Below are 230,686 nucleotides of genomic sequence, written 5' to 3'. Positions count from 1 at the left end.
GGGAACAACATGGGAGCTAAAGACTTTACGGGATTATATAAAATGGAATCTTGAGTATGTTCCTCGTCAACAAATGTAATGGTGCTATTCATCTTATCGAAAATAATGAGTAAGATGCTTAATATTAAACCTATTTTAAGCATACCAAAAATACCTCCAAGCAACTTATTCAAAAACCCTAGAGCAGCAAAATCGGCTAATTTGGTAAGTGCTTTACCGGCTAAGGCAATTACCAATACTATAATAATAAATGTGATAGCAAAAGCTGTTATGTTTATGGTTTTCTCACTCCAATCCACATGCTCAATTAACAAATCCGCAACATAGTAGCTAAAATGTATTGCGCCATAAATTCCAGCAATAAGCGCAACTAACGATGCTACTTCAACAAAAAAACCTTTGAAAAAGCCTCGAATTAGTCCGAAACCCAATAATGCAAGTAGTACAATGTCTATTATAGCCATAACTCAAAACATTTTAAGCAAATATAAAGTATTGCTATCTATCTACTTTGTAACTTTGCTTTTTTAAAATTATTATGTCCAGAGACGAAGAATTAAAACAAAGATGGGAATTGGTAGTTAGCAAGTTATCCAAACAATTTGCTGATGGTGACATACTGGATTTAGATGCTATAATTTATTTAATAGGTGTTCAGGAACTAGGGCAACTTAATAGAAAATTTAAAAAAGACCACAAGCTTGATCTCATGCACATTGCCATTTGTAGGTTGCTAGAGCCTTATGGCTATTATGAATTTGATTATTATGATGATGATAAATGGCCACATTACAAAGTAAAAGAACAACTGCCAAACCTAAAAGCCGGTGAACAAAGTGTGCTTATGAAAGAAGCCATAGTAAACTATTTTCTTGAAGCCGAGTTTATCGAATAAAGATTTATTAAATTTGCACGCATTTTAGAGATATCATGATAGATAAATTAAAAGAATTAATTGCTGAAGCCGAAGCGTTTAGCACACAATCTAAAGAAGAGGTTGAGGCTTTTCGTATTAAGTATTTAGGAAAAAAAGGATTGCTTAATGATTATTTTAAGGAATTCAAAAATGTGGCTAACGATCAAAAAAAGGAATTTGGTCAGGTAATTAATACCTTAAAGAAAACAGCTGAAGATAAGGTAAAAGCCTTAAAAGAAGAGTTAGAGAATAAAGAAGAGGTAAAAGGTGTTTATGGTGACTTGTCACGTCCTGGTGAGCCAATTGAGATTGGTGCCAGACACCCCATATCCATTGTTAAAAACCAAATTATTGATATCTTCTCGCGTATTGGATTTAATGTAAGTGAAGGCCCAGAAATCGAGGATGACTGGCACAACTTTACAGCGTTAAATTTGCCTGAATACCATCCAGCACGAGATATGCAGGATACGTTTTTCATTCAAACCAATCCAGATATTTTACTGCGTACCCATACCAGCTCGGTTCAAGTGCGTTATATGGAAAACAATAAACCACCTATTCGTACCATTTCGCCTGGTCGTGTTTATAGAAATGAAGCTATTTCAGCACGTTCGCATTGTTTTTTCCATCAAGTAGAAGGCTTGTATATAGATAAGGACGTGAGTTTTGCCGATTTAAAGCAAACACTACAATATTTCACTACTGAAATGTTTGGGAAGAGTAAAATTAGACTACGTCCATCGTATTTCCCATTTACAGAACCAAGTGCTGAAGTAGATGTATATTGGGGATTGGAAACCGAAACGGACTATCGCATTACAAAAGGTACAGGATGGCTTGAAATTATGGGCTGTGGTATGGTTGACCCAAATGTTTTGGAAAACTGCGGTATTGATTCCAAAACCTATTCTGGTTTTGCTTTTGGTATGGGTATTGACCGTATAGCCATGCTCTTACATCAAATAGGCGATATTCGTTTGTTAAGCGAGAATGATGTGCGCTTTTTAGAGCAATTTAAGTCGGCACTGTAAACCGCATGAAAAAAGACATCCAAATTCCAAAAGTTACTGATGTTTATGTAGCTGTCGTTAATGAGTTTAACAAGGAGCACCAAACCCACGATTGGAATGCCTATATCATCAACAACAAGGATGTGGATTTAGAGATGGTTTTAATTGTTACCAAAGGGTACAACGAAACCAAAATCACACCTACTATGCGTCATAGCATAAAAATGCTGCCAGCACGCAGTTATGCTAAAATTGAATACTTGCAAGAAGCGGTTTTAAAACTAAACAACGAGTTTAAAGTCACTTTTTTTGAAGGCAATACGATGTATGACAAGACCTACCTATTTAGAAAGAACACCATTAACAAAAATGCCCTGCAAAACTTACCTTTAATGCAAGAAAAAGGGGTGTTGGTGAAGTAACTACTGATATTTTAAACTAAAAATTAAAGGCAACTTGATTTATGAAACAAATTGCCTTTAGTAAATCCAATAGAGTTTTAGAAAATTATTCCACTGGTTTTAATGGTGAGTGATGTTCATGAACCATTTTCCACCCATCCTTGGTTTTAACAAATAATAAGGTAATTTGATCATTTACAATCACTAAATCTTCACCAAATTTTAAATGAAAATCTGAATGAAAAGTTAGGTTTGCCACATCGCCATAAACAGCTATTTTCAAATCTTTAGCATCAAATTTTACAACTTCAGTGACAGAGCCAAACACACTTCTTTCATGAGCTTCGTTTGCAGCATCTCCATTACGAGGTTCTCCATTTTTAAATTCAGTGAACTTGGGACCATAAGCATGAAATGAAATGAGTTTGTCTAAATCTTTATCTTTTATGCTCTGTGCAATGGCACCAAAAGTTTCCATGACTTCTTGTTTAGCTTCCGGAAATTCGTCATTTATTAAGTCTACTTGTGCATGGCAGTTAGCAATAAATAATCCTAATGTTATAAATAGCGTGAATGTTAAATTTGCTTTCATAGTATACTGTTTTGATTAAATTAGTTTAGTAAAATTCATTAAAATCAAATACAAAAGGCTTTCAGAAAAGCCCAAAAAACATTCTAAAACGTCCAAATAACAAGATTATACATTTGGAACAGTGTGAGTCATCCGGAATTGGTAAGGAGGAATATTGTATTGTTTTTTAAAAGACTGAATATAATGTGATGAATTTACAAAACCACATTCATAACATATTTGATTAATATTTAAATCGCTTTCTACAAGAAGATGTTTGGAATATTCTAGACGCTTTATTTTAATCCATTTTGAAGGCGTTGTATTAAACTTGTTTTTAAAATCCCTTTTAAATGCTGAAAGACTTCTTCCGCATAATTTAGCAAATTCTTCGACCTTTAGGTTATACAAGAAATTTTTTGACATAATTTCTTCAATGTCAATTTTTGTTCCATAGGTTTTTGAATTAGAGTTTTGAAACTCTTGTTGGTCTGGACGAATACCTGTTATAAACTCTTCTATTTCAGCTAAAATTGGATAAGTATTTCCAGTCCAGAACAAGTGGTCTTGACCTTCAATTTCTACTAATTTTGAATTTTCTATACGATCCGCTATGTATCTTCCTTCTTCAACTCGGATTTCGATATCCCCTTTTCTGAATAATAAAAGTGTTGGGACTTTTATTGAGCTCAATTCATCTGTTACATCAATAAGTGTACATTGTTTATGTAAAATCAAAGCTGCTTTTGGACTTCCTCCTGAACGTAAATAGCTAGCAAGCCAATCCATAAATTTAGTATCATGAGCAAGAGAAGGTACAAGTGTTCGAAGTTCATCTAGATTACCATGAGCCCAATTTTCTTCGATTAATTTATTAGAAATTTCACGCTCTGCATCGGTTGGTGCCCAAGGATAGTCTTCTGAATATCTTCTTTTAGCAAAAATTCCAAATCCAATTACTCCCAAAGTCTTTTCTGGGTAGTATAATGAGAATAATAAACTAACTGAACCACCTTCAGAATGACTGAATAGAAATGCTTTTTCAGAATTTGTTGCCTCCATAACCGCATTTATATCATCCATCCGTTCTTCCATGGTGGAATATTCGTCTGTACGATCTGATAGTCCTGTACCTCTTTTATCAAACAATATTAGTCTTGAAAACAAGGTGAGTCGGGTTAAAAACCCAGCAAGTCTTGGTTCAGACCACATCATGTCAATATTTGAAACCCAACCTGGAATATATATAATATCAACAGGACCATTTCCAACTACTTGATAAGCTATATTAAACTCACCACTTTTTGTATAATTAGTTTTGGGTTTCATAAAATATCATACCTGTTCAAAAATCATTTGAACATAAGTAGGAAGATTAGACAAGATTCATAAGCAACTAGGAATAATTACTTAAATCAGTATAAAACGAAGTTCTGCAATTTTTTTGGGAATGTCAAATTAAGTATTTCAACTTTAAAAGAAATTAAAAATGCGATTTAAGTATTATAGGTTTTGGACACTCTCCAGTGAATACTATTCTCTTTTTTATTTTGTAATAAGATTTAAGTTTTTCAGAGCTATGTCTTTCATTTTGTGCATTTAAAAATATAAACTCAATAAATATTCCATAAGGCAAATTTTTATTGAGGTTCCATTCCTCATATGCCGTAGGATGTTGTAATATTGGAAGATGGGAGTTTGTTGAATTGTCAATGATATAGTAATTGGTCCCAATACCTTTACGAATCTTCTTTTTTAGTTTTTTATTGTATTCGAGTTTATATAAAGCATGTTCTTCACCATTAATTAGTGTGTCTTTTAAAACATGAAAATCATAATTTTTTGTTTGATACTTATAGGGGTTTTTAGAAAACTGTACATTTTCACAAGCAATACCAATAAATTCGGCTTTATAAAAATCTGATTTTAAAAGTTTAACTTTTGCATAAGCTTCATCATGGTGCTTAAATGTCAATTCAAATTGAGAGCTATCAACTCCTCTCATTATTCCTAAATAGCTATTATCTTTTGAATTGGTTAAGTAATATTTAAATTCTGTAACATTTTGTTTGTGAAATGTTACTTCATAAAGAAGTATATGGTCAAAACTATATTCGCGTTTTTGAGAATAGGTAAATAGACTTATAAGGACAAAAAGGGTTGAAAAATATTTCATAAAGGTCAATATTAATCCAACTTCTCCGTTAACTTTTTAAACACCTTTTTGGCATCTTTTCCGTCGTAAAGAATATCATAAACCGCATTAATAATAGGCAATCGGGTTTTCTTTTTGTTCTTTTCGTTCAGTAAATGGGCGCTTTTGGTAGCGTAATAGCCTTCGGCAACCATGTTCATTTCCATCATGGCACTTTTTACTGTGTAACCCTTGCCTATCATGTTTCCAAACATACGGTTTCTGGAAAAAACCGAGTAACCCGTAACCAATAAGTCACCTAAATAAGCCGAGTTGTTGATGTTACGTTTCATTTTGTGCATTTTCTTAATAAAACGCTTCATTTCGCGTATGGCATTACTCATCAATACACTCTGAAAATTATCGCCATATCCCAAACCATGGGCAATACCAGCGGCGATAGCATAAATATTTTTAAGCATGACGGCATATTCGGTGCCAATAATATCGTCGCTTATTTTGGTCTTTATATAGTCACTAGATAGATTTTTGGCAATGGCTTTGGCCTTGTTGGCATCTGCACAGGAAATGGTTAAATAGGATAAGCGCTCCAAAGCCACCTCTTCAGCATGACAAGGGCCAGCAATAACAGCAATGTTTTCAAAAGGAATGTTATAAATATCATGAAAGTGCTCACCAACCAATAAACCCGATTCTGGAATAATACCTTTTACGGCCGAAACGATTATTTTATCAGTAATATCAACCGTGAGTTTTTCCAATTCACTATGCATAAAAGCCGATGGAATAACAAATATCAACACATCGGCATAAGTAGCCATCTCATTAATGTCATTGCTCAACTTAAGCTGATCGACCTTAAACTCAACCGAACTTAAATAGCTAGGGTTATGGTACTCTTTTAAAATGTGTTCTTTAGCATAAACACTGCGCATGTACCAACCAACTTCCTCTAAATTTTCCGATAACATCTTTACAATAGCTGTTGCCCAGCTTCCTGCTCCAAATACCGCGTACTTTAAAGGTTTGTCCATAAACTCTTAATTATTTTACAAATCAAAAGTACATAAAAAATGCCGCTTTAAAAACATCTGATTTAGAGAAGCTTTTGGTTTTTGGCACATGTTTTGAAATGTGTTAAGTAATAACTTTAAAAACGAGAGCCCTATGAAGACTTTAAAATTACTTTTGACTTTTGCGGTTTCAGCAACACTGTTTACATCGTGTTATACAGAAGAAATAATTGTTGACACGTACAATCCGCAACCAACACCTTCTATTTCGTTAAATCAGTTATTGAGTTCTTATGAGCTATGGTATGTTGATATTAATGAAACCATAGGTTATGGCGAAACACCTTTTCTGCAAATTGCTTTTACCGTTTCGTTTAGAAACGGTACACTTTGGGCAAATAATAACCTAGTGGGTATTGGTAGCCAAGGCAATGGTTATGGAATACCTGTTGGAGATTACGATGCCTATAATATGATTTTGGATGTTTATCATGACATTGATGGCTATCAAACATTTGATGTTTACCAAATAAACAATAATACCATTGAGTTGTATAACCCAAATAACGACACATCCTATTTCTTGAATGGATATCAACGGTCTAATTTTGATTATGATTTTGTGTTTTACGATAACATACATTACTTCCTTCAAGAATATCAAGCTTGGGAGAAAACCTATACGAGTCCTACAGGAACCGTTAATGATTTTGATTATGAAAACTATTTGCAGTTTTTAGCAGGTGGTAATGATTCAGAATTTAGAAGTTCGCAGGATGTAAATATTGGCAACCCAAATAACATTTATTGGGATTATACTGGAGTATATGGTGTTGGCAATATACCTGGAAATATGTATCTAAAAAGGTTGACCCTTAACTACGATTATTTTGGAAATGAACTATTTGAGATAAGCGTACTTAACGATGGCTTGATTGAATTGTACCATCCAGCATCACAAACTATATATGAGTTTAGAGGTAGAGGTTATATTCAGTTTATGAGAAATTCTGAAGGTAAGCAAACTAAAGAATTGAAAAAAAGAAAGTTTAAAGCTGAACGCAAGGATAATCCTAGAGACAGTAAACGTGTTTGATTTTCAAAATAAAATGTGAACTTTTAGAAAGTATTGTGTCAAAACTGATATAAGGTTGAATTAAGAAAAAGTTATTGTTAGGTTAAGAATTTTTAGTTGGTAGAAATTGTCTGTGAAATTTAGTAACAGGCAGTTTCTTTTTTATTAACTTTAATAAGAATTAAAATTTACATTTATTAATTATAAACAGAAGACGAATTATGGGATTATTTTCATTCATTAAAGATGCCGGAGCCAAAATTTTTGGAATAGGAAAAACATCGGCAGAAGAAGCTGCAGAGGCAGCGGCAGATGCTGCAGCAGCAAAACTACGCAGAGAAGAAGCTGCGGCTAATCGATTGGAGGAAACCGTTAGCGACTTACAGCTGCAAGTGGAAGATTTAAATATTAAAATTGATGATGATACAGCCACAATATGCGGTATGGCTTATGATCAAGCTACACGAGAGAAAGTGGTTTTAGTTGTTGGAAATTCAAATGGTATAGCAACTGTTGATGACCAAATGACGGTAGAACACACAGAACCTGAAGCACAATTTCATACCGTAGTTAGTGGAGACACACTTGGTAAAATTGCTAAAAACTATTATGGAAATGCCATGAAATATCCGGTAATTTTTGAAGCCAACAAACCGATGCTTAAAGATCCAGATTTAATTTATCCTGGTCAAGTATTACGTATTCCTGCTTTGGACTAAAACTCAAAAATATATTTTATTAAGCCAACTTTTTAAGTTGGCTTTTTTTGTTGTAAATATTGCCGTTATAACGGCAGAGATTATCTAAAAACAACTACATGGTTAATGTAAAAAATTGTAAATCAACAATGTGTGAAATTTCATCCTTAAAAAATGTGTTTCATCTATTTTTTATTTTTTAATCGAAAAAAGTAATGGAAACATCGAAAATTTATGGTGTGAGCATTTATTGCCTCTAATTTGGTTCTCATAACCCAAATAACTATTATCATGAAAAAACTTAATTTGCTATTAACAGCATTGGTTGTAATTGTATTATTTAATTGTAATACAGAGGAAATTTCAAATGAAAATTTAGAGTTGAATTCAGACCCAAATTTTAGAGTTCAAGAATTTGACAAACAGTTTTTTAGAGAAGATTCTGAAGAGTCTTGCATCTATTTAAATCTTTTAGCTGGCCAGCACCACGAAGCAGGTCAACTTACTGTTGATGTAGTTGAGGAAGATATTGTTATTACATATGCCACTTTTGAAGGTTGGAGTATCAACGCAACTCATATGAGTATTGGTAACTGTAACGAACAAGCTATTCCAACTACAGGTTCTGGAAACCCAAAAATAGGACAATTTGAACATGGCACCACACACAATGAGGGTGTAAACGAAGTGGTTTACCACGTGAACAGACAAGCATTAAACGACTTGTACTGTTTTGCCGCGCATGCTGTTGTAACTGGTCCGAACGGTGAAGAGACTGCTTGGGCAGAAGGTATTGATTTTGCAGGAAATAGCTGGGCAATGTATGTTGAAGCTACACAATCTGAATGTTACTTTATGTTAGAAAAATAATTAACACATATAAAAAAAGCCAACTTTCAAAAGTTGGCTTTTTTTATCTTCCTTAATAAAACTATAGGTTGTTTATTTATAAAAATTCATCTCATCAACATATTCCCAAACATGTTCAGGAAGCATAGGCCTAATATTTTGACCTGCTTTTATTGACTTTCTAATAAACGTAGATGATAGTTGTATAATTGGTGCGTCTATATGGTTTATTCTTTTATGATTGTCAAACTGTGTTTCAATAGCGCCTTCAGAAATACGAGGATAAACATATATATCATGATTATCTAAAATAACCTGATAGTTCTTCCATTTGTGAAAGCCTTTTAAGTTGTCTTCGCCCATGATAAGAGAAAATATTTTGTCAGGATATTTTTCTTGTAAATAAGCCAATGTATTTATGGTATAATTTGGTTGAGGTAAATTGAATTCAATATCACTTGGGTATAAGTTATTGTAATCTTTTGTAGCGCGATAAACCATTTCCAAACGTTGGTAATTATCCAGCATAGACTGCTTTTTTTTAAACGGGCTTTGTGGTGTAACCACTAACCATATTTGGTCCAAATCACTGTTTTCAGCTAGATGATTGGCAATAATTAAATGACCAACATGAATAGGATTAAACGTTCCGAAATATAAACCAACCTTCATGGTATTCTAACTATTTATAAATTCTGATACAACAGATTCAGCTTCTTTAAGTGCTTTTTCTAAATTGTCGTTTTCAATTATAACATCAAACAAAGGGGCAGTTGCCAATTCGGCAGAGGCTTTGGCTATGCGCATGTTAATTTTGTCGGCGCTTTCGGTTTTTCGCTTTTTAAGTCTTATTTTTAATTCATCTATACTTGGAGGCTTAACAAATACTGCAAGGGTTTCGTCAGGAAATTTTCGTTTTATGCGTAAGCCGCCTGAAACATCAATATCAAAAATTACATGTTTACCAAGTGCCCATATACGTTCGACTTCGGTTTTTAAAGTACCGTAAAAATTATCGCGATATACTTCTTCCCATTCTAAAAACTCATCGTTTTTAATTTTGGTTTTAAATTCTTTGGCAGATAAAAAGTAATAATCTTTAGAATGAATTTCTTCGCCGCGTTTTTCACGGGATGTAGCAGAAATTGAAAACTCCAAATTCAACTCTTTTATACCTAATAAATGTCTTACTATGGTTGTTTTACCCGAACCCGAAGGTGCTGAGAATACAATTAATTTTCCTTTATTCATACTATAAAACATTCAATAATTGTTCCTTAATTTTCTCGAGTTCATCTTTCATTTGAACAACTAATTTTTGCATAGGCGCATAATTGCTTTTTGAGCCAATGGTGTTTATTTCGCGCCCAATTTCTTGACTAATAAACCCTAGTTTTTTGCCGTTAGAATCTGCAGAATCAAGGGATTTTATAAAGTATTCCAGATGATTTTTTAAACGCACTTTTTCTTCGGTAATATCAAATTTTTCTATATAAAAAACCAATTCTTGTTCAAAGCGGTTTTCGTCTACCTTTTCTTTAAGCTCTTCCACACCTTTACGTAAGCGCTCGCGCACACCTTCAATACGTTCAGGATCCATAGCTATGACTTGCTCTAATAATTTATCAATGTTTTGAATACGATTTCTAAAATCAGTTTCTAAAACCTTTCCTTCATCCAACCTATACGTGTCAATACGTTTAAGAGCAGCATTAATTTCATCTAAAATAGCTTGCCATTCATTTTCATCAATATCTTCTCGGGCTGTACTTAAAGCGTCTGGAAAGCGAACAGCCATTTTAAGCAACTCGGTCTCATCGCCATCTACAACGTCTTTAAGTTGCTTTATGTATTGTCTTACGGCAGGTTTGTTGAGTTCAGATGTGGTTTCTTCACCAGTCATTTCAACATAAATGGAAAAATCTATTTTGCCACGCTCTAACTGCTTACCAATTAATTTGCGGAGGCTTAATTCTTTTTCGCGATAAATTGAAGGCATTCTAGCATTCAAATCCAGGTTTTTGCTGTTTAGCGACTTAATTTCGATAGTAATTTTTTTGGTAGGCAACTGCAAAACAGATTTACCATATCCTGTCATTGAATGTATCATAAGTATATTTAAAGTGATACAAAGGTAACTAAAACTGAAGGTTTTGAAAATAGAATTATGATTAATGCGTTCAGCCTTAAAATTGTATTTTTGAAGTATAAAAAAGGTAAGATGTTTACAAAACGATTTGAAATACGATGGAATGATTTAGATGCTAATATGCATTTAGCTAATTCATCTTATGTGAATTTTATGAGTCATACCCGAATGGCTTTTTTTGAAGAATACGGATTTTCACTTCATGAAATTGCAAAACACGATTTGGCACCCATAGTTTTTTATGAGCATATCTATTATTTTAAAGAAGCCCACATTGGCGATCTAATAACTGTTGGATTAGAGGTTACAGGTTTAAGTGAAGATGGTATGTTTTTTAGTTTTGATCATAATTTTTATGATGGGAAAGGCAAAAACATTGCGCATTGTGAGATGCTTGGCGCTTGGATGAGTTTTAAAACTAGAAAGCTAACCCATTTGAATGATGAATTGATGGCTTGTGCCAATCAGTTTCCAAAATCAAAAGATTTTAAAACGTTAACAAAAGCCGATACACGTAAATATCAAAAACACCCAGTAGATTTAAGCCTTTAATCTAGGTTTTTTGGTTACCAAATACACACCTGTAAATATTAAAGCTGCCGCTATTAATTTTATTGAGTTTAGGGTATCACTGCCCATAATTATAGCAAATATGCCTGCAATTACGGGTTGAATATATAAAAATGTACTAACGGTTGAAGCCTTTAAATGTCTTAAAGCTAAAGGGTTTAGCAAGTATGTGGCAAAGGTTGCTCCTAGTATTACGAATACAACCGAAAACACAATATAAGGGGGAAAGGACGTCCAAACAACATTAGATAACTCATCAAATCCAAACGGAATTACCATAATCAACCCAAATAAAAACAGCCAACGTATAAAAGTGAATGGATGATATTTATCAGTTAGTTTCTTTATCAAAATAAGGTATAAACTAAATGAGACCGCATTAATAAAAACAAGTGTGTTGCCCAGTAAGATGTTATCACCAATTTGTGCAGATCTTCCGTAAATACTCAATATAATTGCACCAGAAAAACCTAGAAGAATTCCCAGGAATTTGAGATGGGTAATGCGTTCTTTTAAAAAAATAGCAGATAGCACCAATACAACAATGGGAACCACTGTCATGATAACCGAAGCATGAATAGATGTGGTAAATTCCAATCCTTTAAAGAAGGTTAGCATGTTTAACGCAATACCAAAAATTGAAGCAACGAAGAATTTAATATAGTCCTTGCGTTCTATTTTTTCAATGGGAGTGAACAGGCTTAATAGCCAAAAAAGGCATGCCGCACCAATGATACGAAGTAAAATAAAGCCATAAGGTTTAATATAACCGGCATCAATAACATCGTTTGCAAAAGTAAACGATAGACCATAAATTACTTGGACCATAAACGCTGCAACAAGTGCAAAAATTCGATTGTTATTCACTAATTGTTGCTTTAGCCAAGGCTATTGTTTTTTTAGAATTTCCAATAAAAATGTGTTTGTCGAAAATTATTACTGGGCGTTTTAAAAAGGTGTAATGGTCTAAAATATAATTTTTGTAGTCTGCTTCTGTAAGATTGGCATTTTTTAAGTCCATTTCTTTATAAAGTTTGGCGCGTTTGCTAAACAATGATTCGTAACTTCCAGATAGCTTATGCATTTCTTCAAGTTGTTTAACAGTTATCGCCTCATTTTTTATGTCCTGTAAAACAAAATCAGAATTAAGTTGCAATTCGTTTAAAATATGCAGACACGTATTGCAGGTTTTGAGATAATATACTTTTTTCATATGCTGAAATTAAGTTGCAAAGTAAATTCATTTTAATATAAATTAGTAATTTTAAACAAAATAAAACCTATGGATTGGGCATTTGATATTACCTTAAAAAATCGAAATATTTTAGAATCTATTTTAGATAATCATTCTTTAAATCAATTAAATAAAGTTCCAAAGGGTTTTGGCAATAATATCATTTGGAATATTGCCCATGTTATTGCCACACAACAGATTTTAATTTATAGGTTGTCTGGATTGCCTTGCAACGTTTCGGAAGAGTTTATTGAGCGTTTTAAAAAAGGTACAAAACCTGAAGGAGATTTATCACAGGTTGAAGTTGATGAAATTAAAAGCTTATTATTTATACCGATTGAGAAAACAAAAACGGATTATAATAATAATATTTTTAAAGATTTTGAAGCGTATACAGTAAGCACGAAAAGCACCTTAACTTGTGTTGAAGAAGCTATAGACTTTAATAATTTTCATGAAGGCATTCATTTAGGGAGTATTTTAGCCCTTCGAAAATTGGTTTAAATATTACATGTAATTTAGAAGCATACTTACTTCGTCAAAAGGTATGTGTATTTCGGTTAACCCAGTTGAATAGGGTGCAATTTCATAAGCATTGTAAAGTAAAAAAACACCGTCATCATCAAAACCAATATTTGCTGGCATAGAGAATTTTTCGGGTTCAAAATATTGGTCTTCGTTACCTGCAATTTCTTTGTTAAAATAGCTGTTAGCAATTTTTTTAAAAGCAGAAAAGTCTGAAAATAGATTTTCATTATTAATTAAATCACCAGTCTCCACATCAAAATTTAAGAAGCTAATATTCAGAATACCATGGGCTCCTCCTGTATTCTGGTAAGCTGTAAGAGCAATTGAAATAATAACTTCAGAATGATACATAACCTCACCATCAATTTGTGCATCCCATTCTATTGCGCTTTCGGGGAATTCTGTTTTAAAATTTTCATATTCGTTGTTAAAAGCATCAATAGCGTTTTCAACGCTGGATTTAGGGGTGTTATCTAAATCTCCAACTTTTAGATATTCAATAACAGCAGATTCAATAGTTGTGTTAATATTTTGGGCTACAGTTTGAACACCTGTAGCTTTAGGTATGTTTATTTCTACAATCTTGTTTTCAGGAGTTGTAATGTTTATTTCAGAGAATTCAACTTTTGTGTCGTCTATGCATGAAATAAAATTTACAGCAATAAAAGCAAGTAGGATTATATATTTAAAACGCATTATTAATTTCAATTTTGGTGAATTAAAGATAATTATTGCATTTGAATAGACCGAATTAAAATCTAACTTTGTGAAAATAAATAATACCTATGAAATTTAACACAAAAACAATACACGGTGGGCAAGAACATGATAAAGCTTATGGAGCAGTTATGCCACCTATTTATCAAACTTCAACCTACGCACAAAGTACACCTGGAGGCCACAAAGGTTTTGAATATTCAAGAACTCACAACCCAACTCGACAGGCTTTGGAAAAAGCGTTAGCAAGTATTGAAAATGGTAATTTTGGTTTGGCTTTTGGTTCTGGTTTAGCAGCCATAGATGCTGTAATAAAACTATTAGAACCTGGCGATGAGGTTGTTTCAACAAATGATTTGTATGGAGGTTCATACAGATTGTTTACGTCTATTTTTAAGAAATTTGGGATAAAGTTTCATTTTATTGGTATGGAGAATGCCGATAATATAGAATCCTACATTAACAACAATACTAAATTGATTTGGGTTGAAACACCAACAAACCCAATGATGAATATTATTGATATAAAAGCATGTTCTAAAATTGCCAAAAAGCACAATCTACTGTTGGCAGTTGATAATACATTTGCTACACCTTATTTACAGCAACCTTTAGATTTAGGAGCCGATATCGTAATGCATTCAGCCACTAAATATTTAGGAGGGCATAGCGATGTGGTTATGGGAGCTTTAGTTGTTAAAGACCAAGAACTTGCAGATAAATTATATTTTATTCAAAATGCTAGTGGAGCAGTTTGCGGTCCTCAAGACAGTTTTTTGGTTTTAAGAGGTATTAAAACCTTGCATATAAGAATGCAACGTCATTGTGAAAACGGTAAAGCTATTGCAGAATATTTAGCTAATCACCCTAAAGTTGAAAATGTATATTGGCCAGGCTTTGAGAATCATCCCAACCACCACATAGCAAAAGAGCAGATGAATGATTTTGGGGGCATGATATCCTTTACAACGAAAGGGAACAATTATAAAGAAGCCATTAAAATAGTCGAAAATTTAAAGATTTTTACTTTGGCTGAATCTTTAGGAGGTGTAGAATCTCTTGCAGGACACCCAGCTAGTATGACACATGCCAGTATTCCAAAAGAAGAACGTGAAAAAACTGGTGTTGTAGATTCGCTTATACGATTAAGTGTTGGTATTGAGGATATTGACGATTTGATTAATGATTTAAAACAAGCAATAAAATAATTTTCTCATTAGACTAATTAACAAATAAAAAAAAGCCCAAGAAATAATCCTTGAGCTTTTTATATGTTGATAGTTTTTTAATCTAAATAATAAATATAACCAAAGTTTAGCCAAACCAACCAATCGTTAACTTTGTCAGAAGGTAATTGATGGCTTAACCCATCAATCCAATTACTAAAGTAATATTGCCAACGCAAATCAAGCATTAAATCTGATAAAGGTGCTATTTTGTAACGAAAACCAATACTGGCAACAGTAGACCACGTACTACCTGATTCAGGGTTAATGGAGCCAGGTTCCCAATACGAGTAGAAATTATTGGCATCTAATATGTTTTGGCTACCATAAGTTGTATATGCCTTTGGATTGAAAGACGTATAATGTACACCCAAGCTAATAAAAGGTGCTAAACGATAACTAAAGGCTTGAAACGCACGAATACTTTTAGGAAAATATTCAATTTGCATACCTATATCGAAGTTATTGGCTTCACCACTATGAGCTCTTAACTTATCGGCATTTGGACTTGTTTTATCAGGTGCAACCCATTCCCCGTAATGGTTTAGTTTTGTAGTATTATATGAAATTTCACTTCGTAATTTAAAATGATCGTTAAAATACGTGTCTGTGGAATAACAATTACAATCTGCTCGATAAGCAAAGTTGATATAATGCACTATACCAATACCGATACCGGTATTACCAAAATTGGTGCCTTCATGTCCTCTTTGACCAAAATCTGATCTAAATTGAACGGGACCAACAATAGCTCCAATTTCATGAGAAAATCCAAGCTGTGAAAATCCTGATTGCATTCCGACAATCAAGATTAGTACTAGGGTTAATTGTTTCAATTTGAACATAATATGATTTTCACGATTTAGAGCAAACTGTTAACAAATATATAAAATCACCATTACCTACCAAATTAATTAGATAAAACAACATATTAGTAAATCATTAAATTAATAAATTGCAAAGCCTTAAAAGTATTTTTAATTTCCTATTACGAATTATAAAAAAAACAGTATTCTTTTTTAAAGATAACGTATATTTGTGCCCATAAATTTTAATATTATTGATTTCTTAAACAAATAAAGAAATGAAACAAAAAATTGACGCATTTTTAGATAGTGTTAAACAAAAGAACGGTCACGAATCTGAATTCATGCAGGCTGTTCATGAAGTAGCCGAAACAGTCATTCCTTTCATTGAGGAGAATCCAAAATATCAAGGAAAAATGTTGTTAGAGCGTATGGTTGAGCCAGAACGTACTATAATATTTAGAGTGCCTTGGATTGATGATAATGGTAATACCCAAGTAAACAGAGGTTATAGAGTAGAGTTTAACTCTGCAATTGGGCCATATAAAGGCGGTTTACGTTTTCATCCATCAGTAAATTTAAGTATTCTTAAGTTTTTAGGATTTGAGCAGGTTTTCAAGAATTCACTAACTACCCTTCCAATGGGTGGCGGAAAAGGAGGTAGTGACTTTGATCCTAAAGGGAAAAGTGATAATGAGGTTATGCGTTTTTGCCAATCGTTTATGTCAGAATTATTCAGACATATTGGTGCAAATACAGATGTGCCAGCAGGTGATATAGGTGTTGGAGCAAGAGAAATAGGATACATGTTTGGGCAGTATAAAAGACTACGTAATGAGTTTACAGGTGTTTTAACCGGTAAAGGCATGTCGTATGGAGGATCGTTAATTCGCCCTGAAGCTACAGGATACGGCTGTGTGTATTTTGCTAAAAATATGTTGGCTACAAAAGGTGATTCATTTGAAGGCAAAACAGTAGTTGTTTCAGGTTCAGGAAATGTTGCTCAATACGCTTGTGAAAAAGCGACTGAATTAGGAGGGAAAGTTGTAACTATGTCTGATTCTTCTGGATATATTCATGACCCAGAAGGAATAGACGCTGATAAATTAGCATTTATCATGGAACTTAAAAATGTTAAAAGAGGAAGAATTAATGAATATGCAGAAAAGTATTCTTCTGCTACATTTTATGCTAATGAAAGACCGTGGAGTGTAAATTGTGATATTGCATTGCCATGTGCTACTCAAAACGAGCTAAATGAAGAGGAAGCTAAAGCGTTAATTTCAAATCAGGTTATTGCAGTTGCAGAAGGGGCAAATATGCCAACTACACCAGAAGCAATTGAAGCGTTCCAAAAAGCTAAAGTTTTATTTTCACCAGGAAAAGCATCTAATGCTGGTGGTGTAGCTACTTCAGGTTTAGAAATGAGTCAAAATTCTCTACGATTGAATTGGACACGTGAAGAAGTAGATGCTAAATTGAACCAGATAATGAATGATATTCATGAGTCTTGTGTTACCTATGGGAAACAATCAGATGGTTACATAGATTACGTAAAAGGCGCAAATGTTGCTGGATTTGTTAAAGTTGCAGACGCTATGATGGCACAAGGCGTGGTGTAAATTCAGCCTATATAATTAAAAAAGCTTTCTAATTTTAGGAAGCTTTTTTTGTTTAAATCATATTAAATCTATTCTAAACTCGTTACTATTAATATATTTGACTGATTAAAAATCCACTATGATTAAGAGAATCTGCGTTTCACTAATTTTATTATTGCCAAGTCTGGGGTTTTCCCAAGATTTTTCAAATTTTTGGGAAGGTCATTTTTCGTATTTAAATATCAAAGATGTTTCTCAAGGCAATGGTAAGCTGTATGCTGCTGCAGAGAATGCTGTATTTATTTATGATCCGGTTACATTAGAAATGGAAACCCTTTCTACTATTAATGGGCTTTCTGGAGAAGCAATTTCCCAAATATATTACAGTGAGTTTTATGAAACACTTGTAATCGGTTATGAAAACGGATTAATGGAGCTGGTTTTTGACAATGATGATGACGTTTTAACTGTAATTGACATTGTTGAAAAACCAACAATTCCTCCAACAAAAAAACGAATAAATCATTTTAATGAATATAATGGTTACATATATATATCTACAGATTATGGGATTTCTGTTTACGATTTAGCGCGTTTAGAATTTGGAGACACGTACTTTATAGGAAATGGTGGGGCTCAAATTTCCATTACCCAAACGACCATATTTAATGAGTTTATATATGCTTCATGCTTTGATTCGGGCGGAGTGAGAGTTGCAGAAGTAGATAGCCCCAATCTTGTAGACTTTCAAGAATGGCAAAATATTACTAATAGTAGAAATTATTTGGCAATTGAGACTGTTGGAGAAAATTTATATTTAGCTAGAGGTAATAGAAGATTTTTTCAGGTTATAAACAATAACTTAAACGAGTTGATTAGGTATGATACTCCTCCAAGGGATCTTCGTGGAGTTGAAGATTATATGATTGTAACTTTGGACGATAGAGTTTTTATATATGATTCAGAATTTAATTTAATTAATGAAATAGTTTCAAATTCAGATTTAAATACCTTTTTTCAAAATGCTACCATTATTGATGATTTTCTATATATTGGTACAAGCACAAGGGGAATTTTGAGCATTCCATTTCAAAATTCTACCGAATTCACAGAAATTCACCCTACAGGGCCATTATTAAATGATTCCTTTTCAATAAAAGCGCAACAGAATAATTTGTGGCTCACATATGGAGATTATTCATTAACATTTAGTCCTTCACCGTCAAGAGAAAGAGGTGTTAGCCATTTAGATAGTAATGATGAATGGAACAATGTACCTTTTGACAGTGTGTTAGGCGCTAGAAATTTAAATAAAATAGCAATAAATCCTTTTAATCCGAATCAAGTGTTTATAAGTTCATTTAATGATGGTTTATTGGAAATTAATAACGACTCGCCTACTGTTCTATATAATGAAGATAATAGCGGATTAGAATCTTTGGTAATACCTTCAAATCCCACTTTTAAAAGTATAAGGCAATGTGCTTCCAATTTTGATAGAAATGGTGTCTTATGGACTATGACAGGGCGTGTTGACCGGCCTTTAAAATCTTATGATCCCTCAACAGGGCAATGGCAGGGTTATGATTTTACAGACTTAATTCAAGATGGATTATCTGGTGAATGGGGTTATGACGAAATAGTAATTGACAATAATGGTACAAAGTGGATAGGAGGTTATAACTATGGCTTGATTGGATTTAATGAAACCATCGGTGGAACACAATTAAAAAGTATTAATAGTGAAGAGGATAATATGCCATCTAGTTTTGTAACCGCACTTGCTTTGGATAGAAGGAATCAAATCTGGTTGGGAACACCAAATGGGCTTCGGGTTCTATATAATACATCTAATTTTTTTAATGATGATGTAAATGTTGAATCCATTATAATTTTGGAAGAAGGCGTGCCTAAAGAATTACTTTTTCAGCAATTTGTTTCAGATATAGAAGTCGATGGTTCTAACAATAAGTGGGTAGCAACTATTGGTTCGGGCATTTTTTATTTTTCATCAGATGGTCAGGAAACAATTTATCACTTCACTAAAGACAATTCCCCGTTGCCCTCAAATAACATTGTAGATGTTTCTATTGATGATGCTTCGGGCGAAGTTTATATCGCGACAGACAAAGGATTGGTTTCTTACCAAGCAGGAGGGTCAGAACCTCAAGATAATTTTGAAAATACATTTATCTACCCAAACCCAGTTAGGCCTAATTTCAATATAATTGAAGAAAAAGTAAAGATTAACGGTCTTTCAGATAATGTTAATGTTAAGATTTTAGATATTGAAGGTAATTTGGTAGCTGAAGCAACATCAAACACAAACTTAAGATATAGAGGATATAACCTTGAAATAGATGGCGGTACAGCCTTTTGGAATGGGAAAAACCTATATAATAATGTGGTAAGCTCAGGAGTATATTTAGTTATGCTGTATGATTTGGATACATTTGAAACTAAAGTCTTAAAAGTAATGGTCGTTAGGTAATGCGAACCTCAAATAAAGCTATAGTTCTTTCTAAGATTAAATATCGTGACAACGATTTAATTGTAAAATGTTATACAGAACAACGAGGTGTAGTTAGCTATTTAATTAAAAACGCTTTTAAGAAAAAAAACACAATAGCTTATTTTCAGTTACTATCACAGCTACTTATAGAAGAAAATTACAGAAACAACCAAAACCTTCATTATATTTCAGAAGTTAAGCTTAATAACTCCTACAGTACGCTACATTCAAATGTTCTTAAGAGTTCGGTAGTTATGTTCCTAGCAGAAGTACTCTCAATAATACTTAAAGAAGAAGAACAAAATCAAGACTTATATGATTTTTTAGAAAATGCATTGTTGTGGCTGGACAATGACAACCAATTTGCCAATTTTCATATTATATTCCTCCTCAAGCTAACAAAGCATCTGGGGTTTTACCCAGAAGAGCCAGTAAGTAACGGTCTTACTTTTAATTTGGAAACAGGACAGTTTGAAAAAAATATAAGTAAATACTCGTTATCAGTTAAAAATAATGATATTTTAAGAAGCCTATTAGGCATGAAATTTGATGCTTTAAATACATTAAAATTAAATGCTAGCCAAAGACAATCTTTTTTAACTGCCCTTTTGTTGTATTTTGAATTACATTTAGGGAACTTTAAGAAGCCGAAGTCTTTATTAGTGTTAAACCAAGTTTTTAATTAACCAACCATAGACCTATTTGTTTTCATTCATGAAACTAAAGATACTCTTGTGTTTGTTTTTATTGAGCATATTCTATATGCAAGCACAGCAAATTACAGTAATTGAAAAAGATTCTGAAATCCCGTTAGCTGGTGTAATTATATCATCGAAAAATAAATCTGTTATAACGAATCTAGATGGACAAGCGATTCTAGATAATTTTACCGAAAATGCACTATTATTATTCGAAAGGGAAGGACATAAACCTATTGAATTAACTAAAGAAGAAATTACAGCAGCTAATAATTTAGTTTACTTAAACGCTAGAGTAGATTTGGATGAGGTGGTTATATCTGCATCTAAATTCGAGCAAAGTAAACGAGATGTACCTCAAAAAATTATTAGTCTAACTTCAAAGGAAATTACATTTTTTAATCCCCAAACTAGTGCCGATTTATTAGAAAATACAGGAAATGTTTATATTCAAAAAAGCCAATTAGGTGGTGGAAGCCCTATGATTAGGGGGTTTTCTACCAACCGTTTATTGATTACAGTTGATGGTGTTAGGATGAACAATGCCATTTTTAGAAGTGGCAATCTGCAAAATATTATTTCAATAGATCCGTTAAGTATTCAAAATACCGAAATTACTTTAGGTGCGGGTTCAGTTGTTTATGGAAGCGATGCCATTGGTGGTGTCATGAGTTTTTATACAAAAAAGCCACAGTTATCCTATAAAGACGACTTATATTTTAAAGCCAATGCATTTGCTCGATATGCTTCGGCAAATAATGAAAAAACAGGGCATCTTGATGTAAATTTTGGTCTTAAAAAATGGGCCTTTCTAACCAGTATAAGTTTTAGTGATTTTGATGATTTAAGAATGGGCTCACATGGTCCAGATGATTATTTACGGCCTGAATACGTTCAGACAGTTAACGGTGTAGATGAAATTATCCCTAACAGCAACCCGGAATCGCAAGTCCCAACAGGATTTAACCAATTAAATGTCATGCAAAAAGCACGTTATGAGCATCATGATAATTTGCATTTTGATTTAGGAGTTTACTATAGCACAACATCAGATTATTCTAGATACGACAGACTTATAAGGTACAGAGACGAAAACCTTCGTTCAGCTGAATGGTATTATGGCCCTCAACAATGGTTTATGGCTAATTTTCAATTAACAAAATTAAGTAGCAGCTCTAATTTATATGATAAAATTCAAACGACTATAGCTTATCAAAACTTTAAGGAAAGTCGTCATGATAGAAACTTCCAATCTGAAATTAAAAATAATAGAGAAGAATCTATAGATGCCTTTTCAGCAAATTTCGATTTTGAAAAACGTTTAAGTTCAAAAACCGAGTTGTTTTACGGTTTTGAATATATTTATAACCTCGTACATTCTAAAGGAGAAGAAGAAAATGTTAATAATGGCAACATAATGCCTTCTGTATCTCGTTATCCTGATAATTCAAATTGGCAATCTGTAGCTGCTTACACCAGTTTAAAATATAAACCGAAATCGAATTTTATTATTCAAACAGGATTACGTTATAACCAAGTATTTTCTAAAGCAGATTTTACTGAAAATAACACCTATTTGAATCTGCCTTTCAATGAATCTAAAATTAATTCTGGAGCCTTGACTGGGACTGCAGGTGTAAGCTGGAATCCAAATGAAATGTTACAATGGAAGTTTAATCTTTCAACGGCATTTAGAGCACCAAATATTGATGACGTGGGAAAGGTATTTGATTCCGAACCGGGTTCTGTTGTAGTACCTAACGATCACTTAAAACCTGAATATGCTTATGGAGGTGAACTGGGATTATTATTGAATTTTGACAACGTTGTATTATTGGATTTAGCAACATATTATACTTATCTAGATAATGCTTTAGTTAGACAAGATTACACATTAAATGGAGAGTCAGAAATAATATATGACGGCGAATTAAGTACAGTTCAAGCTATTCAAAATGCTTCAGAAGCTCATATTTATGGTTTTGAATTGGGCTTGAAAATAAACTTTTCTGATGCCTTTAAGTTAACATCCCAATATAATGTAGTAGGTGGTACAGAAGATGATCATGGTGTTGATGTTCCTGTTAGGCATGTGACGCCTAATTTCGGTAATACCCATTTAATATGGAGCAAGAATAGATTGAAGGTAGATTTATTTGCGAATTATAACGGCGAGTTATCATACAATCAATTGGCACCTTCAGAACAAGTAAAAGATTATATTTATGCCAAAGATTCTAATGGTAATCCGTATGCACCTTCTTGGTATACTTTAAATTTAAGAGCACAATATAACTTTAATAAAGGCTTATTGGTTTCTGGAGGGTTAGAAAATATAACCGATCAGCGTTACAAAACTTACTCTTCCGGAATTGCATCTCCAGGAAGGAATCTCGTTATTTCATTAACATATACCTTGTAAACTATTTTTTAATAGCTTTTTTAACTATAACCTGATTGTTAGAAAGCGTTACTCTTGCCATATAAGCAGAACTACTTAAGTTTGATAGTGAATAGATTTCTGAACGATTAGAGCCATTAAAGCGATAAATAATTCTTCCTAATAAATCAAAAATTTCAACTGTTTTAATTGTCAGATTTTGAGAGTCTAATAGAAATTTAACTTGATCACTATCCAACTCAATAATCTGTAATTGATTACTGTTGGCAATAACTTCGTCTACAGATAGTGCATCTGTTCTAAACACAATTTCAAAGCGTTCATTAAATTCACCCATTTCAGAAGAAAACGTATAATGTCTATTAGAAAGATTGTGATATACGTTTAGCAACTTATCTTTTAAGTAAACTATATTGTCCTCAAAAAACAAACCTTCGGTTTCAACAGAAATAGAATATAATGTTGCTTCAGGTATAGCCGTATAAAACCCTAGCGGAATAACTTCATCTAAATCTAAACTATGAGGAGTTTTACCTTGAATAGCCAATTTTTTATCAGAATTATCAGCATTGGTGTAAATCATAGCATTAACATCTGTTGAAAGATTTTTTGGAGCATCATAGTACATGCCGTCTAGTTCATTTGAAGCACCAAGTACATAGCCTACCAAAATTTGATTGCGAACACCATTATCGCTCCACATATTTACCCATAACCTATTAGCAGTATCAGAATGGCCCGTTCTAAAAAATTGGTCATTGTTACCATTAGTTCGCATACTATTGGTAAATGATACGGTTCCAGATTTAATATCTCCATTTACTGTATCCCAAGCTCCGGTATTAGAATAAGAAATAAAGAATCCCTGACCAGAAGGAATAAATCTGTTAGGTCGATCATTGATGTCAATATCACCATCATTATCATTATCTCCTCCAGCGGTTTGACCGGTTGCATTAATAATAGCATAATCGCTTTGAGCAAAATTTAAGTTTTCATTACCATTGGCTGTACCAGAAGGTGCTGTACTTTGTGACCAAAGGAAAATAGCACCATCAGTTGTGCCAGAGCCCGTAGGGAATTCTTCTACATCTTGAGCGATAACCGAATTAACAAGAAGAAATTCATTAGCATCTATAGCTGAAGGATAAGGGTTTCCTATAAAATTCCAGTTATTGTCAGCTGATACAGAATCATTTCTATAAATGGTAACGTCAATATCACCTGTGTTAAAAGCGCCTTCAAAAACATATTCGTATTGTCCGCCAACTATTGTAAATCCAATTGGGTCGTGCATAGCAGCATAACCTTTACCAGGCATCATGGTTTCGGTACCAGGTGTAAATACCCAATCATCACCATTATCATCTATATCATCTTGTCCTGGATTGGTAGCATTATTGTTGTTGGTTTCCATAGTAGCATCCAAATAATTTTCACCCAAATATTTGTAGCGTCTGGTTGGATGCCCTTCAGAAAGCCCTGTTCCAATGGTTTCACCTAAAACTGGTGAGCTCCAATAGGTGTATTCGTAATAATTATTTAATGGTGCAGTTCTTTTGTTAACTTTTGAAGCGCCATTGGTATTTAAGGTAAACGTACCAGCTGCTGTACCATCACCACGTTGTACAAAACTTCCTTTATCTTCAATTATAATACCATCATTACCACTGCCATCTCCTGATACTTCAACGTTATTGATAACTTCAACAAAATAGCCTTGAGCAACCGTCAATAAATTTCCAGATTCCACAAACAGCTGACAAGCAGTAAAGCTTCCGTTTGAAGCATTAGTTGTGTAGTCACCAGCAATAGTTGCTATGGTATTGGCATCTGGTTCATTATTACTCCATGTTGTACCGTTCCATATAGTGCTTTTAACTGACAATTTTACAGCATTACTAGCTTGATAACAAGTGTCAGAATCTTCCCGAATTTGACAATAGTATTGATAACCATCTAGTGTTAGTGTATTATTAATACTTAATGTTGCGGTGTTAAAACCACTGTAAGGAGCAGCATTAATTTCAATCCATCCAGTATCTCCAGGAGCTGAATAATACCATTGGTAGGCTAGTTCTTGAGTGTCACCAGCTTCATCAAAACCTTCTTCTCCTTCAACCGATAAAGTGGCTGATAGATCACATTCAGAAATAGGAGGCATTGGCTGTAAGGTCACATTTGGTGGAACTCCCACAGAAAAGTCATAATTTCCTATATCCATGTAATCAACAGGAGAAAACGCTTCCCAATCACTAGCGTTCCATGTGGTACTTGGAGCAACTATTCCAGTATTTTTTCTTCTGTAAGTATAATTTTTTGAAGCTATTGTAAACGTATTTCCAGATGTGTCTCCCCAAAGATCTACCCAAGTTGAAGTATTTGTATTGTAAAGTCTAATATGGTCATCTTCATTTATTCCACTAGCGTTGTCTGTTAAGTCAGCAACCACAGATGCATATTGAGTAGTGGCATCTGTACTACCAAAGGCAAGAACAAAAACATTATTGTTGGTTAAACTTCCTGTTAAAGGAATAGTATTGGTTGCAGTAGTTGCGCCATTATTGTGAATTCTGATTTCATAATCTGTTAAATCTACTGTTGCTCCTGTGCCATTAAAAATTTCTACATATGAATGAGAGCCAGAGTTATGATCAGTAACCTCGCTAATAAACAAATCTGAAGGTATATTTCCAGTACTCCCTTCGCAATCTGCAATAAGTTGGTCAATAATTGTAAACACGTCAGAACTTAAACATCCTAAATCGTCATTTATAATTAAACTTCCAGTAGATGCACCTGCAGGAATAGTAACTTCTATCTCATTTGAAGCAATGACATTTACTGTTGCAGTAATACCATTTACTGTTGCACTTGTAGAACCACCAAAATTGGAAACTGTTGAAGTAACATTTACAATGGTTCCTACAGGTCCATTGTTTGGCAGGAATGTTAAGGTTCCCGCTGCACAATCGCCATTACCCTGAACATTTATAACGTAAGGATTTTCATCAGAGTCATTATTTACTATTGATATGGTACTATTCCTTGTTCCAATTCCAGTAGGAGAAAAAGTGATTTCAAATGCTACAAATTCATTAGGTAGCAAGGTAATTGGAGCAGGATTAACATTTATTGGAAATTCAGCAGCATTTGATGATGTCAAACTACTAATGGTAAGATTTGCAGTTCCTTCATTTCTAATGTAATACGTTTTAGGTGCTGTTGAGTTCCCAATTACTGTAGCTGCAAATAACGTGTTATTTCCTCCATTAGGAGCATTGCCACTTGTAATTGAGGCAAAAGTATTACGTTCAACATCTATTTCAGGAGTAGGAGTAAATCCTTCACCAGTTAAGTTAACAGTACAACTACCTTCGTCAATATCGTTATTGGTAATAGTTAACACCCCTGTTCGTGTTCCATTTGTAGACGGTGTAAACCTAACGGTTACCGTTTGCGAATTACCACTAGTAACGGTAAAAGGAGCAGCTGGAGATACAATAGTATAATCGCCTGTAATGCTTAATGAAGTAATATTTAAATCGGCACTTCCAACATTGTCTATATCAAAAGTTAAGTCGGTATTAGAGGCTACAGCTTGTGTTCCAAAATCTATGGTATATCCACAATTTTGATTGGTTGCTGTATTGTCGACAAGTTGTAGTTCTGGGGTTGGACCTTGACAATCATTTGTGTGGCTCCCTAAATCTGAAACAGTATCTTGAGCATAAACATCCCATTCAGAACTGCTGTAAGTTATATTAGGAATTTGAACGGTAGACTTTCTTCTTAATGTGGTATTGGCTGCAAAAGTTGCGCTACTCCCAATGGTTCCAATAACATCAATATTTGTACCTCCATTAGTTTGTAGTGCTACAACATCATTTCCGTTGAAGGCTGTTACGGAATTATTTACAGCATCGGGTGAGGAGTATATTACTGCTGCAGAATTTGCAATCACATATGTTCCAAAGCTTGGTAATGTGCCATTTAGATTGAATGATCCCGAAACGGTTGTGCTACCGTTACTGTAAATAGCTAATCTGTAATTATTAAGGCTTATTGTGCTAACCGTTGGATTATAAATCTCTATATATTTATTATTGCTGCTTCCTTCAACATATTCCGAAATAAATAGTTCTGTACAATTACTTCCGCCAGCAGCTGTCACCTCGCCGTTTAAAGCTATAGTTTGCGCTGTAGCTCCAGTACTGGTTGCAGTTATGTTTCCTGAATACGTGTTAACAGCCAGTCCACTTACTAGCCTTGTGTAAATAGTTGCGTTGTTTACAGTGCCACCACTTTGGATTAAAGTTACGCTATTGCCAAAACCACTACCCGAAGTTGTGGAAATTTCAAAATTTGTTGGTGCCGTAAGTGTAATATTGTTTGTTAGATTGCTGCCTTCAACGGTAAAAGTTTGTTCGGCTGATGGGCCAAGGGTTTCAACATAATCTAAACCTGATATGGTAGTTGGTGTGACTGTGATGGTTGGAGTTGGAGTTGCAGCAACACCCCAAATTTCGATATTATCAACTGCAATGTCTTCATCTCCAGAATTAAAATTAAATGTAAGAGTAATATCTAATAGATTACCTGTATTAGATATACTTTTAGTAAATTGAGAAAAAGAATCAGTAATTGCAGTACTTTCTCCAGTTCCGTTAAAGTCTGCATCAATTCTTGGTTCAGAATTTGTTCCTCCTGCGGCTTCAACCCAAATTAAATTTTCATATGTAGCTGCATTTGCATCTATTTCAGAAGATAAATGAAAATAATCGGCATCGTCCCAATCTTGGTTAGATCCGTCATCATCTTCAGCAAGATGTATCCTAACTTCTAAAGATGAATATCCAGCAATATTAATATTTGAAAAATATATACTTTGTCTTGAGCTTGAGGTAACACCATCAATGTCTTGTGCGGCAAAATAATAACTACCCTGTATGTTAGTAAAAGAAGCATTAATATTTGTTCCGTCTGTCCTTGTAAAATAATCCGTAGACCCACTAGTAACTTCAGGAACACTCGTTGTATAACCTCCAGGGGATTCGAACGTCAGCTCAGCAATTTTTGTCTGTCCAAACCCAAACATTATTGCGCAAAAAAATGCGATAGATACGAGGGCGTATTTCTTTAACATAGAATATTAATTTTTTTGATCTAAAAAATAAAGCCTACAAATATACACGAAATTAGATATAATGCCATGACTTTCAGTTTCTTAATTATTAACAAATTGTTACTATTTTTACAGTATGATTCAACACAAAACATACACGCTAGATGAGGCCAAACGAGCCCTTGAGAATTATTGTGCCTATCAAGAACGTTGCCATCAAGATGTGTGTAAAAAACTACGGAGTATGAATATGATTTCTGATGCTATAGACTTGGTAGTTGTACATTTAATAGATAACGACTTTTTAAATGAAACCCGTTTTGCCAGATCTTATACTAGAGGTAAGTTTAGAGTAAAAAAATGGGGTCGTAAGCGTATTGAATTGGAACTAAAAAAACGAGATATTAGTGTCTACAATATCAAGGAAGCTTTTAAAGAGATTTCAGATACGGACTATTTGCAAACCTTTCACGAATTAGCGGAAAAAAAGTGGCAGAATATAAACGAATCTAACTTATATAAGAAAAAAAAGAAGTTGGCTGATTATTTGTTGTATCGTGGTTGGGAAAGTCATTTGGTATATGACAAAATACGCGATTTAGGTGCATAAAAAAGCCTTTCTAATCAAGAAAGGCCTTGTGTTTATTAATAGTTATTTGTTAAAGATTAAAAACGGCACCTACATTTACAGAAAATTGATTGTACAATTTCTCTGCAGGCTCTAAATTACTACTATACTTGGCAATAGGGAATTGCGCCTCCGAATATATACCAAATCCAGAAGAAAAGAAGTAACGTGCACCAACATGACCACCAAAATTCTTTAAACTTATATTCAAACCTGGGTATAAATCAAAATTGTCGTTAATATTTAAAACATTTCCAATGTTGGCATTAAATCGCGCTTTTAAATCAAAGCGATCTAGAAAATCTGCTTTTTCAACAACTTCCTGGCCGTTAACATTAATACCGTCTTTTATATCACCTGAAACACCGAGGGCATAACTTGAGGATACACCTATTGAAATGTTTTCTCCCAAGCCGTAATCATAACTTACATTCAAACCTGTTGCATGACTTTGAAAATTAGCGCCTAGTTGAAATTTTTGGTCACCTTTTCCAGAAAAGGCTTGAGCGTTTGCAAATGATATGTACAATAATGCTATAATTAGCAATAAATTTTTCATAATAAAGTTTTTAGTTTGCGGCTGCAAATATATTATAAGTTTTTAATATGGGCTTGGGTACGTAATATAGCTTGATTGTTTTTCCAATCTATCCATTTTTGACCATTCAGGCGCCTCATTAAATTATCAAAATTTCTCATAATGAACACATTGTAAATAGCTTTACCCAAATTCTTTGGATGTCGTGCTATGGCTCTTAAACTCATAGAAAACCCAGGGGTTTCATACTTCATGTAATGCCAATAGCCTTCTGGCATATAAAGCATTTCGCCATGTGTTAAAGTGGTTTTGTAGCCAACAACATTTTTTAAAGCTGGCCACTTTTCAAAATCTGGATTTGAAAAATCTATGTCCTCTCTTGTTATTAAAGAATGAGGTATTTTATAGAGATAATCGTTTTGTTTTTGGTCGAATAAAATAATCTCCTTTTCACCTTGAAAATGAAAATGGAAAATATTGGCCAAATCAATATCATAATGCATAAACGTATGCGAATCCGTACCACCAAAGAACAACATGGGTAACTTTTTCATAAGCTTTAAGCCAATATCTGGAAAAGAAAAGTCGTTTTGAAGTTCAGGAACTTCTTTTAAAATATTCCAAAGAAAAATGCGATACTTTGTTGGTTCAGATTGTAGTAAATCGATGTACTCGCTCATTTTCATTGTGGCATGAGCTTCATTAAATCCATCTTTATAATCTACAGGTCTATCATCATAAAGCGGAACAATTTTATCTCCTGCAATGCGTTTAATATAATCTAAATTCCACTTGGTATATGCTGGCCAGTCTTCAATAAATTGTTCAACAACCACAGGCTTTTGTGGTCTGAAAAAGTTTTTTATAAAATCCTCTTTAGTAATACTTTTTAAACGAGGAATATCCTTGAGGTTTAATGACAAAGTTAAAACGATTTAAACGCTAAATTTACGAAAAATGAAAGGATAAAAGGCTTAAATTATTTTGCGATTTTTGCCTTTTGTTTAGCCTCTTCGTTTCTTTCAATTTTATGATCAGGTCTTGACCATTTTGGTTTTTCTCCCAATGAATGGTATTGAGAATCTTCAGCCTCTACCGTTTGCGGTTGCATTTTCTTTATAAATGGTTTTTGCGGATTTAACCCCAATAATTTGAACATTTCCATATCCTCATTAACATCAGGATTTGGAGTAGTCAGTAATTTATCGCCTGCAAAAATTGAATTTGCTCCTGCAAAGAAACACATGGCTTGACCTTCACGACTCATTTGTGTTCTACCAGCGCTTAAACGGACTTGGGTTTCAGGCATTACAATTCGTGTTGTAGCAACCATACGAACCATATCCCAAATAGAAACAGGCTCTTGGTCTTCTAATGGTGTGCCTTCAACAGCAACTAAAGCATTAATAGGAACTGATTCGGGTTGTGGGTTTAATGTTGCCAGTGCTACAAGCATACCAGCGCGATCTTCAGTTTGTTCTCCCATGCCAATTATTCCACCAGAGCAAACAGTTACATTGGTTTTTCTAACGTTATCTATGGTTTCCAATCGGTCTTCAAAACCACGGGTAGAAATAACTTCTTTGTAATATTCTTCAGAAGAATCTAAATTATGATTATAAGCATACAATCCGGCTTCTGCTAAACGTTGAGCTTGGTTTTCCGTAAGCATACCAAGTGTACAACACACTTCCATGTCAAGTTTGTTAATGGTACGAACCATTTCTAAAACATCATCAAACTCTTGGCCATCTTTAACATTACGCCAAGCAGCACCCATACAAACACGAGAACTTCCAGACGCTTTAGCACGAAGCGCTTGTGCTTTTACCTGTTGTACAGACATTAAATCATTACCCTCAATATCGGTATGGTAACGAGCAGCTTGTGGGCAATAACCACAATCTTCAGGACATCCTCCTGTTTTTATAGATAATAATGTAGAAACCTGTACGGTGTTTGGGTCGTGGTATTTTCTATGGACTGTTGCTGCTGCATATAACAGCTCCATAAAAGGTTTATTATATATGTCTAAAATTTCTTCTTTTGTCCAATTGTGTCTTGTATCACTCATAGTCCTGATTAAAGTTGTAAAAGTAGAAAATTCCGCAGCTACTGCGGAATTTTCATCGTATTATTTATCCTCATTATCCTGAGAATTATCAACATCTTTTTTAGGTGGTAATTCTTTGGATTCATCAGTGTTTGTTTCTGAATCCTCTACTTTTTTAGAATTTTTTTCATCTTTTACCTCAACCTCTTTACCACTTAAATATTCTGGCAACTGCATTCCGGCCATATTGAACATATCTTGTAGCGGAGGTACGGATTTATACATACCAGATAAGAAATTAGCCGTAGACGACTTACCATCTTTATTGCCGCCATTTTCCCAAACGGTAACTTTATCTATTTTGATATTTTTAATAGCTTCAGCCTGTGTTTTTACTAATTCTGGCAACTTATCTGCTATTAAAAGCAATACGGCATCTTTTGAGTCATTACCAGCAGCTTTAACAATTTGATCTAAACCGGCCGCTTGTTTGGTTAACACCTCGTATAGACCTTCAGCTTCAGCTTGAGCTTTTAATAATATAGCGTCGGCTTCACCTTTAGCTATTCTTCTAATGTTTTCAGCTTCAGCTTCAGCATCTATTTCAACTTTTTGTTTGTCAATTTCAGCTGGTACAATAATATCAGCTAACTGTGAAGAGCGCTCACGTTCAGCTCTTGCTATTTCGGCTTGTTTTTCAGCAGCATAGGCCTCTTCTAAAGCTTTAGCAGCTTGAACTTTTTCAGCCGCAATAGCACGTTTTTCAGCTTCAGCTTCTCGCTCTCTACGTTGAGCATCAGATTCAGCAATAGAAATTTTAGCAATGTTTTCTCCATCAATAGCTCTTGCATTGGCTTCAGAAGTTTTAATGCGTTCTTCTTTTAAAGCCTCGGCTTCACCAATCTTTGCTTGAGCAATGGCGCTAGCAGTTTGAATACGTTCAGTTTGACTTGCGTTAGCCTCACCAATTTTAGCTTGCGCATTAGCTGCTGCTACTTGGGTTCTTTCCGTTTGCATAGCATTGGCTTCACCAATTTTAGCTTTGGCATTTAATTCAGCTACTTGAGTTCTTTCATCTTGTACAGCATTAGCCTCACCAATAGAACCATCTCTATTTTTTTCTGCAACCGATTTACGTGCAGCATTTATAGCATGTGCAGCGGCTTCCTTACCTAAAGCTTCAATATATCCAGATTCATCAACTATATCGGTAATGTTTACGTTGATTAATTTTAAACCAACTTTTTTAAGTTCTGACTCGACACTTTGCGAGATATTGGTTAAAAATTTATCTCTATCTGAATTAATTTCTTCAATATCCATTGAGGCTACAACCAAACGTAGCTGTCCGAAAATAATTTCTTTTGCCAGTTCCTGGACATCACTCATAGAAAGTCCAAGTAAACGTTCAGCAGCATTTTGCATGACACCAGGTTCTGTAGAAACACCAATAGTAAAACGCGAAGGAACATTAACACGAATGTTTTGTTTACTTAAGGCATTTATAAGATTAACCTCTATAGAAATAGGTGTTAAATCCAAAAATTCATAATCCTGAATAACTGGAAAAATAAAGGCGGCACCACCATGAATACATTTGGCCGACTGACCACCACCAACTTTACCGTAAACCACTAAAATACGGTCTGAAGGACAACGTTTATAGCGTTTAATTAATACAATAAGGAAGATGAATATAAACAGCACGCCAAAAATGAGTGCCATAGGCAAGCCTAAATCAAAAGCTTGTTGGGTAATTAGTAACATAAGTATTATTTATTTAATGGTTCTACAATTAATATTCCGTTATCGGTAACATCTTTTACTTTAATAACGGTTCCTGATTTCAACTCTAATTCAGCATCAGTTAAAGCTTCAAGTTCACGCAATGCACCTTGAATTCGCACATGGGCTTTACCCATTTTACTTCGTTTGGCTCCAATGGTTAAATACACTTCGCCAACAGCATCTTTAGCATTTTTAAAGTCTAATGTGCCACTGTCATTTAGTTTTCGCATATAGAAAAACATGGCAGCCATAATAGTCATCATAATTAATCCGCATATAACAGAAATAATTATTGTAATAGGTTTAGATAAGCCAGCATCTATACATGCAATACCACTCCATCCAAAAATGGTAAAAAACCCAACGAGATTTTTAAACGTGATAAATTGAAAACCAATTCCAGTATCAGCATCAATTTCGGCATCAACATCGCCAATATCATCAACATCACCACCAACAAAGGTTAGTACTAATGTGATAACAAAAATTAATGAGCCTACTAGGGCAATACTCCAATATATTTTTGGAAAGAATTCTAAATTTGAAAACCATTCTAGCATTGTTTTGAAGTTTTAAAAGTTCATGAAATATATGACCTTTATAATTGTCATACAATATTTATTTTGAAAGTAAAATGCTTACCGCATTTCCTCCAAACCCAACAGCATTAACTAGTATTTTACTTATGTTTTTTGGTGTGGTACTTTCAATAAAAGGAACAGAAATGAATTGTTGTTTGTTTAACATGTGAATTGCCATTTCTATATTTAACATACCTGAAGCGCCTAGTGTATGTCCTACCTTCCATTTATTAGTAGTCAATGCAGGAATTTTGTTACAAAATATTTTTTTTATGGCATTTATTTCGGCTAGATCGCCTTTTAGGGTTCCTGGCGTATGTGTGATAACAATATCAACTTCGTTTGGATTAACACCTCCTAAAGCCATTTTCATGGAACGCTGAAAGCATATGGCATCGGTTGATAGCGAAGCGTTGTGTTCCAATACTTCAGTTGCATAGCCAATACCTATTATTTGAGCTAAGGAGTGTTTTGGGTTGCCAGATTCTAAACATGCCATAGAGGCGCCTTCACCAAGAATCATGGCGTTACTTTTTTTGTTTGAATCTAATGCACGACATGGAAAGCCTGTGTTTTTTTTGGCGTAAATTTTAAGCGCTTGCATCTGCGCAATGGTAAATGGTGTTATTGGCGCTTCGCTACCACCTACTAAAAATTTGTTGCACATACCCGAATTTATCCATGCAATACCATTAAGCATGGCATGCAACGCTGTAGAGCAGGTAATTGAATGACTGATCTCTGGGCCTTGTGTTTGTAAATCATGGGCTACCCAAGACGAAATATTTCCCAACGTAGTTGTTGGCGAGCTCAAGGGTTTTGTTTTTTCTTTTTTAAGAAATTCCTTGAAGTACGACTCGAATAAATGAGTTGCCCCTCTGGATGAACCAATATTAATCCCGAAATTATCTGAAGCTTTCCAGTGAGCTTGTTCAATAGCTTTTCGAGAACAATAAATGGCGAAAAGAACACTGTCATCTAATGATTTATATTTGCTGTCATCTAATCGTAGCTTTTTAATTTCTTCTTGAGATTCTTGTGATAAACGTGCTACTAAACTCCCGTTTTGTTCAGAAAAACAATGTTGGTTATTTTGATAGGAATGCCAACTTTCCTCTAGAGTTTTGCCTAGCGGAGAGATAGATTGAAGAGCAACAATGGAAATTGGTTTTTGCAATAAAAAAACTTTTGACAAAAGTAAGTTTTATTGAAATGTAACAAAAGCTAATTTCTAAATACTTATATTTAGTAAAGCTTAATATTATGGAAACAGTACAACAAAAAAGTTGGTTCGCAAGAAATTGGCCTTGGGTTATTCCTGTAGGCGGTTGTTTGACCGTTATATTACTTTTTGTATTTGGTGTAGGTGCAGCTGTTTTTGGTGTTAGTAAAGCTTTAAAGAATAGTACACCTTATGCTCATGCTATTGAATTGGCGAATGATCATCCCGATGTTATTGCTGCTTTAGGCCATGATATTGAACCAGATGGTATGTTTAAAGGCAATATATCCTTAAAAAATGGAGAAGGTCATGCCGATTTAAAAATACCTGTTGAAGGGGAGAAAGGAAAAGCAACCATTGTTGTTAAAGGAGATAAGTATGATGGTGATTGGAGTTATGAAGAACTTTACGTTATTATAAAAGACACACAAGAAGAAATTAATCTACTTGATAAATCGTTAGAGGGCATCTAGCGCTTCTTGAATGACCCTATAAACTTTTTCTAGTTCAGTTTTTGAAATTACATAAGGCACTTGAATATAAATGGTGTTGCCTAGCGGTCTTAAAAACACACCACGTTCCATAAAAAACTTTAGCAGCTTATCGCGCAAACCACCATAGCGTTCCATTTTTGTATCAAGATCAAGAGCAAAAACAACACCTAGTTGCCGTGTTGACTTTACTTTTGGATGCGCTTTTATAGTTTTATTAAATTCTTGATGTGCTTTTATGATTCGTTTTATATTATTTTGAATGGTTTCCGATTGCAGTAATTCTATTCCTGCAATAGCGGCTGCACAGGCAATTGGATTTCCAGAATAGGTATGGCAGTGAAAAAAGCCTTTAGCCATGTCATTACTTAAAAAGGCATCGTAAATGTTTTGCGTACAAGATGTTATTGCCATAGGAATTAAGCCAGCTGTTAGAGCCTTGCTAAAACACATAATGTCTGGTTTTGTTTCTATATAATCTGAAGCAAAATATTTTCCTGTTTTACCAAAACCAGTCATAACCTCGTCCGCAATGGTCAGGATATTTGTTTGCTTACAAAACCTTAAAATATCATTTAAGCCATCAGCATCATGGATGGTCATACCTGCTGCACCTTGAAGCAAGGGTTCATATATAAATCCAGCGACTTGATGGTTAGAAGTTATTTCTCGTAACTGGTTTAAAATGTCCTCATGGTTTTTGCCATTTGGCGTCTGGATGCGTTTAACGTCAATTAGGAAATCTTCAAAAGGACCATTGTAAACCGATAAGCCAGACACACTCATGGCACCAAACGTATCACCATGAAAGCCATTTTCAAAAGCGACAAATGTTGAACGTTTTTCGCCCTTATTAAAGTAGTACTGTAAAGCCATTTTTATCCCAGCTTCAACTGCAGTAGAACCATTATCATTAAAGAAAATTTTATTCTGGCCTTCGGGAAGTACTTTAATAAGCTCTTCAGAAAGTTTAACAGCTGGTTCATGCGTGAAATCACTAAACATGATTTGGTCTAGCTGTTGCATTTGCTGATATGTTTTTTCTATGATATAATCGTTGCAATGTCCATACATGCAAGTGTACCACGAAGAAATAGCATCAATGTATTCATTGCCATCTTCGTCCGTCAGTATACAGCCTTTAGCTTTTATGATTGCAATACTTTCGGGTTGCAATTGATGCTGCTTTAAAGGATGCCAAAGATGTTTTTTGTCACGTTTGCTTAAACTCATAGTTTTTTTAAAGCCGATTTAAAGCGATTAGCATATTCCTTAATCACATTTTTATCAAAATAGGGTTCCTCATCTATTCTTCCAATAACAGGAACTTTTGCTATTTTTGAAATAATATCTTCAGTCGTAGGGTGCTCGTTTCCACTGTAAATTAATGATACATCTAATCCTTTTTCTTTTAATAGGTTCACCGTTAGCAACGTGTGATTGATACTTCCTAAATAGTGTCTGGAAACCACAATTATCTTATAATCTGGTTGTATTAAATCGAAAATGGTTTGTTCATTATTAAAAGGAACCAATAAACCTCCAGCACCTTCAATAACCAAGTTGTTTTTGATTTTAGGTTCTTTGATATCCGTTATATTAATTTGTAAACCATCAATTTCTGCTGCAGCATGCGGGCTCATTGGCGTGTTTAAAGCAAAGCTATTAGCGTGGAATTTTGATTTAGAATTGGAAACCAATCGGCTTACTTTTTTTGTATCGCAATTATCTAAATCGCCAGCTTGAATGGGTTTCCAGTAATCGGCTTCCAAGGCTTCAGTTATAATCGCAGAGGCAATGGTTTTACCTACATCGGTTGATATACCAGTAATAAATATTTTCTTCATTTTGTAGGAAACTCGTTATTACAATTTTCACATTTATAATTATGTCGCGTATGAAACGGAAGGGTGCCAAATAAAAACCCAAACAAAAATGCAAAGAAGGCTTTAGCATCTTTAATAGTTGAAAATAGTTCTACCTTATCACTTTTACATTTAGGGCAAGTAATAGGGTTGCCTTCATCATCCAATGAATATTGATGAATAGAGTTTAAAATATGCTTTGCTTGCAGTACATCTTGTGTTAAAACCTTCAGCTTAACACCTCCAATAGCATTACTCACCAACGGATCAGTATCAATGGTTAGATGGTCTTGTAAAAACACTTCAATTCCTTCAGCCTCAAGGCGTCCTTTTACAATTTGCGCTTCAGAAGAATATTGAAATCTAGCTATAGTTTTAAACATATCGCTCATACATGTGCAAAAGTAGCGAACAACTGTAAGACTTCCGAAATTTCTTGTTTAGAATTATAACTATGTATGCAGAATCTCAAGCGCTCTTGACCTTTAGGTACGGTAGGAGATAAAATAGGCTTCACGCTAAAACCATTTTCCTGTATTTGCTGGGCTATTTGTTTTACGTTTTCGTTTCCTGAAATTATTGCACAATGAATAGCTGAATCACTACCAATGAAATATGATTTTAAATTATGATTGTCAGTTTCTGTTTTAAAGTGATTGATGTTTTCCTGTAATGATTGAATCACGTTGGTTTTTATTAATTCTAAATATGCCGAATTTATGGTTGCCAATGTATGCGGAGGCAATGCTGTTGTATAAATAAGACTACGTGAAAAATTCACCAAATAAGATTTTAATTGGCTGCTTCCTAAAATAGCTGCACCATGAGTACCTAAAGCTTTCCCGAAAGTGACGATTCTGGCAAAAATTTGACGCTCAAGTTCAAGGTCTTGAACGAGACCTTTACCATATTTACCAAATACACCTACAGCGTGAGCTTCATCTATAATTAAATGGGCATGATAATTGGTGCATAATTGAGCTAAAGTTTCCAAGTCTGGCGAGTCACCATCCATAGAAAATACCGATTCTGTAACAACATAAATGGTTATGTTGGCATCTAAAATAGCTTCAGAATGCCGTTTTAATAAGCTGTCTAAATCGCTTAAATCGTTATGAGCAAATTTATAGGCATTGGCATGACTCATGCTTATTCCATCTCGAATGGAAGCATGAACATATTCATCGTACAAAATAATATCGTGTCGTTGCGGTACACAAGAAAAGAATCCTATATTGGCATCGTAGCCTGAATTGAACACAAGCGCAGCATCAGCTTTATGAAATTCGCACAAAACAGTTTCAACAAGTTGATACAATCCGTGATTACCAGACAGCAATCTAGAACCTGTTGCGCCATTTTGTTTGATATTATGACCTACCAAATACTCATGGGTCTGATTAAAAATAGTATCTGATTTTGAAAACCCCAAATAATCGTTGGATGAAAAATCCACTAACTTATTTTGAATACCAAGCTGTCGTAAAGCGTTTTCTGTTTCTCGCTTTTGAAGTTTTTCGGCAAGTTTTTTTGGGAAGATTTTCATTTATTGAATGAGAAATTTGTTTTAAACAAATATAAATAATCACATACTATTTAAAACCGTTTTGTTTTATCTTTATACAGATGTATGCTTTAGTAGATTGTAATAATTTTTATACCTCTTGTGAACGAGTTTTTAATCCCAGTTTACAAGGGAAGCCAGTTGCTATTTTAAGCAATAATGACGGTTGCGTTATCTCTATGAGCGACGAAGCTAAAGCTATTGAATTGCCATTTGGCGCACCAATTTTTAAATGGGAAGGTTTTTGCAAAGCAAATAGTATTCAAGTGCTGTCTTCAAATTATCCACTATATGGGGACATGAGCTCTCGTGTTATGGGTATATTGCAACAATTCACTCCAGATGTTGAAGTGTATAGCATAGATGAGGCGTTTTTACAGTTTAAAGGTTTCGATAATTGTAATTTTAAGGACTATGGAATTCAAATGCGAAGACGTATTTTAAAGTGGACAGGTATTCCCACTTGTGTTGGTATTGCACCTACAAAAGCATTGAGTAAAGTGGCCAATAAGATTGCTAGAAAATTTCCTAACGAAACCAAAGGCGTATATGTTATTGATTCTGAGGAAAGCAGAATAAAAGCTTTAAAATGGATCAAAATAGAAAATATCTGGGGTATTGGTTATAGTTTAGCTAAGCGACTAAAGACTAAAGGTTGTAAAACAGCCTATGATTTTACACAACTTCCAGATGATTGGGTTCGTAAAACATTCTCTATTACCGAATGGAAATTGAAAAAGGATTTAGAGGGAAATTCAAAAATACTTTTGGATGAACCAAAAAATAAGCGAGCCATTGCAACAACCAGAAGCTTTGATTACACTTATGATGATATTAATTATATAAAAGAACGGGTTTCAACCTTTGCAACCAGTTGTGCCGAAAAGTTACGCAAACAAAAATCCTATTGCCACATGATTATTGTTACCTTGAGTAGCGATAGACATAAAAAAGATTTACAACAACATCGAGCTAGTAAACATATAAGTTTACCTTACCCAACCGATTCATCCTTAACAATAAGTAGTGGAGCCGTAAAAGCGGTTGAGGCTATTTTTAAAGAGGGCATCAAGTACAAACGAGCAGGTGTTATTGTTGCAGGAATTGTACCCAGAGATAACTATCAATTAGATATGTATGAAAGTGAAAACCCAAAGCATAAACCATTAATGTTGGCAATAGACCGCATAAACAAGAAATATCATGCTGACAAAATAAAGTTGGGCAATCAAGATTTAGAACGCACGTGGAAAATGCGTCAAGAGCGACTTTCTCCAAGATACACAACCAATATTAACGATATTATAAAAGTAAAATGCTAACAAAAGAACCCCAAAAACTGACCTTCTTCGTTCCAGAATTTTTAGAAAATTCTGGAGCACTTTTTGTTGATTCAGGAATTTCTGCTGGATTTCCATCACCAGCAGAAGATTTTAAAGAAGAACGCTTGTCTTTGGATGACATGCTAGTTAAAAATAAACTCTCAACTTTCTACGCAAGAGTCTCAGGGCAAAGTATGATAGACGCAGGGTTGGATGATAATGATTTATTGGTTATTGATAGAAGTTTAGAACCTGAACACAACAAAATAGCTGTTTGTTTTCTTGATGGTGAGTTTACCGTAAAACGCTTGCGTGTAGAAAAAGACGGTGTCTGGTTGCAACCAGAAAATGCTAATTACAAACCCATAAAAATTACTGAAGACAATGAATTTGTTATTTGGGGTATTGTTACCAATGTGATAAAAAAGGTGTAGCAAAGAGTAACTAAAAAATACTATCTTACAGTCAAAATTAACTAACTCATAGCATGACTGAACAACAAAACTACAAACAAGCACTGTACACTTTGGTTACAGTGTTTTTCTTTTGGGGATTTATAGCCGCATCCAACGGTGTTTTTATTCCGTTTTGTAAAACCTATTTTGAGATTGATCAATTTCAATCGCAACTGGTAGACTTTGCCTTTTATGGAGCTTATTACTTTGGAGCACTTTTTCTATTTGTAATTTCAAATACCAAAGGAAAAGATATAATGAATAGTTGGGGCTATAAAAACGGCATTATTTATGGCTTGTTGTTAAGTGCTTTGGGAGCTGTAGTTATGTTTCCAGCCATAGAGGGAGCGGAACCAGGTGATTCCAATATTTTTTATTACGTGCTTGGTGCTCTATTTATTGTTGGTTTAGGGTTTTCATTACAACAAACAGCTGCCAATCCGTTTGCCATTGCGCTTGGCGATTCAGAGAAAGGCGCACACCGATTGAATTTAGCAGGCGGTGTTAATTCTTTCGGTACAACTATTGGCCCAATAGTAATTGCATTAATATTGTTTGGTTCTACCCCGAAGTCTGGAGCGGAGTTAAAAGAAATGATAGCCAATCAAACTATAACCTTGTCAACAGTTCAATATTTATATTTGGCAGTAGGTGGTTTGTTTTTAGCAGCGGCAGCCTTGTTTTATTTTTCAAAAAAGTTACCACAGGCAAAAGCCAATCCAGAAATTATTAAGGCACCAAAGGCTGTTGGCTCTTTGAGCATTATGACAATACTTCTAGCTATTTGTTTTTATTTGATTTTTGATCAATACAAGGGAACACCAGACAATGATTTTATCTTGAAATTGTCTATTGTTGGATTAGTTGTGGTTGTAGGCGTATTATTTATATCCAATATGTTGGCCAAAAAGAACCAAGAGGGTTGGGGAGCTATGCGCTATCCACAATTGGTTTTAGGGATGTTAGCTATTTTTACTTATGTGGGGGTTGAGGTAACTATTCAGAGTAATTTAGGAGAATTATTAAAATATGTAACCGAAACCATTAATGGTATTGAATACAACGCTTTAGGAATGCCTGCTATGAGCGACTCGCAAATTGCTCCTTTGATTTCATTGTATTGGGGAGGGCTCATGATAGGTCGTTGGGCAGGAGCTATTGCTGTTTTTAATCCAGCGGATAAGTGGAAAACATGGTTATATATTATTGTGCCATATATTGCTTTTGGCGTAGTACTATTTGTAAATTTTATATCTGGATTTGATGTAAGTAGTTTGTTTTTGTTTGCCATTTGTATTGCCATTCAAATTGGCGGTTTCTTTTTAGGAAAGGAAAAACCTGCCTTAACATTAAAAATATTTGGACTGTTGGGTATGATAGCTGTTTTAATTGGATTATTTACAACAGGCAAGTTGGCTTTATTTGCTTTTTTAAGTGGTGGACTATTTTGCTCTATTATGTGGCCATGTATATTTGCTTTAAGTATTCAAGGTTTAGGAAAATACACGTCTCAAGGTTCATCTTTTTTAATTATGATGATTTTGGGTGGTGCTATTATCCCACCAATACAAGGAAAGTTAGCTGATATAATAGGTATTCACCCATCATATTGGATTGCAGCAGTATGTTTCTTATACTTGGTGTTCTTCGCGCAACGTGTACAGGGGATTTTAAAAAGTCAAACATTATAGAATAGCCTCCAAGTATCAAACTTAAAGGCTTTTTTCTAAAATAAAATCTTTCTGTAAATTATTTTATCATTACTCAAGGTGATTTTTAACAGTAATATTGTATTGGATTTATTAATCGAATCTATTCTAAATGATTGATTGTTTATGTTATGAACATCGATTATTTTTTTTCCTAAAACATCATAAACCAATACATCTTTTATGTTTTCTTTTTGAGAGTTTATTAATATATTATCTTTCCCGGTTATGGTAATACCATTAGAGATAATTTCAAAATCATCGTTGGAAAGAGTAGCATCATTGAACCTTAAAACAAAACGATTATTAAATTCACCTGCTTCAGAATAGAAAATATATGGTGTTTCAGAAATATTGTTAACTGTATTTAGGGACAGATCCTGCACAAAGACGTTTTGATTTGTGAATAGGCCTTCAACAGCATGAATAGAAATATAATAATGACCATTAGCAGGTATGTTAACGCCAAGAGGAATGACATCATCAACAGAGAATGGTAATTCAAAAGCTTGAATAGCCATTTTATCGGTTTCAATAAAGGAGTATATTTTTTGTGAGCCAATATCTACTCGAGTAACAGCATCATAAAGCCTATCTTTAAAATCAGTAGCTTCATTAAGATAACCTAAGAGTGTTCGCTCTGAAATTCCGTCTTCATTAGATAAGCTTAACCATAACCTGTCCAATTCTTCTGTTTGCGGTAATCTGTAAAACTGATCGTTAGCATAAGATATATCACGAAGGGAGTTATTAAATGTAAGATTATCAGTTAATGCAGAGCCATCATTCATAAGTACCATAAACCCTTGCCCTCCAGCTATAAAACCATTAAACCCATTAGGCCCACTAACAGTTCCGGTACCGTTATGTACAATGTAATCTGATGGAGAATAACTTGTAACAAAATCGCCATAAAATGAATCGGGATTAGCAGAGCTTGGAAGTGTTCCATGAGTCCATATTCTAACAGCACCTTCAATTACTGAACTATTTAAATTTAGAAAATCTAAAGCACTGATGGCCGATGGGTAGGGATTTCCGACTAAATTCCAATTGTCATCAAACCTGGTTATAATAGCAGAGTTTGTGCCTGAATAATCAATACCAGTATAGCTTCCACGTGAAACAGGGACTGTTATAACACCGTTATTTGGTTTTCCATTTTGGAATTGGGCGGTAAAGTTTTGAGGAGTATTGGTATAATTACTTGGGCCTCTTACAATGTAACCTTTGCCTTGAATCATAGGTTCAGTAGGTGTATTAATCCAATTACCTTGACCACCATTAGAATTAAGAACTGTAGGATCCCATTTGTAAAGTAAATCGGTAGGTGTATTTGGAGATATATTTGCTACGTCAAATCCCTCTAAAGGCGAAGACCAATATACATAATCTAGTTGCCTGATTGATGTTGTTCGTTTATAGGTTATTGTACCAGTATTTACTGCATTATCATCTATTTGAATTAATGAACCATTATTTTCAATTGTCAGCGTTCCATTGTTGGTCAATCCATTATCTATTGAAACATAATCGGAATCATCTATTATTAATTCTCTCCCAGAATTTATAAGCAAACTACAACATTCAAAACTACCGTTGATACTTGTGCTGTAATTTCCAGCTATGGTAACACTTTTACTTAATGTAGGGCTACCGTTACTCCATACACTTCCATTCCATGTAGTTGTAGAACATCCTAAAGCAGTAAATTTAATATCATCAATAGCAATATCAGATTCAAAACCGTTACCAGTAACACCTCTAATTCTTAATTTAATTGTTTTCCCAACATAAGTAGACAAGTCTGCGGTTAAATCATTCCATGAATTTCCCACATTCCCAGAAATGGGCGAAACAATATCTTCTTGCCATGAACCACTATCAAAAATATCAATATGTAAACTTCCCATATTGCTTCCATACATGTGGTAGCCTACCGTAAAATTATAAGATTGGTCAATAATTATACAATCACTTTCTAATATAGCTGTATAGTTGCTACACCCACCAGATGCTTCTAAATATGCATAGTTGCCAGCGCTTGTTCCAGGATTATAATCTATTGCTGGGCCAGTGTTTGATGAAGGTGTTCCGCCTTCATCAATTCTCCAGTCAATGTCATCATCAGTTCCGTTAGTTAAATTTGTCCATAAGCCAGTAAGGCCACAAAGCGTGGAACCACAATTATTTGTTGTGGCACATAGTGATTCACTTTCAAAATCTTCGTCAAAACTAGAAGCTAAAGTACCGTTAGAAATATTAATATAAGCGGTTTTAGTTTCCGTATCCGAACCATAAGCATTGGTAGCTGTCAACTCAATAGTATAGCTGCCTGCATTATTGAAGGTTACTTCAGGGTTTTGTGATGTTGACGAAGTACTGTTTATATATGAAAATGTTGTGGGAGTTATTGTCCAAGACCAAGATGTTGGACTATAATCTGAATTATCGGTAAAAATAAAATCGTTTCCAATGCAACCTTCCGTTGAACTCGTTTCAAAACAAGCAATAGGGGCAATATTTCCAGGATCTTTCAAGTCACTTATCCATAAACCTTGACCATAGGTTGCAGCATATATTTTTCCCTTACAGTCTGTTCCATAATGAATTTCTAATTCGGTGATTTCCAAGTTAGCTAATCCAGCAGAATAAGAAATCCAATCAGACAGGTTGTTGTCTTTGTAATAGACACCTATGTCCATTCCAATATACATAGCATCAACAGGGCTTGTTTGGTCGATAACAATTGTATTTAATGAAATATTTGGTAAACTTCCAGAAATATCTGTCCAATTATTTCCACTATCATTAGATTCATAGATATTGTTGTTTAATGCTATAAACAAATGAGTTGGATCGCTTGGATCAATTTCAATATCTAAAGGTTCGTTTGATACGGGTAAATTTGCAGTTAAATTTGTCCAAGTTGGTGAGCCGCTTGTGGCATTATTAGAGCGACGAAAACTATTGTCATAACGGGAAACGTAAACGATATCACTATTGGAAGGAGCAATAGCTATGTCTCGTATATTGCTTGTGCCACCAAAATTTGAAATTTGAGTCCAAGTTGTACCAGTCCTTACAGCATCATTTCGCCAAATATTATCAAAACCAGCAAACATTCTATTGGCATTGTTAGGATCTAACTTATAAGGAGTAACCCAACCGCCAGTCTCGCCAATAGTGCCAGAAATACTTCCAAATGTAGAACCGCCATTTGTTGAGCGCCTTATATCGCCATAATACAGTGCACCATACATATAATTATCATCGGTAGGGTCAATAATACATTCCATGCCATCACCGCCAATTTCTGTTGTAAAGGTTGTCCCATTACCTATTGCTGTTCCATTATCTTGATATCCATTTATAACTAATTCTTCCGACATTTGTGAAACACCAATTTTATAGATTTGTGCAATGGCCAGACCACTACTAATATCATTCCAATTTGTTCCGCCATCGTTAGTATAATATACTCCTCCATCATTACCATTGTACAATACATTTGTATGAGGTGAAAATTCTAAGGCATGTTGGTCTGCATGGACGCCATCAATACCTCCAGTTGATCCAACCCAATATGAAATACAACTCATTGTTGAACCACCATCTGTCGACTTCCACAAATTCACTCCACCTGTATATATAGTATTAGCATCAGTAGGATCAGCAGCGATAACTAAATCATACCAAGCTTGGCTACCCGTGTCTAATCCGTTAGTATTCCAACCTAGTATATTTGGTGAAGTTGATCTTGTTGAAAACGAAGTTCCACTATTGGTTGAACGGTAAATACCTACAAGGCCACTGCCATTACCTGCTAACAAATAAACCCAATCTGGCTGATTGGCTGAAACAGCTATGGCTATTCGTTGTACTGAACTAGGAACACCATTGGTGATTTGTGTCCAAGTAGCTCCGCCGTCGGTTGATTTGTGGAATAAAGTCCCTGAAGCATAAACAATACTTGAATTACCTGGGTGAAAAGCTATATCTTTTGCGTTTTGCCCAATGGAAGTAGAACTCCAACTAGAGCCGCCATTAGTAGTTCGATAGATTCGATTTCCAGATGTTGAAGCAATCATGATATTTGAATCTGATGGATCCATAATTATTTCATAAACTGTACGATTGCCCATGCCAGAATTATGAGAAGACCAAGTGCTACCACCATCTACACTGCGCCAAACACCATATCCTGGTGCATCTCCTCCATCTCTGTCACCAGTACCTATGTAAATGATATCTGGATTTGTTGGATGAATAATAATACTCGATATACCTAATCGTGTCAAGCCGTCTAGATGGTCTGTCCATGTAGTGCCATTATCAGTTGTTTTCCAAAATCCACCTGAAGGTGCACCAACAAAAATTGTATTGGAATCAGTAGGGTGAAATGCAATACAATTTATTCTTCCATTACCGTTTAACTGACCAGTACCATTGTTGGGGAGATTTACAGGGCCAACAATTTCCCAATTCCCAGAACCAGTTGCGTATCTTTGAGTTGTATTTTGACTATTTCTATATTGATTTATTTCTTCTAAAAGATATCCTTCTTGTGGGAAATTTCCGTTTTCATCTACACGACTCTCCCAATAGTATTCCCACCTTTTAAATTGTTTTATGCCTTTGCCTTTTGGAAGCTCTTTAGGGTTAGTAACGTGCCTTTTATAATACAGTTCGAAGTCGGCTTTTATATCATAAAAATTGGCACTTCTATCAAATATCATCTGTTGCCATTTATCTTGCGAATAAGATAATGAAGAGGATAAAAAGAGAATAAAAAGTAGTACTTTTTTCATTGAAATCAAGATTTGGGATTTGATTACATGGTAAATATAAGTAAAAAAAATAAGCCTCTCATTTTGAGAGGCTTATAATTATTTTGTTTATAGTATTTAAACTCAAATACTTAATCAGCTAAAATAATAGCCTTGTTATCTTTCATTTCTAAAGTACCAGACTTTATTTTGAAAGTTAAAACCTTATTATCCATCATATGAGGCTCCATTTCTGGATGAAGTTCATCATAGTCTAAATGGGTTTGTGTATGTACCCTTATTTTTACTGTTCCTTCATTTAATAAAGATACAATAGGAGCATGATCTTTCAACATTTCAAATTCACCATTAACTCCAGGCACAATAATGGCATCTACTTGAGAACTAAATATTGTCGCTTCTGGTGATACAATTTCTAAGTACATAGTTTTTTTAATTAATAATTAATAACTGTCAATTATTAATTGATTACGCTTCAGCTAACATTTTCTCTCCAGCTTCAATAGCTTCTTCAATAGTACCCTTAAGGTTAAACGCTGCTTCTGGTAAGTGATCTAATTCACCATCCATAATCATGTTAAATCCTTTGATAGTTTCTTTAATATCAACTAATACCCCAGGAATACCTGTAAATTGTTCAGCAACATGGAAAGGTTGCGATAGGAAACGTTGTACACGTCTTGCTCTACCTACCGCCAATTTATCTTCTTCAGATAATTCCTCCATACCAAGAATAGCAATAATATCTTGTAACTCTTTATAGCGTTGTAATAGCTCTTTTACACGTTGTGCACAATCGTAGTGCTCATTTCCTAAAATATCAGCAGTTAAGATTCTTGACGTAGAATCTAATGGGTCTACCGCAGGGTAAATACCAAGTTCAGCAATTTTACGAGATAATACCGTTGTTGCATCTAAATGGGCAAACGTTGTTGCAGGAGCAGGATCTGTTAAATCATCCGCTGGTACGTAAACTGCTTGTACAGATGTAATAGAACCTCTTTTAGTTGATGTAATACGCTCTTGCATAGCACCCATTTCTGTTGCTAATGTTGGTTGGTAACCTACCGCTGATGGCATACGACCTAATAATGCAGATACCTCTGAACCGGCTTGGGTAAAACGGAAAATGTTATCTACAAAGAAAAGAACATCTTTTCCTTGACCATCTCCAGCACCATCACGGAAATATTCAGCAATTGTTAAACCAGATAATGCTACACGAGCACGTGCTCCAGGAGGCTCATTCATTTGTCCGAACACGAAAGTTGCTTTCGATTCTTTCATTTTAGATTTATCAACTTTAGATAAGTCCCATCCACCTTCTTCCATAGAATGCATGAAATCATCACCATAACGAATAATTCCAGATTCTAACATCTCTCTTAATAGGTCATTTCCTTCACGGGTTCTTTCACCTACACCAGCAAATACTGATAAACCACCATGGCCTTTTGCAATATTGTTAATTAACTCCTGAATCAATACAGTTTTACCTACACCAGCACCACCAAATAATCCAATTTTACCACCCTTTGCATATGGCTCAATCAAATCGATTACTTTAATACCTGTAAACAAAACTTCTGTAGAAGTAGATAAGTCTTCAAATTTTGGTGCCTCTCGGTGAATTGGCAATCCAGAATCACCAGCTTTAGGTAAATCACCAATACCATCAATGGCATCTCCAATTACGTTAAATAAACGTCCGTAAACATCTTCTCCAATTGGCATTTGAATAGGTGCGCCAGTAGCAACAACTTCTGTTCCTCTACTTAAACCATCTGAAGAGTCCATAGCAATAGTACGTACCGTATCTTCACCAATGTGAGATTGTACTTCAAGTACTAAAATAGAACCATCAGGTCTTTTAATTTCTAATGAATCGTAAATTTTTGGAAGTTCAGCATCTGTACCGAATTCTACGTCGATTACTGGACCTACTATTTGTGCAACTTTACCTGTAACTTTTGACATTACTTATCTGTTTTTATTTTGCTAAATTTTTAATCCGAAAAAACACCTCGTTTTTCGCGCTGCAAAGATATTATTTTAATTTAAAAACCACATGAATTTTTTAGGCTTTTTTAGACATAAAAAAATGCCCTCTAAAAGAAGGCATTTTAATTTTATTTTTTAGTGTAATTTATTGAAGCGTAGGCGAGTAATTTGTTGGGTATTCGCCAACATCAACTAAATTACCAGATGCTTCAAAGTTTGAACCATAAGTAGCATCAATGGCTTTCATAAATTCGTTGGCAGCAACAGCGTAACCTCTTGATGTTAAGTGCACACCGTCCAAAGAAAACATCCCTCCGGTAACAAGGTCAGAGGTTAAAATAAAGCTTCCAGAAGCAATACCCGTACTGTTTAATTCGGACAATAAAGCATTAGCATCAACAAAAGCTAAACCAGCTTGGTTTACAGCGGCTTGTATTGTTGCGTTAAAACTATCTACAGCAGCTCTAATTTCATCTTGCTCACTTGGTAACAACACCCATTTATCTGCTAAAGGAACAGCTACACCATTTACAGTTAAAGGATTTCCAGGAACTGCTTCTGTACCAATGAAAGAACTTGCAGGAAGAACAAATAAATCATCAGCTGTAGCTTGTCTATAATTAGGTAAACCTAATCCGCTTAAATCAGTTAAGGTTTCATCTTCAATAACTACAGCATTGGTCGGAGATTCTTCAAACATTATAGTTCTTGCTTCCGCTTCTTCGGCAGAAATTAATCCGTTAGCTAAAGCTAACTGTAAGCCACCATTATAAGGAGCATAAGCTTGATTAACAAGTCCTGCTGTTGCAGCGTCTAATGGAATAACATCATGTGTTACAGTTGTAAAATGAGCAATATCAGTAACATAAGGTATGTTGGCAACAACACCTTTTGCTCCTTGAGATGTTAAAGTTGAAATTAAAGTAGAAATCGCAAAATCAAAAGTTGGTTGATCAGTAATAGGGCTCGTTCCATCTCCACCCGTTGTAGCATAACCCAAAACATCGTTGTTACCTATCCATAAAGAGAAGAATGTGGGTGCTTGAGCCATTGATAGTTCTAAAACACTAGCATCAGGAGTTGAACCTGTCATTCTTACAAAATATGGGTTGGCATTAGGCAAATTCATTATGTTACCGTAGCCAGGCGCTAATAAATGAAAACTTCTTGCACCAGGAACCCCCATGTTATTGAATGGTCCAGTTGGATTGTTTAAAGCAATATCAGTACTAACAGTTATGGGGCCTATTACAGATTCTAAAGGAACAGGTGCACCTCCAGTAGTTACTAGTCTTGGACTGGCAATTCTATTGCCCGCTAAAGCTAGTCCACCAAAATTATCATTCATTAAAGGTTGCGTAAAAGAGCCTCCTCCTGTCATTGCAAATTTGTCTGCTAAAATATTTGGAAAAGAATTTTCTTGAGTCGCTATAAATAAAGCTCCATCTGAAAACCCAGAAGTTAATGAATTACCTAAAGAAACATAGGTTGAAAAATCGGCCTCTCCTGAAGTTAATGGAGGTAATGGAGCTGAACCATTTGATGAATCATCATCATTACTACAAGCTGTAGTAAGTCCTAGAGCTATTAGTAATAGCCATAAATATTTTGTATTCATAATTATCTTTTTCATGTTCTTATAAATTGTTTATTACAATAGATGCATAATACATAGATCCAATAAATCCTGTACCAATTGCAGTGAAATAATCATCACCCAATAAGTTTGTTCCACCTACCTTAATTACTGATTTTAATTTTGGAATAGTATAGCTTAATTGGGCATCAAATGTATTGTATGAAGGAACTTGACCATCTCCAAATGTAGCTTGCCAGAAATATGTATCACTCCATCTCCATGCTGTATTGAAACCAAAGTTTTTAAATACGTTAGTATTACCAAAAGACACTTTTACTTTGTGTTCAGGAGTGTTGAAGCTAGTTCTAAAATCTGGATCAGATGCTTGATCAAAATCTTGTTTAGCAAAAGTATAATTAGCACCTAAATCAAAATCACCTAACACTTTAGTTGTAAGCCCAATAGATCCACCATAAGAATTTACATTAGCATCTGAATTGGTATAGGTTTGATATTCTTGAGTATCATCAAAATTAATGGCGTTTACAGATAAAGAGTTATCCCCAACTTGTCCATATAATGGAGCAATAACACTTTCATTAGAGATAAAATTCTTATAAGAGTTATAATAAACACTAGCGTCAACAATTAAGCGATTTAATTTCCCACGGTAACCAACTTCAAACGAAGTAACCTGTTCTGGTTTAACCAATTCAGAATTACCAATTTGTAATAAACTAGCATCTCTCGATCCCGGCGTATTACCACTAGCTAAATAGGCTTCTACAGATGCATTTGAATATGAATTAGTATATGCGCTTCCAGCAGACTGACTAATAGTATTAGGTTGAGAAGGGTTGTTTACACTGTACGATCTAACATATCGGTCTAAATTGTCTTCAGCAGAACCAATTAACACATAAGGACCGGCATCTAAACCAATAAATAAATCCTGTGTTGTTGGGTTTCTAAACCCAGTTTGAAAGGATCCACGAATATTATGATTGTCATTAACCGTAAAACCAGCTGCAATCCTAGGAGATACAAAACCATCAAACAATTCTGATTTATCATAACGAACAGATCCAGTTAGTTTTAAATCCAAACTTTCAGATAATTCAAAGTCCTTTTGAATTTGGGTATATACACCGTATTCGGAATAATTGATAGCTCCATCAGTGTCAGTATAAATCGTTCCTGATGAGTTTAAGCTATATCGTCTGTATGAACCACCAACTTGAATTTCAGCAAAATCAGTTAAATGACTAAAGTTGTAGTTAGCATCAGCATGGTAATATTTTGACGCATCTTGAAATTTAGATCCTGTAGCTAATTCCGGGTCATTTATACTACGATTGAAAGCTCTTTGAAATTCAGGAGTTCCAGGTAGATACCTTCCAGATTCAGCTGCTGCTCTTGCAGCTGCATGAGCCTGATCTTCAGTGGCACCACCTAAAGTCGCTGCGGCAAAAGTTTGGATATAGTCACCAAACCAATCTTCATCACTTTTCCAAGCTCGGTTAATTTGAATACCAGTAACTGTCATGTCGTAAGAGTCTCCAGCTTTATCAGCTACAACATATCCTCTTACAAAGAAGTTGTTATTCCTTACTTCAATTTTATGCTGCTGTTGTGTAAACCCATTAATATAATAGCGGTTAGAACCTTGATAAATTGTAGATCCCGTTCCAATCTTTCCAACATAAGCTATTTCCAAATCATCAGCCCAAGGTCTAAAATATAACCCCCAATCAGCTTTAACACTTTCTGCGTTATAGTCGGTTAAGTCACTTTCACTATATCCCGTTCTACTTACTGTCACATCGGGAATAATTCCTAAACCACCTGAAGCAGCTCTAATATTAGTTGCAACTTCATCACCATAAATATTATAGCCATCATAACCTAAACTAGCTCGAGTAGCTCCTGTTCCTGGTTTTCCATCAATATTATTAGCAACCCAATCGGTACCACTTAACCAACCAAAATTTACTTTTGCCGCAAAATGATCGGTGAATTTATGTGCCAATCTAATACCAACATCGGTATAGCTATTATCTCCACCCGCATCTTGCGATGTTATTCCTTGTTTAATATAACCGCTAATTCCTTCAAAATCAAATGGATTTTTACTCCTCATAAATAAAATACCATTAAAGGCATTTGCACCATACAAAGCAGATGCAGCACCTGGAAGGAGTTCGACACTTTGTACATCGGTTTCAACCATTCCAACCAAATTTCCAATAGGGAAGTTTAAAGCAGGAGTTGAATTATCCATACCATCAACCAACTGCATGAAACGGTTATTTGAAAATGTAGCAAAACCTCTTGTGTTTATAGATTTAAATGTTAAACTATTTGTGTTTATATCTACACCTTTTAAATTTTCTAATCCACCATAGAAATCGGCCGAAGCGGTATTCTTTATTTCTTTAAGTCCAAAACGTTCTACGGTTACCGGAGATTCAAAGATACGCTCTGGTGTTCTGGATGCTGAAATAACGACTTCATCCAAAGATGTACCTTCTTTAAGTACAATACGAATCTCTTGATTATTAGAAGTTACTTCAACAGTTCCAGATTCAAAGCCAATATTACTAGCTTGAACTGAAAAAGGAGGGTCTTGATTTACAGTGAGGGAAAAGCCACCATCAAAATCAGTAATTGTTCCGGTAGCTGTACCAACTACTATTACATTAGCACCTGGAACGGGCTGTTCATTGTCATCCACAACTGTTCCTGAAATTGTTGTTTGAGCAAAAGTAATGGCGCCACAAAACAACAATAAAATTGAAAGAATTGATCTCATGTTTAAGATTTAGTTAATTATTACTTGAGCAATATAAATAATTCTTCCAAAACAGAATAAATTATTTATAAAAATTATGCATGCATAATATTAATTGTCTAAAAAATATAACGAAAAATGGTTATTTGATAAAATTATTAGACTGTAAAACATCTTTTATTAATCATACAAATCTTTATTTTTATTTTAGATTTGTTAAATAAGGAGATTCAAATTAATTTAAACTCGCATGAAAACAATAAGAAAAATAGCATTGTTTATAATAGCTTTATTCTTTCTCATGATCTGGAGTGGTGTAATAAGAAATGTAACATTGGGAGGAACGAGTATGGGACCATTAACTACTCCAATAAGATCGTTTTCTGAAGGCATTTCTAATATGAAAAGAACCTATGAGTATATAGTTAATGCTCCAGATTATTATATAAAAACCAAAGATGAGGATCGTGAAGGCATAAACAATTTGGGTTATAATTTATATGGTTTGTATTCTTTTAGAAATGGAAACGAATATAAAATCCAGTTAAAGAACTTTAAAGATAATACAATAAAGTATGAATGGATAATTCCCGAAGACAGATTATCTAGCAGATATAGTGTTGATGAAAACGACAGATTATATCCTGCGATGCTTATGCACAATAAAGATATAATTGTTTCCTGTAACGAAAGACCCGGGCTTTTTCGGGTTGATGCTTCATCTAAAGAAAAATGGTTTAATAGTGATTTTATTTATCATCATGCCATGAATACCGACTCGCTAGGTAATATTTGGATACCAGGAGTTGATCATGATAATGGTAAAATAGTACCCAAAAAAGTGTCTTTAGATGGAATAATAACGGACTATAGAGATGATGTTATTGTTAAAATTGATGCAGTAACCGGTAAAACACTCTACCATAAATCACTGACCGAAATTTTTAGCGAAAACAATTTAGAATATCTAATCAATAAAAGCCCCTATACTAATGATCCTTTCCATTTAAACGATATACAACCTGCATTATTTTCATCTTTATATTTTGAAGAAGGTGATTTGTTTTTGAGCTTTAGAAGCCCTTCATTAATAATTCAATATCGACCAGGAGAAAACAAAGTAATTAAAGTTTTTGAAGGCCCTTTCTTATTTCAGCATGATGTCGACATAATAGCGTCTAATGCGATAGCAATTTTAAATAATAATACCATAGCAACTCAAATAATACAAAAGGAAATAGAATTTAAACCTACAAATCAAACGGTTGACCGAAAAATAAACCATTCAAATGTACTTATTTATAACTTTGAAGAAGATACCTATACGCCGCTTTTTGAAGAACCGTTTAAAGAGCATGGTATTTTTACGGATGCCGAAGGTCTATACCGTATATTGCCTAATGGCGATTTGTTTTTTGAAGAGCAAGGATCTGGGATTCTTTGGGTTTTGAATGAAAAAGGTGTGGTTTTAAAAACAACCCTAGAAAGTAATATTGAAGGGTATCATTATTTACCTAATTGGACAACAACTTATTTAGATAATGAGTTGGAAGCCTTAAATTATAAGTTATGACATTATACATTGGCCCTGGAATTGGTATTGGTACTTTACTAATTATTTTATTTATCGCCCTACTGGTTATTTTCGCCTTTGGTGTGGTTTTATGGATTCCTATTAAACGCTTTTTTCGTAAACTATTCAAAAAACAGTAATGGTTTATTATTTATTAATAGGTCTTTCGGGATTTATATTTATTGGCCTGTTAATCTATTTTCGCAAACATTTTTTTGCAGCATTAGAGGCAACATTAAGCCTGTCTAATGCGGTTTTGTCTAAAGAAGACGAACTTGTTAAGCAAAAAAACCTTATTGAAGCATTAAAGAATATGTTATTGGCTTTGGGTAAAAACATTGGCCTTTTGGCTATTATAGTTTTTATAACATGCTTACCAGTTTATATTTACTTGCGCTTTCAAAATATAGAATTTCAAAGTTCAGATACCTCATCTACTTGGTTTTTTGTAAGCATGTCTGTAGGGAGCATTATACCATTTTTAATTAAGAGAAAAACACCTTCTGAAGATTATTCTGAAGCTTCAATTTTATTCCACAAACTTATTTTGAATAATTACAATATTGGGAGGTTGTTGTTTTCATTTGACAGTAAGTTTAAAAAAGAAAAGATTTCAGAAGATAAAGAGATTTTTTTAATTGTTTCTGGCCTTGCTAGGGCAGGAACCACTAGCCTAACCGATCAATTATTTAAAGCTGGTAATTTTAGCTCTTTAGATTATTCCAATATGCCTTTATTGTTAGCCCCTAATCTTTGGAAAAGAATGTATAATCCAAAAAAAGCAAAATTGAAAGAGAGAAAACATGGGGATAAAATGCTGTTTGGTTTAAATACAATTGAAGCGCTTGAAGAATATTTTTTTAAGGTGTTTTTAAATGATTCTTTTATTTCCAAAAACTACTTAAATAAACACGAGATTACCGAAGAAGTTTATGATAATTATATGAAATATCAAGCTTTGGTAAGGCAAAACAATACATCTACTTATTTGTCAAAAAACAACAATATTATTTTAAGATATGAATCGTTACGTAAATTTAATAAATCGTTCAAAGTAGTTTTCCTGTTTAGAAAACCAGAAGTACATGCATATTCTTTGTTAAATCAGCATAAACGGTTTTCTGAATTTCAAACAGATGATGAATTTATGCAAACCTATTTAGATTGGTTAGGCCATCATGAATTCGGAAAAAATCAAAAAGTGTTTAAATTTACTGATAAGGATTTAGAATTCCCTTACGAGAAGTCTACACTTAACTATTGGTTAGCGATTTGGCTAAATTATTATAATTATTTATTGGAAATTGAAGATGAAAACTATTTGCTAATTGAATATTCAGATTACTTAAATAAACCTCAAAAGGTAATGGAATACATTGAAAGCGAAATGAGCATGTCTTTCGATTATTCTCATCTCATTCCTTTTTCAAACAATAGAGATATTGATACTTCGGCATGTGACAAACAATTATTGGAAGCCGTCAATACTGTTTACGACAAACTTAAAGGCAAAAAAGTGTGTTTTAAATAGCAGCAAACCTATTCTACAGTTACCGATTTGGCTAAATTTCGAGGTTGGTCAACATTTTTACCTAACATAACTGCTATATGATATGATAATAACTGTAGCGGTATAGTTGTTAATAGCGGTGAAAGCGGTTCTAAAGTTTCAGGTACTTCAATAACATGATCAGCCAATTCTTTAACATGGGTGTCACCTTCAGTAACTATTCCAATAATTTTTCCTTTTCTGGATTTAATCTCTTGAATATTACTCACTACTTTCTCATAATGCCCTTTTTTGGTTGCAATTACAATTACAGGCATTTGTTCGTCTATAAGAGCAATAGGGCCATGTTTCATTTCAGCAGCAGGGTAACCTTCGGCGTGTATGTATGATATTTCCTTAAGTTTTAAGGCACCTTCTAACGCAACGGGGAAATTATAACCTCTACCTAAATATAAGCAATTTCGGGCTTCTTTATAAGTGTCAGCAACGGCTTTTATGTGCATGTCCGAAGTTAATGCTTTAGCTACTTTTTCTGGAATAAGTTCAAGTTCTTGTAAATGATAGCGATAATCAGAATTTGAAATAGCGCCTTTAGCTTTAGCGAGTTTCAGGGCAATTAATGAGAGCACAGTTATTTGTGTTGTAAATGCTTTTGTAGAGGCAACGCCAATTTCTGGGCCAGCATGGGTGTATGCACCAGCATTGGTTTCTCTAGCAATAGAAGATCCTACCACATTACATACTCCAAACACAAAAGCACCATTGGCTTTAGCAAGCTTAATAGCAGCAAGAGTATCAGCAGTTTCTCCAGATTGAGAAATGGCTATAACCACATCCTTATTTGTAATAACTGGATTACGGTATCTAAATTCTGATGCATACTCAACTTCAACAGGAATTCTTGCTAAATCTTCAAATATATATTCAGCAACTAATCCTGCATGCCAAGATGTGCCACAGGCAACAATTACGATACGATTGGCGTTAAGGAACTTTTCTATATTATCATCAACACCAGACATTTTTATGATGCCTTTTTTTACTAACAATCGTCCTCTGTATGTATCTTTAATCGCATTAGGTTGCTCGTAAATTTCTTTAAGCATAAAATGGTCGTAGCCGCCTTTTTCTATCTGCTCAAGATTCATTTGTAATTCCTGTACGTAGGGGTCTACCAAAGAATCATCTTTTATTTTTCTAATTTTTATATCCTTGCCTGAACGAATAATTGCCATCTCCTCGTCTTCAAGGTACACGGCATTTTTTGTATATTCTATAAAAGGAGATGCGTCACTGGCTATAAAAAATTCATTTTCACCAATACCAACAGCCAAAGGACTACCAAGACGAGCTATAACAATTTCGCCTGGTTTTGTTTTGTCAAAAACAGCAATGGAATAAGCGCCTACAACTTGATTTAAGGCAATTTGCACTGCTTTGCCAAGTTTAACATCTTCCTTGATTTTTACATCTTCAATTAAGTTAATTAAAACTTCAGTATCTGTATCAGACTTAAATGTGTAACCTCTTGAAATTAACTCTTTACGTAAAGAATCATAATTTTCAATGATACCATTGTGAATTATTACCAAATTTCCAGAATTGGAATAATGAGGATGAGCATTTAAATCATTGGGAACACCATGTGTAGCCCAACGCGTATGGCCGATGCCTAAATTAGCATGTGTAGTTATTTCATCTGCAACGCGGTGTTCTAAATCGGCTACTTTACCTTTAGTTTTAGATACTTTTAAGTCGGTACCATCAAAAAGGGCAATACCTGCACTATCGTATCCACGATATTCTAAACGTTTAAGTCCTTCAATAATAATAGGATAAGCTTCTCTATGACCAATATAGCCTACAATACCACACATATAGTTTTATTTATCTGGTTCTGTATAATATAATTCGAATTTTACTTTTTTGTTATCCGGAACATTAGAATTAGAGCCATAAAGCACGGTTCCTCTTGGAGACATCACTGAACCAGAGTGTGTGTCAGTATCATCATATTCAAGTGCTGTTGCTTGCTGAATCTCATTAACATTTGTAGAAACATAAACGCCAAGTTTTACATTTGTTGAGTCCCGTAACAAGATGTTGTTTAAATGTTCCGTTAGGCGAAATTTATACTTGACACCTTCGTCATTACTGTCTCGCTCTAATATTTTTGAATAAAAAGATTTAGACAACGAAGGGTTTGCATTGTTTGTAGTTCCATCGAAAAAATAATCTACAATAGGCACATTATTTTCTAAATCTATTAACATAACTCTATTGGGCTCTTCGCCATTTACCTGATTTTGATCGACGTAAAGCGTAAGATTGGCCTCGTTTATAAGCCAAGAGTCCTTTTTGCTCTTAAAGTATTCCAATGCAGGAACACCTGTTCCTGTTTCCGGATCTTCAAATGTACCATTAAATAGGTCTATGACTGCCATAGAGCCTTCGCCTCCTTTAAGGTATAAGGATTGATCGCCGTCAATAGGATCTGCATTGGCATCTGCATCAGCAATAACGGTATTTGTAGGGTCGTTTTCAAGAATATTTAAACGGTTGCCAGTAAAGTTCATTCTTATAAAACTATCATCCTTAATTTCTAGAGGATCACCATTTTCATCTATAGTAGTTTCAATTACCCAACTATAATATACAATGACATTGCCTTGAGAAAAATTCATCATCATCATATGGCCATTACCAGTCATAGCTTCTTCAATTTTAAAGTAAAGTCCTCTAAAATAATCTTTAAAGTTGTTTTGATTGCTTATTTCGGGTTGAGAGCCAGCATTTGGAGTGTTAAAAAAGAATAAGTTATCCCAAAACTCATTGCCATTGTTTAAATGCACTCTTAAACTAGGAGCTATTGTTTCTTCATCATTTATTACAATTTGTTGATCATTGGGTAAAAACTCATCATTCTCATATAATAGTTCGCCAATAAAATTGTCAAAATTGATTGTTTGATTTGAGTTAGAGTAATACTTCTGTGCTTCAGATAAATTACTATCTGGGTCAAAATCGCGTAAAAAATAATTGTTTTGATAAATGGTAAGACTCACAGGTTCGTCACCAAACAAGGAATCTAATTCGTATAAAGGGGTGCCTTCAGCATCTGCACCAATGTTTTTGGCGTAGTAAGGAATTGTTAAAATTACCGAGTCTACAGCTATATCTTCAGGAAAATTAAAGCCAAATGAAGTTGGTACAATTTGAGTTACCACACTTCCTGTTGTTTGTCCATAAATAGGGTCATTGTATATGCCCATTAAATTAGATGACAGGTTATTTGTTTGAACTGGGCCTAATTTCCTATTAAATGAAACAACGGGAAATTTAATGGAATCAGTATTAAAATTCGTGATTCCTTCAATATCTGTCTCTACAGTTGCGTAATCATCATCACAGGCAAAAAACATAATAAGTAATATACCTGATATATATTTTAAAGGGCTTAAAAATCTTTTCATAGTTGTTTTTTCAAGAAATAGGCTTATCCTAAAACTTCATTATTGTAAAACTCGGTATAAGCTTCACTAAACTCATCTTTTGATTTGTATTCTAAAATTGGTTTTTGAGAATCTTTTAAATGCGTTGTTAACTCTTCAGGAATTTCCTCAGAACCAATAATTAACGCATCAGAATGGTCAATGGCAACTTTCATTAAGTTGTTGTAGGTAGGCTTTTCTAAAGACTTAATGGCTTCACTATCTATGTTGTCAAATTTTATTTTGTCTTGCATGTCCTTATTTAACGCACCTTCAAAACTTTGATTGTATATAGATGTAACAATTTTACTTTCGTTAAATAATGGCTCATCTTTATAGAACTGTTTTAAATACAACGGTAATAAAGAGGCTAACCAACCATGAACATGAATTATGTCTGGAGACCAGTTTAATTTTTTAACAGTTTCAATAACACCTTTGGCAAAGAAAATGGCACGCTCGTCATTGTCTGGGAATAAATTTCCATCTTCGTCTGTTAAAGTGGCTTTTCTCTTGAAATACTCGTCGTTATCAATAAAATATACCTGAATACGCTCTTTCGGAATTGAAGCAACTTTAATTATCAATGGCATATCTAGGTCGTTTATCACCAAATTAATACCAGATAGTCTAATTACTTCATGTAGCTGGTGTCTTCTCTCATTTATATTGCCGTATCTTGGCATAAAAATTCGAATTTGACCGCCTAGTTGATTTACCATTCTAGGTGCTTCAAATGACATCGATGAGATTTCGGTTTCAGGTAAATAAGGCACTACTTCAGATGATACATACAATATCCTCTTATCTTTCATATATTTTATTGTTTTGAAGATTCAAAATAAAAAACACGCAAAAGTACAAAAATTTATGCAAATTGCCTTTAAAATATTAAGTTTGCACGCGTTAATTTTTTATTAAAGGTGAAGGTTTTTACAGAAAAAGCTAAAATTAAAAATGAAATTTCTTTTCTAAAGAAAAAGAAACAATCTCTTGGTTTTGTTCCTACAATGGGAGCACTGCATGATGGTCATTTAAGTTTGGTGGAAGAAGCGTTAAAAAACAACAATCAGGTTGTGGTAAGCATTTTTGTCAATCCTACACAGTTTAATAACGCATCAGATCTAGAAAACTATCCCAGAACTTTAGAGCGTGACATTAAACTCCTTGAAACCGTTTCAAACGAAATTATGGTATATGCGCCCGCAGTTGAGGATATTTACGAAGGTCAAACCAAGTCTGAAAGGTTTTCTTTTGATGGATTGGAGTTTGAAATGGAAGGGAAGTTCAGGGAAGGACATTTTGACGGTGTTGGTACTATTGTAAAACGATTATTTGAAATTATAGAGCCTGACAACGCATATTTTGGTGAAAAGGATTTTCAACAGTTAGCTATAATTAAAAAGCTTGTAGAAAAGCACAGTATACCGGTAAATGTGCATGGTTGCAAAATACATAGAGAACCTGATGGGTTAGCTATGAGTTCTAGAAACGAACGTCTTAAACCTGAATATAAAAAAGAAGCACCTTTTATCTACAGAATTTTAAATTCTGCCAAAAAAAAGTTTGGCACAAAAAGTGCTAAAGAAGTTACGGAATGGGTTGAAAAACAGTTTGCTAACAATGCATTATTGCAATTAGAGTATTTTATTATTGCGGACACCTCAACCTTAAAACCAGTAATAAGAAAATCTCATAAAAAACAATACAGAGCCTTTATAGCTGTATATGCAGATGATATTAGACTAATAGATAATATCGCATTAAATTAATTATCTTTGCCGCATGCAAATTCAAGTAGTAAAATCTAAAATTCACAGAGTAAAATGTACAGGTGCAGACCTGAACTATATAGGAAGTATAACCATAGATGAAGATCTTATGGATGCAGCCAACATTATACAAGGTGAAAAAGTGCAAATCGTTAACAATAATAATGGTGCGCGATTAGAAACTTATGCCATCCCTGGACCTAGAGATAGTGGCGAAATCACGTTGAATGGAGCCGCTGCTAGATTAGTGTCTCCTGGCGATGTTTTAATTTTAATTACCTATGCCTTTATGGATATTGAAGAGGCTAAAAAGTTTAAACCATCATTGGTGTTTCCAGACGAAGCCACTAATAAGCTTATTTAAAAGTTGAATTCATACGTGAAAAAAATATTAAAAATAGGGCTCCCAATATTGTTGGGAGTTTTTTTAGTATGGTATTCACTATCTAAAGTGTCGTTTTCAGAGTTATTGGTTTACTTTAAGAAAGCCGATTATTTTTGGATTGTTCTCGGTATGATTTTTGGCTTTTTAAGTCACTTATCCAGAGCTTACAGGTGGCGTTTTCAGCTCGAACCTATGGGTTATAACATAAAATTACCAAATAGTATTATGGCCGTGTTTTCGGCTTATTTAATAAACTATACCATTCCTCGAGCTGGCGAAGTTGCAAGAGCATCTATTATTACAACATATGAAGACGTGCCTTTTGAAAAAGGATTTGGAACCATAGTTGCCGAACGTGTTGCCGATTTAGTTGTGGTTATGGGTATTGTTGTTTTTACCTTATTTCTTCAGTTTGATTTTATAATGGCGTTTTTAACCGAATCATTTAATCCTAAAAGTTTAATTATTGGTGTTCTTGGATTATTAGTTTTTGGTATTTTGTTTATTGTTTACATAAAAAAAAGCCAATCAGCTTTTGCGATAAAAATAAAAACATTTGTATCTGGCTTGGTTGAAGGTATTTTGTCTATTTTTAAAATGAAGAAAAAATGGGCTTTTATTTTTCACACCCTCTTCATTTGGTTTATGTATGTTATGATGTTTTACGTTACATCATTCGCCCTTGAAGAATTACACGGCATTCCATTTGGTGCTGTACTAATAGGTTTTATTTCGGCTAGTTTTAGTATAGCCGCTACAAATGGTGGAATTGGTTCTTATCCAGTTGCCGTTTATGCTGCGTTTTCAATTTTTGCAATTCCTGAAGAACCTAGTATTGCTTTTGGATGGATAGTTTGGACTTCTCAAACTATTGTACTTGTTGGATTAGGCGGATTATCTTTATTGCTATTGCCAGTCTATAATAGAAACAAGGCCTTAAAAGCAGAATAAAAACAATTTCAATACGGTAAATTTCTTTTATACTTATGGCTTAATTTCATAACTTGCCATGAATATTTAACCGTTTTAAAATGAAACAACTAATCTGTCTTTTTGCACTAATAGCATGCATGCAAAGCGCCATTGCCCAAGTGATTTACGAACCGTTTGAATCAGCAAAATTAGGAGAAACACGTGAAGTTAAAATTCAACTCCCTAGGGGTTATGATTCTAATGAAGATAAAGCTTATCCCATTATTTTAGTTTTAGATGGCGACTATTTGTTTGAAGCCGTTGCAGGAAATGTAGATTATTACTCGTATTGGGAAGATATGCCAGAGTCTATTGTTGTTGGGATTAATCAGGTTGATAGTCGTAGTTCAGATATCATCTATTCCGAACAAAATTCATTACCCATTGAAAGCGGTGCAGCATTTTTCGAATTTATAGGTATGGAACTCCTTCCATATCTAGATAGCACTTATAGAACGGTAGAATTTCGAGTAATAGTTGGTCATGGTGAAACGGCTAATTTTATAAATTATTTTTTACTTAAGCCGCAGCCTTTATTTCAAGCTTATGTTACAATAAGTCCAGATTTAGCACCAGACATGACAAATTACTTGTCCGAAAAGCTCTCAAAATCCGAAGGCAAACTATTTTATTACATGGCCACTTCTGATAATGATATCAAGCACATAAAATCAGGAGTAACAGAACTGAATAATGCTATAAGTACTTTGGAAAATAAAAATTTGCTGTATAGTTTTGATAATTTTGAGAAGTCTACTCACTATGAGCTTCCAGCACATGCTATTCCAAACGCTTTAGAGGATATATTCTTGGTTTTTAAACCCATAAGCAAGACAGAGTATAAAGAAACCATTTTAAAACTTGAAGGTTCTCCAGTTGAGTATTTAACTGAAAAGTATCAAACTATTGAAGATTTATTTGGAATACAAAAGCAAATTCTCATCAACGACTTTAATGCTATTGAAGCTGCCATTGATAAAACCGAAAAGTTTGAGTATTTAGAGGATTTAGGAAAAATAGCTAGAAAAGAATACCCAGAGACACTTTTGGGTAATTATTACCTAGCTCGTTTTTACGAAGAAACAGGCGAACCTAAGAAAGCAATGAAAACGTATCAATCTGCTTTTGTTCTTGATGAGATAGCAGGTATTACAAAAGATGAAATGCTACGTAGGGCAGATGCAATAAAAGCTGATTTCGGATATTAATGGCTAAAGTAAAAACAACTTTTTATTGCCAGAATTGTGGTACGCAATATGCTAAATGGCAAGGGCAATGTAATGCTTGTAAAGAGTGGAATACCATTGCCGAAGAAGTTATTCAAAAGCCCGAAAAAAGTGATTGGAAATCTTCAAATTCCACTAAAATTAAGCGAGCTTCAAAACCATTATTGATTAATGAAATTGATGTGTCGCAAGATGCTAGAATGCTTACAAGTGATGGCGAGTTTAACCGAGTTTTGGGTGGAGGAATTGTTCCAGGCTCCTTAACATTATTGGGAGGTGAGCCAGGTATTGGTAAAAGCACCTTACTATTGCAAATTGCATTAAAACTACCTTATAAAACGCTATATGTTTCTGGAGAGGAAAGCCAGAAACAAATAAAAATGCGGGCTCAACGCATTAATCCCAACAGCAATAATTGCTACATTTTAACTGAAACCAAAACTCAAAATATCTTTAAACAAATTGAGGATTTGGAGCCAGATATTGTAGTGATTGATTCTATTCAAACACTACATAGTGATTATATAGAATCCTCTTCGGGAAGTATATCGCAAATAAAGGAATGCACTACGGAGTTTATCAAATTTGCTAAAGAAACCGCAACACCAGTTTTGTTAATTGGTCATATTACTAAAGATGGCAATATTGCGGGACCAAAAATTTTAGAGCATATGGTCGATACGGTTTTACAATTTGAAGGTGACCGCAATCATGTGTTTAGAATTTTGCGAGCCAACAAAAATCGTTTTGGTTCTACTAACGAATTGGGTATTTATGAAATGCAAGGTTCTGGTTTACGTGAAGTCTCAAACCCGAGTGAGATTTTAATTTCAAAAAAGGATGAAGAACTTTCAGGTAATGCCATAGCTGCTACATTAGAAGGTATGCGACCATTAATGATTGAAGTGCAGGCTTTGGTAAGTACAGCCGTTTATGGTACGCCTCAACGTTCTGCAACCGGTTTTAATGCCAAACGTTTGAATATGTTACTGGCAGTATTGGAAAAGCGAGCAGGATTCCGACTTGGCGCCAAAGATGTCTTTCTAAATATAACTGGAGGCATCACGGTTGATGACCCAGCAATAGATTTAGCAGTGGTAGCTGCAATTTTATCTTCTAATGAAGATGAAGCTTTACAACGTGATTTTTGTTTTGCTGCCGAGGTTGGTTTGTCAGGAGAAATTCGTCCAGTACAGCGTGTGGGACAGCGTATTCTGGAAGCTGAAAAATTAGGATTTTCTACCATTTTTGTTTCCAAATACAACAAAATAGCTTTAAAAAATACAGTTATTAAAATCCAAATGATTTCAAAGATTGAAGATTTAGTAAGTTTTATTGTTTAAAAACCTCTAAACCAAGGTCTGTTTTGTCAAAATTCATTAATTTCGCAGGTCGAAAAGAATGAATGTACTCATGAGCACTAAATTTCCTGAATATAAAGGACTTAACTTACCAAAAGTAGCTGAAGAAATTCAAAACTATTGGGAAGAACATAACATATTTGAAAAAAGCGTTACTACACGAGAAGGTCACAAACCGTATGTGTTTTTTGAAGGGCCACCTTCTGCAAATGGATTGCCTGGTGTGCACCACGTATTAGCACGTGCTATCAAAGATATTTTTCCCCGTTACAAAACCATGAAAGGTTTCCAAGTAAAGCGTAAAGCTGGTTGGGATACCCACGGATTACCTATTGAATTAGGTGTGGAAAAAGAATTGGGAATTACAAAAGAAGATATTGGTAAAACCATTTCGGTTGAAGATTACAACGCTGCCTGCCGTAAAGCAGTTATGCGTTACACTGATGTTTGGAATGACCTGACTCAAAAAATGGGTTACTGGGTTGATATGGACGATCCATACATTACCTACGAACCTAAATACATGGAATCGGTTTGGTGGTTACTAAAACAGATATATAACAAAAGTTTGTTGTATAAAGGTTATACCATTCAACCATACTCTCCAAAAGCTGGTACAGGATTAAGTTCGCATGAGTTGAACCAACCAGGAACCTATCAAGATGTAACAGATACAACGGTTGTTGCGCAGTTTAAAGCTAATGAAGCATCGCTTCCTGACTTTTTACAAAACGAAGGAACCATTCATTTCTTGGCTTGGACTACCACGCCTTGGACGCTTCCAAGCAACACAGCTTTAACTGTTGGTCCAAAAATAGAATACGTTTTAGTTGAAACTTATAATCAATACACGTTTGAACCTATGAATGTGATATTGGCTAAAAAATTAGTGAATTATCAATTTTCAGGAAAATATAACCGTGTTGAGGAAAAATCAGAATTACTAGATTATAAATCAGGAGACAAAAAAATCCCTTACTATGTTATTAAGGAATTTAAAGGAGCTGATTTAGTTGGGATAACTTATGAGCAGTTATTGCCTTATGCCTTGCCAAATGACAATCCAGAGAACGCCTTCAGAGTTATTGCTGGAGATTTCGTAACGACAGAAGACGGAACTGGAATTGTACATACTGCGCCAACCTTTGGAGCCGATGATGCTTTGGTTGCTAAACAAGCAACACCTGAAGTACCACCAATGTTGGTAAAAGATGAGAATGGAAACTTGGTGCCACTTGTAGATTTACAAGGTAAATTCCGTCCAGAAATGGGTGAATTTGCTGGGAAATATGTGAAAAATGAATATTACAATGATGGCGAAGCTCCTGAAAGATCAGTTGATGTAGAGTTAGCTATTAAATTAAAAACCGAAAATAAAGCCTTTAAGGTTGAAAAATACAAACACAGCTATCCTAACTGTTGGCGAACGGATAAACCAATTCTTTACTATCCGTTAGATTCTTGGTTTATAAAAGTGACTGATGTTAAAGACAGAATGTTTGAATTGAATGAAACCATTAATTGGAAACCAAAAGCAACTGGAACGGGTCGTTTTGGGAATTGGCTTGCTAATGCCAACGATTGGAACTTATCGCGTTCGCGTTATTGGGGAATTCCTCTGCCTATATGGAGAACCGAAGATGGGAAAGAAGAAATCTGTATCGGTTCAGTTAAGGAACTAAAAGCTGAAATGGCAAAAGCTATTGAGGCTGGCGTAATGAAAGCTGATATTTTTGCTGATTTTGAAGTAGGAAACAATTCCGAAGAAAACTATGCAAAGTTAGATTTACATAAAAACATTGTTGATGAAATTGTGCTCGTATCGCCATCTGGACAACCAATGACGCGTGAAGCAGACTTAATTGATGTTTGGTTCGATTCTGGTTCTATGCCTTATGCACAATGGCATTATCCGTTTGAAAACAAAGAAAAAATTGACCAGAACGAATCATTTCCTGCCGATTTCATAGCTGAAGGTGTTGACCAAACACGTGGTTGGTTTTATACGCTACATGCTATTGGAACCATGGTTTTTGATTCGGTAGCCTATAAAAATGTGGTGTCTAACGGATTGGTATTAGACAAAAACGGACAAAAAATGTCTAAACGTTTAGGGAATGCTACAGATCCTTTTGAAACCTTATCAACTTATGGTGCAGATGCCACACGTTGGTACATGATTTCAAACGCAAACCCTTGGGACAACCTAAAATTTGATGTAGATGGTATTGAGGAAGTAAAACGTAAATTCTTCGGAACACTTTACAATACTTACTCATTCTTCAGTTTATATACCAATTTAGATAAATTCAATTATAGCGAAGCAGATATTCCGTTAGAAGAACGTCCAGAGTTAGACCGTTGGATTTTATCTGAACTACATACGCTTATTAAAAAGGTAGATGAATTCTATGCAGAATACGAACCTACTAAAGCAGCAAGAGCTATATCAGACTTTACACAAGAATATTTAAGTAACTGGTATGTGCGTTTAAGTAGAAGACGTTTTTGGAAAGGCGATTACCAAACCGATAAAATTTCAGCTTATCAAACGCTTTATACATGTATGGTAACGCTTGCAAAATTAGGTGCGCCAATTGCACCATTTTACATGGATAAACTTTACCAAGACTTAACACAAGTAACACAAAAAGAAAATGTTGAGAGTGTACATTTGGCAGAGTTTCCGAAATACGATGAAAGTTTTGTAGATAAAAGCTTAGAGCGTAAAATGGAAAATGCACAAACAATATCATCGTTAGTATTGTCGTTAAGAGCTAAAGAGAAGATAAAAGTACGTCAGCCACTGCAAAAAATAATGATTCCGGTTGATAGCAAACAACAAAAGGAAGAAATTTTAGCAGTAGCTAATTTGATAAAGCATGAGGTAAATGTTAAAGAAATTGAGTTGTTAGAAGATGCGTCTGATATTTTGGTGAAGCAGATTAAACCAAACTTTAAGGTTTTAGGCCCTCGTTTTGGTAAGGATATGAAGGTTATAGCCAGTACTATTATGCAATTTACGGCCGATGATATTAAAAAAATCGAGCAAAATGGAGAAATAGCGGTTGAAATTAACGGAAAAAGTCTTACTTTAGGACTCGAAGATGTAGAAATTACTTCTCAAGATATTGAAGGCTGGTTAGTGGCCAATGAAGGCAATTTAACAGTAGCTTTAGATGTTACAATTTCTGATGATTTACGAAAAGAAGGAATTGCTCGTGAGCTCGTAAATCGTATTCAAAACTTACGTAAAGATTCAGGATTTGAAGTCACAGATAGAATTGATGTGATACTTCAAAAAGATGAAAAAATAGTTGAAGCAATTGAAACGAACATGGCCTATATAAAGGCAGAAACATTAACAAAAGAATTAGAAATAAAAGATCAAATAAATAATGGTATAGAAATTGTTTTCGATGATGTAAATACCAGATTATTTATTCAAAAACATTAAGATTATGGGTGTAGATACAAACGTAAGATATTCAGATAAGGATTTAGCTGAATTCAAAAAACTTATTCAGGAGAAGATAGATAAGGCACAACACGATTTAGAGCTTATTAAAAGTGCTTATATGAATGACCATAACAATGGTACAGATGATACCTCTCCTACATTTAAAGCTTTTGAAGAGGGAAGTGAAACCATGAGTAAGGAAGCCAATTCGCAATTGGCAATTAGACAAGAAAAATTTATTCGCGATTTAAAAAACGCTCTTATTCGTATTGAAAATAAGACCTATGGTATTTGCCGTGTTACTAAAAAGCTAATAAGTAAAGAACGTTTAAAGTTAGTGCCTCATGCCACGTTGAGTATCGAAGCAAAAAACATGCAATAAACATTCTGCTACTATAAATCTAAACGCTTCGATATAAATTGGAGCGTTTTTTGTTTTTATGAGAACAGTTATTCTTTTCCTTTTTTTATCAGGTCATCTATTTGCCCAAAAAATAATCCAAGAACAAATAGATGCCTCACAAATAACTGCGGTTTCTATTTCTGGAGACGGGATGTTTAAGATAGATATATCAACCCAAAAAACCAATGTTGCGGACATAACTTTAAATATTGAAGGTGAGAATTTTGAACAAGTTATTCTTCAAGCTTATAGGAAACACGACACACTGTTTTTGGGAAGTGCATACCAACCTTTATTTACACTTCCAGATGATAAGTTAAGCGCCCATAAAAAAATATCAATAGAACTAACTGTGGTAATTCCAGAACATTTGGCGGTTGATACATCGAGTGATATAGCTTCTGTTTTTGTAAATGGAATATACGAAAACTTAATAGCCCAATTACTAAATGGGCATTTTAATGCAACGGCTTTTTCAGGCAACTTATTGGTTAATACGTTGCACGGAAATATAGATGTAAATACTAATGCCGCTGAATTAAACTTAAAATCAAAAAACGGTAGTATTAAACAGCAGACCATTAATAATGGAATAAATAAAATAACGCTGCATACTGTTAATGGAAATATAAGCGTAACAAAAACCCAATAATATTCCTATTTTAGCGCGAAACAAAATCAACATGTCCCTAAGAAAATCCGTTTTATGTATTGTTATCGTTTTACTTATTGACCAAATAAGTAAAATATATATTAAAACCCATTTTGTTTTAGGAGAAGATGTTGAAGTATTTTCTTGGTTTAAACTCTATTTTGTGGAAAACGATGGCATGGCTTGGGGAACAAAAATCAGTGATTTTGTTTCTTTTATAAGCGATCGTACCGCAAAGATATGTTTAACGGTTTTTAGAATTGTAGCTATTTGTGGTATAGGGTATTGGCTTTATGATGCCACAAAAAAACAAAGTTCAAGAGTATTGATTTGGGCTATAGCATTAATATTTGCTGGTGCATTGGGAAATATAATTGACTCGGTATTTTATGGTGTGCTATTTAATGACAGTCATGGGCAAGTTGCTTCTTTTTTATCTCCAGATGGTGGTTACGATACCTTACTACATGGTAAAGTTGTAGATATGTTATATTTTCCACTATGGAAGGGCTATTTACCCGAATGGTTACCATTTTATGGTGGCAAATATTTTACCTTTTTCGAACCAGTTTTTAATATAGCCGATGTAGCTATAAGCACCGGATTTGGCCTTTTAATAGTGTTTAATAAAAGGGCATTTAAAGGGAATCAAAATTCGTAGATCTTTTTGGGTGTTACACAATAATCCAAAGGAATATCGGTATCAATAATGCCTTCTATAGTTTCTTCTGGTTCAAAAAATGACAACCCTATTTTAATGATTTCAGGTTTACACTGACTTAAAAACACATCGTAAAACCCTTTGCCGTAACCTACGCGATTTCCTCTCTTATCGTAAGCCAAAAGCGGTATAAAAGCGATATCAATTTTATTGTGTGCTATCTCTATTCCGTCAACCGGTTCTGGAACGTTAAAATTACTTTTCTTAATAACAGTCGAATCGGTCAATAAATAGTTGATCATAGATAAAGATTTCAATACCGTTTTAGAAACCACAATGTGTTTGTCTTTTCCAGATAAAATATTCAATATAAAATCGGTATTAACTTCTTTAAATTCTGGTATCGTTAAAAAAGTATGGTAGTACGATACATTCCAAATAGGTAATTTTAAAAGGTTATTGGCAATTTCCAGACTTAAATCGTCAACAGTGTTAATGGTTAGTTCAGAGCGTAATACTTTGTATTTTTTTCGTAGTTTGGTTTTGGTCATTTTAACGCAGCAGTTATGTGAAATAGAGCATCACCTTGATAGACAATAGGCGATTCGTTTACATTAATAACATATCCTGAATGAGCGGCTTTCACAAAATGATTAAACTTGCCGTAGGGGTCAGTTATGTTTCCAATAATATCATCTTTTTCGACTTGAGAGTTGATAGCTACAGAAGCCTTAAACATACCAGAATAATTTGCGCGTTGCCATTTACTTTGGGTAATAAACACACAATCTTTTTTAGGCGCTGAAACCTTAAATTTTGAATTTAGCATACCAAAATGATGTAGAATGCGCTTGGCACCATTAACACCTGTATTGGTGACAGTAGAATCTATATGGTATGATTTTCCGCCTTCAAAAAGTAGCATGGGGACTCCTAATTTATAACAGGTATTTCTAAATGATTTTTTAAGGTTTTTAGAATACAAAACAAAAGGGGCTCCAAAAGTTTTTGCCCAAGCATCTAATTTGGGGTTGTTTTTAGCAATCCTAATTTGTGGAGCATTAAAACGCCCAGAACCGCCTGTGTGAAAGTCTATTGCAAAATCAACTTGAGTAACTACTTCATTTACCAGCTTATAGGCAACGCGGCTTGCTAATGAACCTCTTTTAATTCCAGGGAAAACACGGTTTAAATCGCGCCCATCAGGGAATTCACGTTTCATATTAATAAACCCAAATATATTAATAACAGGAATGCATATAATGGTACCACATTTGGGTTTGTTAATGCCCTTGGCAATTATTTGTCTCACGATTTCAACACCATTGACTTCATCACCATGAATGCCAGCAGTAAATAAAATTGTTGGGCCAGGCTTTTTTGAACGCTCAACAATAATAGGGACATCAATAGTAGATGTAGTATGTAATTTCGCTACATCAAAATTCAGTTCGTAGCTTTTGCCAGGCAAAATACGTGTTCCTAAAATAGTGATGAGTTTTGCTGGCATGGCGTTACCTGTTTCGTTCGATAAAAGTAATAATAGCTCTCGCTATATTTTTATGAGTTGCACCTTCTATACCCTCTAATCCAGGAGTAGAATTAACCTCTAACAATAAAGGACCTCTAGCAGATTGCAGCATATCAACCCCACAAACAGGAAGTTTTAAGGCACGTGAAGCATTCATGGCCAAGCGCAGTTCATCTTCATTTAATTTAATAATGTCAGCCTTTCCACCTCTATGTAGGTTAGATCGAAACTCACCTTCTTTACCTTGCCGTTTCATAGCGCCAACTACTTGTCCATCTACAATTAAAGCACGAATATCTGCACCTTTAGCCTCTTTAATAAATTCTTGTACAATTACTCTTGCCTCTAAACCATTAAAAGCTTCCAATACCGATTCGGCAGCATTTTTGGTTTCGGCCAAAACAACACCTAAACCTTGCGTGCCTTCAAGCAGTTTAATAATTACGGGTACACCACCAACATGCTCAATGACTTCTTCAACATCACGCGAATAATTAGTGAATACTGTTTTGGGCATTCCAATTCCAGCTTTACTTAAGCGTTGTAAACTACGGAGTTTGTCACGTGAGCGTTGAATAGCATCAGATGTACAAATAGTAAAGACATTCATCATCTCAAACTGTCTAACCACGGCACAACCATAAAAGGTTACTGAAGCTCCAATTCTTGGAATAATGGCATCAACATAATCCAAATAACGGTCTTTATAATAAATAGTCGGTTTCTCCTTTTCTATGATAATATCACATTTTAAAGGATCAATCACTTCCATTTTATGATTGCGTTTTTCACCTTCTTCAACTAAACGCTGTGTAGAGTACAAATTAGGATTTCTGGAAAGAATAACAATATTCATGATTGCTTTTTGTTAAATGAAATATTTTGTTCGTCTACATCAACCAGAAATTTTTTGTTCAAAAACTGTCTGCCAATAAGAACAGGAAACTTCATGTCATCCCGAGTGCTTAAAGTTAAGTTAATCTTATATGTTTTCCCAAAGAATATCACTTCAGATTTAATTTTAAATCTGTTTTCTTTATAACCATTACTGCTTTTTACATCAGTTCTTGAATATTGCTTGAACACAACCTCCTTACCACTAAAGTTTGGGTGTCCTTTGCTATAAAATGTACATTTGAGCCCATTCTCTTCTTCAAGAATTTGCGAACAGTGAATGGCCGATGTATAGGCGCCAGTATCTATTTTGGCATCAATGTTATATAAATCCAATTTTGGAAAGTCAACTTTATCAACTCGTCCAATAATTTGTTTAGTCATTAAAATTTTTTTAAAAAAGTGGCGCAAGGTAGTAAATAGAAAGTTCTAAAAATATACTTTTATTATAAATCTTTACGGTTAATTAATCTGCTAGAAATTAGAAATAATTACCTTTGAGGGAATGCCTAAAACCAATCTGGACATACAATTAAAAACGCTGCCAAATGAGCCTGGTGTTTATCAGTATTTCGATAAGGAAGGCAATATTCTTTACGTTGGCAAAGCCAAGAATTTAAAAAAGCGAGTTAGCTCTTATTTCACTAAACAACACGATAGTGGTAAAACACGCGTTTTAGTAAAAAAGATTGCCGATATTAAACATATTGTGGTCAATACCGAAACAGATGCGCTTTTACTTGAAAACAATTTGATAAAAAAGCATCGGCCACGTTATAATGTGCTGCTTAAAGACGATAAATCCTATCCTTGGATTTGTATAAAAAACGAGCGTTTCCCACGTGTGTTTTCCACACGACGTGTAATTAAAGATGGGTCTGAATATTTTGGCCCATACACGAGTATGAAAACGGTTTCAACGTTACTGGAATTGATAAGAGGCTTATTTTTATTGAGAACCTGTAATTACGATCTGTCGCAAGAAAAAATTCACGCCGGAAAATATAAAGTTTGTTTGGAGTACCATTTAGGAAATTGCAAAGGCCCTTGTGAAGGTCTAGAAACTGAAGCGGAATATCACAGTAATATTGAATCGATTAGAGAGATTTTAAAAGGAAATCTTAAAACATCGCTTAATCAGTTTAAAGTACAAATGAAAGCTTATGCGGAAGACATGCATTTTGAAGACGCACAAAAAATTAAGGAAAAGATTGATGTTCTGGAGAACTACCAAGCAAAATCAACCATTGTAAATCCAAAGATTAGTAACGTTGATGTGTTTTCAATTGTGACAGATGAAAGTTATGGATACATCAATTTTTTACAACTGTCTTATGGTTCTATAATTCGGTCTCACACATTGGAAATCAAAAAGAAACTTGATGAAACCGACAAGGAACTTTTGGAGTTGGCTATTACTGAAATAAGACAGCGTTTTCATTCCAATTCCAAAGAAATTTATGTGCCTTTTAAGGTAGATTTGGGTGAAGATGTAAAAGTAACGGTTCCGAAACTGGGCGATAAAAAACGGATTTTAGAACTATCGGTCCGCAATGCTAAATATTACAGATTAGAACAATTAAAACAGGTTAAAATTGTAGACCCTGACCGTCATACCAATAGAATTATGGCGCAAATGAAGGCTGATTTACGTCTGTCTGAAGAACCACGACATATTGAGTGTTTTGATAATTCCAATATACAAGGAACAAATCCAGTTGCCGCTTGTGTGGTGTTTAAAAATGGTAAGCCATCAAAAAAAGATTACAGACATTTTAATATTAAAACGGTAGAAGGTCCAGACGATTTTGCTTCTATGGAAGAAGTGGTCTATAGACGTTATAAAAGACTGTTGGATGAAAACCAGCCGATGCCACAACTTATTATTATTGATGGAGGAAAGGGACAATTATCCTCGGCTTTAAAAAGTCTTGATGCACTTGATTTAAGAGGTGAAATTGCGATTATCGGAATTGCGAAGCGTTTAGAAGAATTATTTTATCCAGACGACCCAATTCCATTATATTTAGATAAAAAAAGTGAAACGTTAAAAATTATTCAGCAATTACGAAATGAAGCACACCGATTTGGTATTGAGCATCATAGAAATAAACGAAGTAAAAGTGCATTAAATACCGAGTTGGAAACCATTCCAGGAATAGGCGAAAAAACCGTGGTTGAATTATTAAAACAATTTAAATCGGTTAAGCGTATTTCTCAAGCAGATTTAAAAGATTTAGAGGCCGTTGTAGGACTGTCAAGAGCTCAAAAAATACATGCATATTACAATAATAAATGAAGCAACTCTTTTTAGGCATATTATTTATTTTTTCATGCTTTGGTTTTTCTCAAGAAGACTTAAAAGGTGATCCTAAAGTTGGATTGGTTTTAAGTGGAGGTGGCGCAAAAGGCTTGGCTCATATAGGAGCTTTAAAAGTTATTGATAGTTTGGGAATACGTGTGGATTATGTTGCTGGAACTAGTATGGGAGCTATAGTTGGAGCCTTATATGCTTCAGGGTATTCGGGCAATGAAATAGATTCTATTTTTAAGGACGTAGATTTTGATAAAATTATAAATGATAATTTACCACGAGCTTCAAAAACATTTTATGAACGTGATAATTCTGAAAAATATGCGGTTTCATTACCATTTGATAAATTTAAGTTAGCATTACCTTCTGGTCTGTCGCGAGGGCAAAATACATTAAGCTTACTTTCAAAACTATTATTGCATGTAAGCAATGTTGATGATTTTGGCGAGCTTCCAATTCCTTTTTTCTGTATAGCTACCAATGTAGAAACAGGAGCGCCAGTAATATTGGACAGAGGCAGTTTACCACAAGCTATTGCTGCAAGTGGTGCTTTTCCTTCTCTTTTTCAACCCGTTATTATTAACGACCAAATACTTATTGATGGTGGTGTAGTCAATAATTATCCTATTGATGAACTAAAGGCAAAAGGATTAGATATTATTGTAGGGGTTGATGTTCAAGACGATTTGGCTACACGTGAAGAATTAAAATCGGCGCCAGATATTTTATTGCAGATTAATAATTATCGTACCATAAACGATATGAAAGTAAAATCTAAAAAAACAGATATATATATAAAACCTGATATAAGGGATTATACGGTTGTATCGTTTAGCGAAGGTAGAAGTATAATAGAACAAGGGTTTATAGCTGCACAAAAAAAACAAGATGCTCTTGAGAAAGTAGCCAATATGCAAATTGAAAAACCTGCTGAAAGAAAACGAATTCAACCTATTAACCGCGTTAAGATCAGTACCATTATTGTTGAGGGAAATGAGCTTTATACACGATCGTATATTTTAGGAAAAATCAAGATAAAATCAGATGAAGAAATTGAATATATAGATTTTGTTAGAGGTGTTAATAATTTGGCAGCAACAAACAATTTCGAAAGTGTAGTTTATGATTTAAAACCTTCAAGAATAGACGATGAATATGATTTGTATATCAAAGTAAAAGAAACACCAATAAGAACTTTTTTAAAGTTGGGTATTCATTATGACGATTTATATAAGTCTGCTGCATTGGTTAACTTAACCCGAAAGAAAATACTATTTAAAAACGATGTAGCCTCATTAGACTTTGTTGTGGGAGATAATATTCGTTATGATTTCAATTATTTCATAGATAAAGGATTTTATTGGAGTATAGGAATATATTCGCGGTATAATCATTTTGAGAAAAACATACCATCGGCTACAATCCTAACCGAGCAACAACGCTCTGATTTCAATGTCAATAAAATTGATGTTGGATTAAGTGACTTTACAAATCAATTTTATCTACAAACACTGTTCAGAAAAGATTTTGCCCTAACATTAGGAGGTGAGTACAAAAGATTAAGAATTACAACCGAAACTTTTATTGAAGATTCAGAATCAGAAGAAACTGTTTTTGAAAATAGTGATTTTGTAAGTGTTTATGGAAAATTAAAACTAGACACCTATGACAATAAGTATTTTCCCAATGAAGGGTTTCTTTTTGATGGTGATTTCCATTTATATTTATATTCTTCAGATTTTAATAACACATTTTCAGAGTTTTCGATAGCTAAAGCAACAATAGGATATTCGTTAAGTTTTTGGTCTAAATTTTCAGCGAATATAACCGCTCAAGGTGGGTTTAAAATAGGAGAAGATTCAACACAATCCCTAAACTTTGTTTTGGGAGGATATGGTGATAATCTCATAAATAACTTTACACCGTTTTTCGGATATGATTATATTTCATTGCCAGGTAATAGTTTTGTAAAAGGTATGCTTACTTTAGACTATGAAGTATTTAAAAAGAACCATATCATTTTTAATGCTAATTATGCTAATGTAGAAGACAATATTTTTGAGACAGGCGAATGGATAACCGCTCCAGATTTTTCAGGTTACGCTATTGGTTATTCGCTTGAAACATTTTTAGGGCCAATTGAAGGTAAGTACTCTTGGTCTCCAGAAACCAACAAAGGATATTGGTTTTTTAATGTTGGGTTTTGGTTCTAGTTATTGCTGTTAGAAACACATTTTATAGCCCTGAAGTCTCATAAATTTTCACGATATTTGTAGAGAATGAAATCTATTTGGGAAAATTTATTATCCGTTTTAAAATTTCTAATTAAACGAAATCCAGAATGATAGTTAGGTAATTAATTATCACATTAAATTATTGTTTAATTATCAAATTAATATCGTTATGCCTTTTTATCATAAATTAGGAAAAATACCTTCAAAAAGACACATTCAATTCAGAAAACCAGATGGTAGCTTATACTACGAGCAACTATTTGGAACCATAGGTTTTGATGGCATGTCTACCAACAGCTATCATGAGCAACGACCAACACAAGTAAAAGCTATTAAAAATCAATATAGTGTTGCACCAAAAGTGGCTAAAGCAAACAACATTCAGTCTTATAGACTTCATGGATTTAAAGTGCCGCAAATAAACGACTATTTAGAAAGCCGCAAAGTGGTTTTAACCAATAGCGATTGTAACATTATACTAGCAGCGCCAAAAGAGTCTACAACAAACTATTTTTACAAGAATACAGATGCCGACGAGCTAATTTTTATCCATAGAGGCTCTGGGAAATTACGAACCATGCTAGGCAATTTAGATTTCAAGTATGGCGATTATTTACTTATCCCAAGGGGGATAATTTATAAGCTAGATTTTGATACCGATGATAACCGCTTGTTTATTGTTGAATCGTATTCGCCAATTTATACACCAAAGCGTTATAGAAATTGGTTTGGGCAATTACTTGAACATTCACCATTTTGTGAACGCGATATCAGGCAGCCTTACGAATTGGAAACCTATGATAAAAAAGGAGACTTTTTAATTAAAGTGAAAAAGCAAAACGATATTTTCGATATGGTTTATGCAACGCATCCTTTTGATGTCGTTGGATACGACGGGTTTAACTATCCCTATGCTTTTTCAATACACGATTTCGAACCTATAACTGGACGCATCCATCAGCCACCACCAGTTCATCAAACTTTTGAAACCAATGCTTTTGTGGTTTGCAGTTTTGTTCCTCGTTTGTATGATTATCATCCAGAGGCTATTCCTGCGCCATATAATCACAGCAATATAGATAGTGATGAGGTTTTATATTATGTTGATGGCGATTTTATGAGTCGTAATGATATAGACGCAGGCCATATTTCGCTTCATCCAGCAGGTATACCTCATGGTCCTCATCCTGGGGCAACTGAACGCAGTATTGGAAAAGTTAAAACGGACGAGTTGGCGGTTATGGTTGATACCTTCAAGCCTTTACAAGTTACAGAAGAAGCATTAAAAATAGCAGACGAAGATTACTTTAAATCTTGGTTGGAAAATTAAAAATATAAATCATGAGCAAAGAAATAAAATCGGTAGAATACGGACTAGAAAAAATATTTGATGGTGCAGAAGACTTTTTACCCTTATTAGGAACAGATTATGTAGAGTTTTACGTTGGTAATGCCAAACAAGCAGCACACTTTTACAAAACCGCATTTGGTTTTCAATCGTATGCTTACAAAGGCTTGGAAACAGGCTCTAAAGAAGAAGTAAGTTATGTTTTAAAGCAGGATAAAATCCGATTGGTTTTAACCACGCCTTTAACTAGCAAATCGCCAATAAACGACCACATTGTAAAACATGGCGATGGTGTAAAGGTTATTGCGCTTTGGGTTGATGATGCTCGAGCTGCTTACAATGAAACCACGAAGCGAGGGGCAAAATCTTATATGGAACCAACTGTAGAAAAGGATGAAAATGGCGAAGTGGTTCGTGCAGGAATTTATACCTATGGGGAAACGGTTCATATGTTTGTAGAACGTAAAAATTATAGTGGACAATTTATGCCAGGATTTGTAAAATGGGAGTCCGATTACAATCCAAAACCAACTGGTTTAAAGTATATTGATCACATGGTAGGCAATGTAGGATGGGGAGAAATGAATACATGGGTGAAATGGTATGAAGACGTTATGGGGTTTGTTAATTTCTTATCATTCGATGATAAGCAAATCCACACCGAATATTCAGCTTTAATGAGTAAAGTAATGAGTAATGGTAATGGTCGTATAAAATTCCCAATTAATGAGCCCGCTGAAGGTAAAAAGAAATCTCAAATTGAAGAATATCTTGATTTTTATGAAGGATCTGGAGTGCAGCATATTGCAGTAGCTACAGATGATATTATTACAACAGTATCAGATTTACGTTCACGAGGTGTAGAGTTTCTATCAACACCACCTGAAGAGTATTATAGAGCAGTTCCTGGAAGATTGGAAGAATTTAGTCATGAATTAAGAGAAGATATTGAAACCTTAAAAGGTCTTGGAATTATGATTGATGCCGATGAAGAGGGCTATTTATTGCAAATTTTCACAAAACCTGTTGAAGATAGACCAACCTTGTTTTTCGAAATAATACAACGTATGGGAGCTCGCGGTTTTGGTGCTGGTAATTTTAAAGCTTTGTTTGAGTCCATTGAACGAGAGCAAGCTAAAAGAGGAACTTTATAACAAATATTTAACTAAAATGTCCCTAAAAACTCTATCAATCATGCTGATAGAGTTTTTTTGTTTTATACTTTTGGAATAGTAATTGTATTTAGTGTATAAAACAATAATTTGCTATGCAAAAAGTTACAATTACAAAACTAAATAACATGAAAAAGAGCCTCCTTATTATTGTGATATTGTTTTGTGCACAAGTTTTAAATGCTCAAAAAAGCGATTCGTATGATGTAGGTGAATGGTTTCGTTTTGAAATGAGTTACAGTGGTTGGATGAAAGCCGGAGAAGCGACATTAACTGTAAACGAAAGCGTATATAAAAACAAGCCTGTTTATCATATTGTTGGAAAGGGCTGGACAACTGGGGCTGTAAGTTGGTTTTTTGAGGTTGAAGATCGTTACGAAACCTATATCGATAAGCGAACAAATATGCCTTATAAATTTATTAGGGACATAGATGAAGGCGGTCACACAAAAAATATTGAGATAGAATTCGATCAGGATAAAAACAAAGCCTACGTGCACAACATAAAGCACAATAGAAAAGCTGTTTTTGATACCGAACCGAATATTCAGGATATGGTGTCAACCTTCTATTACTTGCGAAACAACCTAGATATTCAAAATTTAAAAGTTGGTGATGAGATATTTGTTAATATGTTTTTTGATGAAGAAAACTATGGATTTAAATTAAAGTATTTGGGAGAAGAAGTGATAAAAACCGAATTTGGTAAAATGAATGCCTTAAAATTTAGACCTTATGTAATGGCTGGTCGTGTTTTTAAGGAGGAAGAAAGTTTAACACTTTGGGTTTCTAATGATAAAAATAAAATCCCTTTACGAGTGAAAGCAGATTTGGCTGTAGGGTCGTTAAGGGCGGATTTAGATGCCTTTAAAGGATTAAAGCACCCTTTTAAAATTATTGTAGATAACTAACTAATAACATGGCAAAAGATATAACTAACCAATTAAAAGAAAAATTTGATAGAATAGGTCAAGATTTAGACACCCATTTAGAGGGCCTTTTGCACAGTAAGCCCATAAATTATTGGGATTACATTCAAACCGACGCTTTACTTGATTTACAAACCCAACGCACGGTACTACCAGATGAAATGGTTTTTATTATGTATCATCAAATAAACGAATTGTTGTTTAAAATGATACTATGGGAAATCGAACAGGTGGCTAAAGCAGAAAACCTGACCGTAGATTTATTTTCTTCAAAACTTATGCGCATTAGTCGGTATTTTGATATGCTAACATCTTCATTCGACATTATGCGAGAAGGTATGGAAGTAGAGCAATACAATAAGTTTAGACATACACTAACGCCTGCTAGTGGGTTTCAAAGTGCCCAGTATAGAAAAATAGAATTTTCATCAACAGAACTTATTAATTTAATTGATAATCGATTTAGAGAAACCATAGATAGAAATACGCCTTTCGAGCATGCTTTCGAGCATTTATATTGGCAAGCAGCTGGAAAAGATTATAAAACGGGTAAAAAAAGTTATTTATTAACAGTTTTCGAGGAGCGATACAAAGATGAATTTATTAGATTTGCGAAATTCTATAATACAAATAATTTGTGGACAAAATTTAAACAGTTGCCACAAGATGTTAGAGAAGATAAAGCTTTAATTAAAGCTATGCGCCATTACGACTATACTGTTAATATAAAATGGGTAATGGCTCATTACAATACAGCTAACCACTATTTAAATATTGGTGGAGAAACTGCTGAAGCAACAGGCGGAAGTGAATGGACAAAATACATGCATCCAAAATATCAACGACGAATATTTTTTCCAGATTTATGGACCAAACAAGAATTAGAAGATTGGGGAAAGAATGTGTAATTCTTTTAATAGTAGCCTTTTCCTTATTTAATTGCAAGAACGACAATCAAGAAACTCCAACAGTTGAAGAAGTAGCGGTCATCGAACCGCAAGATGTTTACGAATTTGGGTTTAATTTAAACGACTTTGTAGTAAAACGAGATACAATTAGAAAAGGGGATAGTTTCGGGACAATCATGGAACGTAATAAAATAGGCTACCCTAAAATTTTCCAGATTGCTGAGAAAGCAAAAGATAGTTTTGATATTACTAAACTTAATATTGGTAACCCTTACACTATTTTATGCTCAAAAGATTCGCTTCAAGAGCCGAAATGCTTTATTTACCAGCCTAATAAAGAAGAATATGTTGTAGTAAATTTTCTTGATTCCATTCATGCTTACACAAGTAGAAAGCCCATTAAGTATGTTGAAAAAGAAATATCAGGAGTTATAACAAGTAGCATTTCAGAAGCATTAGACGATCAAGGTGTTAGTTTTGTTTTAGCATATAAAATGTCAGATATTTATGCATGGACCATAGATTTCTTCAGGCTTCAAAAAGGTGATCGTTTTAAGGTTATTTATGAAGATAAATATATAGATGATACCATATATGCTGGAATTCATCATATTAAAGCAGCTTATTTTCAACATAAAGATGAGCCTTTTTACGCATTCGAGTTTGAGACGGATAGTATTAAAGGTTTAAGTGATTATTTTAACGAGGAAGCCAAAAACTTACGTCGCGCCTTTTTAAAAGCGCCTGTCGAGTATAAACGTATCTCATCTCGCTACAACTTACGACGACGAATTGCCTTGTACGGAAATAAAATTCGCCCACATAAGGGTACAGATTTCGCTGCTAATGTAGGCACGCCAATTCGAGCCACAGCTAATGGAACCGTTACAAAATCGGCATATACCAGAGGTAATGGCAATTATGTGAAAATTAGGCATAATGCCACTTATGAAACCCAATACTTACACATGAAAAAGCAGAATGTAAAAGTTGGGCAGTATGTAAAACAAGGCGATGTAATTGGATGGGTAGGTATGACAGGAAATACTTCTGGACCTCATGTTTGTTATCGTTTTTGGAAAAATGGCAAGCAGGTAGATCCATTTAAACAAAAACTCCCAGAAGCAGAACCCATTTCAGATAGCTTAAAAACGGAATATTTAAATTACATAGCACCCATTAAAATTCAATTGGATAATATTAAGTTTCAAGATGATTTGGATGCTGATATTCCTGCCAATAATGTAATTACAGATTTACAATAGTTTATGTCTTTTCCAAAAATTGACCCAACCAAAACTTTAGCATGGAAAAACCTCCAAGAGCACTACAATGCTATTGAACATGTTCACATGAAGAACCTATTTGAAATCGATGAAAATCGAGCAGATAAGTTTACCGTACAATGGGAAGATTTTTATGTAGACTATTCTAAAAACCGAATAACTGAAGAAACCAAAACACTGCTATTGCAGTTAGCAGAAGAGGTAAAACTAGATGAGGCCATTCAATCTTACTTTTCCGGAGAGATTATAAATGAAACCGAAGGCAGAGCAGTTATGCATACCGCTTTACGAAAGCCTAAAGCATCTGTAGCTATTGTTAATGGAGAGAATGTTATTCCTGAAATCAATACCGTCAAGCAAAAAATTAAAGCTTTTTCAGAGCAAATTATTTCTGGAAGTCTTAAAGGCTTCACAGGAAAGGCATTTACAGATATTGTTAATATTGGAATTGGAGGATCAGATTTAGGGCCAGCAATGGTTATTGAATCGCTTCAGTTTTATAAAAATCATCTAACAACACATTTTGTAAGCAATGTTGATGGTGACCATGTTAATGAAGTAATAAAGAATCTAAACCCAGAAACGACATTGTTTGTTGTGGTTTCAAAAACCTTTACAACTCAAGAAACCTTATCAAACGCCAATACTATAAAGGCATGGTTTTTGAAATCTGCAAACCAAGAAGCCATTGCCAAACATTTTGTTGCTGTATCAACTAATTTAAAAGCTGTAGACGCTTTTGGAATTCATGCCAATAATGTTTTCCCTATGTGGGATTGGGTTGGTGGTCGTTTTTCGTTATGGAGTGCTGTTGGATTATCAATAAGTTTGTCAATAGGTTATAATAATTTTGAAAGCTTGTTATTAGGTGCACATAAAATGGATGAACATTTTAAAAGTGAATCTTTTGAAAATAACATTCCGGTTTTATTAGCATTATTGAGTATTTGGTATAACAATTTTTTTAATGCCGAAAGCGAAGCGATAATTCCGTACTCGCAGTACCTTAACCAATTTGCCACATATCTTCAACAAGGTATTATGGAAAGTAATGGAAAGTACATTGACCGGAACGGGAATAAGGTACACTACCAAACAGGTACTATCATTTGGGGAGAACCTGGAACGAATTCTCAACACGCTTTCTTTCAGTTAATTCATCAAGGCACTAAATTAATTCCTGCTGATTTTATAGGTTTTGTAAAGTCACTTTATGGTAATCAAGACCATCAAGATAAGCTCATCTCTAATTTTATTGCCCAAACAGAAGCATTATTAAACGGTAAAGATAAAGGCGAAGTATTGGCTGAGCTAAAAAACCAAGGTCTGTCACATACTCAAATAGACAAATTATTACCATTTAAAGTCTTTGAAGGTAATAAGCCAACAAATACCATATTTATAAACAAATTAACTCCAGAAAGTTTAGGGAAATTGATAGCCTTGTATGAGCAAAAGATTTTTGTTCAAGGGATAATCTGGAATATTTACAGTTATGATCAATTTGGAGTGGAATTGGGCAAGCAATTGGCTTCAAAAATCCTAAAAGATATTACCCAAGATGGAATTACACAACACGATAGTTCTACCTTAAAATTATTGAAACATTACAAAGAATTAAGCTAAATTTTGTTAAAAACCCTGTTAATAGCTTTTTTTTCTGAAAAGTTTCTAATGCCTTTTTATTCAATACCTTGAATGTGGTTTAATTTCTTAATATTGAGTTAATGTTAGAACGATTTATTAATGTAATTTTGCCAAAAATTTAAAAACCAATCTTATAAATACAATGAAAAAAATTACAAGATTACTTTTTGCGGTTACATTTATGTTTACTGCTTTTACGATGGCACAAAGTACTATCACAGGTACAGTTATGGATGGGGAATTAGAAACCTCTCTTCCTGGTGCTAACATCATTGAGAAGGGTACAACAAACGGAACCTCTTCAGATTTTGATGGGAACTTTACTTTAACTACTGAGTCTGCTTCAGGAGAATTGGAGATTTCATATGTAGGTTATGGTAAGGTTGTTGTTAGCTTTAACGGCAACACAAATTTAGGAAATGTGCAATTAACTTCTGATAACTCTCTTGAAGAGGTTGTGATTATTGGGACAGGTGTAATTGACTTGGCAGAGGACAGAAAAACACCTATAGCGGTATCAACTATTAAAGCAGAAGAGATTAGAGAAAAATCTGGTAACTGGGACTTACCTGTATTATTAAAATCTACACCATCTGTGCAAACTATCCAAGCAGGTGGATTTGGTGATGGTCAAATGTTTTTAAGAGGATTTGATCAAACAAACACGGCATTCTTATTAAACGGGCAGCCAATTAATGGTATGGAAGATGGTAGAATGTATTGGTCTAACTGGCAAGGTGTTACAGATGTTGCTAATGCCATTCAGGTACAGCGTGGTTTAGGTGCTTCTAAATTAGCTATATCTTCTGTTGGAGGTACTGTAAATATTGTAACAAAAACGATAGATAATAAAGCAGGTGGGTTTGTTCAGCAGATGGTTGGAAATGATAATTATTTAAAATCTACAGCTTATTTTTCAACAGGGGTTAGCGACAAAGGATGGTCTTTTTCTGGATTGTTGGGGCACTGGCAAGGAGACGGTTATGTAGATAATACTCAAGGTCAAGGTCAAACGTATTTCTTTTCTGTTGGATACCAACCAAGTGAAGATCACTCATTAAACTTCTTATTAACTGGAGCGCCACAATGGCATGCAGCAGCTGGAGGTGCTTCTATTGGTGATATTTTAGACAGTGAAAGAGGAAGACGTTACAACCCTTGGAACTATGAAGGTGTTAATAGTCCAAATACTTTGCATGGAGGAGATTACCCTGGTGGGCGTAATATCTATCACAAGCCAGTTGCTAATTTAAACTGGGATTGGACAATTAATGATAAGTCGTCGTTATCAACGGTTTTATATGGTTCAATGGGTAGAGGTAGTTTTGCCCAAGCTAGAACTTCAGGTGACGAAGTAACATATGCTCGTGGTTCAAATAATAATCATAACTGGTATGGTTTAGTTACAAACTATAATAATCAATTAACAGAAAATTTAAATTTTAATATTGGTGCTGATGTGCGTTTTTATAATGGAATCCATTTTAGAGATGTGAGAGAATTTATAACTATCGATTCTATAGCGAACAGTTCAGGTTATAGTGGAGGTGAGACGTATTTCTTAACTGAAGCAGGTGGTATCAATCCTTGGGAAGTGTTTTTTGATCCAAACACAGATCATTTACAACGTTTTGGATATGATTACGAAGAGCAAATTAACTATCAAGGAATATTTGGACAATTAGAATATGCAAAAGATAATTTTTCAGCATTTTTCCAAGGAGCATTGTCTAACCAGTCACATATAAGAACAGAATTTTTAAATACTTCAACGCCAGGAGAGGGTGAAGAAGGTGAAAAAGTTAATAACATTGGATATAATCTTAAGGCTGGTGCATCATATCAAATTGGAAATATGCACAAGGTTTTTGTAAATGCTGGTTTTTATTCTCGTCAACCTTTTCATGATAATTTGTATGTTAATGATAGAGGTAGTAATGAATTGTATAATCCTGCAATTGAGAATGAAGAGATTACAGGATTTGAGGCTGGATATCAATTTAATGGAGGTAGAGCAATTTCAGCAAACTTGAATCTATACCATACAACATGGGATAATAGAACTTTAGTAAATAATAATGGTGAGAATGATGAAGATTTTAGATCTTTTCAAACTTTCGGTGTAAAACAAGTGCATTACGGTGTTGAATTGGAGGTGTTTACACGACCATTAGATAATTTAAGGCTTAATGGTTACTTATCTTTAGGTGAATGGCAGTTTAAAGATAATGCCATAGAAAGAGAATTTGATCAAGATGGGACACAAGTGTCGCCCGATAAGGAAATTGTTATTGATGGCTTTAGTGTAGGTGGTGCTTCACAAGTAACAGCTGGAATTAATGGTATTTACGATTTGTGTCGTAATACAAGTATCGATGCTGCGTGGAACTGGTATAATGATATTTTTTCAACGGGCTCTTTAGACCAAGCACCATTGTCAATGCCTTCATATGATACGGTGGATCTAGGTTTTTCATATAAAATGTTTGTTGGTGAAGGAACAAATTCTGTTCAATTTCGTCTAAATGTTAACAACGTTTTTGATGAGGTTTATTTAGAATCTGTAAGAGGAAATACTCAAGCTTCAGCCAATCCTGAAGAGAATTATAAAGGAATTAATAGAAGTAATACGGGACGTTTTGGTTATGGTAGAACTTGGAACACAAGTATTCGTTTCAATTTCTAAACAAAAATTTATCAATACAAAAAACCTCTTCGTAACGAAGAGGTTTTTTTATGGCATTTATTCTTACATTTGTTTGTAACCAAAAAAGAAATTTAACATTATGTATAACACGGTAAAAATTCTACACTCCTATTGGGCTTATTTAGTGCTTTTAATTATTGTGCTAGCTATTATTAATAGTATCATAAAGCGTGTTGGTAACAAAGAGTATGGTGCTAAAGACTTTAGAATTGCACTTTTCGCACTAATCGTTTCGCATATTCAATTGCTAATAGGATTTGTAATGTACTTTGTATCGCCAAGGTTTAGTTTGTTTAGTGAGTCTGGAATGGGTGAAATCATGAAAAATTCGGTAGACAGACTGTATTTAGTTGAACATCCTTTAGTTAATATTTTGGCCATAGTATTGATTACAATGGGCTATTCAAAACATAAAAAGAAACGTATTTCTAGTGCTAAATTTAAGACCATTACTATTTACTATATAATAGCTTTGGTTCTTTTGTTGTCTAGAATTCCATGGAACTCATGGATGGCTTAAAAAAAGAGCGACAATTTTGTCGCTCTTTTTTTAACTCTTTTTACTTTATTCCATTTCTTTAATAAGATAGATATAAACAGGGAAATGGTCGCTAAATCCATCAGTAAAACCTCCATCGGCAAAACTTCTTAAGGGGTAACCTTTGTACCTACCACGCTTATTTACCAAATAGTTCTTATTATAGATACCAGCTTTATAAAATTGATAAGTAGAATAATCTTTTTCTAAAAATGGTTTCGTAATCATAATTTGGTCGAACAAACTCCAGCTATCTCGGTAAGCATTAGAGCCAATTCCATTTTTAAAGAACTCTTCCATAGGATTGTAAATGCCTTTTAAGCCAACATCTTCTTTGTTCCTTTCAGCTTTTAATACATCTTTTACACTAGCATTAACCGGATCATCGTTTAAATCGCCCATAATAACAACTTTAGCATAAGGATCTATAGTTTGCAGAGAATCAATAATTTTTTTGTTTAATTTAGCAGCAGCAACACGTTTGGGCCTACTTCTTGCTTCGCCACCTCTTCGTGATGGCCAATGGTTAACAATTACATGAATGAGCTCGCCATCAAGTTTCCCACTTACTAGTAATTGGTCTCGAGTATATATACGTTCTCTTGAACTATCGTCGAAAATAACAAGTTCATGGCTGCTTGTATTTATAGGCGTAAAAAAACGTTTTTGATACAGTAATGCCACATCAATTCCCCTTATATCAGGCGAGTCGTAATGAACAATACCATAATCTTTTGAAATTAACAAAGGGTCGTTTACCACATCTTCAAGTACATCTCTGTTTTCAACTTCGGAAACACCTATAATTACAGGTGAATTATTAGTATCATCTGCACCGATATCTGAAATTACACGAGCCATGTTCTGAACCTTCTTTTTGTAAATTTCACCAATTTCAGTGTTCATTTCCATTATAGGGCTGGCCTCGTCATTTTTGGTAGGATCATTAATGGTATCAAATAAATTTTCTAAATTATAAAAAGCTACAGTATGTATCTTAAATGTTTTCGATTCTTGCGCTTGTATAGTTGTCACACATAAAATTAAGAGTGTAAAAGCACATGTTTTAATTAGTCTCATTCAAATAGTATGTTATGTTTTCGTTACGATATTACAAATCTTGCGCCAAAAGTAGATATTTATTATAAATAATGTAAATTTGCTCGCTTATTTAATTAAGATTTAATATAGCGAATCAATTTTTTAACTATAAAATCAAACATGAAAAAACGATTAATTATTTTTTTAATTGGAATTTTCTCAAGTGCTACCATGTTTGCACAACAAACAGTTGTTAAAGGTAGTGTTTCAGAATCAATAACACTTGAGCCCATTCCAGATGTAACCGTTACCATAGAGGGAACTGTAATTGAGACTCAAACTAATGCTTCTGGTGAATTTGAGTTTTCTGAGAGTTTACCATTAGGGGAACAAATTATTAGAATATCAAAGCCTGGGTATGTATTCAAAAGATATCCTATTGTAATTAACGAAGGGGAAACTGTAAACATAACCGATATGACTCTCGAGATTGATTCGGTTGAGTCTAATTTGTTTACAATCAACCTAACGGATGACGAACTTAACACAGACACAAGTGGTTTAGATAACATTTCAGGTTTGTTGCAATCCTCTCAAGATGTTTTTCAAAGAACAGCAGCTTTTGAATGGAGTTCGTCGTTCTTTAGAGTTAGAGGTTTAGACTCTGAAAACGGATCGGTTTTGATTAATGGAATTGAAATGAACAAACTATTTGATGGCCGTCCACAATGGAGTGATTGGGGAGGTTTAAATGATGTGCTTAGAAACCAAGAATTAACTTCTGGCCTTCAGCCTTCTAATTATAATTTTGGAGGCGTATTAGGGACTACTAATATGAATGTAAGAGCTTCGCAATATCGTCAAGGAGGTCGTGTTACCTATTCTACATCAAATAGAAGTTATACTAACCGTATTATGGCAAGCTATTCTTCAGGGTTGTCTAAAAATGGTTGGGCTTACACGTTTATGGCTGGGAGACGCTGGGGTAAAGAAGGCTACCAAGATGCCACACTTTATGATGCTAATTCATTTTTTGCTTCTGTTGAGAAAAAAATTAACGAAAAACATAGCTTAAACTTTACAGGAATGTTTACCCCTAATCGTAGAGGGAAATCATCTCCTAATACACAAGAAGTTTATGACTTAAAAGATATAAGATATAATGAATATTGGGGCTGGTTAGATGGCGAGAAGAAAAACTCCAGAATTAAAGAGGTTGAAGAGCCCATATTTATGTTAAATCACTATTGGGATATTAGTGATAAAACCAGATTAAATACTAATGTAGGATATCAATTTGGAAAAATAGGTAATAGCCGTTTAGATTTTGCTGGAGGTGCAAATCCAAGCCCTGCCTACTATCAAAATCTCCCAAGTTATTTTTTAGCTGATGATGATGGTCCGGACTACGAAGGCGCTTATTTGGCAGAACAAGAATTCATTAATGATGGTCAAATAGATTGGGAACGCATTTTAGACGCCAACCTAACTAATAATACTGCTGGTTTACCAGGAGCTTACGTTTTGTATGAAGATAGAACAGATGATACACAACTAACATTCAACTCTATATTAAATACCGAAATTAACGAGAATATTTTGTTGAATGCTGCTTTTACGTATAAAGATTTTAAATCTGAAAACTTCGGTAACATCATTGACTTATTGGGTTCTACTGGATATTTAAATGTTGATAACTTTGATGGTTTTCAATTTGATGCCAGAAATCCTAACAGAATTGTAGGTGAAGGTGATAAATTCCGCTACAATTATGAGATTGATGCTTCGGTAATTTCAGGTTATGCACAAGCACAATTTAAATACAGCAAAGTTGATTTTTATGCATCAGCTAGTATTACAAGCACAACCTATCAAAGAAACGGCTTATGGGAGCATTCTGCTTTTGAGAACTCATATGGTAAAGGCGAAAAGTTAAGCTTTACCGGTGTTGGCGCTAAAGGAGGTTTAACTTATAAAATTACGGGTAAACACTTAATTGATATTAATGGAGGGTACTTAACTAAAGCGCCTACATTAAGAAACAGTTATTCTAATGTAAGAGAAAACAATGATGTGGTATCCAATATTACAGAAGAAAAAATTGCTTCAGTTGATGTAAGCTATATATACCGTTCACCAATTGTTAAGGCCAAATTAACGGGTTATTACACTAAAATTCAGGATGCTAACGAAATTGCTTTTTACTTTGCTGATGGTTTAGCAAATATTAATATAGAAAATGGTAACGAGTCTGTTTCAATAAACCAGACAACAGCTTTTGTTCAAGAGGTTTTACAAGGTGTTGATAAAAGACACATTGGTGCCGAGCTAGGACTTGAAGCGCAAGTCACACCAACCATAAAATTAAAAGGAGTTGCTTCTGTAGGGCAGTACACGTATGATAATAATCCTAATTTATACTTAACGTCATCACTTTTTGGACGTACAGACACCTACACGGCAAACATGAAAAATTATAAAGTTTCAGGTGGCCCTCAACAGGCCTATTCTGTTGGTTTTGAATACCGTGATCCAGATTACTGGTGGTTTGGCGCTACAGTAAATTATCTATCAAACACTTATGTTGATATTAGCCCTTTGACAAGAACTGAAAACTTCTATTTAGATAGAGATGGTTTACCTATAAATGATTATGACGAAGGCATAGCTCAAGAATTACTTAAACAAGAAGAGTTTGATGACTATTTTACAGTTAATTTAATAGGAGGAAAATCATGGAAAATAGGAGAATACTACATTGGCTTATTTGCTAGTATTAACAATCTGTTGGATGAAGTATATAAAACAGGTGGTTTTGAACAAGGTAGAAATGCTAATTACAAAGAGTTACTTGCTGACAATCAAAACCCTAAACGCGTTTTTGGACCAAAATATTGGTACGGACGTGGTGCTACTTATTTTGTAAACCTTAACTTTAGATTCTAAAAAGAAAAAGAAAAATAATTAAAAACATTATTGAACATGAAAACAAATAAATTTATATCAGGAATACTTGTGTTAATAGCTGCTTTTGCTATAACATCTTGTGTACAAGACGACGATTATACCGTTCCTAGTAGCTTAGGGGATGAAGAGAATGCCAGACTAAATGATTTAATTGCAAACTCAACAGCTATAACAGTTGCAGAAGCAAAATCATACTTTGTTCCTGGTGAAGTTACAGAAATAGTTACCGATGTGTATGTTAAAGGATATGTATCTTCATCGGACAGAACAGGGAATTTCTACAAGGAGTTCTTTATTCAAGATGCACCTTCTAACCCAACTGCAGCTATTAAAGTAGTTTTAAATCAAGTAGATTCATATAACCAATTTAATATTGGTAGAGAGGTTTACATCAACTTAAATGGATTATATGTTGGAGAGGTTCGTTCAGGAGACGACGTTATTACAATTGGAGGAGTAGCAAATGTCGATAATGAAGTAGAAGCCATGACAGCTAATATGGTTCCTCTTCATGTATTGAGATCACAAGTTACCGAAACTATTGAACCACTGGTAGTGACATTTTCTCAAATAAATGACTCTCATATTGGTATGTTTGTTATGGTTGAAGATGCTCAATTTCCTGATAGTTTAGAGGGTGAGTTTTATGTTGATCCTTTAGATGATTTTGATACATCAAGAACTATACAAAGCTGTGAAGGATTTGGTTATTCATCATTTCCATTAGAAACAAGCTCTTTTGCTGATTTTGCTCAAATGCCTTTACCAACAGATGGTGGAGGAACAATTGCAGGTGTTATTACAAAAACGTTTAATGGTAGTAATTTAGTTATGGCATTAAATTCTACTGATGATGTAGTGTTTGACCAGTCTAAATGTGAGCCATTGGATATTAATGACTTTGTTGTAATAATGGAAGAAGATTTTGATGATGCCGTAGATAATACTATTCTAGATATTCCAGGATGGACAAACTTTGCTGAAGAAGGTGGAGAGTTTTGGACAGAGCAAGTATTTAGCGGAAATGGTTATGCTGAATTTAGCTCATACCTAACTGGCGATGATGTTAATATTGGATGGTTAATATCTCCAGGTATCGATATGGATGCGCAAGAAAATGAATTCTTAAACTTTAAAACCGCACAACACCATTTAGATTCTCCAGATAATACTTTAGAAGTGTTTGTATCTACTGATTATGACGGAACAGATGTGTTAGGAGCAACTTGGATTCCAATTTCAGCAACTTTAGCATCGCAGTCTAATTCATGGTATGAGTTTGTAGATTCTGGATTGATAGATATTTCGGAATATACAGGAACTTTATATGTTGGGTATAAAGTAACAGGATCTGGTACAGATACGCAATTAGATGGTGCTTATCACGTAGAAGATTTTGTAGTTCTAGCTACAGAATAGTCGATCTTAAATAATAAATTAAAAGCCCACTAATTGGTGGGCTTTTTTTGTTTTTAGTTTTGTTCTAATAAAATATATACCGGAAAATGATCACTATATCCACCCTTGTATTTTTTGCCTACATAGGTTCTAAATGGAGCACCTTTAAAAGGACCTCTGTATTGTTTTAAAAAATCTTCATCAAATAGAGCAGCACTAATAAAAGAGAGACGGTTAGGTGTTGTTTCAAAGAAATTGGTGCTAAATAAAATTTGATCAAATAAATTCCATTCATCAAAATGGCGTGTGGTTCCTGAATCATCAGATAACAACGTTGCCATAGGGTTATATAAGTCATTAGAATTCATCAAGCGTTTGATGCTGTTGCTATATGGATCGTCATTAAAGTCGCCCATGATAAGGATTTTAGCTTCAGCATTTTCATTTTTAATAGTTTGAATAATTTCACTTGCCTGTTCAGCTGCGGCAATGCGTTTAGGTTCTGTTTCCAATTCTCCATCATGTCTAGAAGGCCAATGGTTTACCATAACATACACCATTTCATTATGCAAGAACCCTTTTACCAAAAGTATATCGCGCGTATAATCTATACTTCCGTCTTCGTCATAAATATGTACCGGAAAAACTTCAGACACTTCAACTTCAAAAACAGTTGTATCATATAATAATGCAACATCAATTCCACGTTCATCGGGCGAATCAAAATGAACATAATCGTAGGTTTTATCAACTAAATGCTCCGAGTTTAATAAATCATCTAAGACTAAATTGTTTTCAACCTCTGCCAATCCAATTAATGCAGGTGATTCATTTGTTTCTACTTTGCCAATATTTGAAATAGCAAATCCAAGTTTCCGTATTTTATTGTGGTAGCGTTTTGGTGTCCAACGTTTAACAGAATTAGGCAGAAAATCGTTGTCGTTTGTTAAATCGTCATCATAAGTGTCAAACAAATTTTCTAGGTTGTAAAAAGCAACTGCAAATAATGGTTTTGTCATTCTAAAATTTTCGATACAATTAATGATTAAGATACTAATTTAGTAATAAGAATAGAGTAAATTAGAATACATTACATAATATCATTGTAACTTTGTATAATATTTTGATGATTATGATAGAAAAGAAAGACATAGAATTAGAACGCGCTGTTTTAATAGGAATAATTACAAAAAACCAAGACGAAGATAAATCTAAAGAATATTTAGATGAGTTGGAATTTTTAACATACACTGCTGGAGGTGAGGTTTTAAAACGCTTCACACAAAAAATGGATATGCCCAATCCTAAAACCTTTATTGGGACTGGAAAGATGCAAGAGGTTCAAGCTTTTATCGAGGAACATGATATTGGTACAGCTATTTTTGATGATGAATTATCGCCAGCTCAAGAACGTAATATAAGTAAGATACTAAACTGTAAAGTATTAGATCGCACCAATTTAATTCTCGATATTTTTGCGCAACGTGCGCAAACCAGTTACGCAAGAACTCAAGTTGAACTCGCGCAATGTGAATATTTGTTGCCACGATTAAAAGGTATGTGGACACACCTTGAACGACAAAAAGGAGGTATAGGTATGCGTGGTCCTGGTGAAACTGAAATAGAAACAGATAGACGTATAGTACGTGATAAAATAGCCTTGCTAAAAGCCAAAATAAAGACCATAGACAAACAAATGGCTGTACAACGTGGTAATCGCGGCAAAATGGTTCGTGTGGCCCTGGTTGGGTATACAAACGTAGGGAAATCTACTCTCATGAACACCATAAGTAAGAGTGAGGTTTTTGCCGAAAACAAATTGTTTGCAACGTTAGATACTACGGTAAGAAAAGTGGTGATTCAAAACCTACCATTTTTATTAACCGATACCGTTGGGTTTATTAGAAAGCTACCAACACAATTGGTTGAAAGTTTTAAGAGTACTTTAGATGAGGTTCGAGAAGCCGATTTATTACTACATGTGGTAGATATATCTCATCCTAATTTTGAAGAACACATTGAGTCTGTAAACAAAATTTTAGGCGAAATAGATAGTGCAGACAAGCCAACCATTATGGTATTCAATAAAATTGATGCTTATGAGGCCGAACCATATGATGATACGGATTTAATGACAGAACGTACAAAGGCTAACTACAGTTTACAAGAATGGAAAAAAACCTGGATGAACCGTATTGGTAATAATGCCCTGTTCATTTCTGCTTTAAACAAGCAGAATTTAGAAGATTTTAAGAAGCGTGTTTATGATGAAGTTCGCGAAATTCACGTAACCCGTTTTCCTTACAATCACTTTTTGTATCCAGACTATAATTACGAGGAAGAAGAATAGGTTATAAAATTCTGTTAACCAACACCTCATTTTTAATAAATCAAGTAATCTGTCGTTTGTAAAATTAACTATGGGAAAACTACGCACATTGCTTAACAAGAAATGGATAAAATGGCCAGTCATACTCTTGTCCGTAGGAACTTTATTTTTAATCCTACTGTATGCTTTAACTTATTTAGGGCTATTCGGTAAATTACCAACCCATCAGGATTTAAGTTCCTTAAATCAGACTGAAGCCACACAGGTTTTAGATAGAAATGAAAAGCTTATTGGTAAATATTATATTTATGATAGGCAACCATTGTCTTACGATGATTTCCCGCAACACCTAATAGATGCTTTGATAGCTACAGAAGATGTTCGGTTTTATGAGCATAATGGTGTTGATAACAGAAGTCTTTTGCGCGTTTTTTTTAAGAATATTCTAATGCAGGACGAATCGGCAGGTGGTGGTAGTACCATAACATTACAGTTGGCAAAAAACTTATATGGTAGGCAAGATTATGTGTTGTTTGGTATTCTGATTAATAAGTTTAAAGAGTCTATTACAGCTAGTCGTATTGAGACTATTTACTCCAAAAAAGAGATATTAACGCTATACCTTAATACCGTTCCGTTTCCAGATAACACCTATGGTATTGAAAGTGCAGCTCAAAAATTTTTTAATAAATCGGCCAGAGAATTAACTATTTCAGAAGCGGCTACTTTAGTAGGAACCTTAAAGGCGAATCATTATTACAATCCAAGGATTTCAGTAAAGCGCAGTGAATTACGTCGGAATGTGGTTATCAATCAAATGTTGAAATACAATTTTATAGATGAAGAACAAGCTGAAACAATAAAACAAGACTCCTTAATTTTAGATTACCACTCCTTTAATCACGATATGGGTTTGGCCCCATATTTTAGAATGCAAGTCAAAAAAGAGCTTGTTGAAATATTTAAGGATATTAAAAAACCAAATGGAGAATCTTATGATATATATCGTGACGGTTTAATTGTGCACACCACATTAGATGCTACCATGCAAACCTATGCCGAAGAGGCTATGAAGGAACACCTTACAAACTTGCAAAAGACCTATGAAAAATCTTATGGCAATCAAGCACCATGGAAGACATCATCAGCAACTTTTAATAAAGCCATGCAAAATCTTTCAGTTTATAAAAGACTAAAACTTAATGGTTTATCAGATAATGACATTTTAGATAGTTTGTCGAAATCACGAGATATGGAATTGTTTTCATGGGAAGAAACCAAAACGGCTAAACTTTCGGTTAGAGACAGTTTAGCACATTACTTAAAGTTTTTAAATACAGGAATGTTGTCTATTGAGCCATCAACAGGTGCTATTAGAACGTATATTGGAGGGATAGATTATCGCTTTTTTAAATACGACCATGTATCGCAAAGCGAACGACAGGTTGGATCTACTTTTAAACCACTAGTTTATACAACAGCTATTGAAAATGGTATGAAACCTTGTTCTTACTATGATGTAAAAGCTATAACATATACCAATTACGATAATTGGACACCAACCAATTCTGGTCATGAGGTTGATGAAAATATAAACTACAATCTAGAAAAAGCATTAAGTCATTCTATAAATACTATTGCGGTAAAGGTTTTAAACGATGTTGGTATTTCAGCCACCATAGATCAAGCCCAAAAAATGGGAATAACCAAAGACCTGCCCGAACAACCATCCTTGGCTTTGGGTGTTGCCGAAATTAATTTAAAGGAGTTAACAGGTGCTTATGCGAGTTATGTAAATCAAAGCAGAGCGGTAAAACCTTATACCATAACTAAAATAACCGACAAAAACGGCAGAGTAATTGCAGAATTCAAACCTGAAGTTTCTGAACAAAAGGCCTATAGTGATTATACAAGACAAGTAATCTTGGAAATGATGAAAGCTACTATTAACAAAGGAACAGCATCTAGATTACGAACTATGTATAATCTTAAAAATGCCATGGCAGGTAAAACGGGAACAACACAAGACAATAAAGATGGTTGGTTTGTAGGTATTACTCCAAAGTTGGTAACTGTAACTTGGGTAGGGAATGATAATTACAATATAGGGTTTAAAACCACGGGTTTGGGTCAAGGTGCTAACTCGGCATTACCCATGTTTGCTAAATTCTATCAAAAACTAAATGCCGATTCAAAGTTTAATAATATAACGCATATCCAGTTTGAAAAACCAAGTCAAAAGGTTTTAGATGATCTGGACTGTAAATTAGAAAAAGAAGACAATTTTTTTCAACGACTGTTTAAGAGTAAAAAGAAGAAAAAAGAATTTAAAGGAAATTAAAAAAAACGACCCATACAGGTCGCTTTTTTTAATAATATGTAGTTTGTTTATTAGAATGAATAACTCAATCCAAACGTGGTATAAACTTGTAAATCGTTATCTACATTATCAAAATCAGGTTCTGGTTCTGTACCCATTGGGTCCCAGTTACCATATGCAAAATTAACAGCTTCTTGCTTGTTGTCTCTTAAACCTACTTCAAAACCTAGACCTAAACTTTTCCATACTTTATAACTCAAAGAGTTTATCCAAGTCCAGTTTGATAAATTGGAATCTTCATAACTTATAAATGCCGATAGGTTGGAGTTAAAGTCAAAGCCACCAAAAGATTTTGAGTAATTAGCAACTATTTTAGCACCTAACGATGATTCAAAAATAGCATCGTTATCAGCAAACACAAAGTTGTAGTTAATAGGGTGAACCACAACAATTAAACCATCTACAGGAGTCCAAGTTATACCAACACCAACATCTAGATAGCCTGGATCGTTAAAATTATTGATTAAAGTGGTTCGGTATTCAGCTAATGTAGATGCGGCCAATGTTTTGGTTAGTTTATAACCAAAAAGCGATGTAATGTTAAACACATCGTTAGCTTCTCTAAAGCTATCATCGTCAGTTGGGTCGTCTTTATCATCAAATTTCACCCAGCTTAAGTTAATTTTAGCAGCATTGTACCAAAAGTACTTTTCACGGTCCAATTTGGCATAAGGATTTGCGGTAATGGTAATATTGCCAGACGAGTTATTAGGTGTGCCTTGTCCATACCAATTGTTAAATTCAGAAAAGCTGGCGCCAATTGTACCAAACGCGCCAAATTTCCACCCTGGAAATTCGTCTATTTGCTTTTGTAAATCATCAATTCGTCCTTGGATAGCATCAAGTGAATCTTGTTTTTTAGATTTTTCTTCTTTAAGTTCATCTATAGTTTGCGAAAATGAAGCTGTCGCTAACAGCATGAAACATAGCGTAAAAATTTTTCTCATAAGATTAAGAATGAATTAATTATAGCTTATATAATTAGATTAATAACGGTGTAAAAATACTATTTTCTTTTAAATAAAGGAACATTAGAGCAGGCTTCTCCAAACATTACAGATTTGGCAATAGGTTTTAACTTACTTGAAATCATATTATAAGCATTTAAAGGAACAGGTTTTTTAGAACAGCCTTTAATGATAACAGGTTTGTCTTTAAAATCAGACATATCCAAGTGGTTTATAATGTCTTGGTAAATTACAGTTTCTAAAGTTTCTAAATTGCCTACAACCGTTAGCTTGGAATACGGTTGAAGTGCAATGGATATCAACATATAAGCCCAAGCCGGAATAATAGCATCTGTTGAACAGTAAACGGCTACATATTTATTTTGGTATGGCGACCAATCATAATTTTTGACATGAGTTCTAAAATCGATTTCACGTAAGACAATACCTTCATAAAGCCAATTGGAAATATCAAATAAAACGCGTTCGCCACTTGGGTAGTAATCTTCTAAATCTAGAGTTACTAATTTACTGTTCGCTACGCGATTAATAATTTCGTCTGACATAATTTTTAAAGCATTCCCAATTCTAACTTGGCTTCTTCACTCATTAAATCCTGACTCCAAGGTGGGTCAAAGGTGATTTCAACTTCAGCAGATTTTACGGCATCTAAAGATTTTACTTTTTCTTCTACTTCCAATGGTAATGTTTCGGCCACAGGACAATTAGGTGTGGTTAAGGTCATTAATATTTTTACATCGTAATCCTCATTGACGAACACGTCATAAATAAGACCTAATTCATAAATGTCTACTGGTATTTCTGGGTCGAAAATAGTTTTTAAAACCTTTACAATTTTTTCGCCTAATTCTGTAGTGTCTATAGTTTCACTCATGATTATTGTAATTGTGTTTGGTATGCAATGGCATACATTTTTAGTTGTTTTATCATGCTCACTAAGCCATTGGCACGTGTTGGTGATAAATGTTCTTTAAGCCCAATTTGATCAATAAAATCGGTGTCGGCTTCAATAATAGCTTTTGGTGATTGGTTTGAGAATACGCGTATAAGAATAGCTATAATGCCTTTGGTGATAATAGCATCGCTATCTGCCGTAAAAACAACTTTGTTATCCTGTATGTCAGCGTGAACCCAAACCTTACTTTGACAGCCCTTTATAATGTTTTCTTCTGTTTTGTACTGGTCTTCAATAAGCGGTAATGTTTTTCCTAAATCAATCATGTATTGGTAACGTTCTTCCCAATCATCAAACATAGAAAACTCATCAATTATCTCGTTTTGAATCTCTTCAATTGTCATGGTCTAAATTTTGTACAAAAATACGGATATCTATTGTTTCTCAACCAACTTCTTCATAGATAAAACCTTATTTACAATTTGCTCTATTGATTTTGGCGGATTACCATGGTCAAAAACAGCTGTTTTATACACGTTTCCCTGAAGTCCTATTTCTAATGTAGCTCCAGCTGCAGCATCATACTGATTGGTTTTTGAAGGAGCTTCAAGATCTGGTAATGTTGAAATATCAATTTCTTTTACTAATTTGATTAATTCATCCCATTCTTTTGAAGGACAATTAACTTGTTGGGATATATTTAGATTGTAGTCATTTGAAAAATTTATTGATCTTTGGTTTATCCAAATTTTTTCGAAGAAGCCCCTCGTAGCGGCTTGATAGGTAATGATTATATCATATTCCTTGACTAAAGCAGTTATAGCTGTTTTGTTACCTGTTTTTAAAATTAATTCCCCATCTAAATATTCATAGGTATTAATTTCATTCAACAGGTTTAAAAATTGAGTCTCAACAGTATTTCTATCTGGAGTACAAGCCATTTTTGTAGAAGCCAATGGCCCAATTTTTAGAGTGTTACCAGTTGTTTCATAGGTTCCTGAAAAACGATTGCATCCAGAGTAACCGGCAATGGTTTTTAAGCTATCATTAAAACTAACAGTCAAGTCTGTTAGCGATGTTTTTGACCCATTAATTTGATGGATTGAAAATTCGCCGTCAAGAGTTTTTGGAGATTGTTTATCAGCTGCTGCAACAGTTTTAGAATTACCACATGAGGCCATTGATATAAATAAAAAAAGTAGTGTTATTAGTTTCATAATTAATATTTAAAGAACAATATATATAATAATACAAAAAAGACGCCAAAGTTGGCGTCTTTTAAAATTTTATGTGTGGAGTCTTTAGTTTGCCATAGCACTTCTAGGTCCACCTGAAGCAAAAATTGAGCGCATTCTAGTTTTTTGACCTTCAGAGAACATGTACATGCATGCATCATTAGTATAATCCATATAGTTCATAGTCATGTCGTTTGATCGACAATTTACAGTTGGATATGATGGGCATCCGTAATTTGGGCCATCTGAAGCAGGTGTGTCAGATACAAAATCATCTTGACGGCATCTGCCATCACCCCATATGTGACGTAAGTTTAAGTAGTGACCCACTTCGTGAGTAGCGGTTCTACCTTCATCAAAAGGAGCTGAAACATAACCTGTTGTTCCAAAGTATTGAGGTGAAATTACAACACCATCTGTTGAACTTGGTCCACCTGGGAATTGCGCGTATCCTAAAATACCACCGCCAATATTACAAACCCAAATATTTAAATGGGTGCTTGGCGTAATTGGAGGATAGGCCGCTTTCATAGCATCATTGGTGCCCCAAGATGTTCTTGAGTTTGAGTGTCTAAAAACGCCTGCTAAAGAAAATGTTATTTCACTATCGGCTACAAGACTTGCAAATTCTGAAGGAACTTGATTGGCATCGTTATTGGTTGCTCTAAAATCATCGTTTAGCACGTTCATTTGAGAGTTGATTTGATTATCACTAATATTCTCATTAGAATTACTGTAGATAACATGAACATAAACAGGTATGTCAATTACACCAAGGTTATCACCACCGGTTCCGCCATCGCCACCGTCACCACCATTTCCACCATTGCCATTTCCATTACCGTTACCGCCTTTTTTGCCAGCAATAAACTTACGGGTATTGTACTCAATGTCGAACATGTTTTGTTCTAAATCTGGATTTTCGTTTAGCATTCTATTCAAATTAACCATTGAATAACAAGCTTTTGATTTTCCTTCTGCCATACGAGCTGGTTCATCAATATCTGCGTCTGTATAGACATAGAAATCGCTCATGTCAATTTTTGATTGGTCATTGTTTTGAATAGTTTCTTGATCATCGTTACATGATGCAAATAGCAAAGCCAGAGCAGCCATACTAAAGAGTGTTTTTTTCATAATAATGTATAATTTGGTTTAAAATCTTGCCGAATATAAAATTATTTAAGAAAAAATTAACGTAATTGATAAAAAAATAATGATTTTTTCGATGAAATACATTTTCAGTTTAAAGCCAAAAAAACACCCGAAGGGTGTTAGAATTTTGATAATCAAAAAGTTAGGATTAAGACAGCATCATTTTGGCTTTTTTGACACCTTCGACTAAAGCATCAACTTCAGAGATGGTGTTATAAAATGCAAAAGAAGCTCTAACCGTTCCTGGAATTTTAAAGTAGTCCATAATAGGTTGGGCACAATGGTGGCCTGTGCGAACAGCAATACCCATTTTATCTAAAATGGTTCCCACATCATACGGGTGAATACTCTCAAGATTAAAAGAGATTACAGAGGTTTTGTGTTTTGATGTGCCGTAAATTTTTAAGCCTTCAATCTCTTGAAGTTTTTCAGTAGCATAAACCAGTAAGTCATGCTCGTACGTAGCAATATTGTCAAAGCCAAGTTGGTTCATGTAATCTATTGCAGCACCAAATGCAATACCGCCACAAATGTTAGGCGTTCCAGCTTCAAATTTATGAGGCAAATCGGCATATGTCGTTTTTTCAAATGTCACTTCAGCAATCATTTCACCACCACCTTGATAAGGTGGCAATTTGTTGAGCCAAACTTCTTTTCCGTACAATATACCAACTCCAGTTGGGCCACACATTTTATGGGCAGAAGTTACATAAAAATCAACATCTAAAGCTTGAACGTCTGGTTTTATATGCGGACAGGCTTGTGCACCGTCAACTAAAACCGCTGCACCAAACTTATGCGCTTTTTGTATAATGTCTTCAATAGGGTTTATAGTTCCTAAAGCATTAGAAATATGATTGACAAAAACCAATTTCGTTTTAGAAGAAAGAATATTGTCGAATTCATTCATTACGAGCTCTCCTTGCTCATTCATAGGAATGACTTTCAAAGAAGCTCCAGTGTGTTCGCAGAGCATTTGCCAAGGTACAATATTGCTGTGGTGTTCTAATGCTGAAACTATAACGTCATCACCTTTTTGCAATAAAGAGGAAAATCCATTGGCAACCAAATTTATACCATGTGTTGTACCAGAAGTAAAAATAATTTCATGTGCCTTTTGGGCATTGAAGTGTTTTTGTATGGTTTGTCTGGCTGTTTCGTATTTGTCAGTAGCTTCTTGGCTTAATGTATGAACGCCTCTATGAATATTGGCATTATAATTGGAATAATAATCAACAATACAATCAATAACTTGCTGCGGAGTTTGAGAAGTTGCAGCGTTGTCTAAATAGACCAGTGGCTTACCATTTACCTCTCTTGAAAGTATAGGAAAATCTTTGCGTATGGTTTTAGCGTCTAGCATGAACTACAAATCAAATCCAATATTAACGCCCAATTTATTGGCTATAATTTTAGTAATACGTTGTTTTATTTCAGGAATTTTTACCGAACTCAATACATTGTTACTAAAAGCATACATTAACAACGCTTTGGCTTCTTTTTCTGGAATACCTCGAGAACGCATGTAGAACATGGCGCTTTCATCTAATTGACCAATGGTACAACCGTGAGAACATTTTACGTCATCTGCAAAAATTTCCAGTTGAGGTTTGGTGTTAATAGACGCTTTATCGCTAATTAAAATATTATTGTTAGACTGAAAAGCATTCGTTTTTTGTGCTTCTTTGTTTACAATAACGCGACCATTGAAAACACCCGTGGCATTATCTCCAAAAATACCTTTATAATCTTGATGGCTTTCACAATTTGGCTCTATATGGTGAACCAAGGTATTGTGATCAACATGTTGCTTGTTTCCTATAATGGTAACACCTTTAAGCGTAGAATCTATACGTTCTCCATTTTGGAAAAAATTCAAATTGTTTCGCGTTAATTTACCACCAAACGAGAAGGTGTGAACAGAACAATGACTTTCTTGTTTTTGACTTATAAAGGTATTATCAATTAATGAAGCCGTTTCTCTATCATTCTGCACTTTATAGTAGTCTATAATAGCACGCTTATTGGCGAAAATCTCCGTAACACTATTGGTTAACACAGGATTGTCTGTTAAGCTTTGATGGCGTTCAATTATTTGTACATGGGCATTTTCATCAACAACTACCAAATTACGTGGTTGTAGCATTAATGCCGATTCGTCTCCAGAGCTAAAATGTAAAATTTGAATGGGCTTTTCAACCAACTTATTTTTCTTAATATGAATAAAAGCACCTTCGCTTGCAAAAGCTGTATTTAACGATGACAAACTATCTTTAGTTGCAGCTTTATTAAAATAATTTTCAATTACTAACCTATATTTTGGTTTGTTTAAAGCAGCAGACATTAAACAAACATCAAAACCTTCATGGGTGGTTTGTGATAAATGTGACGAGTATTTACCATCTATAAAGACAATTTTATAACTGTCTATATCATGAATAAAATATTTTTTAATGTCACGATATTCTAAAGCATTTTCTTGTTTAGGAAAAACACTATAATCTTGATTTATAATAGATTTTAGCGACGTATATTTCCAAGCCTCTTGTTTTTTTGTAGGGAACCCCTCCTGTTCAAATGTTTTTATAGCTTCGCTTCTTACATCATGCACTGGAGAATCTATATCGATTTGATTCTCAAAAGCCATGAATGAGGATACTAACTTCTCTTTTAAATCCATTTGATAATGCTTACGCGTTTATTTCTTCTTTAATCCAATCGTAGCCTTTTTCTTCTAGCTCATGTGCCAATTCTTTACCGCCTGATTTAACTATACGACCATTGTATAAAACATGCACATAATCTGGAACGATATAGTCAAGTAGTCTTTGGTAGTGTGTTATAACTATAACAGCATTGTCTTTGCTTTTTAGTTTATTAACACCATTAGCGACAATTCTTAAGGCGTCGATATCCAATCCAGAATCGGTTTCATCTAAAATAGCTAGTTTAGGTTCTAACATAGCCATTTGGAAAATTTCATTACGTTTTTTTTCACCACCAGAAAAGCCTTCATTCAGCGAACGCGATAAAAATTTTCTATCAATTTCAAGTAATTCAGATTTTTCACGAATCAACTTAAGCATTTCATTGGCTGGCATTTCTTCCAAGCCTTTAGCCTTACGTGTTTCGTTAATGGCTGTTTTCATAAAATTGGTAACAGACACTCCCGGAATTTCAACAGGGTATTGAAACGAAAGAAACACGCCTTTATGAGCACGTTCTTCAGCTGCTAAATCATCGATATTTTCATTTTCTAAAAGAATTTCCCCTTCCTGAACTTCATATTCTTCTTTACCTGCAATAACAGAAGCTAATGTGCTTTTTCCTGAACCATTTGGTCCCATGATTGCATGTACCTCTCCAGGCTTAACTTCTAGGTTAATACCTTTTAGTATATTTTTATCTTCTACACTTGCGTGTAAGTTATTTATCTTTAACATAGTTTATTTAGATTCCAATTTAACAACATTATTGGCCTCCGGGTTAGAGGCTGTCACATTTAATATTTCTTTAATTGCTACACGGTAAGGCCAGCCTTCTTCGTCTGTAGGTTTAGGTGTAATTTTACCACGAATAGAAACGGTTACGTAATCGGTAGCTTCATTTTTGTATTGTTGGGCTAGTTTGTCCAATTCATGCATTTTATCATCAATTATAACAGCATAAACTTCTCTATGCGTTTGCAAAACAGCAGCATCTGCATAATACACAAACTCACCTTTTAATAAGGTTAAACCATCGCTTTGTTTTTCAGTACGATTGGGACTGTCAACATCAATAGGTTTTGTTTCTTCAGTTTTTTTGTCGTTTTTACAACTAATTAATACGATTAGACTTAAAAGTAATAATGCTAATTTTTTCATTTTTATAATTTTTATCCGACCGATCCTTCTAAACTTATTTCCAATAATTTTTGAGCTTCAACAGCAAATTCCATGGGGAGCTTATTTAAAACTTCCTTACTAAAACCATTAACTATTAATGCGATTGCTTTTTCGGTATCGATACCACGTTGGTTACAATAAAATATTTGGTCTTCACCTATTTTACTGGTTGTGGCTTCGTGTTCAATTTTAGCTGTTTTATTTTTTGCTTCAATGTATGGGAAGGTGTGCGCACCACATTCATTACCCATAAGTAAACTATCGCATTGTGAAAAATTACGAGCATTCTCAGCTCTTGAACTAACTTGAACCAATCCACGATAGCTGTTTTGGGATTTACCGGCAGAAATACCTTTTGAAATAATAGTTGACTTGGTATTTTTCCCAAGATGAATCATTTTTGTGCCAGTATCTGCTTGCTGATAATTATTGGTTACAGCAATGGAGTAAAACTCTCCTACAGAATTATCGCCTTTAAGTACACAACTTGGGTATTTCCATGTAACCGCAGAACCTGTTTCTACCTGTGTCCAAGATATTTTGGCATTTTTCTCACAAAGTCCACGTTTGGTTACAAAATTGTAAACACCACCTTTGCCTTCGGCATTTCCAGGATACCAATTTTGAACAGTTGAATATTTTATTTCAGCATCATCCAAAGCTATTAATTCAACTACGGCAGCGTGCAATTGATTTTCATCACGACTTGGTGCTGTACAGCCTTCTAAATAGGAAACATAACTACCTTCGTCTGCAATTACCAAGGTTCTTTCAAACTGACCAGTACCAGCTTGATTAATTCTAAAATAAGTTGATAGCTCCATTGGGCATTTTACACCCTTTGGGATGTAGCAGAATGAACCATCACTAAACACGGCTGAATTAAGCGCTGCATAGAAATTGTCCTTTTGCGGTACAACGGTTCCAATATATTTTTTCACCAATTCTGGATGCTCTTTTATAGCCTCCGAAATACTCATGAAAATGATGCCCTTTTCAGCTAAAGTCTTTTTAAAAGTAGTCGCCACCGAAACCGAGTCGACAACAACATCCATGGCAACTCCGGCTAGCTTTTTTTGCTCGTCAAGAGATATTCCAAGTTTATCAAACGTAGCCAACAACTCTGGGTCTACTTCATCTAAACTATCATATTTAGGCTTACTGTTTGGTGCCGAATAATATGAAATAGCCTGAAAATCAGGCTTTTCGTAATGTACATTAGCCCAATTGGGTTCAGCCATATCTTTCCAAACTTTAAAAGCTTGAAGGCGCCATTCTGTCATCCATTCTGGCTCTTCTTTTTTCTTTGAAATAGCCTTTACAATATCTTCATTTAAGCCAACAGGAAATGTGTCTGATTCTATATCAGTGTAAAAACCATATTCGTATTCTTTGGTTTTTAGTTCCTCCCTTAAGTCGTCTTCAGTATATTTACTCATGTTTTGAAATTAGAGTGAAAAAGATTCTCCACAACCGCAAGTGCGATTGGCATTTGGGTTATTAAAAACAAAACCTGAACCATTTAAGCCGCCAGAATATTCAAGAGTTGTGCCAATAAGATACAAGAAGCTTTTTTTGTCCACTATTATTTTGATACCATTATCCTCAAAAACCTTGTCTTCGTCTTGTTGTTGATTATCAAATTTCAAATCATAGGATAAACCAGAACAACCACCACTTTTAACTCCAACACGTACAAAGTCGGTAGCTGAATTATAGCCATCTTCAGTCATTAACTCTATGACTTTCTTTTTAGCTGTTTCTGAAACTTTTATCATATTCTTTAATTAGATTTTGTCTAAATAGAGTGCAAATATACAATATAAGTCATGGATTACCATATAACCTAACATTATATTAATATATGGTTTAATAGCTTTTTACTATTAATTTTGAAAGTCAGGATTATTAATAAAAGATGGGTCTGAAAGCGCTAGCAGAAATGCTTTTAAATCGGCCTTATCTTGATCGGATAGATTTACGCCACCTTCATCAACTTTTTTCATTAACGGATCTATTGTTGGTGAGTTTTGTAGCCCCTCACTATAGTGGTTAATAACCTCCTCTAGGGTATTGAACCTTCCGTCATGCATATAAGGAGCAGAATACGCTAAATTTCTTAATGAAGGAGACTTGAATTTACCATTATCAGCTGGGTCTCCTGTTACTTCTCCCAGTCCTAAATCTGAAAATGTGGCATCTAAGCCATTATTATGGAAAATATTATCTGTCCATAAGGGATTGTTTGGATTACCATGACAATGAAAGCAGTCGCCTCTTTCTTCATCCATAAACACATTGAATCCGTTTAGCTCTTGAGGGGTAAGCTGTGCTTCACCCAATAAATATCTATCAAATTTAGAATTCGCAGAAATGAGCGTGCGTTCAAATTGGGCAATAGCCTTTGTTACTTTTTCTCTGGTGATAGGGCCATTCCCGAACGCATTACTAAACATATTAGGATATTCTGGATGTTGGGTTAATCTGTCAACAACAACCTCCCAAGTATTGTGCATTTCAATCGGGTTTGTTACAGGTTCTAAAGCTTGATGTTCTAAACTGAAGACACGTCCATCCCAAAAGAATTTTTCATCATAGTTCCAGGCTAAATTAAATAGTGGCATGGAGTTTCTATTCCCAAAAATACCGTCAATACCCTCGCTAAACCTCGTGTTATCTGTAAAGGCATTTTGTGGACTATGGCAATCTGCACAAGATTGTGTTTGGTTGCCAGATAGTAAAGGGTCAAAAAATAGTTTTTTGCCCAAAGCAATACCTTCTATAGTTTGTGGATTATCTATTGGTATTACAGGATCTAGAATGTTTTCAGAGAATATTTGGGGAATATTTAGAGGTGCAGGTGTTGGTTGACTAACATAATCGCCATCGTCAGTCTTGTTATCGCTACAGTTGAAAACCGTTGCCATAAAAAGTACTAAAACTCCATATTTTAAAAAACCATTCAAAATAAATTATTGTGTTACTGTGCCAACAGAAAAAACAGTTGACACATTTTCTTGCATCATTTTTTGTGCTGTATAATTAGGCATTAAAGGTGTATCTAAAACATTTAAATCCCATGTGTTTGGGTTTTTAAAGAATTCAGCAATATTCATTTTTACTTCAATAACAGCATTGTTTGATATAACAATTTCTGTAGATAAATCTATTATCGCGTAATTTTGTTCAAATACGCCTGTGCTTACTCTTGCAGTACCGTTATGGTAATTGAAAGGCGCAGGCGCAGTTGTATTTACGTTATACATACCATCAAATTGTAAAAAATGATAGCCACCACCAAGCATTGCAGGCCAGTTCCAAGAGGCACTATTTAAATCTGCATAAGCACCATCAACATTGTCAGTTTCATTAAAACCCCAAATGAATTTTAAGGTATAGGTTCCGGTTGGAATTGTATTGTTTTCTGGTGTAAAATTGTACGTGGTTTCATCAGACAAATCGGTAAATTTATATCCATCAAACAAATATGTTTGACCATTGGAATGCGTAAGTTCTAAACGTGACACCAAATAGCGAATACGTGCCATACTCATTTCTTCACCATGCTCGTTGGTAACAATTTCGGTTGTTAAATTAGAACTGTTTATGAGAGTATTGTCCCAATTGTGAGTGAAATTAAAGCTAACATTGACTTGCGATGGAGCGGGTATAATATTATCATCATTATCTTCGCTACATGCTAAAAAGGCGAAAGAAACAGCAATAATGGTTAAGATTTTTTTCATTTTGTTTTTATTATTAATAAGTCCGAAAACCCTTTATTTTCTTCTATATCTCCATCAGAACTGTTGGATTCTCCAACAGCAATAATAGTGTTGTTATCTAAAATCGTGGCATCGTAACAAAAGTCAATTTGGGTGCCCCCAACCGTTTTTTGAAACATTAAATTTCCGGAACTATCCACTAACACAATCCAAGCATCATTTTGACCCTTATTTTCTTCAACATCGCCATCTGCGCTTCTTGAACTACCTGATATAATGAAGCTGTTATTGTTTGATTTTTGAATGGAACGCGCAACATCAAAGCTGCTGCCTCCATAAGTTTTTTCCCAAATTAGATTTCCTTCAGGGCTTATTTTAATTAACCATAAATCTGCAGCACCTTTATTGTTTGAAACGTTAACGTCATTACTTCTAGTATCTCCAGCTATTAAATAATTGCCATCTCCAGATTCAACTATACCACGAGCTTCATCAATTTCAGTTCCTCCAAACGATTTTTCCCAAACTAGCGTGCCAGTTTCGGATATTTTAATAACCCAAAAATCGTAGGTTCCAATATTGTTTTGAATATCTACATCATCACTGTCTGATGACCCAACTATTATATAGCCATTGTCTGCTGTTTGAATAGCGTCAAATGGGGTGTCTGTAAAACTACCACCATAATATTTACTCCATTCACGATTACCATTCGCATTAAGTTTAATAGCCCAATAATCTCCACCAGCATGGCGTTGGTTGGCATTACGTGTGTTGCCTTCTCCTCCAGAAGCTGTTACGTCTAAAACGCCAGTAATAAAATAACCGCCATCATTAGTTTGAAGAATAGTATTTCCAATATCGGAGCCAGAGTATCCATAGGATTTTTGCCAAACTAAATTTCCGTTAGCATCAAGTTTTGTAATCCAATAATCTTGAGCCCCAGCATTTTCAGTCACATCACCATCACTACTTGAGGAATAACCCAAAATAACATAGCCGTCATCTTGAGTTTGTATTATGGCATTGCCTCTGTCATCATCAGAACCACCATAAGTTTTTGACCATTGAAGTTCATGGTTACCGTTAAATTTTAAAACCCAGTAATCAAAACTTTCATTGTCTTTGTCAGTGATGTCGCCATCGGCACTTTGTGAATAACCTAAAATAACATAACCTCCGTCTGAAGTTTTAGTTATAGAATGACCTCGGTCATTTTTTGTTCCGCCGTAAACTTTTGCTAATTCAAGTTGAGGTTCAGGCGTTGGTGTCGTGCCTCCAGTAGTATCATCATCAGAAGAACAACTCAATGTGAACAGGCACACTAAAACACCCAATATGTTGTATGGCGAGCGTAATTTCATTAAGTTCCACTTTTTCTAATTATAAATAACCCTCTGTTTATATCACTTATTATAATATTTCCACTTTCGAAGTATGGATAAACATTCCAAGCGCCATTAAAATCAGTTGCATTAGATTCAGGGTGAGTGTCAAAATAACCTAAGATACTTACCGAATTGTTTTCAATGTTGGTTATATCATAAAACGTAACTCCAGCTGTGTAGTTTGCTAAATAATAAATATCATTTTTAACATAACCGTTATGGTCTATCGCTGGTGAGTTGCCAATAATTTCGGTATGAAAACTAGGATTGTCCAAATCGCTAAAATCAAATACTAAAGTTCTTGTGTTGTTGCCATAGTTTATTTCATCTAATTCGTCACCAACAATAAAGTATTTTAAATCTGAAGAAAACCAACCTTGATGTGTGTAACCAATATTGGAATAACCGATTGTTGAAATTTGAGTAGGATTAGTTTTGTCTGTTACATCAACTAAAACAATTTCATTTTCGTTGCTACCAATTAAAATTTCACGACCAGAATAATCTGAATCTGGTCCGTTATACGTTATGACTTGAGCATCATGAGAATAGCCTGAAAAACCTCCTTCGCCAATAGGGTTTAAAGGGTTTTGAATATTCACAAAATGAGGACCACCAAAAAATGTATTGGAACCTACGGCATAAGCATATCCAGAGATTTCATTTATTACAATATTATGGGCGCTACCAAACCCAGAATAGTGGGCATCTGGTGTAAATGATTGTGGTGGATTGGTGACGTTTCTCAATCTTGTTAAATCAAAAATTTGCATACCATGGTTCTCGGCCTCACTAACAATAAAAGCATGATTATTATAAACTTTTACATCTCTCCAGGGACTATCAACAGTTTGGGTGTTAATAGAGCCTAAAAAAATGGGGTTTCTTGGATTGGAAATATCAACAAATGACGTGGCTCTGTTAGTACACACTAAAGCATACTCTTTACCTGTTGAAGGATCTGTCCATCCCCAGGAATCATTGCCTCTTGCTCCATTTCCTGCTAAAATATTTAGAGGAATATGTGCTAATAAATCGTAATTATTACAAGGGTAAATACCAGCAAAACCATTGTTGCAAGTTGTATCGCCAGATGAGTTATTATCTGATGTTGAATCGTCACTTGAACATGCCAATAAAAACAACAGCAGTATAGCTGAAACTAAAATTTTAAGTCTCATAGCACAATCTTTTAATTACTTGGTCGAACTATAAATAAACCCCTTTCAATATCGCTAACAATTATGTTACCACTCGCGAAATAGGGATAAACGCTCCATGCTCCATTAAAACTTGTATTGTTGTTTTCAGGATGCGTGTCAAAATAACCAGTTTCAGTCATGGTATTGCTGTTTATTCCTGAAATGTCAATTATTCTTAACCCTGCAGCATAACTGGCTTGATAATAGATGTTTCCTTTAACGTAGCCATTATGGTCAATTGCAGATGTTGGCCCAAAATAATCCATTTTAAAAGATGGGTTATCTAAATCAGAAAAATCAAAAACAATTGTTCGGGTATTGTTGCCAAAGCCCATTTCATCAGTTTCATCACCTAGTATAAAGTATTTCATGTCTTCGGTAAACCAACCTTGGTGTACATAACCTATATTGTTATAATCGATGGTTGAAATGGTAACTGGATTTCCTTTATCAGTTATATCGGCTATAACAACTTCGTTTTCATTACTTCCTATCAAAATTTCACGACCAGAGTAATCTGAATCGGGCCCATTATAAGTTACAACTTGAGCATCGTGGGCATAGCCAAAAAAGCCGCCTTCATCTTGTGGATTTAATGGGTTTTGAATGTTAATAAATAAAGGTCCGCCACCATAAGTGCCACCTCTACTGGTTCCAACGGCATAGGCATATCCCGAATTTTCATTTATTACAATATTGTGTGCACTTCCAAACCCTGTATAATGTGCATCAGAAGTGAAGTTTTCTGGTGGATTGGCAACATTTCGTAGTCGAGTTAAATCAAAAACTTGCATACCGTGTGCGCCTACATTATCGGCCACAATAAAAGCGTAGTTGTCATAAACTTTTACATCTCTCCAAAAGCTTGTACTTGTAGCAGTGTCAAGACGCCCTAAGAATATTGGGTTGGTTGGGTCGGTAACATCAACAAATGCAGTACTATTAGTCATGGCTACCAATGCGTATTCCTTTCCTGTTGTTGGGTCTGTCCATCCCCAAATGTCACTGCCTTCAGGATTTCCCATATTATTTGCTAGTACTGAAACAGGAAGATAACCCATTAAATCATAACCGTCACAAGGGTAAGGACCTGCCATGCCATTCTCACAAGGGTATAGTGGAGTTAAACCGGGATTGTTTTGACAGGCATCTCCGATACCATCATTATCGCTATCCAATTGGTCTGGATTTGGAATATTTGGACAGTTATCTACATCGTTTGCAACCCCATCATTATCGGAATCTGTATCATTTGTAGGGTCGCAAATGTCACCAATTCCATCACTGTCAGAATCTTCCTGATTAGGATTAGAAATGTTAGGACAGTTATCGATTCCGTCTGGGACACCATCGTTATCAGAATCAACAACTATTACTGGGTCTACAGGCTCGTCTTCACACGACTGGACAAAAACAATTGATAATGATAATAATAGAAAGGTTTTAAATAAGGTTTTCATTACACTTTACTTTAGCAATATTTTTTTTGTGTTACTTGAATTTATATTTACCAAATACATGCCTTTAGCATAGTTGTGGATTGGTAAAACGAATGTTTTTTGGTTTATATTGTTGGCGTTAAAAAGCTTTTCTCCTAAAATATTGAAAATTTCAACAGTTTCAATAAATAAACTTCCGTTTGCAACAATTTTAGTATTAGTTTCGGTTGGATTAGGAGTTATTAAAAAATCATCATTTTTAACAAACTCGGGTTGCGATAATGTGCCGCTTTTTCTCACTATAAATAACCCACGATTTATATCGCCAATAATAATGTTTCCGCTATTGAAGTATGGATAAATACTCCAAGCGCCATCATAAGCTGTATTATCATTTTCTGGATAGGTGTCAAAATAGCCAACTTCGGTCATAGAGTTACTTGCTGCTGAAATATTGGTGATATCCAATACTCGCATACCAGCTCTGTAATTGGCTAAATAAAATTTATCTCCTTTTACATATCCGTTATGATCAATTGCCATAGATGGGCCAAAATAGGTTGATGATAATGTTGGGTTGTCTAAATCTTGAACATCAAAAACTAAAGTTCTTGTATTCATGCCGTACGATTGCTCATCAGTTTCATCTCCCATAATAAAATAGCGATGATCATCAGTAAACCATCCTTGATGTGCATACCCTGGATTGGAATATGCTACTTCTGAAATCACAACCGGATTAGCTTTGTCGGTTACATCAATAAAAACAAGCTTGTCATTGCTGGAGAAGGTGCCGTTGCTTGCTACTAAAATTTCTCTTCCCACATAACTAGGGACAGAAGTCGTGTTAGGGTCTGGTGATGTGTCAGGGCCGTTATAAGTCACAACCTGTGCGTCGTGAGTATAACCGCGATCGGCATAACCACCTTCAGAAACTGGATTAGATGGATTTGAAATATCAATAAAAACCAGTCCGCCACTAAATTCATCACAGCCCACTAAATACGCATAAGATTCAGATTCATTAATTACAACATTGTGGCAACTTCCAACTCCAGAATACAGTGTGTAATTCGTAAAAGTTTGAGGCGGATTGCTTACGTTTCTTAAATTGGTTAAATCAAAAACTTGCATACCATGTGCACCTACATTATCTGCCACAATAAAGGCATGATTATTATATACTTTAACATCACGCCAAAAGCTTGTGGTTGTTTCGGTATCAATTCTGCCTAAAAAAACAGGATTTATAGGGTCTGTAACATCAATAAAGGCCGTGCTATTTGTTGTCGCGAAAATGGCATATTCATTGCCATTCAAAGGGTCTGTCCAACCCCAAATGTCACTACCTTCAGGATTTCCTTGTGCATTGGCAAGTACTGAAATGGGAATGTTAGATAATAAATCGTAGTCGTTACATGAAAACGATTCACCACCGCTAACATTTGCAACACCGCCAATACATGGTGTTATTTGAGAATGGCTAAAATTAAATGTAAAAAGGAAAAATAATAGAAATGTAATTTTTTTTATAGCTAACATGGTTTTAGGGCAATTATTAAGCTTGACAAAATTAACAGAATAATCGACAAAATCTAATGGTTTAATGTTAAAAGTCAGCTTTTTAGGCTTGTTTTTGTTTAATACTCTGTAATTTATATAACTAAACAGTTTAATTATAAAATATCCTACTTTTTTAGATTAAGCTTTTTATTTTTGCAAAATGATAGAAGATAAAAATCAACAACGTACACCATTAAGCGAACTTGGTGAATTTGGTTTAATAGACCATTTAACGAAACAATTTGACACAAAACAACAGTCAACTATAAAAGGTATTGGTGATGATGCCACCATTTTAAATTTTGGAAAGAAAAATACTGTTATATCAACAGATTTATTAGTTGAAGGTGTACATTTTGATTTGAGTTACATGCCTTTAAAACATTTGGGATATAAAGCTATAATAGTGAATTTATCTGATATTTACGCCATGAACGCCCAAGCTACTCAAGTTACGGTTTCAATTGCAGTTAGCAGTAGGTTTCCTTTAGAGGCTTTAGAGGAATTGTACGAAGGTATTGCTTTGGCTTCCAAAATTTATAATGTAGATGTTGTTGGAGGAGACACTACATCTTCTACTTCAGGATTAATTATTTCGGTTACGGCAATTGGTGAGGTTTCTCAAAATGCAGAGGTGTTAAGAAATGGAGCTAAACCAAATGATTTGTTAGTTGTATCGGGAGACTTGGGAGCAGCTTATATGGGGCTTCAGGTTTTAGAGCGCGAGAAAGAAGTCTTTAAGGTTAACCCTAATAATCAACCAGATTTAGATGCTTATACTTATATTATTGAAAGACAATTAAAACCGGAAGCTAGAAAAGATATTATTACTCTGTTTAAAGATTTAGATTTAAAACCTTCTGCTATGATTGATATCAGCGATGGCTTATCGTCTGAAATTTTGCATATCTGTAAACAGAGTGGAGTTGGTTGTGATTTGTATGAAAATAAAATTCCTTTAGACCCTCAAGTTATTTCAACTTGTGAAGAGTTTAACATCGACAGTACTACTGTGGCTTTGAATGGTGGTGAAGATTATGAGCTGCTGTTTACAATTAGTCAAGAAGATTATCCTAAAATTAAAGCTAATCCAAATTTTAGTGTTATTGGATTTATGAAAGAGGCTCAAGCAGGAGCACATTTGGTAACTCGCGCAGAAACACGAATCCCCCTAAAAGCTCAAGGCTGGAAAAGTTTTAATGACTAGGCAGGCATTCTCAAATTCTGATTTGAATACGCTCTGTTTTGTAAACGCATAATACGCTGTGTGTACATGCGCTCTAGTATACTATTAATTTCACGATATTTTGGAGTTAGTTCAGTTAGGTTGCCATTGCTATTTGTTGTTAGTTGTTTTTTGCAATGAGAACAGGTATACTCCTTAACATGATGTGTTACCTTTCGAGTAACTTCATAATCATGACCAAAAACATTGCAGTATAACTTTGGTAAGATTGCAGTTTTTTGTGTAGTTGTTTTCATAATTCAAGTGATTTGGGGAAATAAATCTAGGATTTTTTATTATAAAATCGACAAAAGCTATAAATTTTCGATGAAATGCACGATATTACGTAGGAATAAACTTTCATTTTCTATATGGCTCATATGTCCGCCTTTTAATTCTATTAAATCTGTATTTGTCGATTTCGCTTCTATTACTAGGGTATCAGCCTGAATAACAGTGTCTTTAAGACCTATGATGAGTAATTTTTTAAAATGGGCATTTTTTAGAATATGTTCCCTATTTTTTCTAATCTTCATACCTTCAAGAGCGGCAATAATTCCTTGAAGAGGTGTTTTTAAAGCTTCTTGTTTTACAAGCTCAATATCATCTTTAAATTTATCTCGGTTACTTTCAGCGAATAAATTGGTAACCGCCATGCTCACAAAAGCCTTGTGATTCTGCTTGACTGCTTTTATGGCTCTATTTCTATTTAGTTTTCGTTCATTACTATCTGCTTGAGAAGTTGAGTTTGCCAAACAAATTCCTAAAACTATTTTAGGAAAAAGTTCAGCAAATGCTAAAGCGACATAACCACCCATTGAATGACCAATCAGAATTGCTTTATTAATTTTTAAATGATCCAAAACGGTTTTAACCATGTCAGCCTTATCCTCCATGGTATGAAGATATCCCATACAGCCTGTTTGTCCATGGCCAAGAAGATCTATGGAAATTACACGATTATTTTTTGAGATATGTGGTATTGTTTTTTTCCACATGCTTGTATTTTCCAAAAATCCATGTAACAAAACTACAGGTATTCCACTCCCTTCATCAGTGTAAAAAACAGATATTCCTTTGTAATCTAAAATCATAAATAAACTATCTTGTGCAAAGATACTTTTATGATATGAATAATAAGAAAACCATTTTCATTATTGGATTTGCTCTATTTGCCAGTTTTTTTGGAGCAGGAAATCTGATTTTACCACCACAATTGGGGTTTAATTCTGGGTCGGATTGGTGGCTTGTTGCTATTGGATTTGTCATTTCGGCGACGATAATTCCATTGTTGGCACTTTTAGGACATGCTAAATTGCAAGGCACCATGATGGATTTTGGTAAAAAAGTGTCTCCTTTGTTTAGTTTAATATTCTGTTTATGTGTTTACATTATAGCAATAACACTGCCTATACCAAGAACCGCAGCTGTCACTCACGAAATGGCTATTGCCCCTTTTTTTAACTCAAGTTCTTTGTTAACCAGTAGTTTATACTTTGGATTAGTGTTTATTTTTGTTTTAAAAAGGGATAGTATATTAAGTATCCTAGGAAAGTTCTTGACACCTTTAATTGTTCTAATTCTATTGGCAATCATTTTCATCGGAATTTTTACAGCACCTGGAAATATGAATTCTTCAGTATTAGAATCTTCAGCATTTGTCGTCGGTTTGTTAGAGGGCTATCAAACCTATGACGCTTTGGGAGGAATATTAATTGGCGGCGTCATTATTATTTCCTTAAATATTGAAGGCGGTATTTCTTTTGAAGATAAAAAAGCAATCATCATTAAATCTGGTTTGGTAGCTGCAGTGGGATTATTCATAATTTATACTGGAATGATAGCTGTAGGAGCATTTCACAATTCGGAGTTTGCTCCTTCAATTACAAGACCAGAACTATTGTCAGGGTTAAGTTTAAAAATGTTAGGTAATGTGGGAAATACCTTTTTAAGTGTATTAATAGCTTTGGCTTGTTTTACAACAGCAGTGAGTGTTATTGTAGGTACTGCTGACTTTTTTAATGGATTATTTAAAAAGTTAAAAAATGTCTATTTAATAACGGCTTTGGTTTCGTGTTTGTTGGGGGTTTTTGTAGGTCAAATGGATGTGCACTATATCATAGATATTGCATTACCAGTTTTAATGTTTATTTATCCATTGACCATAGTACTTATTATGCTAAATCTCTTTCCTGAACGATATGTTGCTAAAATTGTTTTTAGAACAGTCGTTTTGGTAACCTTCATTTTTAGTATACCTGATTTTTTAGGATTTTTAATTGAAGCAGAATGGCTTGATAATATAAAAAGTTTAATTCCATTGGCTAATGAGAATTTAGGATGGGTTTTGCCAGCTATATTGACTTTCCTATTAACAAATATTATAAAAAAACCTCATTTAGGTCAAATAAATGAGGTTTAAATTATTGAAAGAATTCTTATGTAATTAAGAATTCATAATGTCTTCAATTTCATCAGCTTCAATAGGAATGTTCCCCATTAAATTGAATGGTTCACCAGATTCTTGAATAACCACATCGTCTTCCAAGCGAATGCCAAAACCTTCATCTGGAATATAAATGCCGGGCTCAACAGTAAACACCATGTTGGCTTGCATAGGTTCAGTAAGAATGCCATAGTCATGCGTGTCTAAACCAATATGATGACTGGTGCCATGCATAAAATACTTTTTGTATGCAGGCCAGTCAGGATTTTCATTTTGTACATCGGCTTTATCTAATAAGCCCAATCCTAATAATTCAGAAGTCATCAATTTACCGACTTCAACATGGTATTCTGCCCAAAGTGTTCCAGGAACTAACATTTTTGTAGCTTCATTTTTCACGCGATTTACAGCATTGTAAACAGCTTTTTGTCTGTCAGTATATCTGCCCGAAACAGGAATGGTACGTGTTAGATCACTTGAGTAATTTGCGTATTCTGCACCAACATCCAACAATATTAAATCGCCTGCTTGGCACTGTTGGTTATTCTGAATGTAATGTAACACATTGGCATTGTTGCCAGAAGCCACAATAGGCGTGTAAGCAAAACCTTTTGAACGATTTCTTAAAAACTCATGCATGAGTTCGGCTTCAATTTCATATTCCCAAACACCAGGTTTTACAAAGCTTAATAATCTACGAACACCTTTTTCGGTGATATCGCAGGCCTTTTGCATTAAATCAATTTCAATAGGGTCTTTTACCGAACGTAAACGTTGTAAAATAGGATTACTTTTGGCAACACTATGTGCTGGATATTTTTCTTTTAACCATTTTGTAAAACGGTCTTCACGCGTTTCTGTTTCAACATTGGCACGATAATGTTCGTTGGTGTTAATATAAACCGTGTCGCATTGTGTCATAAGTTCAAACATAACCTTTTCAAGATCATGAAGCCAATACACTGTTTTAATACCACTTGTTTTATACGCAGCTTCTTTAGTCAATTTTTCGCCTTCCCAAACTGCTATGTGCTCGTTAGTTTCTTTTAAAAATAAAATCTCACGATTTTTCTCATTTGGACAATCTGGAAAAACAACTAGTACACTTTCTTCTTGATCTACACCACTTAAATAAAAAATATCGCGATGTTGTTGAAATGGCATGGTGCTGTCTGCACTTATGGGATAAATATCATTTGAATTAAACACTGCTAAACTGTTAGGTTTCATTTTTGCAGCAAAATTCTTTCGGTTTTTAATGAATAATTTATTATCAATAGGATGGTATTTCATAACAAATGAATTAAATTTCTCAAAGCTACATATTTCAAGAATGTCTAAAAAATATAGCCTGACTTTTGTTAAACTTTAACACCAAATTTTGTTGCTGTTTACGTAATGGTTATTTTTCAAGATAATTTCTAACCATCAAACTATGAAGCCTAGATTTATCGTCTACCTATTGGCATTAATTTCGTGTCAATTTTTCGCTCAACAACCATCAACATCTTCAAGTGTGGTGTTGGAAGCATTACATAAAAAGCAAGAGCTGCAAAAAAATTCATTGGTAAAGAATATTCCATTTAAAAATATTGGACCTACAATTATGAGTGGTCGTGTTGTTGACATTGATGTCAATCCAAACGACCCAATAGAGTTCTATGTTGGTTATGCTTCAGGTGGTGTTTGGCATACGACTAATAATGGTTCTTCGTTTACACCTATTTTGGATTCATCCGATACGCAAAATGTAGGCGATATTGCTGTAGACTGGAAAAGCAAGACTATTTGGGTTGGAACTGGAGAAAACAATTCATCGCGATCTAGTTATGCGGGAATCGGAATTTTAAAGTCGAGCGATAATGGCAAGACTTGGAGCAATATGGGTTTGCCAGATTCGCATCACATTGGTCGTATTTTAATTAACCCCAACAACCCTGATGAGGTTATAGTGGGAGTCATCGGACATTTGTACTCGCCTAATGATGAACGCGGGATTTTTAAAACTACAGATGGTGGAGAAACTTGGAGCAAAACGTTGTTTGTAAATTCAGAAACCGGAATAATTGACGTACAGCATGCTCCAGAAAACTACAATGTACTTTATGCTGCTTCATGGACACGAGATAGAAAAGCTTGGAATTTTTCTGGTAACGGAAGCGGTTCTGCAATTTATAAAAGTACCGATGCTGGAGATACTTGGCAAAAAATTTCGACAGATGGAAGTGGATTTCCAGTTGGTGATGGTGTAGGAAGAATAGGTTTGGCTGTTTTTAATGAAAATACCGTTTATGCTTTGCATGATAATCAATTTAACCGTCCAAAAACAGATGAAAAAGAAGAACGCAGAGGTCTTTCTAAAGACGATTTCAAAACCATGACGATTGAAGATTTTCTGAAATTAGAAGATAAAAAACTCAATAACTACCTTAAGGATAATAATTTTCAAGAAAAATACCGAGCAGAAAGCGTTAAGCAAATGGTTAGAAGTGGAGCGGTAAAGCCCATAGATTTGGCACATTATTTAGAAGACGCAAATGCCATGCTATTCGATACACCAGTTATAGGCGCTGAAGTTTATAAAAGTATAGATGGCGGAAAGACATGGAAAAAAACACATGACGATTATTTAGATGGTGTTTTTTTTAGTTATGGTTATTATTTTGGCGAAATTCGTGTCGATGCCCTAAATCCTGATGCCATTTATGTAATGGGTGTTCCTATTATAAAATCAAAAGATGGCGGCAAAACGTTTACATCAATTAGCAGAGAAAATGTGCATGCAGATCATCAAGCGCTTTGGGTTAATCCTAATAAGTCTGGACACTTAATTAATGGTAATGATGGTGGTTTAAACATGACTTATGATGATGGTGAAAACTGGGAAAAACTGAATGTAAATTCGGTTGGGCAATTTTATACGGTTAACGTTGATAACCAAAAACCCTACAACGTTTATGGTGGCTTACAAGATAATGGGGTTTGGGTAGGTTCACATCGTTCAGGTATTAATAAAGGTTGGCAGCAAAGTGGTCAAAACCCTTGGGAAAGTATTATGGGTGGTGATGGTATGCAGGTTCAAATTGATAGTAGAAATCCTAACATTGTTTATACAGGTTTTCAATTTGGAATCTATTTTAGAATAAATAGAGAAACTGGCGAGAATACCAACATTCAACCAAAACATCAATTGGGAGAAAGTCCATATCGCTTTAATTGGCAAACCCCTATTTTATTGTCACCTCATAATCAAGATATCTTATACATGGGTGGAAATAAACTTATGCGTTCTATGAATCAAGGAACCGATTGGCAAGCTATTAGCCCAGATTTAACTTCAGGAGGTAAAAAAGGTAATGTAGCCTATGGTACTTTAACAACTATAAGTGAATCGCCATTTCAATTCGGATTAATTTATGTTGGAACAGATGATGGCTACGTTCACATTACAAAAAATGGTGGTGGAAGTTGGAACCGCATTTCAAATAGTTTTCCTAAAGATTTATGGGTAAGTCGTGTTATAGCTTCTCAACATAAAAAAGAGCGTGTTTATGTAACGTTAAATGGTTATCGTTGGGATGATTTTAACACCTACATCTATATGTCTGATGATTTTGGACAAACGTGGAAAAATATTAGTTCAAACATACCAAACTCTCCAGTAAATGTGATAAAAGAAGATCCTAAAAATGAACATGTTTTGTATGCTGGAACAGATAATGGTGCTTATGTTTCTTTCAATAATGGAAATTCATGGGAAGCGTTTTCAAACGGATTACCAAATGTTGCCGTTCATGATTTGGTTATTCATCCAGAAGCTAACGATTTGGTTTTAGGAACTCATGGTAGAAGTATTTATCGCACGAATATTGAACCTTTACAACAATTGAATAATGAAATTCTAAAAAAACCCATAACCCTGTTTGAGGTTGAAAACATTCGACGTTCATGGAATTGGGGAAGTTCTTGGAGTAAATTTTTAGAGCCTTATGAACCATCGATAGATATCAAGGTGTTTGCACAAAATGGTGGAAGTCAAACTCTAAAAATACAATCAGAGAGTGGTGTAGAATTAAATGAGATAAAAGCCAATTTAGATAAAGGATTTAACTATATAGAATACGATTTGACTATGACAGAAAAAGGCAGAAAAGCCTTAATGAAAGAAAATACCGAGTTGGATATTTCAAAAGCGCAAAACGATAAGTACTATCTGCCAAAAGGGGAGTACACCATTGTGTTGGACAACGAAAAAGTTGCATTGAAGATTAAATAGTTATACTAAATACTTTATATTTGAGTTAAAATCATAAATACCCAAATCTTATGAAAACTTTAAAATTAGTTTTAAGCATTTGTTTAATCACTTGTTTTTCGTGTAGTGATGATTCTTCCGATAGTACACCAAATGGGAATAATCCATCAGAACCTAACTTGGTAATCAAATTTAAATTCGACCCCAACCAAATACGTTTGGATAATTTAGGTCAACCAGCTACTATTCCAGCAGGTAATGCTGCCCAGTCGCCAAATTTTGCCATGATGAGTGCTAATTATATTGAATTAGCTCCAACTGCCACAACCTTATTAGGTCAAGGCGAAATTATTTTTGAAGGTCCAAAAACGACAGCTGGAGGTGATGAAGCCATCGATTTTCAAAATGCAACCTTTGCTGGTAATAACGAAACCTTTTTAACTATTCCATTAAGTGAAGTTTCTGCCGGGAATTATGAATGGGTAAGAATTTCATTAGCCTATCAAGAAGGCGAAATAGACTTTTTACTCAATGGAACAGATTATACAGGAACTTTAGCAAGTTTTGTTGGGTTCAATACTTATATTTCATCTTTCGATTTGAATGGCGAAACGGTAGATGTTAATGCTAATAGATTACAAGGTTTTTGGGCATTTGAATCTAATGGATTTCTATCTCAAGGTCAAGCACCTCCAGGTGCCACCACAGTTCCAAATCCTCTGTTTAATACCTCTCCTGTACCTCAAGGCTCTTGTGTAGTAACTGGTCAGTTTGCAAATGGATTAACAATTTCTGGTAACGAAACACAAGATGTTGTTGTTACGTTGTCTTTTTCTGTTAATAATAGCTTTGAGTGGACTGAAGTTAATGTAGATGGAAAATACGAACCTGATGCTGGAGAGCAAGTTGTAGATATGGGATTACGTGGATTAATTCCTATTGTTGAATAAAAATTTAAACTGAAAATATACAAAGTCTATTCATGTTTTGAATAGACTTTTTTAGTTTTGTTTAAAATCATTCTAAATATGCAATTAAAGCAATCGGGCTTTGTCTAGATGTCATTTGTGGCGTATCTTTGTTAAGATAAAAATAAACTTCAACAATGAGCGGAATTTTGAATTCTTCGATTGGAAGAAAAGTAGCCATGGCACTTTCGGCATTCTTCCTTATGATTTTTTTATTGCAACATTTTATAATTAACTTCTTGTCAGTCATTAATCCTGATACATTTAATGAGGTTTCTCATTTTATGGGGACTAATCCGTTAATTCAATATGTTATGCAACCTATTTTAATTTTTGGTGTTATTTTCCATTTTGTTATGGGATTTGCTCTAGAAATTAAAAATAGACGTGCCAGACAAATAAGCTATGCTCGAAATAATGGTGCAGCAAATTCAACTTGGATGAGTAGAAACATGATTTACAGTGGTCTATTTATTCTAATTTTCTTAATCATTCACTTTATAGATTTTTGGATTCCAGAAATCAATACCAAGTACATTCAAGGCGATATGTCTGGATTATTAGCAGATGGCGAAGGATTTAGGTATTATGAAGAATTAGTTCACAAGTTTGAGCCAATTTGGCGTGTTGCCTTATATTGCTTGGGCTTTGTGTTTTTGGCATTGCATTTATTACACGGTTTTATGTCGGCTTTCCAATCGGTTGGAGCCAATAATAAATATACAAACGCATTAAAAGGCTTTGGAAAAGCATATTCTATTCTAGTTCCACTAGGTTTTATTGTAATTGCATTATTCCATCATTTTAATCATTAAAAATATATCTAAATATGGCTTTAGATTCTAAAATACCAAAAGGACCACTTGCAGATAAGTGGACTAATCATAAAAACAACATTAATCTGGTAAATCCAGCTAACAAACGTCTTATTGATGTAATTGTAGTAGGTACAGGTTTGGCAGGAGGTTCTGCTGCAGCAACATTAGCTGAATTAGGTTATAATGTTAAAGCATTTTGTTTCCAAGATTCACCACGACGTGCGCACTCAATTGCTGCTCAAGGTGGAATTAATGCTGCAAAAAACTATCAAGGTGATGGAGATTCAACCTATCGTTTATTTTACGATACGGTAAAAGGTGGTGATTATCGCTCGAGAGAAGCTAACGTTTATCGTTTAGCTGAAGTTTCAGCAAATATTATTGACCAATGTGTGGCACAAGGTGTTCCTTTTGCCAGAGAATATGGTGGTTTATTAGATAACCGTTCATTTGGTGGTGTATTGGTGTCACGTACATTCTATGCTGCAGGACAAACAGGTCAGCAATTATTGTTAGGAGCTTACTCCGCATTGAACCGTCAAATTGGTCGTGGTAAAGTGAAGATGTACAACCGTCATGAAATGCTAGATGTAGTTGTAGTTGATGGAAAAGCAAGAGGAATTATTACGCGAAATTTAGTGACTGGTGAAATTGAAAGGCATTCAGCTCACGCTGTAGTTCTTGGAACAGGTGGTTACGGAAATGTATTTTTCCTATCCACCAACGCCATGGGAAGTAACGTAACTGCAGCTTGGAAAGCTCACAAACGTGGTGCTTATTTTGCTAACCCATGTTACACGCAAATTCACCCAACATGTATTCCAGTTTCGGGAGATCATCAGTCTAAATTAACATTAATGTCTGAATCCCTGAGAAATGATGGACGTATTTGGGTGCCTAAACATAAAAAAGATGTAGAAGCTATTCGTGCCGGACAATTAAAACCAACTCAAATAGCTGAAGAAGATAGAGATTATTATTTGGAGCGTCGTTATCCAGCCTTTGGTAACTTGGTGCCTCGTGATGTGGCTTCTCGTGCTGCAAAAGAACGTTGTGATGCTGGTTATGGTGTTAATGCTACAGGCGAAGCTGTTTATTTAGATTTTGCTGCGGCATTTATGCGTTATGGAAAAGAGGTAGCACATGTTCGAGGACTTGATGAAAATGACGATGCTTTAGTGAAGAAATTAGGACAAGAAGTTGTAAAAACAAAGTACGGTAACCTATTCCAGATGTACGAAAAAATCGTGGATCAAAATCCTTACGAAACACCTATGATGATTTATCCAGCAGTTCATTATACCATGGGAGGAATTTGGGTTGATTACAACTTACAAACAACTGTGCCTGGTTTATACTGTATTGGTGAAGCTAATTTCTCCGATCACGGAGCCAACAGGCTTGGAGCTTCAGCATTAATGCAAGGTTTAGCGGATGGTTATTTTGTGTTACCATATACAATTGGTGATTATTTAGCAGATGATATTCGGACAGGTCCAATTTCAACAGATTCTCCTGAATTCGACGAAGCTGAAAAGAGTGTTCGTAAAAATATAGAACATTTAATTAATAATAACGGAACGCACTCTGTTGATCATTTTCATAAGCGATTAGGAAAAATTATGTGGAATAAATGCGGTATGGCTCGAAATGCTGAAGATCTTAAATCTGCAATTAATGAGATTGCCGAATTACGTGCCGAATTCTGGAAAGATGTTAGAGTGCCAGGAACCAATGATGAGTTTAATGAGGAACTAGCCAAAGCTTTACGTGTGGCTGACTTCTTGGAATTAGGCGAGTTGTTTGCTAAAGATGCTTTGTTAAGGGAAGAATCTGCAGGTGGACACTTTAGAGAAGAATATCAAACAGCTGAAGGTGAAGCTATGCGTATAAAAGAGTTCCAGTATGTTGCCGCTTGGGAATACAAAGGCGAACCAAAAGATGCTGTATTGCATAAAGAAGATTTGGTTTACGAAAATATAGAAGTAAAAGAAAGAAGTTATAAATAAAAGGAAAGCTATGAATTTAACGTTAAAAATTTGGCGTCAAAAAAACGCTAACGATAAAGGTAAAATGGTTGATTACCCGGTGACTGATGTGTCTCCTGATATGTCTTTCCTTGAAATGTTAGATGTTTTAAACGAGAGTTTAGTTCAAAAGAATGAAGAGCCAGTAGCCTTTGATCATGATTGTCGTGAAGGTATTTGCGGTATGTGTTCATTATACATTAATGGTGAAGCTCATGGTCCTGATAGAGGCATTACAACGTGTCAATTACATATGCGTATGTTTAAGGATGGTGATACCATTACTATCGAACCTTTTAGAGCAACGGCATTTCCAGTCATTAAGGATTTAGTTGTAGATCGTAGTGCATTTGATCGTATTCAGCACGCTGGAGGATTTATTTCCGTAAATACATCTGGTAACACCATAGATGCGAATGCTATTCCAATTAATAAACACGATGCAGATGAATCATTCGAGGCAGCTATGTGTATTGGTTGTGGTGCATGTGTAGCAAGTTGTAAAAACTCTAGTGCTATGTTATTTGTTGGTGCAAAAGTTTCACAATTCGCTTTATTACCTCAAGGACAAGTAGAAGCCACAGACCGTGTATTAAACATGGTTAAACAAATGGACGAAGAAGGATTTGGTAACTGTACCAATACTGGAGCTTGTGAGGTGGAGTGTCCTAAAGGTATTTCGCTTGAAAACATCGCAAGAATGAATCGTGAATATTTAAAGGCGAGTCTTAAAGGGTAAACACATATTTTTAACAGAAACAAAAAAAATCTCAAGAATAATCTTGAGATTTTTTTTGTTTCTTTATCACCTGAAAAAAACGCCCTTTATGAAAAAACTAATTATACTATTCCTTTTAGTAAATGGTTTAATATCCTTCGCTCAAGAGAAGACATTTAAGTTTGATTCCAATAAACTATTGAAGCACGTTGAAGTTTTATCATCAGATTTATATGAAGGAAGGAGAACAGGCACTCAAGGAGCTTTAATGGCCAAAGACTACATTGTAAGAGAGCTTCAAAAATTAAATGTTGAACCTTTAGCGGATACCCATGAGCAACCTTTTAGTTTTACAGCAAGAGGGAAGCAATACAAAGGCATCAATATTTTAGGGAAGATTTCAGGAACAGATGTGCCTAATAAATATATTGTGATTAGTGCGCACTATGATCATGAAGGTATTAAAAATGGACAGATTTTTAATGGTGCTGATGATGATGCTTCAGGAGTGAGTGCTATGTTAGCGTTTGCAGAATACTTTAAAAAGAACCCACCAAAACATTCAGTAATTTTAGCCTTTTTTGACGCAGAAGAATTAGGCCTTCAAGGTTCTCGTTACTATGTTGAGAATACTATTGTACCGTTAGAAAGTATTAAACTCAATATGAACATGGACATGGTGAGCAGAAATGACCAGAATGAATTGTACATAACGGGAGCTAGAGGCAATGAAGCTTTTCAAAATGCTATTGAAAATCAAAAAGCGTCAGATGATTTTAAATTTCTAATGGGTCATGATGGAAAAGACGGGAAGCAAAACTGGACGTTTTCTTCGGATCATGGTTCCTTTTTTAGAAAAGGCATTCCATTTCTTTATTTTGGGGTAGAAGATCATAAGGATTATCACAGACCAACCGACGATTACGAGAACATCCACCCTGAATTTTATAAATTAGCGGTACAGAACATCATCTCACTTTTTGTTGAAATAGACTCAATGGAACTCTAGCTATAAAAAACATTTCATGCAAAATCCGCAAGATTTTTATTCGGAACAATTAAACAAATATCAAAAAATTGTCAAGGATTTAAACAAGCAACTTATCAGGTTAAGTACATTACGTGTTTTAGTTTTTGTGCTGACAGTCCTTGGGATTTACTTCACCTATTCTAATTGGATTTTAGTGGCCATCATAGCTGTTTTAGGGATTGGTATTTTTCTGTTTTTGTTGTCTAAATACACGAATGTAAAATACAACCGTGATTTAAATAAGGCTTTGGTGACTATTAATGAAGAGGAGTTACTTATAGCTTCTGGAGACTTTCAACACAGACCCAATGGTAATGCATTTCAAGATCCGAAGCATTTTTATAGCTTGGATATAGATTTGTTTGGAAAAGGATCCTTTTTTCAATTTATCAATAGAACAACCATTCCTGAAGGAACTCATCTGTTAGCCAATCTTCTAAAAGCAAATACTATTGACGGGATTGTGGAAAGACAAGAGGCTATCAAAGAACTGGCTCAAAAACCAACATGGCGACAAAATTATTCTGCTGCTTCCAGTTTGATTCAAGTTGAGACTTCTGCAGGCGATATTATTGCTTGGTTAAAAAACCATAAACCATTTTTACCACAAATCATGCGTTGGCTACCTATGGCTTTTGGGTTAGCTTCAATCATTTTAATTATACTTTCTGTAATTCAAATTATATCGCCCAGTTTAGTTGGTTATTGGCTGTTGTTGGGCTTTGCCATCACTGGAAAATATCTGAAAAAGATTAATAGTTTAGCTTCCAATACTGATAAGGTTAAAGACACTTTCAAGCAATACGCCACGTTGTTGGATAGTATCGAGCAAGAATCATTTACTTCAGAATTACTGGTCGAAAAGCAACAACAAATTGAGTCCAATCACCAAAAGGCATCCGCTATTTTTAAACATTTTTCAAGACATTTGGATGCCTTGGATAATAGAAATAATATGATTGGTGCTATTTTGGGTAATGGGTTTTTTCTAACCGATTTAAAACATAGTTACAGAATAGAGCAGTGGATTACTAATCACCAGCAAACTGTTGCCAAATGGTTTGAAGTGGTTTCCTTTTTTGATGCGCATAACTCATTGGGTAATTATGTGTTTAATAACCCAGAATATATGTTTCCAGAAATTGTTGATACTAATCAAACCATTTCTGCCGAGGAACTGGGTCATCCTTTGTTAGATAAAACCAAGCGGGTTAATAGCGACCTACAGATTGAAAACCAAGAATTCTTTATTGTAACTGGTGCTAATATGGCTGGTAAGAGTACGTTTTTACGAACCGTTTCCTTGCACATCGTTATGGCGAATGTGGGTTTGCCGGTTTGTGCTAAATCCAGTCAGTACCATCCTATTAAATTAATAACGAGTATGCGCACCAGTGATTCATTAACTGATGATAGCAGTTATTTCTTTTCAGAATTAACGCGCTTAAAATTCATTGTAGACGAAATAGCCAAAGAGCCATACTTTATTGTGTTAGATGAAATTTTAAAAGGCACCAATTCAACCGACAAAGCCATTGGCTCCAAAAAGTTTGTGGAGAAACTGGTCGCCTCAAATGCCACAGGTATTATTGCCACTCATGACTTAAGTTTGTGCGAAATTGAAAGCCAATTAGAACCTGTTAAGAACTACTATTTTGATGCGCAAATTGTTAATGACGAACTCTTTTTTGACTATAAATTTAAAAAAGGTGTTTGCCAGAATATGAACGCCAGTTTCTTATTAAAGAAGATGGAGATTGTTTAGTTCAATAATCGAATTTTTATCGGTTGTAGAGGTCGAAGTTTATAGGTACTAGTAGTTCCAAATATTGTCCATTTGATATCTATAATTGAAATTTCATATCCTTGTTTTAATTTATCTATCATGTTATAGTTTGAATCATTAATAGTGTCTCCTACAAATTTCACTATTGAATCATTTGGCAGCTTAATTGAAAAGCTAACTACTCTAATATCTAAATCTACTAAATAGTCTTTGATATATCCATCTATTTTTGCTTCTCTTAATTCTTCTTTTTTAAGATTTAATAAGCACTTCTCTCCGCAACCTAATCCATTTATAGATCCAACAGGTTTGCTAATATCTTTTATCCGCAATGTTTTTATAGCAGTAACAATCTCCCCATTTGGAAGTTTGCCTCGTAGTTCAATATCAACGGTCAATCCAGAACCTGGATTCATAACATAATTTCCGTAATCATCAATTTTTTTCAATCCTGGAGCCGATGCTTCAAAGGAAACCGTTCCAGGCATACTTAATGTTAAGGGGTTGCTCACTCCTCTGTAAACCACATTCATCTTGTTGACTTCAACAACAGCTTTGTTAGGTTCTTGTGAAAACCCAAAAAGATTAAAGAACACAATTGAAAAAAGTAAAACGTATTTCATGTTTTTATTATTCTTTTTTTGAGACAATTTCAATAACTATAGATTTTGGAGGTTTTACGATATCTTCTTCTGACAATTTTATATCGAAAATAGTAACAAAATCTCCTATTAAAGCTTTTTTGAGATAAGCTTTACTATTGTTATATAGGTAATCGCCATATACTTGTTGAGCCGGAAATTTTGGAATCTTTATTTTAAAAGAAACTATTTTTGGAAAAGAATCATTTGGAGACAAGCCAAAACAACTGTTTGGAATTTGAATTGGCTTTGATAATAGTTCTTCTTTAGTCAATTTAATTTCTTGATTTTGTGAAAACCCAATAATACTTATGAGAAGGAATAAGGAGCAAAAGAGGTATTTCATAACGGATGGTTTAGCTAATCTAATAACTAAAAATACCGTTTTTTATTTTGTTTGTTGAGTTCTCGATACATTTGTTTTCACTATAGTTTCAAACAAACACTCGAACTGACATACTAATTGGTTTTGTCACTTCGAGTGATTCAGATGCTTGTTGTCTGAATCGTATCGAGAAGCAGCTATTCTATTTTAGACTTAATCTTCTCTATCATTTCAATTGCATTATCATCATCCGGTTTTAGGCTTAAACCTTTGTAATAATTTTTTAGAGCCAAATCATAGTTTTTGCTTTCAAAATAGGCTTCACCCAAGCTATCATACACATTGTATTTGTAGGGAAAAATTTGGGTGTTCAAATCAAAAACATACAAGGCTTTGTCATATTCTTGGGCGCGTAAATACACATAACCCAAAGTATTCAACTCCCGACTGCCTTTTACAAATTCGGCCAATCTGGGAACAAGAATGTCATGTTCCAATTGTAAACTATCAATTGACTTTTCGGATTGTAAATAGTTTAAATAGTTTGCTGCCATATAGTTTGGTGTGTATTTATTGTCAGTGACTATAGTTAACATATCGCGTTCCAAAGTTTCTACAGGATGTTCCACAATACGGTTCACTTCCTGACCATTTTTATAGAAAATAAAAGTGGGTACCCGATGAATGTTCAAACCTTTTTCTTCATGGTTTGGGGCTTGTTTATAGGCTTCAGGTTTGTTGTCTACAGCAACAACCTCTAATTGACTGGCTGGAAATTTAGCCTTATCCAGAATATGGTAAAACCTTGGGACTTCTTTTTTGCTGTCACCACACCAGGTGCCCAAAAACACTTTTATGGTATAATGGTTTAGTCCATCTTTGAGTTTGGATACCACCTGTTTGTTGACAAGGTAGTCATCGTAATTAGGTTCAAACCACTCATTAAAGGGTGCTTGTTGCAGACCGCTTTTGTCAATTCTACCTAATAATTTGGGATTGCCCTTGTCGTCAATAACGATTTGATTAATAGTTTGAGAAAAAGTGATTTGGGAACAAAAAAGGATGGATAAAAGTAGTACTGTTCGTTTCATGATTGATGAATTTTAATCAAAAATAGAAGCTTAACGGCTTGCTTGCCAATAATTTGTATTTTCAACTCATTTAGGTGTACAAACGTTTTATTTTACAATACCAATGGTTGTTTGTTGCGTTATTTCTGCCTTTTGTACATTATGTTTGACCAACTAAAGAATTCTGTTTACTTTTCATTTCAATATGAATACCTTAAAAAAACATAGCTCTCAAATATTGGTACATATCCTGTTTTGGATCTTGTTTGTCATGGTATCCTTATTTGTTTTTTCACCTTATTACTGGCGAGAAAACCCCTTTTTGCAATACATATCGATTCTTGTAGTCATTGTTTACGTAAACAATTTGATATTACTACCCTATTTTGTCAAGAAGAAAATGTACGCTTGGTATGTTTTCGTTATTGCCTTGATTTCCTTTTTGGCAACACAATTGTATTGTTATGAATTTGCACAATGTGGTTGCTCCATTATGAAATGCTTAAGTGATTATTTATGGCAAACCTTGGTGCCACTCATTTTCTTCTCCTTTGTTTGGGTGTTATACCGCTTTATAGATAAGCAAGAAGAAGTGGAGCAAATAAAAAAGGAACATTTGGAAATGGAATTGAAGTTTTTAAAATCGCAGATTAATCCGCATGTGCTGTTCAATAACCTGAACACCATTTATTCCTATGCTTTAGAAAAACCAAATGAAACACCTGAATTGATTTTAAGGCTTTCTGATAATTTAAAGCATGTATTGTACGAGAGTAATGCGAAAAAAATCCCATTGCACAAGGAGATTCAGTTTATTGACAATTACATGACCTTTCAAGAATTACGAACCGAAGGTGTGAATACGATTGGTTACACCAAGAGTATTGAAAATGAGAATAACCAAATAGCACCTTTATTACTAATTACCATAATTGAAAATGCCTTTAAGCACAGTTCCTTGAATAGTGAAATTGTGGTCTCCATCGTTGAAAAAAATGGTGTTTTAGAATGTGTTTGTGAAAATGATTTTACAGAAAAAGATCATGACTTGGCTGAATTTAAAATAGGCCTTCAAAACTTGGAAAAACGTTTGGAGTTGTTATATAAAGATCATTTTGAGTTGAACGTTTTAAAAAATGATAAGTTTAAAGTTGTTTTGAAATTATCACTACTATAAAAATTAACTACAGTTGTCATTCCTGCGAAGGCAGGAATCCACAATTATTTAACTAATGTTTAAAAACATTCATCAATATCATTTATACATCCTAACCAACAAGAAGAATGGTACTTTATATGTGGGTGTGACAAATGATTTGGAGAGACGCATGTTTGAGCACAAAAAGAAGTTAATTAAAGGTTTTTCCAAGAAATATGGTTTAGATAAGTTGGTTTATTTTGAAACATATCAATACATCAATGATGCTATAAAGAGAGAAAAGAATATAAAAAAGTGGAAACGACAATGGAAGATTAACCTAATTGAGGATAACAATCCGAATTGGGAAGATTTATCAATAGATTGGAATTAAAATGGATTCCTGCTTTCGCAGGAATGACAGAAAAACTAAATTTAGTATGACCTGTATCATCATTGAAGACGAAATACCAGCGCAAAACATTCTTAAGAATTTCTTGAAGAAGTTGCCTGATATGGAATTAATAGCAACTTTTAAAGTCGCTATTGAAGCCAATAATTTTTTAAAAAGCGAAACGGTTGATGTGGTATTTTTAGACATCAATTTGCCGGATATTTCTGGGATTGATTTTATAAAAACCGTCAAAAATCCACCAGCAATTATTATGACTACTGCTTATCCGGATTATGCAGTAAGCAGTTTTGAGTTAGACACCATTGTAGATTATTTGGTAAAGCCTTTCTCGTTTGACCGTTTTTTAAAAGCGATTAATAAGGCCAAAGATAGATTAGAGGTTTTGAATAAAACGACTGCTGATGAATCTGAAGTATTGTTTTTGAATGTCGACAAAACGCTTCATAAAATTGTACTAGATGATATTTTGTACATCGAATCAGACAGAAACTATATAACAGTAGTTACAACAAAACAAAAGCTATCTTATATAGATTCGCTTAAAAATTGGAAAGAAAAATTACCGAGTAATCAGTTTATTCAAACCCACAAGAGCTACATCATAAACCGAAAGTTTGTCGATAAAATTTCTGGAAATGAAATCTATGTAAATAGTAAACGCTTACCTATTGGCAGAACCTATAAGCAGGAATTGTTACTAAAGTTGGGAATTGTTTAATATTGTCACTTTGAGTGATTTCGTAAAACGAAATCGTATCGAGAAGTCTCTTACAAGTTCTCGATACAATTTTTGGTTTCATAAAACCAAAAACCACTCGAACTGACGTGAATATTATTTCTTCGGATGCACCAATTCCATTTCATCAATTAAATGCTTGGCTCCTGCATATTTATCGACAATAAACAGTACATAACGTAAGTCTACCATAATGTTTCGGCAAATTTCTGGATCATAATTCATGTCGCTCATGGTTCCTTCCCAAACACGATCAAAATTTAAGCCAACCAAATTACCATGAGCATCAATAGCTGGACTTCCAGAATTTCCTCCAGTAGTATGATTGGTTCCTAAAAAGCAAACTGGTACTTTTCCATTCGAGTCTGCATATTGCCCATAATCTTTAGCTTCGTATAAATCTAATAGTTTTTGTGGTACATCAAACTCATAATCGCCTGGCACATATTTTTCAATAACACCATCTAAATAACTTACAGGTTGGTAATACACAGCATCTCTTGGTGAATAACCACGCACTTGACCATACGTTACACGTAACGTGCTATTAGCATCTGGAAAATAACGTGCATTTGGTAAGGCTTTCATTAAAGCTGTCATGTATTCAGTTTGAAGCGCAGTAATTGGTTCGTTTTTTTGCTGGAATTCCGCATTTATAGACGAGAAAAACTCATCAATCATAGGCTTGGCATAAGCATAAGCAGCATCTTCATTCAATTTTTTTATCACCTCCTCTGCAGAACCATCAAATAATTTTAAAGCATTATCTAAATTGGTAAATGCAGTTTTGTCATAAATGGTTGGGTCAACATTAGTCTTATTGTATAAAGGCATAACGGCTTCAAAAACACCTTTATCAACAGTCACATCATAATTTTTATGGATACCTTTTAGAAGGTTTGTAATATAATCTCTGTCTTTTTCAATATTATCTGGATTTTGTTTTAACGATTGTTCTACTTGGTAAGCTCTAAACGTCATTTGCATGAGTTCGTTGGTCACTAAAAACACTTCAATGAAATTTCTGCGTTTGATATTTATATCAGCAAAATCGGCATACAATTTGTCAAACTCTGGTAAAATATGACCGTATTTATCTTCTAGTCCTTTTTCTTTTAAAGCTTTAGTAAATGTAGCTTCAAAAGCTTTGCGTTCTGCAACCGCATTACTTTTTTCAATTCCTAAATTTTCGCCAATCCATTTTTTCCAAGCATTGGCAATACGTGCTTGTTTAGATGCATATTTAATACGAACCTCGTCATCAGCTTTCATTTGGGCATCAATAACTTTTAAAGCCGCTTCACGGATAGCAATATTACTTGGGTTATATTCTTTAGTGATGTGCTCTATAGCTACAGCAGGAAGATACTCGTCTGTACGACCTGGGAAACCAAATACCATGGTAAAATCGCCTTCTTCAACACCATCTAAAGATACTGGTAAGTAATGTTTTGGCTTATATGGTACATTGTCTTCACTATATTTTGCAGGACGATTATTCTTATCAGCATAAATTCTGAATAAAGAAAAATCACCTGTATGTCTTGGGAACACCCAGTTATCGGTATCACTTCCAAATTTCCCAATGCTGCTAGGTGGTGCACCAACCAAACGAATGTCTTCAAAACGCTCGGTTACAAATAAGAAATATTGATTGCCTTTGTAAAACGATTTAACTTTGGTGTCTTGCCAGGCTTCTTTTGTAACTTCAGCTTGTAAGCTATTACTGTTTTTATCAATGGTCGATTGCTTTTCCTTTTCAGTCATGGTTTCAGTTACGCCAGCTAAAACTTGCTCGGTAACATCTTCAATACGCACAATAAACTCAATAAAAAGCCCTTCATTTGGCAATTCTTCTTTTAGGTTCATAGCCCAAAAGCCATCTTTCAAATAATCGTTTTCTAATGAAGAATGCGATTGAATTTGACTAAAACCGCAATGATGATTGGTCAATACTAAACCCTTGGATGAAATCACCTCACTGGTACAACCACCATTAAAATGACCAATAGCATCCTTTAGGCTAGAGTTATTGACGTCGTAAATATCTTTAGCAGTTAATTTGCTGCCCAAGGCTTTCATTTCGTTTTCGTTCATGCCCTCTAAAAGCGAAGGGATCCACATACCACCTTGTTGCGCCGAAACCTGAAGTGTGATAAAAAGTAAAAGTAATCTGAATAATTTCATGGTTTAAATTTTTTGAATCCTTCAAAGATAAAAAGTTCTTATCATTTAATCGTATAATAGAAGTTATTACCTTTACAATTATGAGGCATATTTCAAAATTACCAGACGTTGGTACAACTATTTTTACCGTAATGAGTGCATTGGCTAATGAGCATAATGCCATTAATTTATCACAAGGTTTCCCCAATTTTAAAAGTGATCAGAAGTTGATCGACCTAGTGAACAAGGCTATGAATTCAGGGTATAACCAATATGCACCTATGCCAGGAAATTTAGAATTACGCCAAGCCATTTCAAAGAAGTTTGAAAACTTATATAGCACAAGCTATCATCCAGAATCAGAAATAACCGTTACGGCAGGTGCCACCCAAGCCATATTTACTATCATTTCAACATTTGTTAAGCAAGATGACGAAGTCATCATTTTTAAACCTGCTTATGATTGTTATGAGCCATCAATCGAGCTTTTTGGTGGTATTGTGAAGCCTATTCAATTAAGTGTGCCAAATTATCAAGTAGATTGGGATTTGGTTGAAAAAACGATTTCCAGTAAAACAAAACTCATAATTGTCAATACACCTCATAACCCTAGTGGAACTATATTATCTGAAACCGATATGCTCAAACTACAGGAATTGACAAAAAACACAGACATTATAGTGTTGAGTGATGAGGTTTATGAGCACATTATTTTTGATGGTTTAAAACATCAAAGCGTATGCTTGTTTCCTGGTTTAAAAAATCGAAGTTTTGTGGTGGCTTCCTTTGGAAAAACCTTTCACAACACGGGTTGGAAAATGGGTTATTGCTGTGCACCAAAAGAGTTGATGGATGAATTTAAAAAAGTGCATCAGTTTAATGTGTTTGCTGTAAATCATCCCATGCAAAAAGCTTTAGCTAATTATTTACAGGAGCCCAATCATTATTTGAGTTTGCCAGCATTCTACCAAGAAAAGCGGGATTACTTTTTGAGCTTACTTAAAGACTCAAGATTTAAAGTCAGCCCTTCAAAAGGCACTTATTTTCAAGTGTTGGACTTTTCAGAAATCACCAGTGAGTATGATGTTGACTTTGCCAAACGATTGACCATAGAGAATGGCATCGCATCAATTCCCATGTCTGTTTTTAATGAAGGAGGAAAGGATGATAAAGTCCTACGGTTTTGTTTTGCAAAAACAACTGAAACTTTGGTGCAAGCAGCTGAAATTTTAAATAAAATTTGATTATTTTAGAAGTTATGCAAGAACACTTAAAAGTAGCTTTTTTTCAAACCGATTTAGTTTGGGAAGACGCTAAAGCCAATCGGAAAAATTTCAAGGAAAAATTTCAAGAATTACCTAGCGATGTAGACTTAATAATATTTCCTGAAATGTTTACTACAGGATTTACTATGAATGCCGAAACGATGGCAGAAACTATGGATGGTAAGTCAGTGGAATGGATGAAGAAACAAGCATTGGAGTATGATATAGCTCTTATGGGAAGCTTAATTATAAAGGAAAATGACAAGTTTTATAATCGTATGATTTTTACTTTTCCAGATGGTTATATAGTTGCCTACGATAAACGCCACACCTTCTCCTTGGCTGGAGAAGATAAAGTGTTTGAAGCAGGGAAAGAAAAGGTGATTATTGAATACAAAGGCTGGAAGATTTGTCCATTGATTTGTTATGATCTGCGTTTTCCAGTTTGGTCAAGAAACACGGCAGATTATGATATGGTTGTATATGTCGCCAATTGGCCTAAACCAAGAATTGCTGCCTGGGATGCCTTGCTTAAAGCGCGAGCCATTGAAAATATGTGTTATTGCATTGGTGTTAACCGAATAGGGATAGATGAAAAGCAAAATGAGTATTGCGGTCACTCGGCAGTTTATGATGTTTTAGGTAATAATATTACACCTTTGAGACCCAACAAAGAACAAATTGAAATTTTGACCCTAGAAAAAAAGCATATTGAATACTACAGGAATAAGTTGAAATTTTTAAACGATAAAGACAGCTTTACAATAGAATAAATTCATAAATAGAATCGAAATTAGACCGCACTTCCAGTTTGTCTGGAAAATGACTTACACGTTCTGGTTGCAATTGTTTAAGATAGTTTCCGGAGTCAAACTTACCATTACCGTTTGAATCAAAAATGGCACGCAAATAATAATCACCAGATTCTATATGTCTAAAATCAATTGGTTCAGGTTTTGTAGTGTAAATTTCGGCTTTTACTTCACCTTTGTCGTTGGTGAGTTGGACAATCATAGGGTAAACCGCGTTTTGTAATGTTACACGAACATTGCCGTAATCGCCATAGGTTTTGGTAGATAGCTTATAATTTAAAGTGTCGTTTGTGTCCCCAAAAAAGTCTTCAAAAGCTTCAGGTAATATTTCAATATTGAAGCGTTCGCTTTCTGGTTTTTCAAAGGCAATTTCAACAGTATTGGATAATGTGTCTAGCTTTGTTTGAAAATCAACTTTAAGAGAATCGGCATTAAGAATAGTAATTTTATCAGTGTCAATTTTTGAAAAGGGTACGGTTCCGGTTATTTTAAAATTATCTTTAAAATTTAACGAGCCTGTTGGGCTTGCAGATATTTCTAAAGTATCACGTTGTTGTTCACTAATTTTAACGGTAAAATCTTCGGTATAATTTTTTGCCGTTACATTAAAAAGTAAGGAGTCTACTTCCAACCTTGGTTTATACCAATAGTATAAAGAGTCTGCTTCAGGGTCTTTTGTAATACGCGATTCAAAATCATCTGGAACATTAGAGCGCATATTGATTGCAATAGAATCGTAATCGCCTTGGTAGCCAAAGGCAACTTTTTCACCAGATATTAATCGTGGACGTATAATTTTGGTGTCTAGGGTTTCTTTAAATAATTTCAACTCGTATATACTATCTGTTGGAACCGTAATGTAAGATTTGTAAAAGCCTATTTTATCGGTACTTGGCTGAAATTTGTAATCTTGGTTTTCATCTTTCATGGCAACTAACATATACTTTCCAGCTTTTAAATTTTCTAAAGTAAATGTTGTAGTGCTATCAAGTGTATTGGTAATATATCGCGGTTGTTTTTTAAAAACTATAGAGTCGTTTAAAGTAGAATCTACCTCGTATAACATTACAGAAACAAAATTATCTGGTTTTTGCAACTCGGCATCTATAATATAGCCACTAACTGATAATGAATCGATATAATCACCGGTAGAGAATACATATTTATAATATGGAAATGGATTTTCTTCGTTATTGTCTACAATGCTATTGCCAAAATTAAAGGCATAAGTTGTGTTTGGGGAAAGAGTATCATTAATTCGAATACGAATGGTTTTACTGGCAACGCTCATTGGAGTAATCTCTGGAGCAGGATCCATAGGTGGCGAAATTATGAGCTGCTTTTGTAAGTTTTTAATTTTTATATACTCATCAAAAGTTATCTCAATTTCATTGCCTTTAAAATTTAAATTGTAGTTTTCTGGTTCAGACTTTACAATTTCGGGAGGCGTTATATCTTTTGCTCCGCCACCAGGTTTTCCACGATTAGCACAGTTAAAAAAAACGAAGCTAACTACTAAAAGAAAAATAAAATTTGAAAGGCTTTTGTACATTCGAGTATTCTATTTGTGCAAAGAAACAATATATTTAGCATTATTAAAATAGGTATTAAGCTATTGCCATAGCAGCGATACTAATTTTAACGTTTTTTGTGTTTAATAATATATTGGAGCAAGCTTCTAAAGTTGCTCCTGTTGTAATAATATCATCTACCAACAATACATGTTTGTTTTCAATTTTATGCGTGTTAACAGCTTGAAATATTTCAGGATTATTAAACCATCTTGAAATTCTTGATTTACTAACTTGTGAAGCTGTGTTAGTTGTTTTAATCAAAACATCATCAACATATTCTGCATTAATATGTTTAGCTATTTGCTTGGCAAATAATGTAACTTGATTATAACCGCGTTTTTGAAGCTTATTTTTGTGCAATGGAACTGGAATAACAAGGTCTATGTTAGAATATGCTTTAATCTCTTTAAGTTCAGATCCCAACCAATTACCTAAAAACAAACCTATTTCTTCAAAACCTTTGTATTTTAAATTATGAATTAGGGTTTGCGTAAGTCCTTTTTTTTCAAATCGTAAAAGAGCAGTAGCATATTTTACGGGAACCCTACCATAAAAAATACGCTTAACGGTATCATCATCATTAAAATGAAAATTTGTAACAGGTAATTTATGTCTACACAAGGTGCAAATATAAAGCTCGTTATCTGTTAATAAATGGCTACAGCTATAACATACTTTTGGAAAAAATAAATTGGCTAACGATTCAAGCATGTATAATAATTTAGTAATAAATATATTACAGTTTTTTAAGCCTGTAAAATGCAATTGAAATTTTATAAGAACTTCAACAAATTTTTTTTCATTTCATCGATAAAAAGTGATTTTAACCAATCTTAATTTTAGTTTAGCGAGATAATAGATTAATTAAGATGATAGTTAACCCTCAATTATTTAACTACAGATTAATTATTGGTACTTTGGTAATAGCCATTGTTGTATTAGGGTCAATTAGCTTTTCTAGTTACAACACACACAAAAGTCAAGAAGCTGTTGCAGAACAAGAGTTTAAGCTTGTGCAACAGGAGTTGTCAGAAATGATATCGCTTTACGAAAAGGTTGGTGTTGAAAACGAAGAAACAGCCTTACAGTTACGACATTCTAAATCTAGAATACATGTGCTTCTAGATTCTTTACAGATGGTCAAAGCCAATCTTCCATTAATTACGAAGTATAAGCAAGAAGCGAGAGCATTAAGAGAGAGCCAAAATGTTGTGCTTGCTAAATTAAACTCCATTAAAAAAGAAAATTCTAAACTCCAATCAGAGTCTGATAAAGCTTCTGAAACCATTGCCTTGCAAAAGGATCAGATTGAGCAACTAATTGTGGAAAATCAAAAGTTAGCAATTGTTGTAAAGGAGTTTACAGCATTGTCGGCAAATAACATTCAAGCAAAAGCTTTAATTACATCCAGATCAAGTTACGATATTGAAACAAACAATGCAGAAGAGGCCAATAATTTAGAAGTTTGCTTTACATTGGAAGAAAATCCTTTTTCCCCTAAAGGTAACAAAGATATTTATGTTCAAATTTTAGATCAGAACAACAATGTAATTTCAGATAGAGGTGCTGTTCAATTTGGTAAAACGACATTGGTTTACAGTGGAAAAACATCTGTAAATTATAGAAATTCTAACATAGATGTGTGCACTAAAATTAATGTGAATTCTAAAGAACCACTCAAAAAAGGGAATTATATCATATCCGTTTTTCATGACAATGAAATTCTAGGAACTTCAAAAATAGAACTAAACTAACTAACCAATATATTTTTTAGAAAACCGCTCATTTAGTTGAAGCGGTTTTTTATTTTTGCAGCATGGCAAACAACGACGATCAATTTAAAAAGGTAATCTCTCACGCAAAGGAGTATGGTTACGTATTTCAGAGTAGTGAAATCTACGATGGATTAAGCGCAGTTTACGATTATGCTCAAAATGGAGCAGAATTAAAAAAGAATATTCGTGACTATTGGTGGAAGGCCATGGTACAAATGCACGATAATATTGTGGGAATAGACGCAGCGATTTTTATGCACCCAACTACATGGAAGGCTTCTGGGCATGTTGATGCTTTTAACGACCCGCTAATTGATAATAAAGACTCTAAAAAGCGTTACCGAGCTGATGTTTTAATTGAAGATTATTGTGCCAAACTAGAAGCTAAAATTGATAAAGAAGTTGCAAAAGCGGCTAAACGTTTTGGAGACGCCTTTAACAAAGCCGAGTTCGTTTCAACAAATGGTCGCGTATTGGGCTATCAAGAAAAGATTGATACTATTTTATCGCGAATGGCTAAATCGTTGGAAAATGAAGATTTAGCAGATGTAAAAGCACTTATTGAAGAATTGGAAATTGCCGATCCGCTGTCTGGTAGTAAAAACTGGACAGATGTAAAGCAATTTAACCTGATGTTTGGCACCAAACTTGGAGCTTCGGCAGATACAGCAATGGATTTGTATTTACGTCCTGAAACCGCTCAAGGAATTTTTGTTAATTTTTTGAACGTGCAAAAAACGGGTCGAATGAAAATTCCGTTTGGTATTGCGCAAACTGGTAAAGCATTTAGGAACGAAATAGTTGCCAGACAGTTCATCTTTAGAATGCGTGAGTTTGAACAAATGGAAATGCAGTTTTTTATTAAGCCAGGCACCCAGAAAGAATGGTTTAATTACTGGAAGGAAACCCGATTAAAATGGCATAAGTCATTGGGAATGGGAGATGATAATTACCGTTTCCACGACCATGAGAAGTTAGCGCATTATGCCGATGCTGCAACAGATATAGAATTTAAATTCCCATTTGGGTTTAAAGAGTTAGAAGGTATTCACTCACGTACCGATTTCGATTTAAAGCAACATGAAGAATATTCAGGAAAGAAACTGCAATATTTTGACCATGAAGATAATGCCAGCTATACACCTTATGTGTTGGAAACCTCTATTGGTTTAGACCGTATGTTTTTAGCTGTATTTTCTAATGCCTTGGTAGAGGAAGAACTAGACAACAATACAACGCGAACCGTTTTAAAATTACCAGCAGTTTTGGCGCCTGTTAAAGCAGCAGTATTTCCGTTAGTTAAAAAAGATGGTTTGCCAGAAGTGGCCAAACAAATAGTTGACGATTTAAAGTGGGATTTTAATGTTTTTTACGACGAAAAAGATGCTGTTGGAAAACGATACAGACGTCAAGATGCTAATGGTACGCCATTTTGTATAACTGTTGACCATGATACGTTAGAAGATAACTCTGTTACTATTCGTCATAGAGATACTATGGAACAAAAACGAGTAAAGATAGACGATTTACGAGATATTATTAAAAAAGAAGTTGACGTTAAGCATTGGCTTCAAAAAATGAAATAGAACTTACATTGCGAAACTATCAAAGAAAGTTGTGGTAATCTTTTGGAAAGGTTAAAAGATTCTTCACTACGCTTCACTTTGTTCTGAACGACATAAAAAAACTCCCAAGTTAATCTTGGGAGTTTTTTTATTTGACTCAATAAAAAGCATGGTTTACTCATTATAGTTTTTGGTAGTATACATAATTTTGGATATTTGAGCTACTAACCAGTTATCTTATATGAAATTTATTTACACTCTTATTTTTACTTCATTACTTGTTTCTGCCTATTCTCAGCAAAACATGGATACAATTTATGGGAACCCTAAATCGGTTAGGGAAAAGGTTGAATTTTTAAACGAAAAAAAACAGAATTATAAGTTTATGCAAAATGATGGAGATTATGGCCATGCATTAATATTTACTCCAGAGAATATCCGAGAAACTTTTAAATGTAACTGGGTTGACTCAAAAGGTTGTTTCTATGTAAATTATAAAAAGGAATTTCTGAAAAACGGATTACCTGATAATGAGATTTGGTATAATAAAGATGGAAGTTTTAAAAGAGAATATAAATATACTTATGATAAAAATAATAATTTAGTTGAAACTAAAGAGCTTTATTGGGATGATGTTCATTACCTTACTAGATACTTTTATAATAAATCAAATTTGCTGATTTCTGAAAGTCGTTATTGGAGTGACGACCCCAATGATTTTGTGCATTTGTATTTTATAAGAGGATACAAAGGAAAAATAATTGGAGTAAATAGCTTTGATGAAGATGGTAGCCGAGATATTATTACATATGAAATAGATAGCATTGAAAATACAATTAATGAATATCATCAAAGAGTTTTTAATTATACTAATGAAGATAGTTTTAAAGTTAGAGATTCTATTGGGAAAAAGTTTTTATTAAAAAAGAGCAAGTTTGATGATTTTGAGAATAAGGTATATGAAGAGCACTGGATTGAAGAAAATTCGAAAAGACCTTATAAAACGATTTATGAATATGATGAAAGAAACAATTTAATTTATGAAGGCTATGCTCGAGATACTGTTTATGCTTACAGAAAATATAAATATGATTTAGATGACAGGAAGATTAGTTACGAGTATTCAGTAGTTAAAAACAGCTCCTCAAAAGAGTTGGTTAATTATAAATACGATGAAAAAGGATACATAATTAAAGTATTGTGCCATTTTAGAGAGAAAGAATATACAATTGATTATAAATACAAATTCGACAAAAAAGGAAACTGGACCGAAATAACAAAAATTGTAAATGGCGAACCTTTATATGTATGGACAAGGGATATAAAGTACTATTAAAAATAAGCTTTTAGTTGTATGTTACCTGTATGGATGACTTTGCTGGTTTCAGATTTTCTACCGTTGTAAGACAAATTTAAATCTAAAAAACTGGTTATTTTCTTTTGTGCAATAAGATTCCATGTGTAGTTTTTACCAGGCTGCAAGCCTTCCATCATTTGGTAAGCCACTGCCGTGTTGGTATCGCCAGAAAAATCATTTGAAAAATAATTAAACTCGCCGCTAATAGCTATTTTTTGAAAATTGGCGTAACGAAATGAGGCACCATATTTTTGCTGCTTTAAAGTTTCAAATTGTGCAATGGTATTTTCTTTACTAGCATACTGGAAAAACACATCAAAACTGGTATTGTCATTTAACAGATACGTTAGTTTTGGGAAAAAATTAGTCTCTTCAATATTGAAGTTTTTACTTGGATAATTTTCACTTAAGCTCTCGTTTTCATTAAAATTAGATTCCAAATTTATAAGCCAATTTTTGGCAAATTTATGATTGAATTGCAGCTTATGGCTTACCAAATTATTCTCAATGAATCCAAAAGACAGTACATTTCTTGACTTATTACTTAAATAAGTGTAGGACGTTGTGTAACGTTGTTTACCACGGTTAAAGAACAAGACGTTTCTAAAATTATATTGTAAGGCTAATTGGTTGGCTTCATTTATATTAAATGGATTTAAGTTAAAATCGTTACCATCACGTCTTTCTTTACTGTCTATCAAATACGAGGTTTGATTGTGAAAATGCGAAAGCACCTTTTTAAAGGTGTTATCATCGTTTGCCCATTGTTGCGGATTAAGCGTTAATAATTGACTAAAACGTATTTGATGGGTTTTAATAAAAACCTGGTTGGGAAGTAAAACGCGTATATAATCGGCTTCATCTGGAAATTGTGCAATTTCAAATTCTTCCAGTTCCTGTATCCCATTATTGTTATAGTCAATCCATGTGTAAACACCTTGCCCAGATTCTACTTCCAAATATGTGAATTCTTGTTGCGGTGCTGTTCCTGAATTGGTTTCATAAGTGGTATTCCAGAATATAAGTTGTTTAATAAAGCGCTGGCTAAAAATTAAACGCGAATTCAGCGAATTTTCATTACGCTCTGGGTCTATGTCTTTTAACGTCCGGTAATTGGCATAAAATGATAGATTGGTTCTACTGTTTTGAATAAGGCGCGAATCAATATAATAATTGTTAGAGGTGTTTACTTTCCCTAATCGGCTATTTCTTAAACTATCGTTTACGCGATATTTATAACCCACTTCAGCAAAAACTTTGGTGCTGTCGCCAATACCTGCAAAAACTTCATACGATTTAAACCGTTGACTTATTGGTGTAAAGGAATCGGTTTCAATAACACGTTGTTCATTACTTTCCAAAGCTAATCGCGTTCCTGTCCAGCCCTTGTTAAAACTATATGCTATTCGGTTATAAGATCGTAAAAAAGTTGAGGTAGACTCATTTGAATCGGCATTCAAAAAACTAGAATTACTAACTATTTGCCATCGTTTTAAGGCTAAATCGGCTAAAGCTATATGTCTGTTGCCGTTAAAATTATTGCTGTAGTTTAAGTATTCAAATTGATAGGAAACAAGGCCTTTTTTTGGATGAAAAGCTTTTAATCCAGAAGTAATAAAAACCTGATTGCCCAAATTTGTGATATTTTGGGAACCGTTTGAAGTGCCTAAATTCCAGTCTCTACTAAATTCTGCATTATAAATACGTTCAATGGTTCTAAAGTTTTCATTAATATAGTCTGTATCGATAAGTGCATTTAAATTCCATAAGCTATCTGATTTAATAATAGCTTGGTTAACTATAAATTTTCCAGCATAGCCATCGTTATCGTCGTCATCAATACTTGAGAACAGGTTGAGGTCGTTTTTGCTTCCTGCCAATTCAAAAGTTATATCGGTTTTTTGCGTTGGCTTATAGTTCCCGTTAACAATCGCTAATTGCAATTTATTAGGGGCAACCAATTGTATAATGGGCTCATAATTCCCTTGAGGAACTCCAGCAATAGGTTCTATGTATTCATATATAGTTGAAATGGCATCAATATCGCTAATAATATAATTTCCCAAATTATCACCCACCAATGAAAATTGTACACTATATAATTCATCGTCAGGATTATTAGAAAACACAAAGGCTTCAACACTATTTATAAGTTCTTTTTTATATAAAACTCTGTTTTCGTTATAGGCTTCTGGTGTGGCCGATGGTGCAACCATAAGGCTTTTGTCATCGCCAGCTTGAGCTAAAATCTCAACTTGTTCTGCCGATAGGTTTTGAGATAACGGACTGTTTTTTGAATCACTCTCACTATAAACTGAAGCTCCTATCTTAAGTTTATCACCAGAATAGTTACCACCACCATAAACAATTAAGCGGGAATAATAACGCTCGCTATACTGGTAGTCTACCGTAATACGCATTTCAGAAGTAATAGGAAATGTTGGGTTGAAAATAATTTCACCTGCATTATAGTCTATTATGTAGTCGTTGTTTTCACCACGTTCTAGTGGAACTCCGTTTACATAAACGGTTTCGCTGCCAGATACTATTAATACATAAAGCTCCTCGTTTGGGCCAGTTATTTTATAAGGACCTTGATTGCCTTCCTGTGCTGTAAATTGCGAGGTGTTAAATTGTCCTCTTACCAAAGCCCCTGCGGCAAATAAATTTGTAGTTGAATTAGGATGGTTGAGTTTGGCGTTAATTGAAAGCCCTTGAACACGTTTGCTAAATTTTCCAAAAAACGAATTGGCATTTACCAAATCTACATCACCTGCGCGAATTTTCCAGTTTTCGCTAAACATTTCAATGAATACTTGGTCAAATTCATCCAAGCGTTGTGAGTAACCACTCTCTTGAAGTGGAATATTGGCATCCTGAATAGATGCCCTTAAGGATACTTTTTCACTTAATTTACCTGTAATTCGCAAATCCAGCTCGCTATTCAAAACAGAGTTTTGATTGTTTCCAACTACTATGCCTCTAGAAATACTACCTTGAGTTGTAAGACCATCAAATGGTTTATATTCATCGCGCTCACTGGGTTGTGATAATTTGTATAATAATTGTTGTTGGTCAGTATTAGCTAAAACAACTTTATCGTCCAGTTGTTTGTAGGTTTTTGTTAAAAAATCAGGATAGGCCAAATAATCAGCAATTAAACTGTCCTCGGCAACGGGTTTTTTTAAATATAAAATGGCTTTTGCAAAATCAACTTCATAATAGCTGGCATCGATAAACGAACTATCTTTTTTTTTGAGTGTAAAAAACCCAGAATTTATACTAATACTGTCGATAACAATAGAATCTTTAACAGCTACTGTTTTACTCCTATAATTCGAAATAGGATTTTGCGAATACACACAAAACCCTAAAAATAAGGACAGAACAGTTAGTTTAATTCTCATGTTGTAATAAAACTGCTTTAAACGGTATTTATTTTGTTGATAGTTTTTGTTAAAAGCAATTTAATTTAATAGTGTAAAAGTAACGCATTATTTACTTTAGCTAAAATTCTAAAATATAAACATGAAAATCATTTCGTATAACGTAAACGGTATTCGAGCAGCCATTAATAAAGGATTTGTAGATTGGTTGAAATTGGCTGATCCAGATGTGGTTTGTTTACAGGAAATAAAAGCCATGGAAGACCAATTGGATTTAAGCTTGTTTCACAATGCAGGTTATGAACATACCTATTGGTTTAGTGCACAAAAAAAAGGATATAGTGGTGTAGCGATATTGAGCAAAACCAAACCAAACCATATAGAATTTGGTACAGGAATAGAGTCCATGGATATTGAAGGTCGAAATCTACGGGCAGATTTTGATGGATTTTCTGTAATGAGTTTGTATTTACCATCAGGCACCAACGATTTGAGGTTACAGCATAAGTTTGATTACATGGATATGTTTCAGGATTATACCAATACATTGAAATCTAAACTGCCAAACTTGATAATATGTGGCGATTATAATATTTGTCATGAAGAGATAGACATTCACAACCCAAAAATGAAAGGTGTCTCTGGATTTCTTCCAGAAGAAAGAGAGTGGCTTGGTAAGTTTATAGACAATGGCTTTATAGATTCTTATAGGTTCCTACATCCAGAACGCCAAGAATATAGCTGGTGGAGTTATCGTGCAAATGCCAGAGCTAATAACAAAGGATGGCGATTAGATTATGCCATGGTTTCGCAACCCTTACAAGAAAAAATTAAAAGAGCCGTTATACTCACGGAAGCAGTACATAGTGATCACTGCCCTATATTATTAGAAATAGAAAATTAATAGCAAACAAATGAAGAGAACAACACTTACAGTAGTCGCAATGGTAATGCTTTTATCGGCATGTGTGTCGCCAAAAGTTTATAAAGATTTAGAAACAAAGTATGGCGATTTAAAAGAACAAAATAGAGAATTACTTGCTGAAAATGATGAACTTTTAAAAGCAAAGAATGATGCACTTAATGAACTGGAGCAATTACAAGCTCAATATGATAAGACGCTAGCTGAACGCGATAAGTTGCAGCATGATTATAACGCAGCAAAAACAAATTTAGATAACCTTAAAGCATCTTATGATGCACTAGAAGCTAATAGCTCGGCGGCTATTGCTGAAAATGTTCAAAAAAACAGAGAGTTATTGGCACAGCTTGAAGCCAAAGAACAAGCTTTGGAAGCAGAAAGTGGCCGATTGGAAAAATTAAGACAAGAACTGGAAGCGCGATCCAATCGTGTAGCCGAACTAGAAAGTGTTATTGCAGCCAAGGATGCAGCCATGAACCAATTAAAAGAGGCTATTTCAAGAGCACTAACTGATTTTGAAGGTAAGGGCTTAACCGTTGAACAACGAAATGGAAAGGTATACGTATCAATGGAAAATAAATTATTGTTTGAATCTGGAAGTTGGGCAGTTGGTTCTAATGGAAAACAAGCTGTAAAACAATTGGGAACCGTTTTAGCCGATAACCCAGATATAGCAATATTAATTGAAGGACATACCGACAATGTGCCTTATAAAGGGAATTCGCAATTAAGTGGAAACTGGGATTTATCAACAAAAAGAGCAACAGCTATTGTTAATATATTGCGTGAAAATCCATCAATTAATCCTGAAAACTTAACGGCTGCTGGTCGTGGTGAATTTGCACCAATAGCATCTAATGATAATGCAGAGGGCAGAGCAAAAAACAGACGAATTGAAGTTATTCTAACACCTAAACTAGACGAAATTTCAAAACTTCTCAATGAGATTTAAGTAATGTAATTTGTTTATTAGTTAAACCTTTCAGGATAGTTGTTATTCTGAAAGGTTTTTATATTTATAGAGTAAAATTAAAAATCATGAAATACACAACACTACCACAAACAAATATAAAAGTCAGTAAAATATGCTTGGGAACTATGACATGGGGAAACCAAAATACAGAAGCTGAAGGTCATGCCCAAATGGATTTAGCTGTTGATAGAGGCGTTAATTTTTTTGATACAGCAGAGTTGTATCCTGTTCCAGCAACAGCAGAAACTTATGCGGAAACCGAGCGGATTATTGGAAACTGGTTTCAAAAATCAGGACAAAGGGATAAAATAGTATTAGCCACTAAAATTGCTGGGCCAGGAGATTATACCGCTCATATAAGAACTAACGGATTTAGTAAGGAAGCCATAAATGATGCTGTTAATGAGAGTTTAAAACGCTTGCGAACTGATTATATTGATTTGTATCAATTGCATTGGCCAGAACGAAACACAAATACATTTGGTGTTCGCGATTATGTTCATAATGAAAGTGACACATGGTCGGATAATTTCAATGAGGTTTTAAATACATTGGATAGCATAATAAAATCCGGTAAGATAAGGTATATAGGTATTTCCAATGAAAAAGCTTGGGGAACTATGCGTTATTTAGAAGAGTCTAAACAAAAGAACCTTCCGAGAATGATAACCATTCAAAATGCTTACTCATTGTTAAACCGTGTTTTTGAGGGCGACATGGCAGAAATAGCAATAAGAGAAGATATAGGTTTGTTGGCCTATTCGCCTATGGCTTTTGGCGTGCTATCAGGTAAATATGTTACAGGTAATGCAGCAGAAAATGCACGTTTAAAATTGTTTCCAAGGTTTGCGAGATATAGTAGTGAGCAGTCAACAGAAGCTACTAAAGAATATCTGAAAATTGCCAAAGACAATGATATGTCTCTCGCACAAATGGCCTTGGCATTTGTTAACCAACAACCCTTTGTTACAAGTAACATAATAGGAGCAACATCTTTAGAGCAATTAAAAGAAAATCTGGGCAGTATAGATTTAGTGCTTAAAGAAGAGGTAATAGAAGCAATAAATGATGTTCATAGAAAAATTCCAAACCCTGCACCATAATCAGAAGAAGTGTTATAAAATCCGACGAATCGCATAAGGGTTAATTTCTCCAATTCAGTTTAACGATGAAAAGCGTAGTTAATCTATTAAGCTTGTGTTAAGAGAGCCTAAACAGAGTTTTTTTATAATTTTAGGGATTAATAATTTAAGTATTATCTGGTGAATTTAGCGTGTTTTTTTGAAGCTGCTTTTCCCTTTTTAGAAGTAAGCTTTAAAGGATTTATTCACTTTAAACATTAACTAACTATAATATTAATAATGAAAAAAATTACACTTTCACTTTTATTTGGGTTAATTTCACTTGTTGGGTTTTCTCAAATAGGATTAGTAGAAAATTTTGATGCTAGTGTAACCTTACCAGCAGGTTGGACTAGTGATCCTGGAGATTATGCTGTTTCATTTGTCCAAAATTGCGACGGATGGTCAGTTAGATCGAATTTTGATGACACCAATCTTACAGGTGCATTAACATCACCAAATGTAGTTGGTCAGTCAAATGGAACTGATTTGACAATTGCATTTGACTATAAAATTGTAGACTGGTCGGCCGCAACAGACCCAACACCTCCTGGATGGGGTGAGTTGTATGTTCAATATTCCACAAATGACGGTGGGACATGGAATACAGTCTTAACAATTAACGATGTTAACCATATAACCTCAAATGAGTGCGCCAATATTTCTGCAACTGTTCCTGCTGCAAGTTTGCCTGCAGGTTCGGATTTTAAACTGCGTATTGATGCTGCATGGGCAATAGGTACATACTATGTGTATTTAGATAACATTGCTGCCACACAAGTAGTTTCAGATCCACCTTCTTGTGTTAACTTAATTACACCTGCAAATGGGAGTACTGGTGTTGGAATCAATACCAATTTAGAATGGTCTGCAGCAACTGGAATTCCTCAAGGCTATGTGTTATCAGTTGGCACAACTCCAGGAGGAACAGATATAGTGGACAATTTAGACGTAGGTTTATCAACAACATTTAACTTCCCAACTGCTCTAGAATACAGTACAACATATTATGTTACTGTTTTGGCTTATAATGCTAACGGTCCGGCGGTTGGTTGTACAGAATTTTCGTTTACAACAGGAGCTGACCCTAATGCACCTGTAGATTGTGCTTCTGGTGTGCCAGTTAATATTGAATATTGTTATACAGATAACGATACCATGTCGTGGAATTTCCAAAGTTCTGATGGCGGTCCATTAAACATCCGTTTTAATGCAGGTCAAATGGAAAGCTGTTGCGACGATATTATTGTTTACGATGGACCTGATAATACAGCTCTGGTTTTATTCAATGGAAACAATGGCGGTGATTTGACAGGTATATCTAGAAACACCACAGGTAGCACACTTTATGTTGAAATGGATACCGATGGTTCTGTAAACTGCCAAGGTCTTGGTTATGTGCCAATTAACTTTGATGTATCTTGTATAGATTTAACGGCTGTTCCTAATTGTAACTCAGTGTTAACTACACCTGCTAACGGCGATGTTGCTGTAGATATTAATACCGATATCACATGGAGTGCAGCGTCTGTAATTGTAACAGGTTATACTATATCAATAGGTACAACACCTGGAGGAACTGATATTTTGGATAATTTCGATAACGGAAATTCAACAACTTATGATCCAGGAACCTTATTATACGAAACCACATACTATATAACAATAGTACCATATAACGATAATGGTTCAGCTATTAATTGTAATGAACAAAGCTTTACAACGGAAAATGATCCAAATCAAATTTTAGATTGTGATGTAGGTGAAACCGTTAATACTGTTTATTGTTATAGTGCAAATGATACTATGACATGGAACTTTGCAAGTAATAATGGAAACCCATTATCATTGGTCTTTAATGCTGGTTGGATTGAAGCAGGATGGGATGAACTTATAGTTACAGATTCTGATGGTACAATTTTATTCCAAGGTGATAATGGAGGAGATTTAACTGGTTTATCTTGGGTATCTTCAGGAGGATCATTAGAAGTTTCTGTAGATTCAGATGGATCTGTAAGTTGTGATTCAGGCAATCAAACACCATGGGACTTTACGGTTTCATGTTTTGACCCTACAGCAACACCAGATTGTAATGCATCTTTGACAAATCCGGTGAACGGTGCAACAGATGTTAACGAGAATGAAGATTTAATTTGGACCGCAGCATTTGGTCAAGTAGATGGCTATATTTTAAGCATTGGTACAACACCTGGCGGAACTGACATTGTTGATAATTTAGATGTAGGAAATGTATTAACATACGATCCGGGAACTTTAGCTTTTGATACTACGTACTATGTAACCATTGTACCTTATAATGCCAATGGTAACGCCACAGGTTGTGTTGAGGAAAGTTTTACAACACGCCCAGATCCAAATCAAATCCTTGATTGTTCAATTAACGAGACAATAAATACAACATATTGTTATGTAGCGAACGATACTATGGAATTTAATTTTGCGAGTAACGATGGTTCACAGTTAGTTGTATTTTTCAACGCTGGTTGGATTGAAGCTGGATGGGACGAATTAATTATTACAGACTCTGATGGAACTATTATTTTCCAAGGAGATAACGGTGGCGATTTATCAGGTTTATTCTTTATTTCTTCTGGTTCATCAATAACGGTAGGTGTAGATTCAGATGGATCTGTAAGTTGTGGTAGTACTGGACAAACAGAGTGGGATTTCGACGTACAATGTTTTGATGCAACTGCAGTGCCTAATTGTAATGCAGTGATGACAACTCCTGCTGATGGTGGAATAGATATTGATATTAATACCGATATTACTTGGACAGCAGCCTCTATTTTGGTTGATGGATATACTATTTCTATTGGCACAACACCTGGAGGGACCGATGTTGTTGATAACCTAGATGTTGGTAACGTTTTAACTTACGATCCAGGAGTTCTAGATAACGCTACAAATTATTATGTAACTATTGTGCCTTATAATAGTAATGGTCCAGCAATAGATTGTACAGAATATACGTTTAAAACCATTTGTATACCTCAAGTGGTATCATTTAATGCTATAGGTGATTGTGAAACAGATCCTGATAATCCTGATTTCGTAATAGAGGTCAATATTACAGATTTAAGTGGGGCAGCATCAATAATTGTTTCTGACGATCAAGGTAGCCCAGATCAAACTGCAAGCACTACAGGTATTGTTACAATGGGACCTTATACCGCTAACACAGTGGTAACAATTACTACCATTAAGTCTGATGATGATACTTGTGATGTAATAAGTAGTCCTATAACATTTATTTGTCCACCACCACCAAACCCTTGTTCTATTGTGTATGCTGGTGAGGATGCTGATGTAGATTGTTTAAACCCTGAAACCGATTTAACAGCTAATTTCCATTTATTTGGTCAAGATACTAGCACATATATTATTAATGGATTAGATACTTGTCCTTTACCACCAGTTGTTGGAGGTACTCCTACGAGTTTGGATATTGACGACAGATGGTCTGAAGTTATTGACATAGGATTTGAGTTCTGTTTCTTTGGAGGTGTTTATAATCAAATTCTTGTAGGATCTAACGGTGTGTTAAGTTTCGAACTTGAAAATGCAGGAGGATTTAATGGTTGGAACATTGATCCAGGTGATACATTACCTAATAATGATAACCCTTCTTTAACGCAAGCCAATATTTTTGGTGTAGCTCATGATATTGATCCAGGAGTTTGTGGAGACATTAATTATTTGGTTATTGGTTCGGCTCCTTACAGAATGTTTGTTGTAAACTATACAAGTGTTTGTCACTTTAGCTGTAATAGTATAGAGTCTAGTAGCCAAATTATTCTTTATGAATCATCAAATAACATTGACATTAATGTTTTTGAAAAACCAATTTGTCCAGGATGGAACGACGGTAATGCTGTTATTGGTGTTCAAAATATTGACGACACAGCTGCATTTACACCTGCAGGAAGAAACACCGGTGTTTGGGAAGTTACTCCAGACGCACCGGAATCTTACAGATTTGCACCTTCAGAAGGAACACCAAACTATACGTTTGAGTGGTTAGATGAAAATGGTGTTGTTATTGGAAACACAGAAACAATTACAGTATCTCCTACAGCAACTACAACTTATACTGCATCTGTAACATATGAGTTATGTACTGGAGGTACATCTACAGTTGTGGATCAAGTAGTTGTTAATTATGATAATTCTGGTGCTGAAGATCCATCATTTACTTTAACACCTACATGTGATGGCGCAACTGCAACAATAACAGGAACTACAGGAGGAACTTTTGCCTTTAATCCTGATCCTGCAGATGGAGCCGTAATTGACCCTGATACAGGTACAATTACAAACGGAGTTCCAGGATCTACTTACTCTGTTGAGTATACGACAGGAGGGACCTGCCCAACTTCTAGCATTGAAACGGTTACTGTTTTACCAGCTGATGATGCTTCATTTACAATGACACCAAATTGTGACGGTGCCACCGCTACGATAACTGGTGATACTGGTGGTACATTTGCATTGAATCCACCGCCTGGCGATGGGGCATTAATAGATCCTGTTACAGGTACTATTACAGATGGTGTTTCAGGAACAACTTATACTGTAGAATACACAACTTCTGGAGCTTGTCCAGAAACAAGTACACAAAATGTTACTGTATTACCAGCTGATGATGCTTCATTCACGATGACACCAACTTGTGATGGCGCTACAGCAACAATAACAGGGACAACAGGAGGAACATTTATCTTTAACCCATTACCAACTGATGGTGCGGTTATTGATCCAGTCACTGGTGAGGTTTTTGGATCTGCAGACACAACCTATACTGTAGAGTATACAACTTCAGGAGTATGTCCGGAAACAAGTTCACAAACAGTTACTACTTTTGCAGTTGAAGATGCATCCTTTACAATTTTAACACCAATATGCGATGGTGTTGAGGTACAGATAACAGGTGATTTAGGAGGTACATTTGCTTTTAATCCAGAACCAAATGATGGCGCAATGATAGATCCTGATACAGGGGAAGTAACAGGTGGTTCTCAAGGTACAGAGTATACCATTGAATATACAACTTCAGGGCCTTGTCCAGAAGTGTCAGTTCAAAGCTTTGAAACTTTGGCTTGTGTTATTCCACAAGTAATTACTCCAAATGATGATGGATTTAATGATACATTCGATTTAAGTAGTTTTGATGTAGAAAGTTTAGTAATCTACAACAGAAATGGTACCGAAATATTTAAAAAGACCGATGGTTATACAAATGAATTTTATGGTGTAGCAGACAATGGAGATGAACTTCCAGTTGGTACTTATTTCTATGTTATGAAATATCAAGGTGGAAAAGTAAGAACCTCATGGGTATATATCAACAAGTAAACTAACACAACCAAAATTTTATAATGAAAAAACTATATATAATTTTAATATTCTTATTGTCCGCATCATTTATGCGAGCGCAACAAGATCCGCAGTATACACAGTACATGTATAATATGAACGTTGTTAACCCAGCTTACGCAGGTTCTTTTGATGGTATTGCCATTGGAGCACTTTACAGAAGCCAATGGGTTGGATTAGATGGTGCACCAAATACAGGTACATTATCTATTAGTTCTCCAGTAGGTAAAAATGTAGGTTTAGGATTGTCTTTTATTAGTGATGAGATAGGTCCAGTTAGAGAAACCAACGTATATGGAGACTTCTCATATACATTACAATTAGGAGGAGATCACCGTTTAGCTTTAGGTGTCAAAGCTGGAGCAACATTTTTAGATGTTGGGTTAGTTGATTTAGATGTTATAGACCCTAACGATCCATTTTTAGAAGAAAATATAGATACGGTAAATCCAAACGTTGGTGCAGGTGCTTATTTATATAAGCCAGATACCTATTACGTATCTGTTTCTATGCCTAACATGTTAAATTCTGTTCACATTGATCAAAATGGCACAAAAATAGGATCTGATACACAGCACTTATTTGTAGCTGCTGGTTATGTATTTCATTTATCTGACAATTTTGCCTTAAAGCCGCATGGTATGATGAAAATGGCTTTTGATTCACCAGTGAGTTTTGATGTTAATGCTAACCTTTTTATGTACAACATTGTTGAAATTGGAGCAGGATACAGATTGGATGATTCGTTTAGTGCAATGGTTAATTTCATGGTAGCACCTAACTTAAGAATAGGCTATGCTTATGATAGTATTACGTCAGAATTAGATGTTACAACATCGGCTTCTCACGAGATATTTATCAACTTCGACTTTAGTTTCTCGAAGAAAGTATCACGTTCACCTCGTTATTTCTAATCACTTAAGCTAAACATTATGAAAAACTTTAAAGTATTTATCACATTAATATTAATGAGTAGTTTAAGTGTAACTGCTCAAAACAAAAAAACTGCAGCTGCCGACAAACATTTTGCAAAATTTGAGTTTGTTGACGCTATTGAAGATTACCAAAAATTAGTAGAAAAAGGAGAAGCAGATGCTTATGTTTACAGCCAACTGGCAGAAGCTAATTACAACATATTTAATACTGTTGAGGCTGAACGATGGTATGCAAAAGCTTTAGAGTCCTCTCAAAGTCCAGAAATGATTTACAAGTATTCTCAAATGCTTAAGGCAAACGGGAAATATGCCGAATCTAATGAGCAAATGAGTCGCTTTGCTGAAATGAGACCAGGAGATGACAGAGCAGTTGCTTTTAAAGCAAATCCAGATTATTTGCCAAAAATTTTAGAGAAAGGAAAGAAATTTAATATTCAAAATTTAGATATTAATTCTGAACAATCTGATTTTGGAGGTGTGTTAAATGGCAATCAATTTTATTTCACTTCTGCTAGAAATAAAGCTAGAAAAACATATGGTTGGAACGATCAACCTTTTTTAGATGTTTATGTGTCTAATCTTTTGACTGATGGTACATACCAAGAACCAGATTTAGCTGAAGGTGATATTAATACAAAATATCATGAAGGGACTGTAACATTTAGTCCAGATGGTAACACAGCTTATTTTTCAAGAGAGAGCTTTTTTGAAGGTGAATTTGAAAAAGATAGTATTTCAAACACCAAGTATAGTGTACTACACATGTTTAAAGCTTCTAAAGATGGAGATAGTTGGAGAAATGTTGAGGCATTACACATAAATAGTCCAAACTATAACGTTAGTAATCCGTCTATAAGTTCAGACGGTAAGACCATATATTTTCATTCTGACATGCCAGGAGGATTTGGGTTATTTGATATTTACAAAGCTCCTGTTAACGATGACGGAACCGTTGGTGAGCCTGTTAATTTAGGGCAAAAGGTTAATACTGAAGGCAATGAGAAATTTCCATATGCAAGTAGTAATGGTGATATTTATTTTTCTTCTGATGGTCATTTAGGACTAGGAATGCTTGATGTATTTTACACCAAAGAAATTGATGGTAAGATGGCGCCTGTGCGTAATGCTGGAATACCAGTTAACAGTAATGCAGACGATTTTGCTTATTACATGAATGAAGAAACAGGTGAAGGCTATATATCCTCTAACCGTGAAGGTGGAAAGGGAAGCGATGATATTTATGCATTAAAGAAATTACAACCAATGTGTGATGTGTTAATTACAGCTACTGTTGTAGATGCAAACACAGGAGAGCCTTTAAGCGGAGCTATGACAACACTTTATGATGATGCCGGAAACAAAGTGAATTCAAAACCAACCAATGCTGAAGGGGTTGCCGAGTATATGGTTGAATGTGAGAAAGATGTAAGAATAGAAGCTACTATGGATGAATACGAAAGTGGACAAGCTATGGTAAGTGGAACTAGAGAAGAGGAGCAAGCAGTTACAATTCAATTAGATCCTATTGAAGAATTAATTGTAGCCGATAGAGTGGAGTTGGAACCAATATATTTTGATTTTGACAAGTCTAATATTACATCTAAAGCTGCATTCGAATTAGATAAGTTAGTTCAAATTATGAACAAATATCCAGATATGGTTATTAAAGCGACATCGCATACAGATAGCCGAGGATCTGATTCATATAATGAGGCATTATCTGATAGACGTGCAAAAACAACCGTTCAGTATGTGGTTTCAAAAGGAATAGATGCCAATAGAATTTCTGGTATTGGTATGGGAGAAAAAGAACCAAAAGTAAATTGCGGTTCTAACTGTACTGAAGAGGAGCACCAATTAAACCGTCGTTCAGAGTTTATTATTACTAGCGGAGGCCCAGCACAAGAATAAAAATTAATAATAATAACAATAAAAAAAGCCTTACTATTTAGTAAGGCTTTTTGTTATTTAATTTGATTACCATCTTTATCGAAAAAGTGGTACTCTAAATATGTGTAAGCATCTCTTGGTAAAATCTTTACCCATTTTTTGTGTTCAAAAAACCATTTTGAACGAATAGATGGAAAACCTTTGGTTAAAAAGGCTGCTATAAAAGGATGTGTGTTTAATGTCAGCTTTTTATAGTCTTTTTTAAATAATTGTTCAAGATCATGAGTTATTTTAGGTACAATACCTATTGGAGCCTCAACTTCTTGTCCATTAATTGCGTCAGGATTCTCTTCACGCGTTTTAATGTTCATTTCTTGGCGAACCCTTTGTCTTGTAATTTGTACCAATCCAAATTTACTTGGTGGTAAAATTTTGTGTTTAGCTCTATCATCCTTCATTTCATCACGAAGAAAATTATAAAGCTTCTTTCTGTTTTCAGCTTTGCCCATATCAATAAAGTCAATAACAATAATGCCACCCATGTCGCGTAAACGCAATTGTCTAGCAACTTCTGCGGCCGAAATTAAATTGACTTCTAACGCGGTGTCCTCTTGCGTTTTAGCCTTATTTGAACGGTTACCGCTATTTACATCAACCACATGTAGGGCTTCTGTGTGTTCGATAACCAAATAAGCGCCTTTGGCCATAGAAACGGTTTTTCCAAAAGACGTTTTAATCTGTCTTTCAATACCAAATTTCTCGAAAATAGGCACGTTAGATTGATATAGCTTAACTATTGATTCTTTCCTTGGCGCAATTTCTTGCACATAATCTTTAATTTGAATATAAAGTTCTTCATCATCGACATAAATACTTGTAAAAGTATCGTTAAAAATGTCTCTTAAAATTGATGAAGCCTTATTTAATTCACCTAGTACTTTACTAGGATGGTGAGCTTTGTCTAGCTTTTTACACATTGCGGTCCAACGACCAAGCAAGTTTTGTAAATCTTTGTCTAGTTCTGCTACTTTTTTGCCTTCTGCTACAGTACGAACAATTACACCAAAACCTTGAGGTGTAATACTCCTAACAAGGCGTTTTAAGCGATCTTTTTCTTCTTTGTCTTCTATCTTTTGAGAAATAGAAATTCTATCAGAAAAAGGCACCAAAACTATATATCTACCAGCTATTGAAAGCTCTGAACTTATTCTAGGTCCTTTGGTCGATATAGGTTCTTTAACTATTTGTACTAAAACAGACTGATTTGATTTTAAGACGTCAGTAATTTTCCCGTCTTTATCAATATCTTTTTCAAATGGGAAATTCTTTAAAGAATAATCTTTTAGTTTACCTGTGCTTACACGTTTTGTGAATTTTAAAAGGGAAGGAAGTTTAGGTCCGAGGTCGTGGTAATGTAAAAAACCATCTTTCTCGTAGCCCACATTAACAAATGCAGCATTTAAACCAGGAACAGCTTTTCTTATTTTGGCTATAAACACATCACCAACCGAAAAGTTGTTACCACCTTCGTCTTTATGTAATTCAACTAGTTTTCCATCTTTTAATAAGGCAAAATCAACATTTTCAGAACTCGAACGAATAATCAATTCTTTATCCATTTAGTTAATTTTTATCCATACAATTAAGTACAGATGGATTAATACTATATTTTTAATCTAACAACTATTATTATTTTTTAGTTGTCAGACTGAATGCCTTGATTAGTCTTAATAATTTAAGATTAAAGTTTTTAAAGGCATTTCACAGGATTTTAAATCCATGGAGCAACTTATTCGAAAGGTAATACGAAAAGAGGCTCAATATCAAAGAACGTTTTGATTTTAAAACCAAAAAAGTAGTTAAACAACTACTTTTTTAGCTTATTTTTTCTTTTTGTGACGATTTGCGCGTCTTCTTTTTTTGCGCTTGTGTGTCGCTACCTTGTGTCTTTTTCTTTTTTTACCACTTGGCATAAATGTCTTCTTTTAAGGTTAATTATTTAATGTTTTATTTAACGTCTACGTTTGTTTTAACACCTTCTACAAAAACTTTTGCTGGTTTAAACGCAGGTATATTGTGAGCAGGTATTTTAATGGTTGTGTTTTTTGAAATATTTCTACCTGTTTTTTCTGCTCTTGTTTTTACAATAAAGCTTCCAAATCCTCTTAAGTAAACGTTATCACCGCTTTCTAAAGAAGTTTTAACTTCATCCATAAATGTTTCTACTGTTGCTTGTACATCGCCTTTTTCAATTCCTAATTTTTCAGAAATTTTTGCTACTAAATCAGCCTTCGTCATTTTAAATATTTTATTACGTTACTATTAATCTTTTAAAGGGATGCAAATATAGGAATTTAAAATTCAATATTTCAAACCTAAATCATTAAAATTTAAGAATATAAACGATTATTTTTGCGATTAGTATATTCTGTAAATGCATATTACAAAAACTTTAACATATTGGTATTCAATAAATAAGCGATTTTTGCCTTGGCGTAAAACTAAAAATCCATATTACATTTGGCTATCAGAAATAATTTTGCAGCAAACACAAGTTAAGCAAGGGTTACCTTATTATGAAGCTTTTGTAAGTCAATATCCAACAGTCTTCGACTTGGCAAATGCAACGGAAGAGAATGTTTTAAAACTTTGGCAAGGATTAGGGTATTATTCACGTGCGCGAAATCTTCATGCTACAGCAAAATATATAGCTAAAGAGCTAAACGGAAAATTCCCTGAGAGTTATAAGGAGCTGATTAAATTAAAAGGAATAGGAGATTATACTGCTAGTGCTATTGCTTCTATTTGTTTTAATGAGGCCACAGCTGTTGTAGATGGAAATGTCTATCGGGTTTTAGCACGCTATTATGGTGTAAGTACTGCTATAAATAGTACTCAAGGTAAAAAAGAGTTTAAGGTCATTGCCCAAGAAATTTTAGATACAAACAATCCTGCTGAATTTAATCAAGCCATTATGGAGTTTGGAGCTATTCAATGTAAGCCTAAAAATCCAGATTGTAATATTTGCCCATTAAACGAAACATGTAGCGCATTTAAGCATAATAAAGTTAACGTATTGCCTAAAAAGAACAAACAATCTAAACCCGTTAAGAAGTACTTTAACTATTTAGTTTATATTTCCCCAAAAGGGGAAACAGTTTTGGAAAAGCGCGAAGGGAAAGGTATTTGGCAAAACCTGTATCAGTTTCCTTTAATCGAATCAAAACAGCCTTTAGCAATTAATGAACTTAAATCTCAACTTAAGATAAATGAACAGCACATTACCTTATATAATGACAAGAGTATAGTTCATAAGTTATCCCATCAGCATTTATATACCAAATTTTGGATAATCAAATCTGATATGTTACCAGAGCCAAGTATCCCTATACACACTATTCATAAATATGCAACACCTATTTTAATTAAAAACTTTATAGATGACTTTAATTTTTGATTGGAGATTTACGGCAATCATATTTTTTTATTAAATTTAAGATTATGAAAAGCAAAAGATTAATTTTGCTTTTCAAATTAAACAGAATATTATGTCAGGAACATTAAATAAAGTTATGCTAATTGGGCATTTAGGCGATGAAATAAAAATGCATTATTTTGAAGGAGGTGGATGTATTGGTCGTTTTCCACTTGCAACAAATGAAACGTACACCAATAAGCAGACTAATGAGCGTGTTACAAATACCGAATGGCACAATATTGTCGTTAGAAATAAAGCCGCAGAGATTTTTGAGAAATATGTTAGCAAAGGCGATAAAGTATATATTGAAGGTAGAATAAAAACTAGAAAATGGCAGGACGATAGTGGTAACGATAGATATTCCACAGAGATTCAGTGTACAGAATTCACCTTTTTAACTACAAAGAATGAAAGTGGTTCGCAAAACCAGCAAGATAGTCAGCAAAACAATAGTCAAGGTCAGGCTCGACAAGAGCCAATTACTCCGAAACCAGAGGTAGATTTACCGGACGACGATTTACCATTTTAAAGTATAATTTAAACCCTAATCTTTGGACCCAGAACCCATACGATTTCTTTCATTTTTAACTGCAATTGACTTATCGGTTGTAATTGGTTTGGCACTCTTATTTTTACTACTGCTATGCTCTGCCTTAATTTCGGGAGCAGAAGTAGCCTTGTTCTCTTTAACACGAACCGATATTGATGATGGCGATGAGGTAATTAGTACTAAAATTGGCATCATCACTAAATTATTGGAGCGCCCAAAAAAACTACTTGCAACGATATTGGTAGCCAATAATTTTATTAATATCGCCATCGTAATATTGTTTGCCTATTTAGGCGATTCTTTATTTGGAAGTATTCAATCAGAAATATTACAATTTGTTTTAGAGGTTATTGTAATTACCTTTTTAATTCTATTGTTTGGCGAGATTTTGCCTAAAATATATGCTAGCAGAAACCGTTTGAAGTTTTCTTTGTTTATGGCATATCCGTTAAGGGTTTTAGACTTTTTATTTTCACCGTTAAGTTTACCCATGCGAAGTATTACACTGGCTATTCATAACAAATTTGGGAAACAAAAATCAAATATAAGTGTTGACCAGCTTTCTCAAGCTCTCGAGTTAACAAGTGAAGCTGATACTACTGTAGAAGAACAAAAAATATTGCAAGGTATTGTTTCGTTCGGAAATACAGACACCAAACAAGTTATGCGTCCGCGTATTGATATTTTTGCCTTAAATATAAGTGAGAAGTACGTTGACATAATTCCTGAAATTGTAGAAAATGGGTATTCTAGAATCCCAGTTTACGAAGAAAATATCGATTCAATAAAAGGTATTTTGTATGTAAAGGATTTGCTGCCTTATATTGATAGAAAACAGTTTGATTGGACCACTTTATTACGTGAACCATTTTTTGTTCCAGAAAACAAAAAGCTAGATGATTTAATGGCAGAATTCCAAGATAAAAAAGTGCATTTAGCGGTTGTTGTTGATGAGTATGGTGGAACTTCTGGACTAATTTCTTTAGAAGACATTATTGAAGAAATTGTAGGCGATATTAGTGATGAGTTTGATGATGAAGATTTAATTTATTCTAAATTGGACAACAACAACTATGTTTTTGAAGGTAAAACGGCTTTAAAAGATTTTTATAAGATAACTAAACTAGAGAATGAAACGCTTTTCGAGGAACAAAAAGGCGAAGCCGAAACAATTGCTGGGTTTGTTTTAGAGATTTCAAAAAGTTTTCCAAAACAGGGCAGTAAAATAAATTTTGAAAACTACGTTTTTACAGTAGAAGCTTTAGACCAAAAGCGCATAAAGCGAATAAAAGTTACATTACCTTAATATGAAAAAAGTTTTAAGTCTAACACTTGTGGTATTATTGGGCTTATCATGCGCTAATGAAACCTTGCCCAAACCAAGTGCATATTTAAGATTAGAGTATCCCGAAGCGCAATATAAAACCTTTGATACTGGATTTCCGTTTGCCTTTGAAAAAAATGAATTGGCTAAAGAAATTAAGGCAAGGACCCTTTCGGTCGATTCGGGAAGTTATGGTATAGATCTCGTTTATCCCGATTTAAAAGGTACCATATACCTAACATACAAACCCATTAACAATAATAATGAGCGATTGATTACTCTGTTAAAAGATGCTCAAGGGTTTACGCAAGAACATACTTTAAAAGCTGATGCCATTTCTGAGCAGGTTTTTGAAAGCAAAGAAAAAAGAGTTTACGGTATGTTTTATGAAGTTGGTGGTAATGCAGCTTCGCAATCACAATTTTATTTGACCGACAGCATCAATCATTTTTTAACAGGTTCTTTGTACTTCTATGCCAAACCTAATTACGATTCTATTTTACCAGCAGCCCATTATTTGCAAAAGGATATTAAGCATATCATAGAAACTGTAAAGTGGAAAGAATAAAAAAAGCCTAATGAAATTCATTAGGCTTTTTTAAAATATTGAATGTTTTAAGCTTTGGCTTTGTCAGCACAACAAGCCATTTTGCAGTCTTTTGCGCAAGCTGTTTTTTCAGCTTCAGTTTTATTGGCACAGCATGCTTTTTTGCAATCTTTGTCGCAAGCCTTTTTTTCTCCGTCAAAATTTTCAACGGTCTTCATGTCTTTTACTGAATATGCGTCACCAGCTTTTTTTACAACGTCTTCCAATGTTGTTGTGTTAACTTTTGCTTCATCATATTCAACCATGGCAATTCGTGAGTCAAAATCTACCTTTGCAGATTTAACGCCATCTAGTTTGGCCATTTTCTTTTCAATAGTTTTTGCACAACCCATAGCACAAGTCATGCCTTCAATAGTGAATTCGGCTTTGGCATAAGTAGCATTTGGGTCTAATTCACTTACGGCTTCAGTTGAAGTTTCAGCGGTTTCATTTTCCACAGTTACAACTTCTGGAGTTGTTTCGTTTTTACATGCTAAAAAACTAACAGCTAGTAAAAAAACAACTATAATGTTTCTAAATGTCTTCATGTGTATTTCGTATTAAGTTCTTTACAAAATTACTAAATATTGGTGTTTATTGCATTAAAAATCACAATTTTGTGGGCTAGATAAATTCAGTATGAAAAGTATTAATATCAAGTGGGCATATTTATTGGCGCTTTCACTTATCTGGGGGACATCTTTCATTTTAATAAAAAAATCCCTTTTGGGTTTAACAGCTTTTCAACTAGGGTCATTACGGACCATTGTAACAGGATTATTTTTGTTGATAGCGGGTTATAAGTCATTAAAAACTATTGGCAAAAGTCAATGGAAATGGGTTGCGCTTTCTGGTTTTTTAGGATCTTTCTTTCCAGCCTTTTTCTTTGCTATTGCAGAAACAGAAATAGATAGCGCAGTGGCTTCCATTTTAAATTCCTTGGTTCCATTAAATACTATTTTATTAGGTTTTGCAGTGTTTAAAATTGCTTCTACAAAACGTCAGGTTTTGGGTGTAATAATTGGTTTTATAGGAACGGCAATCTTAATACTAAAAGGTGCAGAACTTAACCCAGATCAGAATTATCTTTTTGCTGGTTATGTTATAGCATCAACAATTATGTATGCTGCAAATGTGAATATAATTAAACGTTATTTACAAGAGGTAAAACCGCTAGCAATAGCTGCTGGAAACTATGCTGTAATAATTATTCCGGCCTTTCTGGTTTTATTGTTTTCTAATTTCTTCAAGGCTGAAACTTTTGAAAATCCTAACTTTGGTTCTGCCATTGTGTACGTGGTTATATTGTCCTTTTTTGGTACTGCACTTGCCAAAGTGCTCTTTAATAAGTTGGTACAAATATCAACTCCTGTTTTTGCATCTTCAGTTACATATTTAATGCCCATTGTTGCTTTAATTTGGGGTGTTTTAGATGGTGAGGGATTTAGTTTTTTACAAGGTTTAGCTACAATTATTATATTAATAGGAGTGTTTTTATCACATAGAAGAAAGCAATAACTGAATTAAAATTTCTTTATCAATTTATTGAAATTGAGCAATAAACGGCTGTAAATTATTATTTCTGCTAAATTTTCACGAAATTTAAAAGAAATAATAAACAGAGAATTATGAAAAAAGTTGGACTTCCTGTCCGTTTCGGACTAATTATGAGTGGGATTTTAATAGCTTATTTTTTAGTTCTATCGCTATTTGGTAAGCATACAAATCCCGTATATAGCTTTCTTAATGCTGCTATTACAGGATTCGGTATTTATGAAACTATTCGCTACTACAAATTAGAATTGGGTAACGATTTTACCTATTCAAAAGGCATTACAGCTGGACTGGTCTCTGGATGTATTGCTACCGTAGTTTTTTCAGTTTTTTTCTTGTTTTATATTACCGAGGTCAACGATTCTTTTATTGTCAAATTATTTGAAACGGCTAATGTTGGTTATGAGTTGAGTGTTGGCTTGGTGACTTTTACCGTAGGTGTCATGGGTATTGCTACAACCTTAATTTCGTCTTTTACTGTAATGCAATACTTTAAAAAAAGTTGGAATGTTTCTTAATTTCAACAAAACGTTTGTAGTTTAATTATTTAGCAGTATATTTGCACTCATTTTTTGAATAAATTAATTTAATAAAAACGTTACGCTATGTACGCAATTGTAGAGATAGCAGGGCATCAATTTAAAGTTGAAAAAGACCAAAAAGTTTTTGTTAACCGTTTAGCAACTGAAGAAGGTAAGAAAGTTTCTTTCGATAATGTTCTTTTAATTGGCGATGGTGACAATGTAACTGTAGGCGCCCCAGCTATAGGCGGAGCTCAAGTAGGAGCAAAAGTCTTAAAGCACCTTAAAGGTGATAAAGTGATAGTTTTCAAAAAGAAAAGACGTAAAGGTTACCGTGTAAAAAATGGTCATAGACAAGCCTTAACAGAAATTCAAATTGAAAGTATTGTAGCTTCAGGAGCAAAACCTGCTAAAACAGAGAAAGCAGCTCCAAAAGCAGAAACTAAAAAAGCTGAACCAAAAGCAGCTGCTCCTAAAGCAGAGGCAAAACCAGCAAAGAAAGAAGAATCAACTCAAGATTTAAGTAAATTAACAGTTGCTGAATTAAGAGAGATGGCCAAAGCAAAAGAAATCACAGGATATTCTTCAATGAAGAAAGCCGAGTTAATTGCTGCTTTAAGTTAATTTAACCCTATAAAATCGAAATAAAATGGCACATAAAAAAGGAGTCGGAAGTTCGAAAAACGGTAGAGAATCAGAATCGAAACGATTAGGTGTTAAGATTTTTGGTGGTCAAGCTGCCGTTGCAGGTAACATCATTGTAAGACAAAGAGGTACTGCACACAATCCAGGTGAAAATGTTTATGCTGGAAAAGATCATACATTACATGCTAAAGTTGATGGTATTGTAAAGTTTGAAAAGAAAAAAGATAACAAGTCATACGTTTCTGTTGTGCCTTTTGAGGCTTAAGAAACAGTGTTGTTAAGATATTAAAACCCTTTCTATTAAGAAAGGGTTTTTTTATTACCAGTTGTTTCTGCCGGTTTCTATATAGATTAAAACATCCTTGACACAGGTGTCTAAATCAGTTAAGATTTCCTTACTCCAAAACCTAAAAACTGTAAAACCCAATGCTTCCAATTGACGATTCACTTCCCTGTCGCGTTGCATATTGCGTTCAATTTTTGGTAGCCAAAATCTGCGATTACTTTTGATGAACAGTTTGCGCTCTTGCCAATTGTAACCATGCCAAAATTCGCCATCAATAAAAATGGCCAATTTGTATTTTTTTATGGAGATATCTGGTTTGCCAGGAAGTTGTTTGCTGTCCACACGATATCTTATTCCCTTTGCCCAAAGTGCTTTACGAAACAAGAGTTCAGGTTTGGTGTTTTTACCACGTATCTTACTCATGATTTTTGAGCGCTTTTTAGTGGTATAAAATCCAGCAGATTCCTCAAAACGAGGGACTTTTATTTTTGGTTCTTGGTATTCCATTTATTATAAAACGTCAGTTCGAGTAAAATTCTTGTAAAGAATTTTGTATCGAGAACAGTTAATATAATCAATTTAACTTCTCGATACAATTTCAATAAATTGAAATCACTCGAAGTGACGAAGTGAGCTTAATTAAATAAAAAACCCTCACATTTCTGTAAGGGTTGACTAATATCTAAAAGCGAAGCGATCTAGAGTCTAGAAGCGCTAGCGGTCTATTTTAGTATCTGTAATATTCAGGTTTGTATGGCCCTTCAACCTTAACACCAATATATTCTGCTTGGTCTTTTTTAAGTTCAGTTAACTCAACACCAATTTTTTCAAGATGTAATTTTGCTACTTTTTCATCAAGATGTTTTGGCAACATATACACTTTGTTTTCGTAAGCATCTTTGTTGTTCCAAAGTTCAATTTGAGCCAAGGTTTGGTTTGTAAATGAGTTACTCATTACAAAACTTGGATGTCCAGTGGCGCAACCTAAATTTACTAAACGACCTTGAGCTAAAATAATGACATCTTTACCGTTTACGTTGTATTTGTCAACTTGTGGCTTAATTTCATCTTTAGTGTTACCGTGGTTTTTGTTTAACCAAGCCATGTCAATTTCATTATCAAAATGCCCAATGTTACAAACAATGGTTTTGTCTTTCATAGCTTCAAAATGCTCACCACGAACAATATCTTTATTCCCAGTAGTTGTAATAACCACATCTGCATTGCCAACAACGGTTTCCAATTTCTTCACTTCAAAACCATCCATAGCCGCTTGTAAAGCACAAATTGGGTCAATTTCAGTAACAGTTACAATACTTCCAGCACCTTTAAAAGAGGCTGCTGTACCTTTACCAACATCACCATATCCACAAACAACCACACGTTTACCAGCTAGCATGACATCAGTTGCACGTCTAATAGCGTCTACAGCACTTTCTCGGCAACCATATTTGTTATCAAATTTAGATTTAGTAACCGAATCGTTTACGTTTATCGCTGGCATTGGCAACGTGCCTTTTTCCATACGCTCGTATAAACGGTGAACACCTGTAGTGGTTTCTTCACTTAAACCGTTAATTCCAGGAACTAATTCTGGGTATTTGTCTAATACCATATTGGTTAAATCACCACCATCATCTAATATCATGTTAAGTGGTTTTCTGTCTTCACCAAAGAACAGAGTTTGCTCAATACACCAATCAAATTCTTCCTCGGTCATATTTTTCCAAGCATAAACAGCGGTACCTGCAGCAGCAATGGCAGCGGCAGCCTGGTCTTGAGTAGAAAATATGTTACAAGAACTCCACGTTACTTCTGCACCAAGAGCTTGTAAGGTTTCAATTAAAACAGCAGTTTGAATGGTCATATGTAAGCATCCTGCAATACGCGCGCCTTTTAAAGGTTGTGAGTCTTTGTACTCTTCACGTAAACTCATTAATCCTGGCATTTCGGCTTCAGCCAATTCAATCTCTTTTCGTCCCCATGCCGCTAGCGACATATCTTTTACCTTATTAGGTACGTAGGCAACAGTTTTTGTGTTCATATTGTTATATTTGTCTTTGTAATTATTTGCGACTGCAAAGATAACTAATAACTTTCAGAATATTAAATGCCTCTATATAAATCCATTACTCCCAATCCGCAAACTACTGTTAAAATCTGGAAGATTACGGAATCTTATGATGATTTGCTAAATCCCATTACCCTGAAACCAGAAAATATGGAACGTGTTTTAGGAATGAAAAGTGAATTGCATCAACGTGGATTTTTAAGTGTTAGACATTTGTTGGCAGAGTTTGGTTATCAGGATTCGGACTTGTTTTATGACGAAAATGGCAAACCACATTTAAAGGATGGCAAACAAATTTCAATAACACACTCATTTAATTTTTCAGCAGTTGTAGTAAGTGATTCTAAAGTGGGAATTGATATCGAAAAGCAACGTGAAAAAATTGGCCGTATTGCACATAAGTTTATGGATTACGAATCGCAATATTTAAATGTTGAAGATACTGAATACGTGAGAAAGTTAACTGTTATTTGGTGTGTAAAAGAGTCATTGTACAAACTGTTTGCCACACCAGGATTAAGTTTTTTGCAGCATACATTGGTTATCCCTTTTGCAATTGAAGATGAAACAACTGTCGCTTGGATTGACTATGAGAAAAAGAAGTATCGATATAATACGACTTTTTTTGAATTTGAAGGTTTTACTTGCGCTTTTGCTTTGCCATCATAAATGAAACATATTTATAATAACATATTACTTTCTGTTTCTAATGGCGAAAAGTTGTTGGCAGTTCTTATAGATCCTGACAAGTTTCCTTTAGACAATACAGAAACCTTTATCAATAAGGTGAATGAATCAATTGCTACACATATTTTTGTGGGAGGAAGTGAAGTTGAAAAAAGCCAAACAGAAACCATAGTTTCAGAGATAAAAAAGTTTACACAATTGCCTGTGATATTATTTCCTGGTGATATTACCCAAATTACTAATGAAGCCGATGCGCTTTTATTTTTATCCTTAATATCAGGAAGAAACCCAGATTATTTAATAGGTAAACATATTCAATCTATCTCTCTATTAGAAGAATCTAATTTAGAAGTTATTCCAACTGGATATATTTTAATTGAAAACGGAAAAGAAACGGCTGTACAACGTGTAACAGAAACAATGCCAATACCAAGAAAAAACGTTCAGTTAATAGCAGATACAGCTAAAGCTGGCGAATTATTAGGAATGAAACTCATATATCTTGAAGCAGGAAGTGGAGCCATACATTCGGTGACTACAGAAATAATTACTCAAGTTAAAAACAAATTGAAGATTCCTTTAATTGTTGGAGGAGGAATCAGATCAAAACAACAATTGGTATCTGCTTATAGTTCTGGAGCAGATTTAGTTGTTATAGGAACAGCGTTTGAAGAAGATGAAACATTTTTTGAAGAAATTAAAAACCCGTTTGTCCTGCAGACATTTCCTCAAAAGAGGAAACAACAGTACTAATATAGATAATAATAACACATGATTGTTTCTCTCCTTTGGAGAGATTAAGAGAGGCTTATGAAAATATCAGTAGAACTAACGTTAACACCTTTGCAGAATGAATTTGAACCTGCAATTATACACTTTATTAAAAAACTTCGTGCTTCAAATTTAAAGGTGTTGGAAAACCCATTAAGCACTCAAGTTTATGGCGATTATGATCAAGTGATGGCCTTGTTGCAAACAGAAATCAAAGAAGCTTTTGAGCTTATGGAAAATGGTTTGTTATATATGAAAATCGTAAAAACTGATAGACACGATTATGAACCCCATTTTTGATTTTTTTTTCGGACAGTATCAAGGGTATGATACTGTAGATATTGTATTGGAAATTGTGGCTGTTATTTTTGGGTTTTTGTCAGTTTGGTATTCAAAACAGAACAAAATCTGGGTCTTTCCAACAGGTATGATTAGCACACTTATTTTTGTATATCTATTACTGAAATGGGGTTTGTTGGGTGATATGATGATAAATGGGTATTATTTTATTATGAGTGTTTATGGTTGGTATGTTTGGACTCGAAAAGTAGATGAAACCCACGTAACACCAATTTCAACAACCACAAAAAAAGAAAATATCATGAGTGCTGCAATATTTTTGGCAACATTAGTGTTTGTTTTTGTGGTATATCAAACCTTTGATAAATGGACTAGTTGGGTGGCTTATGTAGATACGTTAACCACAGCTATTTTCTTTGTGGGCATGTGGCTTATGGCCAGGCGTAAAATTGAAAACTGGATTTTCTGGATTATTGGCGATGTCATTTCAGTGCCTTTATATTTCTATAAAGGATTTACATTTACTAGCCTCCAGTATTTAGGGTTTACCATAATAGCAATATTTGGATATTTAGCATGGAAGAAAAGCTTAAACAACAACCGGCAAACTGTATAAAAGTCGTTTTATTCGGCCCAGAATCAACTGGGAAAACAACATTGTCCAAACAGTTGGCCAGACATTACAATTCTGTTTGGGTTCCAGAATACGCTCGGGAATATTTGCAGGATAAATGGAATAACGAACGTAAAACTTGTGAGTCAAAAGATTTGCTTCCTATAGCAATTGGACAAATGAGACTTGAAAATGAATTGGCCCAAAAAACAGATTCGGTATTAATTTGCGATACAGATCTATTGGAAACCAAGGTGTATTCTGAAACTTATTATTCTGGTGCTTGCGACCCAATTCTAGAAAAATATGCTTTACAAAATACGTACGATTTGTATTTTTTGACCTATATTGACACACCTTGGGAAGCTGATGATTTAAGGGATAAACCGAATGAGCGCGAGGCTATGTTTTTAGCTTTTAGAGAGGCCCTAGTTAAACACCAAAAACCTTTTGTGTTGTTAAAAGGTAATAAAAAGGAACGCTTAAATTTAGCAATTTTCCATATTGATAAATTATTAAATGAAAACCATTAAATGCTTTTAGAAAAGGATTATCTTCAAATAAAAAGCAAAGGTCTTACCGAAGCTAAAGTCAAAGAACAAATACAGTTGTTTAAACAAGGTTTGCCATTTGTGAATTTGGTTTCAGCAGCAACTTATGGCGACGGGATATTGAAAATGTCTGAAGACGAACAACAACGATTAATAGATTTGTTTGATTTACGAAGAGACAATAATTCTATATTAAAATTTGTGCCAGCTTCAGGAGCTGCAACACGCATGTTTAAGTCTCTGTTCAAGTTTAGTGAAACTTACAACCCTGAAATTGAAACATTAAATGCCTATTTAAACAAAGAAAAAGATTCTACACTTTCACTGTTTTTTGTTGGTTTAGAAAAGTTTCCGTTTTATGATGAAGTTAAGAAGGAGATGGAAACCCATTATCCAGACTATAAAGCGTTTTCAAATGATGAGCATCGGTACTATTTTGTAAAAACCATGTTGGATGCTGATAAACTGAATTATGGATTTTTCCCAAAGGGTTTACTACCATTTCATCAATATAAGGGACATATTTCAACGGCTTTTGAAGAGCATTTATTTGAAGCCGCTCTATATGCTTCAAGTCAGCAAAAAGCACATTTACATTTCACCATTTCAGAGCGATACGAACATATTTTTGATGATGAATTTAAACGTATTCAGGATATTGTAGAACGAAAAACAAATACAAAGTTCCATATATCTTTTTCGTATCAAAAAGAATCTACCGATACTATTGCTGTTACTCCAGAAAATGAACCATTTCGTTTAGAGGATGGAAGTTTGTTGTTCAGACCTTCAGGTCATGGTGCCTTACTACACAATTTAAACGAACAGGAAGCCGACATCATTTTTATAAAAAACATAGATAATGTTGTTGTTTTTAAGTATGAAAAAGAAGTAGCCAATTATAAAAAGGCTCTTGCTGGATTGTTGGTATCACTCCAGAACAAAACATTCGATTATTTAAGACAATTAGAGAACCAAGATATAACAGAAAGTCATTTGGTTGAGATTGCTGAATTTTTAAGTAATAAACTCAATACTAAAATATCCAGTGAGTTTGAAAAGTATTCAAAAAAATATCAAATTGAATATTTAAGAACAAAATTAAATCGACCAATTCGTGTTTGCGGTATGGTGAAAAATGAAGGAGAACCAGGTGGTGGGCCATTTTGGGTGAAAGATGAAAGTGGGCAAGTTTCTTTACAGATAGTTGAGTCTGCTCAAATCAATAAAAAAGATAAACGACAAAAAAATATTCTTAAGCATGCCACACATTTTAATCCGGTTGACTTGGTTTGTGGAATAAAAGATTATAAAGGCAATACTTTTAATCTGGAGGCATTTGTTGATCCTAAAACAGCTTTTATTACCATGAAAACCAAAACAGGTAAAGAGCTTAAGGCTTTAGAGTTACCTGGACTTTGGAATGGCAGTATGGCTAATTGGAATTCTATTTTCGTTGAAGTGCCTTTAATTACATTCAACCCTGTAAAAACAGTCACAGATTTGTTAAAACCAACTCATCAAATAAAATAAGATGTTTGATGAGCAGGCTTTGATATCAGAATTACAGTTTAAGGCTGTCCGTAGTTCGGGCGCTGGTGGTCAGCATGTCAATAAGGTGTCATCAAAGGTTGTGTTAAGTTTCGATTTAACTAATTCCCAAGTATTTCTAGAAGAGCAAAAAGAGTTATTGTTTAAAAATCTGGCAAACCGATTAACATTTGAAGGAGTGCTTATACTGCAAAGTGATGGCAGTCGTAGCCAACACAAAAACAAAGATTTAGTGATCAAGCGATTTTTAGAATTGATAAATCAAGGTTTAGTAATTCCCAAAAAGCGAAAACCAACCAAAATACCTAAATCAGTTAAGCTAAAACGATTGGCAAAAAAGCGCCAACAATCTGATAAAAAAGCCAATAGAAAACCACCAGAAATAACTTGATTTTTCATTGTTAATTATGAATTGATCATTAAATTTGCACTGTTCTCAAAAAGGGGTGCCAATTATCGGCTGAGATCATACCCATTGAACCTAGAACAGGTAATGCTGTTTAGGAATTTTTAATTGTCATGCTGAGCTTGTCGAAGCATCTAATGTTTTTTTAACCAAAGAATAATTACCTCTTTTTATTCGTATAAATTTATTTATCGAATGAAATCTTTATTCACAATTTTAGGCTTTTTGGGTTTTGCCATGAGTGTTTGTGCTCAAGAAAAACCTAACGAACAACAAAACGACTCTACAAAACTTGAGGTTTTAAACGAGGTTATGGTAAGTGCAGTGCGTGTTAAGGCAACATCGCCAATTACACACTCAAACGTTTCTAAAGAAGAAATTCAAGAGCGTAACCTAGGTCAGGATATTCCTATTCTTCTTAACTATTTACCGTCGGTAGTTACGACAACCGATGCAGGTGCAGGAGTCGGCTACACGGGTATTCGTGTTCGTGGTATTAATGCGCAATCTACCAATATAACCATTAACGGTATTCCGTATAACGATGCCGAGTCGTTAGGAACATTTTGGGTTAATTTAGGAGATTTTGCATCATCTGTTGAAAGTTTACAATTGCAACGTGGTGTGGGAACTTCAACCAATGGTTCTGGAGCTTTTGGTGCAAGTATCAATGTATTGACTGATGCTGTTTCGGAAAACGCTTATGCCGAATTTGCCAATTCTTTTGGAAGTTTCAATACGCATAAACACACGTTAAAATTTAGTACGGGTTTACTAAACGATCATTTTGAAGTGGCAGGAAGATTGTCAACCATTCAATCTGATGGATATATTGATCGAGCCTCATCCGATTTAAAGTCGTATTTCCTTCAAGGTTCTTATGTTGATGATAAGCGTATTATCAAGGCCATAACTTTTGCTGGAAAAGAAAGAACGTATCAATCTTGGAACGGTTTAGAGGATTTAGATAAACTTGAAAACGATAGAACCTACAATACAGCTGGCGAGTACACAGACGAAAACGGTAACATTCAATTTTATGAAAACGAAGTTGATAATTACCAGCAAGACCATTATCAATTACACTGGAATGAACGCTATAACAATTATTGGTCAACTAATTTGGCTTTAAACTATACTTATGGTCGTGGCTATTTTGAACAATATAAAGAAGATGAGCCTTTTGCGGATTACGGATTAAATGATGTTGTAATAGGAAGCGAAACGGTAACAGAAACCGATTTGGTTAGAAGGCGTTGGTTAGATAACGATTTTTATGTGGTAAACGCAAACGCTAATTACAAAAAAGGCGGTTTAGACGCTATTTTTGGAGGATCATATAGTTATTACGATGGCGACCATTTTGGAGAAATTATTTGGGCACAATTTGCAAGTAATAGTATGAATACTGACAGATATTACGAAGGAAACGGGACTAAAACAGATTTAAGTTTCTTTGGTAAAGCAAATTATAGATTAAATGACAAGATTAGCTTGTTTGCCGATTTACAGTTGCGCTTGGTTGATTATAAAACAACAGGTTTAACATCAGATAGAGTGCCATTACTAATTGATGAAAACTATAGCTTTTTTAACCCAAAAGCTGGTATAACGTATGCGCTTGATGCTAATAATAGTTTGTATTTTTCTTATGCTAGAGCAAATAGGGAGCCCAATCGTGATGATTTTGAAAATAACCCAGATGTCAAACCTGAGCAACTTAATGATTTTGAGTTGGGCTGGCGCTACAATACAGATGTGTTCAGGCTTTACGCCAATGCCTACTACATGCTTTACAATGAGCAGTTGGTTTTAACGGGAGAGCTTGATAACGTAGGAAATCCTATACGCACAAACAGTGGTGAAAGCTATCGATTAGGGTTAGAAATTGAGGCAGCCATACAACTTGGTCAAAAGTTTTCTGTTCAGCCCAACCTGACTGTAAGTTCCAATAAAAACAAAGAGACTATAACCTCAATAGATGGCGAGTTAGTTAATTTAGGAAAAACAGATATTTCTTTTGCTCCCAATATAATTGTGGGCAATGCTTTAGTATTTCAACCCACTCCAAGTTTACAAATGTCATTATTAAGTAAATATGTTGGCGACCAATATATGAGCAATACTGAAGCTGAAGCCTCAAAACTGGATAGTTACTTTGTAAACGATTTTAATATTAATTACGAGTTATCATTTAAAAGAGATGAGGAGTCTCAACCGTTTTTAAAATCCATTGTTTTTACAGGATTAGTTAATAATATTTTTAATGTTAAATATGAATCTAATGGGTATTACTACACTTATGATGATACATGGTCTAACCCACCACAGGTTACAACCATAGAAGGCGCAGGGTTTTACCCACAAGCAACCATTAACTTTTTATTAGGTGCAACTTTGAAGTTCTAAAAAAAAGCGACCAATTGGTCGCTTTTTTTTTAATTATTATAAACCCTAATAATATTGCCATTAACTTCAACAAAATAGCGTTTTAGGCCATAATTACCTGTTGTGCCTTGCTGTGGCTGTCCTGTAAGAATGTCATAAGACTTGGCTTCGCTACAGTTACATGTGGCTATAACGCCTTCAACTTCTAAAGTAGAACAACTGCGTACTTCGTGGTTAGGGTCGGTTAACTCAAAAGCACTGTAATTGTTGCCACCAGCATAAAATACAACAACGCCATTTAAACCGTAATTAGAATTTAAAGTAACATAGTTATTAGGGAACTGTAAGTCACTATATTGTGGCAAATTGGTGTTTATAAGTGTACCCGTATCAAAAACGATATTAGGTATAAATTGGTTGTTCTGATTGTTGTTATTGTTGTCGTCATCGTTACTGCATGAAACCAACAAACAAAAGCCAAAAACAAAGCTTAAAAAACGTTTCATTTTCATTTAATTTTAGGTGCAATTTACAATAAAAAGTAAAGCGCGATAAATATTTTGTATATTTGTAACATCATCTCGTGTAAGCGGGATTTTTTCTTTAGTCCCGAACTTGCTTCGGGATATTTTTAATATAGAAACGATGAAGTTATGAGTAAAGTATCTTATTACACTGCAGAAGGATTAAAAAAGTTAAGAGACGAGTTAAGACAACTTAAGGATATAGAGCGTCCACTTGCTTCGCAGGCTATTGCAGAAGCAAGGGATAAGGGCGATTTAAGCGAAAATGCCGAATACGATGCTGCTAAAGAAGCGCAAGGTATGTTGGAAATGAAAATTTCTAAACTTGAAGAAACTTTAGCAGGCGCGCGATTAATTGATGAGTCGCAATTAGACACCTCTAAAGTTTTGGTGCTATCTAAAGTAAAGATTAAAAACCAAACCAATGGTATGGAAATGACATATACTTTGGTAGCCGATGGCGAGGCCGATTTAGCTTCAGGTAAAATATCTGTAAATTCCCCTATCGGAAAAGGGTTATTGGGTAAATCTGTTGGCGAAGTTGCCGAAGTACAAGTGCCAAATGGTGTCATGAAATTTGACATTTTAGAGATTTCGAGATAATAGAATGATTAAATAATATTTATAAAGATTCCTGTCCTGCAGGAATCTTTTTATATTTACATAAATCTAATTGTTATGGCATCTATCTTCACAAAAATTATTAACGGAGACATACCGTGTTATAAAATTGCAGAAACAGACAAGTTTTTTGCGTTTTTGGATATTAATCCTAATGCCAAAGGCCATACACTTTGCATACCAAAAGCGGAAGTTGATAAGTTGTTTGATTTAGATGATGACACCTATCTGGAGTTAATGGCTTTTTCAAAATTAGTTGCAGCAGCCATTAAAAAAGCGGTTCCCTGTAAACGTGTGGGTATGACCGTGATAGGTTTGGAAGTGCCTCATGCTCACGTGCATTTAATTCCGTTAAACTCTATGGAAGATGCCCGATTTTTAAGTAAGGAAAAACTATCTGATGCAGAATTTCAAGATTTAGCTGCGGCTATTAGGGCAAACTTATAATTTATCTTTTAAGACAAATAAAACAATTCCTGCAGCTAAAACCATTAAAGTAACACTAATTAACAGCCAAGCTTTCTTTTTCAATTTAAAAGATGGTTTTTTAGGTGCAAAAGCACGCTGGTGGTACTTAACAACACGCTCAATATCATCTGTCCAGCTTATAGGATAAATAGTAGTGTTGCATGTATTGCAATGCAAAATGTGTTTGGTTTCTTGGGTTATAGACTTGTAAAAGTTAGACTCCATAAACTTTTGCTTAAAGGTTAGTTGTAAACCTTCATTGTTATAACATTCCGGGCAGTTGTTTTTTAAGGCAACCTCTTTTATGGTTATAAATCTATCAGCCATAGTTAAACCAATTTTAATTCTATTTGCATCGTTGTACCTTTCTTGACTTCGGAGTGCAATACTTTAATTTTACCATTATGGAACTCTTCAATTATACGTTTGGCTAATGATAGCCCTAAACCCCAACCTCGCTTTTTTGTTGTATACCCAGGTTCAAAAATGGTTTTGTATTGTTTTTTAGATAAGCCTTTTCCAGTATCGGTAATTTGAACTTTAACAATATTTTCCAATTGTAAAATTTCAATGCTTAACTTTCCTTTTCCTTTCATGGCATCAATGGCATTTTTAACCAAATTCTCAATAGTCCAACTAAATAATTGTTTGTTGAGTTGAACATAAATAGCTTCATCAGGAGCTTTAAGCTCAAATTCTATTAAATCTGAAGATCGCGCTTTTAAATAATCGTAGGACTCTATGGTTTCTTTTACAATATCGGCTTTTTCTAAAGTAGGCAACGACCCAATTTTACTAAAACGTTCAGTAATAGTTTGTAATCTACTGATGTCTTTTTCAATTTCAGCAATATAATCTGGACTTACGTTTTCAGTTTTTAAAATTTCAGTCCAACCAATTAATGATGAAAGGGGTGTGCCAATTTGATGAGCCGTCTCTTTGGCCATACCAGACCAAAGCTTATTTTGAGTAGCTATTTTTGAGCTGCGATAAAAAAAGTAGACTACTGCGGCAAATAAGAAAATAATGAGTAATAAAGCTAATGGATAGTATTTGAGTTTGTTCAACACTTCTGAATTTCCATAATATAAATTGCCGTGAACAACTTTTTGGTTAGTGTCTTTATCAATATACCAAATTTCAATAGGTTCGTTTTCTTCAGAGAATCGCTCGATTAAAGAATTTAATTTTTGCTGATTTTCAAGTTTTTTTTCATCAATATTGTTAGATAAAATAACATTCCCCTTGTTAATAATAAACATGGGGTTGGTAATCTCTGAAGCAAAAACCTTATCCACTACCGGATTAATGTTTTCCTCTAACGGATTACTCATAATATTGTTCATGGCTGTTGCCCAAATATCCATTTTTGTGCGTTCCTCAATTTTAAACTTTTGAAAAAACACATACGTGTTCCAAAGAATTAACGATATTATTCCAAAGGAAGCAACTACAATTATCCAGCGTGTAAGGTTTCTATATTTTGAGAATAGCATAGCTAAATTTACAATCTGTAATATAATGCAAATATGTTAATAATATTGTTTGATATGTTAACCAAATCACTTTTAGTTCATTAACAGATTAATTACATTTGTGCAAATTAAAAAAGTTTCATGACATCTTTTGAGCCTAAAGACTTATCTACTGGTAAATTACATAGTTATTTGTTGAGCGCTGTGGCACCGAGACCTATTGCTTTTGCAAGTACCCTAGATAAAAACGGGAATCCCAATTTATCACCCTTCAGTTTTTTTAATGTCTTTAGTGCCAATCCGCCAATACTAATTTTTTCGCCAGCTAGGCGTGTTCGTAATAATACTACGAAGCATACTCTGGAAAATGTGTTGGAAACAAAAGAAGTGGTTATAAACGTGGTTAATTTTGATATTGTTCATCAAATGTCATTAAGTAGCACCGAATATCCTGAAGATGTCAATGAGTTTGATAAATCAGGGTTGCATATGCTGGAATCTGATTTGGTAAAACCTTTTAGAGTGGCCGAATCACCCATTCAATTTGAATGTAAGGTTAATAAGGTTGTGGCTTTAGGAAATGAAGGTGGTGCAGGAAATTTAGTGATTTGCGAAGTTGTAAAAATGCATATAGACGATGAGGTTTTAGATAGTGAAGGCCATATTGTTCAGGAAAAATTAGATTTGGTTGCACGCGCAGGAGGTAGTTATTACAGTCGTGCTAAAAGCGGATTTTTTGAAATACCTAAACCCTTATCGACTTTAGGTATTGGTGTAGACAGTTTTCCAGACCATATTAAAAATAGTATGATTTTAACTGGAAACGATTTGGGTATGTTAGGTAATGTTGAAAGACTACCAACTCAAGAAGCTGTTAAGGAGTTTGTTGTATCGGTAAGTGAGCGCTACCCAAATATTTCAAATGCATCACATAGAGAAAAACATAAATTGGCACATAACTATTTGAGTTTTGGCGATATAGAAAGTGCCTGGAAAATATTATTATCATAAACAGAAAATTAGAATTTTAAAATGGAAGTACAAGGTAGAATTAAGGTAATTGGAGAAACGCAAACCTTTGGAGCAAACGGATTTAGAAAAAGAGAGGTGGTTGTAACTACCGAAGAGCAATACCCACAGCATATTATGGTGGAATTTGTTCAAGATAAAACAGATTTATTAAATAACTTTCAGGTTGGTCAGCAAGTAAAAATCAATATCAATTTACGTGGAAGAGAATGGGTAAACCCTCAAGGCGAGACCAAATATTTTAACTCTATACAAGGCTGGAGAATAGAAGCTTTGCAAGCTGATAATTCAAACCCTGAAATGCCACCAGTTCCACCAGCTGAAGCATTTGAACCTGCAAGTAATTTGAATGAGGATGATCATGACGATTTACCTTTTTAAATAATTATGGTGTTACTTCGAGTGTGCTGACATTAACAGTCAGTATGTATCGAGAAGTATTATGATGATTATCCAAGATTATTAAAGATAAAAACCCAACTTAAAAAGTTGGGTTTTTTTATAAAAAAAGCCTTGCGAAAACAAGGCTTTAGTTTTGTGGTTTTAGATTTGACCTTTATAAACAAACTCAAAAAAAGCAATGATGAACAAAATTTATTGCACAAAGGCCACTGTAAAGATGATGAAAAAAGTTGTATTTTCAAAGTTAAAAATTGGGAGTTGGTTAGTGTTATTTAATTTAATCAACTCATTATCAGCAAGTTTATGTATTATTTAGGAACCAGTATAAAATTTTCAGACCCGCGTGAAGCAAGCCCAGATGGCTTAATTGGTATAGGAGGCGACCTATCTTCAGAGCGTTTATTACTAGCTTACAAAACGGGCATTTTTCCCTGGTTTAATTCCAACGAGCCTATTTTATGGTGGTCTCCAGACCCTCGATATGTTTTGTTTCCAGAGAAATTGAAAGTTTCAAAAAGTATGAAGCAAATTCTTCGAAATTCAGATTTCGAAGTTACTGTCAATACTAATTTTCGCCAAGTTATTACGGAATGTTCTATAGCCAAACGCAATGGCCAATCAGGCACTTGGATTACCAAAAGCATGATTGACGCATATACCAAATTACACGAATTGGGTTTTGCCAAATCTATAGAAGTTTGGTTAAATAGCGAGTTAGTTGGTGGACTTTATGGCGTAGATTTGGGCAATGGTATATTTTGTGGTGAAAGCATGTTTACCAAAGTTAGCAATGCCAGTAAGGTTGGTTTTATAACCTTTGTTCAAAACACCAATTATAAACTTATAGATTGCCAATTACATACGAATCATTTGGAGAGTTTGGGTGCTGAAGAGATTTCTAGAGATACTTTCCTTACTTATTTAAGCTGATATTTATCATTTTTTAGAAATAGTAATTGTCCGATATTTAATGTTCAATTATATGCCTATGCTTACAAAAGAAGACTTTAAAAATTTTAGCGATAAAGAAGTGTTTTTAAAAGTATTTGAATCTAAAATACCACAGGAGCGTATGGATACCTTACGCTATAACATGCAATATGAGAGCGAACTCGTTAAACTACAAGCCGAACTAGTTGACCTGCAACAATGGGTTGCTAAACACAAGAAACGTGTTTGTATAATTTTTGAAGGGCGTGATGCTGCTGGTAAAGGTAGCACGATAAGGCGTTTTATAGAGCACCTAAATCCGCGTTCCATGCGCGTTGTTGCTTTAACCAAACCTACTGAAGTTGAAAAGGGTCAGTGGTATTTTAGACGCTATATAAAAGAAATGCCAAATCCTGGTGAAATTGTTTTTTTCGATAGAAGTTGGTATAATCGAGCAGTAGTCGAACCTGTAATGGGCTTCTGTAGTGAAGCAGAGTATAATGAATTTATGGTTCAAGTGCCAGAATTTGAACATATGCTTTATGAAGATGGTATAATCTTAATAAAATTCTGGTTTTCAATTTCAAAAGAAGAACAAGTTACACGTTTTAATGCTAGATTACAAAACCCACTAAAACGTTGGAAGTTTAGTCCTGTAGATCAAGAAGGACAAAAACGCTGGGATGATTATACCTACTATAAAGAGCAGATGTTTAGCAAAACACACACGGCTTTTAGTCCTTGGATAATTGTAAAAACAAATATTAAGAAAGAAGCACGTTTAGAAAGTATGCGTTATGTGCTTTCTAAATTTAACTATGATAATAAAGGTAATTCTAAAACAAGTTTACTGCCAGACCCTAATATTGTACAGCGCTACTATAGATTAATAAAACAAATAGATTAAGATTTATGACTGATAAATTAGAAGAGAAGCATTTAAAGAAACTAAACTCTAAAAAAGGGCAAAAGCAATTGTTAAGAGACACGAGTGGTTCGTTATCTAAAGTGTTAAGATACTTGAATTATGAGTCGCGTTTAAAATCGCTTCAAGAAGAATTAATAAAACTCCAAAAGTGGGTTGAAATTAACAACGAAAAGGTTGTTATTATTTTTGAAGGTCGCGATGCTGCAGGAAAAGGTGGTGCAATTAGACGTGTAACCGAACATTTAAACCCTAGAGAGTTTAAGGTTGTGGCATTACCAAAACCTACAGTTGTTGAGCAAGGTCAGTGGTATTTTCAACGGTATATTAATCAATTACCACATGAAGGTAAAATTGTGTTTTTTGATAGAAGCTGGTACAATAGAGCCATAGTAGAGCCAGTAAACGGATTCTGCTCTCAAGAGGAATATGATATTTTCATGAATCAAGTCAATCAATTTGAGCGTATGATAATCGAATCTGGAATACGATTAATTAAGTTTTATTTTTCTATTTCTAAAGAAGAGCAACAAAAACGATTTGAAGAAATAAAAGCAAGTCCTTTAAAAAAATGGAAGTATAGTCCTGTAGATCAAAAAGCATTAGAGCTTTGGGATGATTATACGCTCTACAAAAAGAAAATGTTTAAAAAAACCAATACTAAATTAGCTCCTTGGGTAATTATTAAGGCTAACAAAAAAACAAAAGCTAGAATAGAAGTCATGGAGCACATTCTAAATATCTTACCTTACGACCCAAAAGATAAAGCGATTATTGAGCATCTGGTAATTGAGGATGTTAATCTCGATTAAACCTCTTTATATCTATAGCAAGATATTATATGGTCGTTAACCATACCTGTGGCTTGCATGTGTGCGTATATAACAGTAGAGCCCACAAACTTAAACCCGCGTTTTTTTAAATCTTTACTTATAGTATCAGAAATGGCCGTAGTAGCTGGTACTGCGCTCATGGTTTTCCAAGAGTTTTTAATGGGTTTACCTCCAACAAAATCCCAAATATATTTGGAGAACGAACCAAATTCATCTTGAATTTTCATAAAGGCTTGTGCATTGGTAACAGTCGCATTAACCTTTAATTTATTTCGAACAATTCCAGCATCTTGCAGTAAGCTCTCAATTTTTGGTTGTTGGTATTTAGCTATTTTTTGGTAATCGAAATTATCAAAAGCTTTTCTAAAGTTTTCACGCTTTTTTAAAATGGTTATCCAACTCAATCCTGCCTGAAAGGTTTCTAAAATTAGAAATTCAAAAATGGTGTCATCATCATAAACAGGAACACCCCATTCTTTATCATGATAAGTTTCATAAAGTTCGTCGCCAACACACCAATTGCATCTATGTTTTATCATAACGATTGTTTTAACTTTGCTTCAAGTTCTTCAATTCTTTGGTCTTTTTGTTTTATTAATATTCGACTCTCATAAAATGTTATTACTAAAAATGACAATAGCATTATTTTATTCAAGGTGTCAAATATTTCAGATTCGATTGTTGGATATCCTTCAAGAAAATTAAGTTTTTCAATAACTATAAAAACTAAAAAACCTAATCCTGTTAACCATTTTAGTATGTTTATAATTTTTAATTTTTTCATTTCATGTAAGATTTTGATATAAAGTTAGACATAGATATGATATAAATCATATTTGCAGTCTAAAATTCAAATTACTTTTGTTCCCTTAATGTAACAAGGGTTACTAAAGTAAAGAAATTGAGGTCGTAATTTTGCTCTAAATATTTTAATATGGAAGTTATTCAAAATAAATCAATTTTTGATAGTGTTAATTCAAGTATGTCAAAAAGTCTATCGTATTCAAACTATAGAGAGTTGGTTAAAACATTGGTGGAAAACAATTCAACAAGTGGATTGGATAAAACAGAAGCCAATATAAACTACACCATGCTTAACGATAAACGCATGAAACGTTGGGATAAAACCATTAAGGTTTCTGATGAAGCCAAAATACGTTTAGCCAATTTTTCTGGGGAAGTAACTTGGTTGGTCATTACTGAAAGCTGGTGTGGTGATGCAGCCCACGTGGTCCCAGTAATTAATAAAATAGCCAGTTTACACGGTGGTATTGATTTAAAATTGGTACTACGCGATGAAAATGAGTTGCTAATGAATCAGTTTTTGACCAAAGGAGCTAGGGCTATTCCTAAATTAATTATGATTGATAAAGTTACCCAACAAGTGGTAAGTACGTTTGGCCCTAGGCCAAGCACAGCAACTAAATTAGTTGATAATTATAAAGTTGAACATGGTGTTTTAACACCTGAATTTAAAGAAGATTTACAGCGTTGGTATAATACAGATAAAGGTCAGACTATTATCGAAGATTTATTGCAACTATTGGGCGTTTAGTTTTTGCCTTCAAAGTAAAAGGTAATAGAGCCTAATTGCGATTTTTTTGAGGCATCTTGATTAAACCTAGCCTCGTTGGCATACTCAAGTGCATGGTCCTTTAAACATTGGTTGTCAACAGAAGCAGCCTGATTTACAGAAGCATTTGTAACTTTTCCAGCAGAATTTACAGTAATGTTAACCACTATTTTACCGCCAGTTTCACATAAATAAATGGGTGTTGGCAAATATCTATGGGTTCTGTTTACCAAAGAATAATGCATAGAGCTTTTTTTGTTTACAGATTGCTGACTTAAATTACTCTGTTGTTTCTTTAATACCGAGTTTACACTATTAAAAGAAGATAAAACATCATCATCAATTTCAGGTTGCGAAGTTGTTGCTTTATCTTGACCGTCATGCAATTCACTCTGACTTTCTGAAGGGGTATATTCGTAATCTTTAGGAGGCGCAATAGGCTGATAGGCTTTAGCAAAACGCTTGTAGTTTTCGGTTTCATTGAAAGCTTTATTGGTTTCGGCTTTGGCTTGTTCTTCAGCTTTGGTTTTTTCTAATTCCTCTTGTTTTAGTTCTTCCTCTGTTTTAGGCTCAACTTCATAATAACTTTCAGATAAATAGGGGTTTTGCTGCTTTAAATGAAATGTAAACAAGCCCATGACCAAACTGCCGGAAAGCAATCCTGTTATAAGTAAAGATTTATGTTTATCTGTTAAATTCAAAAGTTAAAATGTTGGGCAAAACACCATGTGTTTTAAGGTAATATACGGAAAATTAGATTATTTGGTTGTTAAGCCTTTAATAAAAGCTTCTGGAGTAAGGGCATTTTCAACATTAAAATCACCAATTTTTGTACGCCTTAAAACTGATAGATGTGCTCCTGAATTTAGTGCTTTCCCAAAATCGTGAGCCAAAGAACGAATATAAGTGCCTTTACTACAAACTACCCTAAAATCAAGGTTGTTGCCATCAATATTGGTAATTTCAAACTCTGAAATAGTAACTGTTCTGGATTTTATCTCAACATCCTCACCAGCACGTGCAAATTCATACAAGCGTTTGCCGTCTTTTTTGATAGCTGAAAACACAGGTGGAAATTGCTCAATATCACCAATAAACTGTTCTGGGGTCTGATGAATTAAGTCGGCTGTGATGTGGTCCGTTGGAAATATCTGGTCAATGTCTGTTTCTAAATCATACGAAGGGGTTGTGCTACCAATTACAAAGGTTCCCGTATATTCCTTATCCTGACCTTGAAAGGTGTTGATTTGCTTGGTCATTTTTCCTGTGCAAATTACCAAAAGTCCAGTGGCTAAAGGGTCTAAAGTACCAGCATGTCCTACTTTTATTTTCTTAATGTTGAAGGTATGTCTAATTTCCCAACGCAGCTTGTTAACCGCTTGAAAAGAGGTCCAATGTAAGGGCTTGTCAATTAACAAAACTTGACCTGATAAAAAGTCTTCAGCTGTTTTCATATTAATTGACAAATGTATAGATAATAGCTCCCAAGCCTACAATTAAACAGTAAATAGCAAAATAGGATAGCTTACTTTTTTTAACCAAGGCTATCATCCAAGTACAGGCAAAAAGGCCTGAAATAAAAGCGGCCACAAAGCCCACGCTTAATGCAGTAAAGTTAGAAGCTTCGTAAGTTAAATCGCCACTAAAAATATCTTTGGCTATTTTTCCAAAAATCAACGGTACTACCATTAAAAATGAAAACCGAGCTGCTCTGGTTTTATCATTTCCCAATAAAACCGATGTAGATATGGTTGCTCCAGACCTTGAGATACCTGGTAACATAGCAATAGCTTGGGCGATACCAATAACAAAAGCATTACCAAATGTCACTTTTTTATAGGTGTCTTTGGCTTTGTCTGCTAACAATAATAAAATAGCCGTGACCAGTAGCATAAATCCAACAAGCATAATATTCCCGCCAAATAATTGTTCGAGTTCGTCTTCAAAAAATAGACCGACAAAAACAGCCGGAATCATAGATAAAGCTATTTTAGAAACAAATTGTAAATCTTCATTCCACTCCATTTTCAAGATACCCTTAAGTATCAACCAAATGTCTTTTCTAAAAACAACCATGGTGCTTAAAGCGGTGGCAAAATGAAGAACAACGGTAAACAATAAGCTTTCTTTAGGAATGGATTCATCACCAAGAATGGCCTTGCCTATTTCCAAATGACCACTAGATGACACGGGAAGGAATTCGGTAAGCCCTTGAATAATGCCTAAAATTATTGAATCAATGATATCCATGTGGCAAAAATATCAAAATAGCACTACTAACCTATAAAAGCGAAGTGGAAATTACTTTTATTTCTTATTGGGATTTAAAAGAATGGCGTAAACCTCAATGCCAAAACCTAATAAAACCAGACCAGGAGCTAGACGTATACGTCTCCAACTAAAGATCTCTGGGTTAAAAACATTAGGGTCGTCACTACCACCGCCAGACATTAAAATAAAGCCTAATGCGATAACAGCTAAACCAATAAGCATGAATTTATAATTCTTTTTCCCGAATACAAATTCGGTTTTAGCGGCTTCTTTACGTTTTTGTTCTCCCATAATTAATCAAATTCGGTGTAAATAATATCGTCACCTACGGCTAATTGTGCTATATGTTCAGATGTACCCAACCAAAGTTTAGGTAAGTGCAAAGTAACAGTTTTATTTAAAACTTTTGCGCTAAGGGAATCTAAATTTAAGCCTTGCTCTAATCCACGATTAATATAGTAATGGTCGGTACCAGCATCACTCAACACAATATCGTAAGAAGACCCTTCAGTAATTCTCACTATTTTTTTGGTTAGAACAACACATTTTTCAGGCTTTGGGTCTTTAATAATCAACGAGCTAATAGCAACAAGTCCAAAAAAACCCACACAAAAGGCGAGAATCATATAAATAATGGTGCTTTTTTTCATAATATTATTTTTTAACCACTAATAATACAACTGATCGGTTTTTAAATTTAAGAACCGTTGTGTGGCAATAAACGTGCTAATCCAAGTAATAACAATACCCAATAAGAAAATACCAACAAACAAAAATGCAATAAGTATGTTGTTGTTTAACAGGTTTAATTCAGGGAAGGTTTTATTGACATAATAGAAAACAACAGCCATACCTATCATAGCTAATATAGCACCAATAACACCCAAACGTACACTTTTCCAAACAAATGGTCTACGTATAAATTGTTTGGTAGCGCCAACCATTTGCATGGTTTTGATAGTGAAACGTTTGGAATATACAGACAACCTGATGGAACTATTGATAAGCAATACAGCAATAACTGTAAATAATGCGCTAATCACTAAAATCCAAAAGGAGATTTTCTTAACGTTGTTGTTCATTAAGGTAACTAAATCATTATCGTAACGCACTTCATCAACAAAGCTTTTGGTCAAGGCTTCATCTGAAACAACCTGTAATTGCTCTTCAGTAACAAAGTCGGCTTTTACATGTACATCAATAGAGTTTTGCAACGGATTATAGCCCAAAAACTCCATAAAATCCTCACCATTTTCAGCTTTCATGGATTCTGCGGCTTGTTCTTTCGATACAAACTCGGTTGATTTCACATATTCCGAAAGAGCCAAACTCTTTTCCAGCTGTTTAATCTCAACATCTTTGGCCGAGTCTTTTAAGTAAATGGTCACGACTACTTGTTCCTTGAAATGGTCAGAGACTTTTTTGGCATTCAAGACCAACATACCCAATAGGCCTAATAAAAACAATACGAGACCAATACTTAATACTACAGAAAAATAGGATGAAATCAATCGCCTTTTTTGATACTTATCAAAAGATGCACTCATAAACATGTGTTGTTAGTGATGTAAAAATATAAAAGAATTTGAAACAATTCTTCAAAAGGCAAAAGTCTTTTGAAGTCTTAAAACTGTCATTCCCACGAAAACAGGAATCAATTCTAAGGATTACAACGTTTAAACTTTCAACATTGTTATAATAAGCTTAAATTTGCACCTTATTTATTGAAAACAGTAGTGCGTCAGTTCGAGTATTCTGACAATAAGTGTCAGAATGTATCGAGAATAGCACGAGAACGAAAACAGGACGATGAAATACAATTTCAACGAGATCGAAGCCAAATGGCAAAAGTATTGGGCAGACAACCAAACCTTTAAAGCGGACAACCATTCAGAGAAACCAAAATATTATGTATTGGATATGTTCCCATACCCTAGTGGTGCTGGACTGCATGTGGGTCATCCGTTAGGATATATTGCTTCCGATATTTATGCACGTTATAAACGCCACAAAGGGTTTAACGTTTTGCATCCGCAAGGCTATGATAGCTTTGGACTGCCAGCTGAACAATATGCTATTCAAACTGGTCAGCATCCTGCGATTACCACTGAAGAAAACATTAAAACCTATCGCAGACAGTTAGACCAAATTGGCTTTTCATTCGATTGGTCTCGTGAAATTCGTACCAGTGACCCAAGTTATTACAAGTGGACACAGTGGATTTTTATTCAACTGTTCAACTCATGGTATAATTATGATAGTGATAAAGCCGAAAACATTAACACGCTAATTTCTGTTTTTGAAAAAGAAGGAAACGCGAACGTGAATGCGGCTTGTGATGATGATGTAGTTGATTTCACTGCTGTAGAATGGAACAACTTTTCCTCTGAAAAGCAACAAGAAATACTACTGCAATATCGATTAACCTATTTAGCAGAAACTGAAGTAAATTGGTGTCCTGCTCTAGGAACCGTTTTAGCAAACGATGAGATTGTCAATGGCGTTTCAGAACGTGGCGGACATCCTGTGGTTAGGAAGAAAATGACCCAATGGTCTATGCGTATTTCGGCTTATGCTGAACGCTTATTACAAGGATTGGAAGCTATAGATTGGACAGATTCCCTTAAGGAAAGCCAACGTAATTGGATAGGAAAATCGGTTGGAGCAAGTGTAACTTTCAATGTACTTCCAAACGAGAAATGTCATTCAGAGCAAAGCGAAGAATCTCATAAAATTTCTGTATTCACCACACGTCCTGACACAATTTTTGGTGTCAGTTTCATGACTTTAGCACCAGAACACGAATTGGTAACTCAAATTACTACAGACGAACAAAAAGCCGAAGTTGAAGCATACATAGAAGCGACTGCAAAACGTAGCGAGCGTGATAGAATGGCCGATGTTAAAACCATTTCGGGTGTGTTTACCGGTGCTTATGCCGAACATCCATTTACCAAAGAACCGATTCCAATTTGGATTGGCGATTACGTTTTAGCGAGCTACGGAACAGGCGCTGTAATGGCCGTGCCATGTGGTGACCAACGCGATTACGATTTTGCCAAGCATTTTAATATTCCAATCCCTAATATTTTTGAAGGTGTTGATATTTCTGAAGAAGCCTTTGCTGATAAAGAAAACACCAAAATTACCAATAGCGATTTCCTTAATGGTTTGAACTACAAAAAGGCAACTAAACGAGCTATTTACGAATTAGAGCAAATTGGTCAAGGTGAAGGCAAAACCAATTACCGTTTACGTGATGCGGTTTTTTCGCGACAGCGTTATTGGGGAGAACCTTTCCCAGTGTATTATGTTAATGGCATGCCACAAATGATTGATGCCAAGCATTTACCTATCACCTTACCAGAAGTAGAGAAGTACTTGCCAACCGAAACTGGCGAGCCACCTTTGGGTAACGCCACCACTTGGGCTTGGGATACAAAAAATAACAAAGTAGTTTCTAATGAGATGCTGAAACAAGTTCAGCATGACAACAAGAGTTCTGTCTCGTCGAGCGGAGTCGAGACGTCTCAGCACAACGGCGTGTATCCACTAGAACTCAACACTATGCCAGGTTGGGCAGGAAGTTCACAGTATTTTAATCGTTACATGGATCCACATAATGACACCGAAATCTTCTCACAGGAAGCGGTGAATTACTGGCAGCAAGTAGACTTATATATTGGAGGAAGCGAGCATGCTACAGGACACTTATTATATGCGCGTTTTTGGCAAAAGTTTATGTTTGATTTAGGTTTGGTGCCTGTTGATGAGTTTGCCAAAAAACTGATTAACCAAGGAATGATTTTGGGGACGAGTGCGTTTGTTAAACGATTAACTTTAATGTGGAGCAATACAGCTCGGAATATAGAATTTGAAGATTATAAGATTAGTTTAAGCAAGAATTTCCCCACTATAATTTGTTCTAATGAATTTTATGAGAAGAATAGCAATTATTTATTGTTAGTCGATTTAGTAGAAAAGTTTAATCTACCAAAACTTAAAGAGTTTTTGAATTCGATAGATGAAGACAAAATAAAAATTAACGATTTAGCATTTGGCGATGATGAAATACATGCAGATGTGTCATTTGTAAATTCATCTGACGAACTTGACATTAAAGCGTTTAAAAACTGGAGGTCAGAATTTAAAGATGCAGAATTTATAACAGAAGAAGATGGCGCATTTAAAGTAAAGCGTGACGTTGAAAAAATGTCCAAGTCCAAATACAATGTCGTAAATCCTGACAGTATCTGTGAAGACTATGGCGCCGACAGTTTACGTTTGTATGAAATGTTTTTAGGGCCTTTAGAGCAATACAAACCTTGGAATACAGCAGGTATTACAGGTGTGCATGGATTCCTTAAAAAACTTTGGAAGTTATATGTAGATGACAATGGTATAAAGGTTACAAATGAAGAGCCATCTCAAGACAGTTTGAAGACCTTACATAAAACCATTAAAAAGGTAGAAGAAGATATTGAGAATTTCTCATTTAACACGTCGGTGTCTACCTTTATGATTGCCGTTAATGAGTTAACCGCTCAAAAATGTACCAGTCGTGATATTTTGGAACCCTTGATTGTATTAATTTCACCATACGCACCACACATAGCAGAAGAATTATGGAGTCAGTTAGGTCATGGTGAGTCCATTTCAACAGTGCCATTCCCAAAATTTGAGGAGAAGCATTTGGTAGAAAGCAGCAAAAACTACCCGATTTCCTTTAACGGGAAAATGCGTTTTACGTTGGAGTTACCGTTGGATATGAGCAAGGAGGATATTGAAAAAATCGTATTGGCTCACGATAAAACACAGGAGCAATTACAAGGCAGAACACCTAAAAAAGTTATTGTAGTGCCTGGTAAAATTGTAAATATTGTAGGATAATATCATTGCGAGTATCCAGACTGTAAACGTCTGGAGACGCGGCAATCTTTTTAATAAGAACATGAAAAAAGTACTAATTATTTTAATTACGTTAGGTTGTTTCAATCTGTCAGCTCAAACGGACTCATTACAATTTCCTCAAGATTTTTACGGTATTTATAAAGGCGATTTGCATATTACAAATCCCAATGGCAAGCAAACAATACAAATGGAATTCCATTTAAATCCAACCGATACAGTTGGTAAATACGAATACAAATTGGTATATGTTATGATGGGAAAACCAGAAGAACGAAACTATACCTTACTAGAAAAGGATACTTCAAAAGGCGAATACGTTGTTGACGAAAACAATGGTATTTTGCTAGATGCTAAATTAATTGATAATACACTATTCTCCATGTTTGAAGTACAAGGTAGCATATTAACAACAACCGAGCGTTTTTACAAAGACAGCATGGATTTTGAAATTGCCTTTGCGAGTAAAACAAATCAAACGAAATCTGGTACTAGTGGAGAAGACTCTACCGAAGTGATTTCGTATCCTATTTCAGTGCTACAAAAAGCACATTTGATTAAGCAATAAGTCTTGTCATTGCGAGACTCCAGACTGTAAATGTCTGGAGACGTGGCAATCTTTTTTGTCATCCTGAACCATGTCACCTTGAGCGCAGTCGAAAGGTTGTTTCAGGATCTCATGTTGGTTGTTTCAATTCAGTTACTTTAGTTATTCTCGATACTATTTGCGCCTACCTCACAAATCACGCGAAGTCACGGTCGAAGATTTAGCCGTTCACGTCAGTTCGAGTGAAATGTTTGTAAAACATTTTGTATCGAGAACAAAAACATGACAAAATTTCTTAACGAATATTTGGCTCATTATTTGCTATATTACTACTAAATTTACAGTTTAAAACAGAAAACAATGTTAGGATATTATATACTTATTGGTGGAATTGCTTTAGTGAGTTGGTTAGTGAGTAATCAATTAAAGCAAAAATTTAAAAAATACTCAAAAGTCCATTTACGAAATGGCATGAGTGGTAAAGAGATTGCTGAAAAAATGCTGTCTGATAATGGTATTTATGATGTTGAGGTGATTTCAACACCAGGTCAACTAACAGACCATTATAATCCTAAAAACAAAACAGTTAATTTAAGTGAAGCCGTTTACAGTCAGCGTAACGCAGCAGCAGCAGCAGTTGCTGCTCACGAGTGTGGACATGCTGTGCAACATGCGCAAGCCTATAGTGCTTTACAAATGCGATCGGCTTTGGTGCCTGTAGTTTCAGTAACTTCAGGTATGTCACAATGGTTGGTTATTGGTGGTTTGGTACTTGGTGCCGCAGCTGGTATGGGAATGGGCTTTTGGATAGCTGTTGCAGGTTTAGTCTTTATGGGCTTTGCAACCCTATTTAGCTTTATTACATTACCTGTGGAATATGATGCTAGTAATCGTGCATTGGCATGGTTAAAAAACAAGCACATGCTATCTCAAGAAGAATATGCTGGCGCCGAAGATGCCTTAAAGTGGGCTGCAAGAACCTATTTAGTGGCTGCTATTGGTGCTTTGGCATCGTTGTTATATTGGGCGCTTCAAATTTTTGGAGGTAGAGACTAAAAAATAAAAACAAGATATTTAAGTCGGATTAACAAAATCCGACTTTTTTTTGCTTAAATTTCAATTCTAAAATTCTAACTAACAAATTCTATTTATGGAAAATCAAATTCAAGAACCTTTATTATTGAGCGAAGTTTCAGATGCCGAACGTGTAGCATTTTACAAAAAAACCTATGCACATGTAGCAGGTGGTGTGTTAATTTTTATTCTTTTTGAATATTTATTATTACAAAGTGAAACGATTGTTAACTTTATGTTGTCCATGGTTGATGGAATAAAATGGTTAATTATGCTAGGGGGCTTTATGTTTATAACCAACTATGCAGAGCGTATGACCATGAAAACTACCAATAAGAATACCCAATATTTAGCGTTTTGCCTGTATATTTTGGCTGAAGCTTTCATTTTTGTACCGCTTATTTTTATAGCTATAGTTTATACCGATTCTGGTATGGAATTACTCAATCAGGCAGCTATTGTAACATTGGCATTGTTTACAGGCTTGTCAGCGGTGGTTTTTGTAACCAAAAAAGATTTTTCGTTTATAAAAACCGGATTGACCATTGGTTTTTTTATAGCTATCGGTTTAATTATTGCTGGAACCTTATTTGGCTTTAATTTAGGACTGTGGTTTTCTGTAGGTATGTGTTTGTTGGCAGGTGGATCAATATTATATCAAACGTCTAATTTGGTTAATAAATACTCAACAGATGATTATATACCAGCTTCTTTAGGATTGTTTGCATCCTTAATGTTGTTGTTCTGGTATATATTGTCCATCTTTTTATCTAGAGATTAATTTATAGGTAAAATAATTCAATAAAAAAGCTCCTGAAATTTAGGAGCTTTTTTATATCTCTATTTGTCTATCTATCTGTTGCGCCAGGGAAATAAAGGTTTCCGTGCGTGAAACACCTGGAATGGATTGAATCTCTTTATTGAGTACGTGCATTAAATGTTCATTGTCCTTACAAAGTATTTTGATGAATATACTCCAGTTTCCTGTTGTGTAATGGCATTCTAAAACTTCAGGTATTTTCTCCAATTGCTTTACGGCTTTTGGATTGCTTATGGCTTTATCTAAATAAATTCCGATAAAGGCCATGGTCGTATAACCTAAAACCTTTGGGTTAATCACAAATTTAGAACCTGAAATAATACCTGAAGCTTCCAGTTTGCGCAACCGTTGGTGAATGGCTGCTCCAGAAATACCAACTTCTTTGGCAATAGCCAAAATAGGTGTTCGGGCATCACGCATTAAGGCACGAAGAATGGTTTTGTCTATGCCATCAATTTCTATATTTTGGTTAACCACCTTCATTTATAAGTTCAATTGATTATAACCTAAATAGGGCACTTCGGTTTCCTTAAATGTTATATCATAAGCCTCAAGCTCTTTAAGAATAGGGTCGTAAACTTCTTTGGTTATTGGTATTTGAACACCTGGTGTTGTGATTTTTTCGTTAAGGATGGCTAATGTAGCAATAGCAACAGGTAAACCAACAGTTTTAGCCATAGCAGTATAGGTTTGGTCTTCGCCTAGAGTTACCATGGTAGAATCTATTTGGTGCTTTTCACCGTTTAGTTCGTATCCAAATTTGTGATACATGACAATCATATCTTTATCATCTTCGGCTAGAGTCCAACTATCCATCAATATTTTTTGAAGTATTTGAGCTGGCGTAGCTTTCTTGAGTCCTACCATTTTTTTATTGCTAAAAAGATCCAGTTCCAATAGTTTATCCCAAACAATATCATCTTGGTCTATTTTTAAGGCGTGCCTGAATTTTAACTCAACAGAATCAGTTGGACTATAAGGCAAGAAGGCATTCACAAAATCACGATATGACATATTCTCACTATCATCAATACTGTATTCGTCATCAGTCATACCTAATTGAACAAATATGTTCCATGCACGACTAAATCCTACACGTCTCATAGTTCCTCTGTATAATGTCTTGGCGTTGTTTAATCCGTAAGCTGATTGGTATTTTAATGAATCACGATTAGCATAAGCTTCAAATCTACCATAACCTTCAACATCCAAAAATTCTGTACGTCTAAACAAGCGGTTGTATGGGATATATTTGTAAGTACCTTCTTGTAAAAATTTAGCAGCACCACCTTGTCCAGCTACAACTACGTTTCTTGGATTCCAAGTAAATTTATAATGCCAAAGATTATTATCACTTTCTGGAGCAACTAATCCACCTGTAAACGATTCAAACAAAATAATTTTTCCGCCTTTGTCTCTAATTCGGTCAATAACCTGCATGGCACTCATGTGGTCTATTCCAGGGTCTACACCTATTTCATTCATAAAAACCAATCCTTTTTGTGCTGCGGCTTTATTGAGTTTTTGCATGCCCTCACTCACATAAGAGGCAGTTACCATATGCTTACCAAAAGAAATACAATCTTTGGCCGCTTCAATATGAAATCTTGCAGGAAGCATAGATACCACAATATCGCAGTTTTTAATGGCATTTTGTCTTGAGCTTTTATCGTGTATATCAAGTTGAATGGCTTGAGCATTATCGTGATTATGGGTAAGCTTTTTGGCATGTGAAAAATTAACATCGCCTACAATAACGATCAGGTTTTCGCTTTCAGATTTTTCTAATAAATATTTTATAAGATATGATGCCGATTTTCCGGCACCAATAACTAATATCTTTCGCATAATGGAATTTGTTCAGTAATTTTGTGACACGAATGTAACAAATACTAACTGTTATTGAAACTCAATTTTCAAAATAATATGAACAAAAAAATATTGGCAACGGCTGCATTGCTTGGCGCTGTAGGAATTATACTTGGTGCTTTTGCTGCACATGGTCTAAAGTCTAAAGTTACCGAAGAATCATTACGGGTATTCGAAACTGGTGTGCGTTATCAAATGTATCATGCTCTATTTTTATTATTTATTGGAACAACTACTGCAATAGGTTTAAAAACTAAAAAAGCATTGTTTTATTTGGTGGTTTTGGGTGTGGTTTTGTTTTCGGGTTCAATTTACGGTTTAGCTACAAACAGTATGTCGGTTTTTGATTTTAAAGTAATAGGTTTTGTAACGCCAATTGGTGGTTTGATGTTGGTTTTATCTTGGGTTTTATTGTTGATAAAGTTTTTGAAAAACAAGGCTGATATTTCAAAAAATTGAGTGTGTACTTTAAAATAATGTTTAATTTTGCAGGATAAACAACACAAAATATTATGGTAGATCATACCCAAGCTTCGAAATCGATTTCGTTAGATCAATATGGAATAAAAAATGCTAAAGTAAACTATCAATTAACTCCACAACAACTTCAAGCCATTACTGTTGAAAAGGGAATGGGAAAGGAAACAAAAAATGGAACTTTAGCCATAAATACAGGAAAGTTTACAGGAAGATCTCCTGAAGATCGTTTTTTAGTAAAAGATGATTATACCGCCGATAAAGTATGGTGGGGAAACATAAACAAACCAATCTCTCCAGAAAACTTTGATAGACTTCAGGAAAATGTAATAGATTATTTGTCTGGCAAAGAATTGTTTGCTCGTGATGGTTATGTGTGTGCAGATCCAAGATATAGAATGGATGTTAGAACTATTACAGAATATCCTTGGTCGAATATGTTCGTTTATAATATGTTCCTTCGCCCTGATGATTCTGAATTGGAAAATTTTAAAGAAGAGTGGTTGATTCTATGTGCTCCAGGTTACGAATGCCCTAACCCGGAAGAATATGGTATTCGCCAAGGAAATTTTTCCATATTAAACTTTACAAAAAAAGTAGCCTTGGTGGCAGGATCTGCTTATACTGGTGAAATGAAAAAAGGAATTTTTTCTGCTCTAAATTTAGTTTTACCAACAGATAAGAATGTCTTGCCAATGCATTGCTCTGCTAATGTAGGGGATTCAGGTGATACAGCTATATTTTTTGGGCTTTCTGGAACTGGTAAGACAACATTATCTGCAGATCCAAATCGTCGTTTGATAGGTGATGACGAGCATGGTTGGACAAAAGAGAACACGGTCTTTAATTTCGAAGGTGGATGTTATGCTAAAGTTATAGATTTAAGCGAAGAAAAGGAACCAGAAATATTCAAAGCTATTAAACCGGGAGCTATCTTGGAGAATGTTATTTTTGATGCAAACGGTGATGTTGATTATATGGATAGTTCAATAACTCAAAACACACGAGTTAGCTATCCAATATTTCATATAGAAAATATACAACAACCATCTTATGCAGGTAATCCAAAAAATATATTCTTTTTAACCGCTGATGCCTTTGGAGTATTGCCTCCAATTTCTAAACTGACACCGGGTCAGGCTGCTTATCATTTCATTTCAGGTTACACAGCAAAAGTGGCAGGAACCGAAGCTGGAATTGATGAACCGCTACCAAGTTTTTCGGCTTGTTTTGGTGCGCCATTTATGCCTTTACACCCAACAAAATATGCAGAAATGTTAAGTGCTAAAATGAAGGAAGCTGGAGTAAATGTCTGGTTAATTAATACGGGTTGGACTGGAGGTCCTTACGGAGTTGGGAGCCGAATTAAATTAAAGTATACTCGAGCCATGATTACAGCTGCGTTAAATGGTGATTTAGATAACGTTACACCAGAAACCTATAGAACACACTCCGTGTTTGGATTATTACAGCCAAGACAGTGTCCAGGAGTTCCCGATGAAGTTTTAAGCTCAAGAAAAACTTGGAATGATGATGAAGGTTATTATAAAGCAGCCTATAAATTATCAGAGTCGTTTAGACAGAATTTCAAGAAGTTTGAAGAGTTTGCCAACGATGAAATATTGGCTGGCGCTCCAAATTTGAAGAGCTAATTCGCTGATTTGCTTATATTTTAGTTGTATTACGGTATTTTTGTTTTGAGGTTATAGTTTTAAGGTATAATTTTACTAGCTCAACCTTAAAACTATTATACCATGAAGAAAACTACTTATTTATTAGGAATGCTTTTAGTGTTTCAATCATTTGTCTATGCCCAATATACAGCTGTACCCGATGCTGTTTTTGAACAAGCCTTAATTAATTTTGGTTATGATTCCGAAGGGATTTTAGATGGACAAATTCTTACTGCTGATGCTGCCGCAGCAACAGGAACATTAGGGTTTGCAAATCAAGGGATTACCGATATAACAGGTATTGAAGCTTTTACAGGTATTGATGAGCTTAATATGAATTATAACCCTATTAATGTAGCGGTTGATTTGTCATCCAATACCCAATTGACACATATTAAGTTTGAAGGTTGTTCTACTCTGCCAGGTTTAAATGTAACGGGTTTAACTTCTTTACAAATAATTAATATTTTTGGTACAGCAATAACAACATTAGATGTATCTTCAAATTCTGGGTTAACACAAATACAAGCAAGAAATGCAGGCTTAACGTCATTGGATTTATCTTCGAATACTTTAATAAATTTTGTTGATGTTAGAAATAATGCACTAACATCAGTAGATGTTAGAAATGGTAACTTGCCTACAAGTATTACTTATTTTAATGCAGATTTAAATCCAAATTTGACTTGTATTTTTGTTGAGGACTCTGCTAATGGAGGTTTGGCTAGCTGGATAGTTGATGCTGGTAGTACATTTGTTGAAACAGAAGGAGAGTGTGCGACGTTAAGTAGAGAGTCTCACTCAATTAGCCAGTTTAATGTTTACCCTAACCCGGCAACAACTCAAATTACTGTTGCATCTACAGTATCAAAAGGACAAATAGAGATTTTTAATATTACTGGTAAACGTGTGCTTTTTAAGGATTTATCGTTAGGAAACAACAGTTTAAATGTTTCGTCATTAGTATCCGGAGTTTATTTGGCAAGAATAAATGCCAATGGTAAAACAGAAACTAAAAAGCTAATTATTAATTAATCTTTTTAAAATAGATTACATAAAAAAAGCACAACTTTAAGTTGTGCTTTTTTTATGTAATGCAATAATAAATAGAAAACTATTATTACAGACTATTTTCTTTTATTGGCTTCCTGAATATACTTTTGCAAAGCCATTGTCATAGATGGGGTTTCTGGTGTCGGAGCTGCAATATCAACTCGTAAACCACGTGATTCAACAGCTTTTATTGTAGTATTTCCAAAAACAGCTATACGTGTATTGTTTTGCTTAAAATCTGGGAAATTATGAAATAACGAATCAATTCCAGAAGGGCTAAAAAACACTAAAATGTCATAATACACATTTGCTAAATCGGATAGGTCGCTAATTACGGTTCTATAAAAAACGGCTTCTTTCCAATCAACATTAAGCGAATTTAAAGTTTCTGGAACCTCTGGTTTTAATTTATCGGTTGTAGGTAACAAAAATGTTTCGCCTTTATACTTCTTAATTAATGGCGATAAATCTGCAAACGTACGTTTACCAACATAAATTTTACGTTTTCTATAAACCACATACTTTTGAAGATAGTAGGCAACAGCTTCAGATTGACAGAAATACTTCATAGTATCAGGCACTTTAAAGCGCATTTCTTCTGCTACTCTAAAGAAATGATCCACTGCATTTCTACTTGTTAAAATAATGGCTGTGTATTTATTTAAATCGACTTTTTGTTGTCTAATTTCCTTTGCATCAACGCCTTCAACATGAATGAATGGTCTAAAGTCAATTTTTACTTTTTGCTTTTCCTGAAGATCAAAATATGGCGAATTTTCTATTTTAGGTTCTGGTTGAGATACTAAAATTGTTTTCACTTTCATAAGTAGTTGTCATTTTTTAGGAACCCTAACCATCTATAACAAAAGCGTATAAAATGATGTAAGGTGCAATTTCAAGTGCGCAAAGATACAAAATAAAATAAAACAAATTCTGTTTAATGAGATTTTGATGAGTCTTTACAGTAGTTAAAATGCCAATACAAAAAATTAAGAGAACTAAACCTAACAATATATAGATTAACACGTTCGAAATGGGTACTGTAAACACTAATAGAGAGTTGATTGGAATTAAAACAAGCCCAATAAAATTCTTGTAGGTTATTTTTTGGAATAAATAATTGTCCGTTAAAAATTCTATTTCAAAAACACTGCCAAGCAAGCGTTCTATTAATATTTTCATCACAATTAATATGGCAATGGCTAAAACTAACTTTAATAGAAAAAAAGGAGTCATTACAATAGGCCCTATGACCTGATTAAAGATAATGATGCCAAAGACACTTAAGGCAACACAGTAGTTGGCAAATAAAAGGGCATCATAAAGGTCGAAAAACTTCTGATCTCTAGCATAGATTTTAAGGTACTTCGAATTTCCTAAAACAGCTACAAATTCATTAAAACGTTTAGGGTACATAGCTTTAGAAATGGTTACAAAGACCAAACCCATTATAATGGCAATTGTGAATAAATCGTTTGATATAACTTCCCGAAGCATATCGTAAAATTATTATAAAATATGGTGTGAGCACATATTTATTTAAGGAATATTTAAAAAAAAGTGTTTCCTAAATACTTACATTTGTGAAAATTAAATGCTATTCATGATAGATGCCATAGTTATCATACCTACTTATAATGAAATTGAAAATATTGAAGCGATTATAAGAGCTGTTTTTTCGCAGGAAAAAGCATTTCATATTTTAGTAGTTGACGATAATTCGCCAGATTTAACGGGCTTAAAAGTAAAAGCTTTACAAAGTGAATTTGGTGACCAGCTGCATCTATTGGAAAGGAAAGGCAAAACGGGTTTAGGAACGGCCTATATTGAAGGTTTTAAGTGGTGTTTGGAACGGGATTATAAGTATATATTTGAAATGGATGCCGATTTTTCACATAACCCCAACGATTTGATTAAGTTGTATAATGCTTGTCAATTAGGTCATGCCGACTTATCTATTGGCTCACGTTATGTAAAGGGGATTAATGTGGTAAATTGGCCTATGAGCCGTATTTTATTGTCATATTTTGCATCTAAATATGTGCGTTTCATAACTGGAATGAAAATATTTGATACAACAGCAGGATTTGTATGTTATAAAAGAAGTGTTTTGGAAGCTATAAATTTAAATGACATTAAATTTGTTGGTTACGCCTTCCAGATAGAAATGAAATTTAAAGCCTATTTGCAAGGCTTTAAAATTGTAGAAGTTCCTGTAATTTTTACAGATAGAACTAAAGGAAAATCTAAAATGAGTGGTAGTATTATTTCAGAAGCTATTTTTGGAGTAATTAGTATGAAAATGAACAGTTTATTCAGAAAGAAGTAATTATGAGTGCTATTTTAATTAAGAATGCCAAGATTGTTAACGAAGGTCGCATTTTTGAAGGCGATATTTATATTGAAAATGATATCATAAAAGAGATAGGTGCATCCATAAGTTTAAAATCTTCCAATGTTGAAGTTATTGATGCTGATGGAAAGTATGTGTTGCCAGGTGTCATTGATGATCAGGTGCACTTTAGGGAGCCAGGCCTTACGCACAAGGCAGACATAGAGAGTGAATCTAAAGCAGCGCTTGCTGGTGGAATAACTTCCTTTATTGAAATGCCAAATACCAATCCACAAACAACAACTGTTGAAAAACTTGACGAAAAGTTTGCTATAGCAGATGCTAAAGCATTTGCGAATTACTCGTTTATGTTTGGAGGCACTAATGATAATCTTGATGAGATTTTAAAGGTTGATAAAAAAACTGTTGCAGGTTTAAAATTGTTTTTAGGATCATCAACTGGAAATATGCTGGTTGATAATCCAGAAGTTTTAGAGAAAATATTTTCAAGTACAGATATGGTAATATCTGTTCACTGCGAAGATGAAGCAACTATTAGAAAAAACACCAAAATTTATACTGATAAATATGGTGATGATGTTCCTATTAAATATCATCCATTAATAAGAAGTGAAGAAGCTTGTTATATTTCATCATCTAAAGCCATAGAGCTAGCCAAGAAAACAGGGGCGCGTTTGCACGTTTTTCATTTATCTACAGGGAAGGAAACACACTTATTTTCAAATAAACTACCATTAAAGGATAAGAAAATAACCGCTGAAGTATGTATTCATCATTTGTGGTTTTCTGATGCTGATTACGATAAAAAAGGCACGAGAATAAAGTGGAATCCAGCGGTAAAAACTTCTCAAGACCGTGATGCATTATGGAAAGCCTTACTTGACGATAGAATTGATGTTATAGCTACAGACCATGCACCTCATACCAACGAAGAAAAAAATAATCCTTATACTAAAGCCCCTTCGGGCGGACCATTAGTGCAGCATGCTTTGGTTGCTATGTTGGAGGCTCATCATTCTGGTAAAATATCGATTGAAAAAATTGTTCAAAAAATGTGTCATAATCCGGCAATTTTATTTCAAATTGAAAAACGTGGGTATATTAAAGAAGGCTATTTTGCCGATTTAGTAATTGTTGATTTAAATAACCCTTGGACAGTAAAAAAGGACAATATTCTTTACAAATGTGGTTGGTCGCCATTTGAAGGGACAACATTTAAATCTCGAGTAATGCAAACAATACTTAATGGACAATTGGTTTATAACCAGTCTAAAGTATCTGCAAAAAAAGCGGGTAAACGATTAACTTTCAATAGATGAAAAGCATAATAGTTATAATGGTTAGTTTGTTTTTGTGCTTGGCTTGCCAAGATTCACAAGAACCCCAAAAACCAAAAAACTTGATTTCTAAAGATAAGATGGTAGATGTACTTATAGATCTATCAATTTTATCGTCGGCTAAAGGGGTGAACAAAAAAGTTATAGAAAAAAACGGAATAACACCTGATGAGTATGTTTACAAGCGTCATGAAATAGACAGTACAATATTTGCTGAAAGTAATGCCTACTATAGCTATTATATAGACGATTATAAACATATCTTAACACGTGTTCAAGATAGTTTAAATAAGTTAAGGTTTGATTATAATAGGCTAGCTGAAAAGGAAGAGAATAAAAAACAATCTAAAAAAGGGGATAGAAAAAAAGATTTACGTAAAACCAGAAAGGCAGATAGTTTAATTAAAATACCTAATGATAGTGAATAATCAAGAATTATCAGTCAAGAAAGCTTTTGATACCCTGTCAATACTTTCTTCAAGAGGAATAAACCTATAATTAAGAGCTTGTTTAATTTTGCTATTGTCATAAACAGCTTTGTTGTACAATGAAGCTACCATTTGCTTGACCAGCACACGGCGTTTTCTTAAAATTTTATGGGTTAACCAGTCTAAACGCCAGCCAATAGCCAATAACCAGGGTTTAGCTTCTTTTTTTGGTGGTTCTACATTCAGCTTTTCTGCAATTGTATAAAGAAATGATTTGTATGATGTGTTTTCAGCAACTAGAACATAACGTTCATTTATAATGTTGCTTTCTTGCAATTGTATCATGATGTTAACAACATCCTGAACATCAATACAGCCAATACTTCCAGAAGTATAAAAAGGTAATTTGTTGAAGACTTTTTTTATGATATTTCCGCTACCATGACTCCAAATTCCTTCTCCGATTATAACACCAGGATTTACAACAACTGCAGGTAGTCCTTCTTGTGTGCCTCTCCAAACTTCTGTTTCAGCACCATATTTGGTTATAGCATAAACACTGTTATCGGCTTCAGGATTCCAATTAGTATCTTCGTTAATTTTAGCATTTTCTTGAGATTCGCCTAGAGCAGCAATTGAACTCACATAACATAATTTTTTAATGTTATGGCTAATACCAAGGTTAACAATATTCGCGGTACCTTCAATATTCGTTCTTCGCAGTATATGGTATTTATCGGGTTCAAAAGAAACAAATGCCGCACAATGGTAAACGTATTCTACATCTTTAAAAGCGTCCGTTAACTTTGGAATATCCAATAAGTCGCTTTCAACCCATTGAATTTTGTTATACAATTCTAAATAATTATCAGAATAATATGAAAAAACGCGCTTAACTATGTCCAGTTTTTTTTGTCTTCTGTATATGGCTCGAACATTTTGACTACTCTGTACCAATTGATACAATAAGTGCGATCCAACTAACCCAGTACCTCCTGTAACTAAAATCATGCATCCAAATTAAAGAATTATTCATAAAGCTAACGTATTTCTACATTGATTTTTATCTTTGCCAAGATTTAATTTTCAATCAGAATTATGACAAATGCATTTGTAGAAGAGCTACGTTGGCGCGGAATGGTACATGATATTATGCCAGGAACTGAAGAGCAGCTAAATAAGGAGATGACAACTGCTTATATAGGTTTTGACCCAACTTCAGACTCCTTGCATATAGGTAGTTTGGTACCTATTATTCTGTTAGTACATTTAGAAAAAGCAGGTCATAAACCAATAGCTTTAGTTGGAGGCGCTACAGGAATGATTGGTGACCCATCTGGGAAAAGTGATGAGCGTAACTTGCTAGATGAGGCTACTCTTAATCATAATGTTTCAGGAATTAAAGATGTGTTGTCACGATTTTTAAATTTTGATTCTAAAGAAAAAAATGCACCAGTTTTGGTCAATAACTATGACTGGATGAAAGATTTTACATTTATCGACTTTGCAAGGGATGTTGGTAAACGTATTACCGTAAATTACATGATGGCAAAAGATTCTGTAAAGAAACGTTTATCGGGTGAGGATGGCAGTGCAGGAATGTCGTTTACTGAATTTACATATCAACTCATACAAGGATACGACTTTTATCATTTACACAAAACCCATAATTGCTTGTTGCAAATGGGTGGAAGTGATCAATGGGGAAATATTACTACAGGAACAGAGCTTGTGAGAAGAATGAATGTAGGTGAAGAGGCAAAGGCTTACGCCATGACATGTCCGTTAATCACTAAAGCAGATGGGTCTAAATTTGGAAAAAGCGAAGGTGGAAATGTTTGGTTGGATGCTGATAAGACTTCGGTATATAAATTTTATCAATTTTGGTTAAATACTTCTGATGATGATGCTGAAAAGTATATTAAAATATTCACGTTTTTAGATAAAGAAACCATTGATAGTTTAATTTCAGAGCATAAAGAGCAGCCACATCTTCGTTTATTACAAAAACGATTGGCTCAAGAAGTAACAACCTTTGTGCATTCTAAAGATGATTTTGAAAATGCCGAAAAAGCTTCGAATATCCTCTTTAGTAAGTCGTTTAAAGCCGAAATTAAAACATTGGATGAAAAAACGTTTTTAGATGTTTTTGAGGGTGTTCCGCAAAGTGAAATTTCTAAAGCAGAATTTGAAGAAGGTATAGACATGATTGCTGCCCTTTCTGCAAAAACCAATTTTCTGGCATCTAACGGTGAAGCCAGACGTGCACTTAAAGAAAATTCGGTTTCCATAAATAAAGAAAAAGTGAATGAAAGTTATCAATTATCAGCCGATGATTTGATAAATGATAAATATATTATTATTAATAAAGGGAAGAAAAACACCTATATAATAACTATAAACTAAATAGAAACGCCTGATGAAAATCAGGCGTTTCGCTTCTAACCAACCAGCTAAAAAATAATTATTCTTTTTCTAGCTTATAATTAAGTCGAATATTTTTTTTAACCTTACAAGACCATTAGGTTACAACCTCTAATATCTGAATTGTCAAATCGGCCAATAATTTCAAAGCTGCCATCTGTATAACTTATGCCTAAATCTTGTGTTGCAATAAATGAGCAGGAATTAATATTAGCAAGATCTATTATATTTATGCCTCCTGTTTTTCCGGTTTTTTGAATGCTTAAGGCATCTTCAGGGTCTCGAGTTAGAATTTTCATCCAATTAGGACATTTAAAAACACCATTACCTTTAGAATAGGCTTGGCTTAATAATTCGGTCATGCCATATTCACTATGGATATGTTGAACCCCAAAACCTTTGGAAAGTTTATCATGAAGCTCTTTTCTAATCATTTCTTTGCGTTTACCTTTCATACCGCCAGTTTCCATGACAATAGTATTATTTAACTTGAATGAATGCTTTTCAGTTAAATCTAGTAGTGCAAATGAAACACCTATTAATAGTGCTTTTTGACCTTGAGATTCTAAAGTAACCAGTGTTTGTTGCAGTTCATCTAAATTATTCAAATAAAAACCGCTTTCGGGATGATTGGAGGCTTTAATTAATGCATCGACCATATAGATTAAAGAAGAACCTTCTCGTTCTAAATAAGACGGTAGCAAACCAAGTATGGCATAATCTTCAACATTGCCATAAAACTCTTGAAAAGCGGCATTAAAACTTATATCATACAAGCCTAAATCTGTAACAAAATGTTTGCTAGTAATCTGACCTGTGGTTCCAGAACTTGTAAATGTTTTTTCAATGCCTCTTTTGGTACTCAACACTTGATGTGACTTAAAAAAAGAAATAGGTAAAAATGGAATATCTTCATAGGATTTGACATCGCTGTAATGCCGGTTAATTAAATCGCAGAATGACCGATACACTTTATTATTTTCAAATTGATACCTAAAAACCTGTAAAGCTAGCGAATTGAAGTCTTCTTCATTATGTATTGAAAATATATCCTGACCTGATATCATGAGGCAAAAATATAAAAATAAAAAGCGCTGCTTAATCAAGCAGCGCTTTTAAAAACTATATTAGAGCTATATTATTTAATAATAAGTTTTTTAGTTGAAACATTTCCGTTTTGGTTGATATTTAAAATATAAATACCTGCCTTTAAACTAGAAACATTTAAAATATTATTAGCAATTTCAGTAGTCAAAACTTGTTTTCCTAAAATATCGTAAACAATAACACCAATAGTTTCGTTTGACGCACTTGTTATATTAACAACACCAGAAGTCACTGGGTTAGGGTAAATATTAAAACTAGAAGAAGTGTATTCTGCAGTTGATAAAGTTAATGGTGTAACTTCAGCCCAAGAAGTACCTATTCTTAATTCGTCAACATCCATAAATCCAGTTTCTGAAGTACTATCTTGTCTTAAACCAAATTGACTTATTGAAGTAGCCATAGCTGGGTCGTTAATGGTTAAAGTAACAGCAGGAGCTGAACCTTCAAAATCAGCACTATCAGGGTTAATCCATGCATTCATAACACCAGTTGATGTTTCATAACTCATTACAACAAAAACCTCATCATTTATATCGTGTAATTCTGAATCAATAATATCAGCAGAACTTGAGTTATAACCTAAACCTACATTGTATTGAGCTCCCCCTTGTAAAGGTGTAGCTGGAATAACCCATAGTCTAGCATCATAATTTCCTAATAAAGCAAAATAACCACCATCAGTGTCAGAAACCGTTGATAAATCAGTTACTCTAAAAATAAATGAAGTATAAACAGTACCCGAAGTTATTGGAGAAAACATGATTGCATTATCAATACCGCCTCCATCAAAACTTGCTTTGTTTCCTGTTGAGCCAGCTAGACCTGGATAAGATAAACTTCCAGATGATATTAGTATTTCATCAGAAGTACCTGAAATTACTTCCCAATTAGGCGCATCAGTAAGAGCAGAGCCATTTGCATAAGCAAAACCATCATAAAGAGGTAATGTTAATTCAGGATCACAGTCTGGGCTATTAATATTTCTTGTAAAATCGCAACTACTGTTTGCTGGATTACCATTAAATGTTACAACAAAATCAGTATTTTCAGTAATATTAGAAATGGTTATTGTCCCGTTTTCCACAGTTGAAGGGTCGTCGCCACTTACTGTTCCAATTCCACCAGTATCAATAGTATAGGTAGTAGTGTTACCACCAGTAAATTCAATTGTTGCTGTGTAAGTGTCATCAGGATCACTTGTTATATCATCACAGGTTGTAGTAATAGTTCCTACTTGTAAATCACAAGGGAATAAAACAGCAAAGTTTACAGTTGCTTCAACAGCAGGAGCAATTGGAGTGTGAGAGTTATCAACCAATTGCATGAAAACAGTATATGATTCGCCATCGGTAACAGTAATTGATTCTGGGTCCGTGTCATATTTCATGGGTTGAGCAACACCATTTAATGTCCAATGAATATGGCCGTCAATTCCACCCCCAGGATTACCTACAACAAAATTTTGAACATCGATTGTAACATCAACATTTGTGGTTCCAGAAGTAAATTCAGCTCCTTCACTTGGAGCGGTAATAGTTAAAACTGGACCAGAAACACAACCTGTGTGAGAGCCTAAATCACCCCACCCAGAGTCAGAATCACCAACAATCCATTCAGAATTTGCTGCATCTGTTCCAAAAGAACCTAATTCAATTGGGTTAGGGTCACATACTGTAGACTTTCTTGTTAATGTTTGGTTAGAAGTAGCGTTTGGCACGCCAGCAACATCCCAATCACCGCCAGCAGTTGATAGGTCACCTAACATGTCTATAATTACATAAGTATCCGCAGTTGCGCCTGCTTCAGTTAATGCAAAGGCATCATTACCATTACTTAAAAAAGTGAAAGTAGCATCAGCAGCCGCAAGAATTGTAGCATCAGCACTTGGGTGTGCAATTACATAAACATCGCCATCTGCTAACATCGTTCCAGCAGTAAAAGTAAATGTGTCAGGGAAATCAAATTCGTTTACAGTGTCGCATCCATTGGAGCAAGAAGACAATGAATAATTGCTTAAATCTACAGGAGCACCTGTACCATTATAAATTTCTAAAAATTTGTTGTTACTAGATCCTTCACCATACATACTAAAGTATAAATCTGATGCTTGACCAAAAGAAAATGAAATAGTTAGAAATGTAAATAATAAAAAGTAAATTTTTTTCATAATTGATTAATATATAAATTAGGATAGCAAATATAGGAAGAATTTAGGTTTTTTTTGATGCGGTAGCTTATTAAAATGCTTTTTTACAATAAGATAACATGAAGTTTACTTAACGATAAGCTTAATAGTATTTTATGAAATAAGGTGTTGACTAGCCATGAAATAATGTTTTAAGAATTATAGAAACAAGTGTCTAATGTTACCTTAATGTTATTTGTTTCTCAATACATGTATTATGTTTTTATTAAATTTTATCTTTGACTGTTTAGAACAATAATTAACAATGAAGAAAAAGGACATTAAAATATTATTGGTAGATGATGAGCCAGATATTTTAGAGATTGTAGGTTATAATTTGTCGGCTGAAGGCTATAATGTTTTAACTGCTGAAAATGGTGTACAAGCAGTAAAAAAAGCCAAAAAGGAAAAGCCGCAGTTAATAATACTAGATGTTATGATGCCTGAAATGGATGGTATTGAAGCTTGTGAGCAAATCAGAAAAATTCCAGAATTAAACGAAACCATAATTACTTTTTTAACCGCTAGAGGAGAAGATTATTCTCAAGTTGCTGGCTTTGATGCAGGTGCAGACGATTACATAACAAAACCAATTAAACCCAAAGTATTAGTTAGTAAAGTTAAAGCCTTGTTACGCCGCTTAAAAGAAGAAGAGTCTTCTGATTCCATAGTGAAAATAGGCGCTTTAGTAATAGATAGAGATGAATATAAGATAACGCTTAAAGGCGAAGAAATTATTTTACCTAGAAAAGAGTTTGAATTATTATCTTTATTGGCATCAAAACCAGGAAAAGTTTTTAAAAGAGAAGAAATTCTTGACAATGTTTGGGGAAATGAAGTGGTAGTTGGTGGTAGAACAATAGATGTTCATATTAGAAAACTTCGCGAAAAAATTGGAGATGATTCTTTTAAAACCGTAAAAGGTGTAGGTTATAAGTTTGTAGATTAATGCAGAAAATAAAAAAAACGTACAAGTTTGCGATTAAAACATCGCTGTACTTAACCATACTTTTAACACTCCTAACGAGTGTTTTTTTATATGTTACAAGTGGCTCTAGCTGGTATATATTACTATTTGTTATTCCCTTTGGGTTAATGGCCTTCATTATCATTCAATATAGAGTAGAGCGTTTTATATATAGACGGGTAAAAAAAATATATGATGATTTAACCTTATTGGAATCCACATCACTTACCAAACACCCTATAACTACAGACATGGCAACCTTAACCAAGGAGATTGATAAGTTTGCCAAGGATAAAAAATTAGAAATTGAAACATTAAAGGTTAGGGAAGAATATCGTAAAGAGTTTTTGGGCAATGTTTCCCATGAATTAAAAACACCACTTTTTACTGTTCAAGGGTATTTGCTGACATTAATTGATGGTGCCATTGATGACAAAAAAATTAGAAAGCGTTATTTAGAAAGGGCTAATAAAGGTGTTGAACGGCTTATTTATATTGTGAAAGATTTAGACATGATTACCAAACTAGAGGTTGGTGATTTAAGTTTAAATAAAGAACATTTTGATATTGTAGAACTAGTACAAAATGTTTTTGACCTACTTGAAATGAAAGCAGCAAAAAAGAAAATAACCTTAACTTTTGATATGGTTTACAGCAAACCCATTATGGTCAATGCAGATCGTGAGCGTATTCAACAAGTTCTCACTAATTTAATTGTAAACTCAATTAAATACGGAAGCGAAAAAGGTACTACTGAAATTAGTATAGAAAACCTTATAAAAAACAAGGTTATCGTTAGGGTCACTGATAATGGGGAAGGTATTGCTAAAGAGCATTTAAAGCGTATTTTTGAACGCTTCTATCGCGTTGATAAGAGTGGTTCAAGAAAAGAAGGGGGTTCAGGATTGGGTCTATCTATTGTAAAACATATTATTGAAGCCCATGATGAGCGTATTTATATTGAAAGCGAGGTGGGTGTTGGTAGTGAGTTTTCCTTTAGTTTAGAAAAGGCTGAATAGTTTTTTGTAATTCAATTCATATTCAAAATTACTTAAGCCTTTAAAATCATTGATAAAGTTAAGTTTTTCTAAAGTAAAATCGTCTTGATTGCAACAGGGAGCAATGTTTAACTTATGGAGTCTTTCGGCTAAATATTCTTGTTCAAACTGGCCTGGAGTCGGAATAAAAAATGCTCTTTTATCTAATTTAGCTAAATCCATCAATGTGGTGTATCCAGAACGTGAAAGAATTAAATCACTTGTATTGAAAGCCTGTTCTAGTTCATTTGTGGTTAAATAATTGATAATTTTAATTAAACCCTGTTTTTCTTCAGTAATAGCCGCTTCAACAACTCCTCTAACAAATAATACGGTTCCATTATAGTCCTTAAGTAGCTTTAAAAGCTTTGTTTCAAGAAGTGAACGTTGGGGTTCCGGCCCTGAAAGCAAAACCATTAAATCGTATTTTTTTGGTAAAACCTTTTTCTCAAATCGACTTAACGGACCAATATATTTGGTTTTAATTATTGTTGAATCTACATGGCCTAATTCACCACTTAAGTTTAATTTACCTTTTTGATCGGGTACCCAACACTCATTGAATTTTTTAATTATTTTTTCATGTAATTTGGTGCTAAACCAGGTTGTACTCCCACTTAAAACCTTAAGCTGATGGGTAATAAAAATTGAAGGCACAGATTTGTTATAGACACCAAACCTGTTGTCAGATATAATACCCGAAATGTTATATTGTTCAATGAGTTGCTTAACAACTTTCTTTTCAGCTTTAATAGTTTTAATAATTCTGGGAGAACCTTTTATTAACTTAAGTTTAAAATCTTTTCCTTTTTTTGAGTATTCAATATTATACGATGGCAATTCTAGGCTAATCAGTTCTGGAAACTCTTTTTTTAACAGTTGTAAGGCCGCACCATCACTTGCTATTATAGGTGAGAATCCTTGTTTCTTCAAGGCATGAATTATGGGTATGCATCGTGTAGCATGGCCTAGCCCCCAATTTAAGGGAGCAACTAATATCCGTTTTTTTGAGCTCATAAAACAAAGGTAAGTATATAAGTTCTTTCACATATTTACGTAATTTTACCAAAATATTTTTAAATCATTAAATATCCTGTGGGAAGTAAAAATAAATTAAAGCGGTTTAAGGAAAATGAAACCTTTAAGAATGTCATTCAGCCAACTAGGGAAGAACTGGTTACTAAAAATTTTAACTACAAAGGTCGTTGGAATTCAGATTTCTTTATGAATGATAATCCGCTAGTTTTAGAATTGGGTTGTGGAAAGGGAGAGTATGCCGTTGCATTGGCCCAAAAATATCCTAACAAAAATTTTATAGGAATTGATATTAAAGGTGCCCGTTTTTGGAGAGGTGCAAAAACAGCAATTGAGAATACTATTGAAAATGTTGCTTTTTTAAGAATACAAATAGAGCTTATAGATTATGCCTTTGGAAAAAATGAAGTTGATGAAATTTGGATAACATTTCCTGATCCTCAAATTAAGTACAAGCGAACGAAACACAGAATGACCAATTCTGAATTTTTAAAGAAGTACAAGAAGGTTTTAAAGCCGGAAGGTGTTGTTAATTTAAAAACAGATAGTGAATTTATGCACGGTTACACGCTTGGACTGTTACATGGTGAAGGCCATGAGGTATTATATGCCAATCATAATGTGTATAAACAAGAAGGCAGCCCAGAAGAAGTTACAAGTATTCAGACCTTTTATGAGAGTCAGTATTTAGAGCAAAACAAACCAATTACGTATATTAAGTTCAAAATAAAAGCCAATTGAGTTTAACATTACTTTTTTTTATTGCTATGGCAGTATCTTTCTCTTCAGCTATACCTCCGGGATTACTGAATATGACAGCGGCTAAAATTAGCTTAAAAGAAGGATATAATCGTGGTATTATGTTTTCTATTGGTGCCGCTTTTGTTTTTGCTATTCAAACGCTTGTAGCTACTGTTTTTGCAAGATATTTAAGCAAGCATCCTGACGTTATTGATGCTTTGCAGCGTGTTGCGTTTGTAATATTTGTGCTAATATCTGTGTATTACTTGCTTATTGCCAAAAAACAGAATGCACCTGAAACAGATTTAGAATCTAAAAGTAAAAGTAGTCGGTTTTTTCAAGGCATGTTTCTATCAAGTATAAATATGTTTCCCATTCCATTTCAAGCGTATATGACCATTACATTCGCATCATTTGGATGGTTAAATTTTGATCAGTCAGGAATATCCACCTATGTAGCAGGAGCAGCTATGGGATCGTTTGTTAATTTATATGTTTATATATTCTTTTTTGATAAAATAAATAGTAAAAGAGAGACCTCCCAAAAAACCATGAATTATATAATTGGCACCATAACGGGTGTGATAGCCATCATTACATTAATAAGTATTTTAAAAGAAATGTAATGAAGCAAGAAACACTTAATTTCTTCGATAAAGTTTACGAGGTTGCAAAACTAATCCCTTATGGACGTGTAACAAGTTATGGTACTATTGCCAAGTATTTAGGTGCAGCAAAAAGTGCACGTATGGTTGGTTACGCTATGAATGGCTCTACTGGCAAAGATGTTCCCGCACATCGTGTTGTTAACAGAAAAGGTTTGTTAACTGGGAAACACCATTTTGATGGCACCAACCTTATGCAGCAATTATTGGAAAGTGAAGGTGTAATTGTTGTAGATAATCAAATTCAAAATTTTGATTCGGTGTTTTGGGATCCAGCTAAAGATCTACTAACAAAATAAGCATTATAATTTAAGCCAATCCGTACATCAATCATTTCAATCAAACCGTTTCAAAATCTAAACAATTCACTGTATATTTGCATTTTAGAATAAATCTAAATTAGAATTCTGTGAAATTAAAGAAACAAGATATATACAAAGCTTTAGAAACCATAACAGTTCCTGGGGAAGGGCAAAATATGGTGGAAAGTGGAGCTTTAAAAAATGTGGTAACTTTTGGTGATGAGGTTATTGTAGATATTACAATCTCTAACCCAAGTCTTCAAGCCAAAAAGAAAACCGAGGTTGATATCATGAAAACTATTCATGATAAGGTATACGAAAAGGCAAAAATAACTGTTAATGTAAAAGTTGAAGCGCCAGCAAAGCCTGCTTCAAATGTTATAAAAGGTAAGCCTATTCCAGGTATTCAAAATATTATAGCTGTAGCTTCTGGAAAAGGTGGCGTAGGGAAGTCTACCGTTACCGCTAACTTGGCTGTAACGTTATCTAAAATGGGCTTTAAAGTGGGCATTTTAGATGCTGATATTTATGGACCATCAGTACCTATTATGTTTGATGTGGAAAAAGAAAAACCTCTAGCGGTTAATGTAGATGGGAAGTCAAAAATGAAGCCCATTGAGAATTACGGTGTCAAGGTATTGTCTATAGGTTTTTTTACGCAACCAAACCAAGCTGTTGTTTGGCGTGGCCCAATGGCGGCTAAAGCCTTAAACCAAATGATTTTTGATGCCGCTTGGGGTGAATTGGATTTCTTGTTAATTGATTTACCTCCTGGAACAGGTGATATTCATTTGAGCATTATGCAATCCTTACCAATTACTGGTGCCGTTGTAGTTAGTACGCCTCAAAACGTAGCTTTGGCCGATGCTAAAAAAGGAGTGGCAATGTTCCAACAAGATAGCATAAGCGTTCCGGTTTTAGGAATTGTTGAAAACATGGCTTATTTCACCCCAGAAGAATTACCAGAAAATAAATATTATATTTTTGGGAAGGAAGGCGCTAAAAATTTAGCCGAAGATTTACAAGTTCCATTTTTAGGTCAGTTACCATTGGTGCAAAGCATACGCGAAGCTGGCGATATTGGACGTCCTGCAGCATTACAAACTGCTACGGTACTAGAACAAGCTTTCGATATGCTTACTAAAAATGTAGTTCAGGAGGTGGTTAGAAGAAATGATAATTTACCACCAACCGAAGCAATAAAAATAACCACTATGGCTGGATGTTCAGCAGTTAAATAATAGGCTATGACAACAGAAGAACTCAAACTAAATATTGAAAAGGCACTAGACGAAATCAGACCATTCCTGCAAAGCGACGGTGGCGATATTTCGCTACTGGCAATAGAAGATGATAAACTGGTTAAAGTGCAGCTACAAGGGGCTTGTGTTGGCTGTAGTGTAAATCAAATGACTTTAAAGTCTGGCGTAGAGATGACTATCAAAAAATATGCGCCTCAAATAGAACAAGTTATTAATATTGAAGTGTAATATTTTAAGTTATGTGACTTTTGTCACATTTAAAATCCTATCTTAATAATAACTTTGTTTTTTTAATTTTCGATACATGATTAAAACAGATATTCTTATAATTGGAGCAGGCCCAACAGGTCTGTTTACAGTTTTTGAAGCCGGATTACTAAAGTTGAAATGTCATTTAATTGATGCCTTGCCGCAGCCTGGCGGTCAGTGTTCAGAAATATATCCAAAAAAACCTATTTATGATATTCCTGCTTACCCTGAAATTCTAGCAGGAGATTTAACCGATAAATTGCTCGAGCAATGCAAACAGTTTGAACCTGGATTTACTTTAGGCGAACGTGCTGATACTATTGAAAAACAAGAAGATGGTAGCTTTATTGTTACAACCAACAAAGGCACAAAGCATCATGCACCAGTAGTTGCTATTGCAGGAGGTTTAGGTAGTTTTGAACCACGCAAACCTTTAATTCATAATATTGTGGCTTTTGAAGATAAGGGTGTAGAGTATATGATTAAAGAACCTGAAATGTATCGTGATAAAAAAGTGGTTATTGCTGGAGGTGGTGATTCTGCTTTAGATTGGAGTATTTTTTTAAGTGAGATTGCTAGTGAAGTTACACTCATTCACAGGCGGAATGAATTCCGTGGTCATTTAGACTCTGTTGAAAAAGTTCAAGAATTAAAAAACCAAGGAAAAATAAACCTAATAACACCAGCCGAAGTAACAGGAATAGTTGGTGATCATCATGTTAAAGCTGTTGTGGTTTCGCAAGCAGAGCACATTCCTAGAGAATTTGAAATTGAATGTGATCATTTTGTGCCGTTATTTGGGTTATCTCCTAAATTAGGTCCAATTGCCAATTGGGGATTGGAAATTGAAAAAAATGCCATTAAAGTAAATAACGCATTGGATTATCAAACTAATATTCCCGGTATATTTGCTATTGGTGATGTAAACACTTATCCAGGGAAGCTAAAGCTCATTTTATGTGGTTTTCATGAAGCGACCTTAATGTGCCAAGCAGCCTATCAAATTATAAACCCAGGAAAACGTTATGTTTTAAAATATACTACAGTTGCTGGTGTTGATGGTTTTGATGGTAGTAGAAAAGAAGCGCCTAAAGCTGTTGTTAAAGCAATAGAATAGCATGGAACAAGATATTAATCTTAAAATTACAGATAGAGATGGAGTTGCTCATGATGTTTTAGCACCAACTGATATGGCAATGAATCTTATGGAGGTCGTTCGCTCTTATGAACTGGCACCTGAAGGCACAATTGGTATTTGTGGTGGAATGGCTATGTGCGCATCATGTCAATGTTATGTAAATTCTGATCATGAGTTGCCTGAAATGCAAGACGACGAAGAAGCTATGCTATCTGAAGCTTTTTATGTTAAAGATAATTCGCGTCTGGGTTGTCAAATTCAAATTACTCCTGAACTTGATGGATTAGAAGTGGAGTTAGCTCCAGAGAGTTGATAAGCTTCTACATGTCAGGAATCTTAATAGGAAGCTTTTTATTCAGTTTTATAATCTATCAGCTTATGTGGTCCTTCTAAAAGTACTCTTACAATTTTTAGAGTACCATCATCTGTGGTGGCAATTTGCCATTTAATTAATGAAATCTTGCCATTTTCAATTTCAATTCCTGTAATGCTTCTTGGGTGAACGCAACTGCCATCATTAAAAAAGGCAATGTCACCAGGTTCAGGGAATCGAGGCCTATGAGTGTGACCTACTATAGTAATTAGATTATTGTTATTGATAATCCATTTCTTTATTCGGCGTTCAACCTTAATTAATTCCTTATAGTTTTTAGCAGGACTTGTAGGATCTGCAATTCCCATAACATTTAAAGGTTTCCAAAGTACACGAACCATAAAGCGGCTCCACTTCCAAAAGGTATAGTTCCACCAATCACCTTGATGTCCATGGGTTAAAAATAACTCCTGATTAGTTTCTTTATGTTTCAGAACCAAGCCTTCATGATAAATGATGTTTGAAAAGAGTTCTTCATCTTTTCCCGAAATAGGTTCAAAATATGTTGATAGATGTTTTTTAACATAATTCTGGTCTTTATAAACCATATCATGATTACCATAAAGCATATGTAATCTATCGGCTTTATGAAAAGATTTAAGCAGGAGGAAGACATTTTTATGGGCTTCAAAAATAGACTTGAATGTCAGGTTTTCCCAAAGTTCGTCGCCATCACCAAGTTCGCAATATGTAAACCCTTCAGTATAATAGTGTTTTAGAGCATGAAAGTAGATATTTCGATTATTGGCAAAATCGTCAGCAAAGCTATTATCTCCTCTATGGCAATCGCTAAAAAGAATAAACTTACTCGAATCATCAAAATTGATAATAGTTGATTCTTTATACGCTTTGTCTAATCGTTTTTTACTGGAAAACATATAGTAAATGTAAACAAAAGTCCATAAAAAAAGCGAACCACAATGATTCGCTTTATAATGTTTTTAGACTTTACTATTTAAAAGCATTCAAACCCGTAATATCTAGACCGGTAATCAGTAAATGAATATCGTGCGTGCCTTCATAAGTAATGACGCTTTCTAAATTCATAGAATGGCGCATAATACTGTATTCACCAGTAATACCCATGCCACCTAACATTTGCCTTGCTTCACGAGCAATATTGATGGCCATGTCTACATTGTTACGCTTTGCCATAGAAATTTGTGCTGATGTGGCTTTACCCTCATTTCGCAACACACCTAAACGCCAAGTTAGTAATTGTGCTTTTGTAATTTCGGTTATCATTTCGGCTAATTTCTTTTGTTGTAATTGAAATTGACCAATTGGTTTCCCAAACTGAATACGCTCTTTGCTATAACGTAAAGCAGTATCGTAACAATCCATAGCTGCTCCAATAGCTCCCCAAGCAATACCATAACGTGCAGAATCTAAACATCCAAGAGGTGCGCCTAATCCAGATTTGTTTGGTAGCAAGTTTTCTTTAGGAACTTTTACGTTGTCAAAAATTAACTCACCTGTAGCACTTGCGCGCAAAGACCATTTGTTGTGTGTTTCAGGAGTTGAAAAACCTTCCATGCCACGTTCTACAATTAAACCGTGAATACGACCTTCTTCATTTTTGGCCCAAACAACTGCTACTTGAGCAAAAGGAGCATTACTAATCCACATTTTGGCACCGTTTAAAAGATAGTGGTCTCCCATATCTTTAAAATTGGTTACCATGCCACCAGGATTACTTCCATGGTCAGGTTCGGTTAATCCAAAACAGCCCATCCATTCTCCAGAAGCCAATTTTGGTAAATATTTTTGACGTTGTTCTTCATTACCATACTTCCAAATAGGGTACATTACTAATGACGACTGTACCGAGGCTGTACTTCTTACTCCCGAATCACCGCGTTCAATCTCTTGCATGATTAAACCGTATGAAATTTGGTCTAACCCAGCACCTCCATACTCTACAGGAATGTACGGACCAAAGGCACCAATTTCTGCAAGACCACTAATTATCTGTTCCGGGAATTCTGCTTTTTGGGCATAGTCTTCAATTATTGGAGATACATCGCGCTTTACCCATTCTCTGGCCGCATCACGTACTAATTTGTGTTCTTCAGTTAAAAGTTCGTCTAGATTATAATAATCTGGCGCTTCAAATAAATCTGGCTTCATTTGTATTAAGTTTGTTTGGATAGCAAATGTAACAAAATGCTACATTTTTAGATAGAAATCTTTAGTCAATTTTATGTATTCCGGAGTGTATTGATGTCTACTCGTTTCTATAGTTAGGAATTCTTTTTTTAGTTCTTTTGGAAGGAAAGAAAATTCGATCAAACTTCTTTTTGTTTCTGTAGTCGTAGAACCTTTAACTTGTAATATTCTATTAGGGAATAAATGTATTTCTTTGGCTAATTCTATAAAAGTATTCTCTTCTTTATAGGGAATAACAACAGAAAAAACACCTTGTTCCGACAATAATTGAGATACAGAGTATAGCAAATGTTCAAAAGGCATGGCATCTTGAAAGCGTGCTAAATCTCGTTCGTTGTTTTCAGATTTGTAATTTTCAGAATAAAAAGGTGGGTTAGAAATAATAAGGTCGTACTTGTCATCAATCTCTTCGGTAAATTCTTGAAGTGAAGCATGGTAACAAAACAAACGGTCTCCCCAAAGAGAGCTTTCAAAATTCTCCACACATTGTTCGTAAGCTGCATCATCAATTTCAAGTGCGTCTATGACTTCGGCTTGACTGCGTTGTGCAAGGATAAGCGACAAAACACCTGTTCCGGCACCAATATCTAAAATAGAAAAAGGATTATGCTTTAAAGTTGCCCACGAGCCTAGTAAAACGGAATCAGTTCCTATTTTCATAGCACAACGGTCTTGATGGACTGTAAATTCTTTAAATTTAAAAGGTTTGTTCATTGGAATGACGAGACGTTATTCTATTCTAAATATAAATCAATTAAGCCTTCGGGTGTGTCAACTATAATTTCTTTTTTTGTTTTGTCTAGCTTTACAATAAACTCATCATTCATGGGTATTAAAATTTCAATACCGTTGTGGTCTATTTCAAATAAAGCTTGAGCGGTTGAATCGTTAACAGATTTTACAATCCCAATTGAGCCATGGTTTTTATCAATAACTTGGAAACCTATTATTTCATGAAAATAAAATTTATCGCCTTCTAACTTGGGTAAAAACTCAAGAGGGAGATAAATGTCGCTTTTTAAAAGTGCATCGGCATCACCTTCGGTATCAACATCTTCAAATTTAACACGTAGTAAATCTGATTTATGTAGTTGAGAGGATTCGATAAAAAAAGGCACCAAATTATTCCGTAGGTCAACAAACAACGCATCTAAATTTTCATATAAATCGGGTTCGTCTGTATCTAGTTTGATGAGCAGTTCGCCTTTAAAACTGTATTTTTTTACAATTTTACCGAGATAAAAACAATCGTCTTTTTTCATAGTCGTTTCTGATAAAAACAAAATAAAAAACCCAGACTATTCGGTCTGGGTTCAAAGGTATAAAATAAAATATTTTATTCTTCTTCGTTAGAAGCTTCGGCTTCAACTTCTGCAGTTTCTTCAGTTGCTTCTTCAGCTTCCTCAACTACTGGAGTATTGGCAGCAATACGTGCTTCGTTTGCAGCTTTTTCAGCCTCTAAAGCTTTAGCTTTAGCTTCGGCTTCAGCTTTTGCTAAACCTTCAGATTTAGCTTCAACCTTACTAGCTTTTTCTTCTAGCCAAGCGTTAAATTTCTCTTCAGCTTGTTCTTCTGTTAAAGCGCCTTTTCTAACTCCTCCTGCAAGGTGGTTTTTTAATAAAGCACCTTTGTAAGATAAAATGGCTCTTGCTGTATCGGTTGGCTGTGCACCATCCTGTAACCATTTTACAGCACCATCAACATCTAGTTCAATAGTTGCTGGATTTGTGTTTGGATTGTAAGCACCAATTTTTTCTAGGTATTTACCATCTCTCTTTGCTCGTGCATCTGCTGCAACGATCCAGTAATAAGGTTTTCCTTTTTTACCGTGTCTCTGTAATCTAATTTTAACTGACATAAAAATTAATTAGTGAGGTTCTCGACCTCGATTATTAATAAGTGTGCAAAGATACTATATTTTTTTGAATTCTAAATATTTATATATAATTCTTATTCTTTGTTTTTTTATTCTATTTTTGAAGCACTCAATCTATAAATATTATGAAAAGATTAATTGTTTTGATAATAACTGTTTGTACGGTTTTTAGTTGTGGTGAAGAAATAAGGTTTAATTCTCCAGCCATTCAAGCAAAAAAAAATGGTGAGTTTTGGCGCTCTGTAACCTATGCTGCTGATATTGACTATGGTGGATTTTTAATAGAAGGAAGTAATAACTTTGAAACGGTACAATTATTTACCGATAACGATACCAGGGGAACATTTCAATTAGGAGGCGATAATTCAAGCGTGGCTATTTTTAAAGATGCTAATGGCATTATTTATTCCACTGCAAACATGCCAGACCCAAGTTTGTCTGTTTATCCAGCAGACGGAGAAATTATTATAGAAGATATTTCCAATGATGATCCGAAGCAAATATCAGGTAAGTTTTGGTTTAATGCCTATTCATCAGATGGTTTGCGCTATGTAAACTTTTCTCAAGGTGTTTTATTTGATGTGCCAAATGTTGGTGGCTTATTTATAATGGATAATCAAGGAAGTTGTTTGCAGGCAACCCAACAAGCAGCAAATGCAGAAAATGCTTTTAATCAAACCGATGATACCATGCCAGATTATACCGACTTGTGTAATGCTTATAAACTGGCATTGGAAGAGCAGTTAGCTGCGTGCGGAGATCCCAATGGAAGCATCCAAAGTATTATTGATAGTTTGGGCGATTGCCAATAAATACATTCTCTTAAAATATTTAACAAACGCGGCCAATTGGCCGCGTTTGTTGTTAAAGACTATTAAAATTTTGAAATTAAACTCTGTCAAACTTGACATGAGGCCTCATTTCTCTTATACTGTTAATGCAGATGTGAAACAATACGCATCTATAAAGAATTTATTGAAATTTAAATGACTAGAAAGATTATGAAGTATTCAGAAGAAATTTCAAACAAGTTAAACGAATTATTAATCAAAAATTATGATGCCGAGAAAGGCTATCTAAATGCTATGGAGAATGTAGATTCACCAGACTTAAAGATTTTCTTTAAAAGACGTGCATCTGAACGTAGTCAGTTTGCCAAAGAATTACGAACTGAAATTTTACGTTACGGCGAAATTCCTGAAGATTCAGGAAGTTTTAAGGGAACCATGCATAGAAATTGGATGAGTCTTAAATCGTTATTCTCATCAAACGATGAAGAAGCCATTTTGGAAGAGGCTATTAAAGGTGAAGAAGCCAGTCTGGAAGAGTATAAAGATATTCTTAAGGATAGAACCTTACCACCAAGTATAGATTCGCTGTTAATTAAGCAAAAAAATGCTATTCAAGCAGCAATTAACACAGAAAAAGTTCATGAAGAATTGGTGTCGTAATTCTTGTTAAAATAGAAAGTAAAGCGCAACTTAAAAAGTTGCGCTTTTTTGTTTAAAACTGTTCATAACTTCACTTTAAAAACCTGTTAATTCTATGTATTTTTATGAGCTCGTTTATATTTTTTAAACGATAGTCATTCAACATATAAATTTTCTGCATGTATTTAATTTTTGACACCGAAACTACAGGTTTGCCAAAGCGTTGGGATGCTCCAATAACCGATACAGATAACTGGCCTCGTTGTATTCAAATTGCTTGGCAGTTGCATGATGAGATGGGTAACTGCATAGACCATCAAGATTATTTGGTAAAACCTGATGGGTTTAATATTCCTTTTGATGCCGAAAAAATACATGGAATCTCAACTGAACTCGCCGAAGAACAAGGCGTGCCTTTGGTAGAGGTTTTAGAAAAGTTTAATAAGGCCCTTGACCAAACTAAATTTGTAGTGGGTCAAAATGTTGGATTCGACTTAAATATCATGGGAGCCGAATTTGTAAGAGCTGATATAGCTAATCAGTTGCAAGAACGTCCTGTTTTAGATACCTGTACCGAACATACGGCAGAGTTATGTAAAATACCAGGTGGTCGCGGTGGTAAATTTAAGTTGCCAACCTTAACCGAACTTCATGAGTTTTTGTTCAGCGAGCCATTTGCAGAAGCCCATAATGCCACTGCCGATGTGGAGGCTACAACACGTTGCTTTCTAGAACTGGTAAGACGTGAAGAATACACCAAAGAGCAACTTGATGTTCAACCAGATTATTTCGAACGTTTTTCAGAAGCCAATCCTCAAGAGATTCAATTAATAGGCTTAAAGCACATCAACCTACAAAAAGCTAGTGCCAAAATACGTGAACGTTTACAGCAAGATCAAACTGATGATATTTCGCAAGATGAAATAAAAGCCAACATATCCGAGCTTCAAGATTTAGATTTTGTTCACTTGCATAACCATTCGCAATTTTCAATATTACAATCAACTATAAGCATCCCGAATTTGGTGTCTGCAGCCGCTAAACACAACATGCCTGCTGTTGCCCTAACCGATCATGCCAACATGATGGGTGCTTTTCACTTTGTTAAGCAAATAAACAACCATAACAAATCGGTTGAAGAAAAGAATAAAGCGGCTCAAGAAAATGGTGAGCCTGCAATTGCCCAAAAAATTAAACCGATTATTGGTTGCGAATTTTTTGTTTGTGAAAATCATTTAGACAAATCCAGAAAAGATAATGGTTATCAAGTGGTTTTAATTGCTAAAACAAAGCAAGGTTATCACAATTTGGCGAAATTGTCGTCTATAGCTTACACTGAAGGGTTTTACTATGTTCCCAGAATTGATAAAAAGCTAATAAAGCAATATAAAGACGATGTATTGGTACTCACTGGAAACTTGTATGGTGAAGTGCCAAGTAAAGTTTTAAACGTTGGCGAAAATCAAGCTGAAGAAGCTTTGCTATGGTGGAAACAAGAATTTGGCGACGATTTGTACATCGAGATTATGCGTCATAATCAAGAAGATGAAAATCGTGTTAACCAAGTTTTAATTGAGTTTTCCAAAAAACATGATGTTAAGCTTGTAGCCACGAACAACACCTATTATGTAGATAAAGAAGATGCCAATGCACATGATATTTTATTATGTGTTAAAGATGGTGAAAAACAAGCCACGCCAATTGGTCGAGGGCGAGGCTATCGTTATGGTTTGCCAAATCAGGAGTATTATTTTAAGTCTTCAGAAAACATGAAGGAACTGTTTAAAGATATTCCAGAAGCTATAAGTAATATTCAAGAAGTTGTAAACAAAATTGAAGCCTATGAGTTGGCTCGTGAAGTCTTACTTCCAAAATTTGATATTCCTGACGAATTTAAACATCCAGATGATGAAACAGATGGTGGTAAGCGAGGGGAAAATGCTTTTTTAAGACACTTAACTTTTGAAGGTGCTAAAAAAAGGTATGGTGAAATAACCGATGGTATAAAAGAACGTCTTGATTTTGAGTTGGATGTTATTGAAAAAACAGGTTATCCAGGTTACTTCTTAATTGTTGAAGACTTTATTCGTGAAGCCAGAAAAATGGATGTGTCGGTTGGCCCAGGCCGTGGTTCAGCAGCTGGTTCGGTTGTAGCGTATTGCTTATGGATTACTAATATCGATCCCATTAAATATGATTTACTGTTTGAGCGGTTTTTGAATCCAGATCGTGTAAGTATGCCCGATATTGATATTGATTTTGATGATGAAGGTCGTGGTCGCGTTATGGATTATGTAATTGATAAATATGGCAGTAATCAGGTTGCTCAAATTATCACTTACGGAACCATGGCTGCTAAATCCTCTATTCGTGATACAGCTCGAGTTTTGGATTTACCACTTTTTGATGCCGATAGGATTGCTAAATTAATTCCAACTATGTCCAAATTAGGTAAGATTTTTGGCATGGAAGAAAAAGAATTAAGCAAGAAATTTAGGGCTGAAGATTTAGAAAAGGTCAATCAACTACTTAATATTTCAGATGGTGAAGATTTAGAAGCCGAAACCGTTAATCAAGCCAGAATTCTTGAAGGCTCGGTAAGAAATACAGGTATTCATGCTTGTGGTGTAATTATCACGCCAGACGATATTACTAATTTCGTGCCTGTAGCTACAGCAAAAGATTCAGATTTATATGTTACCCAGTTTGATAACTCGGTTGTGGAAGATGCAGGGTTATTGAAAATGGATTTTTTAGGGTTAAAAACGTTGACCTTAATAAAAGATACAGTTAAAATTGTTAAAGCCAAACACGGCATTACATTAGATCCTGACAATTTTCCTTTAGATGATGAAGAAACCTACAAATTGTTTCAGCGTGGAGAAACAGTAGGGATTTTCCAATACGAATCACCTGGTATGCAAAAACACATGAAGGATTTAAAGCCTACTGTGTTTGACGATTTAATTGCCATGAACGCGTTGTATCGTCCTGGACCAATGGAGTACATACCTAGTTTTATTGCACGTAAGCATGGTCGGGAAGAGATTGTTTACGATTTGCCAGCTATGGAAGAATACCTTAAAGAAACCTATGGTATTACAGTTTATCAAGAGCAAGTTATGTTGCTGTCGCAAAAACTGGCAAGTTTTACAAAAGGTGAAGCCGATGTCCTTCGTAAAGCTATGGGTAAAAAAATATTTGCCTTACTAGAAAAATTAAAACCCAAATTTCTTGATGGTGGAGAAGCAAATGGTCATCCACGAGATGTTTTAGAAAAAATTTGGAAAGATTGGGAAGCCTTTGCGAGTTATGCTTTTAATAAATCGCATTCTACTTGTTATGCATGGATTGCTTATCAAACGGCCTATTTAAAAGCGCATTATCCAGCTGAATATATGGCAGCCGTACTGTCCAATAACATGAACGATATTAAGCAAGTAACGTTCTTTATGGAAGAATGCAAACGCATGCGATTGGATGTTCTGGGTCCAGATATTAACGAGAGTTATTATAAGTTCTCGGTAAACCAAGACAATGCGGTACGTTTTGGAATGGGTGCCATAAAAGGGGTTGGTCATGGAGCTGTAAAAACCATTGTAGCTAATAGAAAGGAAGATGGTCGTTATAAGTCCATATTCGATTTTGCCAAGCGCATTGATTTACGGGCAGCAAATAAAAAAGCCTTTGAGAATTTGGCATTGGCTGGTGGTTTTGATTGTTTTGAAAACACCCATCGTGCTCAGTATTTTCATGATGATGGCGATGGTATTACTTTTTTGGAAAAAGCCATAAAGTATGGTGCCAAACATCAAGAAAATGAAAACTCGGCTCAAGTGAGTTTATTTGGTGAGAGCAGTGATGTTCAAATTGCGGAACCTGAAGTGCCACCTTGTGAAGAATGGGGAACTATGGAAAAATTGGCGCGCGAAAAAGAAGTGGTAGGCATTTATATTTCAGGTCACCCATTGGATGATTTTAGAATTGAGATGAATACCTTTTGCAATGCCAACATAGCTTTATTTAATAATTTAGAGCAGTACGTAAATCGTGAATTGACTTTTGGAGGCGTAGTAACCGATGTGCAACATCGCGTGAGTAAGCAAGGGAAAGGCTGGGCTTTATTTACGATTGAAGATTATACAGATAGTTTTGAATTCAGGATTTTTGGAGAGGAATATTTAAAGTTTAGACATTTCCTGCTTAAAAATTCATTTGTATATGTAAAGGTGTTTGTTCGCGAAGGTTGGACCAATAGAGAAACAGGTAAGAAAAGTGATCCACGATTGCAATTTAACAGTTTCCAGTTATTGCATGATGTTATGGATACCTATGCCAAAAAGCTTTCAGTGCAACTGAATATTGCTGATCTTCAAGAGCAACGTATACAAAAATTAAAAGAATTGTTCAGCTTACATAAAGGAGACAATGCACTTAGCTTTGTGATTTATGATAATGAAGACCAAATAAAATTAAATATGCCAAGCAGAAAACAAAAAGTAAAAATTTCACAGGAATTATTGGAAGAACTAGAAAGTCATGATGTGTTATACAGGTTGAATTGATTTAGAATGAAGAAAAAGGTTTTTATATTCTCATTTTTAGTATTAGTTACTGTTATTCTGATAGCAATTGACTCATTTTACTGTCAATTCTTGAAAACTAGTTTTGAAGCATTTTCGACTTATCTCTTTCCGGCAGATGAAAATGCTAGAGGAGAATTATTTAAAATTATTTTAAGTATTGTTGGAGCCATAGCAATAACTTTTGGCTTGTATATCTCTTACCGACGTGCGAGAGCTATGGAAAGAGGAGTTGAAAAGCAAGCCCAATCAATCGAGAATCAGAACAAACAGCTAGAATTATCAAGAAAGGCTCAAACGGATGAAAGATTTAAGAATGCTATCGAGCATTTAGGGAGTGAGAAAGAACCTGTA

At 34.4% G+C, this 230,686-nt stretch carries 209 protein-coding genes (2 of these 209 only partly in view); 115 read left to right on the top strand and 94 right to left on the bottom strand.

What is annotated here, in order from left to right; translation table 11 throughout:
- Window positions 1–464, bottom strand: partial view of a CvpA family protein gene (locus MTX13_RS05795; RefSeq protein ID WP_250433446.1) — the 5' portion only. 55 nt of this gene lie to the left of the window's left edge; the window shows 464 of its 519 coding nt (coding positions 1–464); it begins with the start codon at window positions 462–464; its stop codon lies off the left edge, out of view.
- A gap of 74 nt (window positions 465–538) precedes the next feature.
- On the opposite strand from MTX13_RS05795, the gene MTX13_RS05790 reads away from it, so the two are divergent.
- From MTX13_RS05790 to MTX13_RS05780, 3 genes are read left to right on the top strand one after another with little or no spacing between them, the layout of a single operon-like run.
- The gene (locus MTX13_RS05790) at window positions 539–895 is read left to right on the top strand and encodes a hypothetical protein (RefSeq protein ID WP_250433445.1); all 357 of its coding nucleotides are present in this window, start codon (window positions 539–541) and stop codon (window positions 893–895) included.
- Between the two features lie 35 nt (window positions 896–930).
- Window positions 931–1,950 (top strand): phenylalanine--tRNA ligase subunit alpha, encoded by a 1,020-nt coding sequence (pheS, locus tag MTX13_RS05785; protein WP_250433444.1) that lies wholly within the window; start codon window positions 931–933, stop codon window positions 1,948–1,950.
- A gap of 5 nt (window positions 1,951–1,955) precedes the next feature.
- The gene (locus tag MTX13_RS05780; RefSeq protein ID WP_250433443.1) at window positions 1,956–2,351 is read left to right on the top strand and encodes a hypothetical protein; all 396 of its coding nucleotides are present in this window, start codon (window positions 1,956–1,958) and stop codon (window positions 2,349–2,351) included.
- Between the two features lie 85 nt (window positions 2,352–2,436).
- Here the strand turns inward: MTX13_RS05780 and MTX13_RS05775 are convergent, their stop codons facing one another.
- From MTX13_RS05775 to MTX13_RS05760, 4 genes are all read right to left on the bottom strand, one after another.
- Window positions 2,437–2,922, bottom strand: coding sequence for a YybH family protein (locus MTX13_RS05775; protein WP_250433442.1), 486 nt, complete (start codon window positions 2,920–2,922; stop codon window positions 2,437–2,439).
- 105 nt (window positions 2,923–3,027) lie between these two features.
- On the bottom strand, window positions 3,028–4,230 hold the full coding sequence (locus tag MTX13_RS05770; protein WP_250433441.1) for an alpha/beta fold hydrolase: 1,203 nt from the start codon (window positions 4,228–4,230) through the stop codon (window positions 3,028–3,030).
- Window positions 4,231–4,384: 154 nt separating this feature from the next.
- Complete coding sequence (locus MTX13_RS05765) at window positions 4,385–5,077, bottom strand: hypothetical protein (protein ID WP_250433440.1); 693 nt, start codon at window positions 5,075–5,077, stop codon at window positions 4,385–4,387.
- Between the two features lie 11 nt (window positions 5,078–5,088).
- Window positions 5,089–6,090, bottom strand: coding sequence for an NAD(P)H-dependent glycerol-3-phosphate dehydrogenase (locus tag MTX13_RS05760; protein WP_250433437.1), 1,002 nt, complete (start codon window positions 6,088–6,090; stop codon window positions 5,089–5,091).
- Window positions 6,091–6,223: 133 nt separating this feature from the next.
- Here MTX13_RS05760 and MTX13_RS05755 point away from each other — a divergent pair, with 133 nt between their 5' ends.
- The 3 genes from MTX13_RS05755 to MTX13_RS05745 all read left to right on the top strand — a co-directional run bounded on the left by MTX13_RS05755 (window position 6,224) and on the right by MTX13_RS05745 (window position 8,712).
- A complete protein-coding gene (locus MTX13_RS05755; protein ID WP_250433435.1) occupies window positions 6,224–7,165 on the top strand; it encodes a nicotinic acid mononucleotide adenyltransferase in 942 nt (313 codons plus the stop codon).
- Between the two features lie 200 nt (window positions 7,166–7,365).
- Complete coding sequence (lysM, locus tag MTX13_RS05750) at window positions 7,366–7,863, top strand: peptidoglycan-binding protein LysM (protein WP_250433433.1); 498 nt, start codon at window positions 7,366–7,368, stop codon at window positions 7,861–7,863.
- 270 nt (window positions 7,864–8,133) lie between these two features.
- Window positions 8,134–8,712 carry a hypothetical protein gene (locus tag MTX13_RS05745; protein ID WP_250433432.1) on the top strand — a complete coding sequence of 193 codons (579 nt, stop codon included), beginning with the start codon at window positions 8,134–8,136 and terminating at the stop codon, window positions 8,710–8,712.
- Window positions 8,713–8,784: 72 nt separating this feature from the next.
- On the opposite strand, the gene nadD is transcribed toward MTX13_RS05745, so the two are convergent.
- The 3 genes from nadD to MTX13_RS05730 are packed head-to-tail and all read right to left on the bottom strand — an operon-like array spanning window position 8,785 to window position 10,801.
- On the bottom strand, window positions 8,785–9,363 hold the full coding sequence (gene nadD / locus MTX13_RS05740) for a nicotinate (nicotinamide) nucleotide adenylyltransferase (protein ID WP_250433430.1): 579 nt from the start codon (window positions 9,361–9,363) through the stop codon (window positions 8,785–8,787).
- A gap of 6 nt (window positions 9,364–9,369) precedes the next feature.
- Window positions 9,370–9,942 carry a guanylate kinase gene (gmk, locus tag MTX13_RS05735; protein ID WP_250433428.1) on the bottom strand — a complete coding sequence of 191 codons (573 nt, stop codon included), beginning with the start codon at window positions 9,940–9,942 and terminating at the stop codon, window positions 9,370–9,372.
- A gap of 1 nt (window position 9,943) precedes the next feature.
- Window positions 9,944–10,801, bottom strand: coding sequence for a YicC/YloC family endoribonuclease (locus tag MTX13_RS05730; RefSeq protein WP_250433426.1), 858 nt, complete (start codon window positions 10,799–10,801; stop codon window positions 9,944–9,946).
- 111 nt (window positions 10,802–10,912) lie between these two features.
- Between MTX13_RS05730 and MTX13_RS05725 the strand changes: the two genes are divergently transcribed.
- Window positions 10,913–11,392, top strand: a complete 480-nt coding sequence (locus tag MTX13_RS05725) for an acyl-CoA thioesterase (protein ID WP_250433869.1) — start codon at window positions 10,913–10,915, stop codon at window positions 11,390–11,392.
- Here the strand turns inward: MTX13_RS05725 and MTX13_RS05720 are convergent.
- Both MTX13_RS05720 and MTX13_RS05715 read right to left on the bottom strand, forming a co-directional pair.
- Window positions 11,381–12,277 carry a DMT family transporter gene (locus tag MTX13_RS05720; protein WP_250433424.1) on the bottom strand — a complete coding sequence of 299 codons (897 nt, stop codon included), beginning with the start codon at window positions 12,275–12,277 and terminating at the stop codon, window positions 11,381–11,383. The two genes, MTX13_RS05725 and MTX13_RS05720, sit on opposite strands and share 12 nt — an antisense overlap.
- Window positions 12,270–12,623 (bottom strand): arsenate reductase family protein, encoded by a 354-nt coding sequence (locus tag MTX13_RS05715; protein ID WP_250433422.1) that lies wholly within the window; start codon window positions 12,621–12,623, stop codon window positions 12,270–12,272. Before MTX13_RS05715 ends, MTX13_RS05720 begins: the two co-directional genes overlap by 8 nt.
- Before the next feature lie 69 nt (window positions 12,624–12,692).
- On the opposite strand from MTX13_RS05715, the gene MTX13_RS05710 reads away from it, so the two are divergent.
- Window positions 12,693–13,148, top strand: a complete 456-nt coding sequence (locus MTX13_RS05710) for a DinB family protein (RefSeq protein WP_250433421.1) — start codon at window positions 12,693–12,695, stop codon at window positions 13,146–13,148.
- Window positions 13,149–13,151: 3 nt separating this feature from the next.
- Here MTX13_RS05710 and MTX13_RS05705 read toward each other — a convergent pair whose 3' ends face one another.
- Window positions 13,152–13,868, bottom strand: a complete 717-nt coding sequence (locus tag MTX13_RS05705) for a DUF3298 and DUF4163 domain-containing protein (RefSeq protein WP_250433420.1) — start codon at window positions 13,866–13,868, stop codon at window positions 13,152–13,154.
- Window positions 13,869–13,957: 89 nt separating this feature from the next.
- On the opposite strand from MTX13_RS05705, the gene MTX13_RS05700 reads away from it, so the two are divergent.
- Complete coding sequence (locus tag MTX13_RS05700) at window positions 13,958–15,097, top strand: cystathionine gamma-synthase (RefSeq protein WP_250433419.1); 1,140 nt, start codon at window positions 13,958–13,960, stop codon at window positions 15,095–15,097.
- Between the two features lie 77 nt (window positions 15,098–15,174).
- On the opposite strand, the gene MTX13_RS05695 is transcribed toward MTX13_RS05700, so the two are convergent.
- Window positions 15,175–15,960 carry a THC0290_0291 family protein gene (locus MTX13_RS05695; protein ID WP_449555741.1) on the bottom strand — a complete coding sequence of 262 codons (786 nt, stop codon included), beginning with the start codon at window positions 15,958–15,960 and terminating at the stop codon, window positions 15,175–15,177.
- 239 nt (window positions 15,961–16,199) lie between these two features.
- Between MTX13_RS05695 and gdhA the strand changes: the two genes are divergently transcribed.
- The 4 genes from gdhA to MTX13_RS05675 all read left to right on the top strand — a co-directional run bounded on the left by gdhA (window position 16,200) and on the right by MTX13_RS05675 (window position 23,154).
- Window positions 16,200–17,543 (top strand): NADP-specific glutamate dehydrogenase, encoded by a 1,344-nt coding sequence (gene gdhA / locus MTX13_RS05690; protein ID WP_250433417.1) that lies wholly within the window; start codon window positions 16,200–16,202, stop codon window positions 17,541–17,543.
- A gap of 118 nt (window positions 17,544–17,661) precedes the next feature.
- The gene (gene porZ, locus MTX13_RS05685) at window positions 17,662–20,013 is read left to right on the top strand and encodes a type IX secretion system anionic LPS delivery protein PorZ (RefSeq protein ID WP_250433416.1); all 2,352 of its coding nucleotides are present in this window, start codon (window positions 17,662–17,664) and stop codon (window positions 20,011–20,013) included.
- Window positions 20,013–20,720 (top strand): DNA repair protein RecO, encoded by a 708-nt coding sequence (gene recO, locus MTX13_RS05680; RefSeq protein WP_250433415.1) that lies wholly within the window; start codon window positions 20,013–20,015, stop codon window positions 20,718–20,720. The genes porZ and recO overlap by 1 nt, the downstream gene beginning before the upstream one ends.
- A 28-nt stretch (window positions 20,721–20,748) precedes the next feature.
- A complete protein-coding gene (locus MTX13_RS05675) occupies window positions 20,749–23,154 on the top strand; it encodes a TonB-dependent receptor plug domain-containing protein (RefSeq protein WP_250433414.1) in 2,406 nt (801 codons plus the stop codon).
- Window position 23,155: 1 nt separating this feature from the next.
- On the opposite strand, the gene MTX13_RS05670 is transcribed toward MTX13_RS05675, so the two are convergent.
- Window positions 23,156–28,279: a choice-of-anchor D domain-containing protein gene (locus tag MTX13_RS05670; RefSeq protein ID WP_250433413.1), complete on the bottom strand. Its 5,124-nt coding sequence runs from the start codon at window positions 28,277–28,279 to the stop codon at window positions 23,156–23,158.
- A 115-nt stretch (window positions 28,280–28,394) separates the two neighbouring features.
- Here MTX13_RS05670 and MTX13_RS05665 point away from each other — a divergent pair, with 115 nt between their 5' ends.
- Entirely contained in the window at window positions 28,395–28,868 is a 474-nt protein-coding gene (locus MTX13_RS05665; RefSeq protein ID WP_250433412.1) for a regulatory protein RecX, read from the top strand.
- A 49-nt stretch (window positions 28,869–28,917) separates the two neighbouring features.
- Here MTX13_RS05665 and MTX13_RS05660 read toward each other — a convergent pair whose 3' ends face one another.
- Genes MTX13_RS05660 through MTX13_RS05635 form a run of 6 tightly spaced genes read right to left on the bottom strand, consistent with a single transcriptional unit; the run spans window position 28,918 to window position 35,023 of the window.
- Window positions 28,918–29,445 carry a DUF6646 family protein gene (locus MTX13_RS05660; RefSeq protein ID WP_250433411.1) on the bottom strand — a complete coding sequence of 176 codons (528 nt, stop codon included), beginning with the start codon at window positions 29,443–29,445 and terminating at the stop codon, window positions 28,918–28,920.
- A 32-nt stretch (window positions 29,446–29,477) separates the two neighbouring features.
- A complete protein-coding gene (locus MTX13_RS05655; RefSeq protein ID WP_250433410.1) occupies window positions 29,478–30,347 on the bottom strand; it encodes a cupin-like domain-containing protein in 870 nt (289 codons plus the stop codon).
- Between the two features lie 56 nt (window positions 30,348–30,403).
- Complete coding sequence (gene bioB, locus MTX13_RS05650; RefSeq protein WP_250433409.1) at window positions 30,404–31,498, bottom strand: biotin synthase BioB; 1,095 nt, start codon at window positions 31,496–31,498, stop codon at window positions 30,404–30,406.
- Between the two features lie 60 nt (window positions 31,499–31,558).
- The gene (locus MTX13_RS05645) at window positions 31,559–33,244 is read right to left on the bottom strand and encodes a flotillin family protein (protein ID WP_250433408.1); all 1,686 of its coding nucleotides are present in this window, start codon (window positions 33,242–33,244) and stop codon (window positions 31,559–31,561) included.
- A 5-nt stretch (window positions 33,245–33,249) separates the two neighbouring features.
- Window positions 33,250–33,825 (bottom strand): hypothetical protein, encoded by a 576-nt coding sequence (locus tag MTX13_RS05640; protein WP_250433407.1) that lies wholly within the window; start codon window positions 33,823–33,825, stop codon window positions 33,250–33,252.
- 58 nt (window positions 33,826–33,883) lie between these two features.
- Window positions 33,884–35,023, bottom strand: a complete 1,140-nt coding sequence (locus MTX13_RS05635) for a beta-ketoacyl synthase N-terminal-like domain-containing protein (protein ID WP_250433868.1) — start codon at window positions 35,021–35,023, stop codon at window positions 33,884–33,886.
- Between the two features lie 86 nt (window positions 35,024–35,109).
- Between MTX13_RS05635 and MTX13_RS05630 the strand changes: the two genes are divergently transcribed.
- Complete coding sequence (locus MTX13_RS05630; protein ID WP_250433406.1) at window positions 35,110–35,541, top strand: cytochrome c oxidase assembly factor Coa1 family protein; 432 nt, start codon at window positions 35,110–35,112, stop codon at window positions 35,539–35,541.
- Here the strand turns inward: MTX13_RS05630 and bioA are convergent.
- From bioA to MTX13_RS05610, 4 genes are read right to left on the bottom strand one after another with little or no spacing between them, the layout of a single operon-like run.
- The gene (gene bioA, locus MTX13_RS05625) at window positions 35,527–36,792 is read right to left on the bottom strand and encodes an adenosylmethionine--8-amino-7-oxononanoate transaminase (RefSeq protein WP_250433405.1); all 1,266 of its coding nucleotides are present in this window, start codon (window positions 36,790–36,792) and stop codon (window positions 35,527–35,529) included. The two genes, MTX13_RS05630 and bioA, sit on opposite strands and share 15 nt — an antisense overlap.
- On the bottom strand, window positions 36,789–37,406 hold the full coding sequence (gene bioD, locus MTX13_RS05620) for a dethiobiotin synthase (RefSeq protein ID WP_250433403.1): 618 nt from the start codon (window positions 37,404–37,406) through the stop codon (window positions 36,789–36,791). Before bioD ends, bioA begins: the two co-directional genes overlap by 4 nt.
- Entirely contained in the window at window positions 37,403–37,816 is a 414-nt protein-coding gene (locus MTX13_RS05615) for a putative signal transducing protein (RefSeq protein WP_250433402.1), read from the bottom strand. Before MTX13_RS05615 ends, bioD begins: the two co-directional genes overlap by 4 nt.
- On the bottom strand, window positions 37,813–38,970 hold the full coding sequence (locus MTX13_RS05610; protein ID WP_250433400.1) for an aminotransferase class I/II-fold pyridoxal phosphate-dependent enzyme: 1,158 nt from the start codon (window positions 38,968–38,970) through the stop codon (window positions 37,813–37,815). The genes MTX13_RS05615 and MTX13_RS05610 overlap by 4 nt, the downstream gene beginning before the upstream one ends.
- An 80-nt stretch (window positions 38,971–39,050) precedes the next feature.
- Here MTX13_RS05610 and MTX13_RS05605 point away from each other — a divergent pair, with 80 nt between their 5' ends.
- From MTX13_RS05605 to MTX13_RS05595, 3 genes are read left to right on the top strand one after another with little or no spacing between them, the layout of a single operon-like run.
- Window positions 39,051–40,310 carry a Y-family DNA polymerase gene (locus MTX13_RS05605; protein WP_250433398.1) on the top strand — a complete coding sequence of 420 codons (1,260 nt, stop codon included), beginning with the start codon at window positions 39,051–39,053 and terminating at the stop codon, window positions 40,308–40,310.
- Entirely contained in the window at window positions 40,304–40,744 is a 441-nt protein-coding gene (locus tag MTX13_RS05600; protein ID WP_250433397.1) for a LexA family protein, read from the top strand. The genes MTX13_RS05605 and MTX13_RS05600 overlap by 7 nt, the downstream gene beginning before the upstream one ends.
- A gap of 53 nt (window positions 40,745–40,797) precedes the next feature.
- Window positions 40,798–42,456 carry an MFS transporter gene (locus tag MTX13_RS05595; protein WP_250433396.1) on the top strand — a complete coding sequence of 553 codons (1,659 nt, stop codon included), beginning with the start codon at window positions 40,798–40,800 and terminating at the stop codon, window positions 42,454–42,456.
- A 35-nt stretch (window positions 42,457–42,491) separates the two neighbouring features.
- Here MTX13_RS05595 and MTX13_RS05590 read toward each other — a convergent pair whose 3' ends face one another.
- From MTX13_RS05590 to MTX13_RS05570, 5 genes are all read right to left on the bottom strand, one after another.
- Window positions 42,492–47,285 carry a VPS10 domain-containing protein gene (locus MTX13_RS05590; protein ID WP_250433394.1) on the bottom strand — a complete coding sequence of 1,598 codons (4,794 nt, stop codon included), beginning with the start codon at window positions 47,283–47,285 and terminating at the stop codon, window positions 42,492–42,494.
- Window positions 47,286–47,395: 110 nt separating this feature from the next.
- Entirely contained in the window at window positions 47,396–47,689 is a 294-nt protein-coding gene (locus MTX13_RS05585; protein WP_250433393.1) for a F0F1 ATP synthase subunit epsilon, read from the bottom strand.
- Window positions 47,690–47,732: 43 nt separating this feature from the next.
- A complete protein-coding gene (gene atpD / locus MTX13_RS05580; RefSeq protein WP_250433392.1) occupies window positions 47,733–49,241 on the bottom strand; it encodes a F0F1 ATP synthase subunit beta in 1,509 nt (502 codons plus the stop codon).
- A gap of 169 nt (window positions 49,242–49,410) precedes the next feature.
- Window positions 49,411–50,898, bottom strand: a complete 1,488-nt coding sequence (locus tag MTX13_RS05575; RefSeq protein ID WP_250433391.1) for an SGNH/GDSL hydrolase family protein — start codon at window positions 50,896–50,898, stop codon at window positions 49,411–49,413.
- Between the two features lie 4 nt (window positions 50,899–50,902).
- Window positions 50,903–53,656, bottom strand: a complete 2,754-nt coding sequence (locus tag MTX13_RS05570) for a TonB-dependent receptor (protein ID WP_250433390.1) — start codon at window positions 53,654–53,656, stop codon at window positions 50,903–50,905.
- A 229-nt stretch (window positions 53,657–53,885) separates the two neighbouring features.
- Here MTX13_RS05570 and MTX13_RS05565 point away from each other — a divergent pair, with 229 nt between their 5' ends.
- Genes MTX13_RS05565 through MTX13_RS05555 form a run of 3 tightly spaced genes read left to right on the top strand, consistent with a single transcriptional unit; the run spans window position 53,886 to window position 56,739 of the window.
- The gene (locus MTX13_RS05565) at window positions 53,886–55,208 is read left to right on the top strand and encodes an arylsulfotransferase family protein (protein ID WP_250433389.1); all 1,323 of its coding nucleotides are present in this window, start codon (window positions 53,886–53,888) and stop codon (window positions 55,206–55,208) included.
- Complete coding sequence (locus MTX13_RS05560) at window positions 55,205–55,348, top strand: hypothetical protein (RefSeq protein ID WP_223032507.1); 144 nt, start codon at window positions 55,205–55,207, stop codon at window positions 55,346–55,348. Before MTX13_RS05565 ends, MTX13_RS05560 begins: the two co-directional genes overlap by 4 nt.
- Window positions 55,348–56,739: a sulfotransferase family protein gene (locus tag MTX13_RS05555; protein ID WP_250433388.1), complete on the top strand. Its 1,392-nt coding sequence runs from the start codon at window positions 55,348–55,350 to the stop codon at window positions 56,737–56,739. Before MTX13_RS05560 ends, MTX13_RS05555 begins: the two co-directional genes overlap by 1 nt.
- 8 nt (window positions 56,740–56,747) lie before the next feature.
- Here the strand turns inward: MTX13_RS05555 and glmS are convergent, their stop codons facing one another.
- The 3 genes from glmS to MTX13_RS05540 are packed head-to-tail and all read right to left on the bottom strand — an operon-like array spanning window position 56,748 to window position 61,024.
- Window positions 56,748–58,595 carry a glutamine--fructose-6-phosphate transaminase (isomerizing) gene (gene glmS, locus MTX13_RS05550; protein WP_250433387.1) on the bottom strand — a complete coding sequence of 616 codons (1,848 nt, stop codon included), beginning with the start codon at window positions 58,593–58,595 and terminating at the stop codon, window positions 56,748–56,750.
- A 6-nt stretch (window positions 58,596–58,601) separates the two neighbouring features.
- Window positions 58,602–60,191, bottom strand: a complete 1,590-nt coding sequence (locus tag MTX13_RS05545) for a DUF4270 domain-containing protein (protein ID WP_250433386.1) — start codon at window positions 60,189–60,191, stop codon at window positions 58,602–58,604.
- A gap of 23 nt (window positions 60,192–60,214) precedes the next feature.
- Window positions 60,215–61,024, bottom strand: coding sequence for a glycogen/starch synthase (locus tag MTX13_RS05540; protein ID WP_250433385.1), 810 nt, complete (start codon window positions 61,022–61,024; stop codon window positions 60,215–60,217).
- Window positions 61,025–61,132: 108 nt separating this feature from the next.
- Here MTX13_RS05540 and panC point away from each other — a divergent pair, with 108 nt between their 5' ends.
- The 9 genes from panC (at window position 61,133) to MTX13_RS05495 (ending at window position 71,101) form a co-directional block, all read left to right on the top strand.
- Window positions 61,133–61,981, top strand: a complete 849-nt coding sequence (gene panC, locus MTX13_RS05535; RefSeq protein WP_250433384.1) for a pantoate--beta-alanine ligase — start codon at window positions 61,133–61,135, stop codon at window positions 61,979–61,981.
- Window positions 61,982–61,994: 13 nt separating this feature from the next.
- Complete coding sequence (gene panD / locus MTX13_RS05530; RefSeq protein ID WP_250433383.1) at window positions 61,995–62,345, top strand: aspartate 1-decarboxylase; 351 nt, start codon at window positions 61,995–61,997, stop codon at window positions 62,343–62,345.
- A gap of 15 nt (window positions 62,346–62,360) precedes the next feature.
- Window positions 62,361–63,317: a lysylphosphatidylglycerol synthase transmembrane domain-containing protein gene (locus MTX13_RS05525; protein ID WP_394801239.1), complete on the top strand. Its 957-nt coding sequence runs from the start codon at window positions 62,361–62,363 to the stop codon at window positions 63,315–63,317.
- Between the two features lie 80 nt (window positions 63,318–63,397).
- Complete coding sequence (locus MTX13_RS05520) at window positions 63,398–64,546, top strand: alpha/beta hydrolase (RefSeq protein WP_250433381.1); 1,149 nt, start codon at window positions 63,398–63,400, stop codon at window positions 64,544–64,546.
- A complete protein-coding gene (gene radA / locus MTX13_RS05515) occupies window positions 64,546–65,907 on the top strand; it encodes a DNA repair protein RadA (protein WP_250433380.1) in 1,362 nt (453 codons plus the stop codon). Before MTX13_RS05520 ends, radA begins: the two co-directional genes overlap by 1 nt.
- Before the next feature lie 70 nt (window positions 65,908–65,977).
- Entirely contained in the window at window positions 65,978–69,382 is a 3,405-nt protein-coding gene (gene ileS, locus MTX13_RS05510) for an isoleucine--tRNA ligase (RefSeq protein ID WP_250433379.1), read from the top strand.
- A 4-nt stretch (window positions 69,383–69,386) separates the two neighbouring features.
- Window positions 69,387–69,767, top strand: coding sequence for a TraR/DksA family transcriptional regulator (locus MTX13_RS05505; RefSeq protein WP_223032519.1), 381 nt, complete (start codon window positions 69,387–69,389; stop codon window positions 69,765–69,767).
- A 58-nt stretch (window positions 69,768–69,825) separates the two neighbouring features.
- Window positions 69,826–70,440, top strand: coding sequence for a DUF4097 family beta strand repeat-containing protein (locus tag MTX13_RS05500; protein WP_250433378.1), 615 nt, complete (start codon window positions 69,826–69,828; stop codon window positions 70,438–70,440).
- A 31-nt stretch (window positions 70,441–70,471) separates the two neighbouring features.
- Window positions 70,472–71,101 (top strand): lipoprotein signal peptidase, encoded by a 630-nt coding sequence (locus tag MTX13_RS05495; protein WP_250433377.1) that lies wholly within the window; start codon window positions 70,472–70,474, stop codon window positions 71,099–71,101.
- Here MTX13_RS05495 and MTX13_RS05490 read toward each other — a convergent pair.
- From MTX13_RS05490 to MTX13_RS05475, 4 genes are read right to left on the bottom strand one after another with little or no spacing between them, the layout of a single operon-like run.
- A complete protein-coding gene (locus tag MTX13_RS05490; RefSeq protein WP_250433376.1) occupies window positions 71,089–71,652 on the bottom strand; it encodes a 5-formyltetrahydrofolate cyclo-ligase in 564 nt (187 codons plus the stop codon). The genes MTX13_RS05495 and MTX13_RS05490 overlap by 13 nt on opposite strands.
- Complete coding sequence (locus MTX13_RS05485) at window positions 71,649–72,611, bottom strand: succinylglutamate desuccinylase/aspartoacylase family protein (protein ID WP_250433375.1); 963 nt, start codon at window positions 72,609–72,611, stop codon at window positions 71,649–71,651. The genes MTX13_RS05490 and MTX13_RS05485 overlap by 4 nt, the downstream gene beginning before the upstream one ends.
- Window positions 72,612–72,615: 4 nt before the next feature.
- Window positions 72,616–73,488 (bottom strand): 30S ribosomal protein S6--L-glutamate ligase, encoded by an 873-nt coding sequence (gene rimK / locus MTX13_RS05480; RefSeq protein ID WP_250433374.1) that lies wholly within the window; start codon window positions 73,486–73,488, stop codon window positions 72,616–72,618.
- Window positions 73,485–73,910, bottom strand: coding sequence for an ATP-dependent zinc protease family protein (locus MTX13_RS05475; RefSeq protein WP_250433373.1), 426 nt, complete (start codon window positions 73,908–73,910; stop codon window positions 73,485–73,487). The genes rimK and MTX13_RS05475 overlap by 4 nt, the downstream gene beginning before the upstream one ends.
- Before the next feature lie 121 nt (window positions 73,911–74,031).
- Between MTX13_RS05475 and uvrC the strand changes: the two genes are divergently transcribed.
- From uvrC to MTX13_RS05425, 10 genes are all read left to right on the top strand, one after another.
- A complete protein-coding gene (gene uvrC / locus MTX13_RS05470) occupies window positions 74,032–75,825 on the top strand; it encodes an excinuclease ABC subunit UvrC (protein WP_250433372.1) in 1,794 nt (597 codons plus the stop codon).
- Window positions 75,822–78,053 carry a patatin-like phospholipase family protein gene (locus MTX13_RS05465; RefSeq protein WP_250433371.1) on the top strand — a complete coding sequence of 744 codons (2,232 nt, stop codon included), beginning with the start codon at window positions 75,822–75,824 and terminating at the stop codon, window positions 78,051–78,053. Before uvrC ends, MTX13_RS05465 begins: the two co-directional genes overlap by 4 nt.
- Before the next feature lie 190 nt (window positions 78,054–78,243).
- Window positions 78,244–79,404, top strand: a complete 1,161-nt coding sequence (locus tag MTX13_RS05460) for a homogentisate 1,2-dioxygenase (protein ID WP_250433370.1) — start codon at window positions 78,244–78,246, stop codon at window positions 79,402–79,404.
- A gap of 11 nt (window positions 79,405–79,415) precedes the next feature.
- Window positions 79,416–80,576, top strand: a complete 1,161-nt coding sequence (gene hppD / locus MTX13_RS05455; RefSeq protein WP_250433369.1) for a 4-hydroxyphenylpyruvate dioxygenase — start codon at window positions 79,416–79,418, stop codon at window positions 80,574–80,576.
- 146 nt (window positions 80,577–80,722) lie between these two features.
- A complete protein-coding gene (locus tag MTX13_RS05450) occupies window positions 80,723–81,505 on the top strand; it encodes a DUF3108 domain-containing protein (protein ID WP_250433368.1) in 783 nt (260 codons plus the stop codon).
- Between the two features lie 8 nt (window positions 81,506–81,513).
- Window positions 81,514–82,431, top strand: a complete 918-nt coding sequence (locus MTX13_RS05445; RefSeq protein ID WP_250433367.1) for a tryptophan 2,3-dioxygenase family protein — start codon at window positions 81,514–81,516, stop codon at window positions 82,429–82,431.
- A complete protein-coding gene (locus tag MTX13_RS05440; RefSeq protein WP_250433366.1) occupies window positions 82,389–83,696 on the top strand; it encodes a peptidoglycan DD-metalloendopeptidase family protein in 1,308 nt (435 codons plus the stop codon). The genes MTX13_RS05445 and MTX13_RS05440 overlap by 43 nt, the downstream gene beginning before the upstream one ends.
- 3 nt (window positions 83,697–83,699) lie before the next feature.
- Window positions 83,700–85,343, top strand: coding sequence for a glucose-6-phosphate isomerase (pgi, locus tag MTX13_RS05435; RefSeq protein ID WP_250433365.1), 1,644 nt, complete (start codon window positions 83,700–83,702; stop codon window positions 85,341–85,343).
- Between the two features lie 163 nt (window positions 85,344–85,506).
- Window positions 85,507–88,050: a TonB-dependent receptor gene (locus MTX13_RS05430; protein ID WP_250433364.1), complete on the top strand. Its 2,544-nt coding sequence runs from the start codon at window positions 85,507–85,509 to the stop codon at window positions 88,048–88,050.
- Window positions 88,051–88,150: 100 nt separating this feature from the next.
- A complete protein-coding gene (locus MTX13_RS05425; RefSeq protein ID WP_250433363.1) occupies window positions 88,151–88,591 on the top strand; it encodes a hypothetical protein in 441 nt (146 codons plus the stop codon).
- A gap of 45 nt (window positions 88,592–88,636) precedes the next feature.
- Here the strand turns inward: MTX13_RS05425 and MTX13_RS05420 are convergent, their stop codons facing one another.
- Window positions 88,637–89,689: an endonuclease/exonuclease/phosphatase family protein gene (locus MTX13_RS05420; RefSeq protein ID WP_250433362.1), complete on the bottom strand. Its 1,053-nt coding sequence runs from the start codon at window positions 89,687–89,689 to the stop codon at window positions 88,637–88,639.
- Between the two features lie 141 nt (window positions 89,690–89,830).
- Between MTX13_RS05420 and MTX13_RS05415 the strand changes: the two genes are divergently transcribed.
- Both MTX13_RS05415 and MTX13_RS05410 read left to right on the top strand, forming a co-directional pair.
- Window positions 89,831–92,596 carry a carboxypeptidase regulatory-like domain-containing protein gene (locus MTX13_RS05415; RefSeq protein ID WP_250433361.1) on the top strand — a complete coding sequence of 922 codons (2,766 nt, stop codon included), beginning with the start codon at window positions 89,831–89,833 and terminating at the stop codon, window positions 92,594–92,596.
- 36 nt (window positions 92,597–92,632) lie between these two features.
- Window positions 92,633–94,036 (top strand): DUF5689 domain-containing protein, encoded by a 1,404-nt coding sequence (locus tag MTX13_RS05410; RefSeq protein WP_250433360.1) that lies wholly within the window; start codon window positions 92,633–92,635, stop codon window positions 94,034–94,036.
- Window positions 94,037–94,089: 53 nt separating this feature from the next.
- On the opposite strand, the gene MTX13_RS05405 is transcribed toward MTX13_RS05410, so the two are convergent.
- Window positions 94,090–95,034: an endonuclease/exonuclease/phosphatase family protein gene (locus MTX13_RS05405; protein ID WP_250433359.1), complete on the bottom strand. Its 945-nt coding sequence runs from the start codon at window positions 95,032–95,034 to the stop codon at window positions 94,090–94,092.
- A gap of 113 nt (window positions 95,035–95,147) precedes the next feature.
- Here MTX13_RS05405 and hflX point away from each other — a divergent pair, with 113 nt between their 5' ends.
- The gene (gene hflX / locus MTX13_RS05400) at window positions 95,148–96,365 is read left to right on the top strand and encodes a GTPase HflX (protein ID WP_250433358.1); all 1,218 of its coding nucleotides are present in this window, start codon (window positions 95,148–95,150) and stop codon (window positions 96,363–96,365) included.
- Between the two features lie 70 nt (window positions 96,366–96,435).
- Window positions 96,436–98,685 (top strand): penicillin-binding protein 1A, encoded by a 2,250-nt coding sequence (locus MTX13_RS05395; protein ID WP_250433357.1) that lies wholly within the window; start codon window positions 96,436–96,438, stop codon window positions 98,683–98,685.
- 50 nt (window positions 98,686–98,735) lie between these two features.
- On the opposite strand, the gene MTX13_RS05390 is transcribed toward MTX13_RS05395, so the two are convergent.
- The 18 genes from MTX13_RS05390 to MTX13_RS05305 form a co-directional block, all read right to left on the bottom strand.
- Window positions 98,736–99,671, bottom strand: coding sequence for a DUF3078 domain-containing protein (locus MTX13_RS05390; RefSeq protein ID WP_250433356.1), 936 nt, complete (start codon window positions 99,669–99,671; stop codon window positions 98,736–98,738).
- Between the two features lie 59 nt (window positions 99,672–99,730).
- Window positions 99,731–100,237, bottom strand: coding sequence for a DUF2480 family protein (locus MTX13_RS05385; protein WP_250433355.1), 507 nt, complete (start codon window positions 100,235–100,237; stop codon window positions 99,731–99,733).
- A gap of 5 nt (window positions 100,238–100,242) precedes the next feature.
- Window positions 100,243–100,566 (bottom strand): DUF59 domain-containing protein, encoded by a 324-nt coding sequence (locus tag MTX13_RS05380; protein WP_223032543.1) that lies wholly within the window; start codon window positions 100,564–100,566, stop codon window positions 100,243–100,245.
- A gap of 2 nt (window positions 100,567–100,568) precedes the next feature.
- Complete coding sequence (locus tag MTX13_RS05375; RefSeq protein ID WP_250433354.1) at window positions 100,569–100,991, bottom strand: SufE family protein; 423 nt, start codon at window positions 100,989–100,991, stop codon at window positions 100,569–100,571.
- Window positions 100,992–101,021: 30 nt separating this feature from the next.
- A complete protein-coding gene (locus MTX13_RS05370) occupies window positions 101,022–101,804 on the bottom strand; it encodes an META domain-containing protein (RefSeq protein ID WP_250433353.1) in 783 nt (260 codons plus the stop codon).
- Between the two features lie 84 nt (window positions 101,805–101,888).
- Window positions 101,889–102,959 (bottom strand): zinc metalloprotease, encoded by a 1,071-nt coding sequence (locus MTX13_RS05365; RefSeq protein ID WP_250433352.1) that lies wholly within the window; start codon window positions 102,957–102,959, stop codon window positions 101,889–101,891.
- Window positions 102,960–103,125: 166 nt separating this feature from the next.
- Window positions 103,126–104,340 carry an aminotransferase class V-fold PLP-dependent enzyme gene (locus tag MTX13_RS05360; RefSeq protein ID WP_250433351.1) on the bottom strand — a complete coding sequence of 405 codons (1,215 nt, stop codon included), beginning with the start codon at window positions 104,338–104,340 and terminating at the stop codon, window positions 103,126–103,128.
- Between the two features lie 3 nt (window positions 104,341–104,343).
- Window positions 104,344–105,657 (bottom strand): Fe-S cluster assembly protein SufD, encoded by a 1,314-nt coding sequence (sufD, locus tag MTX13_RS05355; protein ID WP_250433350.1) that lies wholly within the window; start codon window positions 105,655–105,657, stop codon window positions 104,344–104,346.
- 10 nt (window positions 105,658–105,667) lie between these two features.
- On the bottom strand, window positions 105,668–106,420 hold the full coding sequence (gene sufC / locus MTX13_RS05350) for a Fe-S cluster assembly ATPase SufC (protein WP_250433349.1): 753 nt from the start codon (window positions 106,418–106,420) through the stop codon (window positions 105,668–105,670).
- A gap of 3 nt (window positions 106,421–106,423) precedes the next feature.
- A complete protein-coding gene (locus MTX13_RS05345; RefSeq protein WP_250433348.1) occupies window positions 106,424–106,843 on the bottom strand; it encodes a hypothetical protein in 420 nt (139 codons plus the stop codon).
- Window positions 106,844–106,854: 11 nt separating this feature from the next.
- Window positions 106,855–108,303, bottom strand: a complete 1,449-nt coding sequence (sufB, locus tag MTX13_RS05340) for a Fe-S cluster assembly protein SufB (RefSeq protein ID WP_250433347.1) — start codon at window positions 108,301–108,303, stop codon at window positions 106,855–106,857.
- A gap of 9 nt (window positions 108,304–108,312) precedes the next feature.
- Complete coding sequence (locus tag MTX13_RS05335) at window positions 108,313–108,642, bottom strand: HesB/IscA family protein (protein WP_250433346.1); 330 nt, start codon at window positions 108,640–108,642, stop codon at window positions 108,313–108,315.
- A 108-nt stretch (window positions 108,643–108,750) separates the two neighbouring features.
- Window positions 108,751–109,791: a cytochrome-c peroxidase gene (locus tag MTX13_RS05330; RefSeq protein ID WP_250433345.1), complete on the bottom strand. Its 1,041-nt coding sequence runs from the start codon at window positions 109,789–109,791 to the stop codon at window positions 108,751–108,753.
- 45 nt (window positions 109,792–109,836) lie between these two features.
- Window positions 109,837–110,610, bottom strand: a complete 774-nt coding sequence (locus tag MTX13_RS05325) for an MbnP family protein (RefSeq protein WP_250433344.1) — start codon at window positions 110,608–110,610, stop codon at window positions 109,837–109,839.
- The gene (locus MTX13_RS05320; protein WP_250433343.1) at window positions 110,607–111,953 is read right to left on the bottom strand and encodes a hypothetical protein; all 1,347 of its coding nucleotides are present in this window, start codon (window positions 111,951–111,953) and stop codon (window positions 110,607–110,609) included. Before MTX13_RS05320 ends, MTX13_RS05325 begins: the two co-directional genes overlap by 4 nt.
- Window positions 111,953–113,158 (bottom strand): choice-of-anchor B family protein, encoded by a 1,206-nt coding sequence (locus MTX13_RS05315; protein ID WP_250433342.1) that lies wholly within the window; start codon window positions 113,156–113,158, stop codon window positions 111,953–111,955. The genes MTX13_RS05320 and MTX13_RS05315 overlap by 1 nt, the downstream gene beginning before the upstream one ends.
- Window positions 113,159–113,169: 11 nt before the next feature.
- Window positions 113,170–114,639 carry a choice-of-anchor B family protein gene (locus MTX13_RS05310; protein ID WP_250433341.1) on the bottom strand — a complete coding sequence of 490 codons (1,470 nt, stop codon included), beginning with the start codon at window positions 114,637–114,639 and terminating at the stop codon, window positions 113,170–113,172.
- 6 nt (window positions 114,640–114,645) lie between these two features.
- Window positions 114,646–116,160: a choice-of-anchor B family protein gene (locus MTX13_RS05305; RefSeq protein ID WP_250433340.1), complete on the bottom strand. Its 1,515-nt coding sequence runs from the start codon at window positions 116,158–116,160 to the stop codon at window positions 114,646–114,648.
- Window positions 116,161–116,341: 181 nt separating this feature from the next.
- Here MTX13_RS05305 and thiL point away from each other — a divergent pair, with 181 nt between their 5' ends.
- Window positions 116,342–117,388: a thiamine-phosphate kinase gene (thiL, locus tag MTX13_RS05300; RefSeq protein ID WP_250433339.1), complete on the top strand. Its 1,047-nt coding sequence runs from the start codon at window positions 116,342–116,344 to the stop codon at window positions 117,386–117,388.
- Here thiL and MTX13_RS05295 read toward each other — a convergent pair.
- Together MTX13_RS05295 and MTX13_RS05290 are read right to left on the bottom strand one after the other, a co-directional pair.
- Entirely contained in the window at window positions 117,385–117,663 is a 279-nt protein-coding gene (locus MTX13_RS05295) for a hypothetical protein (protein ID WP_250433338.1), read from the bottom strand. The two genes, thiL and MTX13_RS05295, sit on opposite strands and share 4 nt — an antisense overlap.
- 57 nt (window positions 117,664–117,720) lie before the next feature.
- Complete coding sequence (locus MTX13_RS05290) at window positions 117,721–118,500, bottom strand: alpha/beta fold hydrolase (RefSeq protein ID WP_250433337.1); 780 nt, start codon at window positions 118,498–118,500, stop codon at window positions 117,721–117,723.
- A gap of 35 nt (window positions 118,501–118,535) precedes the next feature.
- Here MTX13_RS05290 and brnQ point away from each other — a divergent pair, with 35 nt between their 5' ends.
- Window positions 118,536–119,828: a branched-chain amino acid transport system II carrier protein gene (gene brnQ, locus MTX13_RS05285; protein WP_250433336.1), complete on the top strand. Its 1,293-nt coding sequence runs from the start codon at window positions 118,536–118,538 to the stop codon at window positions 119,826–119,828.
- Between the two features lie 24 nt (window positions 119,829–119,852).
- Here the strand turns inward: brnQ and MTX13_RS05280 are convergent, their stop codons facing one another.
- Complete coding sequence (locus MTX13_RS05280; RefSeq protein WP_250433335.1) at window positions 119,853–121,145, bottom strand: aminopeptidase P family protein; 1,293 nt, start codon at window positions 121,143–121,145, stop codon at window positions 119,853–119,855.
- Window positions 121,146–121,287: 142 nt separating this feature from the next.
- Between MTX13_RS05280 and MTX13_RS05275 the strand changes: the two genes are divergently transcribed.
- From MTX13_RS05275 to MTX13_RS05245, 7 genes are all read left to right on the top strand, one after another.
- Window positions 121,288–124,128: a VPS10 domain-containing protein gene (locus tag MTX13_RS05275; RefSeq protein ID WP_250433334.1), complete on the top strand. Its 2,841-nt coding sequence runs from the start codon at window positions 121,288–121,290 to the stop codon at window positions 124,126–124,128.
- A 50-nt stretch (window positions 124,129–124,178) separates the two neighbouring features.
- Window positions 124,179–125,057 (top strand): hypothetical protein, encoded by an 879-nt coding sequence (locus tag MTX13_RS05270; protein ID WP_250433333.1) that lies wholly within the window; start codon window positions 124,179–124,181, stop codon window positions 125,055–125,057.
- 155 nt (window positions 125,058–125,212) lie between these two features.
- Window positions 125,213–125,890 (top strand): succinate dehydrogenase cytochrome b subunit, encoded by a 678-nt coding sequence (locus MTX13_RS05265; protein WP_250433332.1) that lies wholly within the window; start codon window positions 125,213–125,215, stop codon window positions 125,888–125,890.
- Between the two features lie 14 nt (window positions 125,891–125,904).
- Window positions 125,905–127,902, top strand: a complete 1,998-nt coding sequence (locus MTX13_RS05260; RefSeq protein ID WP_250433331.1) for a fumarate reductase/succinate dehydrogenase flavoprotein subunit — start codon at window positions 125,905–125,907, stop codon at window positions 127,900–127,902.
- Window positions 127,903–127,912: 10 nt separating this feature from the next.
- Window positions 127,913–128,659 (top strand): succinate dehydrogenase/fumarate reductase iron-sulfur subunit, encoded by a 747-nt coding sequence (locus MTX13_RS05255; RefSeq protein ID WP_250433330.1) that lies wholly within the window; start codon window positions 127,913–127,915, stop codon window positions 128,657–128,659.
- 88 nt (window positions 128,660–128,747) lie between these two features.
- On the top strand, window positions 128,748–129,647 hold the full coding sequence (locus MTX13_RS05250; RefSeq protein WP_250433329.1) for a M20/M25/M40 family metallo-hydrolase: 900 nt from the start codon (window positions 128,748–128,750) through the stop codon (window positions 129,645–129,647).
- 16 nt (window positions 129,648–129,663) lie between these two features.
- Window positions 129,664–131,433, top strand: coding sequence for a MutS-related protein (locus tag MTX13_RS05245; RefSeq protein WP_250433328.1), 1,770 nt, complete (start codon window positions 129,664–129,666; stop codon window positions 131,431–131,433).
- On the opposite strand, the gene MTX13_RS05240 is transcribed toward MTX13_RS05245, so the two are convergent.
- The 3 genes from MTX13_RS05240 to MTX13_RS05230 all read right to left on the bottom strand — a co-directional run bounded on the left by MTX13_RS05240 (window position 131,430) and on the right by MTX13_RS05230 (window position 133,511).
- Window positions 131,430–132,077 carry a GldM family protein gene (locus tag MTX13_RS05240; protein WP_250433327.1) on the bottom strand — a complete coding sequence of 216 codons (648 nt, stop codon included), beginning with the start codon at window positions 132,075–132,077 and terminating at the stop codon, window positions 131,430–131,432. The two genes, MTX13_RS05245 and MTX13_RS05240, sit on opposite strands and share 4 nt — an antisense overlap.
- Before the next feature lie 7 nt (window positions 132,078–132,084).
- The gene (locus tag MTX13_RS05235) at window positions 132,085–132,441 is read right to left on the bottom strand and encodes a hypothetical protein (protein WP_250433326.1); all 357 of its coding nucleotides are present in this window, start codon (window positions 132,439–132,441) and stop codon (window positions 132,085–132,087) included.
- 176 nt (window positions 132,442–132,617) lie between these two features.
- On the bottom strand, window positions 132,618–133,511 hold the full coding sequence (locus MTX13_RS05230; protein WP_250433325.1) for a thioredoxin domain-containing protein: 894 nt from the start codon (window positions 133,509–133,511) through the stop codon (window positions 132,618–132,620).
- Between the two features lie 301 nt (window positions 133,512–133,812).
- Between MTX13_RS05230 and MTX13_RS05225 the strand changes: the two genes are divergently transcribed.
- The 3 genes from MTX13_RS05225 to MTX13_RS05215 are packed head-to-tail and all read left to right on the top strand — an operon-like array spanning window position 133,813 to window position 135,761.
- Complete coding sequence (locus tag MTX13_RS05225) at window positions 133,813–134,667, top strand: sensor histidine kinase (protein WP_250433324.1); 855 nt, start codon at window positions 133,813–133,815, stop codon at window positions 134,665–134,667.
- 55 nt (window positions 134,668–134,722) lie between these two features.
- Window positions 134,723–135,022 carry a GIY-YIG nuclease family protein gene (locus MTX13_RS05220; RefSeq protein ID WP_250433323.1) on the top strand — a complete coding sequence of 100 codons (300 nt, stop codon included), beginning with the start codon at window positions 134,723–134,725 and terminating at the stop codon, window positions 135,020–135,022.
- Between the two features lie 46 nt (window positions 135,023–135,068).
- On the top strand, window positions 135,069–135,761 hold the full coding sequence (locus tag MTX13_RS05215) for a LytR/AlgR family response regulator transcription factor (RefSeq protein ID WP_250433322.1): 693 nt from the start codon (window positions 135,069–135,071) through the stop codon (window positions 135,759–135,761).
- Window positions 135,762–135,875: 114 nt separating this feature from the next.
- Here the strand turns inward: MTX13_RS05215 and MTX13_RS05210 are convergent, their stop codons facing one another.
- A complete protein-coding gene (locus MTX13_RS05210) occupies window positions 135,876–137,966 on the bottom strand; it encodes a S46 family peptidase (RefSeq protein WP_250433321.1) in 2,091 nt (696 codons plus the stop codon).
- Window positions 137,967–138,046: 80 nt separating this feature from the next.
- Here MTX13_RS05210 and MTX13_RS05205 point away from each other — a divergent pair, with 80 nt between their 5' ends.
- Entirely contained in the window at window positions 138,047–139,189 is a 1,143-nt protein-coding gene (locus tag MTX13_RS05205; protein WP_250433320.1) for a methionine aminotransferase, read from the top strand.
- Window positions 139,190–139,203: 14 nt separating this feature from the next.
- Window positions 139,204–139,983 (top strand): amidohydrolase, encoded by a 780-nt coding sequence (locus MTX13_RS05200; RefSeq protein WP_250433867.1) that lies wholly within the window; start codon window positions 139,204–139,206, stop codon window positions 139,981–139,983.
- Here the strand turns inward: MTX13_RS05200 and MTX13_RS05195 are convergent.
- Complete coding sequence (locus MTX13_RS05195; RefSeq protein WP_250433319.1) at window positions 139,970–141,574, bottom strand: Ig-like domain-containing protein; 1,605 nt, start codon at window positions 141,572–141,574, stop codon at window positions 139,970–139,972. The genes MTX13_RS05200 and MTX13_RS05195 overlap by 14 nt on opposite strands.
- A gap of 55 nt (window positions 141,575–141,629) precedes the next feature.
- Window positions 141,630–142,307 (bottom strand): ComF family protein, encoded by a 678-nt coding sequence (locus MTX13_RS05190; RefSeq protein ID WP_250433318.1) that lies wholly within the window; start codon window positions 142,305–142,307, stop codon window positions 141,630–141,632.
- A gap of 158 nt (window positions 142,308–142,465) precedes the next feature.
- On the opposite strand from MTX13_RS05190, the gene MTX13_RS05185 reads away from it, so the two are divergent.
- The 3 genes from MTX13_RS05185 to MTX13_RS05175 all read left to right on the top strand — a co-directional run bounded on the left by MTX13_RS05185 (window position 142,466) and on the right by MTX13_RS05175 (window position 146,272).
- A complete protein-coding gene (locus tag MTX13_RS05185; RefSeq protein ID WP_250433317.1) occupies window positions 142,466–143,350 on the top strand; it encodes a hypothetical protein in 885 nt (294 codons plus the stop codon).
- Between the two features lie 62 nt (window positions 143,351–143,412).
- Window positions 143,413–144,957, top strand: a complete 1,545-nt coding sequence (locus tag MTX13_RS05180) for a glycine--tRNA ligase (RefSeq protein WP_250433316.1) — start codon at window positions 143,413–143,415, stop codon at window positions 144,955–144,957.
- Between the two features lie 283 nt (window positions 144,958–145,240).
- Complete coding sequence (locus tag MTX13_RS05175; protein WP_250433315.1) at window positions 145,241–146,272, top strand: hypothetical protein; 1,032 nt, start codon at window positions 145,241–145,243, stop codon at window positions 146,270–146,272.
- Here the strand turns inward: MTX13_RS05175 and MTX13_RS05170 are convergent.
- Window positions 146,269–149,700: a hypothetical protein gene (locus MTX13_RS05170; protein ID WP_250433314.1), complete on the bottom strand. Its 3,432-nt coding sequence runs from the start codon at window positions 149,698–149,700 to the stop codon at window positions 146,269–146,271. The genes MTX13_RS05175 and MTX13_RS05170 overlap by 4 nt on opposite strands.
- Before the next feature lie 121 nt (window positions 149,701–149,821).
- On the opposite strand from MTX13_RS05170, the gene MTX13_RS05165 reads away from it, so the two are divergent.
- The 6 genes from MTX13_RS05165 to MTX13_RS05140 all read left to right on the top strand — a co-directional run bounded on the left by MTX13_RS05165 (window position 149,822) and on the right by MTX13_RS05140 (window position 160,938).
- Window positions 149,822–150,583: an exodeoxyribonuclease III gene (locus MTX13_RS05165; RefSeq protein ID WP_250433313.1), complete on the top strand. Its 762-nt coding sequence runs from the start codon at window positions 149,822–149,824 to the stop codon at window positions 150,581–150,583.
- Window positions 150,584–150,593: 10 nt separating this feature from the next.
- On the top strand, window positions 150,594–151,553 hold the full coding sequence (locus tag MTX13_RS05160; protein WP_250433312.1) for an OmpA family protein: 960 nt from the start codon (window positions 150,594–150,596) through the stop codon (window positions 151,551–151,553).
- 86 nt (window positions 151,554–151,639) lie between these two features.
- Complete coding sequence (locus MTX13_RS05155) at window positions 151,640–152,677, top strand: NADP(H)-dependent aldo-keto reductase (protein WP_250433311.1); 1,038 nt, start codon at window positions 151,640–151,642, stop codon at window positions 152,675–152,677.
- Between the two features lie 258 nt (window positions 152,678–152,935).
- A complete protein-coding gene (locus MTX13_RS05150) occupies window positions 152,936–158,071 on the top strand; it encodes a T9SS type B sorting domain-containing protein (protein ID WP_250433310.1) in 5,136 nt (1,711 codons plus the stop codon).
- A gap of 23 nt (window positions 158,072–158,094) precedes the next feature.
- Window positions 158,095–159,006, top strand: a complete 912-nt coding sequence (locus MTX13_RS05145) for a PorP/SprF family type IX secretion system membrane protein (RefSeq protein ID WP_250433309.1) — start codon at window positions 158,095–158,097, stop codon at window positions 159,004–159,006.
- A gap of 18 nt (window positions 159,007–159,024) precedes the next feature.
- Window positions 159,025–160,938, top strand: a complete 1,914-nt coding sequence (locus MTX13_RS05140; RefSeq protein ID WP_250433308.1) for an OmpA family protein — start codon at window positions 159,025–159,027, stop codon at window positions 160,936–160,938.
- Between the two features lie 53 nt (window positions 160,939–160,991).
- On the opposite strand, the gene MTX13_RS05135 is transcribed toward MTX13_RS05140, so the two are convergent.
- Both MTX13_RS05135 and MTX13_RS05130 read right to left on the bottom strand, forming a co-directional pair.
- Window positions 160,992–162,536, bottom strand: a complete 1,545-nt coding sequence (locus MTX13_RS05135; RefSeq protein ID WP_250433307.1) for an Rne/Rng family ribonuclease — start codon at window positions 162,534–162,536, stop codon at window positions 160,992–160,994.
- A gap of 388 nt (window positions 162,537–162,924) precedes the next feature.
- Window positions 162,925–163,215 carry an HU family DNA-binding protein gene (locus tag MTX13_RS05130; protein ID WP_223032593.1) on the bottom strand — a complete coding sequence of 97 codons (291 nt, stop codon included), beginning with the start codon at window positions 163,213–163,215 and terminating at the stop codon, window positions 162,925–162,927.
- Between the two features lie 136 nt (window positions 163,216–163,351).
- Here MTX13_RS05130 and mutY point away from each other — a divergent pair, with 136 nt between their 5' ends.
- From mutY to gldD, 4 genes are all read left to right on the top strand, one after another.
- The gene (gene mutY, locus MTX13_RS05125) at window positions 163,352–164,374 is read left to right on the top strand and encodes an A/G-specific adenine glycosylase (RefSeq protein ID WP_250433306.1); all 1,023 of its coding nucleotides are present in this window, start codon (window positions 163,352–163,354) and stop codon (window positions 164,372–164,374) included.
- A 91-nt stretch (window positions 164,375–164,465) separates the two neighbouring features.
- Window positions 164,466–164,924 carry a single-stranded DNA-binding protein gene (locus MTX13_RS05120; RefSeq protein ID WP_250433305.1) on the top strand — a complete coding sequence of 153 codons (459 nt, stop codon included), beginning with the start codon at window positions 164,466–164,468 and terminating at the stop codon, window positions 164,922–164,924.
- 22 nt (window positions 164,925–164,946) lie between these two features.
- Window positions 164,947–166,251, top strand: coding sequence for a gliding motility-associated protein GldE (locus tag MTX13_RS05115; protein WP_250433304.1), 1,305 nt, complete (start codon window positions 164,947–164,949; stop codon window positions 166,249–166,251).
- A 1-nt stretch (window position 166,252) separates the two neighbouring features.
- Window positions 166,253–166,837, top strand: coding sequence for a gliding motility lipoprotein GldD (gene gldD / locus MTX13_RS05110; protein WP_250433303.1), 585 nt, complete (start codon window positions 166,253–166,255; stop codon window positions 166,835–166,837).
- Between the two features lie 47 nt (window positions 166,838–166,884).
- Here the strand turns inward: gldD and MTX13_RS05105 are convergent, their stop codons facing one another.
- Window positions 166,885–167,403, bottom strand: a complete 519-nt coding sequence (locus MTX13_RS05105) for a heavy-metal-associated domain-containing protein (RefSeq protein ID WP_250433302.1) — start codon at window positions 167,401–167,403, stop codon at window positions 166,885–166,887.
- A gap of 91 nt (window positions 167,404–167,494) precedes the next feature.
- Here MTX13_RS05105 and MTX13_RS05100 point away from each other — a divergent pair, with 91 nt between their 5' ends.
- The 4 genes from MTX13_RS05100 (at window position 167,495) to rpmA (ending at window position 169,840) form a co-directional block, all read left to right on the top strand.
- Window positions 167,495–168,373 (top strand): DMT family transporter, encoded by an 879-nt coding sequence (locus MTX13_RS05100; RefSeq protein ID WP_250433301.1) that lies wholly within the window; start codon window positions 167,495–167,497, stop codon window positions 168,371–168,373.
- 110 nt (window positions 168,374–168,483) lie between these two features.
- On the top strand, window positions 168,484–168,927 hold the full coding sequence (locus tag MTX13_RS05095) for a DUF4199 family protein (RefSeq protein WP_223032600.1): 444 nt from the start codon (window positions 168,484–168,486) through the stop codon (window positions 168,925–168,927).
- Between the two features lie 87 nt (window positions 168,928–169,014).
- Window positions 169,015–169,554, top strand: a complete 540-nt coding sequence (gene rplU, locus MTX13_RS05090) for a 50S ribosomal protein L21 (RefSeq protein ID WP_250433300.1) — start codon at window positions 169,015–169,017, stop codon at window positions 169,552–169,554.
- 25 nt (window positions 169,555–169,579) lie between these two features.
- On the top strand, window positions 169,580–169,840 hold the full coding sequence (gene rpmA, locus MTX13_RS05085; protein ID WP_103050891.1) for a 50S ribosomal protein L27: 261 nt from the start codon (window positions 169,580–169,582) through the stop codon (window positions 169,838–169,840).
- 54 nt (window positions 169,841–169,894) lie between these two features.
- Here rpmA and MTX13_RS05080 read toward each other — a convergent pair whose 3' ends face one another.
- Window positions 169,895–170,368, bottom strand: coding sequence for a very short patch repair endonuclease (locus MTX13_RS05080; protein WP_250433299.1), 474 nt, complete (start codon window positions 170,366–170,368; stop codon window positions 169,895–169,897).
- Window positions 170,369–170,588: 220 nt separating this feature from the next.
- Window positions 170,589–171,905 carry an adenosylhomocysteinase gene (ahcY, locus tag MTX13_RS05075; protein WP_250433298.1) on the bottom strand — a complete coding sequence of 439 codons (1,317 nt, stop codon included), beginning with the start codon at window positions 171,903–171,905 and terminating at the stop codon, window positions 170,589–170,591.
- A 66-nt stretch (window positions 171,906–171,971) separates the two neighbouring features.
- On the opposite strand from ahcY, the gene MTX13_RS05070 reads away from it, so the two are divergent.
- The 8 genes from MTX13_RS05070 to MTX13_RS05035 all read left to right on the top strand — a co-directional run bounded on the left by MTX13_RS05070 (window position 171,972) and on the right by MTX13_RS05035 (window position 179,220).
- Window positions 171,972–172,601, top strand: a complete 630-nt coding sequence (locus tag MTX13_RS05070) for a 4'-phosphopantetheinyl transferase family protein (protein WP_250433297.1) — start codon at window positions 171,972–171,974, stop codon at window positions 172,599–172,601.
- Window positions 172,602–173,372 (top strand): geranylgeranylglyceryl/heptaprenylglyceryl phosphate synthase, encoded by a 771-nt coding sequence (locus MTX13_RS05065; RefSeq protein ID WP_250433296.1) that lies wholly within the window; start codon window positions 172,602–172,604, stop codon window positions 173,370–173,372. It begins immediately after the preceding gene.
- Between the two features lie 57 nt (window positions 173,373–173,429).
- Window positions 173,430–173,690, top strand: coding sequence for a thiamine-binding protein (locus tag MTX13_RS05060; RefSeq protein ID WP_250433295.1), 261 nt, complete (start codon window positions 173,430–173,432; stop codon window positions 173,688–173,690).
- The gene (pnuC, locus tag MTX13_RS05055) at window positions 173,674–174,306 is read left to right on the top strand and encodes a nicotinamide riboside transporter PnuC (RefSeq protein WP_250433294.1); all 633 of its coding nucleotides are present in this window, start codon (window positions 173,674–173,676) and stop codon (window positions 174,304–174,306) included. Before MTX13_RS05060 ends, pnuC begins: the two co-directional genes overlap by 17 nt.
- On the top strand, window positions 174,267–174,836 hold the full coding sequence (locus MTX13_RS05050; protein ID WP_250433293.1) for an AAA family ATPase: 570 nt from the start codon (window positions 174,267–174,269) through the stop codon (window positions 174,834–174,836). The genes pnuC and MTX13_RS05050 overlap by 40 nt, the downstream gene beginning before the upstream one ends.
- On the top strand, window positions 174,837–176,387 hold the full coding sequence (locus MTX13_RS05045; RefSeq protein WP_250433292.1) for a DUF4301 family protein: 1,551 nt from the start codon (window positions 174,837–174,839) through the stop codon (window positions 176,385–176,387). It abuts the gene before it with no gap.
- Between the two features lies 1 nt (window position 176,388).
- Window positions 176,389–176,796, top strand: a complete 408-nt coding sequence (arfB, locus tag MTX13_RS05040; RefSeq protein ID WP_250433291.1) for an alternative ribosome rescue aminoacyl-tRNA hydrolase ArfB — start codon at window positions 176,389–176,391, stop codon at window positions 176,794–176,796.
- A gap of 210 nt (window positions 176,797–177,006) precedes the next feature.
- Entirely contained in the window at window positions 177,007–179,220 is a 2,214-nt protein-coding gene (locus MTX13_RS05035) for a TonB-dependent receptor (RefSeq protein ID WP_250433290.1), read from the top strand.
- Window positions 179,221–179,249: 29 nt separating this feature from the next.
- Here MTX13_RS05035 and MTX13_RS05030 read toward each other — a convergent pair whose 3' ends face one another.
- On the bottom strand, window positions 179,250–179,705 hold the full coding sequence (locus MTX13_RS05030) for a hypothetical protein (RefSeq protein WP_250433289.1): 456 nt from the start codon (window positions 179,703–179,705) through the stop codon (window positions 179,250–179,252).
- Window positions 179,706–179,852: 147 nt separating this feature from the next.
- Here MTX13_RS05030 and greA point away from each other — a divergent pair, with 147 nt between their 5' ends.
- Both greA and MTX13_RS05020 read left to right on the top strand, forming a co-directional pair.
- Entirely contained in the window at window positions 179,853–180,326 is a 474-nt protein-coding gene (gene greA / locus MTX13_RS05025) for a transcription elongation factor GreA (RefSeq protein ID WP_250433288.1), read from the top strand.
- Between the two features lie 75 nt (window positions 180,327–180,401).
- Window positions 180,402–180,791 (top strand): HIT family protein, encoded by a 390-nt coding sequence (locus MTX13_RS05020; RefSeq protein WP_250433287.1) that lies wholly within the window; start codon window positions 180,402–180,404, stop codon window positions 180,789–180,791.
- On the opposite strand, the gene MTX13_RS05015 is transcribed toward MTX13_RS05020, so the two are convergent.
- Both MTX13_RS05015 and MTX13_RS05010 read right to left on the bottom strand, forming a co-directional pair.
- Window positions 180,786–181,139 (bottom strand): hypothetical protein, encoded by a 354-nt coding sequence (locus tag MTX13_RS05015; protein ID WP_250433286.1) that lies wholly within the window; start codon window positions 181,137–181,139, stop codon window positions 180,786–180,788. The two genes, MTX13_RS05020 and MTX13_RS05015, sit on opposite strands and share 6 nt — an antisense overlap.
- 2 nt (window positions 181,140–181,141) lie before the next feature.
- Window positions 181,142–182,308 (bottom strand): sensor histidine kinase, encoded by a 1,167-nt coding sequence (locus tag MTX13_RS05010; RefSeq protein WP_250433285.1) that lies wholly within the window; start codon window positions 182,306–182,308, stop codon window positions 181,142–181,144.
- A 120-nt stretch (window positions 182,309–182,428) separates the two neighbouring features.
- On the opposite strand from MTX13_RS05010, the gene MTX13_RS05005 reads away from it, so the two are divergent.
- The 5 genes from MTX13_RS05005 to ppk2 (MTX13_RS04985) all read left to right on the top strand — a co-directional run bounded on the left by MTX13_RS05005 (window position 182,429) and on the right by ppk2 (MTX13_RS04985) (window position 186,385).
- On the top strand, window positions 182,429–183,298 hold the full coding sequence (locus MTX13_RS05005; protein ID WP_250433284.1) for a flavin reductase family protein: 870 nt from the start codon (window positions 182,429–182,431) through the stop codon (window positions 183,296–183,298).
- A 21-nt stretch (window positions 183,299–183,319) separates the two neighbouring features.
- Window positions 183,320–183,697 (top strand): DUF3127 domain-containing protein, encoded by a 378-nt coding sequence (locus MTX13_RS05000; protein ID WP_250433283.1) that lies wholly within the window; start codon window positions 183,320–183,322, stop codon window positions 183,695–183,697.
- Window positions 183,698–184,021: 324 nt separating this feature from the next.
- On the top strand, window positions 184,022–184,648 hold the full coding sequence (aat, locus tag MTX13_RS04995; RefSeq protein WP_250433282.1) for a leucyl/phenylalanyl-tRNA--protein transferase: 627 nt from the start codon (window positions 184,022–184,024) through the stop codon (window positions 184,646–184,648).
- Between the two features lie 52 nt (window positions 184,649–184,700).
- Window positions 184,701–185,555: a polyphosphate kinase 2 gene (gene ppk2 / locus MTX13_RS04990; protein ID WP_394801238.1), complete on the top strand. Its 855-nt coding sequence runs from the start codon at window positions 184,701–184,703 to the stop codon at window positions 185,553–185,555.
- Between the two features lie 5 nt (window positions 185,556–185,560).
- Window positions 185,561–186,385, top strand: a complete 825-nt coding sequence (ppk2, locus tag MTX13_RS04985; RefSeq protein WP_250433280.1) for a polyphosphate kinase 2 — start codon at window positions 185,561–185,563, stop codon at window positions 186,383–186,385.
- Here ppk2 (MTX13_RS04985) and MTX13_RS04980 read toward each other — a convergent pair.
- Window positions 186,382–186,945 (bottom strand): DNA-3-methyladenine glycosylase I, encoded by a 564-nt coding sequence (locus MTX13_RS04980; protein WP_250433279.1) that lies wholly within the window; start codon window positions 186,943–186,945, stop codon window positions 186,382–186,384. The two genes, ppk2 (MTX13_RS04985) and MTX13_RS04980, sit on opposite strands and share 4 nt — an antisense overlap.
- Window positions 186,942–187,190 (bottom strand): hypothetical protein, encoded by a 249-nt coding sequence (locus MTX13_RS04975; RefSeq protein ID WP_250433278.1) that lies wholly within the window; start codon window positions 187,188–187,190, stop codon window positions 186,942–186,944. The genes MTX13_RS04980 and MTX13_RS04975 overlap by 4 nt, the downstream gene beginning before the upstream one ends.
- A gap of 150 nt (window positions 187,191–187,340) precedes the next feature.
- On the opposite strand from MTX13_RS04975, the gene MTX13_RS04970 reads away from it, so the two are divergent.
- Window positions 187,341–187,961 (top strand): thioredoxin family protein, encoded by a 621-nt coding sequence (locus MTX13_RS04970; protein ID WP_250433277.1) that lies wholly within the window; start codon window positions 187,341–187,343, stop codon window positions 187,959–187,961.
- On the opposite strand, the gene MTX13_RS04965 is transcribed toward MTX13_RS04970, so the two are convergent.
- The 6 genes from MTX13_RS04965 to MTX13_RS04940 are packed head-to-tail and all read right to left on the bottom strand — an operon-like array spanning window position 187,958 to window position 191,797.
- Window positions 187,958–188,680 (bottom strand): TonB family protein, encoded by a 723-nt coding sequence (locus tag MTX13_RS04965; protein WP_250433276.1) that lies wholly within the window; start codon window positions 188,678–188,680, stop codon window positions 187,958–187,960. The two genes, MTX13_RS04970 and MTX13_RS04965, sit on opposite strands and share 4 nt — an antisense overlap.
- Window positions 188,681–188,737: 57 nt before the next feature.
- Window positions 188,738–189,433, bottom strand: a complete 696-nt coding sequence (gene truB / locus MTX13_RS04960) for a tRNA pseudouridine(55) synthase TruB (RefSeq protein WP_250433275.1) — start codon at window positions 189,431–189,433, stop codon at window positions 188,738–188,740.
- Between the two features lies 1 nt (window position 189,434).
- Entirely contained in the window at window positions 189,435–190,229 is a 795-nt protein-coding gene (locus MTX13_RS04955) for an undecaprenyl-diphosphate phosphatase (RefSeq protein ID WP_250433274.1), read from the bottom strand.
- A 57-nt stretch (window positions 190,230–190,286) separates the two neighbouring features.
- The gene (locus tag MTX13_RS04950) at window positions 190,287–190,541 is read right to left on the bottom strand and encodes a DUF3098 domain-containing protein (RefSeq protein WP_250433273.1); all 255 of its coding nucleotides are present in this window, start codon (window positions 190,539–190,541) and stop codon (window positions 190,287–190,289) included.
- Window positions 190,542–190,543: 2 nt separating this feature from the next.
- On the bottom strand, window positions 190,544–190,900 hold the full coding sequence (locus MTX13_RS04945; protein WP_250433272.1) for a hypothetical protein: 357 nt from the start codon (window positions 190,898–190,900) through the stop codon (window positions 190,544–190,546).
- 18 nt (window positions 190,901–190,918) lie between these two features.
- Window positions 190,919–191,797: a cell division protein FtsX gene (locus tag MTX13_RS04940; protein ID WP_250433271.1), complete on the bottom strand. Its 879-nt coding sequence runs from the start codon at window positions 191,795–191,797 to the stop codon at window positions 190,919–190,921.
- Between the two features lie 262 nt (window positions 191,798–192,059).
- Here MTX13_RS04940 and MTX13_RS04935 point away from each other — a divergent pair, with 262 nt between their 5' ends.
- The 4 genes from MTX13_RS04935 (at window position 192,060) to MTX13_RS04920 (ending at window position 197,560) form a co-directional block, all read left to right on the top strand.
- Entirely contained in the window at window positions 192,060–195,140 is a 3,081-nt protein-coding gene (locus MTX13_RS04935; RefSeq protein ID WP_250433270.1) for a leucine--tRNA ligase, read from the top strand.
- A 61-nt stretch (window positions 195,141–195,201) separates the two neighbouring features.
- Complete coding sequence (locus tag MTX13_RS04930) at window positions 195,202–195,726, top strand: hypothetical protein (protein ID WP_250433269.1); 525 nt, start codon at window positions 195,202–195,204, stop codon at window positions 195,724–195,726.
- 339 nt (window positions 195,727–196,065) lie between these two features.
- Window positions 196,066–196,761: a zinc metallopeptidase gene (locus MTX13_RS04925; RefSeq protein WP_250433268.1), complete on the top strand. Its 696-nt coding sequence runs from the start codon at window positions 196,066–196,068 to the stop codon at window positions 196,759–196,761.
- Between the two features lie 94 nt (window positions 196,762–196,855).
- Window positions 196,856–197,560 (top strand): Bax inhibitor-1/YccA family protein, encoded by a 705-nt coding sequence (locus tag MTX13_RS04920; RefSeq protein ID WP_250433267.1) that lies wholly within the window; start codon window positions 196,856–196,858, stop codon window positions 197,558–197,560.
- Window positions 197,561–197,611: 51 nt separating this feature from the next.
- On the opposite strand, the gene MTX13_RS04915 is transcribed toward MTX13_RS04920, so the two are convergent.
- Both MTX13_RS04915 and MTX13_RS04910 read right to left on the bottom strand, forming a co-directional pair.
- Window positions 197,612–198,082, bottom strand: a complete 471-nt coding sequence (locus MTX13_RS04915; protein ID WP_250433266.1) for an Lrp/AsnC ligand binding domain-containing protein — start codon at window positions 198,080–198,082, stop codon at window positions 197,612–197,614.
- Window positions 198,083–199,447, bottom strand: a complete 1,365-nt coding sequence (locus tag MTX13_RS04910; protein ID WP_250433265.1) for a saccharopine dehydrogenase family protein — start codon at window positions 199,445–199,447, stop codon at window positions 198,083–198,085.
- Between the two features lie 78 nt (window positions 199,448–199,525).
- Here MTX13_RS04910 and MTX13_RS04905 point away from each other — a divergent pair, with 78 nt between their 5' ends.
- The 3 genes from MTX13_RS04905 to MTX13_RS04895 all read left to right on the top strand — a co-directional run bounded on the left by MTX13_RS04905 (window position 199,526) and on the right by MTX13_RS04895 (window position 202,653).
- Complete coding sequence (locus MTX13_RS04905; protein WP_250433264.1) at window positions 199,526–199,927, top strand: DUF423 domain-containing protein; 402 nt, start codon at window positions 199,526–199,528, stop codon at window positions 199,925–199,927.
- A gap of 53 nt (window positions 199,928–199,980) precedes the next feature.
- A complete protein-coding gene (gene pckA / locus MTX13_RS04900; protein ID WP_250433263.1) occupies window positions 199,981–201,597 on the top strand; it encodes a phosphoenolpyruvate carboxykinase (ATP) in 1,617 nt (538 codons plus the stop codon).
- 102 nt (window positions 201,598–201,699) lie between these two features.
- Window positions 201,700–202,653, top strand: a complete 954-nt coding sequence (locus MTX13_RS04895; RefSeq protein ID WP_250433262.1) for a T9SS type A sorting domain-containing protein — start codon at window positions 201,700–201,702, stop codon at window positions 202,651–202,653.
- Window positions 202,654–202,745: 92 nt separating this feature from the next.
- Here the strand turns inward: MTX13_RS04895 and MTX13_RS04890 are convergent, their stop codons facing one another.
- Both MTX13_RS04890 and MTX13_RS04885 read right to left on the bottom strand, forming a co-directional pair.
- Window positions 202,746–203,495 (bottom strand): uroporphyrinogen-III synthase, encoded by a 750-nt coding sequence (locus MTX13_RS04890; RefSeq protein ID WP_250433261.1) that lies wholly within the window; start codon window positions 203,493–203,495, stop codon window positions 202,746–202,748.
- A 25-nt stretch (window positions 203,496–203,520) separates the two neighbouring features.
- On the bottom strand, window positions 203,521–204,168 hold the full coding sequence (locus tag MTX13_RS04885; protein WP_250433260.1) for a DUF4271 domain-containing protein: 648 nt from the start codon (window positions 204,166–204,168) through the stop codon (window positions 203,521–203,523).
- Between the two features lie 106 nt (window positions 204,169–204,274).
- On the opposite strand from MTX13_RS04885, the gene MTX13_RS04880 reads away from it, so the two are divergent.
- Genes MTX13_RS04880 through MTX13_RS04870 form a run of 3 tightly spaced genes read left to right on the top strand, consistent with a single transcriptional unit; the run spans window position 204,275 to window position 206,789 of the window.
- On the top strand, window positions 204,275–205,000 hold the full coding sequence (locus MTX13_RS04880) for a polyprenol monophosphomannose synthase (protein WP_250433259.1): 726 nt from the start codon (window positions 204,275–204,277) through the stop codon (window positions 204,998–205,000).
- 2 nt (window positions 205,001–205,002) lie between these two features.
- The gene (locus tag MTX13_RS04875) at window positions 205,003–206,343 is read left to right on the top strand and encodes a dihydroorotase (protein ID WP_250433258.1); all 1,341 of its coding nucleotides are present in this window, start codon (window positions 205,003–205,005) and stop codon (window positions 206,341–206,343) included.
- Window positions 206,340–206,789 (top strand): DUF4296 domain-containing protein, encoded by a 450-nt coding sequence (locus MTX13_RS04870; RefSeq protein WP_250433257.1) that lies wholly within the window; start codon window positions 206,340–206,342, stop codon window positions 206,787–206,789. The genes MTX13_RS04875 and MTX13_RS04870 overlap by 4 nt, the downstream gene beginning before the upstream one ends.
- On the opposite strand, the gene MTX13_RS04865 is transcribed toward MTX13_RS04870, so the two are convergent.
- On the bottom strand, window positions 206,790–207,800 hold the full coding sequence (locus tag MTX13_RS04865) for an NAD-dependent epimerase/dehydratase family protein (protein ID WP_250433256.1): 1,011 nt from the start codon (window positions 207,798–207,800) through the stop codon (window positions 206,790–206,792).
- A gap of 87 nt (window positions 207,801–207,887) precedes the next feature.
- Between MTX13_RS04865 and tyrS the strand changes: the two genes are divergently transcribed.
- Window positions 207,888–209,195, top strand: a complete 1,308-nt coding sequence (tyrS, locus tag MTX13_RS04860; RefSeq protein ID WP_250433255.1) for a tyrosine--tRNA ligase — start codon at window positions 207,888–207,890, stop codon at window positions 209,193–209,195.
- Between the two features lie 104 nt (window positions 209,196–209,299).
- Here the strand turns inward: tyrS and MTX13_RS04855 are convergent, their stop codons facing one another.
- Together MTX13_RS04855 and MTX13_RS04850 are read right to left on the bottom strand one after the other, a co-directional pair.
- Window positions 209,300–210,280 carry a LuxE/PaaK family acyltransferase gene (locus tag MTX13_RS04855; protein ID WP_250433254.1) on the bottom strand — a complete coding sequence of 327 codons (981 nt, stop codon included), beginning with the start codon at window positions 210,278–210,280 and terminating at the stop codon, window positions 209,300–209,302.
- Window positions 210,281–210,351: 71 nt separating this feature from the next.
- Window positions 210,352–212,487, bottom strand: a complete 2,136-nt coding sequence (locus MTX13_RS04850; protein WP_250433253.1) for a lamin tail domain-containing protein — start codon at window positions 212,485–212,487, stop codon at window positions 210,352–210,354.
- Window positions 212,488–212,770: 283 nt separating this feature from the next.
- Between MTX13_RS04850 and MTX13_RS04845 the strand changes: the two genes are divergently transcribed.
- Complete coding sequence (locus MTX13_RS04845) at window positions 212,771–213,454, top strand: response regulator transcription factor (RefSeq protein ID WP_250433252.1); 684 nt, start codon at window positions 212,771–212,773, stop codon at window positions 213,452–213,454.
- The gene (locus MTX13_RS04840; RefSeq protein ID WP_250433251.1) at window positions 213,454–214,491 is read left to right on the top strand and encodes a sensor histidine kinase; all 1,038 of its coding nucleotides are present in this window, start codon (window positions 213,454–213,456) and stop codon (window positions 214,489–214,491) included. The genes MTX13_RS04845 and MTX13_RS04840 overlap by 1 nt, the downstream gene beginning before the upstream one ends.
- On the opposite strand, the gene MTX13_RS04835 is transcribed toward MTX13_RS04840, so the two are convergent.
- Window positions 214,474–215,526, bottom strand: coding sequence for a glycosyltransferase (locus MTX13_RS04835; RefSeq protein WP_250433250.1), 1,053 nt, complete (start codon window positions 215,524–215,526; stop codon window positions 214,474–214,476). The two genes, MTX13_RS04840 and MTX13_RS04835, sit on opposite strands and share 18 nt — an antisense overlap.
- A gap of 78 nt (window positions 215,527–215,604) precedes the next feature.
- Here MTX13_RS04835 and trmB point away from each other — a divergent pair, with 78 nt between their 5' ends.
- The 7 genes from trmB (at window position 215,605) to MTX13_RS04800 (ending at window position 220,214) form a co-directional block, all read left to right on the top strand.
- Window positions 215,605–216,285, top strand: a complete 681-nt coding sequence (gene trmB / locus MTX13_RS04830) for a tRNA (guanosine(46)-N7)-methyltransferase TrmB (protein WP_250433249.1) — start codon at window positions 215,605–215,607, stop codon at window positions 216,283–216,285.
- Window positions 216,282–216,911 (top strand): LysE family translocator, encoded by a 630-nt coding sequence (locus tag MTX13_RS04825; RefSeq protein WP_250433248.1) that lies wholly within the window; start codon window positions 216,282–216,284, stop codon window positions 216,909–216,911. The genes trmB and MTX13_RS04825 overlap by 4 nt, the downstream gene beginning before the upstream one ends.
- Window positions 216,911–217,249, top strand: coding sequence for an MGMT family protein (locus MTX13_RS04820; RefSeq protein ID WP_250433247.1), 339 nt, complete (start codon window positions 216,911–216,913; stop codon window positions 217,247–217,249). The genes MTX13_RS04825 and MTX13_RS04820 overlap by 1 nt, the downstream gene beginning before the upstream one ends.
- Before the next feature lie 110 nt (window positions 217,250–217,359).
- Window positions 217,360–218,493, top strand: a complete 1,134-nt coding sequence (locus tag MTX13_RS04815; protein ID WP_250433246.1) for an Mrp/NBP35 family ATP-binding protein — start codon at window positions 217,360–217,362, stop codon at window positions 218,491–218,493.
- 6 nt (window positions 218,494–218,499) lie between these two features.
- On the top strand, window positions 218,500–218,742 hold the full coding sequence (locus MTX13_RS04810; protein WP_250433245.1) for a NifU family protein: 243 nt from the start codon (window positions 218,500–218,502) through the stop codon (window positions 218,740–218,742).
- Between the two features lie 76 nt (window positions 218,743–218,818).
- On the top strand, window positions 218,819–219,880 hold the full coding sequence (locus tag MTX13_RS04805) for an NAD(P)/FAD-dependent oxidoreductase (RefSeq protein WP_250433244.1): 1,062 nt from the start codon (window positions 218,819–218,821) through the stop codon (window positions 219,878–219,880).
- A gap of 1 nt (window position 219,881) precedes the next feature.
- Window positions 219,882–220,214 carry a 2Fe-2S iron-sulfur cluster-binding family protein gene (locus MTX13_RS04800; protein WP_250433243.1) on the top strand — a complete coding sequence of 111 codons (333 nt, stop codon included), beginning with the start codon at window positions 219,882–219,884 and terminating at the stop codon, window positions 220,212–220,214.
- Between the two features lie 38 nt (window positions 220,215–220,252).
- Here MTX13_RS04800 and MTX13_RS04795 read toward each other — a convergent pair whose 3' ends face one another.
- The 5 genes from MTX13_RS04795 to MTX13_RS04775 all read right to left on the bottom strand — a co-directional run bounded on the left by MTX13_RS04795 (window position 220,253) and on the right by MTX13_RS04775 (window position 224,301).
- Entirely contained in the window at window positions 220,253–221,152 is a 900-nt protein-coding gene (locus MTX13_RS04795) for a metallophosphoesterase family protein (protein WP_250433242.1), read from the bottom strand.
- 73 nt (window positions 221,153–221,225) lie between these two features.
- Entirely contained in the window at window positions 221,226–222,404 is a 1,179-nt protein-coding gene (locus tag MTX13_RS04790) for an acyl-CoA dehydrogenase family protein (protein WP_250433241.1), read from the bottom strand.
- Window positions 222,405–222,443: 39 nt separating this feature from the next.
- Window positions 222,444–223,157 carry a tRNA1(Val) (adenine(37)-N6)-methyltransferase gene (locus MTX13_RS04785; protein WP_250433240.1) on the bottom strand — a complete coding sequence of 238 codons (714 nt, stop codon included), beginning with the start codon at window positions 223,155–223,157 and terminating at the stop codon, window positions 222,444–222,446.
- Window positions 223,158–223,177: 20 nt separating this feature from the next.
- Window positions 223,178–223,705 (bottom strand): ribosome maturation factor RimM, encoded by a 528-nt coding sequence (gene rimM, locus MTX13_RS04780; RefSeq protein WP_250433239.1) that lies wholly within the window; start codon window positions 223,703–223,705, stop codon window positions 223,178–223,180.
- A gap of 74 nt (window positions 223,706–223,779) precedes the next feature.
- Entirely contained in the window at window positions 223,780–224,301 is a 522-nt protein-coding gene (locus MTX13_RS04775; protein WP_250433238.1) for a 30S ribosomal protein S16, read from the bottom strand.
- A gap of 143 nt (window positions 224,302–224,444) precedes the next feature.
- Here MTX13_RS04775 and MTX13_RS04770 point away from each other — a divergent pair, with 143 nt between their 5' ends.
- The 4 genes from MTX13_RS04770 to MTX13_RS04755 form a co-directional block, all read left to right on the top strand.
- Window positions 224,445–225,131 carry a DUF6252 family protein gene (locus tag MTX13_RS04770; RefSeq protein WP_250433237.1) on the top strand — a complete coding sequence of 229 codons (687 nt, stop codon included), beginning with the start codon at window positions 224,445–224,447 and terminating at the stop codon, window positions 225,129–225,131.
- Between the two features lie 189 nt (window positions 225,132–225,320).
- Window positions 225,321–225,770 carry a ferritin-like domain-containing protein gene (locus MTX13_RS04765; protein ID WP_250433866.1) on the top strand — a complete coding sequence of 150 codons (450 nt, stop codon included), beginning with the start codon at window positions 225,321–225,323 and terminating at the stop codon, window positions 225,768–225,770.
- A gap of 158 nt (window positions 225,771–225,928) precedes the next feature.
- Window positions 225,929–230,314, top strand: coding sequence for a DNA polymerase III subunit alpha (gene dnaE / locus MTX13_RS04760; protein ID WP_250433236.1), 4,386 nt, complete (start codon window positions 225,929–225,931; stop codon window positions 230,312–230,314).
- Window positions 230,315–230,320: 6 nt separating this feature from the next.
- On the top strand, window positions 230,321–230,686 hold the 5' end (the start) of the coding sequence (locus tag MTX13_RS04755) for a pentapeptide repeat-containing protein (protein ID WP_250433235.1). The gene runs 942 nt beyond the window's last position; 366 of the gene's 1,308 nt are visible here — the first part of the coding sequence; the start codon lies at window positions 230,321–230,323; its stop codon lies off the right edge, out of view.

It is taken from the genome of Hanstruepera flava, assembly GCF_023634025.1.
Classification (GTDB): Bacteria; Bacteroidota; Bacteroidia; order Flavobacteriales; family Flavobacteriaceae; genus Hanstruepera; species Hanstruepera flava.
This window is presented reverse-complemented; position numbering and strand designations above follow the sequence as displayed.

Excerpts from the sequence above, each read along its gene's own strand:
- MTX13_RS05790 (WP_250433445.1), top strand. The coding sequence starts at position 539 with ATGTCCAGAGACGAAGAATTAAAACAAAGATGGGAATTGGTAGTTAGC.
- pheS (WP_250433444.1), top strand. The coding sequence starts at position 931 with ATGATAGATAAATTAAAAGAATTAATTGCTGAAGCCGAAGCGTTTAGC.
- MTX13_RS05780 (WP_250433443.1), top strand. The coding sequence starts at position 1,956 with ATGAAAAAAGACATCCAAATTCCAAAAGTTACTGATGTTTATGTAGCT.
- MTX13_RS05775 (WP_250433442.1), bottom strand. The coding sequence starts at position 2,922 with ATGAAAGCAAATTTAACATTCACGCTATTTATAACATTAGGATTATTT.
- MTX13_RS05770 (WP_250433441.1), bottom strand. The coding sequence starts at position 4,230 with ATGAAACCCAAAACTAATTATACAAAAAGTGGTGAGTTTAATATAGCT.
- MTX13_RS05765 (WP_250433440.1), bottom strand. The coding sequence starts at position 5,077 with ATGAAATATTTTTCAACCCTTTTTGTCCTTATAAGTCTATTTACCTAT.
- MTX13_RS05760 (WP_250433437.1), bottom strand. The coding sequence starts at position 6,090 with ATGGACAAACCTTTAAAGTACGCGGTATTTGGAGCAGGAAGCTGGGCA.
- MTX13_RS05755 (WP_250433435.1), top strand. The coding sequence starts at position 6,224 with ATGAAGACTTTAAAATTACTTTTGACTTTTGCGGTTTCAGCAACACTG.
- lysM (WP_250433433.1), top strand. The coding sequence starts at position 7,366 with ATGGGATTATTTTCATTCATTAAAGATGCCGGAGCCAAAATTTTTGGA.
- MTX13_RS05745 (WP_250433432.1), top strand. The coding sequence starts at position 8,134 with ATGAAAAAACTTAATTTGCTATTAACAGCATTGGTTGTAATTGTATTA.
- nadD (WP_250433430.1), bottom strand. The coding sequence starts at position 9,363 with ATGAAGGTTGGTTTATATTTCGGAACGTTTAATCCTATTCATGTTGGT.
- gmk (WP_250433428.1), bottom strand. The coding sequence starts at position 9,942 with ATGAATAAAGGAAAATTAATTGTATTCTCAGCACCTTCGGGTTCGGGT.
- MTX13_RS05730 (WP_250433426.1), bottom strand. The coding sequence starts at position 10,801 with ATGATACATTCAATGACAGGATATGGTAAATCTGTTTTGCAGTTGCCT.
- MTX13_RS05725 (WP_250433869.1), top strand. The coding sequence starts at position 10,913 with ATGTTTACAAAACGATTTGAAATACGATGGAATGATTTAGATGCTAAT.
- MTX13_RS05715 (WP_250433422.1), bottom strand. The coding sequence starts at position 12,623 with ATGAAAAAAGTATATTATCTCAAAACCTGCAATACGTGTCTGCATATT.
- MTX13_RS05710 (WP_250433421.1), top strand. The coding sequence starts at position 12,693 with ATGGATTGGGCATTTGATATTACCTTAAAAAATCGAAATATTTTAGAA.
- MTX13_RS05705 (WP_250433420.1), bottom strand. The coding sequence starts at position 13,868 with ATGCGTTTTAAATATATAATCCTACTTGCTTTTATTGCTGTAAATTTT.
- MTX13_RS05700 (WP_250433419.1), top strand. The coding sequence starts at position 13,958 with ATGAAATTTAACACAAAAACAATACACGGTGGGCAAGAACATGATAAA.
- MTX13_RS05695 (WP_449555741.1), bottom strand. The coding sequence starts at position 15,960 with ATGTTCAAATTGAAACAATTAACCCTAGTACTAATCTTGATTGTCGGA.
- gdhA (WP_250433417.1), top strand. The coding sequence starts at position 16,200 with ATGAAACAAAAAATTGACGCATTTTTAGATAGTGTTAAACAAAAGAAC.
- porZ (WP_250433416.1), top strand. The coding sequence starts at position 17,662 with ATGATTAAGAGAATCTGCGTTTCACTAATTTTATTATTGCCAAGTCTG.
- recO (WP_250433415.1), top strand. The coding sequence starts at position 20,013 with ATGCGAACCTCAAATAAAGCTATAGTTCTTTCTAAGATTAAATATCGT.
- MTX13_RS05675 (WP_250433414.1), top strand. The coding sequence starts at position 20,749 with ATGAAACTAAAGATACTCTTGTGTTTGTTTTTATTGAGCATATTCTAT.
- MTX13_RS05670 (WP_250433413.1), bottom strand. The coding sequence starts at position 28,279 with ATGTTAAAGAAATACGCCCTCGTATCTATCGCATTTTTTTGCGCAATA.
- MTX13_RS05665 (WP_250433412.1), top strand. The coding sequence starts at position 28,395 with ATGATTCAACACAAAACATACACGCTAGATGAGGCCAAACGAGCCCTT.
- MTX13_RS05660 (WP_250433411.1), bottom strand. The coding sequence starts at position 29,445 with ATGAAAAATTTATTGCTAATTATAGCATTATTGTACATATCATTTGCA.
- bioB (WP_250433409.1), bottom strand. The coding sequence starts at position 31,498 with ATGAGTGATACAAGACACAATTGGACAAAAGAAGAAATTTTAGACATA.
- MTX13_RS05645 (WP_250433408.1), bottom strand. The coding sequence starts at position 33,244 with ATGTTACTAATTACCCAACAAGCTTTTGATTTAGGCTTGCCTATGGCA.
- MTX13_RS05640 (WP_250433407.1), bottom strand. The coding sequence starts at position 33,825 with ATGCTAGAATGGTTTTCAAATTTAGAATTCTTTCCAAAAATATATTGG.
- MTX13_RS05630 (WP_250433406.1), top strand. The coding sequence starts at position 35,110 with ATGGAAACAGTACAACAAAAAAGTTGGTTCGCAAGAAATTGGCCTTGG.
- bioA (WP_250433405.1), bottom strand. The coding sequence starts at position 36,792 with ATGAGTTTAAGCAAACGTGACAAAAAACATCTTTGGCATCCTTTAAAG.
- bioD (WP_250433403.1), bottom strand. The coding sequence starts at position 37,406 with ATGAAGAAAATATTTATTACTGGTATATCAACCGATGTAGGTAAAACC.
- MTX13_RS05615 (WP_250433402.1), bottom strand. The coding sequence starts at position 37,816 with ATGAGCGATATGTTTAAAACTATAGCTAGATTTCAATATTCTTCTGAA.
- MTX13_RS05610 (WP_250433400.1), bottom strand. The coding sequence starts at position 38,970 with ATGAAAATCTTCCCAAAAAAACTTGCCGAAAAACTTCAAAAGCGAGAA.
- MTX13_RS05605 (WP_250433398.1), top strand. The coding sequence starts at position 39,051 with ATGTATGCTTTAGTAGATTGTAATAATTTTTATACCTCTTGTGAACGA.
- MTX13_RS05600 (WP_250433397.1), top strand. The coding sequence starts at position 40,304 with ATGCTAACAAAAGAACCCCAAAAACTGACCTTCTTCGTTCCAGAATTT.
- MTX13_RS05595 (WP_250433396.1), top strand. The coding sequence starts at position 40,798 with ATGACTGAACAACAAAACTACAAACAAGCACTGTACACTTTGGTTACA.
- MTX13_RS05590 (WP_250433394.1), bottom strand. The coding sequence starts at position 47,285 with ATGAAAAAAGTACTACTTTTTATTCTCTTTTTATCCTCTTCATTATCT.
- MTX13_RS05585 (WP_250433393.1), bottom strand. The coding sequence starts at position 47,689 with ATGTACTTAGAAATTGTATCACCAGAAGCGACAATATTTAGTTCTCAA.
- atpD (WP_250433392.1), bottom strand. The coding sequence starts at position 49,241 with ATGTCAAAAGTTACAGGTAAAGTTGCACAAATAGTAGGTCCAGTAATC.
- MTX13_RS05575 (WP_250433391.1), bottom strand. The coding sequence starts at position 50,898 with ATGAAAAAGATAATTATGAATACAAAATATTTATGGCTATTACTAATA.
- MTX13_RS05570 (WP_250433390.1), bottom strand. The coding sequence starts at position 53,656 with ATGAGATCAATTCTTTCAATTTTATTGTTGTTTTGTGGCGCCATTACT.
- MTX13_RS05565 (WP_250433389.1), top strand. The coding sequence starts at position 53,886 with ATGAAAACAATAAGAAAAATAGCATTGTTTATAATAGCTTTATTCTTT.
- MTX13_RS05560 (WP_223032507.1), top strand. The coding sequence starts at position 55,205 with ATGACATTATACATTGGCCCTGGAATTGGTATTGGTACTTTACTAATT.
- MTX13_RS05555 (WP_250433388.1), top strand. The coding sequence starts at position 55,348 with ATGGTTTATTATTTATTAATAGGTCTTTCGGGATTTATATTTATTGGC.
- glmS (WP_250433387.1), bottom strand. The coding sequence starts at position 58,595 with ATGTGTGGTATTGTAGGCTATATTGGTCATAGAGAAGCTTATCCTATT.
- MTX13_RS05545 (WP_250433386.1), bottom strand. The coding sequence starts at position 60,191 with ATGAAAAGATTTTTAAGCCCTTTAAAATATATATCAGGTATATTACTT.
- MTX13_RS05540 (WP_250433385.1), bottom strand. The coding sequence starts at position 61,024 with ATGAAAGATAAGAGGATATTGTATGTATCATCTGAAGTAGTGCCTTAT.
- panD (WP_250433383.1), top strand. The coding sequence starts at position 61,995 with ATGCAAATTCAAGTAGTAAAATCTAAAATTCACAGAGTAAAATGTACA.
- MTX13_RS05520 (WP_250433381.1), top strand. The coding sequence starts at position 63,398 with ATGAAACAACTAATCTGTCTTTTTGCACTAATAGCATGCATGCAAAGC.
- radA (WP_250433380.1), top strand. The coding sequence starts at position 64,546 with ATGGCTAAAGTAAAAACAACTTTTTATTGCCAGAATTGTGGTACGCAA.
- ileS (WP_250433379.1), top strand. The coding sequence starts at position 65,978 with ATGAGCACTAAATTTCCTGAATATAAAGGACTTAACTTACCAAAAGTA.
- MTX13_RS05505 (WP_223032519.1), top strand. The coding sequence starts at position 69,387 with ATGGGTGTAGATACAAACGTAAGATATTCAGATAAGGATTTAGCTGAA.
- MTX13_RS05500 (WP_250433378.1), top strand. The coding sequence starts at position 69,826 with ATGAGAACAGTTATTCTTTTCCTTTTTTTATCAGGTCATCTATTTGCC.
- MTX13_RS05495 (WP_250433377.1), top strand. The coding sequence starts at position 70,472 with ATGTCCCTAAGAAAATCCGTTTTATGTATTGTTATCGTTTTACTTATT.
- MTX13_RS05490 (WP_250433376.1), bottom strand. The coding sequence starts at position 71,652 with ATGACCAAAACCAAACTACGAAAAAAATACAAAGTATTACGCTCTGAA.
- MTX13_RS05485 (WP_250433375.1), bottom strand. The coding sequence starts at position 72,611 with ATGCCAGCAAAACTCATCACTATTTTAGGAACACGTATTTTGCCTGGC.
- rimK (WP_250433374.1), bottom strand. The coding sequence starts at position 73,488 with ATGAATATTGTTATTCTTTCCAGAAATCCTAATTTGTACTCTACACAG.
- MTX13_RS05475 (WP_250433373.1), bottom strand. The coding sequence starts at position 73,910 with ATGACTAAACAAATTATTGGACGAGTTGATAAAGTTGACTTTCCAAAA.
- uvrC (WP_250433372.1), top strand. The coding sequence starts at position 74,032 with ATGCCTAAAACCAATCTGGACATACAATTAAAAACGCTGCCAAATGAG.
- MTX13_RS05465 (WP_250433371.1), top strand. The coding sequence starts at position 75,822 with ATGAAGCAACTCTTTTTAGGCATATTATTTATTTTTTCATGCTTTGGT.
- MTX13_RS05460 (WP_250433370.1), top strand. The coding sequence starts at position 78,244 with ATGCCTTTTTATCATAAATTAGGAAAAATACCTTCAAAAAGACACATT.
- hppD (WP_250433369.1), top strand. The coding sequence starts at position 79,416 with ATGAGCAAAGAAATAAAATCGGTAGAATACGGACTAGAAAAAATATTT.
- MTX13_RS05450 (WP_250433368.1), top strand. The coding sequence starts at position 80,723 with ATGAAAAAGAGCCTCCTTATTATTGTGATATTGTTTTGTGCACAAGTT.
- MTX13_RS05445 (WP_250433367.1), top strand. The coding sequence starts at position 81,514 with ATGGCAAAAGATATAACTAACCAATTAAAAGAAAAATTTGATAGAATA.
- MTX13_RS05440 (WP_250433366.1), top strand. The coding sequence starts at position 82,389 with ATGGACCAAACAAGAATTAGAAGATTGGGGAAAGAATGTGTAATTCTT.
- pgi (WP_250433365.1), top strand. The coding sequence starts at position 83,700 with ATGTCTTTTCCAAAAATTGACCCAACCAAAACTTTAGCATGGAAAAAC.
- MTX13_RS05430 (WP_250433364.1), top strand. The coding sequence starts at position 85,507 with ATGAAAAAAATTACAAGATTACTTTTTGCGGTTACATTTATGTTTACT.
- MTX13_RS05425 (WP_250433363.1), top strand. The coding sequence starts at position 88,151 with ATGTATAACACGGTAAAAATTCTACACTCCTATTGGGCTTATTTAGTG.
- MTX13_RS05420 (WP_250433362.1), bottom strand. The coding sequence starts at position 89,689 with ATGAGACTAATTAAAACATGTGCTTTTACACTCTTAATTTTATGTGTG.
- MTX13_RS05415 (WP_250433361.1), top strand. The coding sequence starts at position 89,831 with ATGAAAAAACGATTAATTATTTTTTTAATTGGAATTTTCTCAAGTGCT.
- MTX13_RS05410 (WP_250433360.1), top strand. The coding sequence starts at position 92,633 with ATGAAAACAAATAAATTTATATCAGGAATACTTGTGTTAATAGCTGCT.
- MTX13_RS05405 (WP_250433359.1), bottom strand. The coding sequence starts at position 95,034 with ATGACAAAACCATTATTTGCAGTTGCTTTTTACAACCTAGAAAATTTG.
- hflX (WP_250433358.1), top strand. The coding sequence starts at position 95,148 with ATGATAGAAAAGAAAGACATAGAATTAGAACGCGCTGTTTTAATAGGA.
- MTX13_RS05395 (WP_250433357.1), top strand. The coding sequence starts at position 96,436 with ATGGGAAAACTACGCACATTGCTTAACAAGAAATGGATAAAATGGCCA.
- MTX13_RS05390 (WP_250433356.1), bottom strand. The coding sequence starts at position 99,671 with ATGAGAAAAATTTTTACGCTATGTTTCATGCTGTTAGCGACAGCTTCA.
- MTX13_RS05385 (WP_250433355.1), bottom strand. The coding sequence starts at position 100,237 with ATGTCAGACGAAATTATTAATCGCGTAGCGAACAGTAAATTAGTAACT.
- MTX13_RS05380 (WP_223032543.1), bottom strand. The coding sequence starts at position 100,566 with ATGAGTGAAACTATAGACACTACAGAATTAGGCGAAAAAATTGTAAAG.
- MTX13_RS05375 (WP_250433354.1), bottom strand. The coding sequence starts at position 100,991 with ATGACAATTGAAGAGATTCAAAACGAGATAATTGATGAGTTTTCTATG.
- MTX13_RS05370 (WP_250433353.1), bottom strand. The coding sequence starts at position 101,804 with ATGAAACTAATAACACTACTTTTTTTATTTATATCAATGGCCTCATGT.
- MTX13_RS05365 (WP_250433352.1), bottom strand. The coding sequence starts at position 102,959 with ATGAAAAAAACACTCTTTAGTATGGCTGCTCTGGCTTTGCTATTTGCA.
- MTX13_RS05360 (WP_250433351.1), bottom strand. The coding sequence starts at position 104,340 with ATGCTAGACGCTAAAACCATACGCAAAGATTTTCCTATACTTTCAAGA.
- sufD (WP_250433350.1), bottom strand. The coding sequence starts at position 105,657 with ATGGATTTAAAAGAGAAGTTAGTATCCTCATTCATGGCTTTTGAGAAT.
- sufC (WP_250433349.1), bottom strand. The coding sequence starts at position 106,420 with ATGTTAAAGATAAATAACTTACACGCAAGTGTAGAAGATAAAAATATA.
- MTX13_RS05345 (WP_250433348.1), bottom strand. The coding sequence starts at position 106,843 with ATGAAAAAATTAGCATTATTACTTTTAAGTCTAATCGTATTAATTAGT.
- sufB (WP_250433347.1), bottom strand. The coding sequence starts at position 108,303 with ATGAGTAAATATACTGAAGACGACTTAAGGGAGGAACTAAAAACCAAA.
- MTX13_RS05335 (WP_250433346.1), bottom strand. The coding sequence starts at position 108,642 with ATGATAAAAGTTTCAGAAACAGCTAAAAAGAAAGTCATAGAGTTAATG.
- MTX13_RS05330 (WP_250433345.1), bottom strand. The coding sequence starts at position 109,791 with ATGGCAACGGTTTTCAACTGTAGCGATAACAAGACTGACGATGGCGAT.
- MTX13_RS05325 (WP_250433344.1), bottom strand. The coding sequence starts at position 110,610 with ATGAAAAAAATCTTAACCATTATTGCTGTTTCTTTCGCCTTTTTAGCA.
- MTX13_RS05320 (WP_250433343.1), bottom strand. The coding sequence starts at position 111,953 with ATGAAATTACGCTCGCCATACAACATATTGGGTGTTTTAGTGTGCCTG.
- MTX13_RS05315 (WP_250433342.1), bottom strand. The coding sequence starts at position 113,158 with ATGAGACTTAAAATTTTAGTTTCAGCTATACTGCTGTTGTTTTTATTG.
- MTX13_RS05310 (WP_250433341.1), bottom strand. The coding sequence starts at position 114,639 with ATGAAAACCTTATTTAAAACCTTTCTATTATTATCATTATCAATTGTT.
- MTX13_RS05305 (WP_250433340.1), bottom strand. The coding sequence starts at position 116,160 with ATGTTAGCTATAAAAAAAATTACATTTCTATTATTTTTCCTTTTTACA.
- thiL (WP_250433339.1), top strand. The coding sequence starts at position 116,342 with ATGATAGAAGATAAAAATCAACAACGTACACCATTAAGCGAACTTGGT.
- MTX13_RS05295 (WP_250433338.1), bottom strand. The coding sequence starts at position 117,663 with ATGAAAACAACTACACAAAAAACTGCAATCTTACCAAAGTTATACTGC.
- MTX13_RS05290 (WP_250433337.1), bottom strand. The coding sequence starts at position 118,500 with ATGATTTTAGATTACAAAGGAATATCTGTTTTTTACACTGATGAAGGG.
- brnQ (WP_250433336.1), top strand. The coding sequence starts at position 118,536 with ATGAATAATAAGAAAACCATTTTCATTATTGGATTTGCTCTATTTGCC.
- MTX13_RS05280 (WP_250433335.1), bottom strand. The coding sequence starts at position 121,145 with ATGAAATACCATCCTATTGATAATAAATTATTCATTAAAAACCGAAAG.
- MTX13_RS05275 (WP_250433334.1), top strand. The coding sequence starts at position 121,288 with ATGAAGCCTAGATTTATCGTCTACCTATTGGCATTAATTTCGTGTCAA.
- MTX13_RS05270 (WP_250433333.1), top strand. The coding sequence starts at position 124,179 with ATGAAAACTTTAAAATTAGTTTTAAGCATTTGTTTAATCACTTGTTTT.
- MTX13_RS05265 (WP_250433332.1), top strand. The coding sequence starts at position 125,213 with ATGAGCGGAATTTTGAATTCTTCGATTGGAAGAAAAGTAGCCATGGCA.
- MTX13_RS05260 (WP_250433331.1), top strand. The coding sequence starts at position 125,905 with ATGGCTTTAGATTCTAAAATACCAAAAGGACCACTTGCAGATAAGTGG.
- MTX13_RS05255 (WP_250433330.1), top strand. The coding sequence starts at position 127,913 with ATGAATTTAACGTTAAAAATTTGGCGTCAAAAAAACGCTAACGATAAA.
- MTX13_RS05250 (WP_250433329.1), top strand. The coding sequence starts at position 128,748 with ATGAAAAAACTAATTATACTATTCCTTTTAGTAAATGGTTTAATATCC.
- MTX13_RS05245 (WP_250433328.1), top strand. The coding sequence starts at position 129,664 with ATGCAAAATCCGCAAGATTTTTATTCGGAACAATTAAACAAATATCAA.
- MTX13_RS05240 (WP_250433327.1), bottom strand. The coding sequence starts at position 132,077 with ATGAAATACGTTTTACTTTTTTCAATTGTGTTCTTTAATCTTTTTGGG.
- MTX13_RS05235 (WP_250433326.1), bottom strand. The coding sequence starts at position 132,441 with ATGAAATACCTCTTTTGCTCCTTATTCCTTCTCATAAGTATTATTGGG.
- MTX13_RS05230 (WP_250433325.1), bottom strand. The coding sequence starts at position 133,511 with ATGAAACGAACAGTACTACTTTTATCCATCCTTTTTTGTTCCCAAATC.
- MTX13_RS05220 (WP_250433323.1), top strand. The coding sequence starts at position 134,723 with ATGTTTAAAAACATTCATCAATATCATTTATACATCCTAACCAACAAG.
- MTX13_RS05215 (WP_250433322.1), top strand. The coding sequence starts at position 135,069 with ATGACCTGTATCATCATTGAAGACGAAATACCAGCGCAAAACATTCTT.
- MTX13_RS05210 (WP_250433321.1), bottom strand. The coding sequence starts at position 137,966 with ATGAAATTATTCAGATTACTTTTACTTTTTATCACACTTCAGGTTTCG.
- MTX13_RS05205 (WP_250433320.1), top strand. The coding sequence starts at position 138,047 with ATGAGGCATATTTCAAAATTACCAGACGTTGGTACAACTATTTTTACC.
- MTX13_RS05200 (WP_250433867.1), top strand. The coding sequence starts at position 139,204 with ATGCAAGAACACTTAAAAGTAGCTTTTTTTCAAACCGATTTAGTTTGG.
- MTX13_RS05195 (WP_250433319.1), bottom strand. The coding sequence starts at position 141,574 with ATGTACAAAAGCCTTTCAAATTTTATTTTTCTTTTAGTAGTTAGCTTC.
- MTX13_RS05190 (WP_250433318.1), bottom strand. The coding sequence starts at position 142,307 with ATGCTTGAATCGTTAGCCAATTTATTTTTTCCAAAAGTATGTTATAGC.
- MTX13_RS05185 (WP_250433317.1), top strand. The coding sequence starts at position 142,466 with ATGATAGTTAACCCTCAATTATTTAACTACAGATTAATTATTGGTACT.
- MTX13_RS05180 (WP_250433316.1), top strand. The coding sequence starts at position 143,413 with ATGGCAAACAACGACGATCAATTTAAAAAGGTAATCTCTCACGCAAAG.
- MTX13_RS05175 (WP_250433315.1), top strand. The coding sequence starts at position 145,241 with ATGGATACAATTTATGGGAACCCTAAATCGGTTAGGGAAAAGGTTGAA.
- MTX13_RS05170 (WP_250433314.1), bottom strand. The coding sequence starts at position 149,700 with ATGAGAATTAAACTAACTGTTCTGTCCTTATTTTTAGGGTTTTGTGTG.
- MTX13_RS05165 (WP_250433313.1), top strand. The coding sequence starts at position 149,822 with ATGAAAATCATTTCGTATAACGTAAACGGTATTCGAGCAGCCATTAAT.
- MTX13_RS05160 (WP_250433312.1), top strand. The coding sequence starts at position 150,594 with ATGAAGAGAACAACACTTACAGTAGTCGCAATGGTAATGCTTTTATCG.
- MTX13_RS05155 (WP_250433311.1), top strand. The coding sequence starts at position 151,640 with ATGAAATACACAACACTACCACAAACAAATATAAAAGTCAGTAAAATA.
- MTX13_RS05150 (WP_250433310.1), top strand. The coding sequence starts at position 152,936 with ATGAAAAAAATTACACTTTCACTTTTATTTGGGTTAATTTCACTTGTT.
- MTX13_RS05145 (WP_250433309.1), top strand. The coding sequence starts at position 158,095 with ATGAAAAAACTATATATAATTTTAATATTCTTATTGTCCGCATCATTT.
- MTX13_RS05140 (WP_250433308.1), top strand. The coding sequence starts at position 159,025 with ATGAAAAACTTTAAAGTATTTATCACATTAATATTAATGAGTAGTTTA.
- MTX13_RS05135 (WP_250433307.1), bottom strand. The coding sequence starts at position 162,536 with ATGGATAAAGAATTGATTATTCGTTCGAGTTCTGAAAATGTTGATTTT.
- MTX13_RS05130 (WP_223032593.1), bottom strand. The coding sequence starts at position 163,215 with ATGACGAAGGCTGATTTAGTAGCAAAAATTTCTGAAAAATTAGGAATT.
- mutY (WP_250433306.1), top strand. The coding sequence starts at position 163,352 with ATGCATATTACAAAAACTTTAACATATTGGTATTCAATAAATAAGCGA.
- MTX13_RS05120 (WP_250433305.1), top strand. The coding sequence starts at position 164,466 with ATGTCAGGAACATTAAATAAAGTTATGCTAATTGGGCATTTAGGCGAT.
- gldD (WP_250433303.1), top strand. The coding sequence starts at position 166,253 with ATGAAAAAAGTTTTAAGTCTAACACTTGTGGTATTATTGGGCTTATCA.
- MTX13_RS05105 (WP_250433302.1), bottom strand. The coding sequence starts at position 167,403 with ATGAAGACATTTAGAAACATTATAGTTGTTTTTTTACTAGCTGTTAGT.
- MTX13_RS05100 (WP_250433301.1), top strand. The coding sequence starts at position 167,495 with ATGAAAAGTATTAATATCAAGTGGGCATATTTATTGGCGCTTTCACTT.
- MTX13_RS05095 (WP_223032600.1), top strand. The coding sequence starts at position 168,484 with ATGAAAAAAGTTGGACTTCCTGTCCGTTTCGGACTAATTATGAGTGGG.
- rplU (WP_250433300.1), top strand. The coding sequence starts at position 169,015 with ATGTACGCAATTGTAGAGATAGCAGGGCATCAATTTAAAGTTGAAAAA.
- rpmA (WP_103050891.1), top strand. The coding sequence starts at position 169,580 with ATGGCACATAAAAAAGGAGTCGGAAGTTCGAAAAACGGTAGAGAATCA.
- MTX13_RS05080 (WP_250433299.1), bottom strand. The coding sequence starts at position 170,368 with ATGGAATACCAAGAACCAAAAATAAAAGTCCCTCGTTTTGAGGAATCT.
- ahcY (WP_250433298.1), bottom strand. The coding sequence starts at position 171,905 with ATGAACACAAAAACTGTTGCCTACGTACCTAATAAGGTAAAAGATATG.
- MTX13_RS05070 (WP_250433297.1), top strand. The coding sequence starts at position 171,972 with ATGCCTCTATATAAATCCATTACTCCCAATCCGCAAACTACTGTTAAA.
- MTX13_RS05065 (WP_250433296.1), top strand. The coding sequence starts at position 172,602 with ATGAAACATATTTATAATAACATATTACTTTCTGTTTCTAATGGCGAA.
- MTX13_RS05060 (WP_250433295.1), top strand. The coding sequence starts at position 173,430 with ATGAAAATATCAGTAGAACTAACGTTAACACCTTTGCAGAATGAATTT.
- pnuC (WP_250433294.1), top strand. The coding sequence starts at position 173,674 with ATGAACCCCATTTTTGATTTTTTTTTCGGACAGTATCAAGGGTATGAT.
- MTX13_RS05050 (WP_250433293.1), top strand. The coding sequence starts at position 174,267 with ATGGAAGAAAAGCTTAAACAACAACCGGCAAACTGTATAAAAGTCGTT.
- MTX13_RS05045 (WP_250433292.1), top strand. The coding sequence starts at position 174,837 with ATGCTTTTAGAAAAGGATTATCTTCAAATAAAAAGCAAAGGTCTTACC.
- arfB (WP_250433291.1), top strand. The coding sequence starts at position 176,389 with ATGTTTGATGAGCAGGCTTTGATATCAGAATTACAGTTTAAGGCTGTC.
- MTX13_RS05035 (WP_250433290.1), top strand. The coding sequence starts at position 177,007 with ATGAAATCTTTATTCACAATTTTAGGCTTTTTGGGTTTTGCCATGAGT.
- MTX13_RS05030 (WP_250433289.1), bottom strand. The coding sequence starts at position 179,705 with ATGAAACGTTTTTTAAGCTTTGTTTTTGGCTTTTGTTTGTTGGTTTCA.
- greA (WP_250433288.1), top strand. The coding sequence starts at position 179,853 with ATGAGTAAAGTATCTTATTACACTGCAGAAGGATTAAAAAAGTTAAGA.
- MTX13_RS05020 (WP_250433287.1), top strand. The coding sequence starts at position 180,402 with ATGGCATCTATCTTCACAAAAATTATTAACGGAGACATACCGTGTTAT.
- MTX13_RS05015 (WP_250433286.1), bottom strand. The coding sequence starts at position 181,139 with ATGGCTGATAGATTTATAACCATAAAAGAGGTTGCCTTAAAAAACAAC.
- MTX13_RS05010 (WP_250433285.1), bottom strand. The coding sequence starts at position 182,308 with ATGCTATTCTCAAAATATAGAAACCTTACACGCTGGATAATTGTAGTT.
- MTX13_RS05005 (WP_250433284.1), top strand. The coding sequence starts at position 182,429 with ATGACATCTTTTGAGCCTAAAGACTTATCTACTGGTAAATTACATAGT.
- MTX13_RS05000 (WP_250433283.1), top strand. The coding sequence starts at position 183,320 with ATGGAAGTACAAGGTAGAATTAAGGTAATTGGAGAAACGCAAACCTTT.
- aat (WP_250433282.1), top strand. The coding sequence starts at position 184,022 with ATGTATTATTTAGGAACCAGTATAAAATTTTCAGACCCGCGTGAAGCA.
- ppk2 (WP_394801238.1), top strand. The coding sequence starts at position 184,701 with ATGCCTATGCTTACAAAAGAAGACTTTAAAAATTTTAGCGATAAAGAA.
- ppk2 (WP_250433280.1), top strand. The coding sequence starts at position 185,561 with ATGACTGATAAATTAGAAGAGAAGCATTTAAAGAAACTAAACTCTAAA.
- MTX13_RS04980 (WP_250433279.1), bottom strand. The coding sequence starts at position 186,945 with ATGATAAAACATAGATGCAATTGGTGTGTTGGCGACGAACTTTATGAA.
- MTX13_RS04975 (WP_250433278.1), bottom strand. The coding sequence starts at position 187,190 with ATGAAAAAATTAAAAATTATAAACATACTAAAATGGTTAACAGGATTA.
- MTX13_RS04970 (WP_250433277.1), top strand. The coding sequence starts at position 187,341 with ATGGAAGTTATTCAAAATAAATCAATTTTTGATAGTGTTAATTCAAGT.
- truB (WP_250433275.1), bottom strand. The coding sequence starts at position 189,433 with ATGAAAACAGCTGAAGACTTTTTATCAGGTCAAGTTTTGTTAATTGAC.
- MTX13_RS04955 (WP_250433274.1), bottom strand. The coding sequence starts at position 190,229 with ATGGATATCATTGATTCAATAATTTTAGGCATTATTCAAGGGCTTACC.
- MTX13_RS04950 (WP_250433273.1), bottom strand. The coding sequence starts at position 190,541 with ATGGGAGAACAAAAACGTAAAGAAGCCGCTAAAACCGAATTTGTATTC.
- MTX13_RS04945 (WP_250433272.1), bottom strand. The coding sequence starts at position 190,900 with ATGAAAAAAAGCACCATTATTTATATGATTCTCGCCTTTTGTGTGGGT.
- MTX13_RS04940 (WP_250433271.1), bottom strand. The coding sequence starts at position 191,797 with ATGAGTGCATCTTTTGATAAGTATCAAAAAAGGCGATTGATTTCATCC.
- MTX13_RS04935 (WP_250433270.1), top strand. The coding sequence starts at position 192,060 with ATGAAATACAATTTCAACGAGATCGAAGCCAAATGGCAAAAGTATTGG.
- MTX13_RS04930 (WP_250433269.1), top strand. The coding sequence starts at position 195,202 with ATGAAAAAAGTACTAATTATTTTAATTACGTTAGGTTGTTTCAATCTG.
- MTX13_RS04925 (WP_250433268.1), top strand. The coding sequence starts at position 196,066 with ATGTTAGGATATTATATACTTATTGGTGGAATTGCTTTAGTGAGTTGG.
- MTX13_RS04920 (WP_250433267.1), top strand. The coding sequence starts at position 196,856 with ATGGAAAATCAAATTCAAGAACCTTTATTATTGAGCGAAGTTTCAGAT.
- MTX13_RS04915 (WP_250433266.1), bottom strand. The coding sequence starts at position 198,082 with ATGAAGGTGGTTAACCAAAATATAGAAATTGATGGCATAGACAAAACC.
- MTX13_RS04910 (WP_250433265.1), bottom strand. The coding sequence starts at position 199,447 with ATGCGAAAGATATTAGTTATTGGTGCCGGAAAATCGGCATCATATCTT.
- MTX13_RS04905 (WP_250433264.1), top strand. The coding sequence starts at position 199,526 with ATGAACAAAAAAATATTGGCAACGGCTGCATTGCTTGGCGCTGTAGGA.
- pckA (WP_250433263.1), top strand. The coding sequence starts at position 199,981 with ATGGTAGATCATACCCAAGCTTCGAAATCGATTTCGTTAGATCAATAT.
- MTX13_RS04895 (WP_250433262.1), top strand. The coding sequence starts at position 201,700 with ATGAAGAAAACTACTTATTTATTAGGAATGCTTTTAGTGTTTCAATCA.
- MTX13_RS04890 (WP_250433261.1), bottom strand. The coding sequence starts at position 203,495 with ATGAAAGTGAAAACAATTTTAGTATCTCAACCAGAACCTAAAATAGAA.
- MTX13_RS04885 (WP_250433260.1), bottom strand. The coding sequence starts at position 204,168 with ATGCTTCGGGAAGTTATATCAAACGATTTATTCACAATTGCCATTATA.
- MTX13_RS04880 (WP_250433259.1), top strand. The coding sequence starts at position 204,275 with ATGATAGATGCCATAGTTATCATACCTACTTATAATGAAATTGAAAAT.
- MTX13_RS04875 (WP_250433258.1), top strand. The coding sequence starts at position 205,003 with ATGAGTGCTATTTTAATTAAGAATGCCAAGATTGTTAACGAAGGTCGC.
- MTX13_RS04870 (WP_250433257.1), top strand. The coding sequence starts at position 206,340 with ATGAAAAGCATAATAGTTATAATGGTTAGTTTGTTTTTGTGCTTGGCT.
- MTX13_RS04865 (WP_250433256.1), bottom strand. The coding sequence starts at position 207,800 with ATGATTTTAGTTACAGGAGGTACTGGGTTAGTTGGATCGCACTTATTG.
- tyrS (WP_250433255.1), top strand. The coding sequence starts at position 207,888 with ATGACAAATGCATTTGTAGAAGAGCTACGTTGGCGCGGAATGGTACAT.
- MTX13_RS04855 (WP_250433254.1), bottom strand. The coding sequence starts at position 210,280 with ATGATATCAGGTCAGGATATATTTTCAATACATAATGAAGAAGACTTC.
- MTX13_RS04850 (WP_250433253.1), bottom strand. The coding sequence starts at position 212,487 with ATGAAAAAAATTTACTTTTTATTATTTACATTTCTAACTATTTCATTT.
- MTX13_RS04845 (WP_250433252.1), top strand. The coding sequence starts at position 212,771 with ATGAAGAAAAAGGACATTAAAATATTATTGGTAGATGATGAGCCAGAT.
- MTX13_RS04840 (WP_250433251.1), top strand. The coding sequence starts at position 213,454 with ATGCAGAAAATAAAAAAAACGTACAAGTTTGCGATTAAAACATCGCTG.
- MTX13_RS04835 (WP_250433250.1), bottom strand. The coding sequence starts at position 215,526 with ATGAGCTCAAAAAAACGGATATTAGTTGCTCCCTTAAATTGGGGGCTA.
- MTX13_RS04820 (WP_250433247.1), top strand. The coding sequence starts at position 216,911 with ATGAAGCAAGAAACACTTAATTTCTTCGATAAAGTTTACGAGGTTGCA.
- MTX13_RS04810 (WP_250433245.1), top strand. The coding sequence starts at position 218,500 with ATGACAACAGAAGAACTCAAACTAAATATTGAAAAGGCACTAGACGAA.
- MTX13_RS04805 (WP_250433244.1), top strand. The coding sequence starts at position 218,819 with ATGATTAAAACAGATATTCTTATAATTGGAGCAGGCCCAACAGGTCTG.
- MTX13_RS04800 (WP_250433243.1), top strand. The coding sequence starts at position 219,882 with ATGGAACAAGATATTAATCTTAAAATTACAGATAGAGATGGAGTTGCT.
- MTX13_RS04795 (WP_250433242.1), bottom strand. The coding sequence starts at position 221,152 with ATGTTTTCCAGTAAAAAACGATTAGACAAAGCGTATAAAGAATCAACT.
- MTX13_RS04790 (WP_250433241.1), bottom strand. The coding sequence starts at position 222,404 with ATGAAGCCAGATTTATTTGAAGCGCCAGATTATTATAATCTAGACGAA.
- MTX13_RS04785 (WP_250433240.1), bottom strand. The coding sequence starts at position 223,157 with ATGAACAAACCTTTTAAATTTAAAGAATTTACAGTCCATCAAGACCGT.
- rimM (WP_250433239.1), bottom strand. The coding sequence starts at position 223,705 with ATGAAAAAAGACGATTGTTTTTATCTCGGTAAAATTGTAAAAAAATAC.
- MTX13_RS04775 (WP_250433238.1), bottom strand. The coding sequence starts at position 224,301 with ATGTCAGTTAAAATTAGATTACAGAGACACGGTAAAAAAGGAAAACCT.
- MTX13_RS04770 (WP_250433237.1), top strand. The coding sequence starts at position 224,445 with ATGAAAAGATTAATTGTTTTGATAATAACTGTTTGTACGGTTTTTAGT.
- MTX13_RS04765 (WP_250433866.1), top strand. The coding sequence starts at position 225,321 with ATGAAGTATTCAGAAGAAATTTCAAACAAGTTAAACGAATTATTAATC.
- dnaE (WP_250433236.1), top strand. The coding sequence starts at position 225,929 with ATGTATTTAATTTTTGACACCGAAACTACAGGTTTGCCAAAGCGTTGG.